The sequence below is a fragment of the Staphylothermus marinus F1 genome (assembly GCF_000015945.1).
Classification (GTDB): domain Archaea; phylum Thermoproteota; class Thermoprotei_A; order Sulfolobales; family Desulfurococcaceae; genus Staphylothermus; species Staphylothermus marinus.
In genome coordinates, this window is record NC_009033.1 from 806,526 (window position 1) to 1,037,211 (window position 230,686).

Annotated in this window: 273 protein-coding genes, 12 tRNA genes, 1 rRNA gene, 2 other RNA genes and 1 pseudogene (2 of these 289 only partly in view); 205 read left to right on the forward strand and 84 right to left on the reverse strand. The window is 35.7% G+C overall.

What is annotated here, in order from left to right; translation table 11 throughout:
* From SMAR_RS04145 to SMAR_RS04155, 3 genes are all read left to right on the forward strand, one after another.
* On the forward strand, positions 1-62 hold the final stretch of the coding sequence (locus SMAR_RS04145; RefSeq protein ID WP_011839097.1) for a 50S ribosomal protein L30e. It extends 262 nt beyond the left edge of the window; the window shows 62 of its 324 coding nt (coding positions 263-324); its start codon lies off the left edge, out of view; it ends in the stop codon at positions 60-62.
* Entirely contained in the window at positions 59-511 is a 453-nt protein-coding gene (locus tag SMAR_RS04150) for a NusA-like transcription termination signal-binding factor (RefSeq protein WP_011839098.1), read from the forward strand. Before SMAR_RS04145 ends, SMAR_RS04150 begins: the two co-directional genes overlap by 4 nt.
* Positions 512-590: 79 nt before the next feature.
* The gene (locus tag SMAR_RS04155; protein WP_011839099.1) at positions 591-1,034 is read left to right on the forward strand and encodes a 30S ribosomal protein S12; all 444 of its coding nucleotides are present in this window, start codon (positions 591-593) and stop codon (positions 1,032-1,034) included.
* Positions 1,035-1,070: 36 nt separating this feature from the next.
* Here the strand turns inward: SMAR_RS04155 and SMAR_RS04160 are convergent, their stop codons facing one another.
* Positions 1,071-1,595, reverse strand: a complete 525-nt coding sequence (locus tag SMAR_RS04160) for a bifunctional nuclease family protein (protein ID WP_011839100.1) — start codon at positions 1,593-1,595, stop codon at positions 1,071-1,073.
* 167 nt (positions 1,596-1,762) lie between these two features.
* Between SMAR_RS04160 and SMAR_RS04165 the strand changes: the two genes are divergently transcribed.
* The 18 genes from SMAR_RS04165 (at position 1,763) to rpl7ae (ending at position 14,019) form a co-directional block, all read left to right on the forward strand.
* Positions 1,763-2,356: a 30S ribosomal protein S7 gene (locus SMAR_RS04165; protein ID WP_011839101.1), complete on the forward strand. Its 594-nt coding sequence runs from the start codon at positions 1,763-1,765 to the stop codon at positions 2,354-2,356.
* Between the two features lie 202 nt (positions 2,357-2,558).
* Positions 2,559-3,875 carry a translation elongation factor EF-1 subunit alpha gene (gene tuf, locus SMAR_RS04170; protein WP_011839102.1) on the forward strand — a complete coding sequence of 439 codons (1,317 nt, stop codon included), beginning with the start codon at positions 2,559-2,561 and terminating at the stop codon, positions 3,873-3,875.
* Between the two features lie 107 nt (positions 3,876-3,982).
* The gene (gene rpsJ / locus SMAR_RS04175; protein ID WP_011839103.1) at positions 3,983-4,294 is read left to right on the forward strand and encodes a 30S ribosomal protein S10; all 312 of its coding nucleotides are present in this window, start codon (positions 3,983-3,985) and stop codon (positions 4,292-4,294) included.
* 142 nt (positions 4,295-4,436) lie between these two features.
* Positions 4,437-4,525: transfer RNA gene (locus SMAR_RS04180), tRNA-Ser, on the forward strand.
* A 284-nt stretch (positions 4,526-4,809) separates the two neighbouring features.
* Positions 4,810-5,265 carry a 30S ribosomal protein S13 gene (locus tag SMAR_RS04185; RefSeq protein ID WP_011839104.1) on the forward strand — a complete coding sequence of 152 codons (456 nt, stop codon included), beginning with the start codon at positions 4,810-4,812 and terminating at the stop codon, positions 5,263-5,265.
* Between the two features lie 13 nt (positions 5,266-5,278).
* Positions 5,279-5,785: a 30S ribosomal protein S4 gene (locus SMAR_RS04190; RefSeq protein ID WP_011839105.1), complete on the forward strand. Its 507-nt coding sequence runs from the start codon at positions 5,279-5,281 to the stop codon at positions 5,783-5,785.
* Between the two features lie 29 nt (positions 5,786-5,814).
* Positions 5,815-6,216, forward strand: coding sequence for a 30S ribosomal protein S11 (locus SMAR_RS04195; protein ID WP_011839106.1), 402 nt, complete (start codon positions 5,815-5,817; stop codon positions 6,214-6,216).
* Positions 6,217-6,246: 30 nt separating this feature from the next.
* The gene (locus SMAR_RS04200; protein WP_011839107.1) at positions 6,247-7,089 is read left to right on the forward strand and encodes a DNA-directed RNA polymerase subunit D; all 843 of its coding nucleotides are present in this window, start codon (positions 6,247-6,249) and stop codon (positions 7,087-7,089) included.
* On the forward strand, positions 7,086-7,448 hold the full coding sequence (locus tag SMAR_RS04205) for a 50S ribosomal protein L18e (RefSeq protein ID WP_011839108.1): 363 nt from the start codon (positions 7,086-7,088) through the stop codon (positions 7,446-7,448). The genes SMAR_RS04200 and SMAR_RS04205 overlap by 4 nt, the downstream gene beginning before the upstream one ends.
* Positions 7,449-7,453: 5 nt before the next feature.
* Complete coding sequence (locus tag SMAR_RS04210; protein WP_011839109.1) at positions 7,454-7,906, forward strand: 50S ribosomal protein L13; 453 nt, start codon at positions 7,454-7,456, stop codon at positions 7,904-7,906.
* On the forward strand, positions 7,903-8,316 hold the full coding sequence (locus SMAR_RS04215; protein ID WP_011839110.1) for a 30S ribosomal protein S9: 414 nt from the start codon (positions 7,903-7,905) through the stop codon (positions 8,314-8,316). Before SMAR_RS04210 ends, SMAR_RS04215 begins: the two co-directional genes overlap by 4 nt.
* Positions 8,317-8,337: 21 nt before the next feature.
* Entirely contained in the window at positions 8,338-8,538 is a 201-nt protein-coding gene (locus SMAR_RS04220; protein ID WP_011839111.1) for a DNA-directed RNA polymerase subunit N, read from the forward strand.
* Between the two features lie 22 nt (positions 8,539-8,560).
* Positions 8,561-9,223: a 30S ribosomal protein S2 gene (rpsB, locus tag SMAR_RS04225; RefSeq protein WP_011839112.1), complete on the forward strand. Its 663-nt coding sequence runs from the start codon at positions 8,561-8,563 to the stop codon at positions 9,221-9,223.
* 8 nt (positions 9,224-9,231) lie between these two features.
* The gene (gene amrB, locus SMAR_RS04230; protein ID WP_011839113.1) at positions 9,232-10,101 is read left to right on the forward strand and encodes an AmmeMemoRadiSam system protein B; all 870 of its coding nucleotides are present in this window, start codon (positions 9,232-9,234) and stop codon (positions 10,099-10,101) included.
* A gap of 89 nt (positions 10,102-10,190) precedes the next feature.
* Positions 10,191-11,315 carry a type 2 isopentenyl-diphosphate Delta-isomerase gene (gene fni, locus SMAR_RS04235; RefSeq protein WP_011839114.1) on the forward strand — a complete coding sequence of 375 codons (1,125 nt, stop codon included), beginning with the start codon at positions 10,191-10,193 and terminating at the stop codon, positions 11,313-11,315.
* Between the two features lie 2 nt (positions 11,316-11,317).
* Entirely contained in the window at positions 11,318-11,836 is a 519-nt protein-coding gene (locus SMAR_RS04240) for a DUF2118 family protein (protein WP_011839115.1), read from the forward strand.
* Complete coding sequence (locus SMAR_RS04245) at positions 11,799-13,556, forward strand: glutamate--tRNA ligase (RefSeq protein ID WP_052833827.1); 1,758 nt, start codon at positions 11,799-11,801, stop codon at positions 13,554-13,556. The genes SMAR_RS04240 and SMAR_RS04245 overlap by 38 nt, the downstream gene beginning before the upstream one ends.
* A gap of 76 nt (positions 13,557-13,632) precedes the next feature.
* Complete coding sequence (rpl7ae, locus tag SMAR_RS04250) at positions 13,633-14,019, forward strand: 50S ribosomal protein L7Ae (protein ID WP_011839117.1); 387 nt, start codon at positions 13,633-13,635, stop codon at positions 14,017-14,019.
* A 145-nt stretch (positions 14,020-14,164) separates the two neighbouring features.
* On the opposite strand, the gene SMAR_RS04255 is transcribed toward rpl7ae, so the two are convergent.
* Positions 14,165-14,434 (reverse strand): 30S ribosomal protein S28e, encoded by a 270-nt coding sequence (locus tag SMAR_RS04255; RefSeq protein WP_011839118.1) that lies wholly within the window; start codon positions 14,432-14,434, stop codon positions 14,165-14,167.
* Between the two features lie 186 nt (positions 14,435-14,620).
* Here SMAR_RS04255 and SMAR_RS04260 point away from each other — a divergent pair, with 186 nt between their 5' ends.
* The gene (locus SMAR_RS04260) at positions 14,621-14,809 is read left to right on the forward strand and encodes a 50S ribosomal protein L24e (protein WP_011839119.1); all 189 of its coding nucleotides are present in this window, start codon (positions 14,621-14,623) and stop codon (positions 14,807-14,809) included.
* A 21-nt stretch (positions 14,810-14,830) separates the two neighbouring features.
* The gene (gene ndk, locus SMAR_RS04265) at positions 14,831-15,256 is read left to right on the forward strand and encodes a nucleoside-diphosphate kinase (protein ID WP_011839120.1); all 426 of its coding nucleotides are present in this window, start codon (positions 14,831-14,833) and stop codon (positions 15,254-15,256) included.
* A gap of 10 nt (positions 15,257-15,266) precedes the next feature.
* Here the strand turns inward: ndk and infB are convergent, their stop codons facing one another.
* Entirely contained in the window at positions 15,267-17,087 is a 1,821-nt protein-coding gene (gene infB / locus SMAR_RS04270; protein WP_011839121.1) for a translation initiation factor IF-2, read from the reverse strand.
* Between the two features lie 302 nt (positions 17,088-17,389).
* Between infB and SMAR_RS04275 the strand changes: the two genes are divergently transcribed.
* The 21 genes and pseudogenes from SMAR_RS04275 to SMAR_RS04375 all read left to right on the forward strand — a co-directional run bounded on the left by SMAR_RS04275 (position 17,390) and on the right by SMAR_RS04375 (position 31,215).
* A complete protein-coding gene (locus SMAR_RS04275) occupies positions 17,390-18,040 on the forward strand; it encodes a 30S ribosomal protein S6e (RefSeq protein ID WP_011839122.1) in 651 nt (216 codons plus the stop codon).
* A gap of 83 nt (positions 18,041-18,123) precedes the next feature.
* The gene (locus SMAR_RS04280; protein ID WP_011839123.1) at positions 18,124-19,377 is read left to right on the forward strand and encodes a translation initiation factor IF-2 subunit gamma; all 1,254 of its coding nucleotides are present in this window, start codon (positions 18,124-18,126) and stop codon (positions 19,375-19,377) included.
* Positions 19,378-19,396: 19 nt separating this feature from the next.
* The gene (locus SMAR_RS04285) at positions 19,397-19,807 is read left to right on the forward strand and encodes a type II toxin-antitoxin system VapC family toxin (RefSeq protein ID WP_011839124.1); all 411 of its coding nucleotides are present in this window, start codon (positions 19,397-19,399) and stop codon (positions 19,805-19,807) included.
* A 113-nt stretch (positions 19,808-19,920) separates the two neighbouring features.
* Entirely contained in the window at positions 19,921-20,478 is a 558-nt protein-coding gene (locus tag SMAR_RS04290; RefSeq protein ID WP_011839125.1) for a DNA-directed RNA polymerase, read from the forward strand.
* A gap of 5 nt (positions 20,479-20,483) precedes the next feature.
* Positions 20,484-20,690 (forward strand): transcription elongation factor subunit Spt4, encoded by a 207-nt coding sequence (gene spt4, locus SMAR_RS04295; RefSeq protein WP_011839126.1) that lies wholly within the window; start codon positions 20,484-20,486, stop codon positions 20,688-20,690.
* Between the two features lie 9 nt (positions 20,691-20,699).
* Positions 20,700-21,182 (forward strand): DUF359 domain-containing protein, encoded by a 483-nt coding sequence (locus tag SMAR_RS04300; protein ID WP_011839127.1) that lies wholly within the window; start codon positions 20,700-20,702, stop codon positions 21,180-21,182.
* A gap of 46 nt (positions 21,183-21,228) precedes the next feature.
* Positions 21,229-21,585: a 30S ribosomal protein S24e gene (locus SMAR_RS04305; RefSeq protein WP_011839128.1), complete on the forward strand. Its 357-nt coding sequence runs from the start codon at positions 21,229-21,231 to the stop codon at positions 21,583-21,585.
* A gap of 5 nt (positions 21,586-21,590) precedes the next feature.
* A complete protein-coding gene (locus SMAR_RS04310) occupies positions 21,591-21,755 on the forward strand; it encodes a 30S ribosomal protein S27ae (RefSeq protein ID WP_011839129.1) in 165 nt (54 codons plus the stop codon).
* A 75-nt stretch (positions 21,756-21,830) separates the two neighbouring features.
* Positions 21,831-22,865: a KEOPS complex N(6)-L-threonylcarbamoyladenine synthase Kae1 gene (gene kae1 / locus SMAR_RS04315; RefSeq protein ID WP_244372313.1), complete on the forward strand. Its 1,035-nt coding sequence runs from the start codon at positions 21,831-21,833 to the stop codon at positions 22,863-22,865.
* Entirely contained in the window at positions 22,850-23,530 is a 681-nt protein-coding gene (locus SMAR_RS04320; protein ID WP_011839131.1) for a Kae1-associated kinase Bud32, read from the forward strand. The genes kae1 and SMAR_RS04320 overlap by 16 nt, the downstream gene beginning before the upstream one ends.
* Complete coding sequence (locus SMAR_RS04325) at positions 23,523-24,104, forward strand: XTP/dITP diphosphatase (RefSeq protein ID WP_011839132.1); 582 nt, start codon at positions 23,523-23,525, stop codon at positions 24,102-24,104. Before SMAR_RS04320 ends, SMAR_RS04325 begins: the two co-directional genes overlap by 8 nt.
* 67 nt (positions 24,105-24,171) lie before the next feature.
* Positions 24,172-24,636, forward strand: coding sequence for a 30S ribosomal protein S15 (locus SMAR_RS04330; RefSeq protein ID WP_011839133.1), 465 nt, complete (start codon positions 24,172-24,174; stop codon positions 24,634-24,636).
* A gap of 76 nt (positions 24,637-24,712) precedes the next feature.
* Complete coding sequence (locus tag SMAR_RS04335) at positions 24,713-25,882, forward strand: hypothetical protein (protein ID WP_011839134.1); 1,170 nt, start codon at positions 24,713-24,715, stop codon at positions 25,880-25,882.
* Positions 25,860-26,126: a KEOPS complex subunit Pcc1 gene (locus SMAR_RS04340; RefSeq protein WP_011839135.1), complete on the forward strand. Its 267-nt coding sequence runs from the start codon at positions 25,860-25,862 to the stop codon at positions 26,124-26,126. The genes SMAR_RS04335 and SMAR_RS04340 overlap by 23 nt, the downstream gene beginning before the upstream one ends.
* 59 nt (positions 26,127-26,185) lie before the next feature.
* Positions 26,186-26,824, forward strand: a complete 639-nt coding sequence (locus SMAR_RS04345; RefSeq protein WP_011839136.1) for a 30S ribosomal protein S3ae — start codon at positions 26,186-26,188, stop codon at positions 26,822-26,824.
* A gap of 329 nt (positions 26,825-27,153) precedes the next feature.
* A complete protein-coding gene (locus SMAR_RS04350; RefSeq protein ID WP_244372504.1) occupies positions 27,154-27,519 on the forward strand; it encodes a THUMP domain-containing protein in 366 nt (121 codons plus the stop codon).
* Positions 27,489-27,732: pseudogene (locus SMAR_RS04355) on the forward strand (recombinase family protein); the annotation flags it as partial. The gene SMAR_RS04350 and the pseudogene SMAR_RS04355, both read left to right, overlap by 31 nt.
* Positions 27,722-28,963 carry an RNA-guided endonuclease TnpB family protein gene (locus tag SMAR_RS04360; RefSeq protein WP_280097289.1) on the forward strand — a complete coding sequence of 414 codons (1,242 nt, stop codon included), beginning with the start codon at positions 27,722-27,724 and terminating at the stop codon, positions 28,961-28,963. The pseudogene SMAR_RS04355 and the gene SMAR_RS04360, both read left to right, overlap by 11 nt.
* A 67-nt stretch (positions 28,964-29,030) precedes the next feature.
* Entirely contained in the window at positions 29,031-29,543 is a 513-nt protein-coding gene (locus SMAR_RS04365) for an SPOUT family RNA methylase (RefSeq protein WP_052833829.1), read from the forward strand.
* On the forward strand, positions 29,515-30,792 hold the full coding sequence (glmU, locus tag SMAR_RS04370) for a bifunctional sugar-1-phosphate nucleotidylyltransferase/acetyltransferase (RefSeq protein WP_052833830.1): 1,278 nt from the start codon (positions 29,515-29,517) through the stop codon (positions 30,790-30,792). The genes SMAR_RS04365 and glmU overlap by 29 nt, the downstream gene beginning before the upstream one ends.
* Positions 30,793-30,837: 45 nt before the next feature.
* Entirely contained in the window at positions 30,838-31,215 is a 378-nt protein-coding gene (locus SMAR_RS04375) for a DUF2095 family protein (protein WP_011839141.1), read from the forward strand.
* On the opposite strand, the gene SMAR_RS04380 is transcribed toward SMAR_RS04375, so the two are convergent.
* Positions 31,184-32,413: a redox-regulated ATPase YchF gene (locus SMAR_RS04380; RefSeq protein WP_011839142.1), complete on the reverse strand. Its 1,230-nt coding sequence runs from the start codon at positions 32,411-32,413 to the stop codon at positions 31,184-31,186. The two genes, SMAR_RS04375 and SMAR_RS04380, sit on opposite strands and share 32 nt — an antisense overlap.
* Positions 32,414-32,555: 142 nt before the next feature.
* Here SMAR_RS04380 and SMAR_RS04385 point away from each other — a divergent pair, with 142 nt between their 5' ends.
* The 17 genes from SMAR_RS04385 (at position 32,556) to SMAR_RS04465 (ending at position 44,196) form a co-directional block, all read left to right on the forward strand.
* Positions 32,556-33,218 (forward strand): 50S ribosomal protein L15e, encoded by a 663-nt coding sequence (locus SMAR_RS04385; protein WP_011839143.1) that lies wholly within the window; start codon positions 32,556-32,558, stop codon positions 33,216-33,218.
* Positions 33,219-33,223: 5 nt separating this feature from the next.
* Positions 33,224-33,667 (forward strand): RNA-binding domain-containing protein, encoded by a 444-nt coding sequence (locus SMAR_RS04390; RefSeq protein ID WP_011839144.1) that lies wholly within the window; start codon positions 33,224-33,226, stop codon positions 33,665-33,667.
* The gene (locus SMAR_RS04395) at positions 33,668-34,285 is read left to right on the forward strand and encodes an RNase P subunit p30 family protein (protein WP_011839145.1); all 618 of its coding nucleotides are present in this window, start codon (positions 33,668-33,670) and stop codon (positions 34,283-34,285) included. It begins immediately after the preceding gene.
* On the forward strand, positions 34,282-34,800 hold the full coding sequence (locus SMAR_RS04400) for an Rpp14/Pop5 family protein (protein ID WP_011839146.1): 519 nt from the start codon (positions 34,282-34,284) through the stop codon (positions 34,798-34,800). Before SMAR_RS04395 ends, SMAR_RS04400 begins: the two co-directional genes overlap by 4 nt.
* 143 nt (positions 34,801-34,943) lie before the next feature.
* Positions 34,944-35,065, forward strand: a tRNA-Leu gene (locus tag SMAR_RS04405).
* Positions 35,066-35,255: 190 nt separating this feature from the next.
* A complete protein-coding gene (gene psmA / locus SMAR_RS04410; protein ID WP_011839147.1) occupies positions 35,256-36,002 on the forward strand; it encodes an archaeal proteasome endopeptidase complex subunit alpha in 747 nt (248 codons plus the stop codon).
* Between the two features lie 104 nt (positions 36,003-36,106).
* The gene (locus SMAR_RS04415; protein ID WP_011839148.1) at positions 36,107-36,802 is read left to right on the forward strand and encodes a ribosome assembly factor SBDS; all 696 of its coding nucleotides are present in this window, start codon (positions 36,107-36,109) and stop codon (positions 36,800-36,802) included.
* A gap of 7 nt (positions 36,803-36,809) precedes the next feature.
* Positions 36,810-37,532, forward strand: a complete 723-nt coding sequence (rrp4, locus tag SMAR_RS04420; RefSeq protein ID WP_011839149.1) for an exosome complex RNA-binding protein Rrp4 — start codon at positions 36,810-36,812, stop codon at positions 37,530-37,532.
* A 4-nt stretch (positions 37,533-37,536) separates the two neighbouring features.
* Positions 37,537-38,259, forward strand: coding sequence for an exosome complex exonuclease Rrp41 (gene rrp41 / locus SMAR_RS04425; RefSeq protein WP_011839150.1), 723 nt, complete (start codon positions 37,537-37,539; stop codon positions 38,257-38,259).
* 11 nt (positions 38,260-38,270) lie between these two features.
* Positions 38,271-39,128, forward strand: a complete 858-nt coding sequence (gene rrp42 / locus SMAR_RS04430; protein WP_011839151.1) for an exosome complex protein Rrp42 — start codon at positions 38,271-38,273, stop codon at positions 39,126-39,128.
* Between the two features lie 37 nt (positions 39,129-39,165).
* Positions 39,166-39,429: a 50S ribosomal protein L37ae gene (locus tag SMAR_RS04435; protein WP_011839152.1), complete on the forward strand. Its 264-nt coding sequence runs from the start codon at positions 39,166-39,168 to the stop codon at positions 39,427-39,429.
* 20 nt (positions 39,430-39,449) lie between these two features.
* Positions 39,450-39,992, forward strand: a complete 543-nt coding sequence (locus SMAR_RS04440; protein ID WP_011839153.1) for a Brix domain-containing protein — start codon at positions 39,450-39,452, stop codon at positions 39,990-39,992.
* A complete protein-coding gene (locus SMAR_RS04445) occupies positions 39,985-40,242 on the forward strand; it encodes a KEOPS complex subunit Pcc1 (protein WP_011839154.1) in 258 nt (85 codons plus the stop codon). Before SMAR_RS04440 ends, SMAR_RS04445 begins: the two co-directional genes overlap by 8 nt.
* The gene (locus tag SMAR_RS04450; protein ID WP_011839155.1) at positions 40,239-40,604 is read left to right on the forward strand and encodes a prefoldin subunit beta; all 366 of its coding nucleotides are present in this window, start codon (positions 40,239-40,241) and stop codon (positions 40,602-40,604) included. Before SMAR_RS04445 ends, SMAR_RS04450 begins: the two co-directional genes overlap by 4 nt.
* Entirely contained in the window at positions 40,597-40,923 is a 327-nt protein-coding gene (locus tag SMAR_RS04455) for a hypothetical protein (protein ID WP_052833831.1), read from the forward strand. Before SMAR_RS04450 ends, SMAR_RS04455 begins: the two co-directional genes overlap by 8 nt.
* Positions 40,853-41,887, forward strand: coding sequence for a DHH family phosphoesterase (locus SMAR_RS04460; protein WP_011839156.1), 1,035 nt, complete (start codon positions 40,853-40,855; stop codon positions 41,885-41,887). Before SMAR_RS04455 ends, SMAR_RS04460 begins: the two co-directional genes overlap by 71 nt.
* A 98-nt stretch (positions 41,888-41,985) precedes the next feature.
* Positions 41,986-44,196, forward strand: coding sequence for an elongation factor EF-2 (locus tag SMAR_RS04465; protein WP_011839157.1), 2,211 nt, complete (start codon positions 41,986-41,988; stop codon positions 44,194-44,196).
* Between the two features lie 110 nt (positions 44,197-44,306).
* Here the strand turns inward: SMAR_RS04465 and SMAR_RS04470 are convergent, their stop codons facing one another.
* A complete protein-coding gene (locus SMAR_RS04470; protein WP_244372316.1) occupies positions 44,307-44,579 on the reverse strand; it encodes a hypothetical protein in 273 nt (90 codons plus the stop codon).
* A gap of 178 nt (positions 44,580-44,757) precedes the next feature.
* Here SMAR_RS04470 and SMAR_RS04475 point away from each other — a divergent pair.
* The 3 genes from SMAR_RS04475 to SMAR_RS04485 all read left to right on the forward strand — a co-directional run bounded on the left by SMAR_RS04475 (position 44,758) and on the right by SMAR_RS04485 (position 46,109).
* A tRNA-Asn gene (locus tag SMAR_RS04475) sits at positions 44,758-44,862 on the forward strand.
* Between the two features lie 128 nt (positions 44,863-44,990).
* Complete coding sequence (locus tag SMAR_RS04480) at positions 44,991-45,674, forward strand: hypothetical protein (RefSeq protein ID WP_011839159.1); 684 nt, start codon at positions 44,991-44,993, stop codon at positions 45,672-45,674.
* Positions 45,675-45,899: 225 nt separating this feature from the next.
* Positions 45,900-46,109 (forward strand): hypothetical protein, encoded by a 210-nt coding sequence (locus SMAR_RS04485; protein ID WP_011839160.1) that lies wholly within the window; start codon positions 45,900-45,902, stop codon positions 46,107-46,109.
* Between the two features lie 7 nt (positions 46,110-46,116).
* Here SMAR_RS04485 and SMAR_RS04490 read toward each other — a convergent pair whose 3' ends face one another.
* Complete coding sequence (locus SMAR_RS04490) at positions 46,117-47,400, reverse strand: MBL fold metallo-hydrolase (RefSeq protein ID WP_011839161.1); 1,284 nt, start codon at positions 47,398-47,400, stop codon at positions 46,117-46,119.
* 154 nt (positions 47,401-47,554) lie between these two features.
* On the opposite strand from SMAR_RS04490, the gene SMAR_RS04495 reads away from it, so the two are divergent.
* The 6 genes from SMAR_RS04495 to SMAR_RS04520 all read left to right on the forward strand — a co-directional run bounded on the left by SMAR_RS04495 (position 47,555) and on the right by SMAR_RS04520 (position 52,274).
* Complete coding sequence (locus tag SMAR_RS04495; RefSeq protein WP_011839162.1) at positions 47,555-47,914, forward strand: nascent polypeptide-associated complex protein; 360 nt, start codon at positions 47,555-47,557, stop codon at positions 47,912-47,914.
* A gap of 26 nt (positions 47,915-47,940) precedes the next feature.
* Positions 47,941-50,508, forward strand: a complete 2,568-nt coding sequence (locus SMAR_RS04500) for a DNA-directed DNA polymerase I (RefSeq protein WP_011839163.1) — start codon at positions 47,941-47,943, stop codon at positions 50,506-50,508.
* 75 nt (positions 50,509-50,583) lie between these two features.
* A complete protein-coding gene (locus SMAR_RS04505; protein ID WP_011839164.1) occupies positions 50,584-50,871 on the forward strand; it encodes a 30S ribosomal protein S26e in 288 nt (95 codons plus the stop codon).
* On the forward strand, positions 50,840-51,334 hold the full coding sequence (locus SMAR_RS04510; RefSeq protein ID WP_052833832.1) for a hypothetical protein: 495 nt from the start codon (positions 50,840-50,842) through the stop codon (positions 51,332-51,334). The genes SMAR_RS04505 and SMAR_RS04510 overlap by 32 nt, the downstream gene beginning before the upstream one ends.
* A 50-nt stretch (positions 51,335-51,384) precedes the next feature.
* Positions 51,385-51,708: a hypothetical protein gene (locus SMAR_RS04515; protein ID WP_011839166.1), complete on the forward strand. Its 324-nt coding sequence runs from the start codon at positions 51,385-51,387 to the stop codon at positions 51,706-51,708.
* Positions 51,709-51,791: 83 nt separating this feature from the next.
* The gene (locus SMAR_RS04520; RefSeq protein ID WP_011839167.1) at positions 51,792-52,274 is read left to right on the forward strand and encodes a protein-lysine N-methyltransferase; all 483 of its coding nucleotides are present in this window, start codon (positions 51,792-51,794) and stop codon (positions 52,272-52,274) included.
* Positions 52,275-52,282: 8 nt separating this feature from the next.
* Here the strand turns inward: SMAR_RS04520 and SMAR_RS04525 are convergent, their stop codons facing one another.
* Positions 52,283-53,071, reverse strand: coding sequence for a tRNA (adenine-N1)-methyltransferase (locus tag SMAR_RS04525; RefSeq protein ID WP_011839168.1), 789 nt, complete (start codon positions 53,069-53,071; stop codon positions 52,283-52,285).
* A gap of 139 nt (positions 53,072-53,210) precedes the next feature.
* Between SMAR_RS04525 and SMAR_RS04530 the strand changes: the two genes are divergently transcribed.
* Complete coding sequence (locus SMAR_RS04530; protein WP_011839169.1) at positions 53,211-53,681, forward strand: ASCH domain-containing protein; 471 nt, start codon at positions 53,211-53,213, stop codon at positions 53,679-53,681.
* A gap of 6 nt (positions 53,682-53,687) precedes the next feature.
* Here SMAR_RS04530 and SMAR_RS04535 read toward each other — a convergent pair whose 3' ends face one another.
* Genes SMAR_RS04535 through SMAR_RS04545 form a run of 3 tightly spaced genes read right to left on the reverse strand, consistent with a single transcriptional unit; the run spans position 53,688 to position 56,096 of the window.
* Complete coding sequence (locus SMAR_RS04535; RefSeq protein WP_011839170.1) at positions 53,688-53,864, reverse strand: ribbon-helix-helix domain-containing protein; 177 nt, start codon at positions 53,862-53,864, stop codon at positions 53,688-53,690.
* Between the two features lie 54 nt (positions 53,865-53,918).
* Entirely contained in the window at positions 53,919-54,602 is a 684-nt protein-coding gene (locus tag SMAR_RS04540) for a tRNA-binding protein (RefSeq protein ID WP_011839171.1), read from the reverse strand.
* 42 nt (positions 54,603-54,644) lie between these two features.
* Positions 54,645-56,096: a glycosyltransferase family 39 protein gene (locus SMAR_RS04545; protein WP_011839172.1), complete on the reverse strand. Its 1,452-nt coding sequence runs from the start codon at positions 56,094-56,096 to the stop codon at positions 54,645-54,647.
* Between the two features lie 136 nt (positions 56,097-56,232).
* Between SMAR_RS04545 and SMAR_RS08410 the strand changes: the two genes are divergently transcribed.
* From SMAR_RS08410 to SMAR_RS04560, 4 genes are all read left to right on the forward strand, one after another.
* Positions 56,233-57,603, forward strand: a complete 1,371-nt coding sequence (locus tag SMAR_RS08410; protein WP_011839173.1) for a hypothetical protein — start codon at positions 56,233-56,235, stop codon at positions 57,601-57,603.
* A tRNA-Ser gene (locus SMAR_RS04550) sits at positions 57,589-57,673 on the forward strand. Before SMAR_RS08410 ends, SMAR_RS04550 begins: the two co-directional genes overlap by 15 nt.
* Positions 57,674-57,794: 121 nt before the next feature.
* Positions 57,795-58,775 (forward strand): UDP-N-acetylglucosamine--N-acetylmuramyl-(pentapeptide) pyrophosphoryl-undecaprenol N-acetylglucosamine transferase, encoded by a 981-nt coding sequence (locus SMAR_RS04555; RefSeq protein ID WP_011839174.1) that lies wholly within the window; start codon positions 57,795-57,797, stop codon positions 58,773-58,775.
* 19 nt (positions 58,776-58,794) lie between these two features.
* Positions 58,795-59,862: a pyridoxal-phosphate dependent enzyme gene (locus SMAR_RS04560; RefSeq protein WP_011839175.1), complete on the forward strand. Its 1,068-nt coding sequence runs from the start codon at positions 58,795-58,797 to the stop codon at positions 59,860-59,862.
* 11 nt (positions 59,863-59,873) lie between these two features.
* Here SMAR_RS04560 and ffs read toward each other — a convergent pair.
* Positions 59,874-60,168: signal recognition particle sRNA (gene ffs / locus SMAR_RS08300), an RNA gene on the reverse strand.
* A 54-nt stretch (positions 60,169-60,222) separates the two neighbouring features.
* Positions 60,223-61,281 carry a site-2 protease family protein gene (locus SMAR_RS04570; RefSeq protein WP_244372506.1) on the reverse strand — a complete coding sequence of 353 codons (1,059 nt, stop codon included), beginning with the start codon at positions 61,279-61,281 and terminating at the stop codon, positions 60,223-60,225.
* A gap of 110 nt (positions 61,282-61,391) precedes the next feature.
* Between SMAR_RS04570 and SMAR_RS04575 the strand changes: the two genes are divergently transcribed.
* Complete coding sequence (locus SMAR_RS04575; RefSeq protein WP_011839177.1) at positions 61,392-62,111, forward strand: nucleotidyltransferase domain-containing protein; 720 nt, start codon at positions 61,392-61,394, stop codon at positions 62,109-62,111.
* Here the strand turns inward: SMAR_RS04575 and SMAR_RS04580 are convergent.
* Positions 62,108-63,178, reverse strand: coding sequence for an mRNA surveillance protein pelota (locus tag SMAR_RS04580; protein ID WP_011839178.1), 1,071 nt, complete (start codon positions 63,176-63,178; stop codon positions 62,108-62,110). The two genes, SMAR_RS04575 and SMAR_RS04580, sit on opposite strands and share 4 nt — an antisense overlap.
* Positions 63,179-63,254: 76 nt before the next feature.
* Between SMAR_RS04580 and SMAR_RS04585 the strand changes: the two genes are divergently transcribed.
* Entirely contained in the window at positions 63,255-65,660 is a 2,406-nt protein-coding gene (locus SMAR_RS04585; RefSeq protein ID WP_011839179.1) for a DNA-directed DNA polymerase, read from the forward strand.
* Between the two features lie 8 nt (positions 65,661-65,668).
* Here SMAR_RS04585 and dnaG read toward each other — a convergent pair whose 3' ends face one another.
* The 3 genes from dnaG to SMAR_RS04600 form a co-directional block, all read right to left on the reverse strand.
* Positions 65,669-66,943, reverse strand: coding sequence for a DNA primase DnaG (gene dnaG / locus SMAR_RS04590; RefSeq protein ID WP_011839180.1), 1,275 nt, complete (start codon positions 66,941-66,943; stop codon positions 65,669-65,671).
* Positions 66,944-67,319: 376 nt separating this feature from the next.
* Positions 67,320-68,408 carry a tyrosine--tRNA ligase gene (locus SMAR_RS04595; RefSeq protein WP_011839181.1) on the reverse strand — a complete coding sequence of 363 codons (1,089 nt, stop codon included), beginning with the start codon at positions 68,406-68,408 and terminating at the stop codon, positions 67,320-67,322.
* Between the two features lie 421 nt (positions 68,409-68,829).
* Entirely contained in the window at positions 68,830-69,516 is a 687-nt protein-coding gene (locus tag SMAR_RS04600) for a metal-dependent hydrolase (RefSeq protein WP_011839182.1), read from the reverse strand.
* A gap of 244 nt (positions 69,517-69,760) precedes the next feature.
* Between SMAR_RS04600 and map the strand changes: the two genes are divergently transcribed.
* From map to rrf, 4 genes are all read left to right on the forward strand, one after another.
* Positions 69,761-70,666, forward strand: a complete 906-nt coding sequence (gene map / locus SMAR_RS04605) for a type II methionyl aminopeptidase (RefSeq protein WP_011839183.1) — start codon at positions 69,761-69,763, stop codon at positions 70,664-70,666.
* 93 nt (positions 70,667-70,759) lie between these two features.
* Positions 70,760-71,857 (forward strand): DUF1512 domain-containing protein, encoded by a 1,098-nt coding sequence (locus SMAR_RS04610; RefSeq protein WP_011839184.1) that lies wholly within the window; start codon positions 70,760-70,762, stop codon positions 71,855-71,857.
* Positions 71,854-72,126, forward strand: coding sequence for a hypothetical protein (locus SMAR_RS04615; protein WP_011839185.1), 273 nt, complete (start codon positions 71,854-71,856; stop codon positions 72,124-72,126). Before SMAR_RS04610 ends, SMAR_RS04615 begins: the two co-directional genes overlap by 4 nt.
* A 35-nt stretch (positions 72,127-72,161) precedes the next feature.
* Positions 72,162-72,281 (forward strand): 5S ribosomal RNA (rrf, locus tag SMAR_RS04620).
* A gap of 241 nt (positions 72,282-72,522) precedes the next feature.
* Here the strand turns inward: rrf and SMAR_RS04625 are convergent.
* Together SMAR_RS04625 and SMAR_RS04630 are read right to left on the reverse strand one after the other, a co-directional pair.
* Positions 72,523-72,816 (reverse strand): hypothetical protein, encoded by a 294-nt coding sequence (locus SMAR_RS04625; protein ID WP_148676751.1) that lies wholly within the window; start codon positions 72,814-72,816, stop codon positions 72,523-72,525.
* 24 nt (positions 72,817-72,840) lie between these two features.
* Positions 72,841-73,107 carry a TIGR00304 family membrane protein gene (locus SMAR_RS04630; RefSeq protein WP_011839187.1) on the reverse strand — a complete coding sequence of 89 codons (267 nt, stop codon included), beginning with the start codon at positions 73,105-73,107 and terminating at the stop codon, positions 72,841-72,843.
* A gap of 89 nt (positions 73,108-73,196) precedes the next feature.
* On the opposite strand from SMAR_RS04630, the gene SMAR_RS04635 reads away from it, so the two are divergent.
* The 4 genes from SMAR_RS04635 (at position 73,197) to SMAR_RS04650 (ending at position 76,818) form a co-directional block, all read left to right on the forward strand.
* Positions 73,197-73,505 (forward strand): YunC family protein, encoded by a 309-nt coding sequence (locus SMAR_RS04635; protein ID WP_011839188.1) that lies wholly within the window; start codon positions 73,197-73,199, stop codon positions 73,503-73,505.
* A 37-nt stretch (positions 73,506-73,542) separates the two neighbouring features.
* On the forward strand, positions 73,543-73,803 hold the full coding sequence (locus SMAR_RS04640) for a hypothetical protein (protein WP_011839189.1): 261 nt from the start codon (positions 73,543-73,545) through the stop codon (positions 73,801-73,803).
* A gap of 14 nt (positions 73,804-73,817) precedes the next feature.
* A complete protein-coding gene (gene pyk, locus SMAR_RS04645; protein ID WP_011839190.1) occupies positions 73,818-75,227 on the forward strand; it encodes a pyruvate kinase in 1,410 nt (469 codons plus the stop codon).
* Between the two features lie 82 nt (positions 75,228-75,309).
* Positions 75,310-76,818, forward strand: a complete 1,509-nt coding sequence (locus SMAR_RS04650) for a TM1812 family CRISPR-associated protein (protein ID WP_011839191.1) — start codon at positions 75,310-75,312, stop codon at positions 76,816-76,818.
* Between the two features lie 57 nt (positions 76,819-76,875).
* On the opposite strand, the gene SMAR_RS04655 is transcribed toward SMAR_RS04650, so the two are convergent.
* The 7 genes from SMAR_RS04655 to SMAR_RS04685 form a co-directional block, all read right to left on the reverse strand.
* Positions 76,876-76,977: transfer RNA gene (locus tag SMAR_RS04655), tRNA-Thr, on the reverse strand.
* Positions 76,978-77,019: 42 nt separating this feature from the next.
* Positions 77,020-77,721, reverse strand: a complete 702-nt coding sequence (gene tpiA / locus SMAR_RS04660) for a triose-phosphate isomerase (protein WP_011839192.1) — start codon at positions 77,719-77,721, stop codon at positions 77,020-77,022.
* A gap of 63 nt (positions 77,722-77,784) precedes the next feature.
* A complete protein-coding gene (gene fbp, locus SMAR_RS04665) occupies positions 77,785-78,957 on the reverse strand; it encodes a fructose-1,6-bisphosphate aldolase/phosphatase (RefSeq protein ID WP_011839193.1) in 1,173 nt (390 codons plus the stop codon).
* A 164-nt stretch (positions 78,958-79,121) separates the two neighbouring features.
* Entirely contained in the window at positions 79,122-80,927 is a 1,806-nt protein-coding gene (locus SMAR_RS04670) for a ribosome biogenesis/translation initiation ATPase RLI (RefSeq protein ID WP_011839194.1), read from the reverse strand.
* A gap of 174 nt (positions 80,928-81,101) precedes the next feature.
* Positions 81,102-81,389, reverse strand: a complete 288-nt coding sequence (locus SMAR_RS04675; RefSeq protein ID WP_011839195.1) for a DNA-directed RNA polymerase subunit M — start codon at positions 81,387-81,389, stop codon at positions 81,102-81,104.
* A 287-nt stretch (positions 81,390-81,676) separates the two neighbouring features.
* Positions 81,677-82,168 (reverse strand): hypothetical protein, encoded by a 492-nt coding sequence (locus SMAR_RS04680; protein WP_011839196.1) that lies wholly within the window; start codon positions 82,166-82,168, stop codon positions 81,677-81,679.
* 64 nt (positions 82,169-82,232) lie between these two features.
* Positions 82,233-82,439, reverse strand: coding sequence for a 30S ribosomal protein S17e (locus SMAR_RS04685; RefSeq protein WP_011839197.1), 207 nt, complete (start codon positions 82,437-82,439; stop codon positions 82,233-82,235).
* A 184-nt stretch (positions 82,440-82,623) separates the two neighbouring features.
* On the opposite strand from SMAR_RS04685, the gene thsB reads away from it, so the two are divergent.
* Positions 82,624-84,264 (forward strand): thermosome subunit beta, encoded by a 1,641-nt coding sequence (thsB, locus tag SMAR_RS04690; protein ID WP_011839198.1) that lies wholly within the window; start codon positions 82,624-82,626, stop codon positions 84,262-84,264.
* 21 nt (positions 84,265-84,285) lie between these two features.
* Here the strand turns inward: thsB and SMAR_RS04695 are convergent, their stop codons facing one another.
* The 3 genes from SMAR_RS04695 to SMAR_RS04705 are packed head-to-tail and all read right to left on the reverse strand — an operon-like array spanning position 84,286 to position 86,126.
* Positions 84,286-85,341 carry an ATP-binding protein gene (locus SMAR_RS04695; protein WP_052833834.1) on the reverse strand — a complete coding sequence of 352 codons (1,056 nt, stop codon included), beginning with the start codon at positions 85,339-85,341 and terminating at the stop codon, positions 84,286-84,288.
* Positions 85,342-85,361: 20 nt separating this feature from the next.
* Positions 85,362-85,712: a hypothetical protein gene (locus SMAR_RS04700; protein ID WP_052833835.1), complete on the reverse strand. Its 351-nt coding sequence runs from the start codon at positions 85,710-85,712 to the stop codon at positions 85,362-85,364.
* A gap of 60 nt (positions 85,713-85,772) precedes the next feature.
* Entirely contained in the window at positions 85,773-86,126 is a 354-nt protein-coding gene (locus SMAR_RS04705) for a DNA-directed RNA polymerase subunit G (RefSeq protein WP_244372320.1), read from the reverse strand.
* Positions 86,127-86,233: 107 nt separating this feature from the next.
* Between SMAR_RS04705 and SMAR_RS04710 the strand changes: the two genes are divergently transcribed.
* Positions 86,234-86,683, forward strand: coding sequence for an Lsm family RNA-binding protein (locus SMAR_RS04710; protein ID WP_011839200.1), 450 nt, complete (start codon positions 86,234-86,236; stop codon positions 86,681-86,683).
* 6 nt (positions 86,684-86,689) lie between these two features.
* Positions 86,690-88,228 (forward strand): tRNA guanosine(15) transglycosylase TgtA, encoded by a 1,539-nt coding sequence (tgtA, locus tag SMAR_RS04715; RefSeq protein ID WP_011839201.1) that lies wholly within the window; start codon positions 86,690-86,692, stop codon positions 88,226-88,228.
* Here the strand turns inward: tgtA and SMAR_RS04720 are convergent.
* The 3 genes from SMAR_RS04720 to SMAR_RS04730 all read right to left on the reverse strand — a co-directional run bounded on the left by SMAR_RS04720 (position 88,191) and on the right by SMAR_RS04730 (position 90,733).
* On the reverse strand, positions 88,191-88,943 hold the full coding sequence (locus tag SMAR_RS04720) for a proteasome assembly chaperone family protein (protein ID WP_011839202.1): 753 nt from the start codon (positions 88,941-88,943) through the stop codon (positions 88,191-88,193). The genes tgtA and SMAR_RS04720 overlap by 38 nt on opposite strands.
* 4 nt (positions 88,944-88,947) lie before the next feature.
* Positions 88,948-89,433: a PUA domain-containing protein gene (locus SMAR_RS04725; RefSeq protein WP_011839203.1), complete on the reverse strand. Its 486-nt coding sequence runs from the start codon at positions 89,431-89,433 to the stop codon at positions 88,948-88,950.
* Between the two features lie 91 nt (positions 89,434-89,524).
* Positions 89,525-90,733 (reverse strand): proteasome-activating nucleotidase, encoded by a 1,209-nt coding sequence (locus SMAR_RS04730; RefSeq protein ID WP_011839204.1) that lies wholly within the window; start codon positions 90,731-90,733, stop codon positions 89,525-89,527.
* Positions 90,734-90,836: 103 nt separating this feature from the next.
* Here SMAR_RS04730 and SMAR_RS04735 point away from each other — a divergent pair, with 103 nt between their 5' ends.
* The 6 genes from SMAR_RS04735 to SMAR_RS04760 are packed head-to-tail and all read left to right on the forward strand — an operon-like array spanning position 90,837 to position 94,926.
* Positions 90,837-91,346: a multiprotein bridging factor aMBF1 gene (locus SMAR_RS04735; protein ID WP_011839205.1), complete on the forward strand. Its 510-nt coding sequence runs from the start codon at positions 90,837-90,839 to the stop codon at positions 91,344-91,346.
* A 25-nt stretch (positions 91,347-91,371) separates the two neighbouring features.
* On the forward strand, positions 91,372-92,478 hold the full coding sequence (gene hflX, locus SMAR_RS04740) for a GTPase HflX (RefSeq protein WP_011839206.1): 1,107 nt from the start codon (positions 91,372-91,374) through the stop codon (positions 92,476-92,478).
* Complete coding sequence (locus SMAR_RS04745) at positions 92,432-92,992, forward strand: tRNA (cytidine(56)-2'-O)-methyltransferase (protein WP_011839207.1); 561 nt, start codon at positions 92,432-92,434, stop codon at positions 92,990-92,992. Before hflX ends, SMAR_RS04745 begins: the two co-directional genes overlap by 47 nt.
* Positions 92,955-93,512, forward strand: coding sequence for a transcription factor (locus SMAR_RS04750; RefSeq protein WP_244372322.1), 558 nt, complete (start codon positions 92,955-92,957; stop codon positions 93,510-93,512). Before SMAR_RS04745 ends, SMAR_RS04750 begins: the two co-directional genes overlap by 38 nt.
* A gap of 2 nt (positions 93,513-93,514) precedes the next feature.
* Positions 93,515-94,486: a DNA cytosine methyltransferase gene (locus tag SMAR_RS04755; RefSeq protein ID WP_011839209.1), complete on the forward strand. Its 972-nt coding sequence runs from the start codon at positions 93,515-93,517 to the stop codon at positions 94,484-94,486.
* A 2-nt stretch (positions 94,487-94,488) separates the two neighbouring features.
* Positions 94,489-94,926 (forward strand): RecB-family nuclease, encoded by a 438-nt coding sequence (locus SMAR_RS04760; protein ID WP_011839210.1) that lies wholly within the window; start codon positions 94,489-94,491, stop codon positions 94,924-94,926.
* On the opposite strand, the gene SMAR_RS04765 is transcribed toward SMAR_RS04760, so the two are convergent.
* Both SMAR_RS04765 and SMAR_RS04770 read right to left on the reverse strand, forming a co-directional pair.
* Complete coding sequence (locus SMAR_RS04765; protein WP_011839211.1) at positions 94,907-95,866, reverse strand: aldo/keto reductase; 960 nt, start codon at positions 95,864-95,866, stop codon at positions 94,907-94,909. The genes SMAR_RS04760 and SMAR_RS04765 overlap by 20 nt on opposite strands.
* Before the next feature lie 188 nt (positions 95,867-96,054).
* Positions 96,055-97,068, reverse strand: coding sequence for a phosphate signaling complex PhoU family protein (locus SMAR_RS04770; protein ID WP_011839212.1), 1,014 nt, complete (start codon positions 97,066-97,068; stop codon positions 96,055-96,057).
* Between the two features lie 175 nt (positions 97,069-97,243).
* Here SMAR_RS04770 and pstS point away from each other — a divergent pair, with 175 nt between their 5' ends.
* The 6 genes from pstS (at position 97,244) to SMAR_RS04800 (ending at position 102,684) form a co-directional block, all read left to right on the forward strand.
* Positions 97,244-98,389 (forward strand): phosphate ABC transporter substrate-binding protein PstS, encoded by a 1,146-nt coding sequence (pstS, locus tag SMAR_RS04775; protein ID WP_011839213.1) that lies wholly within the window; start codon positions 97,244-97,246, stop codon positions 98,387-98,389.
* A 16-nt stretch (positions 98,390-98,405) separates the two neighbouring features.
* The gene (gene pstC, locus SMAR_RS04780) at positions 98,406-99,347 is read left to right on the forward strand and encodes a phosphate ABC transporter permease subunit PstC (RefSeq protein ID WP_011839214.1); all 942 of its coding nucleotides are present in this window, start codon (positions 98,406-98,408) and stop codon (positions 99,345-99,347) included.
* Entirely contained in the window at positions 99,334-100,185 is an 852-nt protein-coding gene (pstA, locus tag SMAR_RS04785) for a phosphate ABC transporter permease PstA (protein ID WP_011839215.1), read from the forward strand. The genes pstC and pstA overlap by 14 nt, the downstream gene beginning before the upstream one ends.
* On the forward strand, positions 100,182-100,934 hold the full coding sequence (locus tag SMAR_RS04790) for a phosphate ABC transporter ATP-binding protein (protein ID WP_011839216.1): 753 nt from the start codon (positions 100,182-100,184) through the stop codon (positions 100,932-100,934). Before pstA ends, SMAR_RS04790 begins: the two co-directional genes overlap by 4 nt.
* A 1-nt stretch (position 100,935) precedes the next feature.
* Positions 100,936-101,562, forward strand: coding sequence for a phosphate signaling complex PhoU family protein (locus SMAR_RS04795; protein WP_011839217.1), 627 nt, complete (start codon positions 100,936-100,938; stop codon positions 101,560-101,562).
* Positions 101,563-101,682: 120 nt separating this feature from the next.
* Positions 101,683-102,684 (forward strand): NAD(P)/FAD-dependent oxidoreductase, encoded by a 1,002-nt coding sequence (locus SMAR_RS04800; protein WP_011839218.1) that lies wholly within the window; start codon positions 101,683-101,685, stop codon positions 102,682-102,684.
* A gap of 361 nt (positions 102,685-103,045) precedes the next feature.
* Here SMAR_RS04800 and SMAR_RS04805 read toward each other — a convergent pair.
* Positions 103,046-103,119 (reverse strand) — tRNA-Ile (locus tag SMAR_RS04805).
* Between the two features lie 75 nt (positions 103,120-103,194).
* The gene (gene ahcY / locus SMAR_RS04810; RefSeq protein ID WP_011839219.1) at positions 103,195-104,454 is read right to left on the reverse strand and encodes an adenosylhomocysteinase; all 1,260 of its coding nucleotides are present in this window, start codon (positions 104,452-104,454) and stop codon (positions 103,195-103,197) included.
* Between the two features lie 79 nt (positions 104,455-104,533).
* On the opposite strand from ahcY, the gene SMAR_RS04815 reads away from it, so the two are divergent.
* Positions 104,534-105,043, forward strand: a complete 510-nt coding sequence (locus tag SMAR_RS04815) for a hypothetical protein (protein ID WP_011839220.1) — start codon at positions 104,534-104,536, stop codon at positions 105,041-105,043.
* Between the two features lie 202 nt (positions 105,044-105,245).
* On the opposite strand, the gene SMAR_RS04820 is transcribed toward SMAR_RS04815, so the two are convergent.
* The 3 genes from SMAR_RS04820 to psmB (SMAR_RS04830) all read right to left on the reverse strand — a co-directional run bounded on the left by SMAR_RS04820 (position 105,246) and on the right by psmB (SMAR_RS04830) (position 106,670).
* A tRNA-Arg gene (locus SMAR_RS04820) sits at positions 105,246-105,341 on the reverse strand.
* Between the two features lie 67 nt (positions 105,342-105,408).
* A complete protein-coding gene (locus SMAR_RS04825; RefSeq protein WP_011839221.1) occupies positions 105,409-106,065 on the reverse strand; it encodes an endonuclease V in 657 nt (218 codons plus the stop codon).
* Positions 106,065-106,670 carry an archaeal proteasome endopeptidase complex subunit beta gene (psmB, locus tag SMAR_RS04830; RefSeq protein ID WP_052833836.1) on the reverse strand — a complete coding sequence of 202 codons (606 nt, stop codon included), beginning with the start codon at positions 106,668-106,670 and terminating at the stop codon, positions 106,065-106,067. Before psmB (SMAR_RS04830) ends, SMAR_RS04825 begins: the two co-directional genes overlap by 1 nt.
* Positions 106,671-106,914: 244 nt before the next feature.
* Here psmB (SMAR_RS04830) and SMAR_RS04835 point away from each other — a divergent pair, with 244 nt between their 5' ends.
* Together SMAR_RS04835 and SMAR_RS04840 are read left to right on the forward strand one after the other, a co-directional pair.
* Positions 106,915-107,517 carry a TFIIB-type zinc ribbon-containing protein gene (locus SMAR_RS04835; RefSeq protein WP_244372325.1) on the forward strand — a complete coding sequence of 201 codons (603 nt, stop codon included), beginning with the start codon at positions 106,915-106,917 and terminating at the stop codon, positions 107,515-107,517.
* A gap of 166 nt (positions 107,518-107,683) precedes the next feature.
* The gene (locus SMAR_RS04840) at positions 107,684-108,724 is read left to right on the forward strand and encodes an NOG1 family protein (RefSeq protein WP_244372327.1); all 1,041 of its coding nucleotides are present in this window, start codon (positions 107,684-107,686) and stop codon (positions 108,722-108,724) included.
* Here the strand turns inward: SMAR_RS04840 and rtcA are convergent.
* The 4 genes from rtcA to psmB (SMAR_RS04860) all read right to left on the reverse strand — a co-directional run bounded on the left by rtcA (position 108,693) and on the right by psmB (SMAR_RS04860) (position 113,193).
* On the reverse strand, positions 108,693-109,766 hold the full coding sequence (gene rtcA, locus SMAR_RS04845; RefSeq protein ID WP_052833837.1) for an RNA 3'-terminal phosphate cyclase: 1,074 nt from the start codon (positions 109,764-109,766) through the stop codon (positions 108,693-108,695). The two genes, SMAR_RS04840 and rtcA, sit on opposite strands and share 32 nt — an antisense overlap.
* Positions 109,747-110,274, reverse strand: a complete 528-nt coding sequence (locus SMAR_RS04850; protein WP_011839226.1) for a nicotinamide-nucleotide adenylyltransferase — start codon at positions 110,272-110,274, stop codon at positions 109,747-109,749. The genes rtcA and SMAR_RS04850 overlap by 20 nt, the downstream gene beginning before the upstream one ends.
* 49 nt (positions 110,275-110,323) lie before the next feature.
* Entirely contained in the window at positions 110,324-112,267 is a 1,944-nt protein-coding gene (locus tag SMAR_RS04855; protein WP_169696952.1) for a beta-CASP ribonuclease aCPSF1, read from the reverse strand.
* A gap of 293 nt (positions 112,268-112,560) precedes the next feature.
* A complete protein-coding gene (gene psmB, locus SMAR_RS04860) occupies positions 112,561-113,193 on the reverse strand; it encodes an archaeal proteasome endopeptidase complex subunit beta (RefSeq protein ID WP_052833838.1) in 633 nt (210 codons plus the stop codon).
* A gap of 108 nt (positions 113,194-113,301) precedes the next feature.
* Between psmB (SMAR_RS04860) and SMAR_RS04865 the strand changes: the two genes are divergently transcribed.
* Complete coding sequence (locus SMAR_RS04865) at positions 113,302-114,369, forward strand: NAD(P)-dependent glycerol-1-phosphate dehydrogenase (protein ID WP_011839229.1); 1,068 nt, start codon at positions 113,302-113,304, stop codon at positions 114,367-114,369.
* A 12-nt stretch (positions 114,370-114,381) separates the two neighbouring features.
* On the opposite strand, the gene SMAR_RS04870 is transcribed toward SMAR_RS04865, so the two are convergent.
* The gene (locus SMAR_RS04870) at positions 114,382-115,185 is read right to left on the reverse strand and encodes a peptidylprolyl isomerase (RefSeq protein ID WP_011839230.1); all 804 of its coding nucleotides are present in this window, start codon (positions 115,183-115,185) and stop codon (positions 114,382-114,384) included.
* Between the two features lie 371 nt (positions 115,186-115,556).
* Between SMAR_RS04870 and SMAR_RS04880 the strand changes: the two genes are divergently transcribed.
* Positions 115,557-115,865 carry a hypothetical protein gene (locus tag SMAR_RS04880; RefSeq protein ID WP_011839231.1) on the forward strand — a complete coding sequence of 103 codons (309 nt, stop codon included), beginning with the start codon at positions 115,557-115,559 and terminating at the stop codon, positions 115,863-115,865.
* Here SMAR_RS04880 and SMAR_RS04885 read toward each other — a convergent pair.
* Positions 115,860-116,345 carry a DUF1947 domain-containing protein gene (locus tag SMAR_RS04885; protein ID WP_011839232.1) on the reverse strand — a complete coding sequence of 162 codons (486 nt, stop codon included), beginning with the start codon at positions 116,343-116,345 and terminating at the stop codon, positions 115,860-115,862. The genes SMAR_RS04880 and SMAR_RS04885 overlap by 6 nt on opposite strands.
* Before the next feature lie 164 nt (positions 116,346-116,509).
* On the opposite strand from SMAR_RS04885, the gene SMAR_RS04890 reads away from it, so the two are divergent.
* Complete coding sequence (locus SMAR_RS04890) at positions 116,510-116,737, forward strand: LSM domain-containing protein (protein ID WP_011839233.1); 228 nt, start codon at positions 116,510-116,512, stop codon at positions 116,735-116,737.
* Positions 116,738-116,777: 40 nt separating this feature from the next.
* A complete protein-coding gene (locus SMAR_RS04895; protein ID WP_011839234.1) occupies positions 116,778-116,966 on the forward strand; it encodes a 50S ribosomal protein L37e in 189 nt (62 codons plus the stop codon).
* Positions 116,967-116,980: 14 nt separating this feature from the next.
* On the opposite strand, the gene SMAR_RS04900 is transcribed toward SMAR_RS04895, so the two are convergent.
* Together SMAR_RS04900 and SMAR_RS04905 are read right to left on the reverse strand one after the other, a co-directional pair.
* Positions 116,981-118,510, reverse strand: coding sequence for a hypothetical protein (locus SMAR_RS04900; protein ID WP_011839235.1), 1,530 nt, complete (start codon positions 118,508-118,510; stop codon positions 116,981-116,983).
* A gap of 54 nt (positions 118,511-118,564) precedes the next feature.
* Entirely contained in the window at positions 118,565-120,094 is a 1,530-nt protein-coding gene (locus SMAR_RS04905) for an alkaline phosphatase family protein (RefSeq protein WP_244372330.1), read from the reverse strand.
* Between the two features lie 357 nt (positions 120,095-120,451).
* On the opposite strand from SMAR_RS04905, the gene SMAR_RS04910 reads away from it, so the two are divergent.
* The gene (locus SMAR_RS04910) at positions 120,452-121,576 is read left to right on the forward strand and encodes a glycosyltransferase (RefSeq protein WP_011839237.1); all 1,125 of its coding nucleotides are present in this window, start codon (positions 120,452-120,454) and stop codon (positions 121,574-121,576) included.
* A 106-nt stretch (positions 121,577-121,682) separates the two neighbouring features.
* Complete coding sequence (locus SMAR_RS04915; protein WP_011839238.1) at positions 121,683-123,242, forward strand: alkaline phosphatase family protein; 1,560 nt, start codon at positions 121,683-121,685, stop codon at positions 123,240-123,242.
* A gap of 4 nt (positions 123,243-123,246) precedes the next feature.
* Here SMAR_RS04915 and SMAR_RS04920 read toward each other — a convergent pair whose 3' ends face one another.
* Both SMAR_RS04920 and SMAR_RS04925 read right to left on the reverse strand, forming a co-directional pair.
* Positions 123,247-124,386 carry a glycosyltransferase gene (locus SMAR_RS04920; protein WP_011839239.1) on the reverse strand — a complete coding sequence of 380 codons (1,140 nt, stop codon included), beginning with the start codon at positions 124,384-124,386 and terminating at the stop codon, positions 123,247-123,249.
* Between the two features lie 3 nt (positions 124,387-124,389).
* Entirely contained in the window at positions 124,390-125,388 is a 999-nt protein-coding gene (locus tag SMAR_RS04925; RefSeq protein ID WP_011839240.1) for a glycosyltransferase, read from the reverse strand.
* Between the two features lie 239 nt (positions 125,389-125,627).
* Here SMAR_RS04925 and SMAR_RS04930 point away from each other — a divergent pair, with 239 nt between their 5' ends.
* The 4 genes from SMAR_RS04930 to SMAR_RS04945 all read left to right on the forward strand — a co-directional run bounded on the left by SMAR_RS04930 (position 125,628) and on the right by SMAR_RS04945 (position 128,200).
* Positions 125,628-126,251 carry a nitroreductase family protein gene (locus SMAR_RS04930; RefSeq protein WP_011839241.1) on the forward strand — a complete coding sequence of 208 codons (624 nt, stop codon included), beginning with the start codon at positions 125,628-125,630 and terminating at the stop codon, positions 126,249-126,251.
* Between the two features lie 142 nt (positions 126,252-126,393).
* A tRNA-Ala gene (locus SMAR_RS04935) sits at positions 126,394-126,510 on the forward strand.
* A gap of 72 nt (positions 126,511-126,582) precedes the next feature.
* A complete protein-coding gene (locus tag SMAR_RS04940) occupies positions 126,583-127,317 on the forward strand; it encodes a DUF432 domain-containing protein (protein WP_011839242.1) in 735 nt (244 codons plus the stop codon).
* Position 127,318: 1 nt separating this feature from the next.
* Complete coding sequence (locus SMAR_RS04945) at positions 127,319-128,200, forward strand: mechanosensitive ion channel family protein (RefSeq protein ID WP_011839243.1); 882 nt, start codon at positions 127,319-127,321, stop codon at positions 128,198-128,200.
* A gap of 23 nt (positions 128,201-128,223) precedes the next feature.
* Here the strand turns inward: SMAR_RS04945 and SMAR_RS04950 are convergent, their stop codons facing one another.
* Positions 128,224-128,475 (reverse strand): Lrp/AsnC ligand binding domain-containing protein, encoded by a 252-nt coding sequence (locus SMAR_RS04950; RefSeq protein ID WP_011839244.1) that lies wholly within the window; start codon positions 128,473-128,475, stop codon positions 128,224-128,226.
* Positions 128,476-128,523: 48 nt separating this feature from the next.
* Between SMAR_RS04950 and SMAR_RS04955 the strand changes: the two genes are divergently transcribed.
* A complete protein-coding gene (locus SMAR_RS04955; RefSeq protein ID WP_011839245.1) occupies positions 128,524-129,111 on the forward strand; it encodes a DUF367 family protein in 588 nt (195 codons plus the stop codon).
* A gap of 75 nt (positions 129,112-129,186) precedes the next feature.
* Entirely contained in the window at positions 129,187-129,507 is a 321-nt protein-coding gene (locus SMAR_RS04960; protein WP_011839246.1) for a helix-turn-helix domain-containing protein, read from the forward strand.
* Positions 129,508-129,525: 18 nt separating this feature from the next.
* On the opposite strand, the gene rnpB is transcribed toward SMAR_RS04960, so the two are convergent.
* The 5 genes from rnpB to SMAR_RS04980 all read right to left on the reverse strand — a co-directional run bounded on the left by rnpB (position 129,526) and on the right by SMAR_RS04980 (position 133,508).
* Positions 129,526-129,869, reverse strand: an RNA gene (gene rnpB / locus SMAR_RS08310) — RNase P RNA component.
* Positions 129,870-130,772: 903 nt separating this feature from the next.
* Positions 130,773-131,261: a hypothetical protein gene (locus SMAR_RS04965; RefSeq protein ID WP_011839247.1), complete on the reverse strand. Its 489-nt coding sequence runs from the start codon at positions 131,259-131,261 to the stop codon at positions 130,773-130,775.
* 81 nt (positions 131,262-131,342) lie between these two features.
* On the reverse strand, positions 131,343-132,119 hold the full coding sequence (locus SMAR_RS04970) for a DUF72 domain-containing protein (protein ID WP_011839248.1): 777 nt from the start codon (positions 132,117-132,119) through the stop codon (positions 131,343-131,345).
* Positions 132,120-132,161: 42 nt separating this feature from the next.
* Entirely contained in the window at positions 132,162-132,572 is a 411-nt protein-coding gene (locus SMAR_RS04975) for an AbrB/MazE/SpoVT family DNA-binding domain-containing protein (RefSeq protein ID WP_011839249.1), read from the reverse strand.
* 126 nt (positions 132,573-132,698) lie between these two features.
* Positions 132,699-133,508, reverse strand: coding sequence for a phosphoribosyltransferase family protein (locus SMAR_RS04980; RefSeq protein ID WP_011839250.1), 810 nt, complete (start codon positions 133,506-133,508; stop codon positions 132,699-132,701).
* Between the two features lie 162 nt (positions 133,509-133,670).
* On the opposite strand from SMAR_RS04980, the gene SMAR_RS04985 reads away from it, so the two are divergent.
* Both SMAR_RS04985 and SMAR_RS04990 read left to right on the forward strand, forming a co-directional pair.
* Positions 133,671-134,090, forward strand: coding sequence for a hypothetical protein (locus SMAR_RS04985; RefSeq protein ID WP_244372332.1), 420 nt, complete (start codon positions 133,671-133,673; stop codon positions 134,088-134,090).
* A 22-nt stretch (positions 134,091-134,112) separates the two neighbouring features.
* Positions 134,113-135,759, forward strand: a complete 1,647-nt coding sequence (locus SMAR_RS04990; RefSeq protein ID WP_011839252.1) for a DEAD/DEAH box helicase — start codon at positions 134,113-134,115, stop codon at positions 135,757-135,759.
* An 11-nt stretch (positions 135,760-135,770) separates the two neighbouring features.
* Here the strand turns inward: SMAR_RS04990 and SMAR_RS04995 are convergent, their stop codons facing one another.
* Entirely contained in the window at positions 135,771-136,451 is a 681-nt protein-coding gene (locus SMAR_RS04995; protein WP_011839253.1) for a hypothetical protein, read from the reverse strand.
* A 78-nt stretch (positions 136,452-136,529) separates the two neighbouring features.
* On the opposite strand from SMAR_RS04995, the gene SMAR_RS05000 reads away from it, so the two are divergent.
* Positions 136,530-136,895 (forward strand): hypothetical protein, encoded by a 366-nt coding sequence (locus tag SMAR_RS05000; protein WP_011839254.1) that lies wholly within the window; start codon positions 136,530-136,532, stop codon positions 136,893-136,895.
* Positions 136,892-137,215, forward strand: a complete 324-nt coding sequence (locus tag SMAR_RS05005) for a hypothetical protein (protein WP_244372335.1) — start codon at positions 136,892-136,894, stop codon at positions 137,213-137,215. The genes SMAR_RS05000 and SMAR_RS05005 overlap by 4 nt, the downstream gene beginning before the upstream one ends.
* A 67-nt stretch (positions 137,216-137,282) precedes the next feature.
* Here the strand turns inward: SMAR_RS05005 and albA are convergent, their stop codons facing one another.
* Positions 137,283-137,579, reverse strand: a complete 297-nt coding sequence (gene albA / locus SMAR_RS05010) for a DNA-binding protein Alba (RefSeq protein WP_011839256.1) — start codon at positions 137,577-137,579, stop codon at positions 137,283-137,285.
* A 160-nt stretch (positions 137,580-137,739) separates the two neighbouring features.
* Here albA and rgy point away from each other — a divergent pair, with 160 nt between their 5' ends.
* The gene (gene rgy / locus SMAR_RS05015) at positions 137,740-141,402 is read left to right on the forward strand and encodes a reverse gyrase (protein WP_011839257.1); all 3,663 of its coding nucleotides are present in this window, start codon (positions 137,740-137,742) and stop codon (positions 141,400-141,402) included.
* Here the strand turns inward: rgy and SMAR_RS05020 are convergent.
* From SMAR_RS05020 to SMAR_RS05030, 3 genes are all read right to left on the reverse strand, one after another.
* Positions 141,399-141,668 (reverse strand): DNA-binding protein, encoded by a 270-nt coding sequence (locus tag SMAR_RS05020; RefSeq protein WP_011839258.1) that lies wholly within the window; start codon positions 141,666-141,668, stop codon positions 141,399-141,401. The two genes, rgy and SMAR_RS05020, sit on opposite strands and share 4 nt — an antisense overlap.
* A gap of 436 nt (positions 141,669-142,104) precedes the next feature.
* A complete protein-coding gene (locus tag SMAR_RS05025; RefSeq protein WP_011839259.1) occupies positions 142,105-142,371 on the reverse strand; it encodes a hypothetical protein in 267 nt (88 codons plus the stop codon).
* A gap of 77 nt (positions 142,372-142,448) precedes the next feature.
* On the reverse strand, positions 142,449-143,042 hold the full coding sequence (locus SMAR_RS05030; RefSeq protein ID WP_052833841.1) for a hypothetical protein: 594 nt from the start codon (positions 143,040-143,042) through the stop codon (positions 142,449-142,451).
* Positions 143,043-143,265: 223 nt separating this feature from the next.
* Between SMAR_RS05030 and SMAR_RS05035 the strand changes: the two genes are divergently transcribed.
* Positions 143,266-143,994, forward strand: coding sequence for a DUF2208 domain-containing protein (locus SMAR_RS05035; protein WP_011839261.1), 729 nt, complete (start codon positions 143,266-143,268; stop codon positions 143,992-143,994).
* On the forward strand, positions 143,966-144,217 hold the full coding sequence (locus tag SMAR_RS05040) for a hypothetical protein (RefSeq protein WP_011839262.1): 252 nt from the start codon (positions 143,966-143,968) through the stop codon (positions 144,215-144,217). The genes SMAR_RS05035 and SMAR_RS05040 overlap by 29 nt, the downstream gene beginning before the upstream one ends.
* 373 nt (positions 144,218-144,590) lie before the next feature.
* Here SMAR_RS05040 and SMAR_RS05045 read toward each other — a convergent pair whose 3' ends face one another.
* Together SMAR_RS05045 and SMAR_RS05050 are read right to left on the reverse strand one after the other, a co-directional pair.
* Complete coding sequence (locus tag SMAR_RS05045) at positions 144,591-145,073, reverse strand: HIT family protein (RefSeq protein ID WP_011839263.1); 483 nt, start codon at positions 145,071-145,073, stop codon at positions 144,591-144,593.
* Positions 145,074-145,076: 3 nt separating this feature from the next.
* Positions 145,077-145,451, reverse strand: a complete 375-nt coding sequence (locus tag SMAR_RS05050; RefSeq protein ID WP_011839264.1) for a hypothetical protein — start codon at positions 145,449-145,451, stop codon at positions 145,077-145,079.
* On the opposite strand from SMAR_RS05050, the gene SMAR_RS05055 reads away from it, so the two are divergent.
* Positions 145,450-146,265: an A24 family peptidase C-terminal domain-containing protein gene (locus SMAR_RS05055; protein ID WP_244372338.1), complete on the forward strand. Its 816-nt coding sequence runs from the start codon at positions 145,450-145,452 to the stop codon at positions 146,263-146,265. The genes SMAR_RS05050 and SMAR_RS05055 overlap by 2 nt on opposite strands.
* A gap of 17 nt (positions 146,266-146,282) precedes the next feature.
* Here SMAR_RS05055 and radA read toward each other — a convergent pair whose 3' ends face one another.
* Positions 146,283-147,242 (reverse strand): DNA repair and recombination protein RadA, encoded by a 960-nt coding sequence (radA, locus tag SMAR_RS05060; protein ID WP_011839266.1) that lies wholly within the window; start codon positions 147,240-147,242, stop codon positions 146,283-146,285.
* 154 nt (positions 147,243-147,396) lie between these two features.
* Between radA and SMAR_RS05065 the strand changes: the two genes are divergently transcribed.
* The 4 genes from SMAR_RS05065 to SMAR_RS08555 all read left to right on the forward strand — a co-directional run bounded on the left by SMAR_RS05065 (position 147,397) and on the right by SMAR_RS08555 (position 150,552).
* On the forward strand, positions 147,397-147,822 hold the full coding sequence (locus SMAR_RS05065) for a hypothetical protein (protein WP_011839267.1): 426 nt from the start codon (positions 147,397-147,399) through the stop codon (positions 147,820-147,822).
* A gap of 89 nt (positions 147,823-147,911) precedes the next feature.
* The gene (locus SMAR_RS05070) at positions 147,912-149,756 is read left to right on the forward strand and encodes a threonine--tRNA ligase (RefSeq protein WP_011839268.1); all 1,845 of its coding nucleotides are present in this window, start codon (positions 147,912-147,914) and stop codon (positions 149,754-149,756) included.
* A gap of 37 nt (positions 149,757-149,793) precedes the next feature.
* Positions 149,794-150,396 carry an ASCH domain-containing protein gene (locus tag SMAR_RS05075; RefSeq protein WP_011839269.1) on the forward strand — a complete coding sequence of 201 codons (603 nt, stop codon included), beginning with the start codon at positions 149,794-149,796 and terminating at the stop codon, positions 150,394-150,396.
* Positions 150,397-150,552: a hypothetical protein gene (locus SMAR_RS08555; protein ID WP_169696939.1), complete on the forward strand. Its 156-nt coding sequence runs from the start codon at positions 150,397-150,399 to the stop codon at positions 150,550-150,552. It abuts the gene before it with no gap.
* A 110-nt stretch (positions 150,553-150,662) separates the two neighbouring features.
* On the opposite strand, the gene SMAR_RS05080 is transcribed toward SMAR_RS08555, so the two are convergent.
* Both SMAR_RS05080 and SMAR_RS05085 read right to left on the reverse strand, forming a co-directional pair.
* Positions 150,663-151,967, reverse strand: coding sequence for a DNA topoisomerase IV subunit A (locus tag SMAR_RS05080; protein ID WP_011839270.1), 1,305 nt, complete (start codon positions 151,965-151,967; stop codon positions 150,663-150,665).
* A 13-nt stretch (positions 151,968-151,980) separates the two neighbouring features.
* Positions 151,981-153,576: a DNA topoisomerase VI subunit B gene (locus SMAR_RS05085; RefSeq protein WP_011839271.1), complete on the reverse strand. Its 1,596-nt coding sequence runs from the start codon at positions 153,574-153,576 to the stop codon at positions 151,981-151,983.
* Positions 153,577-153,766: 190 nt separating this feature from the next.
* Between SMAR_RS05085 and SMAR_RS05090 the strand changes: the two genes are divergently transcribed.
* The 3 genes from SMAR_RS05090 to SMAR_RS05100 all read left to right on the forward strand — a co-directional run bounded on the left by SMAR_RS05090 (position 153,767) and on the right by SMAR_RS05100 (position 157,070).
* Complete coding sequence (locus tag SMAR_RS05090; protein ID WP_011839272.1) at positions 153,767-154,162, forward strand: hypothetical protein; 396 nt, start codon at positions 153,767-153,769, stop codon at positions 154,160-154,162.
* A 21-nt stretch (positions 154,163-154,183) separates the two neighbouring features.
* Positions 154,184-155,734 carry a type II/IV secretion system ATPase subunit gene (locus tag SMAR_RS05095; protein ID WP_011839273.1) on the forward strand — a complete coding sequence of 517 codons (1,551 nt, stop codon included), beginning with the start codon at positions 154,184-154,186 and terminating at the stop codon, positions 155,732-155,734.
* Positions 155,735-155,846: 112 nt separating this feature from the next.
* Positions 155,847-157,070, forward strand: coding sequence for a hypothetical protein (locus SMAR_RS05100; RefSeq protein ID WP_244372341.1), 1,224 nt, complete (start codon positions 155,847-155,849; stop codon positions 157,068-157,070).
* A gap of 22 nt (positions 157,071-157,092) precedes the next feature.
* On the opposite strand, the gene SMAR_RS05105 is transcribed toward SMAR_RS05100, so the two are convergent.
* The 5 genes from SMAR_RS05105 to SMAR_RS05120 all read right to left on the reverse strand — a co-directional run bounded on the left by SMAR_RS05105 (position 157,093) and on the right by SMAR_RS05120 (position 161,237).
* Positions 157,093-158,544, reverse strand: coding sequence for an RtcB family protein (locus tag SMAR_RS05105; protein WP_011839275.1), 1,452 nt, complete (start codon positions 158,542-158,544; stop codon positions 157,093-157,095).
* Between the two features lie 104 nt (positions 158,545-158,648).
* Complete coding sequence (gene hisS / locus SMAR_RS05110) at positions 158,649-159,941, reverse strand: histidine--tRNA ligase (RefSeq protein WP_011839276.1); 1,293 nt, start codon at positions 159,939-159,941, stop codon at positions 158,649-158,651.
* Complete coding sequence (locus tag SMAR_RS05115) at positions 159,938-160,459, reverse strand: endonuclease (RefSeq protein WP_011839277.1); 522 nt, start codon at positions 160,457-160,459, stop codon at positions 159,938-159,940. Before SMAR_RS05115 ends, hisS begins: the two co-directional genes overlap by 4 nt.
* A gap of 86 nt (positions 160,460-160,545) precedes the next feature.
* The gene (locus SMAR_RS08415) at positions 160,546-160,701 is read right to left on the reverse strand and encodes a hypothetical protein (RefSeq protein ID WP_425277375.1); all 156 of its coding nucleotides are present in this window, start codon (positions 160,699-160,701) and stop codon (positions 160,546-160,548) included.
* Positions 160,702-160,745: 44 nt separating this feature from the next.
* On the reverse strand, positions 160,746-161,237 hold the full coding sequence (locus SMAR_RS05120) for a DUF996 domain-containing protein (RefSeq protein WP_052833842.1): 492 nt from the start codon (positions 161,235-161,237) through the stop codon (positions 160,746-160,748).
* A gap of 89 nt (positions 161,238-161,326) precedes the next feature.
* On the opposite strand from SMAR_RS05120, the gene mtnA reads away from it, so the two are divergent.
* From mtnA to SMAR_RS05150, 6 genes are all read left to right on the forward strand, one after another.
* Complete coding sequence (gene mtnA, locus SMAR_RS05125) at positions 161,327-162,397, forward strand: S-methyl-5-thioribose-1-phosphate isomerase (protein WP_011839278.1); 1,071 nt, start codon at positions 161,327-161,329, stop codon at positions 162,395-162,397.
* A 79-nt stretch (positions 162,398-162,476) separates the two neighbouring features.
* Positions 162,477-162,589 (forward strand) — tRNA-Pro (locus tag SMAR_RS05130).
* 55 nt (positions 162,590-162,644) lie between these two features.
* The gene (gene rpiA / locus SMAR_RS05135; protein ID WP_011839279.1) at positions 162,645-163,346 is read left to right on the forward strand and encodes a ribose 5-phosphate isomerase A; all 702 of its coding nucleotides are present in this window, start codon (positions 162,645-162,647) and stop codon (positions 163,344-163,346) included.
* A gap of 4 nt (positions 163,347-163,350) precedes the next feature.
* Positions 163,351-163,788, forward strand: a complete 438-nt coding sequence (locus SMAR_RS05140; RefSeq protein WP_011839280.1) for a hypothetical protein — start codon at positions 163,351-163,353, stop codon at positions 163,786-163,788.
* On the forward strand, positions 163,778-164,095 hold the full coding sequence (locus SMAR_RS05145; RefSeq protein ID WP_011839281.1) for a hypothetical protein: 318 nt from the start codon (positions 163,778-163,780) through the stop codon (positions 164,093-164,095). The genes SMAR_RS05140 and SMAR_RS05145 overlap by 11 nt, the downstream gene beginning before the upstream one ends.
* A complete protein-coding gene (locus tag SMAR_RS05150) occupies positions 164,079-164,816 on the forward strand; it encodes a phosphoglycerol geranylgeranyltransferase (protein ID WP_011839282.1) in 738 nt (245 codons plus the stop codon). Before SMAR_RS05145 ends, SMAR_RS05150 begins: the two co-directional genes overlap by 17 nt.
* Here the strand turns inward: SMAR_RS05150 and SMAR_RS05155 are convergent, their stop codons facing one another.
* Positions 164,817-165,077 (reverse strand): MazG nucleotide pyrophosphohydrolase domain-containing protein, encoded by a 261-nt coding sequence (locus tag SMAR_RS05155; protein WP_011839283.1) that lies wholly within the window; start codon positions 165,075-165,077, stop codon positions 164,817-164,819.
* A gap of 82 nt (positions 165,078-165,159) precedes the next feature.
* Between SMAR_RS05155 and SMAR_RS05160 the strand changes: the two genes are divergently transcribed.
* Positions 165,160-165,345, forward strand: coding sequence for a preprotein translocase subunit Sec61beta (locus SMAR_RS05160; RefSeq protein ID WP_011839284.1), 186 nt, complete (start codon positions 165,160-165,162; stop codon positions 165,343-165,345).
* An 87-nt stretch (positions 165,346-165,432) separates the two neighbouring features.
* The gene (locus SMAR_RS05165) at positions 165,433-166,293 is read left to right on the forward strand and encodes a GNAT family N-acetyltransferase (RefSeq protein WP_011839285.1); all 861 of its coding nucleotides are present in this window, start codon (positions 165,433-165,435) and stop codon (positions 166,291-166,293) included.
* Positions 166,294-166,308: 15 nt separating this feature from the next.
* Here the strand turns inward: SMAR_RS05165 and porB are convergent, their stop codons facing one another.
* Genes porB through SMAR_RS05185 form a run of 4 tightly spaced genes read right to left on the reverse strand, consistent with a single transcriptional unit; the run spans position 166,309 to position 169,287 of the window.
* Positions 166,309-167,175, reverse strand: a complete 867-nt coding sequence (porB, locus tag SMAR_RS05170; RefSeq protein ID WP_052833934.1) for a pyruvate synthase subunit PorB — start codon at positions 167,173-167,175, stop codon at positions 166,309-166,311.
* A 50-nt stretch (positions 167,176-167,225) separates the two neighbouring features.
* Entirely contained in the window at positions 167,226-168,404 is a 1,179-nt protein-coding gene (locus SMAR_RS05175; RefSeq protein WP_011839287.1) for a pyruvate ferredoxin oxidoreductase, read from the reverse strand.
* 14 nt (positions 168,405-168,418) lie between these two features.
* Positions 168,419-168,700 carry a 4Fe-4S binding protein gene (locus SMAR_RS05180; RefSeq protein ID WP_011839288.1) on the reverse strand — a complete coding sequence of 94 codons (282 nt, stop codon included), beginning with the start codon at positions 168,698-168,700 and terminating at the stop codon, positions 168,419-168,421.
* On the reverse strand, positions 168,700-169,287 hold the full coding sequence (locus SMAR_RS05185; RefSeq protein WP_011839289.1) for a 2-oxoacid:acceptor oxidoreductase family protein: 588 nt from the start codon (positions 169,285-169,287) through the stop codon (positions 168,700-168,702). Before SMAR_RS05185 ends, SMAR_RS05180 begins: the two co-directional genes overlap by 1 nt.
* A 184-nt stretch (positions 169,288-169,471) precedes the next feature.
* On the opposite strand from SMAR_RS05185, the gene SMAR_RS05190 reads away from it, so the two are divergent.
* A complete protein-coding gene (locus SMAR_RS05190; RefSeq protein ID WP_011839290.1) occupies positions 169,472-169,717 on the forward strand; it encodes a hypothetical protein in 246 nt (81 codons plus the stop codon).
* Between the two features lie 18 nt (positions 169,718-169,735).
* Here the strand turns inward: SMAR_RS05190 and SMAR_RS05195 are convergent, their stop codons facing one another.
* Entirely contained in the window at positions 169,736-170,494 is a 759-nt protein-coding gene (locus tag SMAR_RS05195) for a DNA polymerase sliding clamp (RefSeq protein WP_011839291.1), read from the reverse strand.
* Positions 170,495-170,593: 99 nt separating this feature from the next.
* Between SMAR_RS05195 and SMAR_RS05200 the strand changes: the two genes are divergently transcribed.
* A complete protein-coding gene (locus SMAR_RS05200) occupies positions 170,594-170,977 on the forward strand; it encodes a hypothetical protein (protein WP_011839292.1) in 384 nt (127 codons plus the stop codon).
* Here SMAR_RS05200 and SMAR_RS05205 read toward each other — a convergent pair.
* Both SMAR_RS05205 and SMAR_RS05210 read right to left on the reverse strand, forming a co-directional pair.
* Positions 170,970-171,245: an RNA polymerase subunit Rpo13 gene (locus SMAR_RS05205; protein ID WP_011839293.1), complete on the reverse strand. Its 276-nt coding sequence runs from the start codon at positions 171,243-171,245 to the stop codon at positions 170,970-170,972. The two genes, SMAR_RS05200 and SMAR_RS05205, sit on opposite strands and share 8 nt — an antisense overlap.
* A gap of 8 nt (positions 171,246-171,253) precedes the next feature.
* Entirely contained in the window at positions 171,254-173,113 is a 1,860-nt protein-coding gene (locus SMAR_RS05210) for an ATP-binding protein (protein WP_011839294.1), read from the reverse strand.
* Between the two features lie 100 nt (positions 173,114-173,213).
* On the opposite strand from SMAR_RS05210, the gene SMAR_RS05215 reads away from it, so the two are divergent.
* A complete protein-coding gene (locus tag SMAR_RS05215; RefSeq protein ID WP_011839295.1) occupies positions 173,214-176,018 on the forward strand; it encodes a DEAD/DEAH box helicase in 2,805 nt (934 codons plus the stop codon).
* Here SMAR_RS05215 and SMAR_RS05220 read toward each other — a convergent pair.
* The gene (locus tag SMAR_RS05220; RefSeq protein ID WP_011839296.1) at positions 176,015-177,985 is read right to left on the reverse strand and encodes a phosphoadenosine phosphosulfate reductase domain-containing protein; all 1,971 of its coding nucleotides are present in this window, start codon (positions 177,983-177,985) and stop codon (positions 176,015-176,017) included. The two genes, SMAR_RS05215 and SMAR_RS05220, sit on opposite strands and share 4 nt — an antisense overlap.
* A 255-nt stretch (positions 177,986-178,240) precedes the next feature.
* Between SMAR_RS05220 and SMAR_RS05225 the strand changes: the two genes are divergently transcribed.
* The 12 genes from SMAR_RS05225 (at position 178,241) to SMAR_RS05275 (ending at position 193,129) form a co-directional block, all read left to right on the forward strand.
* On the forward strand, positions 178,241-182,815 hold the full coding sequence (locus SMAR_RS05225; protein WP_011839297.1) for a hypothetical protein: 4,575 nt from the start codon (positions 178,241-178,243) through the stop codon (positions 182,813-182,815).
* Between the two features lie 184 nt (positions 182,816-182,999).
* The gene (locus tag SMAR_RS05230; RefSeq protein ID WP_011839298.1) at positions 183,000-183,329 is read left to right on the forward strand and encodes a hypothetical protein; all 330 of its coding nucleotides are present in this window, start codon (positions 183,000-183,002) and stop codon (positions 183,327-183,329) included.
* Positions 183,322-185,379: a hypothetical protein gene (locus tag SMAR_RS05235; protein WP_011839299.1), complete on the forward strand. Its 2,058-nt coding sequence runs from the start codon at positions 183,322-183,324 to the stop codon at positions 185,377-185,379. The genes SMAR_RS05230 and SMAR_RS05235 overlap by 8 nt, the downstream gene beginning before the upstream one ends.
* A gap of 66 nt (positions 185,380-185,445) precedes the next feature.
* Complete coding sequence (gene cedA1, locus SMAR_RS05240; protein WP_011839300.1) at positions 185,446-185,712, forward strand: DNA import protein CedA1; 267 nt, start codon at positions 185,446-185,448, stop codon at positions 185,710-185,712.
* 42 nt (positions 185,713-185,754) lie between these two features.
* Entirely contained in the window at positions 185,755-187,131 is a 1,377-nt protein-coding gene (locus SMAR_RS05245; RefSeq protein ID WP_011839301.1) for a hypothetical protein, read from the forward strand.
* Positions 187,128-187,298, forward strand: coding sequence for a hypothetical protein (locus tag SMAR_RS08560; RefSeq protein WP_169696941.1), 171 nt, complete (start codon positions 187,128-187,130; stop codon positions 187,296-187,298). The genes SMAR_RS05245 and SMAR_RS08560 overlap by 4 nt, the downstream gene beginning before the upstream one ends.
* Positions 187,273-188,946, forward strand: a complete 1,674-nt coding sequence (locus tag SMAR_RS05250; RefSeq protein ID WP_011839302.1) for an ATP-binding protein — start codon at positions 187,273-187,275, stop codon at positions 188,944-188,946. The genes SMAR_RS08560 and SMAR_RS05250 overlap by 26 nt, the downstream gene beginning before the upstream one ends.
* A gap of 260 nt (positions 188,947-189,206) precedes the next feature.
* Positions 189,207-190,046: a putative RNA uridine N3 methyltransferase gene (locus tag SMAR_RS05255; RefSeq protein ID WP_011839304.1), complete on the forward strand. Its 840-nt coding sequence runs from the start codon at positions 189,207-189,209 to the stop codon at positions 190,044-190,046.
* Between the two features lie 44 nt (positions 190,047-190,090).
* Positions 190,091-191,278: a 50S ribosomal protein L3 gene (locus SMAR_RS05260; RefSeq protein ID WP_011839305.1), complete on the forward strand. Its 1,188-nt coding sequence runs from the start codon at positions 190,091-190,093 to the stop codon at positions 191,276-191,278.
* 15 nt (positions 191,279-191,293) lie between these two features.
* Positions 191,294-192,109: a 50S ribosomal protein L4 gene (gene rpl4p / locus SMAR_RS05265; protein ID WP_011839306.1), complete on the forward strand. Its 816-nt coding sequence runs from the start codon at positions 191,294-191,296 to the stop codon at positions 192,107-192,109.
* Positions 192,106-192,381 (forward strand): 50S ribosomal protein L23, encoded by a 276-nt coding sequence (locus SMAR_RS05270; protein WP_011839307.1) that lies wholly within the window; start codon positions 192,106-192,108, stop codon positions 192,379-192,381. Before rpl4p ends, SMAR_RS05270 begins: the two co-directional genes overlap by 4 nt.
* A 28-nt stretch (positions 192,382-192,409) precedes the next feature.
* A complete protein-coding gene (locus SMAR_RS05275; RefSeq protein WP_011839308.1) occupies positions 192,410-193,129 on the forward strand; it encodes a 50S ribosomal protein L2 in 720 nt (239 codons plus the stop codon).
* Here SMAR_RS05275 and SMAR_RS05280 read toward each other — a convergent pair.
* On the reverse strand, positions 193,126-193,479 hold the full coding sequence (locus tag SMAR_RS05280) for a hypothetical protein (RefSeq protein WP_011839309.1): 354 nt from the start codon (positions 193,477-193,479) through the stop codon (positions 193,126-193,128). The two genes, SMAR_RS05275 and SMAR_RS05280, sit on opposite strands and share 4 nt — an antisense overlap.
* Before the next feature lie 65 nt (positions 193,480-193,544).
* Here SMAR_RS05280 and SMAR_RS05285 point away from each other — a divergent pair, with 65 nt between their 5' ends.
* The 30 genes from SMAR_RS05285 to SMAR_RS05425 all read left to right on the forward strand — a co-directional run bounded on the left by SMAR_RS05285 (position 193,545) and on the right by SMAR_RS05425 (position 210,749).
* Positions 193,545-194,462, forward strand: a complete 918-nt coding sequence (locus tag SMAR_RS05285; protein ID WP_011839310.1) for an AAA family ATPase — start codon at positions 193,545-193,547, stop codon at positions 194,460-194,462.
* The gene (locus SMAR_RS05290) at positions 194,449-196,386 is read left to right on the forward strand and encodes a vWA domain-containing protein (RefSeq protein WP_011839311.1); all 1,938 of its coding nucleotides are present in this window, start codon (positions 194,449-194,451) and stop codon (positions 196,384-196,386) included. The genes SMAR_RS05285 and SMAR_RS05290 overlap by 14 nt, the downstream gene beginning before the upstream one ends.
* Before the next feature lie 50 nt (positions 196,387-196,436).
* The gene (locus SMAR_RS05295) at positions 196,437-196,868 is read left to right on the forward strand and encodes a 30S ribosomal protein S19 (RefSeq protein WP_011839312.1); all 432 of its coding nucleotides are present in this window, start codon (positions 196,437-196,439) and stop codon (positions 196,866-196,868) included.
* Positions 196,869-196,886: 18 nt separating this feature from the next.
* Complete coding sequence (locus SMAR_RS05300) at positions 196,887-197,360, forward strand: 50S ribosomal protein L22 (RefSeq protein ID WP_011839313.1); 474 nt, start codon at positions 196,887-196,889, stop codon at positions 197,358-197,360.
* A gap of 2 nt (positions 197,361-197,362) precedes the next feature.
* On the forward strand, positions 197,363-198,037 hold the full coding sequence (locus tag SMAR_RS05305; RefSeq protein ID WP_011839314.1) for a 30S ribosomal protein S3: 675 nt from the start codon (positions 197,363-197,365) through the stop codon (positions 198,035-198,037).
* Positions 198,038-198,048: 11 nt separating this feature from the next.
* On the forward strand, positions 198,049-198,252 hold the full coding sequence (gene rpmC, locus SMAR_RS05310; protein WP_011839315.1) for a 50S ribosomal protein L29: 204 nt from the start codon (positions 198,049-198,051) through the stop codon (positions 198,250-198,252).
* Between the two features lie 30 nt (positions 198,253-198,282).
* Complete coding sequence (gene rnp1, locus SMAR_RS05315) at positions 198,283-198,561, forward strand: ribonuclease P protein component 1 (protein WP_011839316.1); 279 nt, start codon at positions 198,283-198,285, stop codon at positions 198,559-198,561.
* A 10-nt stretch (positions 198,562-198,571) separates the two neighbouring features.
* Positions 198,572-198,925 carry a 30S ribosomal protein S17 gene (locus tag SMAR_RS05320; RefSeq protein WP_011839317.1) on the forward strand — a complete coding sequence of 118 codons (354 nt, stop codon included), beginning with the start codon at positions 198,572-198,574 and terminating at the stop codon, positions 198,923-198,925.
* On the forward strand, positions 198,925-199,347 hold the full coding sequence (locus SMAR_RS05325; protein WP_011839318.1) for a 50S ribosomal protein L14: 423 nt from the start codon (positions 198,925-198,927) through the stop codon (positions 199,345-199,347). The genes SMAR_RS05320 and SMAR_RS05325 overlap by 1 nt, the downstream gene beginning before the upstream one ends.
* A gap of 11 nt (positions 199,348-199,358) precedes the next feature.
* Positions 199,359-199,817: a 50S ribosomal protein L24 gene (rplX, locus tag SMAR_RS05330; RefSeq protein WP_011839319.1), complete on the forward strand. Its 459-nt coding sequence runs from the start codon at positions 199,359-199,361 to the stop codon at positions 199,815-199,817.
* Positions 199,817-200,575: a 30S ribosomal protein S4e gene (locus SMAR_RS05335; RefSeq protein WP_011839320.1), complete on the forward strand. Its 759-nt coding sequence runs from the start codon at positions 199,817-199,819 to the stop codon at positions 200,573-200,575. The genes rplX and SMAR_RS05335 overlap by 1 nt, the downstream gene beginning before the upstream one ends.
* On the forward strand, positions 200,575-201,141 hold the full coding sequence (locus tag SMAR_RS05340; RefSeq protein ID WP_011839321.1) for a 50S ribosomal protein L5: 567 nt from the start codon (positions 200,575-200,577) through the stop codon (positions 201,139-201,141). The genes SMAR_RS05335 and SMAR_RS05340 overlap by 1 nt, the downstream gene beginning before the upstream one ends.
* 23 nt (positions 201,142-201,164) lie before the next feature.
* Positions 201,165-201,329, forward strand: a complete 165-nt coding sequence (locus SMAR_RS05345) for a 30S ribosomal protein S14 (RefSeq protein ID WP_011839322.1) — start codon at positions 201,165-201,167, stop codon at positions 201,327-201,329.
* Positions 201,330-201,375: 46 nt separating this feature from the next.
* Complete coding sequence (locus tag SMAR_RS05350) at positions 201,376-201,777, forward strand: 30S ribosomal protein S8 (protein ID WP_011839323.1); 402 nt, start codon at positions 201,376-201,378, stop codon at positions 201,775-201,777.
* Positions 201,778-201,796: 19 nt separating this feature from the next.
* Complete coding sequence (locus SMAR_RS05355; protein ID WP_011839324.1) at positions 201,797-202,354, forward strand: 50S ribosomal protein L6; 558 nt, start codon at positions 201,797-201,799, stop codon at positions 202,352-202,354.
* The gene (locus SMAR_RS05360; RefSeq protein ID WP_011839325.1) at positions 202,351-202,761 is read left to right on the forward strand and encodes a 50S ribosomal protein L32e; all 411 of its coding nucleotides are present in this window, start codon (positions 202,351-202,353) and stop codon (positions 202,759-202,761) included. Before SMAR_RS05355 ends, SMAR_RS05360 begins: the two co-directional genes overlap by 4 nt.
* Before the next feature lie 20 nt (positions 202,762-202,781).
* Entirely contained in the window at positions 202,782-203,240 is a 459-nt protein-coding gene (locus tag SMAR_RS05365) for a 50S ribosomal protein L19e (RefSeq protein ID WP_011839326.1), read from the forward strand.
* Positions 203,241-203,248: 8 nt separating this feature from the next.
* Positions 203,249-203,857 carry a 50S ribosomal protein L18 gene (locus tag SMAR_RS05370; protein ID WP_011839327.1) on the forward strand — a complete coding sequence of 203 codons (609 nt, stop codon included), beginning with the start codon at positions 203,249-203,251 and terminating at the stop codon, positions 203,855-203,857.
* A gap of 2 nt (positions 203,858-203,859) precedes the next feature.
* Complete coding sequence (locus tag SMAR_RS05375; RefSeq protein WP_011839328.1) at positions 203,860-204,504, forward strand: 30S ribosomal protein S5; 645 nt, start codon at positions 203,860-203,862, stop codon at positions 204,502-204,504.
* A 19-nt stretch (positions 204,505-204,523) separates the two neighbouring features.
* Positions 204,524-205,012, forward strand: coding sequence for a 50S ribosomal protein L30 (locus SMAR_RS05380; protein ID WP_011839329.1), 489 nt, complete (start codon positions 204,524-204,526; stop codon positions 205,010-205,012).
* A 23-nt stretch (positions 205,013-205,035) separates the two neighbouring features.
* Positions 205,036-205,494 carry an uL15 family ribosomal protein gene (locus tag SMAR_RS05385; RefSeq protein ID WP_011839330.1) on the forward strand — a complete coding sequence of 153 codons (459 nt, stop codon included), beginning with the start codon at positions 205,036-205,038 and terminating at the stop codon, positions 205,492-205,494.
* A gap of 125 nt (positions 205,495-205,619) precedes the next feature.
* Positions 205,620-207,050 (forward strand): preprotein translocase subunit SecY, encoded by a 1,431-nt coding sequence (secY, locus tag SMAR_RS05390; RefSeq protein WP_011839331.1) that lies wholly within the window; start codon positions 205,620-205,622, stop codon positions 207,048-207,050.
* A 5-nt stretch (positions 207,051-207,055) separates the two neighbouring features.
* Positions 207,056-207,502: a hypothetical protein gene (locus SMAR_RS05395; RefSeq protein WP_011839332.1), complete on the forward strand. Its 447-nt coding sequence runs from the start codon at positions 207,056-207,058 to the stop codon at positions 207,500-207,502.
* A 96-nt stretch (positions 207,503-207,598) separates the two neighbouring features.
* Positions 207,599-207,877: a 50S ribosomal protein L34e gene (locus SMAR_RS05400; protein WP_011839333.1), complete on the forward strand. Its 279-nt coding sequence runs from the start codon at positions 207,599-207,601 to the stop codon at positions 207,875-207,877.
* A gap of 97 nt (positions 207,878-207,974) precedes the next feature.
* Positions 207,975-208,508 (forward strand): (d)CMP kinase, encoded by a 534-nt coding sequence (gene cmk, locus SMAR_RS05405; protein WP_011839334.1) that lies wholly within the window; start codon positions 207,975-207,977, stop codon positions 208,506-208,508.
* Positions 208,509-208,565: 57 nt separating this feature from the next.
* Positions 208,566-208,856 carry a 50S ribosomal protein L14e gene (locus SMAR_RS05410; protein WP_011839335.1) on the forward strand — a complete coding sequence of 97 codons (291 nt, stop codon included), beginning with the start codon at positions 208,566-208,568 and terminating at the stop codon, positions 208,854-208,856.
* A gap of 141 nt (positions 208,857-208,997) precedes the next feature.
* Positions 208,998-209,282, forward strand: a complete 285-nt coding sequence (locus SMAR_RS08635) for a tRNA pseudouridine synthase A (RefSeq protein WP_011839336.1) — start codon at positions 208,998-209,000, stop codon at positions 209,280-209,282.
* Between the two features lie 18 nt (positions 209,283-209,300).
* Positions 209,301-210,071 carry an RNA-guided pseudouridylation complex pseudouridine synthase subunit Cbf5 gene (locus SMAR_RS05415; protein WP_011839337.1) on the forward strand — a complete coding sequence of 257 codons (771 nt, stop codon included), beginning with the start codon at positions 209,301-209,303 and terminating at the stop codon, positions 210,069-210,071.
* Positions 210,071-210,652: a class I SAM-dependent methyltransferase gene (locus tag SMAR_RS05420; RefSeq protein ID WP_011839338.1), complete on the forward strand. Its 582-nt coding sequence runs from the start codon at positions 210,071-210,073 to the stop codon at positions 210,650-210,652. The genes SMAR_RS05415 and SMAR_RS05420 overlap by 1 nt, the downstream gene beginning before the upstream one ends.
* Before the next feature lie 8 nt (positions 210,653-210,660).
* Positions 210,661-210,749 (forward strand) — tRNA-Ser (locus SMAR_RS05425).
* Positions 210,750-210,793: 44 nt separating this feature from the next.
* Here SMAR_RS05425 and SMAR_RS05430 read toward each other — a convergent pair.
* Positions 210,794-211,663 (reverse strand): phosphatase PAP2 family protein, encoded by an 870-nt coding sequence (locus SMAR_RS05430; protein WP_011839339.1) that lies wholly within the window; start codon positions 211,661-211,663, stop codon positions 210,794-210,796.
* Positions 211,664-211,864: 201 nt separating this feature from the next.
* Positions 211,865-213,196 carry a type III ribulose-bisphosphate carboxylase gene (gene rbcL, locus SMAR_RS05435; protein WP_011839340.1) on the reverse strand — a complete coding sequence of 444 codons (1,332 nt, stop codon included), beginning with the start codon at positions 213,194-213,196 and terminating at the stop codon, positions 211,865-211,867.
* Positions 213,197-213,299: 103 nt separating this feature from the next.
* Here rbcL and SMAR_RS05440 point away from each other — a divergent pair, with 103 nt between their 5' ends.
* The gene (locus SMAR_RS05440) at positions 213,300-213,770 is read left to right on the forward strand and encodes an archease (RefSeq protein WP_011839341.1); all 471 of its coding nucleotides are present in this window, start codon (positions 213,300-213,302) and stop codon (positions 213,768-213,770) included.
* Here SMAR_RS05440 and SMAR_RS05445 read toward each other — a convergent pair.
* Both SMAR_RS05445 and SMAR_RS05450 read right to left on the reverse strand, forming a co-directional pair.
* Positions 213,759-214,319 carry an archaemetzincin family Zn-dependent metalloprotease gene (locus SMAR_RS05445; RefSeq protein WP_011839342.1) on the reverse strand — a complete coding sequence of 187 codons (561 nt, stop codon included), beginning with the start codon at positions 214,317-214,319 and terminating at the stop codon, positions 213,759-213,761. The two genes, SMAR_RS05440 and SMAR_RS05445, sit on opposite strands and share 12 nt — an antisense overlap.
* 109 nt (positions 214,320-214,428) lie before the next feature.
* A tRNA-Phe gene (locus SMAR_RS05450) sits at positions 214,429-214,502 on the reverse strand.
* Between the two features lie 104 nt (positions 214,503-214,606).
* Here SMAR_RS05450 and SMAR_RS05455 point away from each other — a divergent pair.
* The 19 genes from SMAR_RS05455 to SMAR_RS05545 all read left to right on the forward strand — a co-directional run bounded on the left by SMAR_RS05455 (position 214,607) and on the right by SMAR_RS05545 (position 228,957).
* Complete coding sequence (locus tag SMAR_RS05455; RefSeq protein WP_011839343.1) at positions 214,607-215,308, forward strand: nucleotidyltransferase family protein; 702 nt, start codon at positions 214,607-214,609, stop codon at positions 215,306-215,308.
* Between the two features lie 222 nt (positions 215,309-215,530).
* Positions 215,531-215,606, forward strand: a tRNA-Gly gene (locus SMAR_RS05460).
* Between the two features lie 147 nt (positions 215,607-215,753).
* Positions 215,754-216,860, forward strand: coding sequence for an FAD-dependent oxidoreductase (locus SMAR_RS05465; RefSeq protein WP_011839344.1), 1,107 nt, complete (start codon positions 215,754-215,756; stop codon positions 216,858-216,860).
* A gap of 20 nt (positions 216,861-216,880) precedes the next feature.
* Positions 216,881-217,417 (forward strand): 4Fe-4S dicluster domain-containing protein, encoded by a 537-nt coding sequence (locus SMAR_RS05470; RefSeq protein WP_011839345.1) that lies wholly within the window; start codon positions 216,881-216,883, stop codon positions 217,415-217,417.
* 73 nt (positions 217,418-217,490) lie between these two features.
* On the forward strand, positions 217,491-218,966 hold the full coding sequence (locus tag SMAR_RS05475) for a complex I subunit 5 family protein (protein WP_011839346.1): 1,476 nt from the start codon (positions 217,491-217,493) through the stop codon (positions 218,964-218,966).
* On the forward strand, positions 218,966-220,510 hold the full coding sequence (locus tag SMAR_RS05480; RefSeq protein WP_011839347.1) for a complex I subunit 5 family protein: 1,545 nt from the start codon (positions 218,966-218,968) through the stop codon (positions 220,508-220,510). Before SMAR_RS05475 ends, SMAR_RS05480 begins: the two co-directional genes overlap by 1 nt.
* A complete protein-coding gene (locus SMAR_RS05485; protein ID WP_011839348.1) occupies positions 220,507-220,812 on the forward strand; it encodes a hypothetical protein in 306 nt (101 codons plus the stop codon). The genes SMAR_RS05480 and SMAR_RS05485 overlap by 4 nt, the downstream gene beginning before the upstream one ends.
* Positions 220,796-221,701, forward strand: a complete 906-nt coding sequence (locus SMAR_RS05490) for a respiratory chain complex I subunit 1 family protein (protein ID WP_011839349.1) — start codon at positions 220,796-220,798, stop codon at positions 221,699-221,701. Before SMAR_RS05485 ends, SMAR_RS05490 begins: the two co-directional genes overlap by 17 nt.
* Before the next feature lie 29 nt (positions 221,702-221,730).
* A complete protein-coding gene (locus SMAR_RS05495) occupies positions 221,731-223,377 on the forward strand; it encodes a hydrogenase large subunit (protein WP_011839350.1) in 1,647 nt (548 codons plus the stop codon).
* Positions 223,378-223,384: 7 nt separating this feature from the next.
* Complete coding sequence (locus tag SMAR_RS05500; RefSeq protein WP_011839351.1) at positions 223,385-223,912, forward strand: 4Fe-4S dicluster domain-containing protein; 528 nt, start codon at positions 223,385-223,387, stop codon at positions 223,910-223,912.
* Positions 223,902-224,381, forward strand: coding sequence for an NADH-quinone oxidoreductase subunit B family protein (locus SMAR_RS05505; protein WP_011839352.1), 480 nt, complete (start codon positions 223,902-223,904; stop codon positions 224,379-224,381). Before SMAR_RS05500 ends, SMAR_RS05505 begins: the two co-directional genes overlap by 11 nt.
* Complete coding sequence (locus tag SMAR_RS05510) at positions 224,374-224,637, forward strand: hypothetical protein (protein ID WP_011839353.1); 264 nt, start codon at positions 224,374-224,376, stop codon at positions 224,635-224,637. Before SMAR_RS05505 ends, SMAR_RS05510 begins: the two co-directional genes overlap by 8 nt.
* 9 nt (positions 224,638-224,646) lie before the next feature.
* A complete protein-coding gene (locus tag SMAR_RS05515) occupies positions 224,647-224,931 on the forward strand; it encodes an MrpF/PhaF family protein (RefSeq protein WP_011839354.1) in 285 nt (94 codons plus the stop codon).
* A 2-nt stretch (positions 224,932-224,933) separates the two neighbouring features.
* Positions 224,934-225,320 (forward strand): monovalent cation/H(+) antiporter subunit G, encoded by a 387-nt coding sequence (mnhG, locus tag SMAR_RS05520; RefSeq protein ID WP_011839355.1) that lies wholly within the window; start codon positions 224,934-224,936, stop codon positions 225,318-225,320.
* Positions 225,317-225,574: a hydrogenase subunit MbhD domain-containing protein gene (locus tag SMAR_RS05525; protein ID WP_011839356.1), complete on the forward strand. Its 258-nt coding sequence runs from the start codon at positions 225,317-225,319 to the stop codon at positions 225,572-225,574. The genes mnhG and SMAR_RS05525 overlap by 4 nt, the downstream gene beginning before the upstream one ends.
* A gap of 3 nt (positions 225,575-225,577) precedes the next feature.
* Complete coding sequence (locus SMAR_RS05530; protein WP_011839357.1) at positions 225,578-226,372, forward strand: MnhB domain-containing protein; 795 nt, start codon at positions 225,578-225,580, stop codon at positions 226,370-226,372.
* Complete coding sequence (locus SMAR_RS05535; protein ID WP_212576995.1) at positions 226,372-226,770, forward strand: sodium:proton antiporter; 399 nt, start codon at positions 226,372-226,374, stop codon at positions 226,768-226,770. The genes SMAR_RS05530 and SMAR_RS05535 overlap by 1 nt, the downstream gene beginning before the upstream one ends.
* 6 nt (positions 226,771-226,776) lie before the next feature.
* Positions 226,777-227,283, forward strand: coding sequence for a Na+/H+ antiporter subunit E (locus SMAR_RS05540; protein ID WP_011839359.1), 507 nt, complete (start codon positions 226,777-226,779; stop codon positions 227,281-227,283).
* A 21-nt stretch (positions 227,284-227,304) separates the two neighbouring features.
* On the forward strand, positions 227,305-228,957 hold the full coding sequence (locus SMAR_RS05545) for a proton-conducting transporter transmembrane domain-containing protein (protein WP_011839360.1): 1,653 nt from the start codon (positions 227,305-227,307) through the stop codon (positions 228,955-228,957).
* Between the two features lie 23 nt (positions 228,958-228,980).
* Here SMAR_RS05545 and SMAR_RS05550 read toward each other — a convergent pair whose 3' ends face one another.
* The gene (locus SMAR_RS05550; RefSeq protein ID WP_011839361.1) at positions 228,981-229,985 is read right to left on the reverse strand and encodes a zinc-dependent alcohol dehydrogenase family protein; all 1,005 of its coding nucleotides are present in this window, start codon (positions 229,983-229,985) and stop codon (positions 228,981-228,983) included.
* A 96-nt stretch (positions 229,986-230,081) separates the two neighbouring features.
* Between SMAR_RS05550 and SMAR_RS05555 the strand changes: the two genes are divergently transcribed.
* Positions 230,082-230,462: a hypothetical protein gene (locus tag SMAR_RS05555; RefSeq protein ID WP_052833844.1), complete on the forward strand. Its 381-nt coding sequence runs from the start codon at positions 230,082-230,084 to the stop codon at positions 230,460-230,462.
* 51 nt (positions 230,463-230,513) lie between these two features.
* Positions 230,514-230,686: the 5' portion of a ferritin family protein gene (locus SMAR_RS05560; RefSeq protein WP_011839362.1), read on the forward strand. 145 nt of this gene lie beyond the right edge of the window; the window shows 173 of its 318 coding nt (coding positions 1-173); its start codon is at positions 230,514-230,516; the stop codon falls past the right edge of the window.

Genomic DNA, 230,686 nt, shown 5'->3' on the forward strand with positions numbered 1-230,686 from the left:
TGGCTATAGTTGATCCTGGACAATCAAATATTTTAGAAATAGTGGAGGAGGAGAGTGAGTGAGTAAGAAGAATGACCGGCCACAAATAAAGCTTACACCAGAAGAATTCAGATATATGGCATTACTCCATGAGCTAACAGGAGTACATGTTAGAGACTGCATTATAGACGATGAAAATAACCGAATAATATTCCTAGTTAATCCTGACGAAGTAGGAAAAGCTGTTGGTCCACGAGGACTATATGTTCAAAAACTTAGAAAACTTCTCGGCAAAAATATAGAGATCGTAGGGTATAGTGATGATCTAGAAGAGCAGGTAAGATACGCATTAGCACCAGCTAGGATAAGAGAAGTAAGAATAACTAATAGACCAGGCGGTAAAAAAGTAGTTTATGTAAGTGTCGAACCAAACGATAAAGGTATGGCTATAGGTAGAGGCGGTAAAAACGTTGCAAGAGCAAAAATAATACTTAAACGTTACTATGGAATAGATTTCGTAATAATCGCTTGAAGCTAGAAGAGTAATTTTTAAAAAGAGCATATAGAGAATTCGATACTAGGCTTGAGAACAAGGAATGAGATGAAAAACAATGGCTGGAAAAAAAGCGCCAAATGGATTATTTGCTGCGAGAAAACTTAGAAGGAAGAGGCTAAAGTTTAGGTGGAGCCAGAGAGAATTCAAGATCAAAATGCTTGGATTAAAGAAGAAACATGACCCATTAGAAGGAGCTCCAATGGCGCGTGGAATAGTATTAGAAAAAGTTGGAGTAGAAGCGAGACAGCCTAACTCTGCTGTACGTAAATGTGTTCGTGTTCAATTAGCAAAGAATGGAAAAGTTGTAACAGCATTTGTCCCATTTGATGGTGGTATAAACTATATTGATGAACACGATGAAGTAATTATTGAAGGTATTGGAGGACCCCGCGGACGCTCCATGGGTGATATTCCCGGTGTTAGATACAAGGTAATAATGGTTAATGGTGTATCATTGAAAGCATTATATCTAGGTAAAAAACAGAAACCTGTAAGGTAGAACAACATTTTATATGGGTCTAAATTTAAAACCTAGTTAAAATATATCTTCTCGATCTATATCTGTATATTCCTCATCGTCCTCGTATTCTTCATCCTCTATTTCATCACTTGTATCAGTAGAAGCCAAAAGCCTGAATTCTTCCTGTTGATCTACAAGTTCTTTTTTGACATATATTGGTTTATTAGTTAGTTTTGCAAGAAATATAGCATGGCTAGGAACCATTCTTCTCTTAATAGCCATGTTTCCATCTGAGAATTCAGCTATAGCACTGTATACTCCTGTTTTAGGATCTATTTCGTTAATAACAACTCTTCTCAAATGTTTTCCTAGAATATCCAATATGTCAGGCATGCTTGATAAAACATCTACTAATCTCTCACGTTCATCATCTATTTCTTCTCCATCAAGTTTTTTCAGGCTTACAACTATATCGAAAGGAACACGTTCTAATATAAAGAACCTACCATCTTCTAATAAGCACACTATTCTAGGAATAAATAATCTGTCAAACACTATTTCTCCAGATACATCTATAACTCTTATAAGATCTTCTTCCAAATATTACCTCCTCCACATTTAGATAGGGTGTTAGAGTTTGTAGTCTACAGTATATGAATTGTGGTTTAAACACCTTATTTAGCTTAACAGCTAAGTTTTTTATACGTAAGAGTTTTAAGGGTGATATAATAGTTTTGGTATTGCAGAAAAGAAACGGTGAATCGGTAGTGGCAGAGGAAAGTGTTGTTGTAAAAGTTAATGAGATTAAACTATTTGGTAAATGGAGCTATGATAACATTATAGTGCGAGATCCAGGTTTGAAAAGATATCTTTGTCTAAAACCAGTATTCCTACCTCACACTGGTGGAAGACACGAGCATCGCAGGTTTGGTAAGGCCGAGGTACCAATAGTTGAAAGACTCATAAACAAAATAATGAGGCCAGGCAGGAATACTGGGAAGAAACATTTGGCTTACAACATTGTAAAGAAAGCCTTCGACCTAATATATTTGAAAACAGGAGAGAATCCTATACAGGTTCTTGTTCGAGCAATAGAATATGCTGCACCAAGAGAAGAAACTACTAGGATAATGTATGGAGGCATAGTTTATCATGTTGCAGTCGATATTGCTCCTCAAAGAAGAATTGATTTAGCATTGAAACATTTAACTGATGGAGCCCGTAATAAATCGTTTAATAATCCACTACCAATAGAGGAAGCATTAGCAGAGGAAATTATTCTAGCAGCAAATAATGATCCGAGAAGCTATGCTATTCAGAAGAAAGAAGAAATAGAAAGAATAGCTCTCAGCAGTAGATAATGAATAACATTACTTCCTATAGGGTATTCTATATCCTACAAAACTGATTTAATCATACAACAAAGTTCTTCAAGGATAGCTTTATAAATACTATATCGAATTAGTATTTCTAGCATAGTGTAAAAGTATATTATAAATATAAAAACCCTAAACATGTATTTAATTCGGAGTAGATTAAATGACATGAATGGGGTAGATTAGTATGAGCTCTGGAAAACCACACTTAAACCTAGTAGTAATCGGGCACGTAGACCATGGTAAGAGTACATTAGTAGGACATATACTATACCGATTAGGACTCGTCGATCAAAAAACAATACAGATGCTAGAAGAAGAAGCTAAAAAGAGAGGAAAAGAGAGCTTCAAGTTTGCATGGCTACTTGACAAGCTTAAGGAAGAGCGTGAGCGCGGAGTAACAATAGCGTTAACCTACATGAAATTCGAGACTAGAAGATACATCTTCACAATTATTGATGCGCCAGGACACAGAGACTTCGTTAAAAACATGATTACAGGTGCAAGCCAAGCAGATGCAGCATTACTAGTAGTAAGTGCTCGTAAAGGTGAGTTCGAAGCAGGCATGAGCCCTGAAGGACAGACACGTGAACACGCCATCCTAGCTAAGACAATGGGTATAAACCAATTAATTGTTGCAGTAAACAAGATGGATGCAACAGAGCCTCCATGGAGCCAGAAGAGATATGAGCAAATAAAAACTATTCTAGGAAAATTCCTAAAGAGCCTAGGATATGATATAAGTAAGGTACCATTTATCCCCGTATCCGCATGGACCGGAGACAACCTCATTGAGAGATCGCCAAATATGCCATGGTACAATGGACCAACCCTAGTTGAAGCACTAGATAGCTTAGAGCCACCACCGAAGCCAATAGATAAACCATTAAGAATACCTATACAAGACGTATATGCTATTAGCGGTGTTGGAACAGTACCCGTTGGACGTGTTGAAACAGGTGTATTAAGGGTTGGCGACAAAGTAGTATTTATGCCGCCGGCAAAGGTCGGTGAAGTACGTAGCATTGAAACCCACCATGTAAGAATAGAGAAGGCTGAGCCAGGAGACAACATCGGATTCAATGTACGTGGCGTTTCAAAGAGAGACATTAGACGTGGAGATGTTGCAGGACACCTAGATAACCCACCAACGGTAGCAGAAGAATTCACAGCAAGAGTATTCATAATATGGCATCCAACAGCAATTACTGTTGGATACACGCCAGTAATACATATCCACACTGCTAGCGTAGCTAGTAGAATAGTAGAGATTAAAGCCAAACTAGACCCTAGAACTGGTAAGGTAGTTGAAGAAAACCCACAATTCATTAAAATGGGCGATGCAGCAATTGTGAGATTCAAACCCATCAAGCCATTAGTAGTTGAGAAATACAGTGACTTCCCACCATTAGGAAGATTCGCTATGAGAGACATGGGTAAAACAATTGGTATCGGAGTAGTAGTAGATGTTAAGCCAATGAAGATCGAGATAAAGACCAAGTAAAATAAGTATTTAACATATGATCTCAACGAAAAATTTTTCTAATACATAAACAACCAATATCTCTATAAACCCTCATAACTCATTGATATGCTGAGGCGTAGAAAGAAATGTCGACGCCGAGAATGGTTAAGATAAAGATATGGAGCAATAACATCAACATACTAAACGAGTTCATGAACAAAATAACAGATATAGTTAAACGTACCGGAGTAAAAATGTCTGGACCAATTCCATTGCCGACGAAGAGACTCGTTGTGAGAACACTTAAACTACCACATGGTGAAGGAAAGAAGAAATGGGAGAAATGGGAAATGAGAATACATAAGAGACTATTATATATTGCAGCTGATGAAAGAGTAATGAAACAACTTATCCGTGTCAGAGTACCGCCAGAAATATGGATGGAAATAGAAATTTAAGCACGTTATTTTATCCATAAAAATAATCGTTTACTCGGATTTTATAAAGGAAATTGTTCATTTAAAAGCTTACTACATAAACTAATCTTGTTAACCCAGAGAAACATTTTATCCCTCCATAAGCGAAATAAATAATTAGAATGCCGGGGTGCCCGAGCGGACTAAGGGGCTGGCCTGGAGAGCCAGTGCCCCATACGGGGCGCGCGGGTTCGAATCCCGCCCCCGGCGCCACTTCTTTATATAGTTTTTAACAGCATACATAGTATGGATGATGAAGCGCTTTAGGAACACGATCCAGTTTTAGGAGATGAAATTTTTCGCCCCTCCTGACACAACAACTTATTAAAGCCTAATCAGATCCTCAATAAAAAGTATAAAACCCTGTCTTAAGGGGGAGAAGCACATATAAAAACTAGTTTATCGAGGATTAGACGGTAAGCTTATAATAGGAGTTTATTTATGGTATTGGTTAGGATATTTGCTTAGAAAAGTTATGCATGGGTGAAGCTGGGGTTTTGAGCAGTGCTAGGAATTATAGATATATAGTGCGTATAGCGGGAACCGATATCGATGGTAGCTTGAAGACTGTATATGGTTTAGCAGAAATTAAGGGTGTAGGTGTTAACTTAGCCTATGGTATTTGTCGAAGACTTGGTATTGATCCTGAAATGCGTATTGGTTATTTAACAGATGAAGAAATAAAGAGAATAGAGGACTTATTAAGTAATCCATCAGCTTATGATATACCTTCATGGATGCTTAATAGGAGAAAAGACTATGTTACAGGTAAAGATATGCATCTAATAGGTGCTGAACTAATATTCTATGTTAAACAAGATATTGAGAGAGAAAAGAAGATTAAGAGTTGGCGCGGTATACGTCATGCTCTCGGCTTAAAAGTTCGCGGACAGCGTACACGTACAACTGGTCGCTTAGGATTAACTGTAGGTGTTAGAAAGAAGAGGAGATAAAGAGGTGTGAAACATGGGTGATCCGAAGAAGCCTAGAAAGAAATGGGAAGGACCACGACATCCATGGCGAAAAGAAGTATTAGTTCAAGAACTTAAGCTTCTGGGAACATATGGTTTAAGAAATAAGAGAGAATTATGGAGAGCACAAACAATTGTTAGGAAGTTCCGTCACCAAGCACGATCACTTCTAGCTGCTCCACAAGAAATACGTGAACAAGCAGAAAAAGCTCTACTTAATAGACTTTATCGTCTAGGATTACTACATGAAAACGCATCACTAGAAGATGTTTTAGGATTAACTGTTGAAGACTTATTGGAGAGGAGATTACAAACCATAGTTTATAAGAAAGGATTAGCGAGAACAATATATCATGCAAGACAATTAATTATCCACGGACACATAGCTATTGCCGGCCGTAGAATTACTTCGCCAGGATACATTGTTTCTCGAGAAGAAGAAGACCTAGTGGATTACGCACCTACAAGTCCGTTTAAAAAGAGCATTGAAGAAAAAGCCTAGATCTAAATATTAGTTGAGAGGTGAGCGGAATGGCTTTCATGGGTAGAGAACTTAAGTGGGGCGTAGCACATATTTATAGTAGCTTAAACAACACTATAATACACATAACAGATCTAACGGGAGCTGAAACCGTAAGCAGATGGAGCGGTGGAATGGTTGTAAAGGCTGATCGAGAAAAACCAAGCCCATATGCAGCAATGATTGCTGCTAGTCGTGCGGCTGCGGAAGCAATGGATAAGGGAATAACAGCTTTACATATTAAAGTAAGAGCGCCTGGAGGTCATGGACCGAAGACTCCGGGACCGGGAGCACAAGCTGCTATACGTGCACTCGCAAGAGCAGGATTCATTATTGGAAGGATCGAAGATGTAACACCAATACCGCATGACACTACACGTAGACCAGGCGGTAGGAGAGGTAGGAGAGTCTAAACCTATATTTTAACATGGGTGAATCATGTCTTGGAAATAAATGTTTTAGAAAAAACACCTCTACGTCTAAGGCTTTATATAAAAGATATTCCTTTACATGTTTTAAACTCTATTCGTAGAGCCATAATAGCAGAAGTACCAACAATGGCTATTGATTCCGTAGTATTCACAATGAATAGCAGTGTATTCTATGATGAATATATTGCTCATAGACTAGGACTTATACCGTTAACAAGTGAAGCAGCACTAGACAAATATAAGTCACCAGAAGAATGCAGAGAAGCAGGAGACAGAGGATTATTCACCGAAGATTGCTTTGTAAAACTTGATCTTGAAGGGAAAGGTGAGGAAGGTAAACTTGTAACTCTACACAGCGGAGATCTAAAGACTTCGGATCCTGATGTTAAACCTGTTTATGATAACATTCCTATTATAGTTCTAGGAAAGAACCAAGAAATAAGGCTGGAAGCATATGCTAGACTTGGCAGGGGAAAAGAACACGCCAAATGGAGCCCTGTATCTGTTGCAGCACACAAGTATATTGCTGATATTTATATAGATGAAAAGAAGTGTTTAGGTGAAAATTGTAAGAAATGTATAGAGGTTTGTCCAAGAAATATTCTAAGCTTTGAAAACGGAAAAATAATTGTAAACACTAATAAGATTTTTGATTGTTCATTATGCAGAATTTGTGAAGAATACTGTCCGACTGATGCGATAAGAGTTGGCTGGAGAGAGAACGAATATATTTTAACAATCGAATCTACAGGTTCATTACCTCCTAAAAGAATCCTTATTGAAGCCGTAAAAATACTTGAAAATAAAATAGATGATTTCATAGAAAACCTTAGAAGTGAGGGGATAATTAAATGAAAAAGACAGGACCTACAAACATTGTATTAAGGAAAACTATTAGAGAGCTCAAAAAATTATCCAAACAATATAAAACAGCTATTTGGAAAGCAGTCGCTGAAGAACTTGAAAAACCTAGGAGGCAGAGGAGAGCTGTGAATATAAGCAGGATAAACAGGCATACTAGCAGTGGAGATGTTGTCGTAGTTCCAGGAAAAGTGCTGGGTTCAGGAAACATTGATCACCCGGTAACAGTCGCTGCAGTTTCATTTACAAAAACAGCTATTGAAAAAATAGAGATTGCCGGTGGGAAAGCTATACATATACTTGATCTAGCCCGTGAAAACCCGCGTGGAAGCAATGTGAAAATTATTGGGTGATATATATGAGTGAACCTAAAACAATATATGTTGATGCAACAAATCAGATCCTGGGAAGACTAGCCAGTATCATAGCTAAAAAACTACTCAACGGATACAGAGTGATCGTGGTAAATGCTGAAAAAGCAGTTGTAAGCGGTGAAAGAGTAAGGGTTATCCAAGGATATAAACTTATTGAGAAAGTCACCACACACTATAATCCCTATAAAACAGGGGTTAGAAGACCTAAATCACCCCACAATATATTGAAGAGAACAGTTCGTGGAATGCTACCCATGGATAAACCTAAAGGTAGAAATGCGTATAAAAGACTTAGAGTATATAATGGAGTACCGCCGGAGCTTGGAAAAGTAGAATTTATACGTTTCAAAGAAGCAGATGCTAATAGACTCGGGAGAGAATATATTACCCTAGCAGATATAGCTAAAGAACTCGGCTGGAAAGGTGTTAGGATATGAGTGTGAAGGGAAAGATAGTTATTGCAACAGGTAAAAGGAAGACAAGCATTGCGAGAGCAGTTATTAAGCCAGGCGAAGGAAGAGTGTGGATAAACGGTGTACCATTAGAGATATGGCCAATAGAGCTTGCCCGACTAAAAATGTATGAACCCCTAGTCATAGCTGGAGATCTATGGAAACGAGTAGATATATACGTAAATGTTAGAGGCGGTGGTGTAATGAGTCAAGCAGATGCTGTTAGAATGGCTATTGCTAGAGGATTACTAGAATATGCTGACAACAATCCTGAACTAAGAAAGATCTTCACCGAATACGATAGATACATGCTAAGCGGAGACCCGAGAAGAACAGAGCCTGAGAAATGGGGCAGATATAGTGCTAGGAGGAGATGGCAGAAAAGCTATAGGTAAAAACGAGGTGTTTTTATAAAAATGATGTTTCCAGTTAGATGTTTCACATGTGGTGCACCCATAGGTCATTTATGGGAAGAATTTAAGAAAAGAGTTGAAGCAGGAGAAGACCCGGGTAAAGTTCTAGATGATTTAGGTGTTAAAAGATATTGTTGTCGAAGAATGTTTCTCTCACATATTGAAATATCTTATGAAATCTTAAACTTCCCCAAAGTATCATGACTTAGTTAAGAGGTGAATTAATATGGCTCAAGAACAACCAAAAAATAATGAAAAATCCGCGGAGAAAACCCAGACAAAACCAGTCATAGAATTATTGATCCCACTAGAAAAATATTTGGCGGCAGGAGTTCATATAGGAACACATATATGTACAAAGTTCATGGAGCCGTTTGTTTACCGTGTTAGAAATGATGGACTCTACATTTTAGATGTTAGAAAAATCGATGAAAGAATAAGAATAGCAGCAAAGTTCCTATCAAGATATGAGCCATCAAAAATTGCTGCTGTGTCGGTTAGAACATATGGGCAAAAACCTGTTGTTAAGTTCTGCAACTATGTAGGATGCAAACCTTTCACAGGTAGATTTATGCCTGGAACCTTTACAAATCCAAGCCTTAAATGGTATTTTGAACCAGACATAGTATTATTAACAGATCCACGTGCTGACTCCCAAGCATTGAAGGAAGCAGCAGAAATAGGTATACCTATTGTTTCACTAGCTGATACAGATAATAGAACAGAGTATATAGACCTAATTATTCCAGCAAACAATAAGGGTCGAAAAAGCTTAGCACTAATATATTGGTTATTAGCAAGACAAATACTTAGGGAGAGAGGATTATTACCGCCAGACGGCGACTTGCCCGAGCCTCCCTCAGAATTCGAAGTAAAGTTTAAGAGGTGAAAAAATATTTGGAGCAAAAATCACATGTAAGACTTCCCGTTGTAGCTGGATATTTTTATCCAAGCGAACCAGAAAAACTACGTGAATTAATCGAGCATTCCTTTAAGCACCCGCTTGGTCCCGGAGAATTACCTCAAGTATCAAGCACCCGTCGCAAAGACGCTTTAGGATACGTAGCTCCGCATGCAGGTTATATTTATAGCGGGCCTATAGCTGCTCATGTCTACTATAACTTGGCTCTTGATGGTAAACCTGAAACCATAATTATTATTGGGACAAATCATACAGGTTTAGGCTCGCTTGTATCAGTGTATCCTGCAGGAAAATGGATTACTCCTCTAGGAGAACTAGAAGTTGATGCTGAACTAGCTAGAGATATAGTTAGCAACAGTGATCTCGCCGAACTCGATACATATGCACATGTCGAAGAGCATTCAGTAGAGGTTCAATTACCATTTATACAGTATTTGTTCGGCAATAATGTTAAAATAGTACCAATAGTTCTAGGCTTACACACACCTGATGTAGCCAGGGATCTCTCTAAAGCAATATATGAATCCTTACAGACCATGGGAAGAGACACTATAATAATTGCTAGTAGCGACTTTAACCATTATGACCCGCACGATATAACGGTTGCTAAAGACAAGAAAGCACTAGATCGCATACTTGCACTTGACACAGACGGTTTGTATAAGGTTATACTAGAGGAACCTGTAACCATATGTGGTCCTGGAGGAATAATGACACTGATCGAACTAGTAAAACTATATGGTAAAGGAGAAGCTAAATTATTAAAGTATGCAACCAGCGGGGATGTTTCAGGAGATAAATCAGCTGTTGTAGGATATGCTGCAATAAGGTTTTTAATCAAATAATATATGTGCAATACATTATTATCGTAGTAAGAAGTATTGTTTTTAAAGAAATACAATATTTGTTCTTAACCAATCGTACGGTGCCTTAAATGGATGAGAATATAGGTGAAAGAAAACTAGAACACATAGATATTATTTTAAAAGAAAACATTGACTTCCCTGATCATTGCTCGAAAATATATGATTCCATAATGCTTATTCACCAAGCTTTTCCAAAAATAAATCTGGAAGAAGTGGATCTTAGGATAGATTTTCTAGGCTATACTATTAATGCACCACTCATGATAACGGGAATGACGGGAGGACATAGAAACGTTACTAAGATAAATGAGAAACTAGCTAGATTAGCACAAGAACTAGGTATAGCTATAGGTGTTGGAAGTCAGAGACCAATGATAATATATAGAGACAATAGTGATGTACTAGAAACCTATAAAATAGTTAGGAAAACCGCACAAGATGTGCCAGTCATTGGTAATATCGGTATTAATACTATTAATGACCTAAGCATAAATGATATTGAGTTTCTAATCAAATCCATTGAGGCAGATGCGTTAGCAATCCATTTAAACCCAGCACAAGAAGTTATACAGCCGGAAGGAGATACAAGATTTAGTGATAATGTTATTGTTAAGGTCGAAGAAATACTTGATAGTATTGATGTTCCAGTAATCATAAAGGAAGTGGGTAACGGTATCTCTATGGAAACAGCATCATTATTCAGATCCATTGGTATAAGGTACTTTGACATATCAGGTTCATGTGGTACGAACTGGATATTAGTTGAGAAATACCGGTCTAGAACACCAGAGTATAAGAAAAGAATTGCGGATATTCTCAATAAATGGGGAATACCCACACCACTAGCAATTATAGAGACTAGAAATGCTGCCCCCGACTCATTCATTATTGCTAGTGGAGGAGTATGGGATGGTTTAAAAGCAGTAAAATCACTAGTTCTCGGAGCAGACATGGTTGGATTAGCGAAACCAATTATTTATCTCTTAATAAAACAAGGCTATGATGAAGCATACAAGTTCTTATTTACATATATCGAGACGATTAGAACTGTGCTCTTCCTAATAGGAGCTAAGAATCCAAGTGAAACCCGTGATAAACCAGTCGTATTGCTTGAGCCTATACTAAGCTATCTTAAACAGAGAAAAATAGATTTAGAAAACTATATACAATTTATTCGAAAAGGTGGTTTATAATAATGGAGAAATATAGATATCCTGAAGTCTTCGTTGAAGGAGTGGAGAGCGATAAATATGTTCTAGAAATAAATGAACATTATATCTTGGTGCTTACAAAAGAAGATCTAGAGAAGTATGTAAATTATAAGCGTGTATTCGGACACATAATTTATGAACATATAATAAATTATATTGACCTAGTTAAACCAGCTACTAAAAAAGCTTTCATAGTAATCCCTGAGTATAGTGGAGAAAAAGAAATGAATGGTTTTCTAATAGATGAAAATAAAAAGCTCTGCCTCATAGAGGTTAAAGGTATCCAACCATATGTCTTTCCTAGGGAAGGAGATGAAATCGAAGAAAGAGATAAAGTTGCATACATAATTACTGGTAAAGGTGAGGTAAGAACAATTCGTTCACCATGTAAGGGTGTAGTCTTACTCGTAATTAATTTCCCCTGGGAGAAACCTGAAAAATACGTTTTAGCGGTAGTGAATAAAAATGACATTAGAGAAATCACTATTAGAAAAAGTCCGTGAAGCAGCATATAAATATGCATTGTTAAACGCATATAAACACAGTGGAAAAGCAGAATTAAAACCTGTAATATCTAAAATTATAGCTGAAATACCAGAGATACGAAGACATGTCCGAGAAGTAATTGATATCGTCCGTGAAACAATAAACGAGGTAAACCAGTTACCAATAGAAAAACAAAAAGAAATTATTGAAAAGAATTGGCCAGAACTACTCGAAGAAAAACCCAGGACAGAAGAAAAGTCTTTACCGCCCCTACCTAATGCTGCAAAGGGAAGAGTTGTAACAAGATTCGCTCCTAATCCAGACTATACTATCCATTTGGGAAATGCTAGGCCCGCACTTCTCAGTTATTGGTATGCTGAAATGTACGAGGGAAAAATGATTCTAAGATTCGAAGACACCGATCCTAGAACAAAAGCGCCTTTCCCAGAAGCATATGATAGGATAAGAAATGATCTTAAATGGCTAGGTATTAAATGGAACGAAGAATATATTCAAAGTCTACGTTTACCAATACTCTATAATGCTTTACGAGAATTAATAAAGCATGGAGGAGCTTATGTCGATAAATGCAGTCCGAAAGAATTCAAGAAACTACGTGACTCTGGAAAACCATGTCCTCACAGAGAATTACCTCCGGAAAAACACCTAGAAGAACTGGACAGGATCTTTGAAGGTTACTATTCTGAGGGAGAAGCTGTCGTTAGAGTTAAAACAGATCTATCACATCCTGATCCAAGCGTTAGGGATTGGGTTGCTGCAAGAATAATTGATACTTCTAAAACACCGCATCCTATTGTTGGAGATAAATATATCTTGTGGCCCACATATAATCTAGCTGCTGCAATAGATGATCACTTAATGGGTGTTACACATATACTTAGAGCTAAAGAACATGTTTCAAATACTATTAAACAAAAATTCCTATATGATCATATGGGTTGGAAATATCCGGAAACAATACATTTTGGTAGATTAAGTCTTGAAGGAGTTATTTTGAGTAAGTCTAGAATGAGGAAAATGATCGTAGAATATAATATGGAGCCATATGATGATCCAAGATTCGGGACGTTATCTGGTTTGCGGAGAAGGGGAATTGTAAGAGAAACTCTTTGGAGAATAATAAAGGATGTAGGAATAAATGTAATTGATGCAAGAATCAGCTATGTAAACTTAGCTGCGATTAATAGATCAATCATAGATCCTCAGGCAAAAAGATATATGGCTATCGAAGAAGCATTACCTCTGAAACTTATAGGTTTTAATAATAGTATTGAAGCCCACGTATTACGTCATCCCTCAACTCGTGAAACATATAATTATATAATAAAACCAGGAGACATAGTGTACATATCACAGAAGGATTTTAATATCATACAAAATAAAATGTTTAGATTAATGGGTATAGGAAACTTTGCATTAACACGACCAGTATTCTCTAAGAACTATATAGGTTTTGAAGCAAGGCTAATAAGTTTATCAGCTAAGGAAGCAAAACAGTATCGCGCACCAATAATTCAATGGGTTAAACTTGAACAATCAATAAGAGTTAAGCTAATAATACCGAAAGAAACAAACCTTGAAACAAGAATACTCCTCGCAGAAAAAGCATTAACTAACGAAGAACTTGGAAACATAGTACAATTCTATAGAATAGGGTTCGCAAGAATAGATTCCAAAGAACCAGAGGAGATCAAATGTATTTTTGCACATGAATAACAAAAACCTTATAATACCATTTACTATTATTTGGTTTTAAATCAGACGACCGAAGAGTTGGGAGGAGGATGAAGTTATGTCTAAACCATTCTATGTAAAATTCGAAGTACCTCCAGAACTAGCTGAGAAAGTATATGAAGCAGTTAAAAAGGCTAGAGAGACAGGTGGTAAGATAAAGAAGGGAACAAATGAGACAACAAAAGCTGTTGAAAGAGGAATAGCAAAACTAGTGATAATTGCTGAAGACGTTGATCCACCAGAAATAGTTGCTCATCTACCTCTACTCTGCGACGAAAAGAAAATACCATATGTTTATGTCCCAAGCAAAAAGAGGCTAGGTGAAGCAGCGGGTATAGAGGTAGCTGCAGCTAGCGCTGCAATCATAGACCCAGGCGGTGCTAAAGACTTAGTAGAAGAAATTATCAAGCAGGTACAAGAACTAAGAGCAAAGGCAGGAGCCTAATCTCTATTAGGTTATAGATCAAGCTGCATAGGAATAAATAATATAGTTCTTCAATAATTTTTTGTAATACTTATCCCTGTTTTCTCATGGAGAATATTTTCTTAATAATTCTGATCAGGATAATTTATTAGTTGAGGAAAAACTTTTATCTTCTACCGCTTAGTTTCCTAGCTTCTCTCTCTGTTTCTCTAAGTATTAAGATATCTCCTAATCTGACGGGGCCTTTAACATTTCTAGTAATTATTCTTCCTTTATCTCTTCCCTCTAATACTCTTACGCGAACCTGTATTATTTCCCCAGTTACACCTGTTCTACCAATTATTTGAATTACCTCTGCTGGAAAACCTATTTCTTCGATTACGTTTATCTCGGGTTGTTCAGCTACAATCTTTTTCTCTGTTTCCTCACCGCTCAAAATCAATACACCTTATATGGCTAGTTGATTTTTATGTTCCGCTCCAAACAATTAACTATTCAAATTTGGTGTAGGAGATACGTTTTTATAAGGTTTACGATAAAACTTAAAATACTCTACAATTGTATTTTCCCGATAGTGAAATACTGTAGACAATAAATGCTTATTGGAGTGGTGGAGGAAACAATGCCTCGCATGGTGAGATGTAGTTTCTGTGGACGTGAAATAGAGCCTGGAACAGGAATAATGTATGTAAAAAATGATGGCTCTATACTATGGTTTTGTAGTCGTAAATGTTACAAGAACTATCTATTGCTAAGAAGAGATCCCAGAAAACTGAAATGGACACTTAAATATGGTTCACAAACCAAATAATCAGTGATTGAGTGATCAAGGTTGAATACCGAGAGAACTCTTGTTCTAATCAAACCAGATGGCGTTAGGAGAGGATTGATTGGAGAAATTATATCCAGATTTGAAAGGAAAGGTTTAAAGATTAAAGCATTAAAAATGCTTCGGCTTACAAGAGAAAAAGCTGAAGAATTCTATAGTGTTCATAGAGGAAAACCATTCTTCGTATCTCTAATAGAGTTCATGACTTCGGGGCCTATCATCGCCATGATTCTCGAAGGTGATATGGCTATTAGTGTTGTTAGGAGGATGATCGGACCAACAGATGGTAGAGAAGCTCCTCCTGGAACAATTCGAGGCGACTATTCATTATCTAAATCTCAAAATGTTGTTCATGCAAGTGATAGTCCTGAAAGTGCTATGAGAGAGATAAGAGTTATTTTCAAAGATGATGAAATAATTGATTGGTAAATAATTATATTCAGCTACCAAAAACTAAGCCGTAGAACGGATCTTGTTTCTTCTTGATCTCAATTATTTCTTTAAGAACCATTTTCTCATCATCGCTTAATTCATTTTTGTACTTTGTAAGCCATAAGTGTACATGTTGTTTAGGTATATCAGTATATAGTATATCTCCTTCATCAACGTGTCTTCCAACAAGTATTCTACCACGAATACTTATAGCAACAGATTGACCCGCACGTGCTTCTTTTAATACATTATCTCTATCACGTATTTGCATAATCGTGCCCAGTCTCATACCGTCTTTTCTCATTAATGGATACCCCGGCTTAATAACTCCGCCAATAACTTCTACTCCAACAATTGCTGGATTACTTCTTCTGAAAATGTAGCCTGGCAATATACGTATTTTACCTGGCCTAATAAGAGATTCTAGCTCCTTAATTTTTTCTTGTTCGCGAAGCTGTTTAACCCATCCAATATAGTCTTCTATAAGTTTATAGATAACATTGTGTCTAAAGATCTTAACGTTTTCTCTAGCAGCATACTCTTCAGCTTCAGGGAGTATTTTAACATTAAAAGCTATTATGACTCCGTATTCTGGTCTATGATTCTTTGAAACAGAAGCTTCTAAAACATCATTTTTAGAAACAGGGCCGACATCTGCTAGTCTAACTGGTATATTTTCTCTCTTTAAAGCTTCGACAACTGCTTCTAGCGTTCCTAGGGTGTCAGCTTTTACTACAACACCTATGTTATCCGTCTTTATTCTAACGGATTCTATTTCTTCTTTTACGATCTTAATATATTCCTCTATCTTATCCTCCGAGGGAACAACGAATATTGGTGAGCCAGCAAGCGCGTTATCCAGATCTGGGGCTGAAATCTTTACGCCTGTAGCAGCAACTACTTGTTCGACACTAACAAATTTTCCTTCATGTGCTCTCATATCTTGTAGTGGTCTAGGCATTAATAATGCTCTTACCTTTGTAACTATTGGTTTATCTTTGCCTCCAACAACAATAGTGTCTCCCCTACGTATTACGCCGTCATATATGATTACATCTATTGTTGTTCCAAGACCGGGTTCTTCTTTAACTTCTAAAACAACACCCTTAGCGGGTTCTTCGCTTGTAACTAGTCTTTTCTTCATAAATCTCTGGACAAGACCAGTTAGTAGAGCTAGTAGTTCTGGAACGCCTTCGCCTGTTTTAGCTGATACAGGCACTATTGCCACCGTTGTTCTAAAATCTTTTACTCTATCAAATCTTTCAGCCATAAATCCTGCTTCGTAGAGTTGTGAAATAAGCCTATATATTAGTTCTTCAAGCCTGCTAACAATGCGTGGGTCTTGTTTTCTTATAGTTTCTAAGAATGGTTGATCATGGTTGGGCTTCCAACCTGGAATTCTATCTATTTTATTAGCTGCTACTATAAAGGGTACTTTTCTTTCTTTCAGTATCTGTATACTTTCCCATGTTTGTGGCTGAAATCCCTCCATTATATCTACTACTAGTATTGCTATATCAGCTACACTACCCCCTCTTCTCCTAAGATTACTGAATAATTCGTGACCCGGAGTGTCGACAAATAATAATCCGGGAATTTCTATTTTAAGCTTTGGAAAATATTTTTTCAAAGGCTCCGCGACTTTTCTGAGAACAGATGCTGGAACAATACTTGCTCCAACATGCTGGGTTATTTCGCCTGGTTCTTTCTTAGCAACAGCTGTTCCCCTGATCTTATCTAATAGAGTCGTCTTACCATGATCAACATGTCCTAGTACAACAACTATTGGTTGCCTAATCCATGATTTTCCGGATTTAACACTGCTCATATCGTTGCTCACCTTTTTCTCCCTAAATGCTTATTTTCTTCATTTGTGTTTATGGATTAGTTGCTTATTGAAATTACCGCATATACCATGATAAATGGTTTTTCAAACAATACATTATTAATTTCTCTTAATCAGCAATATTCGAAAACTATAGAAACCTTTAAAACAATGGTTAATAAATAATTGTGGGGTGTTATACAGGGGTAGAAACAGTATTTAATGCTTAAAACTATAGCTCTAAAAGGTTTAACCCCCTGTATAACACAGTATCCACCGGGAAACTGGTGGTGGGGTGTATATAGATGGCTGATTTCAAAATCGTAATATCCGATCCCCAGGCTCCAAAAGAAGAAACTGTTGTAAAAGTTAAAGTAGTAGGAGATCCAGAAATAAAGTTTGATGAGAATGTGAAGGAAGGATTCGAACTACCAATATTGAAGATGAATAGTAAAACAGCTGAGAAAATAAAAGCAGTTCATGGAGTAGCAACTATAAGAATGTATAAGCCTGGCACTAAAGACAAAGTTAAAATTACTGGAAAAATTATTGTGGATGATAATATTCCAGAAAATGAAGTTAGAGTGAATGCTGAACAACTAGTCAATGCTACTGGTACGAACGAGCTGGAAGGAGAACTCTTCAGAGCTAGAGCATGGCAGATTAGAATAAATGATGATAGAACAAAACTGCTTATAGGATTAAAAATTGGAGACGAATTTGACGGCTCAATTGTAGGGCTTAAAAACGTTAAGTTAAAGATAAGGGGTGGAAGCGATAATAGCGGTTTTCCTATGAGACCAGATGTGATGGGTGGCGTGAAGAAGAGAGTGTTATTATCTGGTCCTCCAGGCTTCCATCCGAGAGAGAAGGGAGAACGTAGAAGAAAAATGATTCGAGGAAATACTATCACTGAAGATATTGTCCAGATCAATACAGTAATTAAATATGTTTAAGAATAATATTGTTTATTAAAGAACATTGTTTTTGTTTTCCAATATTTTCCCTAGCATTATTGATTTGGAGGTGTATATGTATATTGCCTTGGAAGATGAAACAGCCTGAAGTAAACATTGGTGTTGTAGGACATGTTGATCATGGTAAGACAACGCTTGTACAGGCATTAACAGGCATATGGACAGCCAAGCATAGTGAAGAATTGAAAAGAGGAATGACCATCCGTTTAGGATACGCCGATGGAAACATAGCATACTGTGAAAACCTAGAACCCCCCGAAGCATATACTACTGAACAAATATGCCCTGATGGTTCAGAATCGAAACTTCTGAGAAGAGTCAGCTATGTTGATGCGCCGGGACATGAAGCTTTGATGGCAACTATGCTTAGTGGAGCAGCATTAATGGATGGAGCATTACTTGTAATAGCAGCTAATGAGCCTTGTCCACAGCCCCAGACACTAGAGCACTTCGTAGCCCTTGACATCATTGGTGTTAGGAACCTAGTAATTGTTCAGAACAAGATAGATGTAGTATCTAAGGAAAGAGCATTGGAAAACTATAGGGAAATAAAAAAGTTTGTAAAGGGGACATGGGCTGAAAATGCACCAATAATCCCGGTTAGTGCACTACACAAAGCCAACATAGATGCTCTACTACAAGCGATGCAAGAGGAAATACCAACTCCTAAAAGAGACTTGTCTAAACCTCCATTAATGTATGTAGCTAGAAGCTTTGATGTGAACAAGCCAGGGACAAGGCCTGAGGATTTAAAGGGAGGGGTTATTGGAGGTTCGTTGATGCAGGGTGTTCTACGAGTAGGTGATGAAATTGAGATTAGGCCTGGAATCAGAGTACCTATAGGGGGAGGTAAGGGTAGATACAGATATGAACCAATTATCAGCGAAGTGGTTAGTTTAAAATTCGGTAATTTAAGTGTAGAAGAAGCTAAGCCCGGAGGATTATTAGCTATAGGTACAAAGCTTGATCCATCCCTTACAAAATCAGATGCATTAATCGGTAACATAGTTGGAAAACCAGGCCATCTACCACCTGTAACAACCCATATTAAGGCTCGTTATAAGCTCCTACAAAGAGTTGTTGGAATGAAGGAAATGATCCAGACTAAACCAATTAGCAGAGGAGAAGTAGTTGTTATAACAGCAGGTACAGCTATTCGTGTAGGAATAGTTCGTAATGTAACAAGCGATACTATAGAGATAAATCTTAGAGACCCCATTGTCGCGTGGGAGGGCTCTAGAATAGCTATCAGTAGAAGAGTTCTTGGAAGATGGAGACTAGCTGGATGGGGTATTGTAGAAGAAGTATCAAGCTAAGAACGAGGGCATAAATATTTTGCCTAAGAAGCCTTTAATTTTACTAGATACAAATATGTTACTATTAATTGCCGATGGAATCAATGTTTTTGAACAAATAGAAGAAAAAATCTTGGCAAAACCAGAATACATTGTTTTAAAACCAGTCATTGAAGAACTAGAAAAAATAATGAACAAGGGAAACCCATCTCTTCGTAGAAAAGCAAGATTCGCACTAGAAATCGCTAAGAAATTCTGTAAAATAGTAGATATTAGAACAATGCCGGGAGAAAAAGTAGATGATCTACTTATCAGGTATGCTATGCAAAACAATGCCGCAGTAGCAACCAATGATAGAGAACTGAGAAAAAAGCTGCGAGAAAAAGGTATTCCAGAGATCTATCTTAGAGAAGAAGGTATGATTATAGAGGTTGAAGGCTTAGAAATATAAATTAACAGTTATTTCATAATAGCTAAGAATATTAGGTGGAAACATTATTTATCTATGAATCAGCGAATATTGTTTTATGTAAGATGCTTATATAGTGTTAACGGTGCTAGAAAATGGTTTATAGACTGTATAGAATAAGAGACGTTGTAAGAATTCCTCCGGAAAAATTCAATAAACCATTAGAGGAAGCAGCATGGGAAGAGTTGAGACAATCATATGAAGGAATGATCACTAAAAACCTAGGCATTATTGTTACTGTTCTAGATGTAAAGGTTGATCCACAGGGTAAAGTAATACCGGGGGATGGAGCAACGTATCATAAAGCAGAATTCACTGTTCTAGCATTCTACCCATTCATTAAAGAAGTTGTAGAGGGAAGAATAAATACTGTCCTAGCACATGGAGCTTTCGTTGATCTAGGTGCATCAGATGGATTCATATATATTAATCAAATAAGTGATGAGAAAATAGATTATGATCCAACAAGACCGGCACTAATACTTAGAGAATCTAGGAGAATGCTTGAAAGAGGAGATGCTGTTAGAGCTAGAGTATATAATGTAGCCCCACTACCAGGTAAGGGATTAAGAGTACAATTAACTATGAGACAACCATTTCTCGGAAAAATAGAATGGATTAAGAAAGAAATTGAGAAACAAAAGAGGAGTTGATAAAAATGCCTGTGAGAGGGAAGCCTTTCAAAGCATGTAGGAGATGTAAAGCATTAGTTGATAAAAACGCTACTGAATGCCCATATTGTGGCTCGAGAGATTTAACGGAAGATTGGGATGGAATAATCATCATAATAGATCCGGAGAGTTCTGAAATAGCTAAAATACTAGGGTTCACAAAGCCCGGTAGATATGCTATAAAGGTAACCTAATGATCAACGATGAAGAGCAAATTCATAGTTCCTGTTTTAAAGCCGGAGTCTTATCTAAGAAAAATCCTCAGCACTCCTCAAGGCATATTATATATTGGGAAATACCCTATAAAAGACCTCGAAGCCCACATCTTAGTTGGAGATATTGTTTCTAATACGTTAAGAGGAAACATAAAAATAATAGATTATAAGACACGTAGGCACATAAATATTAAACCTATAATTAATGAGCCGCTTACAAACCTTGTTAATCCCAGGGGAACTATGAGCTTAATGTCTAGAACTATTGCTAAAGCAAAAAACTATAGAACAATAATTGTTAAAGGAGAAGAGGACCTAGTCACACTAGCTTATGCACTAGAAAATGAAGAAACAAGTATAGCTTATGGACAACCAGATATAGGTGTAGTAATTATAAAAAGCAATCGTCTCAAAGCTTTAAGAATACTTAAAACATTTAAACCAGATATAGTTGTCTATAATAAGGTCTAGAAATAAAAGTATTCGAGAAAAACAATGTTGAGGAGCGTGCATAGCTTTGGGTAAAACAGTTAAGATCGGAGAATTTACGGGAGAAATAGTTGTTGACAAGTATAATCCCCTAGTTAAAAGGAGAGAAGTAGTTATTAGAATAGCTCATATAGGAAAAAGTACTCCTTCAAGAGGGCTTATCAGGCATGAAACCGCTAAAATATATGGTGTGGAAGTCGAGAAAGTCTATGTTCGAGAAATTAATACAGAATATGGATTAGGAGTTTCAAACGCTACGATACATATATATGATAGTGTCGAGAGAGCAAAGCAATTCGAGCCCCCATATGTTATTAAGAGAAACGAATATGCTTCTCAATCTTATCAGTTAGAACAAATGATGAAAGAACAAGGGATGGGGTGAGCTAAATGGCACATGTTCACAAACTCTATATATTCGACTATAAAACCGGGACAATAAAGCCTAAAAACAAGAAATGCCCTAAATGCGGTAGCTTTATGGCGTTCCATAAGAAGCCTGTGCCTAGATGGCATTGTGGCAAATGTGGATACGTAGAATATGTACATGAATAAATAGTATACATTGTTTCAACTAAGAAATAGAATTGTTAACATGTTTTTAACATGAAACCAGCTAGTGTGGAATACATGGAGAACATAATAGTTTTGGGAATAGAGTCTACGAGCCACACCTTTGGAGTAGGAATAGTAAAGTATGTTTCCTCCATTAATGAGACACGTATCCTAGCGAATACATATGATAAATATATCCCGGAAAAAGGCGGTATACATCCTAGAGAAGCGGCTCTACATCATGCAAGGGTGGCAGCTAAGGTATTAAGCGATGCTCTTCAAAAAGCTAATATAAGTATGAGAGATGTCTCGGCGATAGCTGTAGCATTAGGGCCTGGTCTAGGCCCATGTTTGAGGGTTGGAGCATCACTTGCTAGATTTCTATCGTCTTATTATAATATACCATTGATACCTGTAAATCATGCTGTAGCACATATTGAAATAGGCAAGTTCTTATTTGGTTTTAAAGATCCATTAATAATATATGTTTCCGGCGGCAATACATTAATCGCTATTCAGAGGAAAAAACGATACCGTATCCTGGGAGAAACACTCGATATACCCATAGGAAATTTACTAGATACTTTTGCGAGAGAAATAGGTTTAGCGCCTCCATATATTGTTAATGGAAAACACCAAGTAGATATATGTGCTGAATGGGGAAGCGAGTTTATATCGTTACCCTACACAGTCAAGGGAAGTGATCTAAGTTTTTCAGGATTATTAACAGCAGCTCTAAGCCTAGCTGAGAAATACATAGATAACAAGAAAAAACTTGGCAATGTATGTTTAAGTCTTAGAGAAACAGCTTTCAACATGTTGGTAGAGGTTGCTGAGAGATCACTTGTATTAGCTGGTAAGAAAGAAGTACTTCTAGTAGGAGGCGTTGCTTCTAATAAGGTTTTAAGAAAAAAACTAGAGTTAATGGCTTCTCTACATGGAGCAAAATATGCTGGAACACCACCAGAGTATTCTGGAGATAATGGAGCTATGATAGCGTATACGGGTCTGCTAGGATACTTACACAATGTAATAGTAGAGCCAAGAAAAGCCTTTGTTAGACAACGATGGCGCTTAGACGAGGTTGAATTGCCTTGGATACAGGATTAAAAACACTGGATAAGGGAGCAGAAGCATTATTGTTTCTTGGAAACTATTTTGGTAAAAAAGTTATTGTAAAATATAGGGTTAGTAAACCATATAGGCATCCCCGATTCGACGAAGTATTTAGGTATTCTAGAACAAAAACTGAAGCAAAAATACTTTCACAACTATATCTTCGAGGACTAAATGTTCCAGCTCCTTTAATGGTTGATCTAAACAATTATGTAATAGTAATGCAATATATTGAAGGAGTTAAGCTCATCAACATAATTGATACATTAGAAGACGAGAAAATAGCTAAATATGCATATGATCTAGGCTTTCAAGCAGGTATAATGCATTCACTCAATATTTACCATGGAGATCTAACACTTGCCAACATAGTCATTACTAGTGATGAAAAAGTATACATTATAGATTTCGGATTAGCTGGGTCCAGCAGAGATATAGAAGAGTATGCCATAGATATACACTTACTAAGAAGGAGTTTACAAGCAATAGTCCCTGATAAAACAAGCTATTTTATGAAATATTTTAGAAAAGGATACATTAAGGGTTATGGGGAAGGAGCAAAGGAAGTATTTGGGAGGGTTGAAGAAATAAGGTTGAGAGGTAGATATGTTGAAGAAAGATTGAGAAAGAAGTATTTGAGGGAAACATATATTGAATAAACAATTAGAGCCAATATATTTCATTACTGGAAATAAACATAAACTACTCGAAGTTAAACCTATCGCTGAAAAATACGGCTTTATACTAGTTCAATCAAACTATCCTAAACAAGAAATACAAGATTCTAACATCTTAAATATAGCAAGACATGCTGCTCTAAATGCTTATATGAATCTTAAAAAACCCGTTTTAGTGGAAGATGCAGGATTGTTTATTGATGCTTTAAAAGGATTTCCAGGTCCTTATAGTAGCTATGTATTTAAGACTATCGGTATAACCGGTATACTTAAGCTTATGGAAAACATTGTTGATAGAAAAGCGTGTTTTAAATCCGCTGTTGTCTTAATATATGAACCGTTCATGATCTCCGTATTGGAGAAAACATGTGGTATAATTACTCGGAACCCGCGTGGCGAACAAGGCTTTGGATTCGATCCAATATTTATACCTAAAGGATCAAGCAGAACATTCGCAGAAATGAGTATAGATGAGAAAAACAAGTATTCTCATAGAGCTAAAGCAGTAGAGAAAGCATTTTCAACCCTTAAACAATATTTTGAAAAACGGAATTAGGTTTAAAAACAGGTTATAATAATTCCTTAGTTAGTATATGGTGTAAGAGAATAGGAGGGACATATAGATGAACAAGAAAAGGGACAAAGGACAATCACACTCTACAAGACCTGCTCGAGCAGGGCCTCCGCGCTGGCTAAAACTTGATATGAGCCCCAGCGATATAGAGTTATTAGTAGTTGAGTTGGCTAAGAAAGGATATACTCCTTCAATGATAGGAATTATCCTAAGAGATCAATATGGTGTTCCACTAGTTAAACAAGTTACAGGTAAAAAACTTGTTCAAATACTTGAGAAACACGGAATAAAACTGCCTGTTCCAGAAGACTTATTGTTCCTGATGAGGAAAGCAGTTAATTTAAGAAGGCACCTCGAAGAACATCCTAAGGATTTTCATGCAAAGAAGGGATTGCTTGACTTAGAATCTAAGATCCATAGGTTAGTCAAGTATTATAAGAGAATAGGTAGGCTACCGCCTGATTGGAAATATACACCAGAGCAAGCAAAACTGATTGTATCAGCTTATCTCTAGCGATCACTATAATAAATCTTTTACACGATAATAATTAATAGTTTCAACATTCTTATCCTATTATTGGGTTCCGGGTTTGAGTAATACATTAAATGATATTCTAAAAAGAATAAACGAATATGGCTATGTGCGGATAGTTCCAAGAATAGATCTAGATTCACTAGTAGCTTCTAGTATACTGTTTGAAAACCTAAATGAACATAGAATTAAAACAAGCATAAACTATGATCCCAAAGCAATACTTGACCAAAAAGACGAACCCACAATATTGATTAACTTGCCTAAAACTAGGGAGCAAACTGACATGTTTACAATAAACTTTAATATGAGAGAAAGCGTTTCAGCATATGTTTCATACTATCTTGACAAAATATATGGTGTATCAATATATGATAAAATATTGTCTATAGCAACAGGTATTTACCAAAGCTTAGATACTGTTGAAGGATTTAAAGGGATTGAGTCAGAAATTTTGAAAGAACTGACTAGTAAGGAAATCATAGAATATGAACCTGGATTCAGGTTTTGGGGTAGGTTAAAGTTTGATCTAGTAAATTCAATCTATAGAACATTAATACCATTTATTCCAGGATTAACGGGGGAACCAGAAAAAATCAATGAATTGTTAAGCCATATTATTGGTGGAAGAACAGAGATAGTTAAACATATTCATATAGAACAAAATAAGGATCTAGCTGCTAAATTCCTTGAACACTTATTAAATAATTTAAGTGTGATTATAGGTGTTTCTAATGCTAAAAAAATCGTTAGAAAAATACTTGGGAACGTCTATATTGCAAAAATCAATAATAGAATTATCGAGTTAAACGAAGTTGTAGGATTACTTAATATATATTTATCTCTTAAGAAAAACAATCCTAGATACTTATCAATTATAAGTGTTGATCCAAACATTTTATTTGAAATAACAACTCTAAGTGATAACGTTATAGATGAATTAATTATTGATATATCGATTGCGCTAAATCAATTCATTAAAACAAAACAGAATATTTTCGAAATTGAAGAAAGCCTTGAGAGACCTGAGATATTTATTGAGATATTAAAATCTATGGATATGCTCCCCGAAAATAAGCCCATCATAATCTATTATGATGGTGAACACTATACAAGCCTAAGCGAGCTTTTCCGGATAGGTAACGAAGATGCTGAGACACTATATGCATATTGCGATGAAAACCAGTTATGCATGGTGGATCGTGATGGCAATATTATCAAGGCTTAAAATAATTATGGAGGATGAAAAACTGGCAAAGGCTATCTATGAAATGCTTCATCCAGATAATTTAACAGCACCTGAATATATGTCTTTAAAAGAGAAAATATCGAGAAATAATGAAGAATACATTTATGAAGCTGAGATCACAGTGCCAAATGATCCTAAAAGATTTGATTCACTCAGAGGAACACTAGATGAAATTCTTTCAATCACTGAAATGATAAATAATGTTTTGATAATGCTTAAATAACCCTATAACAAATCTTAAATGGACTTAGATAAGGAATCTAATACTAGAGGTATAGCTTTATGCCAGCGAGAAGAAAATATGCTGTCCGAGATAAATGGAAGCTTAAGAAATGGTATGAGGTCATAGCACCTCCAGTATTTGGAAACATAGTTATTGGCACAACACCAGCTGATGATCCATTAAAACTCATAGGAAGAGTTATGGAGACAACTCTTTATGATATTACTGGTGATATTACACAGGTCCATGTAAGATTGTATTTCCAAATAATAGATGTTAAGGAAAATAAAGCTATAACCAGATTCAAAGGCCATGAGTTATCCAGAGATTACATAAAGAGTTTAATAAGGAGGAAAAGCAGTAAAATCCAGGGAATATTTAATGTAGTAACAAAAGATGGTTACCATTTAAGACTAACTATTATAGCTTTAACGAGTTATAGATGTAAAACAAGCCAGAAAAGAGCGATTAGGAAAATAATGGAGGAATATGTTAAGGAGAGAGTTCCGCAACTAACACTTGATGAATTAATACATGAAATGGTATTTGGTAAAATGAGTGCCGTTATAGCGGAACGTGCTAGAAAGATTTATCCTATTAGAAAAGTTGAAGTATACAAATCGAAATTGTTAATGATACCTACACCAGAAGGACCAAAACCAGCAGTAGTTATATCACCGCTTCAGTTGGGAAGGTAATTAATTAAATATGAAGCAAAATAAAAATGCTTAATTCGTTTTAATTAATTATTTGTTTAATCTAAGATATACTGGGACAAGTTTCTATTGATCTATTTAATATACTTGCCTAATATATTCGACATATTTGTATATCTATGCTTAGATAAGTCATAGTTAATAATGGATTCTTGGCGATATCAGATTATAGGAAACGGTGATAGTTTTTGATTAACCATGATGCGTTGATGCAATATAACATACTTATTAAAACAAGTCTCGGATTCGAAAAAATTGTAGCAACAAGGATACAGGAATTAGATCCTGAAGCGAAGGTTTTACCCGAACCAATGAATTTTAAGGGATTAGTACTTGTCAAAAATGGTAGATTTTCAAGAGACGAACTAGTTGAGCAAATAGCTAGGAACGTTGTTGAAGCAGAAAAGATTATACCAATAGATAAAGCTACAATTGCTGATCCAAATGTGATCTGTGAAGAAATAAGAGATGTTGTAACTGAGAAAATTGATGAGAAAAAATCTTTTGCAGTAAAAACAACTAGAAGGGGAAAACACGGATTTACAAGTATTGATGTAAATGTAATAGTCGGTGATTGTATTAGAAAATACACTGGAGCATCAGTTAATCTCCGTTACCCAGATATTATAGTATATGTTGAAATAAAAAGGTCATCGTCGCTTATCCAGATAGGTTGACGAGGTTGGGGTTTAAGACGTTGGAGGAGTTTTTCAAGAGCTATGGAACCGAGATAGTAGTAATAAATGAGAAGGAGAAGACAGCGCAGGAAGAGCTTGTGGAGGATTTAATCACGATAATTTCTCACTTCGCTGGAAAACTGTATGGAATCAAGGAGTCATAAGTACAGAAAGGTGGTTGAAGGTGCAAAGAAGCTCATACGTGATCCTTAGCTACAGGGTTAAGCATAACTACGATGTAAGTGAGTTTCTGAATAGCTACAGGTGTCTTTTGCAGAGAGCAATAGACACTATTTGGGAGGGTATTGAGTGGAGGAGAAAAGGTAAAAGGCTGATCCCAATAATCCCCAAATCCAGAAAGTTTAAACGAGAATTAAGAAACTACTTGCTCCAAAACTGGAACTACGCTTCCCACTACGTGGACTCCGCAATCAAAACAGCTTACTCCATTCTGAACTCGTGGAGAAGAAACTATCTCAAAGGGAGGAGAGGTAGGAATAAACCAGTTATAAGAAGAAAGTTCGCTAGAGTTAAAGAAACCCTTTACACGTTTAGAGACTGGAGAATAAGAGTAACTGTAAAGCCATACAAGCTCAGCCTCGATTTTGATCTATCAAGAGCATGGTTCAGGAAGAGAGTCAAAGGCTGTGATCTTGGAGAATTGATTCTAAAGGAGAATGAACTGATCGTAACTTTCAAGAAGGTAGTTAGAGAGAAACCTAAGAAGAAGATTGCATGGGACATGAACTTACTCAGCATGGACGGGTTCTGCGATAGAGGTTGGGTTAGAGTTGATCTAAAACCTCTCTACACGTTACATATAACCTATGAGAACCTGAGGAGGAAGATTCAGAGACTGGTGAAGAGAAAGTCGAAGACGGCAAGAAAGCTTATGGAGAAATATTCCAGAAGACATAGAAATAGGGTTAGAGATTCCCTGCACAAGTTGACGACAGGAATTGCAAGAGAATTCAAGGATTACGAACATGGATTCGAAGATTTGGAGAAGTATGGGATGTTCAGCAAGAGGAAAACTCACAACAGAGTAATCTCAAGACAGAACTGGAAGCAAATAATATCTTTAATGAGCTACAAAGCAAGCGTTAAGCTACTTAATCCCCGGAACTCAACAAAAACCTGTCCCAGATGTGGTGGAAGAATGAAGCACCGAAAGGGACAGGTTTTGACGTGTGGTAAGTGTGGTCTGAAAATAAACAGACAGCTTAATGCTTCAATAAATCTATATCTAAGGATGTGGGGTTTTCCTCCCTCTCCAAGCACCTTCTACCGTGTGGTGATTAGGAGGATGATCCCTCGGTTGAAGGTGTGGATGAGGAGAGGGAGTGGGGTTACCCTGAAAGGGTGCGAGACCGATGATATACCCCTGATGAACCCCGAGGAGGCTGAGGTTGATGTACACCAAGGGTTTGGTAGACCTTCATAGGCATTAGTAGCCTTTGGTCTACCAAACCTGAACCCCTTACCTAGGACCATTAGACTCCGTAATAGTTATGGGGAAAAGAATTGGGAGGGAGATACAGAATTTTGAAGTAAGAGAACTAGTGATAGCTCCCGTTGGAATAGTTGAAGCCTATCCATTAGCTCTATTCATCGAGAGTGTGGTTGAAGGTATAGAGTCTAGATATAGAGTGCAGAGTAAAGCTTATCATCGAAGAGTTCATAAAGTCCCAGTATATTTAATGGATTTGCATCAACTTGTTAGGGATAGAAGTAATGAGGTGATAATTGTTTTTGAGCCTGAGGGGAAATATATTGGTGATGTTGAAGAAGAATTGGCAGAGCTTGTTATTAAATCTAAGAAGCGTGTAAACTTGTTGTTTGGCTCCAGAACAGGTATACCTGTTGGAATATATAGATATGCTGATTTAGTGGTGGATATTGCGCCCGGTATTACATTATCTACGGATTATGCTGCAGCAGCGGGCTTAATAGCTTTGGCAACAACAATATATAGTAAGTATAGGTTGATGAATGATGAAGGCAATAATTCTAGCAGCAGGTAAAGGGTTAAGGCTTAGACCAATCACTGAGACTAGACCTAAGCCTCTCATACCTGTTCTATGTAAACCGCTTCTTCAATGGCAACTAGAAGCATTAGCGGGGATTAATGAAGTAGATGAGGTTGTAATAGTTGTTAGTTATTTAAAAGAACAAGTTGAACAGTTTGTTGGAAAATTGAATATGCCGTTTAAAATAACCCTTCTTGACCAGGGAGAAGAGCTTGGTACAGGAGATGCTATACTAAAAGCGATTAGAAAAAGAGGTATTGATGGGAAAATATTGATTATTTATGGTGATATTTTTCTTAAAGACTGGAATGAGTTGAAACAACTGGTTTTAACAAGAAAAGATTTCATAGTGGGTGTTGAAGTTGATAATCCTAGTGATTATGGAGTAATAGTTGTTGATGAATATAATTCGTTCAAGGGAATAATCGAGAAACCAGCTATTCCCCCATCTAACTTGATCAATGCTGGACTATATTTCTTGGATGCTAGAGATATACTTAAACATAGCGATATAGAATTGAGTCCTAGAGGGGAACTTGAATTCACAGACATACTTTCATCAATGGCTAGAAACGGTGTTGAGATAAAGGTTTATCAACTATCTAAAGGAAAATGGATCGACATAGGTAAGCCTTGGCATTTACTAGATGCGAACAAGATGGCATTAGAGAATATATCAACTAAAATAATTGGTTCAATAGAGCCGGGAGCCCATGTGCATGGTAGGGTATTTGTTGGAGAAGGTACAATTGTTAAGTCAGGAACATATATTGAAGGACCTGTTTATATAGGTAAAAACACTGTTATAGGTCCAAACGCGTATATAAGACCATACAGCGTAATATGCGATGGATCAAAAATAGGTTTCTCCGTAGAAGTTAAATCAAGTCTCATAATGGAAAAGGTACATATTAGTCATCTAAGCTATGTTGGAGATAGTATAATTTGTGAAAACGTAAACTTTGGTGCTGGCACGATTACAGCTAATTTAAGATTTGATGATAAACCTGTTAAGATGAATATTAAGGGGAGAAGGGAATCTAGTGGTAGAAGAAAGCTTGGAGCAATTGTAGGTGCATATGTAAAGACAGGTATAAACGTCTCATTAATGCCCGGCGTAAAAATAGGTTCTTATTCATGGATTGCTCCCGGCGCAATTGTATACAAGGATATACCCCCTAGAAGCTTCTATAGATGGATGGGGATAGGGTATATAGAGAACCTTAAAGAAAATGAAAAATGAGGAATAAACGAGTAGCAAAAATAATTATTTGGTGATCAAATAGAAATGAAGATAAAGATAGAAGAGTTCAAGAAAAAATATCCACATCTTGCTAAGGAGGTTTTAGGGGAAGAGAAAAGCCAAGATCTAAACTTAACTATTGAAAAACCATTTCCCGATCCTTGGAGAGGCTATATTCCAGGACCAATAGATTATATTAGAAGATGCAAAACAGTTGAGGAAGCATTAGAGGTTCTGGATTACCTAGAAAAACATGGTGAAATAAATAGTAATGAAGCAAATGAGCTTAGGCAAATACTGAAGGAGAAGGGGCTAGAATTCTTTGGTTCACATAAGGAAGACAATTACTATTACAAGAAAGCTGTGGAATATTGGAAGAAACTTTCAAGAATTATCTCCGAGCAGCAGCCGCAACAATCTTGATTACATCATTGTCTCTGAGAACATATGTTTCGCCAACTTTCTCCTTGGTCTTAGCATTTATCGCGTAAAGAAATGTTTTGCCTAGATCGGTGTGTATCATATATGCTAACTCCTTAGCAGTAGTGCCTTCTGGTACGAGATATGCGTCTGGAAGAATGTTTCCATAATGATCAGTGTATTTGTTATGATCCTCCACTGGGTACACAACAATTAGTTTCAAAACATTGAATACAGCTTTATTCAGTAGTTCTTGGACCCCTGTGCTTCCATATTTTGCTAGCATTTTTCTACGTACAAGTTCTAGTGCGTGTAGTTGTTCTTTTGATAATCTACTGCTATCTATTATTTTGAAATCATTATCTCCAGGCAAGTACTCTATTAATCCTTTTTGAGCTGCTTTCCGGAGAATATATTCGGCTAGTGCACTTACAGGTACAACATTTTCTTTTCCAAACTCTTTGATTAGACGCTTAATATTATCTTCTGCAGTTGGAAGATCTGCCTTGTTAGCAGCTATTAATATAGGTTTACTTACTCTTCTCAGCATTAACGCAAATTCTCTAATATCATCACTACTCCATTTCTTCGGGTGTTTATCTTCAAGTCCTGCAAGTCTTATGGCTTCAATTACGTGGTTCTTATTGATGCTTAAACCTGATAGGTTTTGAGTGATATATTCTATAGGATTATTTACAAGGTATATTTGCCTACTTATTTTATTCTCCCAAACTCTTCTAACTACCGACACGAACCATTCATCAACTTCTTTCTGGATAAGCTTAGCTTCCTCAACAGGATCATATGTTCCAGGCTTAGCAGGTGTTCCATCTGGTCCCGTGGAGCCTGATGCATCAACTACGTGTATTAATATATCAGCTTGTCTCAAATCATCCATGAACTTATTACCCAATCCTCTTCCCTGACTAGCTCCGGGAATGAGCCCTGCTACATCCATTATTTTTACGGGTATGAATCTATTACCTTTTATACACATACCTGTTCTTGGATCGCATTTTTCTAAGCCCAGTTCTACATGAACACATTTCTTCCGTACATAGCCGACGCCTATGTTTGGTTTAATAGTTGTGAATGGGTGATTAGCTATTGCTACAGGTGCAAGTGTAAGTGCTGCGAAAAGAGTTGATTTACCAACGTTTGTTTTCCCAATTATACCGATAAGTTTTTCTGGAGGTGGCATATTAATCACACAAACGTTATAAGTACCTAGTTGTTGATAAAACTGTTATTATGGATAATACATATATGATACTATAAATGTTCAAGTTTTATAAACCCAGAATATAATCATAAATGCCTAGCATTAACAAGGTGTTATGGAAATGGTTAAGGGAATGTACCATTATATAGCTCAACTGTGGAAGCGGCCATATGAGGGGGATATGCTAACACTGATGCGTCAAAGACTGATTAAGTGGAGGAGAGAACCTGCAATAATAAGAATAGAGAAACCAACAAGACTTGATAGAGCGAGAGCACTAGGATATAAAGCTAAGCAGGGATTCATAATTGTACGTGTACGTGTTAGGAAGGGTGGATTACGAAAACAGAGGCCGAATAAGGGTCGACGCCCCAAGAGAATGGGTATTTACGGGTTTGCTCCAAGTAAAAGTTTAAGATTAATAGCGGAGGAAAGAGCTGCTAGGAAGTATCCTAACTTAGAAGTTCTTAATAGTTACTATGTAGGAGAGGATGGAAACTATAAATGGTACGAGGTAATACTTGTAGATCCCCATCATCCAGCAATATGTAATGATCCGGATATAAAATGGATCTGTGAAAAACAACACAGAAGAAGAGTGTTCCGTGGATTAACTAGTGCTGGTAAAAAGATGCGTGGCCTAAGGAAGAGCCGTGGATTAAAGTACACTATCAAGTATAAGTGGAAGAGAAAACAAAAAGAAAGATTATTGAAGAAGAGACATGAAGCTAGCCGCGGAGCCAGAGAACCCTGGCAAATAGTATTGAAAAAAGCTGAAGAGTAGGTAAAATGATAAATGTTAGAGAAATCACTATTCTCACACACTGCCACGCAACAGAGGATTGTGAAAAAGTCTTACACGCAGTTAAGAATATTTTACCAGCCAATATAAGGAATAATATAGTTTTTAACAAACAAGTTCTACACGGTCACTATGGCAATCCTATTACTATCATAAAAACAACTATAACTAGTAATGCTGAACAAGTCTTAAAACACATAGCCAACCTGATGGATGACACAGAAAAAACAATACTAAGTGTATCATTTGATCTCAGATATGATCGTAGAGAAAACAAGCTTTACCTGAGAATAAGTAAGCAGAAAGCATACGGTGGAAAAATAGTTATCCATGACTCAGACGATGTGATCAAGCTAATAATAAGATTAAAAGGATCTAGAAGACCTGAGAAAATAAAAGAATTTCTAAGAGAAATGGGGCTGATCAAGTAATTGAAAAAAATATTCATTGATCTATGGATTAAGGAGATAAATGAGGAAATAATATATTTTCTAGAAAAACTCGATTTTATAGGTGTAGCGGTAGAAGAACTTAATACTAGATATAAGAAAATAGATGACCTAGTAATTGTAAAGAAAGTTGTAATATCTGCTGATAAACGCTCCGAACTTCGAAAACATCTACAAGGAATAAAGAATAGAGCAGTGATTGTTTCTGTTAAACCATTAAGTGTTGAAGCTGCAAGAATGGCTGCACATGATGGGAGAGTAGACACAATAATTATTGATGAGGATTCATTATACTATATAGATAAGGCACAGATTAATATGATGAAACAATTCTCAAAACCATTAGAGTTTCCATTAAATGATTTTTTAAAAGCAAGTAGAAAGTATCAATCAATGATTTATAGAAGAATAAACTTAGCTCTTCAAAGAAACATACCGTTAATAATGTCTAGTCATGCAACAAAAGCAAGTGAGTTATTAAATCCTGTTGGAGCGACATATTTATCTAAAATATTATTCAACATAAATGTTAAACAAGCCCTAATCTACTTAACATCTTATCCTCGAGAATTAATTATTGCTAATGGTGTTAAAATATGATGTTACTACTAATAATTATCGTCTTATCTATGCTTTCAACATTACTCGTTATTATAACGTATATTTTCGAGAGGAAAATGAAGAAGCTCATGCTTCGATTAAACGTGTTACAGAAAAACATTGATCTTCTAAAACTAGTTTATATAAAAAGCAAAGAAGCCATGAGTAAACCAAGTAAAATTAGGAAAAGATACATAGTTTTCGCTATTCTATCCAGCAGTGATTTTAATATTGACAAAACAACGATAGAGAAAAGTATTCGTTTATATTGGGAAAAATTCTTTGGTAGAATTTCCCTTGTCAAAGCAGACCCTCAGCTCATATATTTCGATCCATCTATTAAGAGAGGTGTTCTTAGAGTAGCTCATATATATAAAGATGAAGCTTTAGCTGTTCTCGGAATAATCAAAAAAATCAATAATTATAATTGTTTATTAATTCCATTAAAAACTACTGGAACGCTTAAAAAAGCAAGGAAAATCATGTATAGTCTGAGAAAAGATTTGCAGAAATAAAAATAACTCCTTATAACGATATTAAACTATTAATAGATGATGAAGCCGCTCCAAAATAGACTAGATGAAGAACTCGCGACGAACTGATAACTTTGTTGAAAAGTAATGGTTATAAAACAGTCTTGTCTCAAAAAATAAATGGTGCGGGGGTGCCCGAGCCTGGTCAAAGGGGGCGGACTTAAGACCGGCGGGACAATATATTAACCGCCGAGGGGAGATCCGCTGGCGTAGGCCTGCGTGGGTTCAAATCCCACCCCCCGCACCACCTTATTTTAAAATAGAAGAGCTTCTAACTAATTCACATTCAGATAACTAGTTGTCATCATCCCTTATGATGGGTCATGGGTCGGACTCTTCATCATACATGGGGTTAATCATGTTTCTCAAATAATCTTATTATTCCCTATTGATTATACGGTTATTAGTGGTTATATGATGTTTTATGGTGGTAAATAATGGGTCTCGGTATATCGCCTGCTACCGCATATGACAGAGCAATCACTATATTTTCGCCGGACGGAAGAATTTACCAGGTTGAATATGCTTTCGAATCAGTGAGAAGAGGATGGACTACTCTAGGTGTTAAGAGTCGTGAGGGCGCTGTTGTAGTTGTTGAGAAACGTAAGATTTCTCCACTAATCGATGATAAAGCTATACAGAAGATATTCAAGATAGATAAGCATATAGGTGCTAGCTTTGCAGGAATAGCTAGTGATGGTAGAGTATTAGTTGATTATGCTCGTCAAGTAGCATTGCTTCACAGATTCTACTATGATGAAAGAATAACTGTCGAATATCTAGCTAAGCAAGTATGTGATATAAAACAAGCATATACACAACATGCTGGTGTAAGACCTTTTGGAGTAGCTATTATATTTGTCGGCGTTGACGATAAAGGGTCACAGCTATACATGACAGAGCCTAGTGGTAGGTATCTAAGCTACTACGCAGTAGCTATCGGAGAGAAAAGCAGTAGTGCAACAGAATTTCTGGAGAAGAATTATAAATATGACGTATCTATACATGACACAATAAAGCTGGGAATACTAACTATAGCAAATGTTATTGAGGGAAAAGTATCCCATGAAAATATTGAGGCAGGATATGTTGATATAGAAAAACAAGAATTTAGAATAATGACACCCGAAGAAATAAATAAGTATCTCGAAGAATTAAGGAGTGAAGGCAAAATAAAAGAGTAAACTCATCTAAAAATTTTATACAATAAACAAAAGACTATTTAGAACTATTTACAAGGAGACATAAATTTTTCTAGAATGATAAATTATAATAAACGGTGAGTGTTTTGCCTGAAAAACATGTTATTGCAAGATACGAAGCAAAAGGTCATAGGTTTGAGATTCTGGTAAATCCTGATCTTGCTCTTAAGGTTAAGGAGGGAAAAACTGTAAATATTGATGAATTATTAGTTGGGGATTATGTCTATAAAGATGCTAGGAAAGGATTAAAGGCTTCTCCGGAAAGCTTAAAAGCCGTTTTTGGCACGGATGATATAAAGAAGGTTGCCTTAGAGATCATTAAACGTGGAGAAATTCATTTAACAGCTGAACAGAGAAGGAAAATTATTGAAAATAAGAGGAGACAAATTATTAGTTTAATCGCTAGAAATGCCATCGATCCTAAGACTAAGCTTCCAATACCTCCTAAGCGGATAGAACTTGCAATGGAACAAGCTAGAGTATCGATTGATCCTTTTAAAAGTCCAGAATCACAAGTTGAGGAGATAGTTTCTAAAATTGCGAGAATAATACCTATAAAGATCGCTAAAGCATATATTGCAGTAAAAGTCCCGCCTCAATTTAGTGGGAAGGCATATAAAGTTTTAAGTAGTATTGGAGAGATAAAGAAAAGCAATTGGTTAAGTGACGGAAGCCTACTAGTTGAAATCGAGATCCCTGCTGGGATGCAGGAAGAATTCATTGAAAGAATCAATAAATTGACACACGGATCTGCGAATATAAAAGTGTTATATGTGAGGTGAACTAGTGATGGATATAAAAATACTCGTTGCAGATCGACAGATAGTGAGGCCTGGCGACGTACTCGCTATAATTGAGAATAGTGGAGAAGTTACTCCTAAATACCTACCCGAAAAACATATTTATATAGCAGGAAACAGGATCTACTCAGATGTTCTCGGAATAGCGTCAATAACGGATAAGACTGTTTCAGTAATTCCACTTGAAGGTGTTTACTTTCCTAAAAAAGACGATTTAGTAATAGGACTTATTACCGGGGTAGGTATAACAAATTGGATAGTAGATATACGAGCACCATATAAAGCCATACTTAACGGTTCAGAAGTTATTGAGGGATTCAATCCAATCATACATAATCTTAGAGATTACCTGGATATAGGCGAATATATTGTGGCAAAAATAGCTGTGTTTGATAGGACAAGAGATCCCGTCTTAACAGTTAAAGGTAAAGGTCTAGGCAAAATCACTGAGGGGACAGTGATAGAGGTTAAACCAAGCCGTGTCCCAAGAATAATAGGTAAGAAAGGAAGTATGCTGAATCTATTAACAAGTAAGACTGGATGCAATATTATTGTTGCACAAAACGGTATGGTATGGGCTAGATGCCCAAATAATCATCGCTTAAATATTCTTATCCAAGCCCTAAAAATCATAGAGGATAAAGTTCATATGCGTGGATTAACCGAGGAAATAAGGCTTTTCCTAGATAAATCTCTTGGAGGAGAGGGATGAAAAATTGGAGAAACCCATTCTTATAAGAGAAGATGGATTAAGACATGATGGTCGAAAACCAAATGAATTAAGACCCATAAAAATGGATGTAGGAGTTTTAAAAAATGCTGATGGATCGGCATATGTAGAGTATGGTGGAACAAAAGTTATAGCTGCAGTTTATGGTCCTCGCGAAGTTTACCCTAGACATCTAGCATTACCTGATAGAGCATTGATAAGATGTAGGTATCATATGGCACCATTCTCTACTAGTGATAGAAAAAGCCCTGCGCCGTCTCGTCGAGAAATAGAATTATCAAAAGTAATAAGAGAAGCACTAGAGTCACTAGTCTTCTCCGAACTATATCCTAGAACAACAATTGATGTGTTTATCGAAGTATTACAAGCCGATGGCGGAACCAGAACCACCGGATTAACAGCTGCATCACTAGCTTTAGCAGATGCAGGTATACCTATGAGAGATTTAGTTGCCGGTGTCGCCGTTGGGAAAGTAGATGGAGTACTTGTTCTAGATATTGATGAAGTAGAAGATGAATATGGTGAAGCCGATATGCCAATAGGATACGCTGCCGGCATAGATGAAATAGTACTATTACAGCTTAACGGCGTATTAACTGTTGAGGAGTTCAGAGAAGCCTTAAATCTAGCTAAATGGGGCGCTGAACAAATCTATAAGACCATGAAGGAAACTCTTCATAAAAAATATTTAAAAGCACTCGAAGAATAAGGTGTTAAACCATGTCCTTAACTCCAACCAGACAACCAATTGTTCCCAAGATAAAACATGAAACAATTAAGAAACTTTTGAAGCAAGGAGAAAGAATTGATGGTAGAAAACTAGATGAGTATAGACCTATAGAAGTATTCTTGAACCCTATACCTAAAGCCGAGGGGAGCGCTGCTGTTAAACTTGGCAACACATTTGTTATTACTGGTGTAAAGCTAGAAATAGGAACGCCCTACAGTGATAGACCAAACGAGGGTGTTTTACAGGTACATGCTGAGTTTGTCCCACTAGCTTCGCCGACTTTTGAACCAGGCCCTCCAGATGAGAACGCTATTGAAACTGCTAGAGTAATAGATAGGAGTCTGAGAGAACCTAGAGCTATTAGACTTGAAGACTTAGTTGTCATTCCAGGTAAGAAGGTATGGCTGATATTTAATGACTTATACTTAATCGATCACTACGGAAACATAGTTGATACAGGAATGTTATCAACAATGCTAGCACTAAACATGACTAAGATACCGAGAATTGTCAGTATAGAGGATGAAAATGTAGTAATTGATAAAACCGTGAAGGAAGCGCCGTTGCCACTAAATCTAAATGTTGTAACTGTTACACTAGGTATTATTGATGATGTAATAATAGTTGATCCAAACATTGAGGAAGAACTAGTTGTTGATTCAAGAATAACGTTTGCAGTCGATGAAACAAATAGGATTGTTGGTATACAGAAAATGGGGATGAAAGGTATAAAACCAAAAATGATTGATCAATTAGTAGATATTGCATTGAAAAAAGCATCTGAACTACATAGTTTATTAAGGGAAGTATTAAATAATCCAGATACCTACATAAAAACTCTAGTCTAGAATAAATGCTTACGCGATAAAGAGGTGAAGAATAGAAATGGCTAGAAGAACTAAAGCTGTCGGAATAGCTGGAAGATATGGTGCAAGATACGGTTCTACCCTGCGTAAAAAAGTAAGAGATATATTGGAGAAAAGATACGCTCCCCATACATGTCCATTCTGTGGAGCAAAAGGAACAGTGAAAAGGCTAAGTACAGGTATATGGTATTGTAGAAAATGCGGCAATAAATGGGCTGGAGGAGCATATGTTCCCAGAACAGAGCTCAGCAGATATTTTGGAAAATACATTATCCGCGAGTGATCCTTAATCGATGATTTCATATGCCAGGCGTTTTAATAACTACTTCACATAAACCTAGCCAAAGAACACGTTCTTTTATAAAAGACTTAGCAAATACTCTGCCTTTTTCCAAACATGTAAACAGAGGAAAGAAAACTATTGAAGAACTAGGCCTTGAAGCATATAGAGATAAAAAACAATATATATTCATTGTTGGAGAGAGAAAAGGGAATCCGTCAATAATTAAAATTTATAGAGTTTATTTAGATGAAAAGCCTCCTAAAACAAAGCATGTAGCGACAATTATTATTAAAGGAGTGAATCTTACGAGAGAAAACCCTGATGCATCTAGAGCATATAATCCAGAGACAATAACAATAGACTATAATGCGTGCATAAAAGATGAATGTTATAAGCTAGCAGACATTCTCATAAAAATATTCCATGAAACAATAAGTGATAAAGCGGATGTTATAATCAAGCTAGAAGAAACAAAGAAGTTCATCATCATCAAACCTTTAAATAGACTAGGTAAACCATGCGGACCCATAATACGTGTAATTGGTGTAAAAATACATGTTTAAGAAAGCTATTCTGGAACTAGTTATTTCTGACAAGAATGAAAAACTAGTAAATGCGATATATAATGCATTAGATCCCGAAACAAAGACTCCTTCTCCAGGTTGCATAATAGAGTTGTCAAAGGAGAACTTAACAAAACTAATACTTATAATTAAGTGTAGTAGAATAAACATGCTAAGAGCACTACATAATAGTTTTTTAAGCACTATTTCAATGCTATTACACGTATATAACGAGGTGATTAAAGCATGAGTCAACAGAGACTCCCACCAGAAGTACAACAAACCCTAACACAATATCAAGCTTTAAGAGAAAACTATGCAAAACTTGATGCAGAGCTTAAACTAGTTGAGGCAGAACTAGCAGATATAGATCATATTCTTGATACACTTAAAACAATGGAGCAGGAAACAGATATATATAAAATGGTTGGTCATGTACTCGTTAAGAAACCTAGAGATGAAATAATAAAGGAACTAGAAGAACGCAAAGAAATACTGGGAATAAAGAAGGATAAATATAAGAAACAACTTGAAATCCTAGAAAAACAGATAAGTGACCTCGAGAAAAGACTTAGAGAACTCCTAGCAAAATATGGGATAACAGTTGCGTAAAACACGTATCAAAATATTAAACCTTAACCTAGAAGAAATTAAGCTGGATGATTTGACAAATATAACCGAACATGTGGAAAAGCATATAAGAGAGTATCTAGAACAAGTTCTTCCACCTAAAAGCGAATACGATATAATAGTAAAAGCTGTGCATGAAGGAGACAAGATTACTTTATTCCTAGACATAGGTGTTAAGGCTGGATACACAGATATTATGAACTACAATAAAATCCTGGGGGACACCATAAATGAAGCTAGAAGAATTTTTGAAAGAGAACTTAAAAAATATAAACAAGCTGAGAAGGTTTCTACTCAGTAATAAAGGACTAGTGTACGGTATATTAACACATAAAAATGCTGATCCAGACGCTGTTTCTTCGATGCTTATATTGAGAAATTTTCTCGTATCACTAAAAAATACTGTTTACCTTATTCTTCCCGAAGGATTAAATGCTGCCTCAAAGAATGTTTTAAACAATCTCGATATTAACATTGATTTTATCAATCCATACATTCTTCAATGGATGAACAATTTTATAGACATGTATATTATCGTAGATACTAGTAGCCCTATCCAATTAGGGCAGACAATAAATTATGTATATGAGAAACCCTATATTGTAATAGATCATCACCAGCCAGGCCAACTAATCAGAAATAGTATGATTAGTTTAAGCTATAGAGTTGTAAGTAATTGTGAACTAATATATCTGATGTTGAGAGATATTTGGTGGTTTAACCCATTAGAAGCAACTATATGTATAACTGGTATTCTCTATGATTCACGAAGATTTGTATATATAGATAAGTACATTTTTGAAGTCATTGATGAACTTATCAATATCTATAATGGAAACTATGAAAAGGCATTCAATGCTCTCCAAAAAAGAATGGATATATCTGAAAGAATAGCTAGATTGAAGGGGGCTCAAAGACTCAGTATTAAACGTATTGGAGAATATATTGTTGCAACAACACATGTTAGAGCTTTTGAGGGAAGCGTGGCTAGAGCAATCATTGATCTTGGAGCAGATATTGTATTTGTTGCTTCAAGCAATGAGAAGCTCCGGGTAGTTGGCCGAGCAACACATGATTTTGTTAAGAAAACAGGTATTAGCCTTGGCAAGGATATTATGCCGATCATAGGGAAAATGATAGGGGGAGGAGGCGGCGGCGGCCATGATACTGCAGGTGTTGCTGAAGGGACAGGTAAACCAAAGGATGTATTAAAAATAACACTAAATATTCTTGAAAGAATACTCCGGAAATTAAACAATAAATAAGTTTTATAATACCTTAACCATATTTCCCTTATGAGAAGATAAATGTGGATTAACAATTATGTTTGGCTACATGTTTATAAGATAAGGGTTGATCAAAAATGGTTCGATACAAGCAAACAATGGAAATACTTAAAATAATGAGAAATCTTGAACAAGTAAGAAACATAGGTATTACTGCTCACGTAGACCACGGCAAAACAACATTATCTGACAGCTTATTGGCAGCAGCAGGTATAATTTCAGAGAAAATAGCAGGCGAAGCTCTAGCACTAGACTACCTAGATGTTGAGCAGAGAAGAGGAATAACAGTTAAGTCAGCAAACATTAGCCTATACCACGAATACAAGGGTAAACCATATGTTATCAACTTAATAGACACTCCTGGACACGTAGATTTCTCCGCAAAAACAACTCGTGCAATGAGAGTAATTGATGGAGCAATCCTAGTTGTTGACGCTGTAGAAGGTGTTATGACTCAGACAGAAATGTATCTCAGAGCAGCACTTGAAGAACGTGTGAGACCAGTTTTATTCATAAACAAAGTAGATAGATTAATCAAAGAATTAAGATTATCACCACAAGAAATACAGCAGAGATTTGTCCAGATAATTAAGGAAGTAAACCAATTAATAGCAATGTATGCTGATAAAGAATTCAAGACAAAATGGCAACTAGATCCTGCTAAGGGACAAGTAGCTTTTGGATCAGCACGTGATAGATGGGGATTTACTGTTCCAATGGCTAAGCAGAAGGGTATAAAGTTCAGCGATATAGTTGATCTATATAAGAAGGGAAAAGAAGCCTTACCAGAACTACAGAAACTTGCTCCTCTACACGAAGCCGTTCTAGATATGGTTGTAAAGTTTATTCCTAACCCACGTGAAGCCCAGAAGTATAGATTGCCTAAGATATGGCATGGCGACCTAAACTCTGAAATCGGCAAGGCAATGCTGGAAACAGATCCTAATGGACCACTTGTTATGCTCGTAAACGATGTAAGGATCGATCCACATGCAGGATTAGTTGCTACAGGCAGAGTATTCTCTGGAACACTTCGTGCAGGAGAAGAAGTCTGGTTAGTGAACGCTAGAATGAAACAGAAAGTTCTACAAGTAAGCCTCTATATGGGACCTTATCGTGAATTAGCCGATGAAATAGTTGCTGGAAACATTGCAGCAGTGCTAGGATTAGATAAGGCTCGTGCTGGAGAAACTGTTGTAGCTGTTGAGTACAAGGATATGATGACGCCCTTCGAAAAGCTTAGAATGATTAGTGAACCGGTAGTTACTGTAGCTATAGAGCCTAAGAATCCACGTGATCTACCAAAGCTTATTGATGCACTCCATAAGCTGAGCATTGAGGATCCAAGTCTTGTTGTACGAATCAATGAGGAAACAGGTGAATACCTACTAAGTGGTATGGGACCACTACATATTGAGATAGCCTTAACGTTTCTAAAAGAAAACTATGGATTAGATGTTATTGCTTCACAACCGATCATAGTGTATCGTGAAAGCATTCGTGATAAGAGCCGGGTATTTGAGGGTAAATCACCTAATAAGCATAACAAGCTATATATTAGTGTTGAGCCTTTAGATGAGAAAACAATATCGTTAATTCATGATGGAATTATAACTGAAGATATGGATCCTAAGCAGAGAGCTAAGGTTCTCAGAGAAGAAGCTGGATGGCCCACTGATCAAGCTAGGCGTATATGGGCTATTGATGAAAACATCAATGTCTTCGTAGATTTAACTACTGGTGTACAGCATCTTAGAGAGGTTAAGGATACAATTATTCAAGGATTCAGATTAGCAATGAGAGAAGGGCCACTAGCTATGGAGCCTGTTCGTGGAGTAAAGGTTATATTACATGATGCTATAATCCATGAAGACCCGGCACACCGTGGTCCTGGACAAATATATCCCGCTGTTCGCAACGCTATATATGCTGGTATGTTAACTGCTAAGCCAACATTGTTAGAGCCTATACAGAAACTAGATATTAAAGCACCTATGGAGTATCTTGGAAATATAACTACTATAATCACGAAGAAACGTGGTAAAATCCTGCAAGTCCTACAACAAGGCGCTGTTGCTAGAATAATTGCTGAGATACCAGTTGCTGAAACATTTGATCTTGCTGAGCAACTGCGTGGAGCAACAGCCGGCAAAGCGATATGGGGACAGGAATTCAGTAGGTGGGCGCCAGTTCCGGACTCAATGCTATTAGACCTTGTTAGGAAGATTAGAGAGCGTAAGGGATTAAAACCAGAGCCTCCGAGACCTGAGGACTTCATAGGTTTTTAAAGATTAAATAATTTCATCTTTTTGATAAACCATTGTATTTTGTTTATAGTTATTCATAGTTTGAATTCTCGTTTCATAAAAGACGTTTATTTTCGAGAACAATTATTGGTTTAGTATGTGGTTTCATTTACCTTACCGGCTATTCTATCTATTATTTTATACTTATTGTTTCTCTCATTTAATAGCATATATACTCCTTCACTCCATTTAACAGCGTAGCCTAGTCGGGCAAGGTTTACCATTATTTTTCCCGCTGTTTTAGGGCTGATCCCGAGCTCATAAGCTATTTCGTGTACACGGATAAATCGGCGGCCAGATTCTCTTAAACGCATAGCAAGTAGTCTCAAATCAATAGTGACTGTAACAGTATATTTTTCCGCCAATATATCACCCATTAAATCCTAAAGTGTGCTTATAAGTAAGTGAGGGATAATCGAAACTAACCAGGTATACTCAGCACCAAGGAACTTCTTCACACCATGCTCCGAACGGAGCCGATGCTCATCATCGCATCAAAGATAAGAATTATTAAACTCCATGCTATAAATCCTATGATAGGGTGCCGGGGTAGCTCAGCCTGGTAGAGCGCCGGGCTGTTAACCCACGGGTTCGAAGAATAGCCTGGCAGACACCCGGTGGTCCGGGGTTCAAATCCCCGCCCCGGCGCTCTCTCCTATTTTAATAAGATAATCTTTGGATAATCTTTATAATCCATTTAACGAAAAACTTACACAAACGATATTTTGACTATATGATGAGAAAACCTAAGCTTATATAATGGGTGTTCTCCCAAAATGAAAATTCTAAAACATCCTAACTTAGTCATAACAGTATTAAAAGGAATATATCTATTAGCAATAATTACTATTATAGTATCTCTTATCATACCCGTATCTATGAATGCATCAATTCCAAGCTATAAGAAGAACTTTAAACAGTCTGGAGACGAGTTTGGGATACTGATCTTGTCTCCAGAGGATCGTTCAACAGTATACCTAAAACCAGGCGAACCCCTAGTATTTCGTGTAGCAATACCTGCAGACATAGGAGTTAGAAAAGTCACCCTTATCTTATGTGGAAAACCATACGAGATGAGTCTCGCAGAGACTTGGGGAAACGATACATTAGTGTATGAAGCCAGAGTAACACTACCTCCAAAAAACGATCTATACTCGTGGAAAATATTGATAGTAACAAATAGAGGTAGCTTAGAATCATGCACACAGAAAACAATGGTAATTTTTAATTCTAATAATACGGAAACCACACAAAATTACCTAGTAGGAAACGAAAAGAATTACACTACACAAAGCACAAGTCAGCTTTTCCAAAATACAACTACGGTACCAAATACGAATAATACAATACAACAAGGAGAAGATACTAGTATTGGGAACAACTCACTAATATTCCCTATAACATTAGTGATTGTTACAACCTCAATAATAGCAACAGTGATTTTAAAGAGAAACCAATAATTTTAACACAAATAAATATTTTTATTTATGGCACAGAATACTATATCAACTCAGCCAACACGTTTAAACAGAAGAGGTTATATCATGACAAATTTATAGAGCCAAATTTCCCAAACCAATATCTTAGACATGTTATGTTATGGATAGTTTTATTATCCCAACAATGTTATCTCCAATATTATGATTAATCCTATAAGCTATGAACAGAGCAGATGGTGAAGCAGTATGGCTCCGATAGAAGTATTTGATAGAGAAGAGTTTAAGAAATATGTGAGTCTAGCTATTGAGTGTCGTGTTTATCGAGATGAAAAGAAGGGTATAGCTAAAGTAAAAGCTAGAACCAAAAGTAAACTGGTGACAATAAAGATTCCCTTAAACGAACTAGATGATTTTCTTAAAGAATTAAACTGTGAAAATATCGTTGAGATAACATAGTTATGTTTTAGCTAGTCAATTCTATTTTATCACCGTTAAGCGGTACATTTATGTTTATATCGTTGCCTAGAAATTCAACTGCCATCGATGCTAAATTAGAGGCCGAATCAGGTTCTCCATGGACAATAATAATGTTCTTTAATGTATTTTTGTATCTTTGTATAATACTTATTAATCCATCCTTACCTGCATGGCTTGATAGATCAAACCATTCAAGTCTAGCCTTAATTGGTTCATCCAAACCAAATTCTTCATAGATTCCTCTCTCGAGAATTATGTGTCCGGGACTATTGGGTGCTTGGTAACTTACGAGGAAAACTGCGTTCTTAGGCTCATTAGCTATTTTCTTTAAATAATAAACACTTGGACCGCCTTTGAGCATTCCAGCACTAGATATTATTACGCCGGGTTTCTTCCAAGCTTTTCTTCTATCCTGCCATCCACGAATGAAAAATGTGTTTTGAACTGCTTTCTCAAATAAGGAAGGGTCTCTTAGGAAGCTCTTATGTCTTAAATAAATATTGGTTATTTCTCTGGACATACCATCTAAATATACATCTAGATGAGGTAGTTCTGCTTGTACTAAACACATAACTTCCTGGCTCCTCCCAACACTGAAGGCAGGTATTAATACTGTCCCGCCTGAATCTGTTACTTCCTCAATAGCATCTACTAGTCTTTTCTCAGTATAGTGTCTTGGAGGATGCTTTGTTGATCCATAGGTTGACTCTATTATTAAAGTATCAATTTTCAAAGGCCACAGTTCAGCTCTAGACAATGTCCATGTCTGGATAGTGTTTACGTCTCCTGTATATAGTATTCTATGACCACTAGGAGTTTCAAGATATATCATAGCACTTCCGAGAATGTGTCCAGCACTAGTAACTATTATTTTAAAACCATCATTCTCAACTTCAACACCATACTCTAGAAAATGCGCATTGCTAGCCATTACTTCAAATTCTTCAATGCTATAATCTATATAGTAAGCATTCAGCTTTAAGAAATCACTAATTAAAAGCTTCCCTATTTCTAGTGTAGGCTTCGTAACAAATACTCGGGGCTTCCCCGTTATATATAGTAGTGGTGCAGCTCCTATATGGTCTAAATGGGCATGTGTAATAGCTAATCCACTAAGCTCGATTGGCCTAACATGTAATGGAAACTGCGGATGATCCTCCTCGTCGAAGTTAACCCCATAGTCTAATAAGAACTTCTTGTTATTATCCACAACAAGATATGCTGCTCTACCAACCTCGTTACCGCCGCCTAGAATTTCCACATGAACCATTTAATTCACCTAAGTATTCATAATCGCTGGAACAATAAAATATCACACCATAGTCAAAAGATAAAATATTGGTATACCAAGTTATATATCCTGCATATCCTTATCAAATACATATGGGGTGGAATAAGTACTTCTAGAAACGAGGCGGAAACATATGTTTCCCGGGATTAGTCCTAGAGACTTAAAGAGAATGTTGAAGAGAATGGGCATTAAAGTAGAAGAGTTATCTGATGTAAGAGAAGTAAACATTTTGCTTAAAGACAAAAAGATCGTGATAAGTTCGCCACAAATAGTTGTTATGAAAACAGGTGAGCAAACAATATATCAAATAATTGGTATACCTAGAGAGGAAGCTTTAGAGGAGAGCAAAGAGGAAGAAATAGAGGTCTCGGAAGAAGACATAGAATTTATTGTTTCACAAACAGGAGTAAGTAAAGAGGAGGCTAGGAAAGCACTAATTAGAACTGGAGGCGACATAGCAGAGGCAATACTACTCCTTCAGGGAGAAAAGTAAATCTGAAAAATAGGAGGATACGAATATTGAAGTATAATATTATCGGCGACGTTTATAGGTTATATGATGTAAACAAAGTAGACTTTATAGATAAACCAGCATATCTATTAGGAGTTTACTATGATGGAACATTAGGGAAAGCAGTCATAGAGTTCTTGGATGAGAAAGGAGAAAAAATATTATTTCTAACAGATCCCACAGGTCATAAACCATATTTCCTAACAAACGAGCCACCCGAAAAAATCAAGGAGAATAAAAAGATAGTTGAGCATCACAGTTTTGATGGAATAGAAGTTGTTACAAAAATAGATCCTTTTACATTTAAAGAATTACGTTTAACAAAAATAATTACAAAAGATCCCCTAGCAGTTGCGAAACTAAGAGAACTTGTACCAAAAGCATGGGAGGCAAAGATAAAATATCATGATAACTATATCTATGATAACGCCCTCATACCTGGTATGAAATATAAACTAGTAAGACATGGTACTAAGTTCAACTATAAATTAATCACACCAAAAATAAGTAGTGATATAATAAACAAGGTTAAAGAAATACTCCGAGCCGAACAAGCTGAAACAAAAAAACTAGCCGAAGAATGGATACCTTTATTCGAGGAAAAACCTCCAAAAGCCAAAAGAATAGCCATCGATATAGAAGTATATACACCATTCAAAGGCAGAGTACCCAATCCCAGTCTCGCAGAATACCCTATAATAAGTATCGCACTTGTAGGAACAGACAACTATAGACGAGTACTGGTATTAGCAAGAGAAACTATGTGGGGAGAACTATCTGAAGAATACCCTCATAATGCAGAAATAGAGATATTTGATAGTGAAGAAGCACTCATCCTTGAAGCTATAAGGGTTATGACAAAATATCCTATAGTAGTAACTTTTAATGGTGACAACTTCGACTTACCATATATTTTCCATAGAGCACTAAGAATAGGCATACCTAAAGAATACTTACCAATTCATTTCGGAGAAGACATAGTTAGACTTGAAACAAGTATACATATTGACTTATATAAGTTCTTCAAGAACAGAGCAATAAAAAGCTACGCATTCGGCGGAAAATATCAAGAAGAAAATCTAGATGCAATAGCTACTGCATTACTGGGAATATCCAAGATAGGCGTAGAAGGAAACATTGGTGAGCTAAGTTTAGCAAACCTGGTAGCATACAACTATAGAGACGCAGAAATAACTTTAATGCTTACATTGTTTAATAATGAACTTGTATGGAGATTAATGATCCTACTTGCACGTATAGCTAAAGTAAGCATAGAAGACATATGTAGGAAAAGCATATCCAAATGGATACAAAACCTATTCTACTGGATACATAGAAAACTAAATTACTTGATTCCCGAACCAGAAGATATTAGAAAATATGGTAAACCAAGTACTACACAAGCAACTATTGAAGGCAAGAAATATGCTGGAGCATTAGTTATTGAGCCTCCTAAAGGAGTATTTTTCAAAGTAACAGTTCTAGATGTTGCATCTCTATATCCAAGTATTATTAAAAAATACAATTTAAGCTATGAAACAGTAGATAAGCCAAATTGTAAAAGTAAAATAGACATATTAGATGAAACAGGAAAGAAAATACATCATGTATGCATCGATAAACCTGGATTATCAGCACAAATAACAGGTTTGATAAGAGACTTCCGTGTAGGAATATATAAGAAAAAAGCTAAGTCAAAAGAAATACCTATAGAAATGCGTGCATGGTATGATGTCGTTCAAAAAGCTATGAAAGTATTTATTAATGCAAGCTATGGAGTATTTGGAGCAGAGAACTTCCCATTATACTCACCAGCAGTAGCTGAAAGCGTAACAGCTCTTGGCAGAAAATCGCTTTATTCCATTCTCAAAAAATCAGCTGAGATAGGGATGAAAGTGGTTTATGGAGATACCGACTCAATATTTCTATGGGCTCCAACAAATGAGCAATTAACAAAACTACAAGAATGGGTCTCTAAGAACCTTGGATTGGAAATTGAGGTTGATAAAGAATTTGTATATGTCTTATTCACGGGATTAAAGAAAAACTATATTGGAAGATATGTTAATGGAGGAATAGAGATTAAAGGACTCATGGCTAAGAAAAGAAATACACCTGAGTTTCTAAAACAATTATTTATAGAGTTAATTGAAAAACTTAAAGCAATGAGTACACCAGAGGATTTCAAAGAGTTCCAAGAATGGTTGGAGAACGAAGTTAAGAGACTCTATAGAGAACTGAAAAAGAAAGAAATAACACTTGATCAACTGGCATTTAAAGTAGGATTAACTAAAAGTCTTAACGAATATACAAAGAATAAACCACCACATGTAAAAGCCGCATTACAGCTGAAAACCTATGGTTATACTGTAGAAGAAGGAGATATTATAACGTTTGTGAAAATAAAAGGTAGAGAAGGATATAAAGCAATACAATTGGCTAAACTCTACGAAGTAGATCCTGATAAATATATCGAGATAATCAATAGTGCATTAAGCCAACTATTAGAAGCACTAGGTGTAGAATGGAGCGATATTGTTGGAGGAACAACTTTAGGTGAATTATTGATTTCATGATCAACATAATATTTTATAATGCTTTATCCAATTCAAACATATAGCTAGACATTTTCGTTGAGAAGGTGTATTAATATGCCTAAAAAAAGGGAAAGCAGAGGAAGACATAAAGGTGCAAAAGGAAAGGTAGGCTATGTACAATGTGATAATTGTGGAAGAATTGTTCCAAGAGATAAAGCAATATGTATTACGAGATGGTATAGCCCAGTAAGTCCACAGCTTGCTCAAGAACTCGAGAAGAAAGGCGCCATAATAATGAAGTACCCAGTAACGAAATGTTATTGTGTATCATGTGCAGTACATTTAGGCATAGTAAAGGTTCGACCAGAACATGAGAGAAAACCTAAACCCCAGCCGATATAATAAGAGATTTCTATTTATAGAGTATAAGCCTTTATTTAACAGATACGACATTATTAATAGAATAAAATCTTATACAAAACTTCTCACATATTTTAAACAAATAGGTGTAATATACTATAAGAAAAACAAATATGTTCTCGAAATAATAAGTAAAAATACAGTATCAACTTATCCTGGACAAATCCATATCCTCATAGATATGTTCTTAAAAAACTGCCGTGTGCCAATTATATATTTCACAGAGAATGGAGTATATAATCTAAGTATTATCAGTAACGCTGAATGCTATATATCGGGTTTGCACACAGATATTCCAGATACTATAGCTGAATATATACGCAAAAAATATCTAGTTATAGAAACAATGCTGTCAAAAATAAATTATTTAGCATCACAAGTTCTCATAATAACTGAACTATTGCAATCAAATAATGATATATTTTATTTACTCCCTAAGCAATAGAATACCTAGCAAAACCATAAAATCTATGAATAAGCAGAGGGTGTTTATACATGCCTAAACTAAAGAAAATAATTTTGGTGACCGCAACACATCATCCCTATCATAATCTATGGAGTAAACTAGCAGAAGAAATTGCATCAAAACATAATGTTGAACTAGAAGTAAAGCATGAAGACTATGTATTCTTGATAGAGCATGGAGATACTGATGAGTATGGAATGGCTTGGGTTCCTCAAATTCTAGCAGAATTCGATGATGGAACAATAAAAGTCCTATTATCCCAACTACCATTAAACGAAGCATTACAACCTGATGCTGAGAAAGCAATTGAAATAATGACTGAAAAGATTAAGAAATATGAAGGAAAAAGCTAACATCGAAGATAATAATTCTACAAAATCCTATGAAACATAAGTTTTTAGTTATCCACTACATTCATTTAATTGGTGAACACAGTATGCCTTATCACGTACCATATGTGCCCACCCCAATACCTGTTGCTAGAATGATGTTAAAACTAGCGGGAGCAGGGCCCGACGATATAGTCTATGATCTCGGTTGTGGCGATGGAAGAATATTGATAGTAGCTGTGAAAGAATTCAACGTCAAAAAAGCTGTGGGAATAGATAAGGACCCTGAAAGAATAAGAGAGGCAAGAAAAAATGCTGAGAAAAACGGAGTATCTAATAGGATAGTTCTCATAAATGATGATTTCTTTAACGTAGACATAAGCGAAGCTACTATAGTAACAATGTTTCTTCTCACCATAGTAAACGAGGCTCTAAAACCTAAACTAGAAAAAGAATTAATAGATGGAGCACGAATTGTTAGCCACGAATTCAGAATACCTGGGTGGAAGCCTTTCAAGGTTGTAGATGTTAAAGATAATACTGGTTTAACTCATACCATCTATCTCTATATTAAAGGTAAACACAAATAATTCAAGAACTAAGCGCTAATTTTTCTGGCAAAAACAATATAGCCTGTATGCCCTATCATCAAAGTATAAGGACGAGTTGCATTCTTTTCGACACTATATTCTCTCAACAATACCTCATAGACATGTATATCTATGAATCCACCGTGTTCTCTCATTGATAAAACAGTTTTCTCGATTTGATTCACTGTAGGAACATATATGAGTATCGGCGAAGAAGGCTTTAATGCTCTATATGCAGTATTCAGGGCATTCCAGGGATCAGGTAGATCGTAAAAAACAGCATCAAATACCTCATCAACAACTATGGATTCCTCTCTAATATCGCCCAAAATAAGTTCAACTCTTCTATCAAAACCTAGTTTTTCGAGATTCTCGCTAGCCTTTAATAAATGATCCTCTCGTATATCAAATCCTATAATTTTCCCCGAATCACCTACGAAATTAGCTAATGATGCTGTTAAGAACCCAGAACCAACACCAGCTTCTAGAACTAGTGAACCAGGAGTAATGCTTGAAAGATATATCATTAATGAAGAGTCTTTAGGATATATTATCTGCGTAACTCTCTTCAATCCTTGCAATAAGTCTATGAGTAGAGGCTTTAAAATATAAGCCTTAACATTACGATTAGTATAAATAATATCTCCATATTTTTTACCAATTATATCTTCGTGTTTTATAAAGCCTTTATCTGTACCTAAGATTTTGCCTTCTTCAAGCTTTACGAGATATTTTCGTTTAGAATCGATATATATAAGGGCTAGGTCTCCATAATTTAGGCTATTATTAACGCTCATAACAGATCATCTTCGGTCCTGGTGTCAGTCATCATCTAAGCAATTCAGTAATACCAACCATCCACATCCGGTGAAATAATATTTTTAGAGGTTTAATTTAAGTTTCTATAAAAATACTTAGGAATAGGTGTATTGTGGAATGGTTGAGAATACACCAATGTATTTGATGAGTATTAAACCTAAATATGCCTATAGAATATTTACCAATATAAAGAAGTTTGAGCTTAGGAAATGGTTTGGAGTAACGCCCGAGAAAGGATCGATTATAGTAGTCTATGCAAGTGGCTCAGTTAGAGCTATTATAGGCGAGTTCAGAGTAGGACGTATTATTTCAGGTAAACCTTCTCATATATGGGATAAATTATCCTTGTTCGAAGAAACAGGTGTGAGCGAGGAAGACTACCAGTATATTAAAGGTTCAAAAATGGCGATGGCTTTAGAAGTTATCGATCCCAAACTATATATTAAGCCTATCACACTGGATGAGATAAGATCAATTATACCAGGATTTATGCCGCCATTCAGCTTTAGAAGACTCTACACGGATGAACCGCTATATGAATTGATTATTAGAAAAGCACGTGAATACTTATATATGAAAACTATGTAGGAATTTCTAGAATTCTGATTCTCTAATCCATAACTCCTTCTTTAAAAGATCCCTTATAGCTACACGTATTACTTCACTTCTACTACTATACCTTCCTATCTTAACTAGTTCATCTAATCCTTCAACATATATTTCGGGCATTTTAACAGTTATTAATCTCATTTTAGCTATTGCACCAGCCATCCATATCACCGTTGTATTTATTGATTAGTGAAAATTTATAAATGAGGGGACAGGTTATTTCCTAGAAAGTGTATTTAAAATTTTCGCTCTAATTTCACTAACATTCATTTTATCGAAGGGAACAATTCTGCCTTTATATGTTTTAGGCAAGGGATCTGTTGCAATCATGGCTTCACTAACAATGCCCATAAACTCTACTGGTGGAAGAATAGCTACACCTCTCACTTCTCCTTTCCTAATATTAGGGATATTTGTTATAACTGTAAGACCAATTTTTTCAGTGCCGCATTTTAGCACCCATAACTTATCCGCTGATGGATGTTTCTGAACAAGCAATATTTCGACTCCAATAACATCTATAGCATATTCTGGCAGATTTTGTTCTCCAAATCTAAGCCTATGTTTTAATCCCATGAGTATCCATAGAGAATACCTTATCTCACTAATAAGTAATTGAAGCTTAGACTTTTTAGATCCTATATGCTTTTTAGGTAATAGCATTTTAGATAATTCCATTGAATAATTTATTATTTCATCTAGCTCCCGCATCCTTAATAGTAAAGTTACTGGTAGAAAGCTATATTTTAACCTCATAATTCTAGACTTTATCTCATCAATAATTGATAATGCTCTATTTTTATTAATGTGGTGTGGAAGTTGCCCGGAAGTAATAATTTTTCTAAGTCTATTAATTGCATCCTCTGCAATGATGAATCTATAATCATTTGCAGTATCCATAACCAGCCGATCTCCTCTATGTTTATCTATGAAAACTATGTTTTAACTGGTTAATAACTCGACCACTATTCTCCACAAATATTTGAATAATTTATACCAATCATTTAGAACATATAGAATCTTTTCTTTTTGTACTATTATATACGTGGTTAAAGGCGCTAGAAATGAGTATACGAATGGAGCTAATTGTACACTATAAAAACTATATTGCGTTCGTCCTCCAATAATCCATAATAGTATATAGCCAGATAGGATTCCCAGCAAAAATAACCATGAATAAGATGTCTTCCTATCAATTCTATAAGCAGGAATAAATAGGATGCTAAAAGCCAACGCTAACGCCCATAAAGGCCAGTATCCAAGTGCTACTAGTTTGTCGTTGCTAGAAATATAGTATAGGACAAACCCGTTGGCCCCTAAAAACCAGTCCCAAGGCGCCGAACTAGCGGGACAAGCAGCTCCTGCACATTTAACGCTAGTATGCCATTTGATAGCTCCAAAAATGGATTGGTTAAGCCACGATTCGAAGCCTATAATGTTTATTATAGGTATTGATATCAATGCTTGAATCGCTAGAAATGATCCGAAGGTTACTAGGAAGAATAGAGTAGTGTAATAGATGAAGTTAATAAAACTATTATCTTTTTTCAATTCTCTCCGAATATAAAGTAAATACACAGGTATTAATACAAATAATGTATTAAATTTAGCTGTAGAGCCTATTATTGCTAATAAAATTGAAAACATGTATTTACGAGTGATAGCTAGATAAAAAGTGATCACAGAAAACAACGCTACAAATACATCTAATAAAGCAATACTCGATAAATACCTCATAATAGGATCTACGGAGACGAGAAGAGATGCTATGAGACCTAACCAAGGATTATTAGTTAGTTTACGAATAGAAAGAAACACAAAGAATACAATAAGGGCACCTGCAATAATATTGGGAACCCGCCAGTAAAGGGGATAATCTCCTAGGTATAAAATAGATAATGCTATCAAATACTTAACAAGTGGGGGGTGCTCAAGGTTTAAATACTCATTTATACCATCTGCATCTGGTATTCTCCAACCATAAACTATATCGCTAATACTATAATACTCAGATATGTTTTGTATGAAAGCATTAATGTTGTTTAAATTATTGGATTCAACATAGAATGCTTTTATTTTATGATAATTTTCGTCTACAACCGAGACATTATATTTTATAGCAATTTTTCTAATCCATGCAATCTCTATGTTTCCATTATAAATAATGCTGGCACCATATTTTCCTCCAGGTAAACTAGGTATTATTCCTAGAGTTTTCCTTAGAATGTTGCGAGCACTGGGAACATACCAAACTTCATCTGATACATATCCCTTACCATGCCTCTCTATTTCCATCTGTGTCAATTTTAAGGCTAGTGAATAATATTGAAAAGCCGCAAATAAGACTATTATCAGGAGAAAAACATATATTGCCATATTGTATTTGTCGGTCAACGCATCATCTACCCCCCACAAAAACTATATTGTTCAAACAATGAATTATTAGCAACCGTTATTGATTAATATTCTCCGCAAATTAATTATTATTAGTTTAATTGATGATTCAATACATTTACTGCGTGAGTAAGCAATGATTAAAATACTATTCAGGAGAAGATTCTATGATGTATTATTAGTAATTACTATTTCTGCTTTATTTTTAATCTCATTCATAGTTCATATGCCGGTTGAATCGCAGAAGATATTATTTGGTAAAACAATAGTTGAAACCCCTGTTTATAGTGATTTCGTAGCTAACTATAGATCGATCTTTATGAATAATAATGCTTGTAAAAATGTTCTGGCTAATAAAGCTGTTTCAACGATGTGGTTCGATAATAATGTATTTAAAAAATATTGTCATGGATCAATGTTTTATCCTATACCATATATTCATTACTACATAGATTTACCTCCGTTAACAGGTGTTGTTTGGTTTATTTCTACATATACTGCATACATTACTGGTTCACACACTAGAGGTAATCCTCTATTTTCTATAGAGGGATTAACTACTGCATATGTTACACATAGCATTATCATGTTCGTTTCACTAATGGTTTTCCTATATTTTTATAGGAAAACACTATTTAGAAGAGGAATCACAGGCTATAAGAATTATCTATTATTAATAACATCGTCGCTCATCGTCTATGGAGTGTATGGATGGGAATTGTTTGCTTTGGTATTCTTATTTGTTTTTCTCTATGAAGCAATAGTTTCAAAAGATTCTATTATTCCATATGTTTTTCTAGGATTGTTTTCTTCTGCTTATTATTTAGGTCTTGTCCTTGTAATTTATTATCTATACAAGTTCTTCCTTAACAAAGGAGTTATGAGTAACAAGTTTTTAACTGGTTTGGGAATAGGTTTATTGCCCTATCTCGCATTATTGTTATTATCTCCTCAAAGCATGGCTACTTGGTATAATAATTTATTAAATAATTTGGGATGTAATAACTGTATATACGTATTTATAAGCAATAATTTGAATGATCAGTATTTAAGAGCTATAGCATATATCGTTATTTCTGCACTATTTGTTATTTATTCAACACTACTATCTCTAGATGAGGACCCAACTATTGAAACCACTATTATATTAATGGTTACTGTTGTTTTCAACATAGTATTTTTGCCGCAAACACTTCTCATATTGCAACCATTACTAATACTCCTTGCTACGAGATTAAGAGATATAATAACATACTACAGCATAGACATATTGAATTCAGGAATAATATTATTGTGGTTTAAAGATTTTGAATTGCGAAAATACCTAGAGTTTCTAGGATTGCCTCTCAAGCAGAGCCCGACGACAATAGATTCGCCAGTACAGTGGATTGCACAGACTAGAAATATCTTATTAATATTGTTTCTCCTATCTATAACGATGAGTTATATTAATAAACACCGAGAACAACTCAGAAAATATATAGGGAGAGGAGCCGGGGTCGCCTAGCCTGGTAGGGCGCCGGCCTGCTAAGCCGGTGGGGTGGTTCCCCGCGCGGGTTCAAATCCCGCCCCCGGCGCCTTCTATGATTCTAAAAGAATAATTGTTTCTAACCAATCTAACCCGGTAGATAAAACACGATATTATATTTAGTAATTTTTAACAATCAATATTTTTATCAGCAAATATTCGGTGTGAGAATGGTTCACTATAAGAGTATACTATTAATTGCTAGTGGCGGCGGACACACAGGTTACATTGTCGGTGTTGCTGAGAAACTTCGTAGTAAAAGTAGTGAATTAACTATTGATATCGTTATTCCATGCGGTGATTTATGGAGTCAGACATTATTGGAGAAATATGCTGATAGAATATTATGTGTTCCGAAGCCTCGTTTGCCTGGAGAAAATTTTGTTCAACTACTACGTAATATTCCATCCGCCATATATTATTCGCTCAGAAGAATCAAACAATATAATATAGTTGTTGCCAGTGGAAGCAACCACTCTTTAGCACCAGCTCTTATATCAATGCTTAAAGGTAGTAAACTCTATGTTATAGAGAGCCATGATAGATTTGTTACGAAAGGAAAAACTGTTGCATTATTATCGAGTATTGGTGGAGAAACAGTTCTACACTGGGATGAGCAGAAGAAACTTTATCCAAGAGGACACGTTTTTGGACCAATTGTTAGACAGAAGAAATATGAGAGTATAGATAAAGGATACATTTTAGCAATAGGCGGTTTTGAAGGGAATAAGAAACTATATGATATACTGGTTGAGACAGAGCTGGAAAACGTTGTTCTCCAAACAGGCCGTGTCGACCCGGAAATATATAGGTCTAAGAGACCTGAATGGATAGTTTTCCGTTTCGACCCAGACCTTGATAAATGGATTGCTGGAGCCAAAGTCGTCATAGGACATAATAGTGTCACCATACTTGAAGCAGCTGTAACTTATAGGAAGCCCGTTGTTCTCTTATGGAACCCGAAGTGGAAAGCCGCCGCTACAAAGAAGGATGTAGAAATATTTGCTAGAAAAATTAATGGTGTATTTCTAGATGAGCTTTCAAGAGATAAATTACTGGATGCTATAGAGAAAGCAATTAAAAATAAACCTCCACAATATATGAACGGAGCAGATAAATTCGCTGAATATTTGATAGAAAATATAGTGTAGAAATGAGGGTTAATAAGTGATGGCCAAAAAAGAAGCTTATTGGTATTGTCCGAAATGCGGCTTCAAAGAATCTATTTGGAACAATTACTATTGGAAATGTCCTAAGTGTGGTTCACCTATCGAGATAATATATGATAAAACATTTGAACCTCGAGGAAACGGATTACATAGATATAGTTCATTATTTCCTTTTAAACCCGTTAAAACGGTTGGTGAGGGAGGAACACCCCTAGTTGTAGATGAGGAGAACAATGCTAAGTTATTATTTAAGCTGGAATACCTTAATCCCTCAGGGAGCTTCAAGGATCGAGGAACAGCGCTTGCTATCGGATATGGTTATCTTTTAGGATATAAATCTGTAGTGGAGGATACAAGTGGAAATACAGGTATATCTGTTACTTTATACTCTAGAGTATATGGATTAAAACCTTTGATCATAATGCCTAAAAATGCTCCTCTAGGGAAAAAGAAGCTAGTCAAATTATTGGGTGGTGAAATAATTGAGGCTAAAAATAGAGGTGAAGCTTCTAAAATTGTTTCAAACTATGTTAAGTCCTCATATTATGTAGCTCATATATGGAGCTACTTCTACATAATTGGTGCTTCAACTATTTCTTATGAAGTATATGAGGAATATGGTGTACCCGATTATATGATTGTACCAGTGGGTTCGGGTGGATTATTCCTAGGATTAATGAATGGTTTTGAGTATCTATATACTCAGGGATTAATAAGACATGTTCCGAAACCAGTTGTTGTTCAGGGATATAGTGTTCAGCCAGTATACGAGAAACTATATGGTGAAAAAATCGCTGGTGAAGAATCGGATCTAGCTGATGGTATAATGGTTCCTGAACCTCCCCGTATCAATGAGATATTAGAGTATATTGGAAAATATAATGGCAAAATAGTTCTTGTAGGAAATAGTGAAATTAAACAAGCCCTTCAAGAACTATTAGATAAAGGATTCATTGTTGAACCAACCTCAGCCACAGTATATGCTGCATATAAGAAGATGATAGATGAATTTAGAGGTAAAGAAGTATTATTACCACTAACAGGTTCAGGATTAAAAATGGTTAGCTAATACTTTTCGCCCACGGGCCACGGCCCCGTGCCTACCCCTACAGCCAATCCGCCAGAGCCCTTCCATACCAAGCCTCTGCCCCGGTGACCCATGAACGTCGACGGCCGAGGTTAGGTTGCTCCCTTCCGGGCCTAGCCAGGTTCCCCCGGCTAAGGCGGTTAACCCCCTCTCTCCAGAGGGGGCTCCGCCACCGCCGACCCCATGGGGCGGGGATCATTGGTTGGTATGGGGGTTGGCGGCGGCTTGTAGGGGTAGGCACGGTTCATCTGGCCCCGGATTTATCCGGGGCCCTACCCGTGGCCCGTGGGCAAATATATGTATTCTATAAAGGAGTTTATATATAATTAGAGCTATTGATTATCATGGGCCTGCTACTGCGAGGACAAGTATTAGTAGGCTTAAGAAATTAATCATATGCCCGATCCTGCTTCCCAACAACTCATATGCTATTCTTCCACCATCACTTATGAATAGTGGAGCAGCATTAACTAGGGCTAAGCCAACATTAACAATCATTCCCCAATACAATAATTTAGTTAATACTATGGAAAACCATGCTCCAAACAATTTTACCAACACAATATTTGGCCCTACCCATAGATATACTCCTAACAATGAAGTATTGGCGGGCTTATAAATAGTAATATTTTCCATGGCTCCACTAGGATTAATTATTGTTAACACTAAATACGTATTGTTATTTATCTCTAAATAATGCCGCAGAACATCTCTAGTAGCCGGGGTCCCATTAATAGATAAAAGTATGGAGCCCGGCTTCAAACCATACTTATCCGCTAAGCTCCCAGGCAATACCTGTTCTATAACCAGAGTTGTCGGAGATACTGCTAAAATAAATAAATACATGAACAACAAACCAAGTATAAAATTAGATGCTGGACCCGCAGCTAGTGTTGCTATTCTAGCCTTACGCGGAGATTTCGCAGCATCTTCTTCATCTATTTCCGTGAAAGCTAATGGTATAAACAACACTATTGCAAAACCCAGCGATTTAACACGTATATTATAAGATCTAGCCGTATATGCATGTGCAAACTCATGTATAATAGCAGCAATAATAATCATTAATATAAAATAGAATAAGTGATCACCAACAATATTTACACCAGGAATTAAAAGCATTGGTCGTGCAACATTACTCACCAATCCTGCCCTAGCCATTAAACCAAGAATCATGGAATAATAGAAAAATATGAGCGCTAATATGAACAATAATATCGATACATAAGAGATTTTCCTAACAATACTTGATTGTCTAATCTTTTTGCTCCTCTTATATACAAGTACTAACCCATAATATAGTTTAAATCCTCTACGCTCAAACGATTCTCTAAAATGAACATATAATATATTAAGCAATGCCCAAGAAGATATCATTACCGAGAATACCATGAGCAACACATTCAATAACCACTACACCCTCACATATCCTTAGATATAACTAGTGCATCTCTGTGTATAACCGTAATATGATATATAGCTATTAAAGAATATCTATATGGGAAAAATGCATGGTTAGAGAAAAAATATTGAGAAAACCAGAGTATAGAGAAATAGTTTATAGTGAAAAACAATGGAAAATCCTTAGAGAGTTGAGAAAAGAAGCAATTAATATTCTCGAAACACTCGCTAAAAGAGGGATCCAGGGATTAGTTCACGGCAGTATTGCTAGAGGGGATGTATGGGAAGGTAGCGACATAGATGTTTTCATACCCTACACTGTTCCCAGTTATATTATTGAATATACTCTGGAATCTGCTGGTTATAGAATATATGCTAGATACATAGTAATAGCAACTCCTTCAAGTACACCTAAAGCATACATAGTTCTAGACGAATATGAAAGAAAAAATATTAGTTTTCCATTGGCAAAGCTTAAGCCCCGCGAATACGAATTCTATAAGTTTGGCGGAATACTTGACCTTAAAGGATTAAAGGAAAATAGAAGAGTGCCTGGTGTTGATAAGAGACTAGTATTGATAGAGCCGACAAAGAATGGCCACAGAGAATCGCCGGTTATGGGTTATGAAAACATCGTTGCTGAAAAACTTGGAATAAGCATAGATACTGTTCTCGAAAGAGTAAGAGTTCTTAGTAGAAGAGATAAAATAGGTCGCACAGGAGTATTTGTTAAATACGAGTTAAGCCCCGAAGAAGTATTTGAAGAAGCACTAGAAAAGATTATGCGTAGAAACCCCTTAGTAAGAAGAGCTCTTAAGGATCGTTTTTAATTATTTAAAGGTTTCTTCAATGGATAACGAAGAAGAGCAACTATACCTCCTAAACCTTCAACTTCCAAACCAACATCACTATTATGGGGAACAATTATTATTTCCGCTCTCCTCTTATATGCCTCGTTTAAAATACTAGACACTCTTCTCCTAACCTCTTCATCATATATTCTCAAGAGCTCTTCTGAAACCAATAGCTTATCCACAGCATTATATTTAACAGCATACTCTACATCATCGATTCCATACGCAACCATATCTGGGTTCTTCGATAAATTTTTATGGAATTCATCCAGAATTCTCTGAGCCTTAATAATATTTGTTTCCTTAACTGCCTCGCGAACACTATCCCTTCTCAATAATTCTCTAATCCCGCTCTGACCCCCTATAGATACTGTATCCGTGATTATATTGACTGGTTTCTTCTCCTTAATTATTCTAGCAACTCTTTTCTGAAGATCTCCTGGACTAGCAATTACAACTATATCTACTTGAAACTTGTTTATGTAATCGAGTATTTTCTCCGCTATACTTGACAAATATTTTTCTAATCCTTTCTGAAATAATACGGGTTCTCTCTTACCTGGAATATTAGATGTGAATTCTTCTAATAACCGTATCCCTTGCTCTGTCAACAAAGCTATAGCTGCTTCATCATAATCGAAAGTTGCTAAAAGTACTTTTTGTTTTCTACTGGTAAATCTAGATATTATCTCTAATTCATTCTCACTCCATTTCTCTTTCCATATTATCAAGGGTTTACCGGGTTCAATGTTTAATGTGTGATAATGCCCTTTTACACCGTATCTTTCAGGTCCTTCAACAACTATACCTCTTATTCTTAATCTTTCTGTGAAAGGCTGAAACTCTAATGTTTTCACTTCAATCGTTAACGTCATAGGTATTCTTCGACTACTACTTGTTTCTCCATGTTTAATGTCTCTAGAAGTTGTAGCTGTAACCCTATCTAATGGCTTAATAATATTATATAAAGCCCATAGATCATCTTGATCTTCCGGCAATATTTTTAAATATCCCTTCCTCAAATCTTTCTCAAGTATCTTCATACTATATCATCTGATCACTTTTCTATCATTATAATTTATCTAATCTAAAAACCTACTTATATAGTGGGGTAGAGTTTTGAGTGAGAAAATAAACTTGGAATTCTACTTTCTCGATAATAGCTATGAAGTTATTGGTAATGAACCACACATAATAATATGGGGTATAACAAGGGATGGTAGAAGAGTATTATTGAGAGATCGAAGATTTCGCCCATACTTCTATGCTATCTTAAAAGACAAAGTTAACATTGAGGATTTAGCTAGAAAAATAAGAACATATTCTGATCCAAAATCCCCAATCATAGGTGTAGAACCTGTCGAAAAGAAGTATTTTGGAAGAAAAGTTAGTGCATTAAAAATAATAACGATGATACCGGAATATGTGAGAAAATACAGGGAGAAAATCAAGTCTTTGCCTGAAGTATTAGAAGTTGTTGAGGCAGATATACGTTTTAGTATTAGATACATCATCGATCACGATCTTAGGCCTTGTGGCTGGCATGTAGCAGAAGTGGTGGAAGTACCGAAAAAACCGATATACAGGGTTGATGCAGAATATGAAATAATAGGTGATATAAAGCCTTTAGAGCAAACTCTCCAACCAGATTTAAGAATTATAGCGTTTGATATAGAAGTATATAATAAGTCAGGAACACCTAGACCCCAAACAGATCCTATAATAATTATTGGTATTATGAACAATAATGGTGATATAAAACAGTTCCTAGCAAATAAATACGATGATAAAATTAGTGTTGAAGAGTTCGTGAACTATGTGAAAACATTTGATCCAGACATTATAGTCGGATATAATACTGACGGATTTGATTGGCCATACCTTATTGAACGATCAAAATATATCGGTGTAAAACTAGATGTAACTAGAAGAGTAGGCGCAACACCTAGAACAAGCACTTACGGACACATCTCTGTGCCTGGAAGACTAAATACAGACCTATATCATTTCGCCGAGGAAATACCGGAAGTTAAAGTTAAATCTCTCGAGAATGTCGCGGAATACTTGGGAGTTATGAAGAAATCTGAGAGGGTAATTATTGAATACATAGATATCCCCAAGTACTGGGATGATGAAAAACTTAGACCAAAGCTTCTGCAATACAATATAGATGATGTTAAGTCAACATATGGTTTAGCAGAAAAATTCCTACCATTCGCTATGCAGTTATCAAACATTACAGGATTACCCCTAGATCAAGTTGGAGCTGCCAGCGTCGGTTTTAGGCTAGAATGGTATCTTATGCGTGAAGCATTCAGGTATGGAGAACTAGTACCTAACAGGGTTGAAAGAGCGGCTGAAAGTTATCGTGGCGCAGTTGTGCTTAAACCTGTTAAAGGAGTTCATGAAAACATAGCTGTGCTAGACTTTTCAAGCATGTATCCAAACATTATGATCAAATACAATGTTGGTCCAGACACTATTGTTCGCAACGAGAAATGTAATCCAGATAAACATAATATAGCGCCGGAAGTAGGACATTGCTTCAGAAAAGAACCTCCTGGATTCTTTAAGAGAGTTCTTGAAACACTTCTAAGATTAAGAAAACAGATCAAGTCTGAAATGAAAAAATATCCTCCCACAAGCTATGAGTATAGATTACTCGATGAAAGACAGAAAGCAGTAAAAGTACTAGCTAATGCAACATATGGTTATATGGGATGGATTCATGCTAGATGGTATTGCCGAGAATGCGCAGAAGCTGTTACAGCATGGGGTAGACAAACAATAAAGTCAGCAATAGAACTTGCTAGAAAACTAGGTTTAAAAGTAATATACGGAGATACAGACTCCCTATTTGTAACATACGATAAAGATAAAGTTGAAAAACTCATAGAGCTTATTCAAACAAAGCTTGGATTCGAAATCAAAATTGACAAGATCTATAAAAGAGTCTTCTTTACAGAAGCAAAGAAAAGATATGCAGGGCTTCTAGAGGATGGCAGAATAGATATAGTTGGCTTCGAAGCCGTTAGGGGTGATTGGGCGGAAATAGCCAAAGAGGTCCAGGAAAAAGTAACAGAGATCCTTTTGAAGGAGAACAGTATTGATAAAGCTATAGAGTACGTGAGACAAGTAATTGCTGATCTAAAAGCTGGAAAGATACCATTGGATAAATTAATAATATGGAAAACATTATCGAAGAGAATAGAAGAATACAGTGTGGATGCACCACACGTTGTGGCCGCGAAAAAACTCATTAAAGCAGGTATTAAGGTCAGTACAAATGATAAGATAGGATATGTAATCCTTAAAGGCGGAGGCAAAATATCTAGTAGGGCAGAACCATATATCTTCGTAAAGGATCCTAAGCTTATAGATACAGAATACTATGTCGATCACCAAATAGTTCCTGCAGCTCTTAGAATATTAAATTATTTCGGAGTTACAGAAACGCAGCTGAAGAGAGCAGCTGCTTCTGCTGGTCAAAAAAGCTTGTTTGATTTCTTTGGTGGTAAAAAATAGGTTTTATTTTACATAATATCATTAAAGGTTAGAATCAGTATTTCTGGTGGTTTATAATTTATCCTACCTATTTTTGCCGCTATAATCATCTTTACTTTTTTCTCAGATGCCTTATCTATTAATCTCTGCGTTATAATACCATCCATTACTATTGCTTGTACATTGTTTTCATCTAGCTCATCCAGTGTATTTACCAGGTCTCTAACAGGTAATCTCTTTACAGAATTCCATTCGTTATCATAAAGAATCGCTTCTAACGTTCCATATAGGCTCTTAATATCCTCTCTTATCCTTAAAGGTATAGATACTGCTTCAACAACTTCTTCTACAGTCTTAGGGGGTTTAGGAACTGGTTTTTCAACTGGCTTTTTCTCTTCTACTTTGACTTGAGGCTTTATTTGTTCTGCTACTTCTCTCGCCAGCCTTTCCTGAACCTGTAACAGGTATTGTGCTTCTTTATTTCCTTGCTTGGCAAGTTTTTCTAGGTACTCCCTGGTTGGTACTGCTTTGCTTAGTGCTTCTCTTATTTCCTTACCTGTTAGTTCTTCTACTTCTCTACCTTCAGGAGCTCTAGCTATAAAGTCTACCTTTATTGTCCTTAATAGTTCCTTTAGGATCAGGTCTCCTCCATGGTCCCCATCTAGGAACACTATTACTTTTTTCTTCTTTGCAAGGTTCTTTATTGTATTAGGTACTTTTCTAGCACCACCTAACGCTATAACGTTTGTGAACCCGTATCTTAGCAGATTGATAACATCTGCCCTTCCCTCAACTATTATTATTGTATCGCTTTCATCGACTCCTGGACCTGCAGGTAATTGTTCTGGACCATATTTTTGTGGTTCGGGAACTTTGAGTGCTTCCTGCATTTCTTTCAGTATTTCTTTAATATCTGGTGCTTTCTCCTTACTCCACTCATGAAGTATTTCTATTGCTCTATCAATTATTTTCTTGATCTTCTCTAGTCTTACATCAATTATATCTACTACTTCTATTCTAGCACTATATGGTCCTACCCTATCAACACTCTCTATCATTGCTGCTACAAGTGCTGTTTCTAGTCTGTCTAGGTTGCTGGGTATAATTAATTCGCCAATAGTCTTACCATTATGTATCTTAGTCATTACTTGTATTCTTCCTATACGGTTCTTATCCTGCAAAGTTCTTAGATCGAATTGTTCTCCAAATAGTCCCTCAGTTTGCCCAAATATTGCTCCTATTATGTCGTGTTTCTCAACTACACCGTCAACTTCTACTCTTGCATTTATCAAGTATTTAGCCATATAGATCACCATACTACTACTTGTTATCATAGTAAATGTGATGTGCGGGAACAACTTTGCTAATTATTAATAAACGTTAATTTGTTGCACACTATATTAAATCTATGCAATTGCCTACGTATTATTTTTTGTTTATTATGTAATGCAATAATATCTGCGTATAATTTCTTCTCTCAGAGGGGATTATTGGAGCTATGCAAAGACCACAGTTGAGTTCTTCATTTACAATCCTAAATCAAATCATAAGTATCAATAACATAACATATAGAAAACCACTTAAAGTTTTCAAAAGAACAAAAATACTTAAATCCGTCCTCCTATGTAGGGAAAACATTTTATTCATAGCTGAATAGCTAAATATACAAGTGTTTTAAGATTAACGAGTTATTTTTGTCTTTAACAATGTCTCGAGAATTTCTCTAGCCTCCGGGTCTGTTCTTAGTTTTTTCCTTATTGGTTCGAGGAGTTTGTTTAGTGCTTCAGCTGTAGCGTTTTTTAGGTCTAGCGGATGTATTTTTCCCTCAACATATAGTTTCTCTAGTTCATCGTATGATTCAATAGTTATTGGTCCACCATATTTTTCCGGACGATCTATGTATAATTTGAATCCTGGTGTTGCAAATAATAGGTATTTATTGATCTCTATTATCGGGTTAAACATTGTTTCGCGTGGAGGACAATATGCTTTTCTGATCTTAGCTCTTATTTCTTCCGGTGGATCATGAACAAATATTGCTGTTTCTGGTTTGCTCTTACTCATCTTATGTGTAGCATATACTTCGTCAATCTCTCCAACAATATCCATTCTCCTACCTGGTCCTTTCAAACCAGTTATTATTGGTGTATGGATAGCAACAGGTTTTTTTCTACCTATTTTCTCAGCAATATCTCTTGCTAACATATGGGCTTTTCTCTGATCAGTTCCTCCCAACGCAATATCTAGGTCTAAATAGAATATGTCACTGACTTGCATTAATGGATATATTAGTTTTGAAAAATCAGTTTCTGCTTCTTCACTTTTCCTACCCATTATTGTGAGCGCTCTCTTCACTCTAGCTAAACTAACATTTTTAGCTGAACGGACAAGTATTCCCCAATAATCCTTATCCGATACTAGTTCTTCGGCATCAACAAACTTTATCTTAGAAACATCTATTCCAAAACCCTCCATTACTTTTCTAACAAGTCTAGCAGCTTTCCGTATAAGATCCATGTCTCCTCCTAGTTTATCATTTATGTAAGCATGCCACGTAGCTTCTAATATATAGAAATCAACACCCGCCTCTAACAGGTCTCTAACCTTATTCATCCATACAAGCCATCCAACATGGACAAGACCACTGGGTTCGAAACCAATATATCCTCTGGGATGTTCTTTTTCCTCAAAAACTTTCTTTAAATCTTCAAGAGTAATAACTTCAACTGTATTTCTCGACGCCAACTTAATTTTATCATTTACATCCATCGACGCCACCCATAATGTTGCTTATAAAAACACTCTAACATTCAACATATAGGTGAAGACATATAAATATACAGCTTCATAATCTTAGAATCAATATTCGAACACTTATTTACTAGTAATTACTATACCTTATAAAGGTTCAATATATACTTAATCACTTGGAAAAAATAGATTTATCAACATTATCTAGTTAGAAAACAATCGATTGTTTTCTAAAATATAAGAATAACTATAGTTTTGTTCTCCGCATAACCCTGTTATGTCGGCCCTTTAGGGAGTGTCCCCCACTACTAACACCCGTAGTCACTGAAGCCATTGATCGGCACATCTCCTACGGGCTCTTAATAGTGGGGGCGGGGCTGCTCCCCGGGCCTATATTAAGTGATGTTGTAAAAAAGGTTTTTATTTAACGCTAACAGTTTTATGGATACGTGAATGTTTCGCCTGGTTTTAAAATTACCACTTTTGTAGGAGTTGTTGATTCTACGAGTTTCTTGAATTCCTCGGGATCAGCTTTTATTGGTGTAAATGTGTTGTAATGCATTGGTATGGCTATTTTTGGCCTTATAAGTTGGACTGCTTTAACTGCTTCTTTAACGCCCATAGTATAATGTCCTCCGATTGGTAGCAATGCTATGTCTGGACCATATAGTTCTCCGATCAAGCTCATCTCCATGAATAATCCTGTGTCACCAGCATGATATATTGTTACATCTTTTCCTCCGACAACAACGCCTGTGGGTGCTCCTCTATTACTGCTATGCCATGCAGGTGTTAATACGGCAAAAAGATCTGGTATATTCAGTTTCCCTCCAATATTACCATCAATACTTTGAACACCTTTTTCTCGAGCATATAATGCGATTTCAAATATTCCAACAATTTTTGCTCCAGTCTCCTTAGCTATCTCAATAGCGTTTCCCAGATGATCACCGTGATCATGTGTTACGAATATATAGTCTATTTTTCTATTCTTATAATCACTTAGCTTTACAGGACTCAATGGATTCTCTATCCATGGATCAATAAGAATTGTTTTCTCCGCCCCATCAAGGCCTGTCAAGACTATTTCGAAGGCTGAATGCCCTAAGTATTTAATGATCGCCATGATAAATTCCTCCCCCCTATAGATTTTTTCTATGATAACATAATGTAAAATGAGGCATTTATAGCTAAATCATTGATTCATTGAAAAATCCAGAGTTAACTATCCGTTGATCAGGTTGGAGCCTTAGACAATCCTATTTCTCATTCACCAATATATCGAAAATCTATAAGCTCATATATAGTATTAAATTATACATTAATAAAATCGAACTGGTTGAAGAAACATTGTTGAGATGGGAACAAATATGTCGTTATCAGAAGAAGCTATATCCAAGCTGTTAAAAGCTGGAGAAATAGCCAAAAAAGTTAGGGAGGAGGCTGCTAGAATAGCTGAGCCTGGCATGAAACTATTTGAACTCGCAGAATATGTTGAAAGAAGAATAAGAGAACTTGGAGGCGAGCCGGCCTTCCCTGTTAATCTAAGTATTAATGAAGTTGCTGCTCATTATACTCCTGTCGTGGATGATAATACTATTATACCTGATAATGCTGTTCTCAAAATAGATCTTGGAGTACATATTGATGGATACATAGCTGATACTTCTGTCACCGTTGCCTTTAACCCTGTATATGAGAGCCTTCTCGAAGCTAGTAGAATGGCGCTTGAAAAAGCGCTTGAAATAGTTGGGCCAGGAATAAGGGTTAATACGATTGGGAAAGTTATTGAGGAAACAATTACTTCTTATGGATACAAACCTATTAGAAACCTTTCTGGACACAGTATTGATCGCTACCTTATACATGCTGGTAAAAGCATACCTAACTATAATGATTTATTTACACGTTGGAAACTAGTAGAGGGAGTATATGCTATAGAGCCCTTTGCAACAAACGGTGTTGGGCTTGTGAGGGAAGGACCAATAGCTACAATATATTCTCTTACACCACGCAGAAGAACCCATTTAACACTTTATGAGAAGAAATTATTTGATAAAATATGGAGTGAGCGTAGAACACTGCCATTCTGTGAGAGATGGTATGTTGGATTATTCAATAGTGTTGAAGGTTTAAGGAATACTTTAAGGATGATGCAGAAACATAGAGTAATATATGCTTATCCAGTTCTTATAGAAAGAGGCGGAGGCTTGGTTTCACAGTTTGAACATACATTCATTATACATGGAAAAGACGTTATTGTTACAACTAAATAAATATTATAGCCAAATATATATGGGTCTATATAATGTCATGTTTTTTTGATATACTGCAAAAACATATAGGTTGTGTAGGAGGAGAATAATAGGTTGCCGGATACTGACTGGGGAACACTTATAACACAGTTGATCTGGTTGTTGTTCTTTATAATGATATTTACAGGTGCTAATCAGAAGATCCAGATGAAGCTTTGGAGTATTGATATAAGAAATAAGCTTTCAATTATTAAGAGATATATTGATGAAGATCATGCACGTATAGAGAATATTTTAAAGAATCTAGGTGTTCAAACCCCTTCAGTACTGATTAAGCGTGCAAATAATTTTTTCACAATAGACCCTGTAACTATAGAGCCAACAGACATTATTAAGCGTATGGAGCACTTGATACGAACTAGTGATAAGAGTTTTAGAAAACTAGTCTCCCTATACTTGCCTAACCTAGATAAACATGAGAGAAGCCTTGTTGAAACAAGTATTTCCATACTTAGTACTTTAAACCTAATATATAAGGTGATCAAACACTACTTGATCAGTAGTGAGAAAGAAAATAACTGGGTTCTACTAATGCAGCTTGAACTAATTATGCCCCAGATAATGAAGCTTGTTGAAACATATCATGAAGCTCTAGACCCGTTTACCACGGGCAAGCCTATAGGTGATGGAGCAGGCCCATTAATAGCCCATAGAATAATCGAAGATGGAAGAGTTGTTTCGAAAAAAGTCGTCGAGGATACAAGTATTACTGAGGTTTGGCTAGATGATAGAAGAATATTTGTTATAAAAGCTGAGGGGCCGGGAAGCAATGTGGGTAGACCTGGATACATTTTAGCAAAACTTGTCGATGAGTTGAGAGGCAGTGTTGATTTAATAATTACTATTGATGCAGCTCTTAAGCTTGAAAGTGAGGAGAGAGGTGAAATTGCTGAAGGGGTTGGTGCAGCTATAGGTGATCCAGGACCCGAGAAAATAGCTATTGAAAGAGCCGCAACAAAATATGGAATCCCATTAAGAGCCTTAGTTGTTAAGATGGATCTCGGAGACGCCATATACACTATGAAGAAGGATATATATGAAGCATGTGAGAGAGCATATGAGTATGTTAGAAAACTTGTTAAGGAATTGACAACACCTAAATCAACAATAATAATTGCAGGAATAGGAAACACCATGGGTGTGCCTGGATGAACATGGATATAAATACAATACTATACACCACATTAATTGGAGCAATAATTATGGCAATATATCTATATATGGAAGCAAGGAGGAAACCAAAGAAACCAGAATATAAAACAATAGAAATACTAGAATGCACCAAATGTGGCTATAAAATAGAAAAAGAATATGAACCAGGCGACTTCATCGGAATGATCAAAGGAAAATGTCCTAAATGCAACTCACCAATGAAGATAAAAGCAATATACGCAGTAGAAAAGACACCAAGTAAAACTTAAAAACACCCATATAATTAAATTATGAAACAGCGGCCCGACCCGGCCATAGTGGCCGGGCAACACCCGGTCTCATATCGAACCCGGAAGTTAAGCCGGCCACGTTGGGGTGGGCCGTGAGGTCCGAGAGGCCTCGCAGCCGCCCCAAGCTGGGATCGGGCCGCTACTACTTCTTAGCCCTTGCGTTTTTGACTACAAACATTGTTTCTATGATCTAAATAATCTAAAATACGTGAAGTAAATCAATATATTTAGATCTTTAGAATATTTCGAATTATATATTCTTCTTTCCTTTTATTTTTCCTTATATAAGGTAAAAACAAATTTCCACCCCGAAAATCTTTATTTTTCATACCCTTATTCTCTTCTTTAAACATTAGTTTTGAAAATAGGGTAGAATTAGAAATTGTGAATAGTGTTAAGTTGTCTATGTGTCTTATGAACAATAATCCATAAAATGAATACGAATATTATTATGGTTAATATGGATAGTGCTATTAAAACATAGATTATAGATAAGCTAAGATTTCCTGCGGCTATACAGATAGGGATGAAGAATAGAACTATACATATAACTCCGCCTCCCTCAACATTGCTAGGTGTAGGTGTTAGGGTTGTTGTTGAGAAAGCTAAGAGTAGGAAACCTATTATTATGAGGAGCACACCTATCATAATATATTTCTCGTTAAACACTACTCTCACTCTCCTTTCCTGTTTTTACTTATTAATTGGTAAGTAGAGTGGGAGTAAATAGTATATTAATAGTATTGTTACAAGTATAATTGCCAAAACCAATAAGATAACCGTTATTCTATGTGATGTGCCAAAAACTATTGGTATAGGGCCAATAATTACTACTCCACCAGCTTCTACATTCTTCTTAGAGCTTTCTTCCCCACCACCCATTAGTCCGAACAATAAGATTATGAAGCCGATAAGTATTAGTAGCATACCTGTAAACCAGATAAGGCTTTGATCAATCATTTTTGCTTCACCGTTTCCCTAGCATAGTAATATAACTTATGTGTGGAATAAATTTAATTATAGAAAAACAAATAATTATGTGAACAACCATGAAGACCCCGTACTCAACTATATCAGTAAAAATAATCAATATAGATAATAAAAAACTAGTTGGGATAGAAATAGAATTACCTAATGCACCACCACTAATAATTCTTCGCGGAGACAAAGGATTCGTTATGTGTGGATACCTAGACATAAAAGTTGCCGACAAACTCGGACTAGTAGCTGCACGGGTAACTGGAGTTAGAAGCATTAGTGAAATGTTGGAGAAGGAAATAGTTGAGGTAACAAGTAAAGCATCTGAACACGGAATACTTCCTGGAATGAAGGTTAAGGATATTATCAGTAAATTATAACAGTATGAATACATAAATAGTTTAGGGGGCAAAATACATGGTTTCCAAGGCAACAGGTTTAACATTATTATTATCTGCAATACTATTAGTGATAATGTATATTTATGGATTAATAATTGCACCAGACATTATCATTTGGAATATTAAATTAAGCGATCTACTTATAAGACTCACTATATTATTTATCGTGTTTACAATATCATTCTTTCTCGGCTACCTGGGATACTCTATTCTAACAACACCAACTCCTAGACCTATAGAAGAAATAGTTAGGGAATACATGGAAACAACTAAGTAGATGGTGTTTGGTTTATGAGAAAAGTTAAGATAATAACTACGATAGGCCCGAGCAGTGGTAAATACGAGGTATTGTCAAGACTTATACAGGAAGGGGTAGATGGTTTTAGAATTAATTTCAGCCATGGAAATCCCCATGAATGGGATGAATGGGTTAAAATGGTTAGAGAACTTGCAGAGAAATATGAACGAGAAATATCTATAATGGGTGATTTACCAGGCCCCCAAGTAAGGATAGGGGAATTACCAGTACAGGAGATTAAGGCTAAACAAACCGTTAAGCTTGTATATAAAGATAAGGTTGACGAGGAAAACACTATACCCGTACCTAATAGGAAGGTTTTCGAAATATTAGAGCTTGGAGATATTGTATTGATTGATGATGGAAAAATAATTCTTAGAATAATAGACATTGGTGGAAACGAAGCTGAAGCAATAGTGTTGAATGACGCAGTATTGTATCCGCATAAAACTCTTGTAGTCTTCGGTAAGGAGATAGACTTGCCTGTTTTAAGCGAGAAAGACGTTGATCTAGTGAACTATAGTGTATCGAGAAAACTAACATATTTAGCCATTAGCTTTGTCCGTAGATCAAGTGATATAGTTATTGTTAGAGATATTGTTTCAAGATTGAATGGAGAAATAGGATTAATAGCTAAAATAGAGACTAGATCAGCTGTTAAGAACTTAAAGGATATAATGAGTGTATCAGATGCTATCATAATAGCCCGTGGAGATCTAGGTATGCATTACAGCTTAGAAGAACTACCAGGTCTACAAAGAAAAATAGCTCGCGAAGCAATAATGATTGGAAAACCCAGCATCGTTGCTACACAACTATTAGAATCAATGGTTAACTATCCAAGGCCTAGTAGGAGCGAAGTAGTTGACGTAGTTAATGCCGTATATGACCTAGTAGATGCCCTACTATTAACTGATGAGACAGCCATAGGTAAATACCCTGTTGAATCAGTTAAATGGTTGAAGAGAATAATAAGTTCGGCTGAATCAAGCATTGTAGAGAGGAGGATCGAAGATATACGTGAAAAACTAGAACTAAGAGCGTTGAGAGAAAAATATGCTCTAGGACTAACACTTTTAGCAGAGAAAATAAATGCAAAAATACTAATCTATACAAAAACCTCCACAATACCTCCAGCAATTTCTCGTTTCAGACCACAGATCCCAGTCTATGTAGGAACTAGTGATAAATTAATAGCGGAAAAACTAACAATATACTACGGCTTAAAACCATTTTATCTAAAACAACTCAGAAACAAAGATATAGACTACGATCAAGGAGTGAAAACATTATATGAACACTTAAAGAATAAAGAAGAAATAACATATGGTGAAATAATAGCAGAAGCGTATGGTAGAAGAGAAACACAAATTCACGAAATAAAAATTAGGCAAGTCATATGATTTTAATTATTTTCAGAATTAAACGCGAAAAAATATATACACACTATTATGTTCTTTTAAATAGTGATAAATAGTGATTATTATGTCTAGTTCCGAATTTAAAGTTCTTCTTATCGCTCCATGGGGTTATCCTCCCAGCTGGAGGGATGCAAAATATTGTCTGAAAAGTGTTAAAGTAGGGAACATATCTCTTAAAGGTTGTTGTATTGGATGCAGTAGTTCGATAGCAGTCTACTTAATACTTAAATCGCATAAGAAGATCAACAATACACGTTTATTGGTTATTGGCACAGATACAGTAATAGAACCAATTAATGAGGATCTACGAAGTAATGTTAAAGAATGGTTCAGTACAGTTGGAGAGAAATTATTGAACACTACTAGTTGTGAAGGAGTTATAAAGAATAATGAATGGATCAATGACTTGCATTTTGGCATTGTACCGGGTATAGGGGAATATTACGGATACTATTTCAAAGGAGATATATTAAAGATTTTTCTTGAATCATATCGATACATTGCATTGAACATAAAAGATTTTAATCCAAGCCTCCTAATTCTCGATACAACTCATGGATTAAACATATTAACAATAGCCGTTCTCTACGCCACAGTTGCAGCATCAATTGTATATAACAAACGAATACTTACTATTAATTCCGAACCCTATCCCTCAGGTAAAGGAACAAAGTATTGTATAGAAGTTAAAAAGAAATCCAATAAGAGCATTACTAAAGAGAATGAGATGCCGAAGCTAAACATACATGATATATCACATTTACAACAAATAATAGATTTCTTAAGAGCACTAAATTCACTAAGATTTCTCAACGAGAAACAATTAAATAGACTGCCTAGAAGAAAAATGCAAAACAAATATGTTGAATTAATAGATAAAATAATATGTATGGTTGAAGCATTAAGAACAGGTCTAATAGGCTTACTATTTGGTAACAGTAAATTATCTAGCGATAAAGGAATTCCGTTTACAATAAATGAAATCTATAAATTTATGGAAAATATTCATAAGTTAAACTATGATATGGAATGGTTTAAACCATCACTTGAAAACAATATAGTTAAGTATGAGCCAACTATAGATGAAAACATAATCAAGTATGCTCCTATACTAGACTTTCTTAGAAACTATATTGAAGAATATAGTGATTGTTTAAAAACAATAAGCTTAAAAGAATTCGCAAAATGTCTAGAAAATAAATTAGAGAGGAGTGGTTATTGGGATAGAAAACAAATTATTATAAATGAAACATCAAACCTTACGGAAATAGCATGTGAAATCAAAAATGATATGGGTATAGAAACAATAGATTCTAATCTCCTACTAGAATACTGGTCTAAAAAGAAAGGTTTTGGAAATAGTCAAGGAGAAAAAGATAAACTAGTTAATCCAAGGAACTTTGCAGCACATGCTGCTTTAAACTTTAATATATTAAAGAGTATAAAGGTTCAAAATATTAATGGCAAGTGCGAAATTGTAGAAATAATATATGATCAAGATAAATTAGCAAAAATACTTGAAAAAATAGGTAGAAAGAGCAGACTTTATCACTGCATAGAACACTATACATAGTATCTCGTGAATTACTTATTGAAACAAACCCTACTGGAAGGGATAGGTTTGATTATGAGCCGCCGGCGGGATTTGAACCCGCGACCACCGGCTTTCCCGACTCCGGTAATCAAGTACCCGATACGAGGCCGGCGCTCTACCGAGCTGAGCTACGGCGGCTCCTCTATATACTTAGAGAAGTGATTAGGGTTTATTAAAAAATTATTTTTCTAGAGCTTTTAACCCATTCAGTGCCATATCTTTCATTACTTGGTATGGATTATCAGATTTAACTATTGCTGATGCTACTAGTACTCCCAATGTTCCAAGTTTTACAGCAGCGTATACATCTTCACCTCTACTAATACCTGCGCCTGTAAGTATTACTATGTCTTTGTTTACTTTCCTTATCAACTCAACACTTCTCGTTATAACTTCGGGTTTAGCTTTACTTACAGGTATACCTGTTCCTATGAGTTCTGGAGGCTCTACAGCGACCATATCTGGTTCTAGTACAGCTACTGCTGCACCGGTCTCTGGAACATCTGCACATACTAGTGTTTGTAATCCTAGCTTCTTGGCTTTCTTGATTAACCAGTTTATATCGGCTAGTTTTAATCTATGCTCGCTATGATTTAGAATTACTCCATGTACACCTAGCTCTTTTAAAGCTTCTAATGGGATATATCCTGTTTTAGCACCTGGTTCTACAGGGTCAGCGTGTTGGGCAAATACTTTAATGTCTGTTCCTTCTACTTCTTTTAATACACGGTAAAGCTCTGTATATGGAGGTGCGAGAATAATATCTACACCTGTCTCCTTCCATACTTTGACAGCGTCTCTAGCTATCCGTAAAGCATGTTCTCCGAAGCTATAAGGATAATATGCTTTATAATTTACTGCAACAATAGGTTTTAAACTCATATATTCTCACCTATGTATTTATAGTGGAATTAAGTTGGAGAAAAAATATTTTAATTAATTGATTTAATCATGTTCTTCTTCGCTAGTTCCAGATAATAATGCACTATGTCTTTTAATTACGTGGACTTCTTCCGTCTTCACAAATCTATCTTTAAGCTTCTCCAATACTGCTGGTAGCGTAGTGTATTCCATTTCTTCTGGTCCTAGACGGTGAGGCATGAATGGTCCGTGGCGCCTCATGTATTCTGCTATTTGTACACCTAGTTTTCTTGTCTCGTCAAATGCCACATCATCGAACAAGTCTACTGGGCCAATAAGTCTGCCTTTAGCAATATTCCAGCCAAGCGCCATTACACGTGGTGGTCCATCAAATCTTGTAACCCTAGCATATCTCTGTGGAACAGGTATTAACGGACCATGATGACTGCCACGCATCCAGCCAGCTACTAGGTGTGGGAATGAGAATGCTTCAAGTACCTCTCCTACAGCTGGTAATCCATGCTGTGCTCTAACTATAGCTACAGGATCATCTTTACCAACGTATTTTCCAGCGATTAAATTCAACCTCTCAACACTTACGACAGCTGCTTGTAAGTTGTCGCTTTTTCTATAAACTCTTCTAACCACATACCTGCTAGGGGTCCCTATTAAAGCTAGTATATCATACATTTCCTCAGGAGCGCTAAGCTTAACAGATTTACCTTCAAATACGTCGTAGACTTCGAATATGAAGCCTTCATGCATTCTTGGATCAATTACTAAACCAGCAGTGTTGAATGGGTCAGCAAATATTCTGAAGATAGGTAAATTAAATGCTCCAGGCTCGGTTTTATCCGCGTGGAATGTAATCACTGTTTCTGCTTTTCTCTCAACCATCTCAATTTCTGCGACACCTGGACCAAGGCCTCGGACATTTCCTGAGAATGCATCACTTAACAAGTCTTGTCCAGCAGCATATAGTTTTAGCTCTTTAGCAACCTTTGCTGCAGCTTGAAAAGCATTCCATGCTAACTCATGTATTTCTGGAGCATCAACTCCTTTTCTATGAGTCATTATCAGCTGTATGTCGTCACCAACATGTGTTACATAGAAGTCTATTAACAATCCCTTCTGCTTAGCTTCAGCTAATACCTTAGTGGCTGCTGCTAACTGGTCAGGATGAGGCATTACATGCCCAGACATTGATCCAACATCTGCTTTAATAATTGATAAAGTTATCTTTTCACCCTCTGACATAGAATCCACCTAGAAAACCATGCTTTTATATTCTATATTGTCTAAGAGGGGTCTTAAGGATTGTCATCATAAATTTTTCCATGAAAATTTAAATGATTATTTCAAAAATATTGAAGACTCGGGATTAGCGATGAGCTAATATTTTTTAATCAATCAAGAAAGTGTCAGGGCATATAGTATTGGCCAATAGATTTTTGTTGTCTATCAAGATATGATCCAGGCTTATTAACTCTAGGTCTACCACTCTGTGGATCTCTTCTGACAGTTATTCCGAGTTCTTTCAGTAATTTATTGAAGCCCTCACGATTACTCATAGGCTTAGAAGCATATCCCTCAATACCGGGTTTTCCATAGAATACAATAACCTCGTCACTAACATAGTTTTGAAGCATTAAGTCGTGTTCGACGATCATTGCTGTTTTCCTTTTCTCCTCTATTATCCTTCTTATAACTTTTGCAACAGTAAGTCTCTCCTCTACGTCTAGATAAGCGGATGGCTCGTCTAGTAAGTATAGATCTGCTTGTTTAGCTAATGCAACTGCCACTGCTAGTTTTTGGAGCTCGCCACCGCTTAGATCAGCTACGTAGCGGTCAAGCATTTTGTTTAGGCCAAGTTTTCTTATAAGTTCAGCATAGATCCATGATGCAGGATTTAATGTGTTGGGTGAGGCTCTCCTGAGATTAGCAGCTACTGTTTCTTCGGGAAAAATTTTCGGCGATAATTCTTGGGGTTTAAAACTAATTGTTTCAACAGATACTAAAACTTCTCCTTCATCAGGTTCGAGTACTCCTCCTAACAATTTGATAAATGTAGTTTTGCCTATTCCATTGGGACCTATTATTCCCAATACTTCTCCCGGATAAGCTTCACCAGCTTCTATAAATAGTTTGAACCCGCTTGTTCTATATGTTTTAACTATATTTGTCCATTTCAAAATAGGGTATTCGCTTTCGGGCTTGACTCTAATGTCTACTTGTATACGGAAATGAATGGGCTCCCTTCTTATCCTCATATTTTCTGCTGGGAGATAACCTTCTAAGTAATGATTTATACCGGTTCTTACACCATATGGTTTGGAAACTATTCCGTAAACGCCTGGTTCACCATATATTATTGAAACTTGATCACTTATGTAATCCAGTACCATGAGATCATGTTCTACAACCATGACATATTTCTTAGACACATCTATAAATTCCCGTATTGCCTGAGCCACTCTTAATCTCTCCTTAACGTCGAGATAACTACATGATTCATCAAAGAAATATGCGTCCGCTTCTTTTACTAGGACTGCTGCTACTAAGAACTTTTGTAGTTCTCCCCCACTAAGTTCAGATATTTTTCTATCAAGGACATGTTTTATAGCAAGCTTATCTACTACTTCTCTATCAATACCTCTCTCATCAGCTTTCTTTAGAAGCTCTCCAACTCTCCCTTTTAATCTTCTCTTAACCAATTCGACATATTGGATCTTAACGACAGGTCTTATCTTATTATTTGCTAACTTAGCAAAATATGTTTGAAGCTCTGTTCCTCTGAACCTTTTAATTATATTATCCCATTCTAGATCGGCTCCAACCTGTCCTAGGTTTGGTTTAAGAAGGCCTGATAATATCTTTATACTAGTTGTTTTACCACTACCGTTTCGACCTATAATTCCCATTATATTTCCCAGCCTAGGTATGGGGAGATTATATAGTTTAAACATGTTTTCTCCATAACGGTGAACAACATTTTTCTCAAGTTCATCTGGTAAATTAACTATTGATATAGCGTTGAAGGGGCATTTCTTAACACATATTCCACACCCAATACATATATCCTCATATATGACCGCATGTTTACCGTCAGGGGAGAGCTCTATGGCTTTTTTGCGCTTAGTCTTATTTACAGGACAAAACCTTATACATTCTAAGTTACATTTGTTCGGCTTACAGTATTCACGATCAACAACTGCCACTCTAACCATTTCATAACTCACCAAAGCATAATTACTTCATTGATTACTTGCTACTTATGACACTACATGAATATACATAAATATATTAGTTCTAAACATACATAGGTTATACAGATGATGATTGGTGACGGCTCGGAGAAAATAATCTATTTTCAATGAAGAGTAATCGGTGAGGTTCTGATCTTATTCTTCTCCTCCACCCTCTTCTTCCTGAAAAGTCTCCAAGAATACCTCATAGTATTCTCTGAGAATCTCTCTTTCCTCAGGAGATAAAGCAAGTTTTTTAGCTTCTGTAGCTTTAGATGTTAATACACGTTTCCCCCTATCAACCTGAAACCTCATCCTATAAAGCTCCGCTGTCTTTTTATCAGCTTTAATCTCGTATCCACACCTAGCACATTTTAAGTATATGCCATCCTCCTTTTTTACTGGTAACATTGGTCCGCCACATCTTGGACAGAATTTAACCATTATGTTCACCAGTTTAGAGTTAAATACGCATCTATACATTATTTTGCTAGAGAAAATACTACTTTATCGAGAGTAATAAATTTATCCTACCTATATATTTAGTAGCGTAGCCATGATCATACTAATTACTTAAATATCTGCATAGAACCAAGAAATATAATAGCATATAAAACTGGTAGCAGGTGAACATAGATGATCTGGTTAGAGGAAGAATGGTGGGAGGAAGAAGAGGAAGAAGAATGGGAAGAAGAGGAAGAGTGGTGGGAAGAGGAAGAAGAATGGTAAAACTATAGCATCTCCAAGATTGACTGAATGTTTTTTGCTAGCACTTTAAAGTCATGCTCTTTAAGATCAAAAACTAGATCTGCCGGATCACATTTATTGCTGATACTTATTTTTTGATTACCAATTATAATCAAATAATAGTTTTTAGAAGAAACAAAACCAGTATTGATTTTATTAATTGTATCTCTTAATTGTCTTTGGCCAAGTATAAACATTGACAATAATAAACCCTTATTTCGAATTCGTGTATATGTTTTCTCATATACGATATAATGTAGTACTCCTTGTACGAGTTGGTTAATTGAATATATAGCGTTAACGGGGATTAACGCATAAACGTTTTTGTCATCTAGTTTGAGATTATCTAGTTCTTCATCAATGTTTTCTCTACTTTTCTTACAGTAGAAAATATAGAAGTAAATAGTTTTTCCAAGGTAGTTAATCATATAGAATCCTTTTTCAATAGTTTCTAAATTAAATATTTTATTGTCCAATTATTGTTCCCGTATATTATTTATAGAAAATACTTTCTTGCCTAATCCATTAATACTTATCTTGCTAGGCTTGTATTTGTCTCTTTAATTTTATGCCTACTAGATGCGTTATATAGCCTGCAATCTGGTTTCTAAGTTTTTTGGATTTGGTTTCTATTAGTTTTGACACTACCTTTTTATTATGTTCGAAATCCCTTGTGAATAGATTGGGGTACTTTTCTAATAGTTCCCTAGCTGTTCTCTTAACAATTTTTGTTCTTACTTTTCCCATCCAGTACACCTCACTACTATAAACTCTATGGCAACTGTATTTCAAACCTATTAATGATATATGTGGGGTTTTTAACTTATCTATTAACCGATCATGGATAAATTTATATAGAAGTGGTTTTATGAGTAAACAATGACAAATTATACAGTATAGAACACTAGGTTCTAAATATAAGGTGATGGTTATGGCAGTTGAGCCTATGGGTATACCTGTACTTATACTCAAAGAGGGAACACAGAGAACAGCTGGACGCGATGCTTTAAGAACAAATATCATGGCTGCTCGAGCAGTCGCAGAAATGATTAAAACAACCTACGGACCTAAAGGCATGGATAAAATGCTTGTTGATGCATTAGGAGATGTAACAATCACAAATGATGGAGCAACTATACTGGACAAAGCAGAAATACAGCATCCAGCAGCTAAGATGCTTGTCCAAATAGCTAAGAGCCAAGATTATGAAGTAGGAGATGGCACGAAGACCGCTGTAATATTTGCTGGAGAACTGCTAAGACATGCTGAGGAACTATTAGACAAAAATATTCACCCAACAATTATAGTTGGCGGATACAGGAAAGCATTAGAAGAAGCACTTAGCTTCCTATATCAAATCGCTGAACCCATAGACATTAATAATGATGAAACCCTCAAAAAAGTGGCTAGAACAGCATTAACAAGCAAAGCAGTACATGAAGCAAGAGACTACTTTGCAGAAATATCGGTAAAAGCAATTAAACAAATAGCCGAAAAGAGAGGAGATAAATACTATATAGACCTAGACAATGTCCAGATAATCAAGAAATATGGTGGAAGCCTACTAGACTCACTTCTAGTTTATGGTATTGTTCTTGATAAGGAAGTTGTTCATCCTGGAATGCCTAGGAGAGTTGAAAACGCCAAAATAGCATTAATAGACGCACCATTAGAAATAGAGAAACCAGAGATCGATGCAGAAATAAGAATAACAGATCCAAGCCAGCTCAGAGCATTTCTAGACCAAGAAGAAGAGATCCTGAAGAAAATGGTTGATAAGATTGCTGATACTGGTGCTAATGTTGTTATTTGTCAGAAGGGTATTGATGAAGTAGCACAACACTTCCTAGCAAAGAAAGGAATACTAGCAGTAAGAAGAGTAAAAAGATCAGACATGGAAAAACTAGAAAAAGCAACAGGAGGAAGAATCATAAGCAACATCGATGATCTAAAACCCGAGGATCTGGGAGAAGCCGAGCTCGTTGAGGAGAGAAAAGTTGGAGAAGACAAAATGGTCTTTGTGGAAGGATGCAAGAACCCCAAGGCTGTAAGCATCGTTATACGTGGAGGATTAGAGAGATTAGTAGATGAAGCTGAGAGGAGTCTAAGAGACGCATTAGCAGCAACTGCAGATGCTGTGAAAGATGGAAAAATTGTTGCAGGAGGCGGAGCAGTAGAAGTAGAACTAGCTAAACACTTGAGAAAATACGCTAAAACTGTTGGCGGCAAAGAACAATTGGCTATAGAAGCTTTCGCGAAATCACTAGAGGGACTAGTAATGGCTCTAGCTGAGAATGCAGGATTAGATCCTATCGAGATCATTATGAAGCTTAGAGCCGCACATGAGAAGGAAGAAGGTAAATGGATAGGCATTAACGTGTTTACTGGAGACCTTGCAAACATGATGGAGCTAGGAGTAATCGAGCCTGTAAGTATAAAAGCCAATGCTATAAAGTCTGGTGTTGAAGCAGCAACAATGGTACTTAGAATAGATGATGTAATAGCTGCCAGCAAGATAGAGAAGCCTGAGGAAACCGGTAAGAAGGGCGGAGAAGGCGGAGAAGAAGAGTAATCTTTTTAGAGACAAACCATATTAAAACTCTTTAACTTTTATTATAACTGGTTTTTTAAGTCCTCTCGTATATAGAACAGCTTCTCCCACATCTAGGTATGGTATTATTTTCTCAATATTTAATGGTAGATATAGAGATTTAGACACTACTTCTAGATCATTCAGTGATTTAATGGAGTGAATTATTTTAGTATTAGTGTTCAGCATTGCTTCATCAACTAGTTGTGAAGGCGATTGAGAAACAATGACTAAGCCTATGCCAAACTTTCTAATCTCAGACAACATACGGGTAATTATTCCAATATAGTTGTTCCTACCTAGAACATTTTGTGCTTCTTCTAAGACAACCAGTAATTTGTTATGAGATCCAATTCTTCTTTTAATGGCTTCCCTAAATATTTTCTTCAATAGTATTGAAACATATATTCTACGAATATAGGGGTCTTGGATTCTTGAGGCATCAATTATTATTGGGTTCTCATAAGTATTTATATATTCTACGAGTTTATCTCTGCTAGAACCAAATATTTCTCGAAGGCTATCTCTTGTTAATGGACTAATTTTTCTGAGGAGAGATAATCTACTCTCCCTAAACCATGATCCTTCATCTTCAATGTCTTCTAGAATGTTTTTGAGATCATAAATACTATTGATCATATGGTTTTTGTTCTCAAATATTTTTTCTAGAATAAAAACTTGTGGAGGAGTAAGACTTAATGAGTCTTGAAGCAGTTCTATGAAGTCATATATATTGTTTTGTTCAATTATGTTTAGAGGTACTCTTCTTGGCTCAAAATATTCTGCTTTATTGATTAGCTTCATGTATTCTCCATGCCAATCAATAATTAACACTCTATACTTACTGGTTTTCCTGATTAATTCATTTACTATTATGGATACTGTATGTGTTTTTCCGGAGCCTGTTGAACCAACCACTAATGTATGATGAGTTAGTGTATTTACTTGTATTCTAGCTCTGACCGGGATTCTAGAATTAATTACTTCGCCAATATCTATTGTTTCACCACTGAATCTTGCTAAGTATTCTTGTCTAGGATACTTTATTGTTGGCTTCAAGAAACTAGGTATTATTAATCCTATACCGCTTCTTCTAGTAAAAAATTTCTAAGGCCTGGAATAGGTATTAATTCTATGTTTCTAGGATTTTTTATTTTCTTTGCAGCTAAGGCTTTTAGGCTTGATTCAATATAATCAGTTATGATCTCTGCTTCTACATCTATTTTCTCCTTGTCTTTTCCTCTTAGAATGATTAGTCCGTCTACATTGTTTTTTGTAATGAAAGATATCGTGATGTATGTTATGTCTTTTTTATTATTTGATCTCTGCTTTATGAATTCTCCTAGCTTCCTTAGATCTTTTTCTATTTCAGTTTCTTCGATGTCCACTACTCTATATAATCTTATATATTTAACAATGTAGTTTTTCATTTACCACCCTGTAAAATAAGGCTGTTCTTTTAAGGTGGTGTTTATTGAAAAACTTATAAATTATTGTTTTTTAGAAACACCGATGTAGAGTTCATTCATTACTTTGAACGGTGATTTTGGTTGTTCTTTCATCTTTATTACTACTAGGATGCCGGCTATGGATACTACTACTCTATAGGTATTGTCAAGTTTTGTTACAGATACAACATGGCCTTTGCCGCAGAAGTGGTGTTGTAGGCATTCTTTTTTACTAGTCGATATATTGATTACCAGATCATCGCCTTCACTTATCTTCATGAGTTTTTCATTCATTTCCAGAGTAATTTCTACACTATCACAATCACTAATCGCTCGATACATTCCTATATATCTTAGGGGCTCTATACTTCTAACCTTACATTCATAACTAACCATTTCATACACCATTCAACTATTCCTTTATCCAACAAACACTTTATTGAAGAGAAACTTCAATATATCTCTTACTAGATATATGTTTTCCGAGTTAAAAGGTGATAGGAATGGCTTTAATAGATGCATCTAGAAGATTAGCTGCAGAACTAGCTGGTTTAGTTGATAAAAAAGTAAAAGTTATCTTGGCTGATGGAAGATTTTATGAAGGAATACTAACGGGATTCGATCACCCGTCTCTCAATATATTATTGGAGAACGCTGTAGATAATAAAGGGAATAAATATCCTAAGGTGATTATTAAAGGAGAAAGAATCTCGGAAATCCTAACTACCGAAATACCATTATTTGATCCAAATGATTTTAGAGAATACATTATTAGGGAAATGAGGCTTCCAGAGCATCTCGTAAAAATTATACCAGAAGCTAGAGTAGTAATTGTTCAGGGTAGATATAAAGTTTCGGAGAAAGGAGTGGAAGGGACAGGGCCACTTGCCCAAACACTATACGAGTTCTTCCAGAGATATATTGAAGAAAGAAAGAAGCTTTTGCAGGGTTAGAGCGTTTTGGAATACTATGATCCAAGAGATTATGATTTAGCTGGTAGAATAGCACGTTTAAAAACTAGGCATGGAGTTATTGAAACTCCGTATCTTTTTCCAGTAGTAAATCCTCTTCGTCAACAACCAAGCATTGAAAAACTATATGAGTTAGGATTTAATGCATTCATTACTAATGCATACCTCTTCTATAGAAGAAATAAGGGAGAGATAAGAAATATTCATGAAGCACTTGGATGGAACCATGTAATAATGACTGATTCTGGAGGATACCAAATACTCGTATACGGTAGTGTAGAAATTGATAATAAGACAATAGTCGAGTACGAGAAAAAAATTGGAGTAGATATCGGAGTAATACTCGATATACCGACTGGAACCCGGATGAGCTGGGGAGAAGCGCGAGAAGCAGTATTTGAAACATATAAACGAGCCGTTGAAGCATTACCATTAATAATGGATTCTGACCAATTATGGGTTCTACCTATACAAGGCTCGCCCTACAAAGACTTACTAATATACTCTTCGATAAAGGCCTGGACACTACCATACCACATACACGCATTGGGTTCTCCAACAGTTCTTCTAGAAAAATATGATTATGAAAAAATAGTTGAATTAACAGCTATTGCTAGAATACATCTACCACCACATAAGCCTCTCCACGTATTCGGAGTTGGACACCCAATGATAATACCTTTCCTAGTTGCTTTAGGCGCAGATTTATTCGATTCTGCAAGCTATATATTGTATGCCAGAGATAATAGGTATATGACAGAAACAGGAACTAAGAGATTAGAAGAACTACAGTATTTACCATGCAACTGCCCGGTTTGTTCAAGATATAGTGTTAAAGAACTCCTTGAAATGCCTAGGTACAAAAGAATAGAATTACTGGCTCTACACAATTTATACATGTTAAAAAAAGAATTGAACAATACAAAACAAGCTATAAAAGAAGGTAGACTATGGGAATACCTAGAATATAAGAGCAAAGCTCATCCAAGCTTAAGGAAAGCATTTAATATTCTTAAAAAATATCTAGAATACATTAAGAAATATAATCCAGCCACAAAAGGAACAACACTAGCACTATTACTCAACGATTCAGACTCACTTATAAATCCGAGACTTTCCCTTACAAAAGAAAATACCAAAGAATATATTCTCAAAAAATACCGTGGTAAACAAATATTGTTATTACCAGCTATTGAGAAACCCTTCAACCAGGAAAAGACCTATTTGAGAACAAAGAAACAATATAAAGGCTATGAAATATTATTCTACCACCCCTTCCTAGGGGTTTTTCCGCCACAATTATCAAATACTTATCCGTTTTTCCAACACGAAGTAGGAGTTATTAATGAAAATGTTATAGAGAATCTTGTGAATGAATTAAAAAAAGTTATATTAGAAATTAATCCCGAAAAAATAGTGCTTGTAAAAATAGGTATGAAACCCTATGATGATATTATTGATGAATTATTGAAAGATAAGAATCTGGTATCTACATATACATTGGATGTTCTCTCTTTGTCTGCTTAACTTCTCCCTCTATAGCCTTCATTAATTCTTCCTTCTTTTCCTCAACAGCCTCTATCTTGCTAGCTTCCTCTAATAATTTACTAGTATCTATTTTTAAACCAAGCATATCAGCAATAACGCTTGTTGCAACAGCACTAGCTCTGGGATCAGGTCTATAAAGCTCTGTATAAGCAAAAATAGCTACTCCAGGTATACGATGCGCTTCTACAAACATCATTGTCAATGCTAATGGTCCAATAACATGTTTTTCTTCTAAGAGGGGGGCGTCGAGTTTTGCTTGGTATCCGCTCAAGGGTATCCATCTATATTTCTCATCTTCTCTCTCCTTAATAGCTGGATCAAGTCCTCCAACAAGAATTGCTTTAGATACACCTATTTCTTTCAACCATCTCGCAACGAATTCTGCATAACTTGTTCTCTCTCTAACATGGGGAACTCCATGATTTACGAGTACAAGAAGTTTCTTACCATCGATTTTTCCGTAGTATAACTCAAACGGGAACACCAAGCCTAGATCTTTCTTGTAAAGTGTTGCCTCTGGAAAATAGCGTGTTCGTATAAAACCTATTTTTCTAAGTTTTAGCTCTAATGATATATGGCGCGATGTGAGATAACCAACCATTCCAAATCCTTGATAACCAGTAATAAATACAGAATCTTCCAGTTCCTCCTTAGAAATCTTCTCTAGAAGAAATAATTCTATGCTTTTAACCAATGCTTTACTCCTCCGAAACACCTTCTCTTAATCTAACGGCTTCGCCCCAGCTATAATATGTTATTTCCCATCCGGGTTTAATAGCTCTTCCAACACCTAATAATTCATATGAATCGCTATCAACCACTAATACTTCATCACCAGGCTTAATATTGGGATCAGCCATTACTACATGCTTACAAAATACGTTTCCACCTGAAGCTATGAACTCACTGTATCTACTATTAACATAGATTCTTAGATGTGGATGCGGCAATATTTTGTTCAAGACTTTGCCTGCGGAAACATGTAGTATAAACCTATAATCCCCTGCTCTAATTGATAAATATATTTTATTATTAAGTAGAAGATACCTAATTTTCATTGTTGAAGGACTAATAACCAAGACAATATCATCAGGTATCAGTTGTTCACCGACGCCTCTAAATTCCAGGTCAGCAATTGCTCTAAGTTCTTCTAGCTCTTCTACTGTAGGCCTACGTTTTATCAAAATAGTACACCGTGATAAATAGTAGAGAAGACATGGTATAAAAATGAGCTCTACATGGCTTTATTTATAATTATTTATTGAATATAATTATTTATTGAAGCATGTATCTAGAATAATCTTTCTCTAAACGATCCATCAAGTACTCCGTATTCTTATCTCTTATTTTCTTCTTGCTCATAACTTTCTTGATTGAATAAATGAAGTCTTCCCTTATAACATATTTCCTATTGTTTCTAATCGCGTTATATCCGGCTTCTGTAACAATTGATTTTATCTCTGCACCAGTTGCACCCTCAGTTAGCCTCGCTAACTCGTATAGGTCAACATCTCTGCCTAGCTTCATTTTTCTTGTATGGACTTTGAATATTTCATATCTTCCGTTTAGGTCTGGTAACGGAACTTCTATTAATCTATCAAATCTTCCCGGCCTCAAAATAGCTGGGTCTAAAATATCTATACGATTAGTTGCCGCTATGATCTTGACTTTATCGAGTGGTTTAAAACCGTCAATCTCGGCTAGTAACTGCATAAGTGTTCTCTGAACCTCTCTCTCACCACTTGTTCCTATATCTAATCTACGAGCAGCTATAGCATCTATTTCATCAATAAACACTATTGCAGGAGCTTTTTTACGAGCATACTGGAAAACTTCACGTACAATACGTGCTCCTTCACCTATAAATTTTTGAACAAGTTCGCTGCCTACAATACTGATAAATGTTGCACCGGATTCATGAGCTACTGCTTTCGCGAGTAGAGTTTTACCACAACCAGGAGGACCATATAATAGTACGCCTTTAGGAGGCTCAATTCCTATTTCTTCGAAAAGCTCTGGATTCTTAAGTGGTAGCTCAACCACTTCACGCAATTCTCTTATCTGCTCTTTTAATCCACCAATATCCTTGAATGTCACATTTGGTCTTTCAATTATCTCCATGGATTTAACATAAGGATCCTCGTATTCAGGCAATATATCAACAATAGTTGAGCCTCTATTGTTTAAAGCAACATGTTGTCCTGGTCTAAGCTTTTCTAAAGGTATACTGTTTAAAACCTTAACCACTAAGCTCGGGCCAGTACTGCTTTTAACAACAACTCTTCCATCCTTTAGAACATTTACAACAACTGCTTCTATTAGTGGCGGAGACAATAGCTTCTCTATTTCTGATTTATAGAATCTAATCTTCATCATTAATTTATCGCGTTCACTCTCTAAGAACCTAATTTTCGATTCAAGCAGTCTTACATATTCTTCCTCATCAATTTCTGCTTCAAAAACTTTTTTAGCATCACTACTCATATCTTCTCATCTCCAACTATGTATATCTAAGATTAATACCCCTAAAAACCATAGTAGTTAATAGCACCTTGATTTTATTAAAATATGTAAGGTGAACAATATATTGCCGTGTTACTGCGAAATATGTGGTAGAGAAGTGCCTGATGAGAGAATGTGTAAAACGGTTGTTGTAGACAATGCTGTGCTCCGTGTATGTCCGCAATGTTATAGAAGACTGATGAAACAAGGCAAAGTTAAAGAAGTGGTTGAACCGATACAGAGGACTGTAAAGAAAACATCTAGAACACAATGGGTAAGAGCAAGAATACCTAGAAGACTATTAGAGGAATCATATGATATCGTAGAAGATTATGCTGAAAGAATCAGGAGGGCTCGTCAAAGACTTGGATGGACACAAGCTGTTCTCGCCCAGAAGGTTAGGGAAAAAGAAAATGTTATTAAGAGAATTGAAGCTGGAAGATTAAAGCCCAGCTTAGAACTCGCTAGAAGACTTGAGAAAGTACTTAAGATAACACTTCTAGAACCAATAGTTGAAGAACCTATTACTTCAACAGATAATGAAGAAGACTACTACACTATCGGGGATTTCATAAAGATTAAGAAGAAAAAATAGTTGATAATGAAGGGATACAATCGGTATGAGCGTAGATGTAGTTATACCATATAAATATAGGAAATTCTTAGATGAGGAACTATCTCTGATCAAAACAGTTTATCCAGAAATTAACGAAGTAGTAATGATTAGAAAACCAAATTCCAAATATTATTTAACTCTTAACAAAATTGATATAGTAAAGAATTCTTCTTCGCAGAAGATCATATTGATGGATAGAGCTAAGCCTTCCCAAATAATAAATTTAATGAGGGAGACCCGGAAAGAAATAATTGATCGTATCCTATTAATTCTCGAAATATTCGCGCAACACGCTGGCAGTAAAGAAGCTAAGCTACAAATAGAATTGGCAAAACTTAAACATCAATTACCATTGATAAAAGAAACTATTAGATATGCAAAACTAGGAGAACTACATGGATTCCTTGGAGCAGGTAGGTATGGTTATGAAAAATACTATAGAATGATGCGAGAAAGAGAAGCTAGAATTAGGAGAGAATTGGAGAAGTTACGGAGCATACGTAGTAGGAGAAGGGAACATAGAAGACAAATGGGGTATCCGCATATATCAATTGTAGGATATACATGTGCTGGTAAAACAACTTTGTTCAATAGATTAACACATAACCTTAAACCAGCTGGTCCAGAACCATTTACAACATTATCTCCAAAATCATCAGCAATAATTATTGATGGTTTAAAAATGATACTAACTGATACAGTAGGTTTTATCAGAGATCTACCTCATGAAATAATAGAAGCATTCTATGCTACGTTAGAAGAAATAATCGATTCAAACATAATTATCCATGTAATCGATGCATCAAAGAGTAGTGAAGCAATAATTAAGGAAATGGTTGAGACTAGGAGAATATTTGAGAGAATAGGGGTTCACGGAATACCTATAATAATAGCTCTCAACAAAATAGATCTCTTAAATAGCGAAGAAGAAATCATGGATAAAATAAGGCTTGTCGAAAAATATATTGATGGAAACAATGTTATAGTACCTATATCAGCGATTAACGGTAAAAACATCAGATACCTATTAAATGTTTTAAAAGAAATAATAAGAGGATACAGTATTGAAAATCTACGTTCTAAGATATGGTCACAGACCAGGCAGAGATAAAAGAATTACTACTCATGTAGGATTAGTTGCCAGAGCCTTTGGTGCCCACGGATTTATTCTTGGAGATGTTATTGATGAAAAAGTTATAGGATCCATAAAAAAAGTCATGGAGAGATGGGGAGGCAATCTATATATTGATGCCGGAGTTGATTCTCGTAAATACGTATTGGAGTGGAAACGTAGAGGAGGGATTGTCGTTCATTTAACAATGTATGGCTTACACATTGATGACGTAATAGATGAGATCAGAGGGCTTAATAAAGATATACTAATAGTTGTAGGCGCCGAAAAAGTACCACCCTTCTTTTACGAAGTAGCAGACTATAATGTCGCTATAGGTCATCAACCACACTCAGAAGTTGCTGCCTTAGCTGTGTTTCTCGATAGATTCTATATGGGTAAAGAACTACATTTATCCTTTCCAAACGCTAAATTAATAATAGTACCATCACCAAGAGGTAAAAAGGTGAAAAAGATTGCCGAGGAAGAAGAAGGAGAAAGCACTAAAGATTAGTCCTAGAGAAAAATATTATTTAGACATATTAATAGACCTAATAGCAAGAATGTATGGTGAAAAAGCCAAAAAAGTACTACTACACATAATAAGATCAGGTGGAATAGTAGCTGAGGAAACACTCGGAAAAGATATTGGTATGAAATCTAATGAAGCAAGAAAAATACTTCAACAATTAGCCGACGAAGCTATCCTGAGATACAAAACTGGCAGAGTAGGTGATAAAACATTGCACTTATGGATACTAAACATTGATCAAATAGAAGGTATTCTTATCGCTAGACTAAAGAAAACTAGAGAAAAACTATTGATCAGGCTAAACTATGAGAAAAACAATACTTTCCTAAAATGCCCATTATGTGGTAGAAGATATACATTCGATGAAGCCTTCGAAAACGATTTCCTGTGTCCATATGACGGCGAACAATTAATAGAATATGATAATAGCGAGGAAATAAGAATTTTAGAAGAAAAGATCAAAGAGATAACAGATGAACTAAGCAGGATCGGTGCAGCTTAGTATTGAAAAACACTTATAAATTCATTGATCTATTTTGTGGTGCAGGAGGTTTTGCTGAAGGATTTATCTTAACAAATAGATTTAGATCAGTTCTTGGAATAGATAATTTTAGGCCAGCTGCACAGACATATAAAATTAATTTTCCCGATTCAATTGTTATCATGGAGGATATTAAGCGGATAAGAAACGATGACCTAATAGAAATTATTGACCCTGAAGAAATAGATGTTGTCATAGGTAGTCCTCCTTGCGAACCCTTTACTGGAGCCAATCCCAAGCGTGAGAAAAACCCCATAGATAGACTATATAAGGATCCAGCTGGACAACTAACCCTCCACTATATTAGGATAGTAGGATTTCTTAAGCCAAGAGTATTTGTGATGGAAAATGTTCCAGCAATAATGGATGATGGATTAGAATATGTTCTGAGAAGAGAATTTGAAAAAATAGGTTATAGAATTTATTTTAACATATTGAGAGCAGAAGACTATGGAACACCTAGTCATAGACTAAGAGTTTTCATTTCTAACATACCTATCAAACCTAAGAAACAAAAACATAGAATCACTGTAGGAGAAGCTTTCAAGGGTCTCCCCAAACCCGGTACAGGTTATCCACCTAATCATGACCCCTTTCCCCTACCATTAAGAAAACTTAAGAGAATCTCTAGGCTCAAATGGGGTCAGGCAATGATATATTATGAAGGAGCACGTAGGAGATTACCCAATCTTATACGTTTAAATCCAAACAAGATAGCGCCCACGGTTCTTGGAAGTTCTCGATTTATCCATCCCTATGAAAACAGATTCATAACTGTTAGAGAACAAGCTCGCCTAATGGGTTTCCCAGATACGTTCATATTTGTTGGGGGACGAGATGAACAATATAATTTAGTTGGAGAAGCAGTTCCAGTTCCCTTAGCAAAAGCTATAGCTGAGTATATTGTTGAAAAACTTGATAGAGGTGATATATAAACATGAGATTCGTAGCATTATATGCGCCATCAAGTGTGCAGAGAATAATAGACTTCGTTAAAACTGTTTTTCTATTCCATGATTACCAACCCATAATAATAAAACCGGTTGGTGCGGCTGCTCAAATAGGTGTTCCTGAAGCATATAAGATAGCGTATAGACAGAAGAAATCCTTGATAGTACTTCCAGAAATTAATGATATAATAGAGGTTTTAGGAATTAGTGAGGTATACTACCTGGATGAAAGAGGAGAAGAAATAGAAATTAATAATCTGAAAAAAAGCAGTGTAGCACTAGTTATAAATGGTGGAGACCAAGAACCAAGCAAAAAAGAATTATTAAATACCCGTATTGTCAGAGTAAAAGGTGTTGATTCCTCATTGCCTCCTGTAGGCTTAACTGCTATTATCTTGTATCTTCTCAGTAGAGATACCATGTAGCATAAGATATTCTAATACCCTTACTTATTTCATCTAGTAATCTCCAATCTTCATAGCTAAGTCTCCATCCAACGCTATTAGCATTATCCACTACATGTTCAGGTTTCTTAGCTCCAGGTATTGGTACAATGTTTTTACTGTACATTATCATCCAGTTCAACGATATTTGAGCAGGTGATTTATTATATTTCTGAGATAATTGTTTTAACGCATCAATTAGAGGCTGTATTTTTTTGAAGTTTTCCGGATGAAAGATTGGATCCCTATGTCTCACATCCTGAAACTCCGGCAAATTATCGAGACTATATTTTCCAGTTAATGCTCCTTTAGATAATGGGCTCCATGGTAGAAATATCATATTATTCTTCTCCGCATAAGGTATTAGCTCTATTTCTGCTTGTCTTTCAATCAAATTATATCTATACTGCATACTGACAATGTCTGTTTTCGATAAACAACTCCTAACTTCCTCTAATAACTTAACTGGATAATTACTCACACCTAGGAACCTAACCTTGCCTAAATCAACTAATTTCTCTAAAGCTCTCATATATGGACATGTGGGATGATTATGCCAGCATGGTGGCCAGTGAAGCTGTAATAGATCAATATATTCTGTTCCAAGACGCTTCAAGGATTTATCAACCGATCTAAATACGTCCTCAGGCGTTAAGAAATCACCGGGTATCTTAGTAGCAATAAATACTTCCTCTCTCTTAACACTGAGCTCTCTAAGAGCTCTTCCAAGAAACTCTTCACTCATACCATTACCATAAACCATCGCAGTATCGAAGAAGTTTATCCCCATCTCTAACGCTTTCTCAACAATTTTTTTGGCGTCTTCATAATTTGTAACACCCCATGCCTCACTAAATTGCCATGTACCGAGCCCGATCCTAGAAATCTTAATTCCAGTATTTCTTATTTCAACATATTCCATGATACCACCTTGAAACTCATGATTCACTTAGATAATCTTTTATTATCCTTTTTATATCTTTATAGTTCACAATACTTATTCAATTATATTGTTAATAGGTAGTTTAGCAATTGACATGTTCATGTTAATATTCTTATTTAGGAATACTATTGTTAGGATTAAGTGAATATATGCTAAAAGTAATGCTTCTAGGTACGTATGTATTCTCTTATTGTTATCATATTAATTATTGATTCAGCTATATCGAGACTATAAGCCTTAATTCTCCTTATGCTGTCAAGTATTAAGTTGGCTTCGGGGAACCCCAAAGGATTAATAAGGTTATGTCTAGTTTTCTCTTCAAGCTTCTCCAATTCTTTGAACAACGTTACAACGTTATTAGCATATTTTTTATTCAGACTCTTAAGTCCCTTAATCGCATTTATGTATAGTTCCTTTGTTTTGCTAAACAGCTCAACTATTTGATCAGGTAAAAGCGTTCTTCCATTATTCTTTAATATAATTTCAGAAATTAGAACGGCATGGTCTGCTATTCTCTCAATACTTTTAACTGATATGATCATATATAACGCCTCCGGCAAGGCTACTAAGCCTAAATTGGAGGGACTTAATTCACCTAATAATAACTGGTTTAGTTGCCTCGTGATTAACAGGAAAAGCTTATCTACAACCTCATCTCTTTCAACAATGCTTATAAGAATCTTTTCATCATACCGTGTAAGTATTCTTTCTACGTCTTCCAACATTGATCTAGTAGTATTCGCCATTTTCTCTAGTGCTTCAGTTATGGTGAGTAATGAAGTATCCACTATAGAATACAATGTTAACTCATTGGATTTTTCATCGAGTATTTCGAGCCCTATTGCCTTACTTCTAACTTTATCTATTATCCTAGTTAAAGCGTTGATGCTTATGTCTCTGTATCTAATCTTTATTATATTGTAACCAGCTAGATATGCCGATAGAATTTCTATTATAGCACTATCAATATTGTCTTGACCCACCTCGATCTCCTTAACCCTGACCTCTCGCCTAGACTTTCTATGTGAGGGGGTAATTCTGAGGCTGTAGTCTGGCAGAATATCTATGAGAACTTCTGAACCAGGAGTTAATCCTACATTTTTCACCCACTCCTTGGGTAGAGATACTATAAATGTTGACCCCCCTGTTACCTGGATCCTTCTCCTGATCATCCTACTCATGTAATAATCCCTCAAATCTACCTAGTTGTCTTCTACTGTATAATATATTAGTTCATATATATAAGTATATACTTGCTTAATAACTCTATATTCAATATATACTAAATAGGTAATTTTTATATAGATTATGTAGTAGTAAATATAATTTGATGGTAATATGGGGGATCTATGAGAAATGTTTAAAGGTAAAACAATAGCGATGATCGCAGTTATATCTGTACTAATTATGACATCCCTCTTAATCTATAATGTTTACATATCCAACACATACACCAATTCAAGCCTTAGCACAACGACAGTTCAGGAAGAAAAATCTAAAGTGTATCTAAGAGGATCTGGTGCGACATTTCCCTTACCCTTATACGAAGAATGGATCGAGGAGTTCATGAATGAGCAAAACAATATTATAGTGGATTATGAGGGCATAGGCAGCGGTGCCGGACAAGAACAGTTCTTTAAGGGCTTAACAGACTTTTGTGGAAGCGATCCTCCTCTCAGCCACGAGAAATGGCTTGAATATAAGGGTAAAGTATTACAGTTGCCAACCATACTTGGAGCTGTAGTAGTAACATATAATGTACCGGAAATATCGAGAAACATACATTTAAACATTAGCGGCGAAATTTTAGCCTTAATATATAAGGGAGAGATAGAATATTGGGACGATCCACATATAAAAAGCCTTAATCCAGCAATAGCCGATAGGCTTCCACACCAAAAAATAATAGTAGTTCATCGTTCAGATGCTAGTGGCACAACACAAATTTTTACAACCTTTCTACATAAATCAGCACCAGATATATGGCCTGAAGAGCTAGTAGGTAAAACAATAGATTGGCCTATAGATAAAACAGGAAGAGGTATTGGTGGTAAGGGTAATCCAGGCGTTACAGCCGTAGTGGTTAATACAAAATATTCTATAGGCTATATCGAGTATCAGTATGCTCTTAAAAACAATTTACCCATTGCGGCAGTAATGAATAAGGAGGGAGTATTTGTATTACCTTCCAAAACAACTATTCAATCAGCTGCAAAATATGCGCTCACCACAGGACTCATACCAGATAGCCCAGATGGAGACTTTAGCAAGGAGCTAGATGCAATAATATATGCACCAGGCAAAGATTCTTACCCAATAACAGCATTCTCCCACATATTCGTGTGGAAACACTATGATGACAAAGAGAAAGCCGATGCTATAAAGACTTTTATTAAGTGGATCTATACTGAGGGCTCAAAACATGTTATTGAGGGCTATGTAGCAGTACCAGATGAGATCAAGGGTATCGCGTTAAAATCCATCAACATGATTGAAGGCTGAGGGTGATATTGTGTATATGAAGGGAAAAATGTCTAGAAAAGATAAGCTTTTTCTTTACTCATTACTTCCCTTCGGGGGTATTATATTAGCTTTATTTATATTATTATTTAAAACATTAGCAGAGAATTCATTACCCATATTTCTACGTGAAGGAATACATTTTATTTTATCAAATGAATGGAAACCATCAGAGACAAATCCTTCCCTAGAATATTATGGAATATTATCACCAATAGTTGGAACAATATATACTTCATTAATAGCGTTAATAATTGCTCTCCCATTATCCATTGCTCTAACAATATTCATAAATGAGTTCCTACCATATAATGTGAAAGATTTATTTATAAACCTAGTAGAAATAATGGCTGGCTTACCAACAGTAATATATGGTTTATGGGGAGCCTTTGTACTCGCACCCATACTACGAGACTATGTAATGTTGCCTATTCATAGATATTTATGGTTTATACCGTTTTTCTCATGTAACCCATTGTCGCCCCTAACAATATTTACAGCAGGAGTTATACTTGCTATAATGATAACACCATTTATTACGAGTATTATAAGAGAAGCATATGAAAATATTCCGCTAACTTATAGAGAAGCAATATTATCTTTGGGAGCAACTAGTTATGAATATGTCAAAATAATGTTATCAATGATCAAGCCAGCAGTAATAGCAGCTATTTTATTAGGGTTTGGAAGAGCTGCTGGTGAAACTATAGCTGTTTCAATGACTATAGGTAATAGTTTCTCATTAACAACATGTCTATTCGCACCAGGCTATACTATATCATCACTAATAGCTAATCAGTTCGGCAATGCAGGATTCTACCATTACATGATGAATGCTCTCTACGGTGCTGGACTTATATTATTACTTGTAGGCGTGGTATTGAACACTATAGGTTTATATGTTCTAGGGAGGTGGAGGAAACAGTTTGAAGAGTTCTAGTAAGAGATTCGTATTAGATAAGTTGTTTAAGTATATTGTAATTACATTATCAATTATAGCATTAACCCCGTTATTCTTAATCATAGCCTCAATCATAGTTAATGGTGGTAATACATTATTAGAGGCTGGAATAAGTTTCCTATATAATTTGCCTCCATCACCATTATCAACTAGTATAGGTGGTATAGGACCCTCACTAATAGGAACATTATTATTAGCAACTACAACTATAGTTATAGGACTGCCTTTGGCATTCTTTACTGCAGTATTAGCGGTGGAATACCCTGATAGTATTATAGGTAGGTTAGTAGGAGTTTTAACTAGGTCATTTGTGGAGATACCTACAATTCTCATCGGTGTCTTAATATATACATTAATGGTTATACCTATGGGGAGATTCTCGGCTCTAGCAGGTGCGTTTGCTTTAGCAATAGTTGCTTTACCATATATGTATACATATGTTGAGAGAGCTTTATCCTCTATTCCGTGGACATATCGTGAAGCAGCATATGGGTTAGGCTTAGACAAATTTAAGGCGTTAATACATGTTTTCATAGGTATTGCGCGTAGAGGTATTGTTGCAGGTATACTTATAGGTTTAGCAAAGGCGTCTGGAGAAACAGCACCATTACTATTCACTATAGGTGGTAGTAAATATACATATTTTAGAGGATTGGATCAACCCATAGACAGTATACCTTTACTAATATATGAATTTGCACAAACACCTTATGAAATATACCATAGAGTCGCTTGGGGAGCGGCCCTAGTGCTTTTGTTAATATATCTCGTTTTATTCATAACTCTAAGAGCGTTTGTGAAGAGAGTGGAACTATGAAATATGCTGTAGAAATAAATGGGCTTAATGTATTTATTAGAGGAAAAAAGATCCTTGATAATGTAAACTTGAAGATTCCAGCAAACTCTATATTTACAATTATGGGTCCAAGTGGTTCGGGAAAAAGCACGTTGTTAAGAGTAATAAATAGATTAATAGATCTCATTCCATTTTCTAGAGTTGAAGGCAAGGTCCATGTATTCGGCAAGGATATCTATAGTATAGACCCATATATGTTACGTAAAAATATAGGAATGGTTTTTCAAACACCAAACCCCTTCCCCCATTTAAGCATATATGATAACGTAGCATTAGGAGCTAAGCTTAACGGTGTTGCAAAGAATAGAAAAGAACTAGATAAGATAGTCGAATGGGCATTAAAAACTGCAATGCTATGGGATGAAGTTAAGGATAGACTACATGATCCCCCCTCAAAGCTTAGTGGAGGACAGAGACAAAGACTATGCCTTGCAAGAGCATTAGCTTTAAAACCAAAAATACTCCTACTAGACGAACCCACCGCTAACATAGACCCTGTCAATACATGGAAAATAGAGGAGGCACTAGTATCACTTAAAAACCAGTTAACAATAATAATGGTAACACATTCACCGCATCAAGCCACACGTATTTCCGACTATATAGCATTTCTATACATGGGCAAAATAATTGAACAAGGCCCATCAAAACAAATACTTATCAATCCACAAAACGAACTTACACAGAAATTCCTAACAGGAGGGATATAGATTGAACACATATCTCGATAAAGAATTTCATAAACTAGTTAAAATACTCAATGATATGAAGGATATTATTTATAAAATACTAGACTATACCGGTAAACTATTTAGCGAACCCAATGAATATATTAGGAGAGATATTAGGAAAAGTATTGAGGAATTAATCAATACCATTGAGATTATTAGACATGATGCATTCATTGAATCATTAGTATTTATTGCAAGATTTCAACCACTAGGTAAAGAACTAAGACTAGTCGAGGCTTATATTAATGTATATTATGACATTTATAGAATTAGCAGATACTGTGGAGAAATAAGTAGAATAGACAATATAATTGACAACTTCACAAACGAAACATTCAATGATCTCAGAGAAGGATTCGCATGGGCTACTGAAATGGTTAAACTAGCCATTCAAAGCTTTATAGAAAACAATACTGATATGGCAAGAAAAGTTTTAGATATGGATAATAAACTCGATAACCTCTACATTAATTATTTAAAGAAACTTAAAGAAATGGAAAAAGTACCTAAATACTTCGCCACAAAAACAATATTAGCAAGACATATAGAACGTATAGGTGATCACGCAACATATATTGCTGAGAAAGTACTAGATCTAAATGAATAGGAAATAAAATATACTAATATTTCTGTTTCAATCAAATAGTTTCTACAACGTTAATTTAATACGAGATTGTCTAAATAAATGCGTAGGGATTTAATATGGTACGTAAAGCGAGGTGAGATTATGACGAATAGCGTTCGATTTAGATTAACAGGTATTATTCCGACACCTTCGAAGAAAGAGGAGAAAATATATGATGTAGTAGTCGTTGGTGGGGGGCCTGCTGGATTAACTGCAGCATTGTATGCTGCAAGATACCAGTTAAAAACAATAGTAGTAACAAAGCTTTTAGGAGGCTTGGTAACTGAAGCTCCCATTGTAGATGATTACCCGGGATTACCCGAGATCCCAGGTAATGAATTAGTCGATAAATTTGTTAAACATGTTAGGAAATATAATGTCCCCATTATAATCGATGAAGTCATTAATATGATTAGGAAAAACAATCTTTGGTGTGTAGAGCTTAGAACTACTCGGAGAACTATTTGTGGATACACAGTTATTTATGCAATAGGTAGTGAGAAGAGAAAGCTGGGTGTTCCAGGCGAGGACAGATTAGCTGGTAGAGGAATTTCTTATTGTGCAACATGTGATGGACCATTGTTTAAAGGTAAAGTAGTAGCGGTTGTCGGAGGAGGCAACTCGGCTTTTTCATCAGCATTATACCTAGCATCGCTAGCCTCAAAAGTATACGTAATACATAGAAGAGAACAATTCAGAGCATTCCCAGCATATGTTGAGAGAGCTAAGCAGGATCCAAAAATAGAATTCATAACAAATACCATAATCAAAGAAATAATTGGGGATACAAAAGTTAGAGCAATAAAACTATACAATAGAGCAACAGGTGATGAGAGAATACTTGAAGTAGACGGTGTCTTTGTTGAAATAGGGCTTATACCGCCGAGAGAGTTCTTCGAGAAAATTGGAGTAGAAACAGATGAATATGGTTATGCAAAAGTAGGGCCTGATCAATCAACGAATCTTCCAGGAGTATATGTAGCGGGAGATGCTGCTGGAGGACCATGCAAGTACCGATTCGAACAAATAATTACAGCAGCCGCTGAAGGAGCAAAAGCAGCAGATGCAGCATTTAAATACATTCTGCAAAACATTAAGAAATAACATGTAATTTTATATTTATTTGTCAGACTACAAATCGGAATTCCTTTACAACACAGTTCCATTGACCAAAAAAGACTATTCGCTTATCTAGATACTATGGTTAATTTGGAAATTATGGTTGTTGGGTTCACTCTATAAACCCCATGATATTTATGGTTCGGGTAATGCAGATGGCGGGCAACCACTGCAGACCTCTCGGAAGTTTCTTTATTCATTTACTTAGAAAGTAATGCTTAGATCCAGCTATTTATATAGATAGTAAAATAGTTTATGATGCATTCTATTAAGCTAAAAATATTAAGCTAATACGTTGCCGATCTATTAAAATGATTATCATCAATCACGAACAAATAAAAGTATGTGGGCCCGGGGGGATTCGAACCCCCGACCACCGGGTTATGAGCCCGGCGCTCTACCTGGCTGAGCTACGGGCCCCCGGTGCCCATCTTCTCTATTTAGTTAAATATTATTGGGGGATTTATATGTTATCCGTTTTTCTCAATTATGATATTATGTTCCAAGAGTCCATGATTTAAGATATTCTTCTTGCTCCTTTGTGAGCTTATCTATCTCTATATTCATCGATTCTAGTTTTAATCTAGCAACTCTTCTATCTAGTTCTAGTGGCGGATTGAAAACTTTTGGCGGTAACTTTCCTCTATTATCATATAAGTATTTTACAGCTAGGAACTGGTTTGCAAAACTCATATCCATTACTTCGCTGGGATGACCTTCTGCTGCTACTAAGTTTACTAGTCTACCTTTAGCTAATAGATATATTCTCCTACCATCTCTTAGCTTATACTCTGTAACATTGGGTCTAATCACTCTCTTATTCATTGATAAGGATTCTAGATCAGGTATCCATATTTCAACGTTGAAGTGGCCGGCATTAGCTAGTATTGCTCCATCCTTCATTTTCTCTATATGCTCTTTTCTAATAACAGCCTTGTTGCCTGTCGCAGTAATAAATATATCACCAACTTCTGCTGCTTTAATCATAGGCATTACCTCGAATCCATCAAATACTGCTTCTAATGCACGAATAGGATCAACCTCGGTAATAATTACTCTGCGAGCACCTAGTCCTCTAGCACGCATAGCTATTCCTCTGCCAACCCATCCATAACCTGCTACAACAACTACTTTGCCAGCAACTAGTATATTTGTAGCTCTAAGTATTCCATCAAATGTGCTCTGCCCTGTTCCATACCTGTTATCAAATAAGTATTTAGTATATGCATTATTAACAGCGATAACAGGGTATTTCAATAATCCATCTCTCTCCAATGCTTTAAGCCTTATAACACCTGTTGTTGTTTCCTCTGTTCCACCAATTATTTTATCAGCTAAATCCAAGTGTTCCCTATGAATAGTTGCATGCAGATCTCCACCATCATCCAATACTATATCAGGATCGCTCTTAACCACTTGGTTTATACACCAATAATATTCTTCGCTACTCATACCTCTCCAAGCATAAACCCTTATACCATACTCTACTAATGCAGCAGCTACATCATCTTGTGTCGATAACGGATTACTAGCAGCTAACACTACATCTTCTGCACCAGCATCCTTTAAAGCTTTCATTAAGACAGCTGTTTCTTTAGTCACATGTAGTACTGCACCAATTCTTAATCCTCTAAGCGGTTTTGATCCAGAATATTTCTTCCTCAAAAGCATCAATACCGGCATATGGTTTTCAGCCCATTCAATCTTTAACTTGCCTTGCTCAGCCAATTCCATATTCTTAACTCTATACTCCATAACTGATCGCCTTTAAGACGTGATATTATTATATTATTATATTAGCGGCCTATAATAAATAATTAAAAGGTGCTGTTATATGAGTAAAAACAATGAGATAAGCGATAAAGCTATAATTATAACATTAATAACCAAGCGTCCGTGGCTTATACCCTTCATATACTATATTCATACCTATTCAGGCCTCACATTAGAAGAGCTGAGAAAACTCGTTGGTGTTAGAACACAAATTATAAAAAGAGCATTATGGTGGTTGGCTAAAAATAATATTGTGGAGAAACGAGGAGAAAAATATGTTATTAAAGAAGAGTATGCGAGATTTATTGAGAAATTATTGTTTAATTGTTGTACAACAGGTAAAACCCACGTGTTAAAAATAGGTAAAACATACTTCGTAGTAATAATTAGGAGAACACGTATATCAACATATACTGTGCCAGAAGACTTATACGATAAGTTAGTAGAGTATGAACTAAATGTTCAAACAGAGTTTCAACCCGAAGATCTCGTTAATACTCTAAACATACCTATCCGTCTAGCACATAGAGTAGTTGCGTTAAGAAGAATTCTTAGAGAATGCTATTCTTAATCAGCTTCGCAGGGCCTCCACATACCAGCTATCCAATCAATAGTAGCTGTTCGGGGTCGGAGGTTTTCATCACTAAGAATAATAAATGTGTATTCGCCAATAATAATTATTTTAGTAACAGTGATGAAGATCTTTGGAGCCGATGAGTGAGGATAACGGCGGAGCTCTGATCGCTTCTCCCCTAAAAATTAATTATTAGAAGCGGGCCCGCCGGGATTTGAACCCGGGGCCTCCGGCTGGCCACGAACCCTACTATTCTCCGCAGGCCGGCGCCCTATCCAGGCTAGGCTACGGGCCCATGAAGACCTCGTGGAGATTCTAGGTAGTAATTCATTTTTCATAATTTATTAATTTGTTTTTATAAACTATTTCTTTCTATGCGCTATTCTCTTAGATAATTGATCAGCTATGGCTGTTGGTAATGGCAACTTATACTTAGGTGTTAATAGTTTTGTGGTTAATAAGTATGCGTCTTCAAGAGTTATCTTGTACCCTATGCTTATGTAGAGTTCTTGTCCTTTATGCTTGATTATTCTGGCAACAATCATTCCATGTGCTTCAAGGTATTTTTCGCCATTAATTTCTCTTATTTCACCATATAGTTTCTTCTTAGCCACACCTATCGATGGTTTATCCAGTACTAACCCTATATGGGTAGCTATACCTAGTCCTCTGGGATGAGATAACCCATGTCCATCAACAAATATAATATCTGGTTCATGCCTAAGCTTTAGAACAGCTGAAATATACGCAGGTGCTTCGCGGAAGGCGAGAAGCCCTGGAACATATGGTATTGGAGGCTTCTTAATAACAACACTATGCTCTAACACGTTTCCACTTGAAAAATCTAGGAGAACAGCGACACCATACATTAAACCTTTATGATAAGCAGCATCAACACCTACAACATACTTTATCTTGTCGAGATCGATTCTCCCAATATTCTCTATAGACTTAAAAGCTTTCTCTGCAAGAGCTCTCTGAATCCTAACAGCTCTTCTATAATCAAAAACAATACTCACTAGCTAGTCTCCCTTCTAAACATGTATTCTCTCAGAGAATAACCCTCTTCCGTGATCCTCAATACGTCTACTCCATCACCAGATACAGCGTCTCGCTCAATAGCTTCACGTATAGCTGAGACCGCGAGTTTTTCTGCTTCATCAACATCTATGTCTTCTCTATATTCTTTCTCAATAATGCCTAGTGCTATGGGTCCTCCAGAACCTAAAGCAACATATTTATCCTCTATCAAGCTACCAACAGGATCCAATACATATATTTGTGGACCTTTCTCATCAAATCCCCCCACAACAACCTCGGTCATGAGTGGGGCAAGTTTGTATGAGTAAAGTATTAGTGATAATATTTTAGCAAGCCCTCTAACACGTATTTCACGTCCCAGCTGTAACTCGTAGTTTTCAGCTTCCATCCGTAGAGCACGAATAATGAATTGTGCATCGCCTACTAATCCAGCAAAACCTATACCTACATGTTTAGTTATTGGGTGGACTTTTCTAGTATTCTTGCTTAACACGTATCCATCATAAGTTAATCTTTTCTCGCCAGCAATAACTACTCCGTTAACAGCCTTAATACCCAATACTGTACCAGGCAAACTACTCATAGCAAACACACCATTAAAGACAGCTATGAAAACCATTTATCAAATACTATGAATAATCATAGAGTATTAAAAACATTCTTAGAAATAATATTTAAAACATCAACTCCATACATACTATATCCCTTCTCCCCATCCCTAATCCTCACTAATTAGAATAGTTTCGGCCTACTCCCCGAGACCACTAACATACAGAGACTCGGCAATAGTCTGTTTTCAACATTAAATAAAACCCGTAGAGGTGTATATGTTGACACATAAATGCCCAGTATGCGGAGGAACATTGATATGGGATTATGAGAGCGGTGAGGTAGTTTGTAGTAAGTGTGGATTAGTAGTTGATAAAATATATGATTATGGAGTAAGTAGGGAGAGAGAAGATGTTGTTGAATGGCGCGAAGTGAAACTAAAAACTTATCCGAAGAAAAACCATATTCTTAAAAAATATAAGTATCACATACGTCTTTACAATACCGCTCAAAACATTGTTAAAAACAAGCCTTGGCTAGAAATAGATTATTCAAAAATACTTGAAACAGGAAAAATGATCAAAACAATAAAATCAATAGCAACAATTAAAGCTGAAAAGAACATAACAGAGAAAAACCTGTGGGATAAGGTAGAAAAAGGAATAGAATATATAGAAAAGACTCATCCAGCAACACTAGCAAGGAGCGACAGAGGAAAATATGCATTAGCATATATGATTTACTATTATATTCAAAAAACAAAATTTCCGCCACAAAAAGAGATAACAGAAATATTCAACATAAGTGAAACAAGCTATAAAAGACTATTGAAAACAGCGAAGAAAATAATATCGTTGAAACCAGCAATATACAATAAATAATTGTTTTAATCAATCAATAAACCACATTACTAGACAAAACCATTTTAAACCCTCCTTATTTCTTACCAGAAATTTAATTTAACAATGATAAGTTAATAAGTCAATAATTAATTAGCCACCAACTAATTAGAACATTTAAGAAATGAAAAATATTGTGAGAAAAGAAATGAAACCTGAGAAATTAAAGAAATACTATATTAAAACTTACAGCGAGCTTTACAACTTAGTTAATAGTAGAATGAAAACAGCATCCATACCGCCCCCTCCAAAGATAAAGAGGAAAGATAAGTTTCTACAACTAAGAAATACATTACTAGTAAAACTTGGAATTGTATATAATATTATTGATTCAGAACTAACGAAAATTATTGAAGCTCTCAAAACAATATCATTAATGCATCCCTTCTACAAAGAATTATTCATGGCTAAAACTAAGAAGACACCTAAAGATCTTGTTAAGAGATTCACTATGCTTAAACATACTGCTACAAGAATATATAATGATGCAAAACAACAGATCAAGACTGGTTTAACCGGGAAAGAAATTGTTGGAGCTTTCAAAGCAGGTATTGGCAGATTATTATCTATTTATAGGAGAAATAATGATTTAATAATTGCGATCAAAGAATCAATAATTGAAATCTCCAAATTACCAGATATAACTGGCGACTTAGTAGTAATAATTGCTGGAATGCCTCAAGTAGGAAAATCTACTCTACTCAAAAAACTTACACATGCAAAACCGGAGATTTCCCCATTCCCCTTCACAACCAAGACAATAATAGCTGGTCATATCACTGTAGAACCATATGGTAAAATAACACTTATTGATACACCCGGATTACTGGATAGACCATTAGATAGAAAGAACCCTATAGAATACAAAGCCGTGCTTGCTTTAAAACACTTAGCTGATATCACTATATATTTGTTCGATGTAAATCCACAGAGCTATTATACGTTTGAACAACAACTCAGCGTCTATAATGATATAAAGGAGCTTCTAGGAGATAAAGAAATGATTATCGCTATTAACAAGATCGATATAACCCCTAGAGAATACCTTGAAAAACAATGTATAAGAATCAAAGAAGTAACGGGGAAAGAACCTTTGCTCATATCTGCAGAGAAGGAATATAATCTCGATAAATTGAAAATGATCCTTATAAACAAGCTTATGGAGAAAGCCCTACACCATGAATCCTAATTATTCCTTTCTCACCCTTATTCCCAACAATACTTACCTTAGAATTCGGCAGAAAAATCTTTGAGACCTCGATAGCTGTTAAAGTATGATTTGTAAGCTTAGAAACCCCAGCAATGCTTTCACCCCCAGCCAAGAACATGTATGGTATAAGCATATCACCCATATGACTATCAAAAGCCATACCACTACTAAGCTCGTCTATAAGCTTCTCAGCAGCTTCCCTTCCCACGATCTCGGCTCTCTTACCCCTTGCACCAAGAGCATCGCCTCCTAAACGAGTACCAGCTTCTACGTCAGCATATAATACTATACCGCTTCCAGGACCTAAATGCGGATCTCTGCCTGGTGGGTATGATTCAATAAGTATGTTGGGTTCAACACCTAATTTTTCACGGATCACAGTTGCTGCACTACGTGCTTGTCTCTCAGCTACGTGTCGAGGCAATCTTACAGCATGACTTATACCATAAATACTGATCAGTTTTCCTCTCTCAACAATATTTATAGGCTTCATTTTTCCAAGTAATGGTTTAACTTTAAGAACAACGCGGCCACCGCCTCGAGGATAATGTCCCCTCCTATACAGTTCTATCTCGACATCTACACCGAAGAATCTCAAATTATATATGAATACATATCTCATATAATCTATTGGAGGGCTCCAAGGAACATCTGTGCCCCCAATTATTTCTACACTACTATATCCTTTGCTGAATAGGAGAGCTGGTAGAATCGCTTGAATAACAAGCGTAGTACTTCCAGCAGTTCCTATGTTGAATCTATAATTTCCAGGCTTCCGCCTCTTAGGCTCAAAATATATCTCCATACTACCAACTTTAGCCCCCTTAACAACAGCGTCAGTAATCATTTGTAATGCTTTTACAGCTGTTAAATGCTGTGGTCTAAGTCCTGGATTACTACGTTTAGCACGTATATTATATATTCTAACAGGTTTAAGCGTTACAGCTGAGAATCCAAGACTATACCTTAAAATCTGTCCGCCACCCTCACCCATACTACCATCAATCTCTATGATCTCCACAACCACATACCTCCCTAATTCTTTCAACACCATTTATTGACTCAATATATCTAGCAACTTGTTCCGGAACAAGATTTTTCCATTCCATACCATTACATATTCTACGCCGAATAATTGTTCCATTATACTCGCTTGGACTAAACAGGTTTAACTTAATAGTCTTAAAACCAATCCAATCATATATCTTAACAACATGTGGATTACCAGATGCCACAGCATCTACGCGAGGCACCATGGATAAAACATATGTTGTCCAAGCAAGAGGCATACGTATATCGGGGATAGGGATTAACCAGTACCTGTCCCTACTTATACCATTATTTTTAAGAACATAATCTATCATCTCTATTCTTTCACTAGCAGTAAATGGATTATTACATGTAAATCCTTCCTGGGCAGAACCAATAACTATAACTACCTCATCGAATTCTCTAAGCAGCCTCTCAACAACTCGTAAATGACCTTTGTGGAACGGCTGAAACCTTCCAGGGTAAAGTACTCTATGCATAAACATCATCCTCTCATATTTTTAGAAATATAGGGTTAGGTATAACACATTATCTACGAGCAGTTAAATGTATAGAATCCAGTAAATGTGGTGTATAAACCATCGTATTGGCTCCATAACCAGTACTCGGATTTCTTATAATCTTTGATACCAATCGAGCAAGAGTCATAATCGCCGAGGGTTCTCCATGGTTAAGTATAATATTTCTAGGCTTTGGAGAAATGTTTCTTACATATCTTAACAGCTCGCTTTGATCACTGTGACCACTGAAACCATCTATGCTGTAGACTTCGAGATTAATCCTTATAATCTCGACTTTATTATCAACAACTGTTTGAAGCTCTCTCATACCATCTTTAATTCTCCTACCAAGAGTCCCCTCGGCTTGGTAACCTACAAATACAAGGCTGTTCCTTGGATCGCTTGCTATGAGCTTTAAATATTCTACTGCAGGTCCCCCGGTTAACATGCCGCTTGTAGCTAGTATTATTGATGGCTTTGTTTCAACAATATCTGGCCTAGCAGTTCCACTCTCTATTATGTGGAAATAATCTGCTGTAAAGGGGTTTTCTCCTCTATAAATCATTTCCTTAATGTTTCTATTCAAATACTCCGGGTACTGTGTATGAATAGCTGTTACCTCATTAACTAATCCCTCAATAAATACATCAACTTTTGGTATCAGACCCTTACTGATAGCATCGTTTAGTACAAGCATTATTTCTTGTCCACGCCCAACAGCAAATACTGGAATCAAAACAATTCCTTTTCTCTCAATAGTTTTCTTAACAATTCTTATAAGTTCAGCCTCCGCCTCCCTCCTACTTTGCTGACGTGTAGCACCATAAGTTGATTCCATAATTAAGGTCTCAACTCTTGGAAACTTATCCTCTGCTCTATTAAGAAGCCTTGTGGGAGCATATTTGAAGTCTCCAGTATATACTATATTATGAAGACCCATACCTATGTGTAGATGAACTATGGCTGAACCCAGGATGTGTCCAGCATTATACATGGTAACCTTGATGTCTGGAGCAACATCTGTTACATCACCATACTCAAGAGGTATTGTGTGAAGTATAGTAGTCATTAAGTCTTTCTCACTATATGGTAAATACTTGCCTTCACGCTGTGTAACTTCTATTAAATCCTTAATCATTATCACCATTAATTCCCTGGTAGGCTTAGTAACATATAGTGGTCCACGATACCCGTATTTGTAGAGAAGGGGAACTAGTCCTATATGGTCTAAATGAGCATGAGTAACAATAACAGCGTCTAGTTCGGATAAGTTTAATTGGTCAATATCAATGAATGGATAAGCTCTATCATAATCTGTACCTGCACCAACATTAATTCCTAGATCAAGTAATACCCTGCTTTCACGAGTCTCCACAAGTATAGCTGATCGACCAACCTCCATAAATCCGCCGAGAGCCGTTATACGTACATAGTTGTTCTTAAAAATAACATCCCTATGTATTCTCTCCCCAAGTTTTCGGAGAAACCTAAGCCTATAATCGCTCTCCTTTAATAAATTAGACATTATTACTTTCAACACTTTTGATTCAAGCGGGGAAGCTCTCTGAGGCTCAGGTCTCCACCCAGTTTCTGCTAATATGTAGTGTCTAATATATGATCCTCTACCAACTATTAAACCAGGTTTTTCAGCTTTAATCCATACTTCTCCCCTCGTATGATCAAACACTATACCATTAGGATCAACACCAGCATCCTTCGGCACAATCTCCAAGATTTTTTCTTTAGCTTTTTCAGGAGGCAATCTGACATCTGGATCAGCTCTTATAACAACTCTTTTCCTCACTTTCTTAGCTATATTCTTGACCAAGTCTAGATACTTAGCTATGGCTTTCCTATTCCTAACATACAATACTATCTCCGGACCTTCAAACTCTATGTTTGTCAAGACCAAATCCGGAGGTATCTCTCGCAGTATTCTCTTCAATAGTTCTGCTCTGCCACGATCAAGCATGATCTTTTTCAACAACTAGAACACCACACTGTAATGTTTTGACAAGATCAACTTTGCACACAGTCTAGTATGTGGACAAAGATGAACCCATAAACCAAGAACTAAAACAACTTATTATTCCAAATTATGTCTCAATCGATACATAAATATTATTATCCTTATATAGATTACTCTTCCCAAACTCATCGATCCTCATTACTAAACAAAACTGAAATATTTGAAGCTAAAATAGGTGAAGAGCCCAAACTTGACTGTTAGTAATGAATAAAATAAAATTTTATACGTATTAGTTTCTATTTTGCTATAATTGATCGTTTGAATAGTTTTGTTTCCTCAACGTATGTGTTTGGACCAATAACAACTATATCAACGCCTTCACCGCTAAATCCGTCTCTCTTAGTAGCTGCTGATACTGCTTTGAACGCTAATTCTTTGGCTTCATCTAAGCTTAGATCACTCCTATATTCTTCTTCGAGAACACCGAATGCTGTTGGAGAACCACTACCGGTAGCCATATATTTTTCTTCGCTCAAACTACCGAATAGATCTATATAGAATAAATGTGGTCCATTATCATCGTATCCGCCCAACAATAACTGGACTATGTAGGGCGACATTCTCAGATAAGCATTCAATATAATTGATAAATTAGATGCTAATGCTGAAACCTTAATTGGCCTTCCTAGTTCTAGCTTGTATTTCCTCGCAATAAACCTAGCTTGCTCAGCAATGATTTCAGCATCAGCTACAAGACCCGAAATAGTCATTGCAATATAGTCGTCTATCCTAATAATTTTCTTCACTCTCTTATGAGCAACTAGCGAACCCGCAGTAGCTCTCTTATCAGCTGCTAAAACAACATAGTCACCAACGACTATGCCGACAGTTGTTGTTTTAGATACTATTTTCTTACCGGACAAAACCATTACCTCACAAACTTATAAGCTATTATGAATGATAACTTATTACCCATTATAAGTATTAACATATTTCTAGGCATTAATAATAATAGTTTCTCGTAGGAAGGTGCATACTTGTTGAATAGAAGCATACATGAAATAACATTGCCTCTGAAAGTAATTATTGGATCTAATATTCTCGATAAAATACCGGACTACCTACTTAAAATGAAGCTTACAAATCAATATAAAGCAGGAATAATAACGGGTCCAACAACATATAATGTAGCTGGTAAAATAGTAGAGGAAGCAATGAAGAATAACGGATACATTGTAGAAGTATGGAAAGCTAGAGATGCTAGGATAGAAACAGCTAATCAAATAGTTGAGGAAACAAAAAAGCATGGTATAAAGATCTTTCTAGGAGTGGGAGGAGGTAAATCAATTGACCTAGCAAAATATGCAGCATATAAAAACAATGGATACATGATAAGCGTTCCAACAGCTGCAAGCCATGATGGAATAGCGTCTCCATTTGCAAGCCTGAAAGGAACAAGTAAACCAACAAGCACGCCAACAACTACACCATACGCTATAATAGCTGATATAGACATGATCTCGAAGGCGCCGCCAAGACTGATAAGGTCAGGAGTAGGAGACTTATTAGGGAAGCTAACAGCGGTGAAAGATTGGCAACTAGCACATAGACTTAAAGGAGAATATTATGGAGAATACGCTGCTCAACTAGCATTATTATCGGCTAAACACGTTATTAGATACCATGAACTGATAGCTAGTGGAAACCCCGACGGTATAAGAATAGTTGTTGAAGCACTTATTAGTAGTGGAGTAGCAATGTGCATAGCTGGTTCAAGCCGTCCAGCAAGTGGATCAGAACACTTGTTCAGCCACGCACTAGACCTACTAGCACCAGGTAAAGCATTACATGGAGAACAAGTAGCGCTAGGAACAATTATGATGCTCTACCTATACGGCGATCCAAAATGGAAAAAGATCAAGAGGATAATGAAGAAAATAGGATTACCAACTACAGCAGAAGAAATAGGTATTCCAATAGAAACAATCGTGAAAGCATTAACAATTGCACATAAGATAAGGCCTAATCGTTACACAATACTTGGAGAAAAAGGATTAACTGAAGAAGCTGCTTGGAGACTTGTCCGAGAAACAGGTATTATATAAAACCTAGAGTAATTATTGGGATCCCTGCTCACTTGTTTCTTGACTACTTAATTCCTCAACTTTCTCCTTCTCTTCAGCCACCTCTTCCTTCTTCTCTTCCGCAACTTCCTTTTTCTTCTCCGCCTTCTTAAACTTGAATACTTCTTGGAAAACTACTTCATCAACATCTTCCTTGAAGAACTCATATATGCTTGTTGCCAAGGATACCTTAGCATATTGTAGATCTTTCCTCGTAATATACTTTGTCGGAATACTAATTATTACTTTCCTCTCCTCAGACACATAGTTAATCTCTAATTCGTCACCAGGTATTTGTAGATACCTAACAGCTAACGCTCTAATCTTCTCCACTAAATCTTCAAGCTTACCTACAACTTTAACCTTGTATATTAGTGTTTTACCGGCTAATGGATGATTAAAATCAACAACTACTCGTCCACCACTGATACTCTTAACAATTCCCTTAACACCGCCAAAATCTATTACATCACCTACTCTAACCTTGAGGTTCCTCCTCCTAAACTCTCTCATGCTAAAAATCCTAACCTTACTGGGATCTCTTTGTCCAAAAGCTTTCTCCGGAGGAACCTCGATAATTTTTTCCTCACCAACATTCATTTCCTTAATAGTATCCTCTACAACCTTATTGATCCAGCCCTTACCGAGAACGATCAATGCTGGTCCATAGATTCTTCCAGACTCATATATGTTCTCCTTCTTAGCTAATGCTTCATCTGTAGTATCAACTACGTTACCAGTTTCTTTTACACGAACCGTATACTCTATTAGTATGAAGTCTCCCTCATTAAACCCCATCTTTCAACCCCTCTAATACTAAACAGTTTGTGGTTGCCCGTGCTTTATGATGCGCGGGCTTCCCCCTCTTGGGTCGGGTTTTCATTCCTTCATTGAGGAGGCTATCGGGGCTCCACACAGACCACATAGAGCCCTTCATCTGCATTTCACAAACCATTATATTAGTGAGGGGTTTATAAAGCAAATCCAATAACCACAACTTTCATAATTTCCAAAATAACTTAAGTAAATAGTCTAACTCATTAAATAAGGTCATTAAATCTTATAAAAACATATTGTGGACAACTTACTTATAATGTTAAATATTAAATATGATATATTCATCTATAAGGAAAACCTATTGAGCCTATTAAAATAATAGATGAACAGTCTTGAAGAGAGATACGACTAAGCAAATAGTGTTGTTAGTGATTATTATAGGAATAATCATATGCGTGGCAACTATCATTATAAATACTGGGTTACGGCAGAGAATAGAATACTATGAATCCTCTCAAGGAATATTTGTGCGGGCAATTAATAATTCTGCCGAAAAAGAATATAGGGAATTAATAGAGGAGAGAAACGCTATGTTAATGATAGGATTATTAGGATTCATAATTAGTATTGGGGGATACGGAATATATAGGGGGATGATATCGAAGGATTATGCGGAGACAATGGAGAATAATGATTCATAATATATTCCAGAAAATATCTCCTATTCTATGAATATTCTCGACAACTCTACCCCTCTTAATCTTACCAGACACAATATCGTCGGAATCAACCAGAGCTATACCTATAACAAAGGGTTTACGATACTTCTCCTCTGCAACAACTACTACGTCTCCCTTCCCAAAAACCCCTATTATCTCACGTATACCTGGCGCCATTAAGTCAGCGCCTCTAAGCAGTGGTTTGACAGCGCCCATATCAACAATTATTATGGGAATTTTTAAGTTAGGGTTTCTGAGAAGGTATTTAAGGTGGGGGATCCATTTATCTTCGTAAAATATAAATGCTGGCACACCATTTATAACTAGTATTTTAAACTTGTTCTTCTCCTCAAATATTTCGACAACATCATTCTTACCCACACCTATACTACCATATCTCTGCTCCAACTCCTCAAGCAACCGTTTACGCTCACGCTTAGATAACACATATCTTCTAGGCATCGAAGAACACCTCATAAATGAATCTTTTAAAAGCATAATAAATTATATTAACGACTAGATATGCTTAGATACATAACGAGATATAAAATATAAGCAGATAGGAAACTTAATCAATAAATTATGTAAGCAACAATAAAACAAATAGGATTAAAGGGTGTATATGCTTGGCTGAAACAGCACATAAGATCTTATTAGAACACCTCGGAGACATAGTCTTAATAAAGCTTAAAGGAGAACGAGAAGTCCGCGGAAAACTAAAAAGCTATGATCAACACCTGAACATTGTCCTAGACGATGCAGAAGAAATAAAAGAAGATGGTTCAACTAGAAAACTGGGAACAATCGTTATCAGAGGAGACACAGTAATATTAATCTCACCCATCAAAGACTAAAACAAAATAATACAATAACGCATAGGAGGCGATAACCCCTATGGGAAAAGGAACACCAAGCATGGGCAAACATGGAAGAAGCAAAACACATATAAGATGTAGAAGATGTGGAAGACACGCATTCAACGTAGCAAAAGGATACTGCGCAGCATGCGGATTCGGAAGAAGCAAGAGAATAAGAAGATATAGTTGGCAAAACAAGAAAGTAAACAGAATAAGGATCAGGTAAAACCCTAATAGATACTAGATAATCTCCTCTAAAACCCTCCTCACAAACCCCCTAAACCAAGGAGACAATAAATACAAGACTACAAAGTAGATAGCGAGAGAATAACCAGCCATAATTAATACATAGATATAGTCTCTATATATACTCTTAACCACAATATTCGAATAACCCGTAACAAATCCAAAAATAGAAAAACAAGTCACACCAATAATAGAAGCTATCACTTCTCTCCAAGGAACACTATACTGTATCTTCTCAATACTCCTATGATAAAAAATAACTAGCAAGGGAATATAGGCAATTATATAAGCTATCGGAAACGGTATAAGCAAGAACACTATATTTCTTATTCCTAAAACCACATACATAAACATAAATGCCACTGCTCCTGCCGAAATATATGATATATTCGCTAAAAAGACATGAAAAGGATTCTTAAACAAAACAGTCTTCCTTAATTCACTACCAGAAAACCTGAGATCAGCCTTTTCCAGAGCAGTACTAATAGACGAGAAAAACCCTGCAAACACATCAATCAACGCAGCAATAGTGTAAAGTATAAGTAGTATCTGAGCATTCAAATATTCTCTCCTAAAAATACTAAGCACTGTCCGCGAATACGTAATGAACCCCCCACCAACAAGAAACGTTATTATAACTAATATACGGAACACGTCTTCTACATCACTACGACTACCAGATCTTAATAGTCTTGATGAAAGACTTCTCGCAAAAGATCCCCTTCCAAAAATAAAGCTCCTACTAACATAAGACACACCCAAATAGGCGGAAAACAATGTAGAGCTAGTAAATAATGTTGTAAAAAGTCTTTCTATAGAAGTTTTTATTTGTTGATTTATCATCTGAATAAACGGAATATATGCATTTTTAAATAAAACCACTATATCCTCCCTACTGAAAACAGGACGTGGCAATCCAGATAAACGAGCTAAGAAGAACAGAGCTAGCAAATTATCTAATAAGAAAACAATAACTAGAGAAGCTAAAGCACCAATAACGCCTAATTTTAAAACAACAACAAACATATATGCTGATAATACCCTGAAAGTTTCACCCACCATACTAATGTAGGCAACCAAATAAGGCTTCTTAGCATAAAGTATGGATTGAAAATAAAGATACAAGCTCTGACCAGTAAATATTAAACCAGCAATAACACCATACAAATATACTTGAAAACTAAGAAATAACAATGAATAAATCATCATAAAACCAATAATACTATAAATAATAGTCAATGTAAACGCTGCAAAAGACAACCCATACCTTCCACGAGCATAGAAACGAAAAGCCCAAAAATTCCACAGAGAATTAACTGGAATAAAAAAACCTATGAAAGCAATGATAAATGTAAACAAACCATACTCTGTAGGTGGAAGCCTGCGAATCACAATAATGGAAAACAATAATGACGTAAATGCACGATATATTACATAAGAATAATTAACTAATGAAGAATACCTAACCCTAATAGATCTTATCTCGTCATAATCAGTCATAACATTATTATTGTTAAGGCTCATTCTGATATGAAGCCCTCCACAATCAAGTATTTCTAATAATAGATTAACCAGTCCTTATTTTCTACTTTTAAGAAATCTCATTGCAAATATTCTCTTATTCAAATTCCAAAGATTTATGTATTTATCAGTATACTTTACATTCCCATTGAAAACCTTCTCAACCAATTCCTTATCATCAATCCAACTACTCAACGGAAAACCTAACCACCCCATTATAAGTGAGGCGACAGCAGTATTATTAATGATCTCATTCAATATTTTATATCCACCAAGATCTTTCATAATAAAAACCCCTAACGGATGATGATGAAGTCTACATTTTCTTCTATATATTTTATCATAAACTTTTAAATCAGTAATCCAGTATCCCATATCAAAGTCAGGGTAAAGATATATATCTGGTAGATCTTTTAGATAAGGTCCCGAGAAAATTTGATCTTTTAGCCATACATGCTTTATTCCCTTATACTTTTCTAAAATCTTAACTATTTCAACGGGGCTAACATTATATTTTTTCTTGTTAAGTATTATACCAAATGAGGTTTCACCAAATAAAAACGCTTTCGATTCCTTATGATCTACTTCGGGAAACTTAAGCTTTATTTCCCTTTCAAATAAATTCTCATATATCTTTAAAATGGCTTTAGCTAAATGTTTCAAAACAGGTTTTCTAACAATTTTAACAAGTGGATTATTTAGAGGAATTAACAACAGCGGTTTGTTTTCTTCTGGTAATAATTTAGAATATTTTTCTATGCTAGAAGATAATCCTTTTTCTGATAGCTTTATAAAGCCATGTTTATATAATATAGTGTTCACAGCAATAGTTTTATTATAGTAGGAGAAACCATGATCAGATACAATAACCACGTTGTCTGTTATATCCTTTAATAGTTTAATAACGGAATCCAGCTTTCTGAAAATAATTTTTTCATGTTTCAATACTGTTTTATCTAGGACTTTGAATTTCCTCTCTCGCTCACTTGCTAAATGTAATATTCTATCTGGTATCTCAAAATTCACCCAAATGAGTTTGTAATCGAATTTCTGTACTAAATTCTCAATAATGCCGATTCTGTAATCTAGATCATCAATGTACTTTATTAAGAAATCATTAAGGGACTTATATGTGTATCGTCTATATTCAGTTAAATATTTTTGCAGAAACTTCGGGTAGGCTGTGGGTTTAGGAGTGAAGAAAGAAAAAGAAATAACATGCATTGTATTAGATACTGGTATGATAGGATAGGAAGGAACAGGATTTATCATAAGAACAAAGTGTTTTAGTATTGCAATCATTTCATGTATTCGAGGATGTCCTAGATCCAAAGCATTAAATAATCTAGTTCTTTCACTATTGTATTTGAAGAAATCATATATTCCATGCTTACCCAAATTAACCCCACTCATCAGACTAGGCCAGGAGGAGGCTGTTTCCGGGGGAAAACAGTATATATTAGTGTTTACATCAGCACTTGTAACAATGTATTTAAGGTTTGGCATTTCACCCGAATTTACCATTTTATTCAAGTATAGCCTTCCTAATCCATCCAATCCAATAACACTAACACTTCTTTTATTCATAACGATATCGCCTTCCAAACGTCAGTACATGTTTAAACAACTTAGATTCTCCTATCAAAGATTACTATTAACTTAATCATGGATAATATAGCATTTACTATAATATACCAAAATATATTTAGTGTTTTAAAGTAGATATAGGTCTCTATAAGAAGCTTTTCTAACACATTACCATTCTATATATCTATTCTATTATATATTTATATTGGTTTAATTTCAATGTATTAGAAGAATAAGATCTCTTCGAGTTTACACTGGTTTATAGTATTTTAATTCTTCCCCGATTATAGTTTATAGGGACATTATGCTTATAACTACTTATTATATATTATTGGTAAAAAATATTGGTGTTGAAGTGTGAGAATAGCTATAGTTCATCATGATCTAAATTTTTTGGGTGGTGGGGAGAGATTATGTCTTACAACTATTGAAGCTTTCAAAGAGTGTGGTTGGAGCGTTGTATTAGCTACCCTCAAACAAACTGATTGGTCAAGAATATCACATATATGGGGCCGTGTTATTAAACCAGATGAAGAGATTATTTTTTCAATTCCTATAAAAGGTTTTACTATTTATAAACGTTTATTAAGCTCTTTTATGTTTTCAATGCTTAGAAAGGATGTAGATTTGATAATTAATACTTATGGAAATCCTATACTAACCAATGCTGATATAACATATATGCATTTTCCAACTTTTGCATTATGGGATGAAAGTCATCGTAAATATGAAGAAGGCTTCTGGAAATTGTATTTTACTCCATATTATTTAGTGTCAAGAAAATTGGTTGAGAGGAGACTGAATACATTGATACTGACAAATTCTAAGTTCACTGCCGCAGTAATAAATAAGTTATTCAATCGTAGATCCTTCGTGGTATATCCGCCTGTAAATGTTAATAAATATATTCAGCTAGAAGGAAGAAGAGAAAATAACATTGTATCCATTGGTAGATTTTCACCTGAGAAACGTTATGAACTAGTTGTTGAGATCGCTGAAAAGCTAAAAGACTTTCAATTCTATATAATTGGTTCAATAGCTAATACAGAGGAGAAAATGTATTATGAAAAAATTAAAAATATGATAGAGGAACGGGACTTAAAAAACATAGAGCTCATACCAAATGCTCCTGATGAAAATGTAAGGAAGATATTATCCACCAGCAAAGTCTACCTACATTGTATGGTTAACGAACACTTTGGAATAGCTGTGGTTGAAGGTATGGCATCAGGACTAGTACCTGTAGTTCATAGAAGTGGTGGTACATGGCACGACATCGTTGAACATGGAAAATATGGTTATGGATATACAAGTTCGAATGAAGCAATTAAAATGATCAGGCATGCAATATATAATTATGAAAAAATGAAGCCTCTAGCTAGGAAGCGATCACTTGTCTTCAGCAGAGATCGTTTTAAGAAGAAAATAATATATATAGTAAGAGAATATGTTCGACTCGCTAATCTTTCACCGAAGAGATAAAAAGGGGGAGCTTAACAAAACAAGATAAGCTAAGACTTTACGAAACAAATTAAATAATTAGAGACTACAGTATGATAAGACAAAAGAGGAACATAAGGCAACAAAAATGTATCTAAATAAAATCGATGAGAGACTAGTAATCCTAGGTCTTGATGGTATGTCTAGAGAGATATTATTCTATGGTGTTGAGAAAGGATATATGCCTACCTTGAAGAAGCTGATCTCTAAGGGGATGGTTTTAAGGGATATGGATTGTATACCTCCATTAACACTTCCTTCTTGGACTTCTATTATGACTGGTGTTAATCCTGGGAAGCATGGAATATTTGATTTCTTCAAGTATAGAATAGTCTCTGAGAATAAATGGATTGCAGAACTAGTATCGGCGAATGAATTAGAGCATCCAAGAATACATGAGACCATAGGCCTATTAAATGGTAAGACTAGAATGTTTCTATTAAACATTATTCCAGGATACCCATTAATACCTTTTAGGAACGCTGAGATTTTACAAATGGGTTTCTTTGCTCCAAAGATCTTATCAAGCCCCCTTAATATATTGGATGAGTATAGAGACTATATAGACGCTGCTAATAAGATTAAATTCTATAAGTCCGTTGAATGCGAAGCACTGAAGAGGGGCAGAGAACTTCTTGAGGTATATCACGGAATAATAGAGAAAGCACTGAGAAAAAACTATGACTTCTACTGGTTTGCAACCCCCTTCCCCGACTCTATTCTCCATAAATGCAATATTGCAGCTAAGAAATTATCCATGCTCAACAAGATCTATTCCGAAATAGATAAGATAATTAAAGACATTACATTATCCATTGGAAACCTCATAATTGTATCGGATCATGGATTCAAATATTACAGGGGAAGAATATATGTGAACAGAATCCTATACGAGGAATCATTCATTACAAAGCCTCCTTCCAGTAAAGAATCGGGATCAGTGGATACTGTTAGTAAGAGCACAGATACAAAAATGTTCCATGTAAGAGGCACACTATACAAAATAGCTTCCTCCAAGCTGTTAAGACCTTTGTCGAGAGCATTATTAAGAATAGCTAGAAAACTATTTTCAAAATTTGGATATAATCTTGTATTAGAGTACGAGACTGGAATAGATTTTACTCGTTCCAAGGCTTTCATACCTGCGGATAAAGCAACAGCACCGCCTAGATTCTATATAGTATTAAACGATAACAATCCAGAAACTATTAATAAATTAAAGATGATCCTGAGAAAATATAATATAGTAGTTAAACAACCACAAGAAGTATTCGAGGGACCCTATGTAAACAGAGCTCCTGGATTAATCATAATTCCAGGCCCCAGTGATGATAAAGCTATATTATCCGGAACAATTTATTCACAGAAGATCTCTAATAGAGGCATAGCAACTCATTCTAGATACGGCATATTTGGTGCATATTTCGAAGACAACGTGTTTAACCTAGATTTATTACCGAATCCTGTTCCTAACACTATACCGGCACCGATCGCATTATTGTTCTTGGGATACCCGATAAGCCATTTAACTGATCATATTGAGTTATTGGAGAAAATAGCAGGTAATGTGAGGACAGTTAATGTTGTTGGTAGGTGGAGGATGTATAAGAAACTATATGCTCTAAGAACTAAGATGCTTAAACAATAATTGTTTAGCTTGTAATAGAATCCATTATCTTCTTAAATCTTGTATGGAATTTTTCCCTACTAAACTCTTTGGAAGCATATTTATGTATTTTCCTAAATATTTTTGGATAGTTTTCGAGGGCTTCCCATATTTTCTCGATTGCTTCATCTATAGTTCTATACGAGTATCCATACTTATCTCTCTTAATAATATCATAGTATGCTCCGCCAGATCTATGAATAACAGGGACTAGTCCAGCAACCATTCCTTCAGCTACAGCCATTCCAAAATGTTCATATTTCATAGTATGCAATAATACACGTGAATGTATTAATAATTCTAATAGTTCTCTACGAGAAGCATTAGGGACTAGTGTCAAGTTTGATAAGTTATGTTTATGTTTTAAAGCAAGTATTTTTAGGAAATAAGATTTATTCCTTGGATTACTAACGCTTCCAACAATAATGAATCTTAAGTTTCTTAATCTCTTAGCAATCTCAACAATAAACTCATAGTTTTTCTCTGGCGAAAACCTACCTATTGAAACTATATTATAGGGTTCACTACCTTTTTTCTCAAAATATGCTTTTCCAAAAAACTCAACATCGATAGGTGGATATACTACTTGAGCGTCTATGTTAAGCTTGAGCTTGATGACTGCTCTGCTAAAACTAGAATTACATAAAACAATTGAGTTCTCAAAGCTTGGGATTAGATGTCTTCTTAAAAGATCATATCCTGCAAGATATATTTTGTTAACTAATGAGCTAATACTTCCATGTTTATAAGGGTAGAATTCTTCGGCTATAAAACCTGGGAAATGCATATATACTATATCGGTAGCTATGGGTAATGCGTCTCCATGAGTATTAATAACAATATTGAATCCCCGCTTGATCTTTAACTCCATGATTTTAGAAGCTATTAAACGAGTATAAATTGTAAATTTCCTTATATGGAATGGGAGCAAGTAATAGTATTCATGAGGTAAAGTTTCAGATTCTATATTGAAAACCTTGATTAATTGTTTCCAATTAGTAGGCTCCACCGTAAATAGTTTCACATAATAGTTCATTTTCTTCAACGATTCGATAATAGCTAAAGATACCTTCTCCGCACCACCTAAACCGCTTAGACTAGTATGTATAACCAATGCTTTCCTCATACTTCACAACTCGTTGAGTCTATTTATTATCCTCTTCAATTTTTCTATGCTATTCCTAGATAATGTCTTCATCTTATCTTTTAGAGCAACTATTTTTCTCTGCAGGTAAAATATACACTCATCATTATTCAAACATGTATCTAATAGTTTTCTAAGAGAGCCTTCCTTGTAGGTATAATATAGCGTGCTACCACCTAGAATCTTACCCAGTGTACGTGTATAACTTGTAATAAACGGTTTCTCGAGCGCTATAGATTCCCATATACTTGAAAGCATTGTATATTCTCTAGTAGTCCCTGTAATTACCAGTTTTGAATGTTTTAAGATCCAGTAGTATTCTTCGCTTCCTATGTAGCCTGTTAAAACTATTTTATCACTGCTTCCTCTCCTAATTTTTTCAGCTAATTTCTTTCTTCTATTATAATTACCTGTTAACAATAACTTATAGGTTCTACTAGTGGTTGAAGACAGGAATTCCCTAACGATAAATTCTAGGTTTTCATCAGGATCCCATGCTGCTGGGAAAACTATGTATTTTAATGGCTCGACATCTATGTTAGTAGGTTTTTTAAGATTTTCAGGAATTTGAGGGAAGGGATCGTATACAGTAATCACTCTACCCGGATCTAATCCTTTATATTTAATTAAATATTCTCGGAAAGGCTCATTATGTGCTATAACTAGTTCACAGTATTTGAGAAAATTATGAAATGGTTTATTAAGGATAAGGCTTTTCCAAGAATCATATATGGAGAATCCTGTATGAACATCTGCTATGATACTATAGTGATGTTTTTTCTTGTATATAAATGAACTAAATAACAACGGCCCCTGAGGCAATTGGAGAATTATTGTTTTAGGTCGAAATTCTAACAAGAATTTTTTGGTTTTAAAATATGCTTTTAAATATGGGGGTCTATCAGGTATAAATAATAAGTAAGAGTTAAGCTCCCTAGATAACTCAATAGTTCTTCTACCAATCCTGCCCCAAGCTAAAAACATTGTTTTCACTTTGTTTCTGCCCCTCACAATTGATTCGAGAATATAAGATGTGTTTCAAATAGTTAAAAATATCTTCAAGAACATGGTCTTCATTTTCTAAAATCTGATAGTCAATATACTATGATAGAACTATAATAGAGATTAGGAACTTATAATTCCCCAGCAATGATTTCGTTTATATGTCTCTATTAGAGCATAGTGTTAAGTAAATAAAAAACATTGATGGATGTGTTTGAGAATTGAGCCGGGGGATTCGAAGAGATAAGTTCTTGTTGGAGCTGGCTAGGAGAAGAAAAAGTATTAGGAGATTTAAAGCTGGAGTAGAGATTCCTTTAGCTCGTGTACTTGAAGCAATTGAGGTTGCTCTTGAAGCCCCTTCGGGAATGAATTGTCAGCCTTGGCAATTTATAGTTGTGAGTGATAGAGAATTAAAGCATAGAATTAGAATTGCTTGTGAAGAAGCTGAGAAGAAGCTTCATGGGAACGTGAGAGGTGAATTCAAGAAATGGCTTGAGCAGAGAAATATAACTTGGGAAAAACCGTTTTTGGAGGATGCGACTTATCTAATAATTGTGTATGCTGATAAACATTGTCCATATACAATTCAATCAACGTGGCTAGCAATAGGATACCTATTACTGGCTCTAGAGGAAAACGGTCTTGCATCATTAACATATACTCCCCCCGACGCTGAGAAAGTGAATAGTTTACTAAAGGTTCCTAAGAGATATAAGTTAGAAACCATAATACCAGTAGGGTATCCCTTAGAGGAGAAAATAAAAGAACCCAGAGAACCCCTCATTAATAAGGTATACTTGAATAAATGGGGTAAACGAATAATTTTGAAAACTATGAATACTTGAATTTATAATATAACATTCTTAAACCATTAATACCTAAATAAATTATGCCCATCCATCTATTCTACATGGGAAACTATTAATGAATACGGCAAAAATATATAACAGGGTCCTGTATTGATTCATTATATGAAGACTTAAGGGTGGGCCGGTAGCTCAGCCTGGAAGAGCGCCGCCCTTGCACGACCCCTATAATAGGGGGTCTGGCACCGGGGTCGGAGAGAGGCGGAGGTCCCGGGTTCAAATCCCGGCCGGTCCACCATATATTTTCTAGACTTATATTTTTGTGAATACATTATTTCATAATTGCTTGGTTGTTTGGATGGTGGTTTTCATGGTTTCTGCAGAGGTTTTAAATGGTTATGGTGTTTTAGGCATTGATAAAGAATATATTGTTGGCAAATACTTGTTGTCTTTGGAGAAGATTAGAGATGAAATTATAGTTTATCGTAGATCTATTAATAATAATGTTTTAGTTGAGCAAAAAATCATAGGTTTTGACAAGGTTTTAATTACTCCATTCTATCCTGTCCTACTACCTCGTAAAATAACTAGTTTTGTCCTCGTAGACTTCTCGGAGAAAATAAGGCTTGCCCCCAACTCATATACTGAAATCTACATATATATACCCGTTGATATCGCAGTATATGTTTATCGAGATACGAATTTTGACATAATAGATGTTATTGAGGGGGCTGATCCAAAATATGCATTATATGGATCAACTAGTATGGGTGTTATAGCTAGATATAGTGTTTCAAAAACATATGTATCTGAACCAGAACCTGTTTTTGGAAAAGCAGTTTCACTACTCAAAATACATAATACATTGGATGAATGGGTATTATTCACACAGATCCTCCTAGATTCAAATAATCTATCAATATATTACCGGGAGAAATCATGGAAAGCTTATACTCAAGAAATAAATGTAACCATAAACTCTAAAACAACTGCTTCAATAAAATATGGTAGATCTTTTAGGAAAGGTCTTAGAAGAATAGATGATCCAAAAGATTTTAAGCCTCCCCGTATAAGTCCTGGAACCGAAATGTTGTGGGGGATATGAGTTGAGTGAACAATTAAATATTACATCTGGCTTCACGTGGTTGGAGACAATTAATTGGCTAGGAATATTGTCTGCAACAATAATATTGGTTATAGGCTTATTCATATCAATAATTACCAAGAAGATAATATATAGGGTATCAATAAGATTCATGCCTCAAACAATAGCTTATAATCTCGCGAGAATAATCTATTATACACTAGTAATTATATTTGCAATATCAGCACTAAGCATCTTAGGAATAAACCTTACAGGGCTAATAATAGCTGGTGGATTCCTAGGCATAATACTCGGCTTCGCACTACAAAGCATAACGGCAAACCTAGTATCAGGAATATTCCTCTACTGGGAGAGACCATTGAAACCAGGTGATTTCGTAGATATTAATGGACAACTAGGGATTGTTGAGGATATATCGATAATGTCCACTAAGATCCGGGGTTTAGACGGTGTATTAATAAGGATACCGAATAATGAAGTATTCAACTCAGTCATTAAAAACATTGGAGCAACACCTGCTAGAAGACTAGAATTCATTGTAGGAATAGCTTATAGTGAAGATGCTGAGAAAGCATACCAGATCATCAGGAATGAATTATCTAAACACCCATTCATACTAGCCAAGCCGGAGCCAGATGTTTATGTTGAAGAATTAGGGGATAGTAGTGTGAATATAAGGGTTAGAATGTGGGTTCCAAGCAGTGAATGGTATAATGTGAAGAAGGAAATTATTTGGAGAATTAAGAAAGCAATAACAGAGGCAGGAATAGAGATTCCGTTCCCACAAAACGATGTATGGTTTAGGTCGCCGTTGAAAATAATTGTTAAAAAAGAAGATAGTGGTTATAAAAATATTGTGAATGATGAGAAAAAGAATAGTTAATATAACCAATTATGATTCATTTACTACTTCTTAATTCTCTCCTCAACAATAACCATTGTACTAGTTGTCCTAATATCTGGGAGCTTCCTGATCTTATTGGTTATTACTTCTCTTATCTTCTCGAGGCTTCCAGCCTCGATCTTAACTATTATATCATATATTCCATAAACTATGTATGCCTCAGTGATCTCAGGTATTTTGATGAGCTCCTCCATAACACGTGATTCCGCACCAATATCTGTTTGGATAAGGACTATTGCTCCGGCTTTAGCCAATTAAACCACCTATTCTTCACTGTGTCCAATATATATTTTGGGGGTTTTATGGATTATAATTGTTTAGCTTATAGTATGGTTTATGGGATTGAACAAGTCTTGGCTCAACGGAGACATTTACCTAGGATAATGATTGTTTATTACCGAGAAGATGATCCTGCTAAGAATACTGCTTTAAAAATGATCCGTAAAAACCTAGCCATACATATATATCCACGTAGAATACATGGTTCACCAATAATACTCGACCCCTACAGCAACAAGTATTTGGGGCCATGGGATCACATATATGTGGAGAAACATGGTATAGTCGTAGTCGATGCTAGCTGGAAAAAATTAGCTCCTAGAAAAACAATTATGATTAGGGGACAACATAGAAAACTCCCACCCCTCCTACCAGGCAACCCTATAAACTATGGTAAACCATGTATATTATCAAGTATTGAAGCAGTAGCTGCAACACTATATATAACAGGTTTTATTGAAGCATATGAGAAACTATTAGGACTATATAAATGGATGAAAACATTTCATACATTAAATAATGAAGTGTTAGAAGCATATCGCAGAACAAGAAATTATAATGAATTATTGGAAACAATAAAGGATTATTGGGGAGAAAAACCCCCATGCTAACTATCAATTATCCATTTATAAATATCTAAATAAATAATATATTGATGAAAACACTCATAACAGGTGAGAAAAGCCTTGAACATAGAGGATCTAAGTAAGGAGAAAATAGAGGAAATAATAAATGATTATAAGAAAGGATTACCGGTAAAGGAAATAGTTAAGAAACACAACATATACTTAGCTCTCCTCTATGAAATACTTAGAAAATACAACATACCATTAAGGAAAACAGAAAAACAAAAAATGCCAACACATAAGAGGAAAAAGAAATCAATCATAAAGAAAATAGTGAAAATGTATAGGAGAGGAACAAGCATATACAAGATAAGCAAACAACTAGGATTACCAACATCAACAGTATACTATATATTAAAGAGACAAGGACTCAAAAAATAAGAAAATACAATAGAGGGGAGGGGCGGGCCATAACCCGCATTCTGTACAAGCTGCATTAGACTATGCGGCCCCCAACAGGGGGTTGCGCGGCCACCTCATCCCCCCTAATAATTAGGGGGGCCTTGCACCCCACGGGACCGGCCGTTTCAACGCATCCACCGCCGTCCTCAACGGGTTGCTGAGCCCCCGTTGCCGGGGGCTCCTCACCGCTTCATCGCCATCCGAGCGGTGGCCGTGTCGTTTCTGTGCCGGAGCCGCGGCTACTCGCCGCGCCCCGTTTCGGGGCCGTGGAGCCGCGGGGTGTGCGGAGTTTCCTCACCCCCTCTCCTAGAGTAGGGGGCGTGAGCAGCTGACCCGCCCCTCCCCTCTATTATTCATTAATTTATATAGGACCCGTATAATGGTTTGGTTTATTGTTTCGTAGCTGGGGGGTTGATGGTTGTGTTTTTGTATGTATAGGGTGTGAACTCCCCAGTTTCACGGTATGGTTTCGACTGAACCCACCATACATCTCAACGAATCTGGTCCATGGAGAGGGGGGTTTTGGCGGGGTTGTTTTCTATGGAAAAATGAGAACTCCCCGGTTCCTCTCTATGGCTTCGCCTCGAAGAGGCCTTTATAAACCCCTTTATAAACCCCCTCTCCCCCCTGTTTCATATGGAACAACTAGAAAGCAGTATTATTAATTATTTATTATCGATAACATATACTTGTTTGTATAATGAGATCAATGTATTTAAACCATAAAAATAAAAAATCCTTTCATAAATACAGATTTATTTTACTAATCAAATATTTTCTCAAATAAACCAATTATGCTTTCTCCACAGGAAATTAAGGGGTGAGGGTTTCTATATTGAAACATGATCTTATGAAGGGGGCTTGTCCGGTCTTCTATTGATATGTTCTATTTGGGAACCGGGGGGTTAGCCTCTATGGTTTCGCCTCGACGAGCCCCTGGATTCTGGAGTCGAAACCATACAGAGGAACCGGGGGGTTTCCAATGTAAGATCCTTCCAACCCGTGATCCCCAAGCCCCCTTCCATTTAGTTCTTGCTTAACATAGGGGAAACCGGGGGGTTCACATCCAGTCATTAACAACACACTAATTTTCAGCCCCCTCCAAGATATGTGTTCAATTAGGATTTTGTTTGATCGATTTGATCCGTAGGGGTGGAACTCCCCGGTTCTAAATGGTTTTACTAGTCTGAGATTCCAAATCGTTAAATAAAATTTTAGTAGAGAAGGGAGGAGGTAAAAATTGTTTATGAAATCGATAATACTAGTATGTATATTAGTGGTAATCCTATGATTAAGTATGCTATTGTTATTAGTAGTGTTGGGTTTAGTAGTGTCTCTTTGAGTCTATCAATTCTCAGCATCAATGTTATTATGCTTAATACTGTACCTATACCTAGTAGTAGGTGTGCTGTTGCATATGTGTAGATGTTTTTGTAGAATTTCATGTCAACACTGTATTTAACAGTGGATCCTTTGATTTGATTAATTGTTATTGCATAGAATCTTCTACCAACAAATGTTGTATATTCATAATTTATTATTGTGTTTTTGAAAGAAGCTTTTCCCGCTGTAGGTGATAAATCTACGAGTTTCCATCCTGTTCCTGGTATTTCGTCTTCTAATTGAAGCGTTCCAGTCTGTATATTTGGTGGTAGTGCTAGATAGTATGATGCTATAGCTATTCCAGCTACTAGTATTGCTAATAATATTGTGTCCATTATTCCAAGCTTCAACTATTATCACCGTCTCTTTCAAAAATATGTTTTCCACATATATTCGGATTAACGGGTTTCAAGTATTTAAACAATTATATTCTATACAGGTGTTAAGCTGGGGTGTTTTTTGAGGATTTCTTTGAATCTCATAGAATCATCCAGCATGTATACATTGTTGAATAATACATATGCTGTTTCAAAAACTCTCTGCTCAAGTATTGTGGCGAGTTTCTCGAGGTCTTCAACACTATATTTATACCTATAATTTACTTCGCCCCCTCCTATACCATGCAACCTATAATACGCGACTCCATCAACTATGCTTACTGGTTCATACCTAAACGGGTCAACTACATGTATTATGCGGTGTTCACGGAGGATCTCCCCGTATTCGCTAATGTGTTTAGCCCATTCACCCCTCGGTTCCCATCCAATCAAATACTTGTTAGAAATAATTTCTCCAGTTTTATCGAAGAATTCTAATATCCATTTCTTTGATTCTTCATTGTAAGGCATTGATCCAGGTGTTTGTAAAACTATGATTTTAGCTTCTAGAACATCTGCTATCTCCAATGTCTTTATTAATGCTTCAAGGTTTTCTCTTGTTGGTTTAAGCCATCCATAGTTTTCAATATTTCCAGCTGGTTTGTTTTTGAGTTTTCTCCATGTAGGGCTTCTATATGGATGAGTTATTACTTGCCATGCTTTAACTGTGAACTCGAATTCTCGGGGGGCTTCAGCTCTGATTTTCTCAGCCCATTCCCTGCTTGGTAAGTTATAGAATGTATTTTGTAGCTCTACTAATCTATGTATTTTATAGTATTTTCTCCTAGAAACAGGGAATCCACAGCATCCTATCTTCACTACTTTACCCAAAGATTACTAGCCTCCTACTAGTTGATTTATTGTTTAGAATAGTTAGCTATGTATTTCTTGTGCTCTAACTTCTCTGACTGGTTCTAATTTTTTCAATGAATCCTCTAATTCTTTTAGATTAGTTATTAGTGAACGGGAGAGGTCGACCACCATATAGCATTCTCCGATTTCTCCTCGTTTCAACACTATACATTTTGTTGCTATAATATCTATTCCTCTATCAGCTAGTTCTCTTGTTAGCTCAGCTAATACTCCCGGCCGATCCTCTACTCTAATCGATAACTCTACAAGTTTTGCTCTTTCAGGTATTGGGGACACAATTATTTCTTTCTTCTCTTTATCAGCTATTAATAGAACAGTCATTCCCTCCCTTATATCTAGGGCTTCACGTATTGTTAGGGGAATAGTTATTCTGCCTTTAGAATCAACTTTCACGATCTCCCTTATCTTCATAAGCAATACACCGTTGAGAACTCGTTTCTATATTTCTCTTTATGAGTAATTATATTGTTTTATATATAAAAATAAGTTGCCCACCATGTTCCCAAATATTTGATTCTTCCATTATTAAAAAACATGTTAGAAGGGGTATGGTATTTTTGTTAATGGTTTAACATTGTATTCTTCTAGTCTTGTCTTCCATTTTTCTCCGAGTGCTAGTATGACTATTATATCCGATATCTTTGCTCTAGCTCTTTCAAGTAAACTTATTACTCCACTAAGTGTTTTACCCGTATATACTACATCTGCTAATACTAGGACATTATCTCTTTTATTGATAAGGTCTTTGTCTAGGAATAGTGTTTCGGATTCCTTAGGTGATCTAACAATTATTGCGCTATAATAGTTTACTCCTGGATATGCTCTTCTCTTAACCAATACTATTGGTGTATTCAATTCTAATCCGATCATTGTTGCTAATGGTAATACTGATTCAGCTGTAGCTATTATTTTCGTAATATTCCTACCGGCAAGCTCGAGTATTAACATAATAGTTAGTAATCTTATAATATATGGGTCTTTGAGAACACGTGATAAATCAATAATTGTGCTTTTCTCTCTTTCAACAAGTTCTCTAAGCAGATAATCTATGTCTATGGATAAAGATATTTTAGCTAAAATATTTACTGCTTGTTCATAGCTTGGAATAATGTTTCCACGAACATAGCGGCACAATACTGATTCAGGTATTCCTGTGAGGATTGATAATGATTTATAGGAGAAGCTGGGTTTTAATAGTCTTAGAATCTCGTTAGCCATTAATCTTGCTTTTAACTTGTTGAGCTTTGGTGAACTATATATTTTATTTATTCTCTCAACCATATAGTTTATTTCTGCTTGACTAGGAATTCTAACCTTTATTTTTCTACCCGATACTTTACGTCCCAACTCCCTGTACACCTTTCCCGCAATAATTATTTTTTACATTATTTGATTTAAAACATAGTATTAGGTTTTTAAATATGTGTTTTAAACCCATTATTTATTGGGGGATGAGCATGGTTTTAAGTGCTGATCTGGTGAAGAATAACCCACGCGGTGACCCCTGTATTGATTAAATCAATAGAGTTTGACCCGATTCTTTCATTGTTTAATATTAGAAGAGATCATTTATACGAGGTTGTAGGAGAATCTATTAGTTCGGGAGAACCATATGTTTTAATGTGTCGTAGATGTGGGGATTTCGAGGTATGCTTGTTTCTCCAAGCATCTCCTCTAGGAGGGGATGAGTATAGGGTTTTGTTTCATGGAGTAATAGTTTCCGTAAGCCACGATAAACAATTGGATCGGGATCTAGAATATGTTTTTAGATTAACAGATACTGTTCGCAGTGTTAAGGGTAGGGTCTATTTTTATATACCAAGGAATATTTCTGTAAAGGCATACAGGTTTTTATGTGGATCTGGTGGATTGAATAATGTGTATTACCGTATATTACCTGTTGAGGAAGCAATGATTTATTTGGGATAAGTATGGTGTTGGTGATTGTTTATTGATCATTTTCAAGTCTAAGCGTTGGCTTGAAAACGATGAGTTTAAAGAGATTCTACGTGTGGCTGATTATAATGGTTTTGAAAAGGGTGTTGGAGGAGTTTTTGTTTTTAATATTGATAAAGCGTTAAGGAATGGTTATGGTTTAGAAGATGTTTTAAAATTAATAGAGGATTATGGTTTGGAAATTGATTCTTCTAGTTTAGAGGAGTTGAAGTCTCTTTATAAATCATTATCTATACTTGTTATGTGGAATAGTAGTAATGGTTTTGTCGAATTACACGTTCCAACAAGTATTGATCGTAGGATTAAAAGTGTTTTGAGAGAGAGCGGTGCTCGTTTCAGAGGTTATCGTGGAGACCGTGTTGTTTATAAATTGATCCCTTATAAACTATGGGATCTAATAGGTGTTCTTAGAGGAAAAGGGTTTGAAATAATTGATCGTAGCGGATTGTTACGGGATAAAAAACTACCCTACAAGATCGAGCTTAGAAAGGTAGAGCTTAGACCTTATCAGAGAGAAGCATTGGAGGCTTGGATAAAGAATAATGGTAAAGGAATAGTTGCTCTCCCCACAGGTTCTGGTAAAACACTCATAGGTATAGCAGCTATTGCTCAAACGAGTCTTAGAACATTGATAATAACTTATACTAGAGAACAAATGTTTCAGTGGCGGGAACAAATATATAAGTATACAACTGCTGAGCCTGGCTTGGTAGGTCTTATTTATAGTAGGGAGAAAAGATTAGCTCCAATAACTATAACTACTTATCAGAGCGGTTTCAGGAATATTAAGGAATTATCTCCTTTCTTCGACTTATTAATTGTTGATGAAGTTCATCATTTACCAGCTGATAAATTCAGATACATAGCTATACATAGTATTTCAAGGTATCGAATGGGTTTATCGGCTACTCCTGTGCGTGAGGATGGACGGCATGAAGAACTTTTCCCCTTACTAGGTGGAATAATTTATTATCGATCAGCAGCTGAGCTGGCAAATATGGGTTATCTTGCTCGTTATCGTGTATTAACTATCAAGGTCGGTCTTAGAAAGGATGAGAAAAAATTATTTGAAGACTTAAGGAAAACATATAAAGTTTTAAGTGGTGGTAGAAGCTTCAACGAAGTCTTGGATTCTGCTCTTAAAGGAGATGAGAAAGCTAAGAATGCTTTGAGAATACATAATCAGATGAGAATGATTCTTGCTAAATCTAAGTCTAAAATAGATAAAGCAGTTGAGATCGCTGAGAAAGAGTATAGAAGGGGGTCAAAAATAATAATCTTTACCCAATACATTGAACAAGCCAAGGAGATCGCTGAGAAACTTAACGCTTATCTCTTAACAGGCGAGGTTCCAGTTGAGAAGAGGAAAAGAGTGCTTGAAGAATTCAAAAATAGGGATAATGGAATACTTGTTGTAACAACAGTTGGTGATGAAGGATTAGATATACCTGATGCAAATGTGGGAATAATTGTTTCAGGAACTGGTTCGCGTAGACAGTTTATTCAGAGGCTTGGAAGAATTCTTAGACCTAAACCTAATGGTGTAGAGGCTAGGCTGTATGAAATTGTTCTCGAGAAGACTCCGGAAGAGTATCATGCTAGGAAACGTAAACGTGTTGATCTCGATGAATACTTATATTAGTTACTGATTTTCTATAATAGTATGTCGACCATGTGCCAGAAAAGTATTTTCTCTATTCTCGGTTTAGCTGGTTTATATGCTTCTACATGGATCTCGTTATTTCTACGTTCAATAACTATGTATGGCTCAACTATATTATTTTCTCTGATCAGGAAGCCGAGCATGATTTTTCGAGGATATTCTTTAGTATATTTTTTTAGAGCGCTTCTATAAATTGGATCAGTGAATTCTCTTCTTCTGGAAAGCCATGTTAGTGGGGTATTAATGTAGTCTATAACCATGTAATCAATATATTCTTCATTAATGTTTTCGACGTGTATGGTAAGGTTAGTTCTTAGTTCTTCTCGGCCACTTTTTTCTATTAACTTATACGTTCTATAGAGGATCTCTATATTTATAGGTGATATGTCTAGCCATGTATCTCTTAATAGTTCGATACATCTACTGTTTTCTAGTATAGAACACATTGTTAGAATGGTTTCTCTACTGATTTCTTTAAACACTATTGTGAGAGGGGCTATTGGTTGATAAAATGTTTTCTTACCTATTCTTAGCAGTGAATATCCTGGCTTAGTATTGAAATGAATTTGTTTAATATCTTGCTTAATTGCTTCTAATAATAGTTTTCCGATTTCATCATAGCTTAAACTATATGGTTCCATCAATATTGTCCCGGAAACTATTCTCGGCATATTTTTTCCCATAAAGTACTGTTGAGGGATTACAATATATAGCTGTTATAGTTTATAGATAGGTTTAGGGTGTTATATATGGGTAGCTATGATGAACACGGGTTTAAAGTATTAAGAGTGTTTCAGGCTAAGGCTCGTATTGGACAAGTTCTTAATGGTGCTAGTCATCTTGTTTTGAAGCCTGAAGACCTGTCTAGTCCTGTTGCTTTTCAAATGGCGATTACTAGGATTATGGATACGTTGATGAAGAGTCTTCAGGAAGGACCTAAGAGAAGATATGTTGCTGAGATAAGATTTAAGGATAGCATGGGTAATCCTGTTGTTATAGCCGTTGATCTAGGGGAGTCTCCTCCCCCATTTAGTAGTAAAGAGGTTAAGGCTAGGATAATTGTGGAACTATACGAGGAGGAGCAGGGTACTGGTGGGTTAGAAGAGTATACGTGAGGAAAAATAGATTGGTTATTAGTGAAGAATGTAGATCTCGTTGGAGCAGGTTACTGAAGAAAAGAGAGCTTATAGCATATTATCTATTATGTGTTAAAAAGAAGAATGATGTATGGAATACTGGTGATATAGTAGATGTTCTAGTTAATGAGTTATTGCTTAACAATAAAACTGCATATAACGTTTTCCGTAGACTTAAAAGAATTGGTTTACTTGTTCGCGTAGGGGAATATATGTATAAATGTATAGATTTCACTGAGTATTTTGATGAGTTATTGAAGAGTTATGTATGTGTTAAAAAGTTGAGGAGAAAACCCTAGAGCTCTATATATGGTGTTTTATTTAGAAAAACTACTTCGTATTATTGTACTGGTTTAACTGGCTTCTTTACTCTTTAACTTTGAGTTTTATCTCGATAGTGCTTACTCTGGTTTCGCGTCCGGCTGGGTTTGTTACTGTTTGGCTGCCGATGTTGATGTCTTCAATGTCTACTTTGCCTGGTAGGAATCTGTTCCTAACTATTTCAACTGTGTCTACTGCTTTGCTTATTGCTCTTCCCCTAGCTTTTACAACGATTTCTTTGACGCCTTGGTGTATTAGGGTTAATACTGCGATTACATAGTTCATTACGGGTTTTTTACCTACTAATACAGTATTTGCAGCTTGTGGTTGTGCCTCGGCCATTTTTGTTTCACCTAGTTGATTAGTTGTTTCTTTGTCTGGGAGTCTTTAAATACTATATAGTCTATAAAAGCTTTTCTCTCATCTTTTAATCGGTGTTATCGGGTCTTTTCTTTTTAAACTAATTGTTTAAAACAATTCTTTCAACGAGGGTGTTTATAAGTTGGAGAAAATACTTGATCCTATATATAAAAATCTTTGTCCAACTTGTCGTGGAGATGTTTTTGCTAATAGTTTATGGGATTTTGGAGTATGTGGAAAATGTAGTGATGAACCGGGAAATTCTATTAACGCGGTCACTTTATATCATGCTTTTAAGGAGGATTTAGAAGATTTTACGCATTTCTTCGGAAAAGCTACCGGAGATCTCAATCCTTGGGGTGCTCAGTTAACGTGGGCTAAGAGATTATTGAATGGTGAGAACACAGTTATTGTTGCACCAACAGGCATGGGTAAAACAACTCTTCTAATAGTTTATAGTGTATATGTTGCTAAGAACTATAATAAAAAAGTATTATTCCTCGCACCTACACGGGCGTTAGCTAAACAGATCTATACCAGGATTATTGAGGCCGTTAAAAATGTTTGTGGGACATGTATTAATGTATTGTTTTATGATTCAGGATTAAGCAAGAAAAGAAGAGAAGAAGTACTCCTAAAGATTAAGAATAATGAGTATGATATACTTGTTTTAACAAATCATTTCTTAATCAGACACTATGATCTCCTTGATCCGAATCATATTGGGTTAATAGTTATAGACGATGTTGACTCGTTGATGAGGAGCTCCAAGAATATATTGAGGCTTATGAAACTCCTTGGTTTTCGAGAGGAATTAATTGAGAAAGCCAAGAAGAGAAACTCTATTATATGGAAACTAATGCTTTCAAAGTCGTTGAATAAGGAGGAAGATTATAGAAAATATATTGAGGAATTAATAGAGATTGAAGCAGAGATAGATGAACTGCTGAGGAATTCTAGCAGGAAACAAGTAGTAATAGCTTCCGCTACTGGTAGGATGAAGGGTATTTATGCAAAGGTTATGCGGGATCTCTTAAGAATAGATGTTTCAGGGATCACTATTTATGGTAGAAACATAACTGATACATATCTATTAATAAGTGATCATGTAAGAGACACTGATAAAATACTAGGCTTTATAGAGACTCTTGGCCCAGGAGCTTTAATTTTCATAAGCCCAAGACATCCTTTAAAGAAGAATTTAATTGAATTAGTCGGGCTATTAAGGAGGAAGCTTGAAGAGAAAGGATACCGTGTTGCTGAAGCTAATCCTTCAACTATTAAAAAGTTTGTTAGAGGCGAATATGATTTTCTAATAGGTAGTTCCAGCTATTATGGAGTTAGTGTCCGCGGCATAGATGCTCCTGAAACCATAAAATACGTATTATTTATTGGTACTCCACTATTCACAGTCGAGCTTGGCTCGTTTCTTGCATCTCCTAATATGCTTATACGTGTCTCGTTAATGTTAAGTGAAGTTCTTGGTGATCAAAGGTTTCGTGGAGTTGCCTCTACAATAAGAAAGCTAGTTTTTCCACTCAATAATGGCGAGATAAAACTATTATCTATGTTGTTAAAAAATAAGATAACAATTAATGATCTTGGCAAGGATTCCCGTATAGTTAAGGTTTATGAACAAATACTGGATTTCTATAATGATATAAGAAAATCTCTTGAAGAATTATTATCTAAGAAAAAAGTTGTTGATATGAATACTATTACCTTCTACCACGATAATAACAAGTTCTACGCTTTAATTCCAGATGTAATGACATATATACAGGCAAGCGGTAGATGTAGCAGATTATATTTAGGAAAAATGACTCATGGATTATCCTTGGTTGTAGAATATGATTTTCTAAGTAATTTAGTTAATGGATTAAGTCTTAAGATGAACATGTTTAGCCGTGGTTTTGGTTTCAAAGATATTAATGATATTGATTTATATGAGGAGAAAAAGCTTTTAGAAAAGACTAGGAAAGAACTGAAAGGACTTGTTTTAACTTATAGAAACATATTAGTAATAGTTGAATCTCCTACTAAAGCAAAAACTATTGCTAGGTTTTTCGGAAAACCTGTTAGGAGAAAAATTGGTTCAATAAGTGTTTATGAGATACCTTTTGTTAAAGACTCTGAAGTTATACATTTAAATATTGTAGCTACTCGTGGACACTTATTCGATTTAACAACTGATCCCTCTATTCCTAATCATGGTGTTCTAATAGAGAATAACAGAATATCCCCTGTATATACTTCAATCAAGCGTTGTAGAGTTTGTGGTTATCAATTCACTTATGGAGATAGATGTCCTAGATGTGGTAGTACAAGTTTTACGGATTCATATGAGGTTGTAAATGTACTTAGAAAACTTGCTCAAGAAGCTGATGAAGTATATATTGCTACTGATCCAGATATTGAAGGTGAAAAAATAGCTTATGACGTCTACTTGACTATTAAGGGGTTCGTAGATAGGGTTTGGCGTATAGAACTACATGAAATAACACTTAATGAGTTCTTGAATGCTTTGGAGAATAAAAGAAATATTAATCTAAAACTTGTTGAAGCCGAGATTTATCGTAGAGTGCTGGATAGAGTTATAGGTTTTAGTTTAAGCCAAGAACTTTGGAGAAAATATTCTAAGAACTGGTTAGGGGCTGGAAGAGTACAGACTCCCGTGTTGGGATGGATCATTGATCACTACAATAAATATGTTTCTAATAAGTGTAGGAAAATAATATATATTACTGAGCGTGAAGGCCTCAAGTTCTCTATATGTATTGATTTAAAAGATAGAGATCTCTACGAGAAAATGCGTAGCGTAGAATATGTAACACTTGTATTGAAGAATTCTAGAATAGAAACATTTAATCCTCCACCACCATATACCACAGATGAACTATTATATGATGCTTCCCGTATAGGTATACCTTCAACCCTCACTATGAAGATAGCTCAAGAACTCTTTGAATCGGGGCTAATAACTTATCATAGAACAAGTTATCACTACGTATCATCAGCTGGTATAAGTGTTGCTTCTAAATATCTTGAAAACAAGAATCTATCGAAACATTTTCATCCAAGCCATTGGGGCAATAAAGGGGCTCATGAGGCAATACGTCCGGTTCATCCTCTTGATAGGGAGGATCTCGAGAAAGCTGTTGTTGAGGGAATAATTACTCCTACAATCCCGTTGACTTGGCTACATTATCGCATATATGACTTAATCTTTAAGAGATTCATATCTAGTCAAATGAATCCATATAAAGCTCTTATCAGCGAATACGATGTTGTAATCAATAATGAGATAGTTAAAACACTTGTTTTACCTATTGAAGTAGTTGAGGAAGGATTTAACATTGTTATGAGACCGAAGACCTATGGTTTCCTTAAAGGACATGATAGGATCGATATAAGCATTAAAGATATTAAGACGATGATTACTTCCACAAAGCCTCTCTGTTCAGAAGGAGGCTTAGTTAAGTTAATGAGGGAGCATGGATTAGGTAGGCCAAGTACTTATTCCAAGATCATAAGTAATATTGTGCGTCACGGATATGTTATTAGATCTAAGAAGAGAGGATTCTTAATACCTACTAAGACCGGTATAGAAGTATATGATTATTTATCTAATAGTTTTCCAGAGCTGGTATCTATTGATACAACTAGGGATATGGAGATGAGGATCGATTTGATAGCTAAGGGAGAGATGAGAGCGGCTGATGAGATAAGTAGAGTTATAGATAGAATTAGGAGATATAAGTTGCCATTATCGATAAGGGAGGTTGTAGCAGAAGCTTCCGCCTAGTATTTTCTCCTGATCTTCAATGCAATATATGATCTCATTCTTCCCCTTACTCTCTCGCTTCCAATTTCAATATCTACTAATTCAATACTGTTTCCAAGACGATCCTTTAATGCCCAATACACGTCTATGGCTCTACTTATAAAGTCTCCTCTCCCCTTTAATATAATATTATCTACTCCTTCTTGAAAACTAATTATTGCTTCAAATACATAGTCATCAATTGGTCTTTTACCAATATCAATTATTTTTGTTGTCGGCGAATACAATTCTTCTACCTCCTCCCCCTCAGTATCTTAACTGTGTATTGTTAAGGTCTATACCTAATATTTAAGGTCTTCTACAATGGTGCAACTAATACGAGCAATATTATAGCTATATTGGATATTGCAACCTCACTATTAACTGAGCCACCTAAAAAAGCAATGAACAAATGCTTATATTGAAGGCTTGGTTGCAAGTATTAAGGTAACGAATACTGATGCAGCAATAGCTTCATAGACTATTCGTTTATTTAAATACTATAATTGTTTTGGAGATTGTGAAAACCATGATTGTTTTAATTATTGAGTTCGCTTTGTAAACCCCTATAATATAATGGTTAATGGAACGTGGATGAAGGGCTCTGTATGATCTGTGTCGAGCCCCAATAGCTCCCTCAATGAAGAGAGTGAAAACCCAACCCAAGAGGGGGAAGCCCGCGCATCATAAAGCACGGGCAATCACTGTTAATACAATACGTACATCAGAATAACTTGTATTGAATGATGTATATGATAATATCATTCCATATAAGCTTAGTAAGCCGAAAGAACATATTCCCGGCAATATAGAATATTCTTTACCACTACTCTTTTTCTCAAAAAGTACGATACGAGTTCTTTCTCTTTTTAAACCTATTAGAGCGCCCATTAGAAATGAAATAATAATTTTGAAAACAATGTCTGTTGTGGGATCATTAAGGAACAACATAGTTACTGCTTATGATGTAATGTTCAGCTTGGGTTCGATGATTCATCATCCCATATGGTCTAGGGATAGGGCGTTCATCACTTGGTGTCCCGTAATATATTCTTAATAAATGCTTCTATATTATATCTAATTCGTTCAATATCTTCAGCATGTTCTTCTTCGATGCATTTTATGAATAATGTTTTAGGTAGTTGTAGAAGATCGCTATTTATGATCTTTTCTTTTTCTAAGAACCTTATAGTTTGATACCTTTTATCTAATCTACAATAAATATACGCTACAATATCGTCGTTGATCTCCATCAAACAAAATGTTTTTGATCCTAGGACTTCTCTTCTAATTATTTTATTCTTGTATACACTGCATAAGCACATATTGTTTTTTAAAGTAATATAGTAATCTATACAAATACTCGAGGTTTTCATAGATAAATCTCTAATTGTAGATTCTATCTTATTGAGTAATTCAGAAAGCAGTCTTATAGGCATACTTATCCGTGCTTCTAGCGAATATGGAGATGTGATCATGGTTTTATAGCCGTATTCTCTTGACAGAACCTTCTCTATCTTGGTTAGGGGAATTTGCCTAGGAGTTTCTACGAGTAATCTAATTATTAACATAGGCTCGGATGGGGATAACTTCTTCACCGAATAAGCATCCGTCTCGGGCATTTCCTCATCGCCTTTTCCATTATTGTAATCATAATGATTAATAAGATGTGTCAGTAACACGGACCCTCTTCACAACTATCTGATAAGTGGCGATTCATCATCCACTATTATGGTTTTGTTTTAGGAGTATTATATTATCTGCTAGTAAAAATTGATTTATAAAGGAGTATTAATAGTTAATACTGTACAGTTTATTTACAGTTTAAGAATTGTGTGATCTAATATGATGAAACAACCATCACGTAAAACCTCGCTACTTATAAGTCAGGTAAGTATATTGTTGATTTCTTTAGTGACAGCTTTCATTCCACAATATTACATATATATTTTCATATTATACTTCATCATAATAATGGCTTTCATGTTTAGAAGTACTAGGAAAATGAGCAAGATACCTCCTAAGAAAGAACTGGGATCGCCATTGTTCAAGGAAAATAATGCTATAAAAATAGCAATGCTGGATAAACTCTTAACAGCTGAGTTAAAAAAACAGTTTACAGCATCTATGAGTTTACTATTATTAACTTTCTTAGTGTTCATAATATTTCCTCTCTATAGACAATTCGTATTTGTCCCAGTACATGAGCTATTATCGAGTATTATAGGCAATCCCGTCCTCGTCAACTTCTTAGACTTCTTTATAATGTATGAATTTGTATTCGGTATCCTCAGTATACTTAGATTCTTTATTATGGGTAAAATGAGCGGAGTCAACATTATGTTGCCACAGAACTTCATACTCTATAAAAAGGGGATCATCGCCAATGATAGGTTCTTCATAGAATTAACAAGCGATCTATGCTATAAATATGATTTAAAGAGGCATTTCGTAGAGTTAAGGAGTAGAACTAATAAGAATTTCAGAGTAAGATTATATACTGATTCTACATCTGACCTGTTAAACAAGATTAAGGATTTAGGGGTTGTTCAGTGTGCCGAAGAAGAAGTATAACTGTATAGTTTGCGGTAGAGTATTTCCTGAGGGACAAGGTATTATTATAGAATATGATGGTCTACTACTTACCTTCCATAGCAATAGATGTGCATCCAAGTTTTTCAGGGAACTGCTTGAAAGAGTTCCTCCCGACGAGTTAAAAGATTATATTAAACGCTTAGTTTCAGAGTATAATGAAAGGCTGGAGGCTTTTAGAAAGCTTAGATCAAAGAAGATATGATCAGTTCGCGGTAATGTCTTCATCCCCTACGGGTCTCTGGGGGGCAAGTGTCTTCATCTCGTAAAGAAATTATTGTTTCTGCAGTGTTTTAATTCTATTCTTTATATCTTCTACTATCTTATCTGTTATGCCCATTTTTACTGCTAATGAGTAAGCTTTTTCTAATGCTTCTTTCTCACTAGAAGCTTTAACATTAAATATTATGTTTGTCCCAATTATTGCTACTCTATATCTTGTATCGCCTAGGAAAATATATGATTCAATTATTCGGAAATGTGATTTGCTGAGCAGTTTTATTCACCTATGTATTGTTTTCAGCTAAACCCTGCCTTCATCACTAATCAGTGATCGAGGGCTTCTTCACCATTAATAATCATTCCCAGTTTTCCCTTATTATCCTATATGTTTCTTGTAGGCTAATAGGCAGTGTCTTTGTTGAAGCAATTATAGCCATGAAATTAGAGTCTCCAACCCATCTAGGAACAACGTGTATGTGTACATGTTCTTCTACACCTGCACCTGCGGCTCTCCCAATGTTTAATCCTATGTTGAAACCATCTGGGGTAAATGATTTACGTAATGCTTTTATGGATCTGTTAAGTAGTTCTATCATCTCCGTCAGAATTTCTGGTTCTAGATCCTCTATTGAAGGCGTATGTTTATATGGTACTATGAGTAGATGCCCACTATTATATGGGTAAGCATTGAGTACTACATAGGAGTATTTTCCTCTGTAAACAATATATGCTTCATTATCTTTTTTCTTAGGTAATTCACAGAATATGCATATCCTCTTGGGTTTTAATGTGGAACGTATATATTCGTATCTCCAAGGGTTCCAGAGTATTCTGTACAATTTTTATTTCACCATGAAATATTCTAGTGGGTTATTGTTTATATCAGCAACTATTTTAATTATTAGTGGTGAGTCTATGGTTTTTATCCTAAAATAGGTCCCGTCCCAATATATTTGTATAAATACTTTGTTTCCATGTATGATACTTGCTTCTTTGAGATTAATTGTTAAACCGCTTAGATAATCTATTGTTTTCCTCTTATAGTATCTAGTAACGGGTTTATCATATGCTAGAACTATGTATTTGGTATTGTTTTCGAAGATAATATAAAGAGAAACTTTATTTTTGATTAATGGTTTTATTCTTTTAAGAATGCTTTTTATGTTGCGGCTTTTCATATCGGTGCTTATAATGTTTAACATTGGGTGTTTGTTCATGGCTATACCCTTGGATATACATGTATTGATCGATTTGGTTAAAATAGTGTTTTCCTTAATTGTTTTATTTATTTTTTCTATATATGATATTAAGTATCGGGATATACCAGATATTTATGTATGGTCTTTTCTGGGAATTAGTATTGTATTGTTTATTTTTACTATTACACAGTATGAGTTTACAGTGTTTCTTATAAGTTTTATAATGATGTCATTATTGTTTGGCGGGGGGGTTCCTTTAGCACTTTATTTCCTAGGCTATATGGGTGCTGCAGATGTAATAGCTATTGTTTCGCTCGCTTTTCTGTTTCCTTACACGGATATTTATAAGTATTCTTTACTAACTAGTGGTGTGGAAGGTGTACATATTCCCCCAGTTTTTGTTATAATATTGTATTCTACTATAGTGTATTTGGTATATCTACCATTTAAAATAATGTATATATTACTGGTTCACCGAGATAAGCTTCCGAGAAACATTAGCTATTTACTTAAGCTCATATATTTGCTTACTGGTACACCTATGAAGATATCAGATTATTTGAGGAAAAAACATTATTATCCGTTAACAGTTTTCAAGGAGAATGACCAGGGTGTTGAGGTAATATATAGGAGCTCATTTAGTGTTGAAGAAGACTATATTGATCATCATGAAAACCTTAAACGCTTAATTAGTAAAGGCAAAATTTCTCCGAATAACTATATATGGGTAACTTATGGTATTCCGTATATTGTCCTATTATTATTTGGATTAGTTATGTTATTGATTATAGGGGATTATCCATTATTGTTGTTTCTCAAGTTTTTAGTTTAATATATATTAATTCTGCCTTACTCTTCGGGATCACGTATTCCTTCATCAACTATTACAAATATAGCTTCTCCTTCTGGAAGGTGTGGTGCGTCTACTACTCTTGCTATGCGTTTGTGTCCCTTAGCTTTTCTCAGCTGGACTCTAACTCCTGGAGTGTGAGCTAATACGTGTCCTCCAACTGCTTGTGTTGGGTCTCCATAGAACACGTCTGGCCTAGCCATTACCTGGTTTGTTACTACTACCGCGATATTGTATGCTTCAGCGAGTCTTACTAGTTGGTGTAAGTGTTTGTTGAGTTTCTGTTGTCTCGCCGCTAAATTTTCTCTTCCCGGATATTCTGCTCTGAAATGACTTGTTACAGAATCAATTACTACTAGTTTCACATTGTGTTCCGGCACGAACGAGAATAGTTCTTCAACTATTGCTATTTGGTGATCGCTATTATATGCTCTCTGATAATAAATATTCTCCATCACTTCATCTGGATCTAGTCCTAATCCTCTAGCCATAGCTTCTATTCTTTCCCATCTAAAGGTTCCCTCGGTATCTATATAGACAGCTCTACCGGATAATCCTCCTCTCTCAGGTGGTAGCTGTACATTAACACTTAGCTGGTGACATATCTGTGTTTTCCCAGTACCATATTCTCCGAAGAATTCTGTGATTGTTTTTGTTTCAATACCTCCCCCCAATAAGTCATCTAGGTTCTTGCTACCTGTGGTTATTTTTCTAACGCTTAGTCTCTCGAGTTTTACTTCTTTAGCTGTTTTGAATCTTATGCCTAGTAATTTTCTAGCATTAGCTATTATTCTTTCCGCTGTATGTAAGGGTATTCCTACTTTTTCAGCTAGTTCTTCTGCACGACTTACAACTATTGCCCATGGTGTTGTGAATCCTGCAGCTTCTAGTTTATCAGCTATGCTTGGGCCTACCCCTGGAATATCTCTTATGGATTTGATTTCTTTCTCTTTGGACATTTTCTCCCCAACCCAATATATGGTGTTTATAAATAGACCTATAATACTTTCGCTGCACTACTCACATTTAGTATAAACAATATGGGTTAATAAATATAGTCATCTATCAATATAATAGGCCATATTTATTTCATATAAAATGAGGGGTGCAGAGTTGTTTACTGTATCAGTTCAGCTTTCAAGCATTAATGCAGAGAGATTATCCGAGAATTTACCTCCAAAAATACAGTTCAATGTTAACTTAGCGCTTCCAGCCAGTAATCCATACAGGAGAAATAATCAATACCTTATACCATTCACCTTCACCGTTTCATCTATGCCTCCTGTTGTACAGATAGTATTGAAGGGAAACGCTATTGTTATCACTACTAATAAAAACGAGTTAGAAAAGCTTGAAAAAGATATTAGGAATAAGAAGATCCCGCCTCCAATCGTACAAGCGGTTTTCACAAACATGCTTGCAGAAAGTATATTGTTAACTAGATCCCTAGGTGTGCCTCCACCATTACCTGGATTACCACAAATTCAACCTATGCAATCTAGAGATAAAATAGGCCAACAACCAAGCACAGTTATTTAGTCAGAATAGGTTTTGGAATAGAAGATTTTTATCCAGTATATTTGATATGAGAATTACTAAGCAAGAAGTATCTGTGTGGTGTATACTAATTGAGGATATTAACAATACATGCTAGAAAATTTCATTATAAAGCATTATCACAAGCTCTAGATAAACCCGAGGAACTTACTAATGAAAATAAAGAGGGTTTCTTTGAGAACGTTTTAGTTGTCTTTACAAGTGTTGAGGAAGGAGATAATGAAAAAGTTGTTGAGAAAGCTGTTACTGAAATACTCGATATAGCTAATAGGGTTAAGCCGAAAACTATATTGTTATATCCATATGCTCATTTATCATCTGATCTAGCATCGCCTAGTCAAGCACTAGAAATTATGAAGTTGTTGGAGCAGAAACTACGTGGTAAAACAGATTTAGAAGTTTATAGAGCACCTTTTGGATGGTATAAGGAATTTATGCTTGACTGCTACGGCCACCCATTAAGCGAGTTATCTAAAACGATAAGAATCACTGGAGGCGGAGAAGTTGTTAGGCGGGAATTGAAGAAGGAATTCTATATATTGACGCCGGACGGTAAGGTTTATGATCCAGAAAAGTTTAACTACGATAAATATCCTGATCTAAAAATACTTGTTGATAAAGAGGTTTTTGGAAAAGAACTTCCTGGAGGAGTTAATAGAGTAAATGATTACTGTAGGAAATTCGGGTTTGAATGGGAACCCATGAGTGATCATGGACATATGAGGTATGGGCCTCACGCAGTAATTATAATGGAGTCTATTATGCAGTATTCATGGAATATTGTGAGAAGTCTAGGAATACCAGTTTACAAGGTTATGGGTACTAATATGTTCAATTTATCAGAAAAACCTGTTCTTGAACATGCTCTATTATTTGGTGATAGATTATATGAGCTTAAAGTTGATAATGAGAAATTTGTATTAAGATATGCTGCTTGTCATCAACAATTCGCTATGTTAAGGGATTGGATTATTAGTTATAAGAACTTACCATTTGGAATGTTTGAAGTAGCTGATAGTTATCGTCTTGAGCAGAGGGGAGAACTCAACCTGTGTTTCAGACTTAGAAAATTCTATATGCCCGATCTACATATCTTGAATAGAGATCTAAATGAAGCAATTAAGATATCACGTATAGTGCAGGATAAGATTCTCGAAGAAATAGCTAAGATTGGTAGAAAATATGTGGCACTATATAATGTTACTAGTGATTTCTTCGATAAATACCGGGATATTCTCATAGAGTTTGTGCGCAGAGAAAATTATCCAGTACTAGTATCTGTTATACCTAGTGGAATATATTATTGGGTGCTAAACGTTGAATACCATATTATAGATAATTTGAATAGACCACGCGAGATTGCAACGTTTCAGATAGATATTGGTAATGGTGAAAGATTCAATATTACATATACTGATGAGAAAGGAGAAAAACATCATCCAGTAATCATACATACAGCAATTATTGGTGGTATTGAGAGGTTCATATATACAATATTTGATACAGCGGCATTAATGGAGAAAGAGGGTAAGACACCATATATACCAACATGGTTAGCCCCGGTGCAGGTAAGAATTATACCTATAAAGAACGAGTATTTGGATTATGCAGAAAAAGTTGCTGAGAAAATAGAGAATGCTGGGTTTAGAGTAGATATAGATGATCGTGGTGAGAGCTTAGGGAAAAAGATAAGGGATGCTGGTAGAGAGTGGATACCATACATAGTAGTCATTGGCGAAAGAGAAGTTAGGAGTAATACTATAAATGTTAGAATAAGGAGAACAAATGATCAAAAAGTTATGGTTACCGACGAGCTGATAAGGATCTTAGAGGAGGAAACAAAGAATTATCCCAGAGTATCCTTAACAATGCCTAAGTATCTGAGTAAAAGACCTATACCTAGTTATCATGCATGAATTTTTAATTAATTCTCCTCAATGATTGGGGAGCAATTTGACGACTAGGGGATCTAAGAAATTTATTGGAAGACATTTAATGGTTAAGGGGAAATATATAAATGATATTCTTAGCGGTAGAAAGAAAGCTACTATTAGGAGAGGAATTGTCAAACCTAGATATAAAGAAATAATAGTTCATGGGGCAGGAAGACCTATAGCGAAAATCTCTGTTGAGAAAGTATATTATAAACGCTTATATGAATTAACAGATGAAGATGCTGTGAAAGATGGTTTTTCTAGCCGTAGAGAACTAATTGATGAGTTGAAAAAAGTTTATCCAGACATAAAAGATGATGAATGGGTAACAATTATTGAGTTCAAGGTTGTTCAGAGACTGGATCATTTAGAAACCGAGGATCCTTATCTAGGACTAGAACCAGCAGACATTGCCCGCATAGCACTTAGGTATTTAGAGAATGAATTAGATGAAAAAGATAAGGAGATCCTATTAGATCTTACGAGGACAGGCAGCATCCGATCAACTACGGTAAGATTATTCGGAACAATTGATAAAAGATATGTTGTGAGAAAAGTTTTAAGAAAAGCCCTTAATAAACTGGTCGAAAAAGGAATAATTAAGGTTAGGAAGGGAAAATAAATGACATACTGGATACTTCGATGTAAAACATGCGGGAATAAATGGAAACTACTAGTAAGCTATCCGTTGAAGAAGGAGTTTAAAGAGCTCTATCATTATTGCCCATACTGTAAAAGAAATACTTACCATGAAATAATTGAATATATAGAAGAATGATGATTCCACGGGAAAGACCCATATAGGGGATGAATAAACCTGTCTCAGCTGATCTTTACAAATTTCTTCGTAGTTAAATTCATTATTCTCCTTTGATGAGCCTAATTAATTTAATCTATCCAGTCTCCTACATTGATTTTTTCAGGTATGTATTTGTCTGCGAGGAATTTGAGGCCTTTGCTTGCCATAGCTTCTATTTCGAGTTTTGATAGTGTTTTGAAGAATATGCATAGTTCTCTGATCCATTCTGGTGTTCTAAACCATGGATATCCTGCTAATCCCTCCTTTTTTCTCCTGATCTTACTCTTTAGTTCTTTGTTCTCGAGACAAGCTTCTGCAACATCGTATCCTATTAGTTCGACTGCTCTTTCAATATCTTTTGGTTTTGCCTTGATAATGTAGTTTCTACGTTCTTGTTCTGTTAGATATGGTTTCTTTCTTGGTAGTTTTCGTAGTGTGGAGGATGATATTGTTTTGATTGATTTTAGATCCTTTATTTTCTCTCTAATGATTTCGTCTCCAAATACATCTGTCATTGTTACACCTATGAATTTAGCACTTGGTGTTGCTAATCTTTCGCTTTCATAGGATAATGTTATTGATCCTATTTTGAATACGCTATATATATACCATCCATAGGGATCAGCATCTGCTAAAATATATACTGGCAGTTTTAGTTCTTCATTTAATCTCCTAACAAATCTACGAGTTGCTCTATCTGGTTGACCAGCACTTGTTATTAGTATTGCTTTTTGTTTCTTCCAGAAGCCGTATCGATGTAGTTGTTGGAAGACAGCATCTTTTTCAACAACTAATACATATTCGGCATCTACATCCTTGAACTCTATCAGGTCAGGTGTTGGTTCTATAGAGTATGCTCCATGACCCATTTTACTCAGATCAATTGTGTCGTCTCCGCTTTTAATAACTAAGTTACCTACTACTTTGCCTTTCTCTTTGCTTAATATGAGCATTTCTTCTCTTAGTACTCCCAGGTATACTTCTAAATCTCTAATTACAGAATCAGATTCTCGCTGTTCATCCCATGTGTTTTCATGATGAGTTCTACCATGTAGGTCTCTATATATTATTGTGTGTTTACCTCTATAGTAGAGATCACGTATTGTTGGATATTCATTGTTAGCTAGTGCTTCATATATTATTGATGCCATTAGAAGTGTTTGCATAAATTTTCTTGCCTCATTTACGTCTAAGAAGCTTCTGCGTTGCATTTCTGGTCCTAGAAGAAGTAATTTGTTTTTTTCATCATAGATTGTATTGCTCAGTATTCTCTTTGGCATGACTATAACTGGTCTTTTTCCTTCAATTATTCTTTTAGCCAGTAATCTGAATTTCTTCCTCAATATTTCGATACTTTTATCACGCGCGAGTTTATCGATACTGGAAATAACCATTTTATCTCACCCTTCATGTTCCGATCTCTACATTTTTAATTACTTTTTCAACTTCATTCTTCGGAATACCTGTTCTAGTAGCTGTTATTTCAGCTAATTTATCAAGAATAGTATTGTAGTCTAAACCGTCCTCGCCTATTATAATTGACAATGCCCGTGCAACTTCCGGAATATATTTTGCAAGATTAACTATTTTCTTCTTCTTTTCCTCTTCCCTGATTTTCTTGGATAAATGGTTTCGTAGCTTGCGGGCAACTTCTGAGATTGCTAGTTTTATTTCTTTCCTTATCTCTGGAACATCGGCTATGCTTTCTTTGCCTACTCCTTTAAAGGGTACTTTGGTGCTACATATATGTACTAAGACAATTATTGGTGCAGGAAGGTGTACTAGGTAATTATCCCAGTTGATATCTTCTTTTATCACAGCGGTTATTACATCGCTCCCCTCATCATATAGGAGGGGTATCTTGTTAGCATATCTCAGTAGGTTAGGCTTATCAGATGGGCTCATAGGAACTTTTCCACCATAAGCTATGCCTGCTTCAACTATAAAGGGGTGTCCCTGATAAGCTGATGGTTTTCTTGTAGTTGCCTCCACGAACTCCGGCTCATATATTCTTGTTAATCCTGCTTTTATTATGTCTGGGCCTAGGGGAGATAGTGCTTGGGCTGTTGGAGGTCTGTATTTATCGTATTTTTTCATTGTATTTACTAGTTTTAGAAGATCTTTATCGCTGATTTTCATGGGGTCAATGCTGGGATCCAGACCTGCCTGTGAGATAAGTGTTCTTGCTGTAACATCTCCTACACTTTGGAAACTCTTAATTAATAAATCGTATAATGTTGCATATTTGCCTGTTTCACGTATTCTCTTCAATAATTCTAGATCAACACCGTATGGGTGAGGCTTCACCTGTTTAGGTGGCGAGGGCAATTTATCGATTGCTCTCTTATAATAATATATTTCTCCCTCAGGAGTCATGAACACTATGTTTGCATAGGGGGTTACAACAGCTGTTCTCAAAATATAGTCTTTTACCCTGAATCTAGCTCTGCTCCAATCACCTTCTATTGTTAATGAAACAATTGTTCCATGCCAATCTCTATTCTTTCTCCAACTACCTCTCTCCAGTATTATTGGCTGGTTCTTGTTAATGTCTATTCTTAATTTATAGTAGTATATTCTTCTAAGTCCTGGCTGGCTAGTAATTATCTCCACTGGTCTACCAGTGGTCATTTGACCATATAGAACCGCTACTTTAACTCCTAAACCAAACATTCCACGTGTTTGTCTAAGAACATATTTTGAGCTAAACAATACTCTACCAAATGCTTCGGGAACTATGTGTGGAGGTATCCCTATACCATTGTCTTCAACGGTTATTTTATAATACTCATGTATTTGATCAGCTTTCTCAATAGTTACCTTAATATTAGGCAATATTCCATGAGCATCAGTTGCATCCAGAGCATTTTCTACTAGTTCTCTAATTGTTTGATATAGAGCTCTAGCTGGGTTAGCAAATCCAGCTATTTCCTTGTATTTGTAAAAGAATTCTGCAGCACTAATCGCTTTGTAATTCTCTGCTGTCTCGCTAGTAGCTGCCAATATATAATCACCACTGTTTTATCATCCTTAAATATAATACTTTTTGTAACACTTTATAAGCAAAAGTATATATCAGAAAATACAATATATAGTAATACTTTCACTCTTCTCCCACACTCTCATAGAAATAAATCTTTTTCATTAATGCACAGCTTTAATGGTTTTTCAACAGTAAATGGTGAGACATAATATGAATGCGATATCACCACTAATAGCGGCAGCATTATTGTTAATAATAACTGTTGCAGGCGGCGTAATTATATATAACTATGTAATGAACACGTTGCAAGCACCCCAACAATTTGCATCAATAACAGTATTATCTGCAAAAATGCTAGTAGATAATGGTCAAACAATACTCAATATAAAGGCAACCAATATTGGAACCACATCAGCAAAAATAACTGGAGTGAGGATCCTGCCGGACAATTTATCGGTTAATACCGATGTGACTATAGAACCAGGTGTTACTAAAAGCATAAACCTATACATAAACCAAACATTAGACACAACCACAAACCACTATGTAATTATTGAATATGATAACGGAGAAACAGAACCTGTCATGATAAATATTATTAAGTAACTATTTGAGGAATGAGCAAAAATGAGGATAAATAAATTTAATTCTTTTTTTAAATTTCTCAAACATCAATTCACCCGTAAAAGGTCTTTTGAAGTAAAAAAGCTAATTATTAAAGAAGCATTTCACGAAATAATAAAAGAATACATTGAGAAAACAGTAATCATCCCAGTTAAGCCTGTAAATATAGTTGAAGAATATGTTGTCGGAAACGTTGTAAGAATATATATTAATAGAACAGGTAAAAGCCTTCTACAATACATAGTTCACGAGCCAAGCTATGATAAAGACACTATATATGCTGTCTCCAAGCTGTACATAGAAAACCCTAATTGTAAAAATAATATATGCATTCAGGAGACGCTCTCAAATATTAATGATAAAAAACTTCATAAAATATATTCCGAACAGCCGATCCGAGTTAACTATTATTATTTCAAGATATCAAGTGGATATGGATCACTGTATCCACTAATAATTGATCCGTATATTGAGGAAATAGCTGTCAATGCATCTGATAAAATTGTATCGATAATAAATAGGAAATACTCATGGTATGGATGGATGAATACTAATATCTACATAGATGAAAAAGTAATTGATAGACTAGTCCTAAGTATTGCGCGTAAGATGGGTAAGCATTTATCAATAGCACAACCATTAGCAGAAGGCTTAACAAATGATGGTCTAAGAATTAGCTTAACCTATGGCCGGGAAATATCTAGGAAAGGTAGTAGCGTGGTTATTAGGAAAAAACCTAGCACTCCATGGACTATTACAAGACTAATAGATATGAAAATGTTATCATCATTGATAGCAGCATATGCATGGTTAGTTCTTGAGCTACGAGGCTCAATACTTATTGTTGGAGGCATGAGTACTGGGAAAACGACTCTTCTTCAAGGATTACTAACACTTATACCGCCCACGAGAAGAGTTGTAACGATAGAGGATACACCTGAAATAACGGGATCGACTGGTTTATGGGATCCCTTGGTTGAGAGAATAGTTAGTATTGGTGAAAGCATTAATGTTTCCATGTATGATTTATTAAAGTTTAGCTTGCGTAGAAGAGCAGATTATATAGTTGTTGGCGAGGTAAGGGGGAGGGAAGCGCGTCTCTTATTACAAGCTAGTAGGCTGGGTCACGGGGTTTTAGCAACTTTTCATGGTGAAGACGCAGAGACTGTTATTGAAAGACTTATTTCTCCACCAATATCAATTCCGAAAAACATGTTATCTAGTATATGGAGCATTATTGTTTTAGAAAACATTAATGGTGTAAGAAGAGTTAGAAGTGTATATGAGATTACCAAGAATATTAAACCAGTTAAGATCGTTGGGCTTAAAAACAATGGATTATATGATCCTAGTGATGCTAAGTCGTTGGCTGAGAAGAGTATAAGACTACAATTATTACTTGACACAGATGATTTAGCTTATGAGTTAGCGTCTAGAGCCTCTTTTCTCGATAAACTAGTTGCCAAAGGCATCTTTGCACTTAATACTCTTGGCGAGGAGCTTGTAAACTATTATTATAGAGGTATAGAAGAAATTGCTGAACATAATAAATAATATTATAACTTATCTCTTCAATAACATACTATTTATAATATTCATAATTTCTTCTCTAATTATATTACTCATACTCGTTTTCCGGCGACAAATAAGCGAGATTATCCAGAAGATGAGCCTAGAAAATGAATTACCCGATTTCCTAGCATTACTTCTCACGTTTGAAGCTAATGGTATTAGATTAGATGAGGTCTTAGAGGAAGCTTCTAAGAATAAACTTGTTCTCCCAAAGCCCTATCAGAAATTATCACTTATTTTTAGTGTTTTATCGAGAATTACAAACGACCCATATACTTGTCTGAAAAAGCTTGCTGAATATATTCCTAGTAATAGAGTTAAGAATTTTGTGAGGGGTTATGCTGAAGTATTAATTACTACGGGTGATACTTTATCCTATATTGATTCCTTCATAAATGAGGAGTTCAGTGTTTTGAAAATGCGAATTAATAATATCGTATCTTTCATTGATATGTTGTTTGAGGGGTTTCTAATAATTCTTCTCGGAATACTTGTTTATTCCTTAATTCCTTTAGGAGGGTTGCCAATAGAATTAGTAGTGTTTATTATAGTTATGTTGTCTCTTTTTTCATATATATTAGCATATAAGTTGTTAGAGCTAACATATTATTATATGTCTACATTTTATGTTTTTCTAACTATTGTATTCATTGTCTCAACACCGATTATCCTGTTTCTTATTCAGGATTTAATGGTTGTTTATACATTAATTATTATACTAGCTGGTTTATTCCTATATTTTAAACATAGAATTTTCGAAGAAATTGATTCTCAAACAATGGTTTTGCTTGAAGAGGTTTATGGAGAATCTAGGCTTGGTATGCCTATTGATAGTGCGTTAATTAAGGTAATTGATAGACTTGATGGCCCCTTCACTAAGATAACTGATCTGCTTAAAATGGGTGCTAAACCTAACGAGATAGTTAATGCTATCAATTTTTCTCAGTTGTCTAGAAAAGTTTTCTCGTTACTGCTTACTCCCGTAGAGTATAGTAAGAGTCATTATAGGCATATTGGATACATTATTAACATTTTAGATCATATTAGGGGTTTAAGGAAGAGTCTTAGTGAGAGAAGTAAAATATACTATATATATGTTTTGACACTACCTCTGGTTGTATTAGTTTTCATGAATACATTGTTGAATATGGATTCATCAATGATTTACCAAGGAATTGATCAAGTATTTATGAAGAAAATGACTTACGTTGCTGTTTTCGAATCTCTAATTATTGCATCCATGATTGATAAGGGGTATTGGTTTAGGTCGGTTTTAATGTATGCTATGATGTTTTTAACAATGATACTACTACTATAAATATTATATGCTAAATAGTATGCTAACCCTTTACAACCCCTATAGGTCTCAGCCTAACAACTAGTTTGCCTATGCCAACTTTGTGTGCTACAAGCACGACTCTATCAACGTCTTTGTATGCACCAGGTGCTTCTTCACTTATCACTCTCCTCGTTGCTGCTCGTAGTATAATGCCTTTCCTCGATAACTCTTCTACCACTCGTTCAGGACGATATGTCCTAATAGCTGCTCCGCGACTCATCCACCTACCTGCACCATGTGGTGCACTATGCCATGTCCTAACTCCTTTCTTTGTCCCAACTAATATATAGCTAGCTGTTCCCATACTTCCTGGTATTAGTACTGGTTGTCCTATGCTCTGATAGTCTTTTGGTATCTCAGGGTGTCCAGGCGGGAATGCTCTTGTCGCTCCTTTACGATGAACTACAACTTTGTATTTTTTGCCATCTACTATGTGCTCCTCTATTTTCGCAATATTGTGTGCTACATCATATACCAGTTTCATTCCAAGATCTTCTGGATCTTTGTGGAATACTTGTTTAAAGCTTTCACGTGTCCAATGCATTATTATTTGTCTATTTGTCCATGCAAAGTTTGCAGCTGCAGCCATTGCTTTGAAATAGTCTTGTGCTTCCGGTGTTTTGAACGGCAAACTTGCTAGTTCTCTGTCCGGAGGTCTTATTCCGTATTTTCGCATTGCTCTCTCCATTAATAATAAGTAATCACTTGCTACTTGATGCCCCAATCCACGGCTGCCTGTATGAATCATAATTGTGACTTGTCCTTCATGAGTTATTCCCATAGCCTTAGCCACTTCGGGATCATATATTTTATCTACTACTTGTATTTCCAAGAAGTGATTTCCTGCACCTAGAGTGCCAAGTTGGTTATGTCCTCTCTGCTTAGCTCTTCTACTAACTTTGCTAGCATCTGCAACTTTCCAGCTTCCCTGTTCCTCTATATGATCCATATCTTCTGGCCAGCCGAACCCGTTTTCTATAGCCCATTCTACACCGCGGTTTAATACCTCATCTAGTTGATCAAAGCTTAGCCTAAGTTTCCCAGTAGCACCAACACCGCTTGGAACGTTTCTAAAGAGTGTATTTACTAGTTCTTTTAATCTAGGTCTTACATCTTCTTGGTCTAGATCAGTACGGATAACTCTTACTCCGCAGTTTATATCATAGCCTACTCCTCCAGGGCTTATAACTCCTGTTTCAACATTGAATCCTGCTACTCCACCTATAGGGAACCCGTAACCTTGATGACCATCTGGCATCACATACATGTTTAACTCTATGCCTGGTAGACAAGCAACATTTGCTGCTTGAACAAGTGTAAGATCTGATCTCATCTTTTCTAACAAGTATTCATCAGCAAAGATTATTGCATCAGTCTTCATACATTCTTTAAATCCTTTAGGTATACGCCACTCATACTCCCCTACTCTTTCAAGTTTAACATTATGGCTCAAGAATCTTTCACCTCCTAAAGAACGCGAGATTAACACATACATGCTTATTATTGTTATTATTATATAATGTCTTCAGGGGTTATTATTGGTATTATGTTGTGTACTTATTTATTTAATAATAGATCTAACAGTGTCTTCTCGAGCATCTTATTATTAATTGTTATCTGCTCTTTGGCTTGTAGATCTTTTATGGATATTTTTTCTTGTCTATATTCTTTTTCTCCAATAATAATGGCGAAATCTATGTTTTCTTTATTAGCTATGCTTAGAGCTTTTCGTAGTTTATTTGTTGTATATATCCATGAAGATATTCCTATAGATGATAATTTCTCCTGTATTTTGTATCCTATTGTTATTGGTGTATTGCCGAGAATTATAATTAATGCTGATATAGGTTTGGGCGGGTTATAACTTATTTCCTTCATGATCAACATTAACCTATCTAGTCCTAGTGCTAATCCTGTTGAGTATTCATATGTTCCACCATAAATTTCTGTTAATCCATCATATCTTCCTCCACCACCAATGCTTATGTCTAGCCCCTTGGTGGCTTTGTACTCGAAGATAAGCCCAGTATAGTATGCTAATCCCCTAACTAAGGAAGGATCATATATGGCATTAAAACCTAATTCTCTCAAATTGTTAATGAAAATGTTTAGTTTATTGAGTTCCTCTTTTAACTGATCATATTTATCTTCAAGTATTTCCCGGTATTGTTCTAGGAAATTCTCTAACTTGCTCAGTGGTGTTTTTAATAATTCATTTATGATTTCGTATAGTTCTTCGTTTTTTTGTTTTAAATAATTTAATGCTTCGTCAATCATTTTTTTATCGATTAAGTGAAGCACATGATCTTGTTCTTCAATTGATAAACCATATTTACTCATGACGGCGCGGTATATGGCTACATTGCCTACTATGTAATAATGTTTTATCCCAATTTCTTCGAGGTATTTTGAAGCTGTGAACGCGACGCTGAGATCAGCATTTATGTTTTTTTCACCTATTATTTCAAGACCTGCTTGCCAGAATTCACGATAGCGGCCTCTTTGTGGTTCTTCGTATCTAAAGCATTGTCCGACATAATATAGTCTAATAGGTTTAGTCCATCCTTGCATATGCTTAAGATACGCACGTACAATACTAGCAGTTACTTCTGGTCTAAGCGCTAGTAGTCTTCCAGCTTTATCTTTGAATACATACATTGATTTCTTAATTTCTTCTCCACTTTTAGCCTCGAATAATTTGAAGAACTCTATTATTGGAGTATTTATGGGTTTGAACCCGTTCAGCATTGATATTTTCTTAAATTTATCAACTAAATACTCGTGTAGTTGTGCATCTATTCCTATTAGATCTCTTACTCCTCTAGGTGTTTGTATAAGTTCTTTTTTCACTGCTCATTCCTCGGATCTATTTTTGAAACTTCATAATATGTTAAGTCTCCCTGTAAACTAACAATAGCATAAATGAGTTCTAAGTTATTACTATGTGCTGTTTCAATATCTTTAATAATAGTATCTGCTGGTCTTTTTGAGCCTTCCTCTAATATAACAACTAGTTTTAAATCACCATGTTTATCTTTAACCAGAAACTTCTTATCATCTATAACTCTTACTTTTCTCCCCCGATCCCTAAGATCCTTATATACAACTAGCTTTGGCCAAAAGAACTGTTTTAGACAACCATAGTTTTTCTCTAAAAACTCGTTATATGTGGTTATTTCTAGTCCTTCTAGAACTAGGCGTATTCTACCATGTAGAAGTAGGTATGCTAGCTCAACAATATCTAAAACTAAGTTTTCTCCTTCTAGTCTACCAAACCATTTTTTCTCCAAATTATTAATGCTCTTTTTGTCTTTAACTATACCTATACATTTAGATTGATCAAACCATACTATATAGCTATATTTCATCTAAGTATTCCCCACAGCTTTACAAGTTTTCATGTATTCCTATATATTGTGGTATTTTATCTTAATAATAACAACTATATAAAATGTTATATAATGGGTGCTTCATGCCCAGTTGTTTCTTCGAATCCACGTGTTGTTTGTGTTGGTAGTGTGGCCCAAGCAATTAATTCTATTATAGTACCTATGAATATTATGATTAATCCGACCAATATTATTGTTAGAACCGCTCCTATAAAATACACTGTTCCCACCGTGTGGAATATGTTGTGTTTAAACGTGTCAGCTATCATGTAGTAACTATCTCTTCTCCTATAAAATACACTGTTCCCACCGTGTGGAATATGTTGTGTTTAAACGTGTCAGCTATCATGTAGTAACTATCTCTTATTCTAATGTATCCAAGTAGCAGGAATATATACATGATAATAAATGCTATAATCGCTACCAGCATTACTCCAAGGGGTAGTGAAGGCCATATTGTTGGTGGGAATCCATGCATTGGGAAATGATGAAATGTGATCATGGCTATTAACCCTAGAGATACAATAATAATCATGGCTATGACAAATCCTATTATCACAAATATTACTCCTGTTAAATACTTATCGAAAATAGCTCTAACACCACTTACCTCCGCTAGTTCATGGACAGCTATGAGTAGGAGAATAAATCCTATAATTGATAATATTGAACCATATCCAGAAGCTCCAGTTAGTAATCCTACAAGCTCTAATATAACACCTATTAAGCCAAGAATTTTAGCTGTTTCTAGACCCATGAGTGAACAACCTGCATATTGTTTAATATTATGTTCAATGATATATTAGTATAATTACATATGTAAATTTTTGCTGGAGGGTGTATGATATGAATAATTATCCTTACCCTATAAAGATTAGAGCTGTCTGGTGGAGAGAAGAGGATAAGAGCATCTGCTGGATTAATACAAAGGAGTTGCCATTTAAAGAAGAAATAATTTGTAGTAGTGATCCTGGAAGAGTAGCTAAAGCAATTATTGAGATGGAGATTCGTGGTGCACCTGCAATTGGGGTGGCTGCAGCATTAGCTATTGCTTCATATGCATATAAGGTGAAAACAAGAGATATAGATAGTTTCTATAGAGAAGTTGATTCAGCAATTAATATCTTATGGAATACTAGGCCAACAGCACACAACTTGTTCTGGGCTCTCCGTAGAATGCGTAGAAAACTTCATGAAGCCGTAGAAAAAGGAGTTAGCGTTGATGAAGTTGTCGAAATTCTTGAGAATGAAGCAAAGAATATAATGGATGAAGATATTCGTGCAAATATAAAACTCGGAGAATATGGTGCAGAGCTAGTCCCTGACAACTCTACTATTTTAACTCATTGTAATGCAGGTGCTTTAGCGACGGCAGCTTTTGGAACGGCTGAGGGTATTATGAGGGCCGCATGGTATAAGGGTAAGAAAATCAAGGTCATAGCTACAGAGACTAGACCTGTTTTGCAGGGTGCTAGACTCACTGTTTGGGAGCTTGTAAAGGAGGGCATACCTGTTACACTCATAACTGATAATATGGCAGGCTATGTTATTAGGAAAGGACTAGTTGATCTAGTAATAGTCGGTGCTGACCGAATAACAAGCGAAGGATACGTTGTCAACAAAATAGGTACATATATGATAGCGTTAGCTGCAAAGAGAAAAGGAATACCCTTCTATGTTGCTGCTCCAACAAGCACTATAGATTTAGAATCCACAATAAATGATATAGTAATAGAAGAGAGAAACCCTGATGAAGTCCGAAAAGTCCTTGAAAAATATATTACATTACCCGATGTATCAGCACTAAATTATGCGTTCGACATAACTGATCCTGATCTTGTAACAGCAATAATAACTGAAAAAGGAGTTATTAAGCCACCCTATAATGAAAACTTACCGAAAATTCTGAAAAAATAACCAAGCCACTAATCGATTTATTTGAGAATCAGTTTGAGAAAAAATAATAAGACTCGCACCTAGACATCAAATTATGAATGGGCCCGTCGTCTAGCCTGGACTAGGATGCGGGGTTCGGGACCCCTATAAAAGCCGCCGCTGAACAAGGGGCGGAACTCCCCGTGACCCGGGGTTCAAATCCCCGCGGGCCCATTCCTAACTAAGTTTGTTTCAGTATATCTAGAACACGTTATGTAGGGACCATGTATTGTATGAGTATTTAAAGAAATTATCCAGTATTTATGCATTGAGAATGTTCATTGATAAAATAAGAGATTCCAAAGTATTAGGGATTGGCACGGGCTCTACGGTTAAATACTTTATAGATGAACTTATTCGGTTAGGTATGCTCAAAGATAAAAAAGTAGTGGTCTCAAGTTATGCAACTCATAATTATCTCTACAAACATGGAATAGATGCTTATACTCCGATAAATTGTAATTATGCGGATATATATGTGGATGGACTAGACGAGATCAATGCTAACTTAGATATTATAAAGGGGAGAGGAGCCGCTCTTCTGTGGGAAAAACAATTAGCTATTAGAAGCAAGTTGAGAATATATATTGCAGATTATACAAAAGTTAATCCAGAACAGTATCTATATATGAAACCTGTACCTATAGAGGTAGTTCCTAATGCAGTATATTATGTAATAGAAAAACTAACTATTCTAGGATATAAACCTGTTCTACGCATAGGAAAAATGAAGGACGGACCTATTATAACTGATAATGGAAACTTCATTATAGATCTTGTCTATGAAAAAATACAGAATGCAAAGCAAGTAGATGAAGAAATAAAGAAAATTAATGGAGTAGTTGAAACCGGCTTATTTCCTAATAACCTTGTTGATTACGTAATTGTATCGTATCCAGGAAACATTGTCAAGGTATATAGTAGGCGATAAATAAATGAGCGTTGAAGAAACAATGAATTATGTCCTAAAAATACCTTGGCATGATATTGAAAGAAACCTTATTTCACGTGTGCAATTGAAAAAAATTATCAAGCTAAGAATAATATTGGATAAGAGAGAAATTAATTATCCCATATATTTTTACGTCGGTGAGAAAAGAGATCATGTAATGATTCCATATGTATTCTGTTCTTGTAAAAACTTCACAATACGTGTTATGTCAAAGAAAAAGAAACCAAGCTGTAAACATTTAATTATGCTTAGATTAGCACTTGATAAATCAATGTATAGAGAAATATATATTGATGATTTAACGTTATTGAAGAAAATTATTAATGAAATAATTAGAATAGGGTTAAGTCCTACTCTTAGGAAACTACTTTATATTAGTAGAAATAGAAGATATGAGAGGGGAAGAACTGATGGGGCGTAGGAGGAAAAAATACAGGAAACCAATCAGAAAAGTAAGAAAGATCCCTAAGATCTTTCAATGTCCTAATTGCGGATCCAAGACATTAACAATCAGGCTTGAAAAACTGAATATTCCAGGATATAAGAAAGCGATTATTACATGTGGAACATGCGGATTACATGCTGAAATGCAAGTACCAGAACTTTACGGGCCTCTCGACGTTTATGCTAAATTCATTGATGCATTTGAAGAAGGCAATATAGAAGTTGAGTTTAGAAAGAAAAGCGAAGAAGAGGAGGTTGGTGAAATAGTTGGGGAAAGTGAATAAGTATATAGTCGAGAAAATAAACAATGGTGAAAAGCTTCATTTTACTCTTATAGATCCTGATAGAGTAAATGATCTTGGAAAACTCGAAGAAACAGCCATTAAAATGGCAGAATTTGGAACCGACGCATTCCTCATTGGCGGCAGTCTAGGTGTTACTCCTGAGGAAGCAGGTGAGACAGCGAAGATTTTGAAAAAAACAGGCTTACCAGTGATAATATTTCCTGGAAACATTAATTGTTTAACGCCATATGCCGATGCAGTATTATTTATGATCTTAATGAACTCTATGGAGCAATACTATTTGATGCATGCTCAAATAGCTGCAGCACCCATAATTAAGAAATATAAACTAGAAACCCTTCCAACTGGTTACATAGTTATATACGGCGAAACAGCTGTTGCACATGTTGGTAGAACGTATCCTATTCCAGTCAGCAAACCCGAAATACTATTATCATATACGTGGGCAGCTGAAATGATCGGGATCAAATATATTTACTTAGAAGCAGGTAGTGGCTCTCCTAAACCTGTACCTCCAAGCTTCCCTGCTATAGTAAAGAAATATACTAATCTAATTACAATAGTTGGCGGTGGAATAAGGTCTCCATTCATTGCAAAGGAGCTCGCATCAAGTGGTGCAGACATAATTGTTACTGGTACTATTGTTGAAGAAGATCCTGATAAGGCGTCTAAGATAATCTCAGCTATAAAGAAGAATTAATCATTTAAGATACTTCTTCTTAAAAGCTTCTTCTACATCAACACCAACAAGATTAGCAACACTTAATAGCCATGCTAGAACATCTGCTATTTCCTCCTCTATAGATTCCTTGTTTTGGGAAAGCAACGCTTCTGCTAATTCGCCCACTTCTTCAATAAACCATGTATAAGTAGCAAATAATCCTCGGGCATGATCCCTTTCATAATATTTTTTCCTTATCAGTAATTGTGCTTGTTTAATACTTATAGGTTCTTTACTCATTACGTCTCGCCTCAGGAAAAACTCTAATAGTTTTAATAAGGTTTATTACATTTAAATGTAAAAAATAGTAGAGGGGATATATTTGCCTAAGAAGTCTAAAAGAGTACATGGTAAGAAAAAGAAGGAAGCTCCAGGCCCCTTCACAGCTGCTGGCCTTATTAGATTTTATGAAGAAGCAGATGTAGGTATAAAGATGAAACCGCAGGTTCTGATAGCTGTCGCACTTATATTTACAGCAATAATTATTGTTCTGGAAAAAATATTATAGGCCTGATGCTAGTTCAAATATTTATAAACTCCTTAAGTATATGGTTAATAAGAGTATAAAGTTAACCTAGAGGATGCAGCCTAAAATATGGGTCTAAGTAAAAGTGAAGCAGTCAAAATAAGGATTCCCAGATCAAGCGAGGCATACGAGATCTTCAAAATACACCTAGACAGTCTTAGCGGATTAGATGAGGAAGACTATGATTGGTTCTATAACTTATTAAAGGTTAAAAGTAGTAGGAGAATTGTTCTTGTAGCGGATTATCAGGGTAAAATTGTCGGTTTTCTAATAGCTTATAGAAGATATAACAAGATATACATTGACTCGTTAGCTGTTGATCCGAAATATAGAGGTCTCGGAATAGGATCTAAGCTACTTAGAGAATTAGAGGAAAGAGTCAGAGGTAAGAAGAAAACCATTTATTTAAGTGTTAAAAAAGATAACTATTCTGCTTTAGGCTTTTATTTGAAAAACGGCTATATCATAGATGGTGTTGTATTAGAGCTTTCTCTACAAGTAAGTAAAGTTGCTAAGAGAACTATTCCCAACTATTCATTTATATTAAAAAATGCTAAAGACGCTGTGATCAATATTCATATGCTTCCTACAACCTGGTGGAGCAATATTACTGAGCCAGTTGATAAGCTTGTATATCATAGAATAGTGGATGAAAAAATATTAATTGTATATGAAGATAACAAACTCAGAGGTGTCGCTGAGTTTCAACCGGATAAAAAGATACTGGTGGATTATCTAGCTGTATCTTATCATAAGCCTATAGAAGCATTATTAGCGATCATCTCTAAGCTAGGTGATATAGCATATAATATGGGTGCTGAACAAATATCTGTAAACATAGATTCTAGTAAGAATAAAATGATCAGAGCATTTCTTCAAAACGGATTCCGTATAACTGGTAGCGAGTATAGATTGAAAAAACAATTATAATGCTAATGAATACATCTACATATGTCTTTTGATCCAGTCCCAATTTGTCTCTACATATCTCTGGATCTCTTCTATCTTCTCTTTTGTAATTCTCTTAAACCTGCCTTGAAGCTTTAAATATTCCTCGATAGGTTTTCTCTTAGCGGGATCAATAAATGGTCTGCTTGGACCTGACAATCGTACTTTTCCATCATAATATTCGTACAATATCCATAACCCAGTTTCTACTGCTAGTTTTCCTACTCTCACCGTATATTTTGGATCAAATCTCCATCCAACAGGACATGGTGCATGTATGTGTATAAATTTGAAGCCTTGTATGTTCTTAGCTCTCTGAAGCTTAGCATAGAGGTCATGGGGATATGCAACACTTGCAGTTGCTACATAAGGAACTCCGTGTGCAATCATTATTTTTGCAACATCCTTCTTATGCTCGGTTTTACCGATTATAGGAGTAGTTGTTGTCCATGCACCATAGGGTGTTGAAGAGCTTCTTTGGATACCGGTATTCATATATGCTTCGTTATCGTACATTATATAGATTATATTATGGTTTCTCTCAGCTGCTCCACTAAGACTAGCCATACCAATATCTGCTGTTCCACCGTCTCCTGCCCAAGCAATTACCTGTACATCGGTTATTCCTCTTTTCCGTAGTGCTTCAGCGATACCGGATGCAACAGCTGCTGCAGATGCGAATGCTACATGTACAACGCTAGCATTTAACGAATTACCTGGATACGCTCCAACCACCACCGACGAACAACTAGCAGGTATAACAAATATTGTTTTTTCACCAAAAACAGCTGATACAACCTTCCATGCCATGGGTATAGGGCATCCAGGGCAAGCAGCGTCTCCTGGAAGAACTACATCTCTCATCTTATATGGTAATGGGGGTTTAGGTCTGGTTGTTTGTTTAGACACATAGATCACCTCCTATGATACCATGTGAAATGCGGGGATTCTTCTCCTTTCTCGATTTTTTCCATGAATTCTTTGACTAAGTTATAGAACTCAGTATATGTTACATTAACACCCCCTATACCAGCTACAACATTGGATATTACTGGGAGGTTTCTAGTATACATGGTTAAACCAGTAATTAAGTCAGTGAATATTTGTCCCCAAGCGCCAAAACTTATTGCCCTATCGAAAACAATTACTCCCTTAGCACTCCTAATCTTTTCCCATATGTCCTCGTATGGGAATGGTCTATAGTATCTTATCCTCAATACTCCTATAGGATATCCTTCCTCACGTAACATATTGACAGCTTCTATCAAGTCTCCACTCCATGCACCCATGGATACAGCATAGTATTTAGCATCTTCACAGTTAATGCATTGTATTAAGCCGCCATAGCTTCTACCAAAGATTTTCCCATACTCCTGATCTACTTCTTTTATAACTTTTTTAGCTTCATTCATTGCTTTATGTATATCCATAAACATTTCCTCTGTATCTTCAGGCCATGCGAGATTACCGACAGCAATAGGTTCTCTACCATCGACTATATAGCCTTGTCTACGTGGGCCCAACCAGTTATCTACATCCTCCTGATCTGGTAGTTCAACAGGCATAGTTGTATGTCCTAGAATAAATCCTTCTAATCCAACCATGACTGGTAGATATACTCTGGGATCCTCGCTGATTTTGAATGCTTGTAGTGTTAGGTCGAATACTTCTTGATTATCCATTCCAAAGCTCATAATCCATCCTGTATCACGTTGATCCATGAAATCGCTATGATCAGGCCAAATATTCCATGGTGGAGCAAGAGCTCTGGTTACTATAGCCATAACTACCGGAACCCTTGCTCGAGCAGTCCAATGCACCCATTCATGCATATACATAAGTCCATGACTACTTGTCGCTGTAAATGCGCGGGCACCAGCAATTGCTGCACCGAAAGTTGCGGCTAATGCCGAATGCTCGCTTTCAACACGGATCATTATAGCATCTAGTTCTCCGGACTCTATTAGTTCTGCGAGTTTCTCAACAATGCTTGTCTGTGGTGTAATAGGATATGCTGCTACAACATCTATTCGTGCATACTTGGCTGCATAAGCAACCGAATAATTACCTGTTAAAGCTACAAGCTTACCCATTTAATACACCTCCCCTACTCCTCGGGTACAAGTTCTATTGCATTGACCGGGCATACATCTGCACATACACCACATCCTTTACAATAATCATAATTAATTGTAACACCCGTTTCCGGCTCGACTCTGATAACGTTTACGGGACAGTATATTTCACATAGGAAGCATCTAACACATTTATTATTATTTACTAGAGGCTTGGTTGTTCTCCAGAACCCAGTTTTTCCAGCCACTCCAACAGCTGGTTTTGCTAAGGGTATCTTATATGATGAGCTTATAACTACTAATTTATCAGGCATTACATATTCACCTCCTTTATTAAGCGAGTTTCATTATAGGCTTGAAAAGCTGCTTTAGCATTGGCTTCTCCGATTCTTCCTCCAAAATAGGATTCTATTGCTTTCATTATATTCTCGATACCTATTATCTTTGTAGCTTTAGAGAATGCTCCAAGCATCGAAGTATTTACTACGGGCCATCCCGCAACAACTAGTTTATTTTCTAGAGCTATTTTCTTAGCGTTAACACCATAGAATCTCGCTTTGCCTAAAATATTGAATTTTCCATAATCAATTTCATAATCGCTTGGCATATTTACGATCACATATCCATTATCTCTTACATACACCTTCTTCGTTGCTCCAATATCTATTAGTTTGTGATCTAGTATTATCAGAACATCTGCTTCATAGAACATTCCATGTCTAACTATTGGTTTATCACTGATCCTAGCAAATGCCATAACAGGAGCTCCTCTTCTTTCAGCACCGAAGAATGGGAAGCCCTGCCCATATATTTTCTGATATAATGCTGCGTGAACAAGTATATTAGCAGCAGTCACTCCGCCTTGGCCGCCTCTACCATAAAATATTATCTCATACAGCATCAGCTCATCCGCTCCAATTAGTATTTTATTTTCTAATATGATATATACATGTAAGTATATTTTATATTCTTATAAAGAAACAAGTAGATTCTAAACAATACTATGCCTAACAATTGTTTGTAGAAATTTGCAATAAGTTTAACAACCATTAATCCCTATTAATTAACCTATATGGTGATAATAGATGACGATTTACTGGGAAAGATGTGATTTCTGCGGCAGATATGAGCCGGTAAAACAGTGTACATTATATCCGGACTTAATGGTATGCATACACTGTTGTTTATCATGTCCTAAGAGAAAAATTTGTCCTAAACCTGTTTGGTTTATTGAATTTAAAATAAAAACTATAACTAAGCCTGGAAAAATAGCTAAAGAAGCCGATAAAACAAAAGTTTTCCAGGAACTACTATCAAAGCTTGGTTCTTAGTCTAATGTTTTATAGTATTTATGCTTCAATCCTTGGAACTATCCAGTATACTATGTATCCGCCCTCTGTTATTTCAAACTCTATCTTCACGGGTTTATCTCGATCAAACGATACCGTTACAAATTTTGCTGCTTGAATAGGTTTGAGTGTGGCTTCTAATAATCCAACACTGTATTTAGCACGTGCTTCATCTATTGTTGCAGATAAATATGTGAGCGGGTTTCCTTCTGAGAATTCTCCTCTATACTCTTTTTGTTCTGCATGAGAATATATATAGAGTTTTCCTTCCTTATAATGAAGTACTGCTTCTTCCCCAATTATCTTCAAGTCCCTAATTATGTGTTTATAATCATCAGCGACAAACCTAGCTGTAACCCCAAGATCTATTTGTGGCTCGGGTATTTTCTCCAATGTTCTAGGCTTTGTTTCGATAACAAAGCTTCTCTCAATACCGGTCTTCTTGTTTCTGAAAATAATTTTCAACTGGTTCTTTTCTTCGTCAAGCTCAAATACTAAGATATCGTTTCTAGTTCCTCTTTTCACTATCTTATTTAGCTCGTCGGCTCCAATCACAAAGTATTTCTCTCCATCTACCTCATACTCTTCAAAAGCTATGGATGGTATTTTAACTATGGTAAGTGTTGTTTTATCTGGGCTGAGAACTCTAACTTCTAAAGCATCTTGTGTAGCATAAAATGGTGCCTCATCAGTTATCTTAGCTATCGTCTGTGCTATATATTTGAATTTTGATGTAGCTGTGTAACTGGCTCTAAACATATTTATAACACCAACTATAATTTACTTTGCCTAAGAATAAAATTTGTAATCCCATGCTTTTAAACCTAGCATAAAAAATTAATTAATAGGTGTAAGTTATTGAGTGAAATAAGCATAGTTATTGATCTGGCTAAAAGTCCTCATGTTCAACTGCCATGGAATAAAGCAATAGAACTCCTGGAGTGTATTGGTGAGAACACCAGTATAACCAGAGATCTTGAGGAATCACTGAGAATAATTAGAAACTTTGAGGAATTCTATAGGTTTTCTAAGAAAAGATTCGAAGAATATATAGCGCCGCCTAAAGAGCAGAGAGATGTTATTTTAGGTAGAGTTATTGTTCACAAAATTAAGCTTTTCAAAAAGGATTCTGAAAATAACGTTGAAATAGTCTTTGATCGAAGATTCAGTATTGATGAAGTGATAAGTTGTCTTAAGAAAATTGGGTACACTAATGTAAATATACAGAAACAATTTATTTAACTGATTTTTTCTTTGTCTTAGTTGATTTCGTCTTAGAAGCCTTCTTCTTGGCAGTTTTTTTATGATGTATTGTTTTAGCAAATCCCTTTTCTAGCTCTCTAAGTGATGTCTCACCGCGGACAAATTTTTCCCATAAAATAGTTGTTTTAATGAATTTTTCTAAATAGTTTATTCTCACAAGACGGGGCGGTGTTTTTTCCTCGGTTTCTTCCTCCTCTTCTTCCATATATTCCTCCTCTAATGTTTCACTGATCTCCTCCAAAATCAACGAAGATTTCACCCTGCATACATATTTTGTGCAATATCTTCCTCATTGACAATAAATATTTCGTTGAATCCACTAATTGATAGAATATAATTGTAGCTTTTAAGATTTGTTAAAGCCGATTTTGAAGCAATAATTTCATGTTTATCGCATCCACTACATATTACACGGGAGGAATATTCTAGGTTTTTAGGCTCAGAAGTATTGAAAAATATTTTTATAGAAGAATTTTCCACAACAGAATCTGGTACCGCTAGGATCTGTTGTGAAATAATTATTAATCCTAAACCATATTTTCTACTCTCCATTAATAATTTTGACACAATGTTTCTACTCATTCCTCTTCTAAGAAACATATATGCTTCATCAAGCACCATCATTAATTCATTCCTTAACTCACCGATATACATACTATCCAAGATTCTCTGTAGAAGAGCATTCACATATAATGCCTTTACGAAATCGCTACTTAAACCATTCAGAGTCACTATTGTAGGGGTTTTTGTTAGGTCGTGAAAGCTTATATTTGTTGAGCTAAAGACATTATCAGCTAGAATTCGTATATAGGGGTAGATCTTCTTATAGAGTTCATTATTGCTCATTAATCTCTGACAGAACTCTAATAGATCATGCATTGTTGGAGGTTTACTACTCCACGTTTCCGGCTTATCCGGATAAATCCCTTTAAACCTATATACATCCAATATTAGATCAGCAAACAAATGTCTCTGTATCGGGCCTAACTTGAAAAGAGTTGATACAAAACTTGATATCTGGTATGCTTTTTCTTTCGGACCTAAACGTCCAAGTTCTAATGGGTTAATACTAAGTGTTGATGCATCAACTATATTTAATTCAGGAACATATTTTCTAAGAATTTTATATTCATTATGCGGATCTATAATTATAAATGATATCCCGTATTTTTTATAAATTTCGCGGACAATATGCTTTGCAAGCAAAGACTTTCCTGTACCACTTGCACCTGTTATTAAAATATGCCTGTTAGGCAAAGATTTGAGATTTATATATATAGGTTTCTCGGTTACTCTCCAATACCATGTCTTCTTTTTATAGTGATAATGATGTATTTCTTGATACACTTTTCTAGGAATACCATATGTAAGGATCGCTTTTATCTTTCCAAAATATATGTGTTCACTGTTCTGAGTTATTATTTTTGATAATCTATATTCAAATATTTCATATGGTCTCATAATAGATAGAATGTATGCTATAATCGGAACTAATGCTAAATAGCTAAGAGTAGACAATATCCCTAGGGGAACAATATACAAATATTTTCTCATACCCCGTAGCGATAATGTTGATGTTATAATTGCATTAGCGACTATACCAATTTTGCTCATAAGGAGGGATTTCATATATTCATAGGCAAATATGTATAAAAACGGCAAACTAAGTGAAAGAATAGAAAAATATATTGTAATTAAATGTAAAATTGAAACATCAAATGATTTTATAAAATTAGATTCTCGAACGAGATCACGCATTCCCAAAACTTTCGTAGTAATTAGTACAGTTAAAATCAAAGCCAAGATAAGTGAAAACATGTAAACATACAATGCTGTACCTATTCCAGATTCTAGCACATACTTGTTTAACCAATATACAATAGTATAGTTGATTATTCCAAGAATGTTAGAGGAATATAATAAGCTTGAAACGAGAACAAATACTATATTTAATAAAACAACTGTAACACCATTAAAATATGGATCAAATATTAGACCACCTACATTATGACCGCTATGGACAAGAGATAACACATGTATATATAGGAAATTAATTATTAGCCCGACAATAATTCTTATCCAAGCCACATATTTATTGAACATATCATCATCCATATTTTCATAACTTTTATAAAAGATTTTGTTTCGTTATCTATAATAATGCAGCGACTATTAAAAAGGGTTTTATCCCTCTTATTATAAGGGAAAATAAACTATGACTAACCTTGTCAAATGCCTGCAAGAAATAGGATACAAGAAACTTACATCTCTCCAAATAAAAGCATTCAAAGCCATATATAAAGAAAAAAACTCAGTAATAATTGTCGCACCAACAGGTTCCGGTAAAACAGAAGCTGCTCTATTACCTATAATGTATAAAATAAATAAGCACGGATATAAGCCAATATCAGCTATTTATATAACACCATTAAGAGCGCTCAATAGAGATATTAAGAGAAGAATGGAAAAGCTAGCTAAATGCTTCGGGGTTTCAATAAATTTAAGACACGGTGACACACCTTACAAGCTTCGCAAATATATAGAGACAAATCCGCCCCACATTCTTGTTACAACTCCTGAAACATTCAATTATATATTGATAAACGATAAGATGAGAAAATATATTGCTAATCTAAAGTACATCGTTATCGACGAATTCAGAGATTTAATAGAAAGTAAACGTGGTATTTTATTATTAACTAGTATTTATTTATTAGAGCATTATCTTAAACATAAATTTATAAAGATCGCTTTAACGGCGACTTTGAAGAATATTAGGTTAGCAATGGAGATACTGAGTAGCTCTGCTTTGCCCAGTAATATTGATGTATTGATCGATAATACTTTGAAGCCTATTGATGTTAAAGTAGTGGTTCCCGAATGCAAAGATAATGATAATAAATGTAAATTTCTGAGCTCGATTCTAGAAGATAAAGATTTAATTGCTAGAATTCTCAGGATATATGATTTATTTAGGTCTAAGAGGAGCATTCTCGTATTTGTTAATACTAGATCGATAGCTGAAAAGCTTGGTTATTTATTAAAAGTCGTTAATGAAAAATTGGGGGCTAATAATATTCATGTAGAAGTCCATCATGGAAGCTTATCGAGGAATCATAGATTAAAGGTTGAAGAAGACTTTAGAAATGGGCGCTTAAAGGGATTAATTGCGACTTCAAGTATGGAACTAGGTATTGATGTTGGATTTATTGATTATGTTATTCAATATATGTCTCCAAGACAAGTTGTCAGGCTCGTTCAGAGAATTGGTAGAAGTGGTCATAAATTATCTGGGATTTCTCGTGGAGAAATAATTGTTCAAAACAATACTTTACAGATACTAGAATCCCTCGTAATAGCTAGAAGAGCAATTAATGGTGATATAGAAGAGGAGAGAATACCTGTTAAGCCATTAGATGTTCTTGCTTATTCCATCGTATTGTATAGTTTGATAACAGAGGGTATCAACATATATGATCTTTATTCATTGTTAATTATGAATCCCATATATAGAGATCTTGATGTAAAAGAGTTCAATGACTTAATCGAGTATTTGAAATATGCCAGGCTTATCAAGGTAAAAGAAAATATTATCAAGCCAACTTCTAGGTCCAGATTATTCATATATAAAACAACAATGATTCCTTCAACCAAAGACGTTATAATAATAAACGTTGTAGATGATCGTAGAATAGGTGTATTGAACGAGGAATACGTTGTTCTAAATATCTCTGAAGGAGACGTAGTGGTTGTTGGGGGAAAGCCGTGGAAAGTCATAGGATATGATCAACAGAATGCCAAGCTATATGTTGAACCATATAATGTATCAGAGAATATAATAATACCTCACTGGGAGGGCGAAAATATACCGGTTGAATACAAGTTGGCTAGAGAAGTTGGATCACTTATAAGAAGAATTTCCTTAAACATGAAGATCGACGATTATAAAACGCTCTTATTAAACGATAATATAAAGCTTGAAGGCATTAATGATCTTGCTGATGATAAAACTATTATAATTGAGGGAAATATTGAGCTTGGTCTTGTAATAGTTAATATCAATGGGGGTTCAAGGGTTAATAGGTTCATGAGAGATCTATTGAAATCAGTGATTCAATGGAGATATCCGTTTCTAAAAATTAATGCGTACTCTACACCATACGCGGTATTTATTACATTAAATAATAAACAATATGTTAGAGAAGTAGTTAATACGATCGAGCAAGTAATGCATAATATTAATCGGTATCTGACCCGTAAAAGTTTGAAAAGAATAGCGGTTGAACAAGGTACTATGCACTGGAGAATATTTCAGGTAGCACAACGATTTGGAGCATTGGATCCTGAGAAAAATAAAATCACTAAAGCTATGCTCGAGGCCTTTGTAGACACGGTTATAGGATATGAAGCATTAAACGAAGTTTTATGGAAAGATTATGATATTGAATCGATCAAACAGCTAGCCGACTTAGTCATGAATGGTAATGTAAAAATTATCTCTAAAATTACAAGTAAACTAACTAATGGCGGGAGACAATTAATAACATATTATGGTGAAGTAAGAACGGTAATGCCAGCCTCATTGGCTGGTAGGGAGAAATACTTCCAATACATAATGAATAGACGGATGAGCCTAATATGTTTACACTGTGGATACGTGATTACTGATACTGTAAGTAAACTAGTTAATATTAAAAAATGTCCTAAATGCGGATATATGACTTTGGCACCAGTTAAAGGAGATGCTAGAAAAGAAACCATAATTGTTAGAAAGGCTTTAAATAGAACAAAATTACGTGGGGAAGAAAAAACTGTTCTTGAAGATCTTAGGAAACGGGCAATACTCTATTCGCAATTCGGAGAATTAGCTCTAAAGATTCTAGCTTCTAGAGGAATCGGAGTAAGCGAGGCTATACGTGTGATTAATCGTGTGCTTGAAGGCTATGATTTATATAATGAATTGTATGAGAGTGAGAAGAAGTATCTAAGAATTAAAACTTATTTAAAAGATAATGATTAAGCTTCTTCAGGTATTATTCCTGCGATACGAAATGTTTCTATAACTTCCACTCCATGCTTTCTACTAGGTCTCTTCCATATACCCGGATCATTAGTTATCAGAGGCAATACTATTTTTTCAACTAATATCTCTGAGATAGGGCAGACTTCTAAACATATCCTACAACCTATGCATGGCTTCGTGGGTAAAGGCCCATATTTTGTTAGTCGTATTATTTTTAAAGGACACCATAATACGCAGCTTCCACATTTGGCACATCCATATATTCTATATATAATTTTTAAGACATCCGCTAAATCCTCTAAATTTTCAGGTTCTTTATAGGGGCTCACATTAATCTTGTTCTTCTCTATTATAATGTTTGTATTCTTAGTTTCAATTATGATCTTGTCTTTGTCTCTATAAATTTTCTTCTTAAGCATAAGTATGTTGTGTATTAGTTGTTGTTGTACTTCATCGATAATCACATCCTTGTTAAATTCAATTATTAAATGTTCATTAGTGGAGAAGATCTTTAGTGGAGCTAAATTGACAGTGCTATTTAATAATCTAAGTATATATTCTCGTCTCCAATCAATATTGTATCCTGGTATATGTCTTGCCAGCCTATATTTAGCTACTGCTGGAGTTAACCATCTCCATAAACCATATTTTATCCATTCAATTGGTTGATCTAATTTTTTCCTCCAATACTCTAGAACATCAACCCATCTCTGCCATTCTTCTGGGTAATGCTTTTCTATCTCCTTAAATTCTGCGAGTGTACTTGAGGGACAAACATAACAACCCAGTCTTTCAAACCCCATATCATATAGTTTATTGTATGGAAGCTTATACTTAGTTATATAGAGCCATTCAACTAGTTGGTTCCATTCTTGAATAGGTGATGCACTCAATAAATGTGGTACCCACCTATTCCTCCAAACACTAGGGCTTCTAGCACGATCTATTGATTCATATGCTCTCTGACCAACAATATTTAATGCGCCATTACCCCACTTAGCCTTAGTTACTCGAGCAATTGGCACAAGCTTTGTTATCTTACAGCACCAACGATAATCTTTTCCAGGAGGACCAAAGATCCAAACTGCTTTCCAAAATGCATCGCCTGCAGATGCCTTAACTAATTTAAGGCCGTAATGTTTTGAAACATATTCAACGTTCTTAATGGTTTCCGGTAATTCCAATCCAGTATCATTAAATAACAATTCTGCGTCTCCAAGCGCTTCAAGCGTTAAATTCAAAGCTGTTAAACTATCTTTTCCTCCCGAATACGATACAACAACTGGTAGTTTGTTCTTCTCATAGAGTTTTCTGAGGAACTTGATAGCTTTTTCTTTATAGAATTCTATGCCGTATTCATTATGTTTTAGCACAGTCTCCAGATCTGATTTCTTCATACTAGTTTCTACTGGTAATCGTTTTTCCTTAAATGTTTTTATAACGATTATTCTATCTCCTATATTTTCGCCAATACCTATTATTTCATCTTTCTCGTTAATAATCACTACCTGACGTGAACTAGTAGAAGACTTATCAATATATGATCCTCTAAAGACTCTTTTATTGGTTTTAACAATATCTACAAGGCCGTCTCTAACAGCAATGTATGCACCCGTATAGTTTAGCCTAAACCTCCATCTTTCACGGAACGGATCATAATATAATTGTCCAAGCACATTCCCAGAGGCAATTGTTTCCCACATTTGATCCCAATGGGGAACTTTATTAAGTAATGTAAAACAGTTCTTGAAGAATATATTGTAGATTTTCTCATCACCAAACTCGTATTTTATGGCACTCATCAGTCTTTCATGATCAATTCGAAACGCTGGTCTAGCATCGCCAGGTTCTGTGAGTTTTAATACATAGAATAAATCCTCCTGTCCTGGTAGAGGCTTAATTACTGGTATATTATATTCCGGATCCCAGTAGATCCTTGTCTTTTTAGGCCATATCTTCCTCATCACGATATCTCCATTGGCTTAGTTTGTTTTAATCTTTATTTTTATTCTATCATATATGTGTAGGTCTTATGTTTGCTTAGCACTCTTATAATGATTGTTTATTTTGTAATTATCTAGATTTAGACAATAGTCTACATCATAATCAGTTCAATGCATGGTTTTGTTCGCAATCATTTTAGACAAAGTGAGAAAGCTTAAATACTAACTAAGGAGAAATAAAATATACTAGTATAGATTATTTTAAGGGTGTACGGTATGAATCGCGTACTTGCATATTCATTATTAGCAATAATGACCTTATCACTACTTATAATACCAGCTCCAGGAATAGCTCAGAGAATAACTGTAGGAGTATCAGTAAAGGCTGGCACTTACAACTTCTACAATATAACACCAACTACTCAAACTGTCGAAGTAACCGATAATGGTATGTTGAGAGTGATAATTAATAGGACAGAAGCAACTGAGCTTGGAACTACTATAAGATTAGCATTCATACTTGATACAGATAAATATGATCCCAATGTTGGAGGATACTTCTTGAATGTATCAAATATAGGTGTATATGCACCATCTGACCCCACACAGAGCCCCTATGGTGGAGTCATTGATATAACCCAGAACAGCACGTTAACTGATGGAACACAAGTAGTAGGTAATGTAACTGTAGTTAATGGAGGCAACAATGTAATAATATTAATTGATCTATCAAAACTGCCTGATTTACAAAATGTTGTCTATATAACAAATGTCTATACCGAAACCTCTACAACAGCTAATTTAACAAATACCCTTCTAAGAGTGAAAGCATTCGATGCGGCTTCATGGGACGCTGTAATTTCTGGTAATCAATTCAAAATATTATATATACCATCTCTATGCAAATATGTAAAAATCAACGTAATACATTCTCCTGCAATAGTAGGCACAAATGTAGATGTTATAGTATCATTCCATAAATACTTCTCACTTGTACAGAGCATAGCTGGTGTGTCACTAGATATAACAGTAGATAACAAGACCCAGCTCAACATGACAAACTACTATAATGCTACTGAAAACTATGTTTTAGCAACATTTATCAACGGCAACCTAACAGTTGGCGGCTCAGAAGTATTCTCCTCACCGACTGTAACGGTAATAAATGCTTCAACCTTCAAATATTCAGGCCAAGTCAAAGACTATGCCCCTACAGTTGCAGATACTGCAACTCCATGGGTGAGAACATTATACAAGTTCGAGGTAGAATTTAGGCATGAAATAGTTAATGAAACACATGATCTAATATTCTATATTCATTGTGACTCTGACACTGTATCGTATGATACTTGGCCGTTCTTAATAGTTAATGCTTCACTAGATATAACTACTACTGAGGTTGCTTTCAACTCGACAACGATTAACCCCGGTGATATAGTTAACTTTACAGCTCACAACGTACCTCTTCAATACCTAACAGCTACAAACTATGGTGTCTTACGCTTCCAACTAATTAATCCAGCACTTGTAGTGTATGTACCAGTATCTAATATGACACTATCCGCCAATACCACTACTGGAATAATCAATGGAAGCTTTGTGTTGCCAGATGCACCATATGGTGGTTTAGACTACCTAACCTACCTAGTATTCAATGATGGTAAGTTCATAGCTAACGGTTACATAACGGTTTCACCATGTATAGAAACATATGTATTAACAAATACCTCAGCATATGCGGAGGATGCTGGTAGCTCGTACATCGGCAGATTTGTACCAGGTTATACTTCTGCTCCTGGAGACTATATAGTGATTAAAGGTTATGGTTTTGCATTATCAAACCTAACAGGATTCACTGTTAGTATTAACAATACTGATGTAATAATTCTTAATGCTACCTACAATGCTTCAACAGGTAAAATAATAATCCTCGCTAAACTCCTTGACACCAATGGAACACCAATACCTGTAGGTGCAGGATTTATAAGAGTAGGCCAGAACGGTACAACAAACATCGCGTATGCACCATTCAATGTAACAAGAAATAGTGGATTAGAGAAAGTATTGTTCAATCCTAGATGGTTCTATAATGGTACATATTATATAGAGCATGATAAGCTCGGAGACCCATACCTATACTTCCCAGTAGATTATCCATTAGTGAACAATACGTTTACAACGGCAATGTGGCCATTCAATACAACGATTGAGGTTATAGGATGGCCTACAAACACATTCACGCTGAAAGCGTTCAATAAGGAATTTAACCTATCATTTAACCTGCTAACTCTAAGCTTAACAAATGGATACAATATGACCAATCTCTACAACTTAACAATACCATTCCTACCATACGGCAACTATACATTATTAGAAGGAACTCTGCTAAGCGTTAATAATAGGACAGTATTCACAGTCCACATGGGCATCAATGTAGACTTAGATTCATGTAGAAATGGAACTCTAAGCATAACAGTTGTTGGAGCAGCACCAAACACTGAGTACAACTTCACCTTCGGATACCAAGTACACGAGCTAAACTATGGTATAACTAGATACATATCGCCACAGTGGAATGGAACATGGAATATATCACTAGTAACCGACATATATGGTACAGGTTCAACAAGTGTTCCATTAATAACTCTCTATCCAACAAGCTATGTGATAAATGCTACATGGGACGTTATAACATGGCTTAGACTAAACGGATCAGGCACGCTAGACTTGTTATTCTCTGTAGATGTATCATATAATGGATTTACCGATAACTTAACAACACCCATAACCTACGTGTTTGGACCAAGCGATACTACACCGGGATCATTCAACATATACGTAAATACTACCTATAATGTATCAGTGGTAAGAGTGGCTGTAGACTACTTACCGAGAACAAATGTAGTTATATCAGTTCCGGAAACAGTACTACCAGGCGACACAATAACTGTCCAGATATTCCCGCACCACAATGAGGTATGGGGATTCATAGAACCCACCGCGTTATTTGATGAGAACCAGTTATTAGGTTGGTATCTAACAGTAAGACTAGTTGATCCATTATCAAATACTGTAGTGGAGAGAGTAGCGGGATACTATGCTGGCAACCTAATAGTTGAAGATGTAGATGGTGATGGAGACAATGAAGTATGGTTCGTTGTAAACTTGACAGCTCCACTAGTATTGGGTGTTGATAAGACTTATCGTGTAGATGTAGAGTTATTCCTAGCAGTTCTCAACCCATCCTCAAACATAACCGGTGTAACCGCTGTAGATAATGAATGCTATGTACAATTAGACCTCAACGGAACTATTTATTGGAACGGACTTGGCTCCGGAATAATGCTTGGCGGCGACGGACAAATAGTGACAGTGCTAGGAGTACTGGAAGGCAAACTAGACACAATCAAAGATGGTATTGCTGAGATAAATGCAACAGTTAACGATATCAATACATATCTAAAAGTAAATGTTACAGATCTGTTAAAAACGATTAACAACTCAGTTGTCATGATCAAAAACGATACTGCAACACTAATTATAGGACAAGCAGAGATTAAAGCAAAACTAGATGACTTATTAAATCTAACATCACAAGTCAACGATACCGTAACAATGATACTAGCCTGCTGCAATAATGCAAGCAAGGTCTTAAATAGAATGGAGGGAACACTAAACTCTACATACACAGTTGTCTTAAACGTGAAAAGCGATCTATCGACATTAATTGATACCGTAAACAATGTGGTTATACCGAAGTTTAATGAACTATATGATAATGTAACCGTTGAAATAAACGCTTCCAGAGACTTAATAATCCAGAAGATATCCAGCGTTAATGATTCATTAACAACAATTATTAGTGCCGGATTTAATGATGTAGAAGCAATGATAAGCAACTTAAACACTACACTATTAAATAGAATAGACGAACTAGAAGGAACACTACTATTCTACATGACTGCCAACGAGCAGAGATTAGAAGGCATAATCAATGAAACAGCTGATGATATAGTTTATAGATTAACAGTAATCATTGACGACAGATATGAATCACTCAAGAATCTTATAACGCTTCGTGCTGATAGGCTTGAAATGATCATCAACGATAATGTATCAACTATATTGGCTAGTATTGGAAACGTTAACCTAACAGTATTCAACAAACTCAACGATTTAGAGATAGAGCTTGGAGACGTTAATGCAACAATTAATGCTGGCATATTCCAGATTCAAACAAACTTAGAAAACGCTAAACAATTAATATTAGATACATTAACATCTAGCAAGGTAGAAATACTAAATGCCATATCAAGTAACGCTTCTGCAATCAGCTCAGAGATCACCAATGCTGTTAACCAGTTAAGCACCTTAGTGTTACAAGTAAACGATACATTAACATTAAAGATCACCGGTGAAGCAGACAACATATTAAACTTCTTATCAAGCCTTGAAGGATCAATGAACACTGGATTTAACAATGTTACATCTACATTATCAGCTGTTGAGAACAATATATTAGGTAAAATAACTGATACAAGCAACTTATTATCCAGCAAGATCGATAATACATTGTCTACGTTGCAAGACCTAATAACAAGCACAAGCAACGACTTAAAGAACTCAATAAGTTCAGCAAAGAACGACATCGTTTCATCACTATCCAGCAAAGTAGATAGTTCAACACAGACCTTATCCACCAAACTAGACGATCTGAAGAGTGCGCAGGAAAGCAACACTAACTCGATCAATAACAACATAATGTTATTCGGAGCAGCATCATTGATCCTATTAATTGTAACAATTGGTCTGGTAGGATACAGTTTAATTGCGAGAAGAAGAGTAGGGTAACTATAACGTAGTCAATGTGCTATATTAACCAATTTATTTTTTAACATTCTGAACATTTTATCCGGCTTTAATCCTACTCGTTAAATTCTATATATACTTTGGGAGAGATAGGTGAAACTATTCTTATTAGTTCTTTTAAAAACCCATATCTTTGAAACACTATATTTCCTCTTGGTGAACAATATTGAGGGTTATTTCAAATTATATATCCATAGCATTATTACTGATTATTTCTCTAGCTTTAACTTTTAGATTCCTAAATATAATATTGAATGAATCAACAATCTTAACAAACAATATTGGTAACAATTTTCTATACGTAAATGGAGCGATTAACACTTTAATCGTTAACGATACGAAAATATTATTGATCAATAGAACTGTAACAGGCAAAATATTATTTATAGAAGGAAACTATACAACCCTATATAATGCTAGTGATCTATTATTAATTAAGACTTCTCCTTACGAGAAAATAATAATAGTTACTGAAGGGGATATTTACATTGGCTAAAGCATTATCTGAATACCCAGTTTTCCTATTAGTGATCGCTTCGTTACTAGCTATAGTTCTCTTATCAACACATATTATGAACCAAATACTTACACAATACAACTATACTTTATCAAACAACCAAGAAACAATCCCAGATAAGATCAGATACTCGTTTATTAATGGTTCAATATACTTTACAGACATAAATAACTATGATTATATAATCGAGCTTCTAGCACAAAATAAAACATATAGAGTTTTAAGGCTTGACAGGATCAATAATTCGCTCTATGGACCACTAGTAATACCATCTAATTACACCTACATAGCTCTAATAGGAGTAAACAATGGTGTGACTAGGTTATTGGATGTTCTTTTCAAGGCTAAACCTGTTAAAGAATTAAACTTTAGTGTAGAAAAAATTATGCCTCCAACAATTACTATATCGCCCAATGGATCAGTCAGCTACATAGAAGCTATGAAGGGGCCTTACACATATTATGAATTAGAACCAATTATATTAAAGAGAACAATAACAATGTTGAAGGGGAAGACATATAATATAACATATGATTACATCATGGTAAATAATAATGTTTCAGATTCAATTGTTATGGATAGTAGATTTGTCGATCCTGATCTATTAGATCAAGTTTTAAATAATGCTATAAATACTTATGGAAACATTACACAAGATAGATATTATACTCTAAGAATATACCTTAACAAATACTATGTTTATTCTTCTCTTAATAATTGGATTTTCGATTATTCTTATCAGCCTGAAATAGTAATTAATAAACAAGATAAAATAGCAGATATATCTATAGATGAACCCTATAGCTTAGTTAATGTTTCTCTTAATCACGTAATTAAATATATACAAATAAATGATTTAGCCGGTAACCGATATAATGGAAAACTCACTGTAGACTATTATATTGTATTCAGTAATTCTACTTGGCAAGAAAAATATTTTATTAAGAGATATTCGGGCTATACTACTGTGCAGAATCAACAAATTAGCTTAAATCATAAAGTATATTTAAATTATACAGGAACTTATTCTATATACATATTAGTAAAATATACTATAAGGCTATCTTCCGTATTTACCTACCCGGTTTATGTAACAATATCTTATTCACTAGAGGGTAACCATGGGAATAATATAGCTATAATTACTTATCTGGTAGACAAATTATTTATTAAAACAGATAATCGTAGATACTTAATTCTCCCATTTGATAATAATACAATGACAAGATTAAGCATTAATACATGGTTGGGTTCAGACTATTATAAATTATCTATAAACGGATCAGCATCGATGAATACACATATATTGAACATATCGTACTTGTCGCGTTTCACCACTTATGTATTAACAATAATAAGAGCACATCCTTCCATCATGATAGATAGTTTACCAGGTATAATTGTTTCTCCAATGGAAAGCACAATCTATTATACAATAAATAACACAAAAACTAATACAATAACTGGAATATATACTAATAAATCATCGATCAAAGTTCAAGCCATATATTTACCAGTCATCAAGATAGGAGATACTTTATTATCAAATATAACAAGTGTTGTCTACGTATACTTGAATAGTACTAATACAGTTATATACGCTAATAATACAATAATAGAATTGAACTCGACTAGTGACTACTTCTTTTATGGTTTTATCGTAGTAGATAAGATATCTTATGAAAAACCATTGATTCTCATAGATTTTAGACAATTAAATTCTTTGTTAAAAACAATATTAGTAAATATATCGTTCATAGATAATACAACTGTACAGTTCAATACAAGTGATCCATATGATGCATTCATAATTAGTAATAAACCGTTAAAACAAATTACTGTATATATGTTCTTCTACAACAAAAATATTACAGCTATTTATTCTGTTGTAAAACATGGTTTCATAGGATTAATTGATGAAAACAATATTGTCCATAAAGTATTATATGCTAGCAGATTACATCTCGTCAATAATCATTATTTCCTCGTAAAAGCTGAGAATTATGGAGTTGTTGTAGAATATAAATAATAAACAATACTTTCACAATACTCACCAATACTTAAACGGGTTCTTCACATTAAAGGGTGAAGTATTTTGACAGACATTATAGGATTTATCCAAGACATAATAGTGAACATAACTATTGTTGCTTGGATAGTTTTCTTCCTAACATGGGTTATAGGTTGGGCTATAAAAGGAGCCCCCATCCCATTTATGAGGGTTAAGAAGACAGGGGAGAGACTAATAGAGGACGCAGTATGGGCAGCTTTCTGGCTGGCTATGGGAACAACGGTATTTGCATTAATAGCCTATATTGCGAATACATTTTATCAACCCTTACCAGAGCCGCCGACTATTTAGCTAAATAGAGAACTTAATGTAGAACATTAAAGGGGTTATTTCATGGAACTACTAGTGATAGCGTTTTACTTATCTGTCCTATCCTATTACATAGGAGTTCTCATATACATGTTACCTCTACCATTTTATGGCTTAAAGAAATGGGCTCCGCAACTAATGGTTGATGGTGTATTCTCAGCTATTCTAGTATTCTCATATACTTTCATTTTATGGCTAATAGATTACCTTGGAGAAGCTCTGGGGTCGGATTGGAACAGCTATTATTCATGGTTTATAAACGAGATAAACATTATAGCTACAACTATTCTCATGCTGAAACTTATAGGTATCGGGCTATCCAGTATTGGTTTAGGATTTATTGCTAACTCTATGATTTCACCTCTTGTCTCAAGTTTAACTTATCTATTAATGTTTCTAGTTACGACATCAATACTAATAACCGCACTAGTAACATTAGCTCCAACAATATTATCCCTAGGAATACTATTACATTCAGTTCCTTTTAGAATAACTAGGAGCAGTGGAGCTATGCTTATCTCGTTAGTAATAGTATTCAGTATAGGAACACCGTTAATGCCTAACTTTATAGATACAATTTCTCCACCAACTATTCTAGGAGTTAGTAGTGAAGGATTTGTTTTTGCAGAAATACATGTTTATGGACACAACAATGTTGGTGTTTCTTATTGTTTATATGAAATATATAGTTTAGACGATAAGCTCCTAGCTAGGTATAGATCTGATCCTGACGGATTAATTAATGCATCAACTGTTGAAACAGGCATACCATATAGTGTGCAGAAAATTAAAATAGATGTTGCAGGTTATCATTATGAAACCATAATTGATCCTAGAGAATATTCTTCAAGAGGGGGAATAGTCAATATCACGATTACAATTAATAATCTATTAGTAATTAAACCTCTGAGATACATAGTATTAATGAATTATAATAACTTCAGCCTCCTCTACATAGATGATTCACTAACAATTCTCAATATTAATGCTACAGAAAATACATCGATAATAATTATTGGTTTAGGAAGTGACAGCTTCTCTGTATCAGTAGATAATGTTCAAATAGAGCCTATCACTACATATTCTTATGAATGGGGCGGAATAGAGTTTCAAGCTGAAAAATATAGTTTATCCAGCGGAAACCACTCAGTAGTGATTACATACACTTTATCCGGAACAGGTGAACCATTATTCGATGAAATATATTATGGAAGAAATACTTTAGGTATAGGAATGAACGATCTAACTAACCTGGTTTACCCAATAACGATATTAATCTATAAACTATTCTTGGGACCAGTAATTTATTTATCAATTCTATTTTCAGCATCCCTAGCACTAGCTAAACTATTAGGTGGCTCATCTTCACGAATAGCCCGTATCGTGGTGACCGGGTTATGAGTATAGCAGAGAAAATAATTTGGATAATGATAGTTTTATTCCCAATACTTATTGTAATGTTGCTTGGTTCCCGCATTATAGGTGTTATATTATTATTGACTGTACCAATAATCGTTCTAAGAACTATTCTATGGTGGTATAATGAAAAAAATAGCAAAAATATTTGAAAAAATAATAGGTGGAAAAGTAGAGTACAAAATAGATCCTCCAGACCTAATAGTATTAATGCGGGGAAGAGTAAATCTTATTAGATATCTTATAGCCGAAGAAGTTGATTATGGTATTAAAGAATTAAGTCCCGATAAAATGTTAATAATGATAAATATGTTTTCCGAACTATTAGATGTATTACCTCCTTATTCAGAAGCTAAGATCATTAAAAGAAGAATGAGTATTGAAAAGCTTCTCAGAAAGATCAGCAATGAAATGATGAACCTACGTGCAACATTGGATATAGTAGAAGAACCACATATTAAGAGACGAGCAGAAGTTAAACTGAAAATCTTAGAAGCACTCTACGAAAATATCGTTAGAAGTAAACCGATTACTCGTGTTAACTTAGTCATTAAAATACGTGTTACCTCGAATAATATAAGCAATGCTAAACATTTAGCGGATGTTTACTCTAGTAAGACAATAGGAATAATGCAAAATTACTTTGGAATTAAGATGAGAATGGTTAATCGAAGAAAGGAATTAATGGATATCCTGAAAAACGAACTAGGATTGTCCATTGAGACCAATATTAAATCAATAATAGTAGATAGCGAAAGATTATCAACAATGATGCCTTTACCCAAAAATAAAAAGCCTACAATGGAGAAAGAGGATGGTTTACCTATAGGAATAGATATTGAGACTGGATGGCCGGTAATAATACCTTATAAGTCATTTGATAAACACATTCTAATATTAGGCCCAACAGGTCGTGGTAAAACAACTCTTCTCGCATCAATGATCGAGGGTATAACTAGTTTGTCAAATATTCTAGTTTTCGCTATTGATTTTAAAGGAGACTTAGCAAATATGGTTTATAGTGAAAACGTAGTGCATCTAACTCCTGACGATTACCCGATCAATATTCTTGTTATACCAAGCTTTTTCCAAGTTATTGATTGGTATTTAGCTGTTAGTGATGTATTATCTAATGTTATAGGCGTTGATAAAGAGAATTTTATTAGAGTAATGAATAAGTTTGCAAACAATCATCAAGCAATAGATGGAAAAGACATATTATTTGATAAAGATTTATCATTATTATCTCCTTTAATAGAACTTATTACAAGTAAGCCTAAATATGAAGCATTAATGAAACATCTGAATAATCACATAGTTTTCGATCTAGGAAAATATGGAACAGCTTTCCAAAATGCTTATGGTGGAATTCTTATGTACATATATAAAAAACTAGCCTTCTCAACAAAGATGATCAGTAAACCTAAACTTTTAATTGTAGATGAAGCTTGGAGAATAAGTCGTCTAAATGGTCTCGAAGAACTTGTTAAGGAGGGCCGTAGTAAGCATTTAGGAGTCGTTCTAGCAACTCAGAATCCTAGAGATATACCAAGAGAAATAATGGAAAATACTCATTTACTCATAATGTTTGGTTCGAGAAACGAGGATTACTTGAGAGATGCAGAGAGATTTCTAGGATTGCCTCGAGAAATTGTTAAAAAGCTTGCTTATCTTGGTGTGGGCGAAGCACTTCTTCTAAACGCTCTAGATCCTCATCCGGTTATTCTACGTGTTAGAACACCAACATTTATGAGAGAAAAATATAAACATATTATAAGCGATGATGAAAGGCGGGCTTAATCGATACTGGGATGAGATATGCGGTCGTATCTGAGCATGATCAAGCTCTAATTTTAAATAGAAAATACTGGGAACGATTTTATCCCGAAAATCTAATAATACTGGAACAATCCAATACTCTATGAGAACTGAATAAGTAGAGAGGTGAGAAATATGGGTGGAAGACAAAAAACAAGTTTGTTTATGACAAAGGAGAAAGTGACTGAGAGAATGGCTCGGGAAGCTAGGGAGAAAACAAAAGCTAAAGGTAAGAAGCGTAGATGAAGACTTCTAGGAAAATTCTCGTTGCATTACCAACAAGTATTTTAAGTACCGAATCAAGCCTTCTCCTTAAAACCATTAAAACATATCAGGTCATCAGGTACTCCTCTATTTTTGGCGTATCAGAAATAGTATTCTTCCGCGACCCCTTCACAGATTTTTCTCAACATAGGAAATATTCTGTCTTAATAGAGAAAATATGGCGATACCTATTAACCCCTCCTTATCTGCGAAGAAAACTTATTCCTAAAGATCCGGACCTAAAATTTGTAGGATTATTGCCGCCACTGAGACTTAGTACTTTCGATGTGAGCCGTAATGGTCGTGTTGGGGAGAAGAGATTAGGTCTTATCTATAGGGAGAAAAACAAGTTGTTGGCTGATATAGGGCTTCCTAGACCTTATAGGATAGAAGCTGGAAATTGTAAGCCAGGCGATATAGGGTATGTTGAAATAGTTGATGTTAATACTAGGAGAGCAATATGTTTAGATGTAGAACCATATAGGGGCCCTATTCTTGCGTTTGCGGATAGTTTACAAGAAGTATTAGAAGAATATAGGAAAACGGTAGATCTCATAATCGCTACTAGCAAGTATGGGAAAATCCCAAGTCATAAAGAATTAGCAGGTGTTAAAGGGAAGACAATAATAATATTATTCGGGGGTCCGCATAGAGGATTATACGATATAGCTAAGAAGGAAGGGTTTATTCTGGAGAATAAAGTTGATAAAGTATGGAATACCATACCTGAGCAAATGGTTAAAACTATAAGGAGCGAGGAAGCATTAATATCTACACTAGCAGTAGTTAACATGTTTATTTATGGAGAGAACTTATAATACCCTATGTAATGTATGTATGCAGAGATTAGCAGGTGAAGATAATGGGGCATAGAAAATATAGTGCGCCACGACATGGCAGTTTAGGAGTTAGACCTAGGAAACGGGCTGCTAAAATAGTGCCTAGAATAAGAAGTTGGCCTACACAGTCATGGTTTGATTTATTAGTTGAGAAACTGGGAGATGAAGCAGTAAACAAGGGGATCGCTCCTAAACCAGTACTTCTAGGATATGTTGCTTATAAGGCTGGAATGAGTCATGCAATAATAATTGATGATAGACCCCACACATTTACTTCTGGTAAAGAAATAGCCATTCCTGTAACAGTACTCGATGCTCCTCCAATACTGATTCTAGGGCTACGAGGATACAAGATTCACCCAATGCATGGTCTTCTATCATTCGGCGAAGTATGGAGAAGCCCTGTGGAGGCGTTAAAGGAGCTATACGAGAAAATATATAGTGATAACCCGTTCATTAATCTTGGAGCAAAAGATATTGTGAGAAAATACTTGAAAGGATTAAGAAAGGTTAATCCAGGACTAGTAAAGCCTGAGCCACATAGTGAATATGGATTTAAATTCTTAGAAAATAATTGGAAGGAAAAACTTGAACGATTAAAAGCAGCTGAACTAGCAGATATTAGAGTAATTGCATCAACAATACCGGTATTATCCGGTATAGGTAAGAAAAAACCCGAGATAATCGAGATAAAAATTGGTGGTGGAACACTAAGCGAAAGAATAGATTACGCCGAAAAACTCCTAGGCAACTATGTAACTGTAGATCAAGTATTTAGAGAGGGACAATTCATAGATATAATAGGTGTTACGAAAGGTAAGGGGTTCCAGGGAGTAATAAAGAGATTTGGAGTCAAAGAGCTTCCACGCTGGCATAAACATAGGAAGGGTAGTAGAAAAATTGGTTCTAGAAGCCCTGGTTTCGGCACTATGAGCGAGACTCCTCAGCCAGGACAAATGGGCTTCCATAGGAGAACAGAATATAATAAGAGGATCATAAAAATAGGCATTAATGGATGGGAAGTAACGCCTAAAGGAGGATTCTTAGGATACGGCATAGTTTATGGACCATACATAATGCTTCATGGAAGTATTATTGGGCCTAGAAAGAGATTATTAGTATTAAGACATCCTATTAGGCCTCCTTCCTGGTATCCTCTAGAAGCTCCCCAAATAATCTATTATAGTCATGAAAGCAAACAAGGAGTCTAAACTGGGTGAAGAATAATGCCTTGGACAATACTTATCCCATTTAAGCTTGAGAGACAAGAAACATATGTATTTAGCTCTGACGGTGAAAAAGTAGAAGAGATTACTTTACCTCCAATATTTAGTTTACCTGTTAGAAAAGACTTGATCCGGAGAGCGTTTCTATCAGCATTTACATCAATGCTTCAACCAAAAGGCAGGGACCCATTAGCTGGTAAGAGAACAACTGCTAGAAGCTGGGGTGTTGGTAGAGGATTAGCGAGAGTGCCAAGGCTACCCAATAGTAGGGCAGCATTCATATCTTTTGCTAGAGGAGGACATGCAGCTTTTCCACCCAGACCAGATGAAAGAATACATGAGAGAATTAATAAACGTGAAAAAGCATATGCAGTAGCATCAGCAATTGCAGCTACTGCTAAAGTAGACCTTGTTAGGGGTCGTGGACACGTATTCCAACAAGATAAACTACCGGTTGTGCTTCTAGATGATGTTGAGGATAAGATTAGTAAGGCTAGAGACGCTAAAGAGCTTCTAATAAAGCTTGGCTTATGGAGCGATATTGTTAGGAGTTATGAGAGAATAAGAATTCGTGCAGGCAAAGGTAAGATGCGTGGTAGAAGATATGTTGAGCCAAGAAGCATATTGTTTGTTGTAACAAGCTATGATAAACCATTCGCTAAAGCTGTTAGAAACTTTCCAGGAGTAGATGTTGCTACACCTAATAATCTAGGCATACTGCATCTAGCACCAGGAGGTGTACCTGGTAGATTAACGGTCTTTACCCGTTCAGCCATCGAAGATATTAGTAGAAAATATGAGGTGCGCACGTTATGAGCATGGATGAAGGAAGACTATATAAAATCATTATCAGACCAGTACACTCTGAGAAAGCATTAAATCTCATAGATAAAGAAAACACATTAACATTTATTGTTGATAGAAACGCGTCTAAGAAGGACATTAAAGACGCTGTTGAACTAGTATTTGGAGTGAAGGTATTAAAAGTCAGAACTCTCATAACAAGTAGAGGAGAAAAGAAGGCATATGTAAAGCTAGCTCCAGAACACCGTGCAAGCGAAATAGCTTCACAACTAGGATTAATCTAGCATTAACATATAGGAAAGGGTGTAATGTATGGGTAAAAGAATACTTCCACAAAGAATGGGTAGAGGTACACCAACATTTAGAAGCCCTAGTCATAGAAGAGTGGGGCCAGCAAAATATCCGCCACTAAAACTAGACAGAACTATAAAGGGAAAAATAATTGATCTATTACATGATCCTGGAAGATGGGTTCCACTAGCCAAAATAGTATTAGAGGATGGAACAACATTCCTAACACCGGCTGTTGAGGGAATGTATGTTGGACAAATAATAGAAATAGGACCAGACGCACATATATCCAATGGAAACATTTTACCGATCGGGAAAATACCGGAAGGAACACAAATTGCCAACATTGAGAAAAGACCTGGCGATGGAGGAAAATTCGTTAGATCATCTGGTACATACGCATTAATAGTTGGAAGAGCAGGGACAAAGACTCAGGTTCAACTACCTAGTGGTAAAATAATAGAAGTACCAAATAATGCAAGAGCAACAATAGGAGTAATTGCTGGAGGCGGTAGAGACGAAAAACCATTATTAAAAGCAGGGAATGCTTATCATAAATGGAAAGTTAAAGCAAAGAAATGGCCTAAAGTCAGAGGAGTAGCTATGAATGCTGTAAGCCACCCACATGGTGGAGGCAGCCATCAACACGTAGGTAAGCCGTCAACAGTTGCTAGGGAAACACCTCCAGGTAGAAAAGTCGGGCACATCGCTGCTAGAAGGACTGGTAGACGTAAAGGTTAATCTTTATAATTTATACATTTCTTCAACAGATCAATTTTGCTTTGTGGAACATATATTATTTTCTTAAGTGGCTGTATTTCCGAAACAACATATAGGTGATCATTGAATCTTTTTCGACCAATTATTTTAATATATGTTTTTCCGCTACTTAATGAAAGGCATTTAATATATTTTTGCCTATGGATAACTATCCTCCTTAAAAATACATCATAGTGTTTACTGATTTTTCTACTCTTAAATATATTCTCTCTTGAAATAATACATATTTTCACCTTATTATCTTCGCAGACTAGATCAAACCATACTAGATCATTGCCTTCAATGTAGAAGCATCTATATATTACTGTCAATTAACAACCACCGTTAATCAATATTTATAACACTCCTTAACAAATACTATGGCTCTGGGATAGATATGTCAGAGAAAAATATAGAAGATCCTATTGTTAAAAAGGTACATGAAATCTATGGTTCGGTAATAAAGAAAAGAACCCCTATTCGAAACCCTGATTTAATGTTGAAGGTACTACGTGAAGAATATAAGCTAGTTGTTAAACCATACATAGTTTACTTAACTGTTGCAGCATTTATGAATAGTAGACCAGTCTTATATGAGGGCCCGCCTGGAACAGGCAAGACCGAGATAGGTGAAGCAATCTTAACTTTATGGAGTGGGAAATCAGCATTTATACTTCCATGTAGCGAAAACTATGATGAATATCGGGTTATAGGAGACTTTCACCCAGCAATGGCTATGGCGAAGGGATTTAACGAAGAAAGCTTTATTCCCCGCCCACTTTTAGCTGCTCTAATACTAGATACAGGAGTTCTTATAGATGAAATTAGGAGAAGCAATGAAGATTTTCAAAACTTATTACTCGACATAATAGATAAACGAAGAATAATTATTCCAGAACTTAAAAAAGTATATGTTCAAAGAGGCCATGGATTCCAAATAATATTCACAAGTAACCCGCTGGACATAGCACAAAGTGATCTTAGCGACGCATTTCTACGAAGAGTTGTTAGAATAGAATTTAAGTATCCAACTATAGAGGAAGAAATCGAGATTATTAAGCTTAGACTTGGCGATTTAATGAATAAAATAAACGATAACTTAGTAATGAACGCCCTGAAGATCATTAGGGTTCTCAGAGAAAAAGCGATCTACAAACCGGGCACAGCTGATCTAGTTTCATGGCTAACACTTACTGCTCTCCTAGCAGAATCTAAGAAAAAGAAAAAAGCATCAATAGAAGACTTAAGAGAAGCTGGATACGCTGTACTATACAAGAACACTGAAGACGAGGAGTTACTAAATGAGGTTCTCTAGCGAAAATAGCATGGATAATGAGAAAATCATAGAACATATTAAGAATGTTGTTTTAGAAGGTATAGAGAAATATAAAAATGTTGGACAATCTGGATCATTATCTATAGATAGAGCGGAGTTGTTTATTAAAATCTATATAACATTATCTGAACTTGTAAAAAATAGGCTTGATAAATCAGTTATTTTAGAGGAATTTTATAGATCATTTCTTCCTGAGAAAAAGTATAGACTTGTAGAAGATGAGACAAAGATATCGTATGATAGTAAAATGAGCATACTAAGAAGGATCCACGGTAAAAACAAGATAACGGTCTCCGAGATATTTCGGTATAGTGCATCCTCATCAGATATTCTAGACTATATTTGGTTAAGGAAAAACAAACTCCTACTTCGCGGACGAGACGGTAAACTAGTGATAAACAAAAGGATCTATAGTAAACAATTCGATAATGAGGCTACGAGAAATCTAGAGTTGAAAGACGTATATAAGTACCTAGATGAAATACCAAGCGTTTTATGGTCTCGCATACTCACCTCTAGTTTTCTCGAAAAAATTAATAATAATGAACTATTAGGTTTTCTATCAAAGTTTTACGGTTACAGTTCCAAGGTTAACAGGAGATTATTGAGTGAACTGCGTAGAAGACTTGCAAACGGCTGGGATCCCAACTGGTTTGAATGGAAAAAAATAAGTCGAATTATAGAAGATAAAAGTTTGAAAACAGAAAAATATATGGGACCATATAGTCTTCAATGGAGTACCCCGAAAAATCTAGATGTAAGGAAAATAATTGATGATCTAGAAAACATGCCTTTAAAAGAGAGATGGAAAATCATTTCTAAAATATATAAGAACAAAAATTTGTTAACTATACTTAAAAAGCTTGATCCCATATCTTTATCCTCAATAGGCAGTCTGAACAGAGTGCCTGATTTGAAAGACAAAATCCTTCTTGGAAAAAGTTTAGCGAACATTATTACTTACATGATTACAGGGGATGAATCATATTTAAACTATTCAATGTATTTTGTTGAAAAAATTAATCCTGACAGCTTAGAACCCAATTTTAGACCAATATATAGATCAATAATTAGTGGTGATAAGAAGAAATTATTATATTATCTCGGAGTAATTATGCCAATTAGTTCCGTTGAATTTATTACTGCTAAAATATGGGATATTATGAGTTCTAATACAGGAATAAACAGGGAGCAATTATTGAGAGCTATAAGGATAGGATATGAAATTTTAAAGTATACCGCATCTCTTTCTGGAACTATGTTAAGTAAACGTAAAAAGATAAGTTTTATTCGTGGACGTATGGATGTTAGGAAAACAGTTTTCAATTATTCCAGATTTAACTATAACATTGCAAAACGTGATAAGGAGAAAGAATTTAGGGTTAACACTTTAATTGATATTAGTGGTTCTATGATAAAACACTCATTATGGGCTATATTTTCACTAGCATCAATTATGCCTATCGTGAAAAACATAATCTTATTTTCAGACAAAGTATTCATAAATAAGCCCCCGTCTTCTCTAAATCGTGGTTTAATAGTAAATTATCTTGAGAAACTATTTATTGAGGGCTTTAAAGGCTATACAAATATTAGTTTAGCTCTTAGAACAGCTGAGAAACTATCTAAAAGTAATGATTACATCTTATTATTTAGCGACTTAGAACAAACAGTTTCAGACACAAAGCCATGGATTATTGCAGAAAAACTCATCAATAAAAACAAGGTTAATATAGTAATTTTTACACCACCATATCATGATGTCGAAACAGCTAATATGATGGAGAGAATTGGATGTATTGTTGTTAGAACTAAATCTATAAACGACATTTTTAAATGGTTTAAGAGAGGGCTAAACTTTAAAATACGGAGTAAACTTATCCATGTTAGAGGGCTGAGGTAATTATATAAAATGTTACGGAGCAGTATCTATACTAGCGAGAGGTGCTTAATTTGGCGATAGAAATAGAAATACCGCCTGAATGGAAGAAGTTTAGATATAGAGGTAAGACTCTAGAAGAATTATTGAATATGCCAATGGATGAGTTCATAGGGTTACTTCCTGCTAGGCAGAGACGTAGCTTAAAACGTGGATTAACAATGGCGCAGGTGAAGTTGTTAGCTAAGATTAGAAAAGTAAGACAGAAGAAGCTTACAGGTAAAAAAGCAATTATTAAAACACATGTTCGAGACATGATTATTCTTCCCGAAATGATTGGTTTAACTATAGCTGTCTATAATGGTAAAGAATTCATACCTGTCAGAATAGTTCCAGAGATGATCGGTCATTATCTAGGAGAATTTAGTCCTACAACGAAGAGGGTACAGCATGGAGAACCAGGTCTAAAAGCTACTCGTAGCAGTATGTTTATATCATTAAAGTAATGATTCATGGTGAAAAACATGCCTACATGGCATTATTCATATAAGCTCAGGGATGAATCAAGAATTGCGAAGGCTGTTCAATTCGATATTCCAGTATCTATAAAGGATATGCGCGAAGCCGTAGCTGCTATTAGAGGTAAGAAGGTTAGCGAAGCCAAAAAACTATTAGAAAACGTGATCGCATTAAGAGAGCCTATTCCCTTTAAGAGGTATAAGGGAAAATTAAGCCATAAGAGAGGATTACCTGCTAAGTGGAAATGGCCTATTGGCAGATACCCTGTAAAAGCTGCTAAGTATTTATTGAGGCTTCTAGAACATGTTGAGGCAAATGCTGATAATAAGGGTTTAGACAAGGATAAACTAGTAATTGTTCATATAGCTGCACATAAAGGTATGACTCTTAAAAGATGGATGCCGAGAGCATTTGGAAGAGCTACGCCTAAGTTTAGAAGAACAAGTCACGTTGAAATAGTTGTGAAAGAGGTTGATTAGAAATGACTAGGCCACGTGTTAAATCATATTTTATAGATTATAGTTTGAAGAAAGTAATGCTGGATGAGTTCTTAGCCAATTATTTCAAAGATGCAGGCTATGCGGGTATGGAGTTATATAAGACACCTACAGGTTACCGTGTTGTAATATATGCTGAATACCCTGGCAGAATAATTGGTAGAGGAGGAAGTATAATACGAAAACTAATGACAATTATGCAGACACATTTTGGACTAGAAAATGTTAATATAACAGTATCTCCTGTCCCAGATCCAGATTTAAATGCTAGAATAGTTGCTTTCAGAATAGTAAGAGCTCTTGAAAAAGAAATACCATATAGAAGAGTAGCCATGGCTATGCTTAGAAGAGTGATGGAGGCTGGAGCGGTAGGTGCGGAGATCATTATTAGTGGTAAGCTTAGAAGTGAACGTGCTAGATATGAGAAGCTGAAAGCGGGTAGAATATACAAGGCTGGAGACATGGTTGATTATGTTGTTGACAGAGCTGTTGGTAAAGCACTGCTTAAACGTGGAGTCTATGGAGTAGAGGTAGTAATTGTCAGACCACATTTGAAGCCTCCCGACTATGTTGAAATAAAATCAGTTAAGCCCGAAGAGCTAGCTGACCTAATACCTGTTGAGAAAGAGGAAACAAATGAATCAATAAGTCCGCAATAAGGTGAGTATATATGAAGCCAGACGAAATTAGAAAAATGACTAAAGAAGAAAGACTTAGACGATTAAATGAGCTGCGTCTGGAACTAATAAAGCTTAGAATGCAGGCAAGAGTAGGAACACTAACCAATACTGCTCGTATAAGAAATATTAAGAGAGATATAGCAAGAATACTTACAATAATGCGCGAGGAAGAACTGGGTATTTCCAGAAAGTAAATAAGTTCTTTCTCAAGGTATTGATCATAATTGCGACATACTCGTAGAAACATATTCTACCACGAATTGATTGGTTTGAGAATAAAAATAATAGAGTATCCTGATAAATCCCTTGTCGGCTTAACCGGCTTAGTCATAGATGAGACCCAAAAAACCCTCCTAATAGAAACAAATTCAGGTAGAAGAGTAAGAGTTTTAAAAGCCAATGGAGTATTCCAGTTTATGCTTCCAAATAAAGAGAAAGTAATAATTAGGGGAGTTCAGATTTTAGGTAGACCAGAGGATAGATTAAAGAATATTGTGAGGTAGTGGATGAGGAATGAGTTTGGCTAAGCCAAGAAACATTGGCATACCGGGAATAGAGCCTCCCAAGGAGAGCTGCAATGATCCCAAATGTCCATGGCATGGACATGTAAAAGTTCGTGGACAAATTCTTAGAGGAGTAGTTGTTAAAGCAAAAATGCATAGAACAGTAGTTGTCAGGCATGATTACTATTACTATGTGAGGAAATATAGGAGATATGAGAAAAGACATACACATATACATGCACATAATCCACCATGTATCAATGCTAAAGAAGGAGATGAAGTATTAATTGGTGAAACAAGGCCTTTATCAAAGACTGTTCATTTCGTTGTTTTAGGAATAATTAAGAGAGCTGGTGAGAAGTAATGCCTAAGAAGGGAAAAGGTAAACCGGCTTTCTCTAGGAGAAGAATAGCCACAGGCTTACAGGTAGGCTCATATGTTAGAGTTGCCGACAATAGTGGGGCAAAACTGGTTAAAATAATTGGTGTCCCCGGATACAAAGGGAGACTTAGAAGAATACCTCCAGCAGGCATAGGCGACCTAGTAGTTGTCACTGTTAAGAAGGGAACACCTGAAATGAGGAAACAAGTTGTTAAAGCCGTTATTGTGAGGCAGAAGAGACCATTTAGGAGACCAGATGGTACATGGGTTGCTTTCGAAGACAACGCAGTCGCAATAGTTACTCCTGAAGGAACACCTAAGGGTAGTGAAATACGTGGACCAATAGCTAAAGAAGTAGCTGAGAGATGGCCCCAACTAGCAAATATTGCAACAATAGTTGTTTAAGGTGAAAATATATGGCGATAACATATTCGTCAAAACCATCTAAACAGAGGAAAGCATTATTCAACATGCCGCTCCACCTAAGACATAAACTATTCAATGCACCACTAAGCAAAGAGCTACGAGAGAAATATGGTGTTAAAAAACTACCCGTCCGTAAAGGCGATGTAGTAAGAATTATGCGTGGAGACTGGAAAGGACATGAAGGAAAAGTTGTCAGGATAGATTTAAGACGTGTAAGACTATATGTTGAGGGGGTTCAACGTAAAAAGGCTGATCAAACCCCAGTATATTACCCTATACATCCAAGCAAGGTAATGATTATTAAGCTTGATCTAAGCGATAAATGGCGTAGAAAAATAATTGAGAGAAGAAAGGGTTTAATAGAGAGCGAAGTAGTTGAAGAAAAAGAAACAAGTAAAACTAGTGAAGGTGGCGGGAAAACAATAGAAGAGACTGAAGGTGAGAAATAATGGCTAGAATGGGTGGTAAAAAACATTTAAAAGCACTAGTTGCGCCTAAGTTTTGGCCTATACTGAGAAAAGAGTATAAATGGGCTGTAAAACCTTCACCAGGTCCACACCCTATTGAACGATGTTTTCCTCTACTTATAATTGTTCGCGATATACTGGGGTATGCTAAAACAGCTAGAGAAGCTAGGAAACTAATTAGTGAAGGACATTTTAAAGTTGATGGAAGAGTTAGAAAGAACTATAAGTATCCAGTAGGATTAATGGATGTAATTGAGATTGTTGATACAGGTGAAACATATAGAGTTATCCCTGTGCCCGTAAAAGTTCTGGGTTTGATCGAGATAGATAAGGAAGAAGCCAAATATAAGCTTTCAAGAATAGAGAATAAAACAACTGTTAAAGGTGGACATATACAGCTGAACCTTCATGATGGCAGGAACGTGTTGATCAAAGTAAGTGATCCTAAGAATCCTGTTGAAGACATATATAAGACTCTGGGAACACTACAAATATCAATACCTGAACAACAAATACTAAACTATATACCATTAGATGAAGGAACGCTTGTAATAATTAGTGGTGGAAGAAATGTTGGTAGAGTTGGAAAAGTAGTATCTATACATAAGGGTATTCGTAGACATAGAAGTATTGTAACAATAGAGGATAAGCATGGAAACAAGTTCCAAACAAGTCTTACCTATGTGTTCCCAATAGGTAAAGAAGAACCATTGATAAAGTTGCCAGAGGGTGCTTGGTAATGTCTACGATTATAGAACATGTACCCGACGCAGATAAAATAATTGAAAAATGGAATTCTAATCCAATGTATAAGCCACGTCTAGCTAAGGTAACAGTAAACATATCAGTTGGGGCAGCTACTGAAAGACTGAGCAAGGCTATGCAAGTTTTAGAGGAGCTAACAGGGCAGAAACCCGTTCCTAGAAGAGCTAAACGCACAATTAAAGACTTCGGTATTAGAAAAGGAGAAAACATTGCAGCAAAAGTTACTCTACGTAGAGAAAAAGCTGTTGCTTTTCTGAAACGAGTACTTGAAGCAGTTAATTATAGAATAAAAGCTTCAAGCTTTGATGATAATGGCAATGTTAGTTTTGGTATTAAAGAACACATCATGATACCTGGAGTAAAGTATGATCCTGAAATAGGAGTGTTTGGCATGGATGTAGCTATTACAATTGAGCGACCAGGGTATAGAGTATTAAGGAGAAAAAGGTGTAGAAAGAAACATATACCTCGCAGACACCGTGTTTCCCGAGAAGAAGCAATGCTTTATCTACACAAAGAATTTGGTGTTGAGATTATTTAGAAAATAATAGAGGGGATCCATACATGGGTAAATATAGGCCTCCAAAAATCTATAAGTTCGGTAAAGGTTCACGTAAATGTAGGAGATGTGGAACAAGGGATGCAGTGATTCAAGTATATGGTTTATATCTATGTAGGCAGTGTTTCAGAGAAATAGCTCCATCCCTCGGATTTAAAAAATATAGTTAAGGGGGTTTTTGATAATAGTATTGGTTTTATAATGGGGTGAAAGTAAATGGTAATGCTTGATACATTAGCGAATGCTCTGGCAACAATACAAAATGCTGAAATGAGAGCCAAATCTGAAGCTCTGATTTGGCCAGCTTCAAAACTTATAATTAATGTTTTACGCGTGATGCAAAGAGAAGGGTATATTGGAGAATTTGAATACATTGATGATGGTCGCTGGGGAAAAATAAAGGTTCAATTACTGGGTAGAATCAACAAAACCGGCGTTATTAAGCCGAGATTTCCAGTAAAACTCAGGGATTTGGAGAGAATGCCTCATTGGCTACGCAAGTATCTTCCAGCATATAATATTGGAATATTAATATTATCAACGCCGCACGGAGTATTATCTCATAAAGAAGCTATTGCTAAGAAGACTGGAGGAGTACTACTGGCATATGTATACTAAAACAGGATAGGTGTGGTAAATGGTTAAGCTTCCACATATATATGAAGAAATAGATATACCGGAGAACGTTACTGTAGAAATTAATGGTTTAAAAGTAAAAGTTAATGGTCCAAAAGGGAGTATTGAGAGAGATTTCTCTCATGTAAGAAATATTATTCTTAGAAAAGAAAATAGTAAAATTATAGTTGAGACATTCTTCGCTGATAGAAGGAAAAAAGCACTAGTGGGCACTATTGCATCACATATTGAAAATATGATTAAGGGAGTATTAAAAGGATATAGATATAAATTAAAAATAATATATTCACACTTTCCAATCACAGTCGAAGTTGATGATAGAAATCGTATTGTTAGAATAAAGAATTTCCTTGGAGAAAAATCTGATAGGATAGCTAAGATAATAGGTGAAGACGTCAAAGTAACTGTTAAAGGAGAGGACATTATTGTTGAAGGAATAGATATCGAGCATGTTGGACAAACAGCTGCTAACATTGAGTTAGCTACAAAAGTTAAAGACAAAGATAGGAGAGTCTTCGCAGACGGCATATATATTTATGATTGGGGTGAAGAAGAATGAGTGAAAACAAAGACTTAGAAAAATTATTAGAGCTTAGAAAAAAGCTTAAATCAAAGAAACCAGAGTTTCTACGCCATCTATGGTGGAAAAAACCAAAGTTTAGAAATGATCCTAAGTGGCGTAAACCAAAAGGTACTGATAACAAGATGCGGTTGAAAAAGAAAGGGTATCCACCGCTGGTTGAAGTTGGATATAGAGGACCTAAACTAGTACGGGGGCTACACCCGTCAGGTTTGAAACCCGTAGTTATACATGATCCCAAAGAACTGGATAGGCTAGATCCAAATATGCACATATTATACATTGGTAGAACTGTTGGACTAAGGAAAAGAATAGAAATTATGAGAATAGCGAGTGAGAAGGGATTTAAAGTAGCTAATCAAATAAGTCTTAGTCAAAAACAATAGTGGAGAGAGGTAGTGTAGTAATGACTGATTTAAGTCTACAAAAGAGATTGGCTGCGGAGATATTAGGTGTAGGCGAGTCGAGGATATGGATAGATCCTGAAAGAATAGATGAAGTTGCTGACGCGATTACTCGGGAAGAAATTAAAGCGTTAATTAAGGACAGAGTTATACAAGTTAAACCAATACATGGGAACTCTCGTGAGAGATGGAAAATAAGACATATGCAGAGGAAGAAGGGGCGTAGAAGAGGATATGGTAAACGTAAGGGTAAGAAGACAGCTAGGAAGGATAGGAAGGAGGAATGGATGAATAGGATTAGAAAAATTAGAAGGTTTCTCAGGTATCTACGCGATCATGGCGTAATTACTCGCAAAGATTATAGGAGATTATACATGTTGGCTAAGGGTGGAACATTCCATAGTCTAGCATCTTTAAAACACTATATGAAGGAAAAAGGCATAGTTAAAGAGATTAGGTGAGCAAGGATATGGCTAGAGGACCAAGATACAAGGTTCCTAAGCGTAGGAGGAGAGAAGGTAAAACAAACTATTATAAGAGATACAAGATGGTATTATCTGGTCATCCAAGATTTGTAGTTAGAAAAACACTAAAACACATAATTGTTCAAATAGTAACAGCTAAGCCAGAAGGAGATATCACCATAGCAGCAGCTCATTCACGAGAACTCTACAAGAAATATGGTTGGATGGGTGGATTAGGAAATACGCCGGCAGCGTACTTGACAGGTCTACTTGCTGCACTTCGCGGATTAAAGGCGGGAATAAAATATGCTGTCCCAGATATAGGCTTACATGTTCCAACGCGTGGAGCCAAGGTATTCGCGGCCATAAAGGCGGCTAATGATGTTGGATTAAAGGTTCCGGTAGGTGAAGAAGTTGTGCCTTCGGATGATCGTATTCGTGGGGAGCACATCGCCTCCTGGGCTAAGATGCTCCAGGAGGCTAGTCCCGAGGCTTATGAGAGATTCTTCTCAAAATATATTAGTCGAGGCTTTGATCCCACCCAGCTCCCCACGCATTTTGAAGAAGTAAAGAACCGTATCTTAGAGGAATACAAGGATGTGTTGGGTGAGTAAATATGCCTATGAGTGCGATTGATAAAGAAGCTCTTGAAACATGGGTTCCAAGAACACGTGTAGGTAAAATGGTTGTTGAAGGAAAGATTACTAGTTTAAAGGAAATATTTGATCGCAATCTTCCATTGCTTGAACCAGAAATAGTTGATTATCTACTGCCCGATCTAAAATATGAAAGGCTTGATGTAGGAATAGTTCAGAAAGTAACTGATGCTGGTCGAAGAAGCAGGTTTAGAGTAGTTGTCGTAGTAGGTAATGAGGATGGTTTTGTAGGAGTAGGATCGGGTAAAGCGAGACAGTACCTAGTTGCTCTACGAAAAGCTCTGAGAAATGCTAAGCTAAACATTACACCTGTCAGGCGAGGATGTGGAAGCTGGGAGTGCAGATGCGGCGAACCCCATAGTATACCGTTTACTGTACAGGGTAAGAGTGGTAGTGTTGTAGTAGTATTGAAACCAGCACCTAAGGGAACAGGATTAGTAGCCGGTGATACAGCTAAGGCTGTGCTTAGAATGGCTGGTATAAAGGATGTATGGACAGAGACATTCGGGAAAACAAAAACAACACTAAACTTTGCTAAAGCAGTTGTCAACGCATTAAGAAACACATACAAGTTTGTAGCACCGGTTGATTGGCTAAAAGCTTAGAGAAAGGTGAAGTGATAAAATGCCGGATTTATATGCGATCATCAGGATTCGTGGAAGATTAGATGTACCACCGGATGTTGACTATACATTAAAACTGTTGAGACTCCATAAAAAATTCCATATGGTAATATACCCGTCAAACCAGCCAGGATTAAAGGGGATGCTACAAAAGGCAAAAGACTGGATAACCTGGGGAGAAATAAACTATGAAACACTTGTAGAATTATTGAGAAAACGTGGAAGAACACTTGGAAATAAACCATTAACGGATGAATTTGTTGATAAATATTTGTCAAAGTATGGAATTTATGGGGGAATACAAGGTTTAGCTAAAGCATTATTAGAAGGTAAAATAAAGCTTCACAAACTCGAAGTAATTAAGCCGGTGTTTAGGCTTCACCCACCACGTGGAGGCTTTAAGAGAAGTACTAAGAGACCATTCAATGATGGAGGAGAACTAGGATATAGAGGTAAGTCTATTAATGAATTAATTAAAAGAATGCTTTAAATAAATGTTTAAAGGTGAAGATCATGGTTGTCCGTAAAAAGAAGAAAAGCCGAAAACTAAGAGGAAGAACACGCTCAATGGGTTGGGGACGTATAGGACAACATAGAAAAAGCGGTGCGCGCGGAGGCTTTGGAGCAGTAGGATTCCATAAACACAAGTGGATATGGGTTCTAAAATATGCTCCTAATTGGTATGGAAAACATGGCTTTACAAGACCTCCAGAAACAATATATGGAGTATACAGTATCAATGTCGGAGAATTAGATGAGTTAGCAAAACATCTTGTTTCAAAGAATCTTGCTTATCGCGAGGAAGGCAAGATAGTTATTGATGTTACAAGCATGGGCTTTAACAAAGTACTTGGACGGGGCAAGGTCACATTACCATTAAAAATTATAACAAAGAGCATATCTAAGAGAGCACGTGAGAAAATAACAGCTGTTGGCGGAGAAGTAGTTGTTATAGGTGAGAAACAACAATAGTTTTCTTCGGAATAGATATATAAATTGATTTTCCAGTTAAATATAAATTCCTAAACCAAAAATACTTATCAATAATTATGTTTGGGAAAACAATACGGAAACTAAGCTGTGTGATGGTGCTTTAGATGGGTTTAATAGATTTAATGGCTAAGATAGCGGATTATATTCCTACAGTTGAGAAACCAAAGGCTAAGCCTGGCTTATATGAGAGATTATTGTGGACAGCTATAGCACTAATAGTCTATGTGATAATGGCTAATACACCATTATATGGAATATCAGTTACTGGTGGTGGACAACAAATACTTCTCGTACAAATAATTTTTGCATCTAGAAGAGGAACCTTAATGGAGCTAGGCATTGGACCAATAGTTACTGCAGGCCTCATCATGCAGATTCTTGTAGGAGCTAAAATGATTAATTTAGACATGTCTAATCCAGATGATAGAAGAAGATTTACAGCGGCTCAGAAAACATTTGCTTTGATACTGGCGGCTTTCGAGGCGGCAATGTATGTTTCAGCGTGTAGATATTGGACACCAACAGGCCCTAATCCATTCTTCCAATGTAGTGCGACAATATATCAAAGAATAGGTGTTGGACTCCAACTATTCATTGCCACCTATATAGTTATTCTACTCGACGAAATGATCCAGAAAGGATGGGGTATAGGATCAGGAGTGTCTTTATTCATTTTAACCGGTGTAGCTCAGAGGATTCTATGGAATCTTATCAGCCCAATAACTATTAGTGGTGAAGCTGTAGGGTTTATTCCATATGCTATCCAGGTCCTTTCAACTGGGGGGAATATCAATAGTATAATTATTAGAAGTGGTGGAAGAGACCTGGTAGGATTAATTGTTACATTTGTAATAATATTTCTACTAGTATATCTTGAAGGCATGAAAGTTGAGATCCCGGTCACATCTCCTAGGCTTAGAAGCATAAAGACGAAGGTTCCATTAAAATTTCTATATGTTACCAATATTCCTGTGTTATTAGTAGGTATACTTTACTCAGATATTCTAGTATTTGCATCATTAACTAGACTATATTTACAAAACATTGTTCCGGACTGGGTAGCTAATATGCTTGCAACTTATGATGCAAATGGTAGGTTAACTGGTGGATTGGCATATTATCTATCACCTCCTGGAAGCTTAGCTAGAACATTATATGATCCAATGCAAGCAGTAATATATGCTGTAAGCGTATTATTTCTAGCAACACTCTTCGGCATAATGTGGGTGGAGATCTCAGGGCTTAGCGCATCAGCTCAGGCTGAGGAATTAATTAAGAGCGGCATGGAAATACCTGGTATTAGGAGAAACCCGAAAATACTGGAGAGAATCCTTTCAAGATACATATTTCCACTAACTGTTCTATCCAGCCTAATAGTAGCATTGATCGCTGTAACAGCCGACTTAATGGGAGCATATGGTACAGGCACCGGAATACTACTAGCGGTCGGTATTGTGCAACAATACTATACAATGATAGCTTATGAGAGAACACTAGAAGCATATCCATTGCTTAAGAGATTAGTTGGTGAGTAAGACTAGTGGTTTATATAACATTATCTATTCTAACCGGATTATTTTTCTCTCTACTAGGTGCTTTTCTAACATATTTTATTTCTCGTAGACGATTTTTCCAGGAAGCTTTTATTATTGTTGAAAAATATAATGTCCCCTCTAGGCCTCGTGATAAAGGCGAGCTTAGAAGATTAAAGAAATTAAAAAGACAAGTATCAATAGCTCGTAAAAGATTAATTCTCTTATTCTTTACACATTTAACTGTTTTCATGATAACATATATTTCAACAATAATTACCGTGGCAATTATTGTTCCCAGCGATGAATTAATTGTTTCGATCCCCATAGCTATTCCTCTCTTATCCGTTAAAGAAAATGGTTTTTATGCGACAAATATATTGTTTATAGCATTTATAGCATATTTAGCCCCTCTCTACGCCTCTATAAGAGCAATACGCCCAGTAACTGAGTAATCCTTTTATGCGTTAGGTTTAAGAATACTTATTATATAATATGTTTTCACTAGGTACCTAGTAAGATGACTAGATGAATGGTGAGGTGCGGAATATATGCCTAGGCCAGGGTTGAAGACTAGGAGCAAGAGAAGAGTATATGTTAGAACACCCGGTGGTAAAGTAGTAATTCATTATGAACCTAGAAAACCCGGTCCTGCACGATGCGCAATATGTGGTAAGCCGCTAAACGGTGTTCCAAGACTAATTCCATCAAAACTACGAAAACTAGCGAAAACAGAGAAAAGACCTGAGAGACCTTATGGTGGATACATCTGTCCTAGGTGTTTATCTAGATTATTGAGAGAAAGTATTAGGGCAAGCATCTCCTCATAATACCTGGGCTCACAAATTTTCTACGGGAGAAATAAAATTAATGTTTCTTAAGAGTATAGTTATTCTGATACATCGTGTTGGTACGGTGTAGAATTAAATGGTAGTTATAGTTATTAGCGGGCCTCCTGGAGGAGGTAAAACTACACAGGCTAGGAGAGTAGCAGAATATTTTTCTCTAAGATATTATTCTGCAGGAATGATCTTTAGAGAAATTGCAAGGTCTCGTGGTTTATCATTGGAGGAGCTTAGTATTATTGCAGCAAATGATCCATCAATAGATATAGAGATTGATAAAAGAACTTATGAGGAAGCATTGAAAGGAAATGTTGTACTGGATGGTCATTTAACGGCATGGATTGTTAGTAATATAGCAGATATAAAAATATATGTTACAGCCCCTCTACACATAAGGATTAAGAGAATAGCTGAGAGAGACAATATTGATCTCAATAAAGCTATGCATGAGACAATTATTCGTGAATATGTTCAAAAGAAAAGATTCATGGAATATTATGGTATAGATATTGATGACTTATCCATTTTCGATCTAGTTATTAACACAGAAAAATTAAGTGTAGAAAAAACCTTCAATATAATCCGGGAATTTATAGAGAAATTTTTAAAGGAGTAATTTCCTTATCATGTGTCTAGCTAGGAAATATCGTTTTGTGAGGGAGGCGTAGCTAATATGCCGGCAATAGAAATAGGTAGAATATGTGTAAAAGTAGCTGGAAGAGAAGCTGGGAGAAAATGTGTTATTGTCGATATAATTGATGAAAACTTTGTATTAATAACTGGTCCAAAGAGCTTAACTGGTGTTAAAAGAAGAAGAGCTAATGTTAAACATATAGAGCCCTTAGACAAAGTAATCGATATCTCTCGAGGAGCTAGCGACGAAGAAGTATTGAGAGCAATAGCAAATGCTGGTCTAACAGAGTTTATGAAGGAGATCGTGAAGCCAAAATTAGTACCTGTATAATTTTGTATAAGCAAGAATAGGTAGCAAGGTTATCAAAATAATTTTGTTATAAATCCCGCATAATAAAGGCATAGATACTGTTTTATCCAACACTCTTTTATCCACCTCGCTACGTAATTGGTTTTATGGGGGGATTACTAAGTGGGCTTAGTTGAAAAAGGTATTAGATTTATTGAGAAAATAACTAAAAATGCTGGATATGATCAGGAATGGATTATATTGAGAGAAGATGATACAAGTCCTGACTATGGCGTATTGCCTTATCAAAGACCAATAAACGAGCATATTAGAAACGGAGTTATTAACTTAGATAAACCACCTGGCCCTACTAGTCACGAAGTAGTGGCATGGATTAAAAAGATGTTTGAATTAGAGAGAGCCGGTCACGGGGGGACCCTAGAACCCCTATACCCTCAATTGGGATAGGGGTGGTTAAACCCCAAAGTGACCGGCGTATTACCTGTTGCATTAGCTAATGCTACAAAGGTTATAGGAAATGTTATTCATACAATTAAAGAGTACGTGATGGTGATCCAGCTTCATACACCAGTAGATAACGAGAGGCTCCGAGAAGTTTTGAGGTACTTTACAGGCGTAATCTATCAACGGCCACCACTAAGATCTAGCGTTAAAAGAGTTATTAGAACACGTAGGATACACTATATTGATCTACTGGAGCACAGTGATAGATATGTATTGGTTCGTGTAGGATGTGAAGCAGGTACTTATATGAGAAAACTAGCGCATGACATAGGATTACTACTTGGTGTAGGAGCACATATGAGAGAACTTAGAAGAACACGTACGGGACCTTATAAAGAAGACGAAACACTTGTTAGAATGCAAGAAGTCAGCGAAGCCCTCTATCTGTGGAGAAACAAAGGTGATGAAAGATATTTGAGAAAAATAATTTTGCCTGTTGAAACAGCTATAGCGCATTTACCCAAGATAATAATACGTGACACAGCAGTTGATGCTGTCGCTCATGGAGCTCATTTAGCGGTTCCTGGAATTGTTAGATTGACTAAAGATGTAGCACTAAACAAGACCGTTGCAATATTAACTCTTAAAGGCGAACTAGTTGCTCTAGGCACCGCGTTGAAAAGTGCTGTAGAAATTGCAAATATGAAGAAGGGGATTGTTGTTAGAACTAAGAGAGTATATATGAAACCTGGTATTTATCCAGCTGTTTGGAAGAAGAGGCAAGAACAATAATGACTCATTATTATCGGAAAGGTTATCCTGGAAGGAAAACCCTTATACCACTAACTATTAGAGGTGTAACATTAGAGTTTGTCTCCTATACCTCCTTGTTTTCCGGGAGAGAAGTTGATAAAGGAACGTATCTTCTTCTAAAATACATTGATGTTCCTGATGAAGGCGAAGTATTGGATGTGGGCTGTGGATATGGAGTTATAGGATTAACTATAGCAAAACTTAATCCAAGACTTAAGGTTTATATGGTAGATATTAATCCGTTAGCTGTAAAAATAACTAAATATAATGCAAAACTAAACAATCTAGAGAAACAAGTCGTCGTTCTTCAAGGAGACGTTTATGAACCAGTTAAAAACCTTAGGTTTAACGCAATATATTCTAACCCGCCCCTCTCTTCAGGTATGTACACAGTTGAGAAAATAGTTCTTGAAGCAATAAATTATTTAAAACCAGATGGTTTCGCAGAATTTGTCCTAGCTCGTGGCGGAGAATATTTAGTGGAAAAAGCTAGAAGAATATATAGGCACGTAGAAAGTATTAGAAAAAAGGGATATATTATACTCAAACTAAAACCATAAATAGAGGAGCCGGGGTGCCCGAGCGGTCTAAGGGGCTGGCCTTGAGAGCCAGTGGGCCAAGGGGCCCGCGCGGGTTCGAATCCCGCCCCCGGCGCCATTATTTTTCGATTATGAACTAATATTCTGAAAAACTAATACATATTATTGCGTTCTTCCTAGATGTTTGATGATCTCATATGCTATTAGTCTCGACATCAATACTAGTATACTAAATACCGATCCTGCCATTAAAACCGCAGGGTAAATATTTATGCTTTCCAGAATAAACACAATTACCGATCCGGTGAAAGCTGTAAATAAGCTTATGGCTTTAAACAACCATCTATCTATATATAGAAACTCATTATTGGTTTTAATGATCAAGAGTCCGGATAGCAGAGCTCCCAGCGATAAACCTGTTAAGAGCGGGGCATCCGTATATTCTGGCATTTCTATTGATGAGATAATAGAAGCGATAAGAGATGGAATGGTTATAGATACAAGGTATTTCCCTGGATTATTAAAACATATATATAGTATAACCGATAATAGAGCAACTACTACTCCGAGAATAGCTCCTCCAACTACATCTATTGGATAATGAACATGTAGAACAAGCCTCGAATCACTAACAGCAAATGCGTGTATAAACAAAGCTAATGCGATCAAAGGATTACGTGTAGCATAGCCTGCTAATAAAGCAAATGAAAAACTCATAGCTGCATGTCCGCTTGGAAAACCTGGGCCCTCAACTTTTATTAACCATTCGGAAGAAGGGGGTCTCGGCATTTTTAGTATAGTTTTCAACATTACATCAAGCGAGCCTGTTAATCCAAGGCCTCCGATAATAAATATACCTTTCTCCCCTGAATATAAGGTATAAACTAAGATAGCGATCAGCATATAAAATGTGCTTTTCCCAAGAATACTGGCAGTCTTCGCTAGATCAGTATTTTCTAGCAATACTCCTATAAACTCTGTAATCGAAGATAGTAACAGTAGGTAGATAAGTATTTGTCTAATTTTTTCCAATGCCAGTTCACCGTTTAATAGTATTGCTTTGTTCAATATTTTTGCGGAGAAAAAATAAAATCTTTATTGTAATAGATGCATAATATTTATTGGACACTGCACTGGATGTTTCTATAATATGTTTACTTATGAAGAAATATTGAGAGGAGCAATGTTTATGAAAATGTAAAAATAGAATTATGTATTAAGCTTGAACAAACTCTATATTGGTTTAGCAAATCCCCATTTTTCAAGTGCCCTTGCTAGTTCTCTATGTGTTTTCGCGTATTCATCTAATGGTATTCCTTTCAATATTGCTTCTAATGATTGTCTTACTGCCATCGCCCCTGCTCTTGGACCATCTGGGTGTCCTAGTACTCCTCCACCTATTTGTAGTACTAGTTCTGTTCCTAAAGCATCTATTACGCCTGGCAAGTTGCCTGGGTGTAGGCCTCCTGAGGACACTGGCATCGCTGGTTTTATATGGTACATTTCTTGTTCTATATGGAAAACATCGTCAGGGTCTGGTTTGAAATGTTTTTCTCTCAGTATTCTTGCGTATCTTATTACATCGATTTTTCCTCCCTCAAGTTTACCTACTCCTGCAGTCCCAATATGTAGCTGGTCTACGCCAATGATTCTGTAGAGTTTTGCTAATACATACATTGATATACCGTGGTAGGGGTTACGGGTAAAGGCTGCATGCATTGCTCTATGTGCATGAATAGCTAAGCCATATTCTTCAGCTAGATCCCTGATATATGTTAGCGTAGACCATCCAGTCACTACTACATCAACCATTACATAGGGGTTATCATAGTCTGCTACAAGTTTTAATCTCTTCTCCATTTCACGTATATCGCTGGTGATGTTTGCGAACCAAACTTTTCTCTCACCGGTTTCTTTTTCTGCTCGATCAATTGCTCTCATTATATGTTTAGCTCTCTCGGAGAATCTGCAAAAACTTGGACTAGTCAGGTTTTCATCGTCTTTAATATAATCCATTCCTCCCACTAGTAGTTCGTAGGCTAGTTTCTCAACCTCCTCCGGCGAATATCCTACTTTAGGTTTTGGAACAGTGCCCACTATTGGCCGATCAGTCACTCTAAAGATCTTTTTTACGCCTTCAACTCCCTTACTTGGACCTTTAAAGTATTGTAGAAACTTCTTAGGAAGATAAATATCTTCGAGACGAAGACCCTCAACTCTCTTCATTCCAAAGACGTTTCCAGCTATTGATGCTAGTAAGCCCGGCATATTTGCTTCCTCAAATAATTCAACTGGATAAGCTATTCTAACAATCCATGAACCATCACCTAGATCTTTGAAATAATATGCTTTGCCGGATAATTTACGAACTCTTTCAGTATTATACCATGGATACAGCGTGGTCCATGTACCAGTACTGCTCTCAGCAGCTACTCCACCTGCTGCATCTTCTATTGTAAATCCTTTGGCTGGTTTAATTCTGAAAACAGCTATAATGTCATTTTCTAAATCTGGAACATAGTTTTTATCTATGTAACTATGATAAGGCTCGAATTTATGTGGCAATATCCATCTTTCCCTCTCAACTTCTTAATAATCTAACTATGATTTATGATTTAAGAATATATTATTCTTAATGCTATAACCATTTAGTGAGGTGATGAAAGAAATGTCTGAGAAAATTGTAGAAAGAGGTTTGCCGGGTAAATTTGATTATTTAGAACACACTGCTGATCTATACATAGTTGCATATGGTAAAAACATACTTGAACTTTTCGAAAATGCTGGTTTATCAGTTTTCGAATCCATGACTGATACTAGTAGTATCAAGAAGAAACAAGTGAGAGAAATAGTGAGTGAAGGCTTCGATCTCGAGAACCTATTGTATCGATGGCTTGAAGATTTACTGACACTATATTATAGTGAAAACCTTATTTGTAGCCAAATACAAGTACTATCTCTAAACATTATGAAAAGAGAAGATGAAATACAATACGTTATTAAGGGAAAATGCAGTGGAGACTACTTTGACCCAAACAAACATGTTTCAAAAGTAGAGATAAAAGCTGTAACGTATCACTTAATGAGAATAATTAAAGATGAAGAGAAATGGAAGGCATACTTTGTTCTAGACATTTAGTTTTCTCAAAGTATTAGAGCATGTTTCACAGAAAAACCTAGTCTTGGCATCAACTTCATATACAGAATTACTAAAGCTCATAACACATGTTCTTCTCTTACAATGGCTTAAACCCAATAAATGTCCTAGTTCATGCACTATTTCCTTAGCTACTCTCTCCAAATAGAGGTTATAATTTGGTTCTTCACCATAAAACCTTGGATCAAGTCTGCGTGTAAAAACAACTGCTATCCTATTTATAGGAGAAGCCTCCCCGAAGACAAAGTTTAATCCATAATCATATCCATCAATATAACCAATACCAACAATAAAATACTCGTTTAAGTAATCATAAAACATATTTCCCATATTCTCAATAATACATGGAGCAAGATACTGTTTTCGAGCCCAGTTAAAACATTTCATAGAAGGCTTAATAGTAGAGGGCCAAATCAGTATTTCAGAACTCAATCCGGCTCTGCTTAGTGAGTCTGCAACTATATTTTTCCAGTCATCAATATAGTCGAAAACATAGTTTCGATTCAACGGGACAAACAAAACTTTCAACATATATATTTCACCAAGAAATACGTAGTTAGAAGTAAAATATTAGTTTTAGGTAGTAAAGAATAATAATGTATTCTAGGCTCCCAGCTACTGTTTTAAATGAAGAAAAAGATGCCGCCGCGGGGATTTGAACCCCGGACAACCCGGTCTTCAGCCGGGCGCTCTCCCAGGCTGAGCTACGGCGGCGTTTTCAATATATATCGTTTAGCATTTGGGTTTATTAGTTTTATTAGAAATTTAAATATATCTAGAAATATTCAGCATCAGGTGTTCTAGGAGGCGAAAAAGATATGATGGCTGTAATTCTTGCAGGAGGTTTCGGTAAGAGATTACGTCCATATACAGAGGAAATACCTAAGCCCCTAGTTAGCGTTGCTGAAAAACCAATTCTTGAATGGCAAATTGAATGGTTGAAACAGTATGGTTTCAATGAGTTCGTATTACTTGTAGGATATAGGAAAGAGAAAATAATAGAACATATTGGGAGTGGTGGAAAACTGGGTGTTAAAGTAACATATGTTGTTGAAGACGAACCATTAGGAACAGGTGGCGCAATCAAGAACGCTGAACATATTCTTTCTAAAGAGGAGAAATTCTTAGTATTAAACGGAGATATATTAACAAATCTTAATCCAATGAAACTATTCGAAAAACTAGATGAGCACCCAGAATTCGTAGCTGTAATAGCTAGTATACCATTACCTAGCCCTTACGGTGTACTGGAGATAAAGGATTCCAAAGTAACAGGTTTCGTTGAAAAACCAAAACTACAAGATTACTGGATAAACGCCGGCATATATGCAATGAAGCCTTCGGCTCTAAAATACTTCCCAGAGAGAGGGGATCTGGAGAGAACAGCGTTTCCGGCAATGGCTAAAGATGGAGTTCTAGGAGCCGTTAAGTATACAGGTGTATTCTGGAAATCTGTAGATACATATAAGGATCTAGAAGAAGCAACTAAAGCAATAATAAAGCTTGGAGGCAAATTATAATCAGATTTTCCGGCTCTCATCACAGCCTTTTTCATAGGGCTCATGAGACCCTCTTATCATCACTTAACCACAATAATAACAATAAGTATATGGGGCTAATAATAGTTAAATAAAATTTAGTTAGTTCAAAAATATTTATTTTTACCCATAAATCCTCTAGGCTAGTAGAAACAAAGTTTTAAACCTTGAATAAATAAACCATTTATAGACTCGATGCTAGATGCGGCGGTCGTCTAGCCTGGACTAGGACGCCGGCCCTCCAAGCCGGAGATCCCGGGTTCAAATCCCGGCCGCCGCATTACCTTAATTAGGCTGAATATTTTTATCTCTATACTTTATCTGTTAAGTATATATGTAATGTCTCTAATCATATAGTATAGTTATACATTAGCCCACAGTTTTTACCATAACATTTTATAGTTTGCTTGGTTATACGGGGTATTGGATGCTAAAAACTATTATATTAAGTATGCGGGGGTTGTCATTTTTGAGATTTACATGGATGTGTAAAAATCCACCATCAATTACTGCAGGGCGTTCAAGAATCAAAATATCTATAATAGGTGCTGGTCCTGGAGGGCTTGCCGCAGCAGGCTATTTCGCTTGTCTAGGCTACTCCGTAACAGTATATGATAAACAACCATTACCTGGAGGAATGATGGTTTTCGCCATTCCTAAAGTTAGGATACGTGATGAAACAGTATTGGAAGGCATATATGAGCTTAGAGATAAGTTCGGTGTTGTCTTTAAGAATAATATTAAGATATTCGGTAATCATGAACCACCAAAAGAGGAAGGCGATCACTTCGTGAAGGAACTGATTAATCTAAAAGATATTGTTGATGAAAGTGATGCGGTCCTAATTACGACTGGTACATGGCAAAGTAGAAAACTAAGAATACCTGGAGAGGAAGGTCCTAGAGTTATGAGCGCAGTAGAGTATCTCTACGACATACGTGTTTGGGAGAAAGGGTTGGTTGATCATAAACCGAGTGTTGGGAGAAAAGTAGTAATAATAGGTGCTGGTTTAAGCGCGGTGGATGCAGCTCTGGAGGCACTTGAACAAGGTGTTGAAGAAGTTATGATTGCTTATAGGAGAACAAAGAAACAAGCTCCTGCAGGTGTCTATGAGATAAACAAACTTATAAAAAGAGGTGTTAAATGGATTGAGCTCGTTAGCCCAGTAGAGATAATCAGAGAGAATGGAGGAGTGAAAGCGATTCGCCTACAAAGAATGAGGCTTGGAGAACCTGATGAAAGCGGTAGACCAAGACCAATACCTATTCCTGGAAGCGAATTCGACTTAGAAGCAGATACAATAATTGAGGCAATAGGAGAAATACCTACTCCGCCTCTTGTCAACGGATACCTAGGAATAAAGCTAGATAAAAGAAACAAAATAATTGTAGATGAAAAATTTAGAACAAGTAATCCAAAAGTATGGGCCGCTGGAGACGTTGTAACAGGCCCTAGCTTCATAGGTAATGCAATAAAAACTTCTCTCTACGCATCTAAATCTATACATACATATTTAAGTGGCAAGATTTTATGAGCTAGCCTCACATATATGAGGTGTCCAATATAGCCACATCTACTTCTAAAAATGAAAAAGAACTCGTATATATGAGATACATAGATCTAGATAAGTGTATAGGCTGTTATACGTGTGAGGCAGTATGCGACTTCCTACACAACGGTAAACCATTCATTAAAATCTATGAAACAAGCATTGGACTAAGAACACCTATTTCGTGTCTACACTGTAGTCGTGCACCATGCATCGAGGTATGTCCCACAGGAGCTATGACAAGGGATGAAAGTGGCGCAGTTTATGTTGAGTACATGAAATGTATAGGTTGTATGGCGTGTCTATATGCATGTCCATTTGGTATACCAGAGCTTGATCCCAAGGTGGGTGTGTCGACAAAGTGTGATTTATGTAGACCATTACGTGCCCAAGGCTTGGATCCAGCCTGCTATGCGATGTGTCCAGCAGAAGCGATTATGTATGGTAAACCTAAAGATATAAGCGAACAAATTAGAAAGAGGAAAGCGGAGTTAATGATCAAAGCAAAGATGTCCGGGCCCAGCACAGAATCGATAAGTTAATATTGAAAATATAAATATTCATAGTTTTATTTATTAATTGACTTAATATAACCACCTTTGCAAGGGAAAACACATGATAATCACAATGATGATTATCTATGTAATTTTCATGATTTTATCAATATCTGTAATTTATCTACCTGTGCGGAAAAGGAGCCTATTAGTATTCTTAAGAGTAATTGCATATGTATTACCTGCTATTTTGTCTTTATTAGGATTATTCGACCCCATTTCATTCGTATTTATAGCAGTGGCCATACCTGTAGGGTTGCTCGTTAGCTTATATAACTTATGGTATGCTGGATCAAAATATGATAGAAGTTGGGATCTAGTTCGTTTACTGGACTTATTCAACATAACCATTATATATACATTTCTAGCTCCTAATTTATTGCTATTTATATCTATATGGACAATCACTGAAATCATTGGTTTTCTACTTGTCAGTTTCGAGGGTGGAGACGAAGCTTTTCGTGCAGGATATAGGTTCTTTTTCCTGAAGAGCTTGGCATTTGAGTTATCTGCACTTTCCATATTAGCTATTTTGTCTCAGAATATTAGCATAATTGATTCTTTAATATTGCCATTCAATGAGTTACCTAAGACATACTTAGATCTTATACAAGCATTGCTTGTTACACTAGGATTCATTACTACATCAGCAATAGTGCCTCTTCATTTTTGGCTACCAAATGCTCACAGTATCGCTCCAAGTAGTGCATCAAGCGTATTGAGTGGATTAACGGTAAAGATGGGATTCTATGGATTGATAAGAATAACTAGTTTTCTTAGATTACCGATTAGCTATTGGTGGATATTGCTTAGCCTAAGTATTCTTACATCAATTTATGGGTTTACAGTTTTACTTGTTCAAAAAGATATTAAGAGACTACTTGCATACAGTACCATTGGCAATACAGGTTTCATAGCGGCTCTCTTATCAATATATGCAATATCACATAATAACCTTCTATATACTGCCACGATGCTTAACATATATGCTCATGCAATATATAAGGCTGCATTATTCATTAATACTGGGACAATAGTTATGTTAGCACATACTCGAAACATAGAGCGTCTAAGCGGGTTGGTTGCTTTTACTCCTTATTCTAGTATGGGTGTTCTATTTAACATCTTGAGTGTTATAGGAGTACCTCCAACAATAGGTTTTATAGGTAAGTTAGTTGCTGTTGTTGCGTTATTAATAGTTAATGATTTAGCTTTGAAGATGCTGGGGTTACTAACTATTGTTTATGCAATACTTATAAGTATTATCTATGGTTATAGAATATTATCTATACACTGGCGCGTTACATCAATTGAATTCTCGGCTTCTTATATACCTTTATATCCGCAGATAATCGAGCTGATAATGGGTAGTTTGGGCATAATTTATGGGTTAATTATTTTTCTCTTGTTCAATGTTGGAATGTTGCTTATTCTTTCCATTGTAAATGTCTTTGCACTTCTACTAGTTGCTGTATTGATCGCAGTCTTCTACTACAATATTAGAGCACGTATAATGAGGGAGGTGAGTACGAGTTGATGCTTATGAATAGTGTTGACGCTAGTATTCTAGTTACCAAATACCTTATCTTAGCAACTTTATCATCATTAATACTTATCGGTGGAAGCATTGTTGATAAAAGAAGAATTTTGGGTAGGATTCTCCGTGTAATAGGATATATTGGAATTATCTTGTTTGTTGTGATTGATGCATTGTATATGCATATTTTAAATAGTATATCTTATCCATTTCTGTTATTGCTTAGCCTTATCTGTGTTTCTATAACCATTTATACAGAGGGATACTCTAGAGTCTTATTTGGTATGGCGAGAGTTTTACAAGTACCGGTAGAGATACTATCAGTTTCTATGTTGATGTTGTTTTCTTCAACACTATTGATAGAATTTGTAATGTTTTGGATTATAACTGAGCTCATAGGTTTTATGATAATATTATTTAATGGAACACATGAATCGTGGAGAGCTGCCATAACTTATCTAGTAGTTGGTGCATTAACAGCTGATATAAGCTTATTCACAGTGCTTGCAGTTCTTGCTCAAAATATCGGGTTAGAAAATATATTTTCGCTCTCAATTAAGAATATAATGCTTTTACAAAGTAGTGTTAATCCACTATTATCTATATTGATTCTTTTAGGCTTTATAGCGAAAGCAGCTCTTGTCCCATTTCATTTCTGGTTGCCAGACGCTTATACAGTGGCACCTACTCCAGCATCGGCTCTCTTTAGTGGAGTTATGGAGAAAATGAGTGTCTTTAGTATACTAATTATATTCTACATGATTAATGTTGATTATATCCTTACTGGTACGATATTGATTATACTGGGTCTACTAACATCTATCTATGCTGGTTTACAAGCTATTCTACAATCTGATGCTAAGAGGTTGTTATCATATAGTACTATGGGTTATAGTGGTTGTATAATGGGCTTTGTAGGACTTTATGCCCTTACTGGTTTTGAAGAAATAGTATTATATGCTTTTCTGCTCCTAATCTTTGCTCATGGTCTCTCTAAGTCACTACTTTTTATGAATGCTGGTACCATGGAGATTCTTGCAAATACAAGGGAAATATACGATCTAGGATATCTAGCTAGGATAGATAGAAGAGGTGCATTCACAATTGTATTTGGTGGATTAAGTCTTTTAGGGGCTCCTCCAACTATTGGTTTTATAGCAAAGTTCTTAGGGTTTGCAGCTGCATTGTTTGCTGTTATAAGATATGGAGTAATAGGTGTCCCATTGCTTGTCTCGCTAGCATTCATGTCTGCAGCTGGGATCGTATATGTGCTGAAATACTTGGGGAGCTATTATGGGGGATACAAGCCTTTTATCGGCAGGGTCATTAAGTACTATCTCTTAGATTGGGGCGAAATTCTTAGTGTTATTCTAATAATTGTTCTAGGAATAGTTGGATCATATATGGTATATGTTCTGCTTTCATCGATTTATGTGTTAATACTAGATATTATTTTACTCTTGGCGTTGTTGATTACGCAACTAAATATTAAGAGGATAAAAATACGTGAAGAAGAACCCTGGATTGGAGGTGCTTATCCATGAGTCTAGCAAAAGCATCAATTATTTACGAATTGGAAAAAATTCTGAGAAAAGTCAGGAGAGGGATAACTAATATTAGGGAACCATTAAGCCGTATCGGCGCTGAAATAATTGTTTCTCCCAGTATTGTGGGAGCCAAGATCGAGGAAGCGATTTTGCGATCAGCTGATAGGTTTGCAGAGAAAATTAATAGTGTTCAGAAAAGTATTGAGGAAAGTCTTGTAATGAGCAGTTTGTATATAGGCTTCCTTATGACTATGACAATAATAGTTGCAACGGTGATACTGTATGTTATTGGATATTAGCATTTATGTTATTTCTTTTATAGTATTCCTATTTATTCCACCACTCCTTGATGGTTTAGAGAGAAAGATTAGAGCTAGACTGCATAGCAGAGTAGGACCTCCTACAATTTTTCAGACATGGTACGATATAAGGAAATTACTAGCTAAAGAACAAGTTGCAACAGATACGTTCGTTAACACTTTTTTCATCGTGTCTATACTATTTACCACATCTATGTTAACGATCCCACTTATGCCGTTTGGATCTATAGGTATATTCTCTAATAGCCGGAACAGCTTAATATTATTCATAATACTTTTGGCTTCTTCTCAGCTATTATGGGTAGCTTTAAGCTTATCTCCTGGAAATCCTTTTTCAACTATAGGTGTTTATAGAGAAGCTTTATTGGAAATGGTTAATGAGTTATTCTTAATTCTTACTGGTTTTGGCTTAATGGTGTATATAGGTGGTACAAGCTTCCGCGATTTAACGAACATAAACTATTCCGCAATATATATTCTTTTCATTGTTTTATTAATTGTTATATCGTATGTGTCTTCTGGAAGAGTGCCATTCGATCTAGCTGAAGCAGAACCCGAACTTGCTAGTGGAGTGCTTATTGAGTTTAGTGGTCCAATACTAGGTATTGTTCTCTATACAAACTTTCTCAAACGGGCTATACTTTGTGGGTTTATTGCCAATTTAATACTATTGCCGCTGAAAAGCTTGGTTAATGATATTGTACTGGCTGCTTTATTTTATTTGCTATTATTTTTTATTTGGCTTATCTACGCTATAGTCAGTATATTGTTGGCTAGATCGAGAATAGATTTAGCTCCTAGAACGATGTTTGTTGTTTATTTACTCTTTTATTCAATAATTGTTGTTTTATGGTTAATAGGGATATAAAATATATAATAAAAATGAGGGTATGAAACATGATAAATAGAATTGATAGTGTCAGGCAGCATATCATAGAGAAACTAGGAGATATTGTAAAGGAAACTAAGTATATCGGTGACCAAGCTTTAATGTTGCGTATAGATAGAAATTATTTAAGAAAAGCTGTAGACATAATTCATAATGATCTGAATGCGTATTTTAGAACTATGGTAGCGGTTGATGAAAGATCGTTGAATGGCACTTTTGCGTCTTATTATATTTTTGGACTTGACGCAGCTCATTTAAATATAATTGTTAAGACACATACTAGCGCTGATGAACCTGTTTTACCGTCAATAATTGATATTGTCCCGGCTGCTGATTGGTATGAGTTGGAAGCTTGGGATCTATTAGGGATCAAGTTTGAAAATAGAAAGGTTCACAGGTTTGTTCTACCTGATGAGTGGCCTGAAGGAATATATCCTCTGAGAAAAGATGTTGAATATACCTATAGGCCTAAACCTAGGAAAGTTCCCAGACAACCACCCACGGGTCAACGAATACCTATCGGACCATATCATCCCGCACTACACGAGCCTGAATATTTTGAACTATACGTAGAAGGAGAGAAAGTAGTTGATGTAGAATATAATGGCTTTCATGTTCATAGAGGTATAGAAAAACTCGCTGAGGCACCTCGATTTAATTATCAAAAAATACCTTTCTTAGCTGAGAGAATATGTGGCATATGTGGATTCGTTCATAGCGTATCATACACTATGAGCGTTGAAAGAGCAGCAAAAATAGATGTTCCGGAGAGAGCAGAGTATATTCGAAGCATTATTTTAGAGATTGAACGCTTACATAGCCACTTATTATGGATAGGGGTAGTATGTCATCTTCTCGGCTATGATGCAGGGTTTATGCATACTTGGAGGATTAGAGAAAAAGTGATGGTACTTGCAGAGCTCTTAACGGGAAGTCGTAAAACATATGGTATAAATCTCGTTGGAGGAGTGAGAAAAGATATAAACATGGACAAAATTGAGGCTGTAAAGAACACTATAGAATATATTCGATCAGAGTTTAAACATCTTTCAGATCTAATTACAAGTATTTCGCAAATAGTTAAAAGAGCTAGTGGCACAGGCATTTTGTCAAGAGATGATGCAAGAAAGCTCTCGGTAGTAGGACCTGTTGCTAGGGGTTCGGGTCTCGACAGGGATGTTCGTAGGGATTATCCATATGCTGCATATAGAGATGTTTATTTTAAAGTACCAGTCTATAATGAGGGAGATAATCTAGCCAGGCTTCTCGTTAGAATAGATGAAGTATTTGAATCTATATATATTCTAGAACAACTAATTGATAAATTGCCCGGAGGACCCATAATGGCTGAAAAGCTAGAAGTTCCTGAGGGAGTAATAGGTATAGGAAACGTTGAGGCACCACGAGGCGAGGTAATACATGTAACTATAACGGGTCATGGAAGACCTTATCGTTGGAGAGTTCGTGCGCCTACTTATCAGAATATTCCAGCATTGAAAATTATGCTTCGCGATGCACCATTAGCTGATGCACCATTAACTATAGCTAGCATTGATCCGTGTTTCTCATGTACGGATCGAATAGTAATAGTGGATCTAAGATCAAATAGGAGATTTAAAGCTTCTATGGAGCAAATAATTAAGGCGGGAAGGTGATCATGTTATGTTAGTTAGAAAACTCCTAAAACCATTAAAACTGATCTCTGTCGCAAAGAAGGCAGGAGTAGTAACTGTATTATATCCGTATCAAAAACCACTTATTACCAGTGAATTCCGCGGAAAAATATCTATAGATCCTTCGAAGTGTATAGCTTGTGGAGCATGTGTAAATGTTTGCCCTCCCAATGCATTGACTTTATCTAAGCAAGAAAACATAATAATGATTAATTATTTTATAGGCAGGTGTATATTTTGTGGTAGGTGCGCCGAAGTCTGCCCAGTAGGTGCAATAACGGTCACCAACGAATTCGAACTTGCATCTACACGAATAGATGATTTAAGCTCTACATTAATACATAAGATATATGAATGTTCTAATTGCGGATCAGCTTATATAACCAGAAAAATGAAGCAGTTTATTATAAATAGAGTTCCAGTCTCCGAAAACTATATAGATCTATGCCCAGATTGTAGAAAGAAGAAATTCTATTCGTCAATTGCTTTAAGAAGAGGGGTTAGAGTTGAAGAGTAAAGATAATATTTTGAAGAAAAGTATATGGGTGTTTCATCTCAACACGGGGAGTTGTAATGCCTGCGACATCGAGATACTAGACGCTCTAACCCCATATTTCGACGTTGAAAGATTTGGTATTAAGCTTGTAGCATCACCTAGACACGCAGACCTAGTACTCTTAACGGGTCCTATAACTCTGAAGACATTACCTAAAGTTATCAATGCGCTTAGAGCAGTTCCTAGACCTAGATACGTGATGGCAATAGGTGCTTGTGCTGTGGGGGGAGGCATATGGTATGATTCATACTCCGTAATAGGAGGAGTTGATGAATTAAAGAAGATTCTTGAAGAATACGGTATAGAAATAGATAAAATAGTATATGTTCCAGGATGCCCTGCCAGGCCAGAAGCGATCATATATGGCGTAGCATTACTTCTAGGGTTAGTTAAACAAAAAGTTGCTAAGGAGGTGAAAATTATTGAATAAACCAATTATGCAATTGAAAATTTATATTTGCAAATATGTCGAGAAAGAAAAAACTCTAGCTTCTAGACATATGATTGCCTCTATTGGAATTTGTAAATTGCTAGGTGAGAAAGAACTTGATTTAGAAAATTTACCCGAAGAAAATAGAAAAGCGTTACGTTTAAGAGGTGAAACTAACTTGTTTGATCCTATATTAATTAAGAAATTGTTTGATCTCAATATTTCCCCTGAATACTATATTAAATTAAAGATATAGGGGATAATATTGAGCTTAGAACATCAAGTAACCTTGTTTATATTGTTCGTCTTTCCATTCTATTTATTGGCTTTTACATTATATATTATCAGGGCTATTCGCGGACCTAGTATTCCCGATACAGTACTAGCTATTGACGCATTATCTTTTGATATTGCAGCTTTCCTCGCTTTATTATCTATAATATATCGTTCACCAATATTGATAGCTTGCACAATAGTTCTTGCATTATGGGTTTACGCCTTAGATATATATGTTTCAAAATACTTTACACATAAGGAAATGGGTGAATAGATGTGTTTGAAGAGTTATTGGTATATTTTGGAGAAATACTCGTAGTTATAGGTGTATTCTGTGATTTAGCAGCATCTATAGGCATGATTAGATTTCCAAACTTTTATACACGTATGCATGCAGCTACAGTTGGTACAATTGGTGGAGCAGTTGTTCCGTTGATCGGCGTAGCATTCATTGCATTGGGATCTACATGGCTGGGCGTATATAGGTTTTTCTTGTCCGGTGCAAGTTTCGTAGCGGCACTACTAATAATGATATTAGCTCCCGTTGGTACGCATGTCCTTGCTCAAGCTGCTCATCATGCGGGATTAGCTCCTAAACAGCCAATAAATTTTGATCATTTAGAAGAAGATCTAAAATATGAATTGGAGGATAAGAAAGAATGATTAAAGAATTTACTCTAGCTTTCCTAATGCTGGTAAGTATTGCTAGTGTAATAGCTGCTTATCTAGCTATTAAAGAAAGAGATATGGTTAGAGCAATTGTTTACTCCGCGATTCAAAGTGCGATGTATGCATTAATATTTTATATTCTAATGGCTCCAGACATTGTATTAGTCTATGTTCCGGTCTCAGTCGGTCTAACACCTGCTATCTTATTGTTTGTTACGAAGAAAACTGAGAGATATGATGGTGACTGAGAAATGAAAACATCAGATATTTTCGTGATTATTTCTATTATTGTATTCATATTCAGCTTAGCATACATAACTAGTCTTGGTGGTTTAGGAGAGCTGCCACCAATAAATATAAGGCAGCTTGCAAAAGTGTACTTATCCTCAACATATAATCCCTATAATATTACTAATACTAGCAGTGGTTATGAAAGTGTAACTGCTATAGTATGGGATTTCCGTGGTTTAGACACTTTCTTCGAAACAGCGGTATTCTATGGCGCCGTAATAGCATCTATAGCGATCTATAGGGGAGTTAAAATAGAGGGTGCTGGTAAAGCTTATGGTATGAGCCCAATAGCCAAAACAGTTACTAGAATAAGCCTAGTATTGATCCCTACTGTTGCTTCTTCTATAGCGTTACACGGACATTTAACGCCGGGTGGAGGTTTTCAGGCTGGAAGTGTAGCTACAGTGATAGTTATTCTCGTAATCATGGTGTTTGGTTATAGGGCATTAACGAGTAAGGGGTTAACTAAGTCTAGAGTTTTATTGTTAAGAAGCGTTGGATTATTAGGTATAGGTATAACGACCATTGCATTATTATTAGTAGCAATGATCCTTGGCTTAAATGCATATATTTTCCAAAACCAGCCTAAGCTGGACACTCCATTAGCGTATCCTATGTGGATAGATAACATGTTGGTTGGAGGCAGTCTATTATTATTTAATATTTTTGAATATATTGCTGTCACAGCTGGTTTCACATTAGTGCTCCTACTTCTAAGTGTTGAAGAAGAAAAGGTTTTAGAGGTGTTGAAATAGTGGAGACAACATTGTTTATTTCAAGTGTTATTGTTATTTGTCTCTATGTAAACTTAGGTATTGCTTTATATGGGATATTTGCAAGGCCAAGCTTAGTGAAGAAATTACTAGCCATAACGATATTGTCAGACACAGCTAATGCTTTTGCAATACTAGTTGGTTATAGATGGCCTAAGAATGGAACACCTCAACCCCCTGTTCTCATGAATAAAACACCATATAATGAATCTATTAAATATTATATTGAGCACTCTGTTGATCCATTACCTCAAGCATTAGTCTTAACCGCGATTGTTATAGGATTAGCAGTTACTCTGTTCATAGCATTCATAATCATACAATATTATAGGCTTCATGGTACAGTCGATGTTAGAAAAGCTAAGGGGCTGAGAAGGTGAGGTTTAATGTATGAATTAAAAAGATCTATCCCAGCTATCATTGTTTCCTTCATTATCTATATAATTTTTACTGGAAGCATAAGCTTATATGATGTTTTGACGGGAATAATGGTTGCTGTAATAATAGGTTTACTTACTGGTGTATTTATTGTTGAAAACCCAGGTAAAGCATTAAGCATTAGAAGAGCATTATATATGTTAAAATATATTATTTGGTATTTCCTAGTCGCCGAGACTAAAGCACATTTAGATGTAATTAAAAGAGCCCTCAGCCCTAAACCATACCTAAACCCCGGAATAATTAGAATACCATATAATGTTTCAACAGATTATGCTATGACACTCATTGCAAACTCTATAACTAATACCCCGGGTACAGTGGTTGTCGATATAAACCAAGATAAGAAACTGTTCTATGTACACTGGATAGATACGAAGACTCGTGATCCCATTAAGGCATGGAAAATAATTAGTTCTAAGTTTGAGAGCTATGCGCAGAAAATATTTGATTAACAATGTGTATGGGTGGTATGTATGACTGCTATGCCTGAGACAAGCCTTGGAATAATCCCTCTTTTGTTGACAATATCAGCCTTTGTTATACCCTTGCTTACACTAATAATTAAGAAGAGAATATTTTATCACATCTATGCGTTTATATTCGGGTTTCTGGCTTTGATCTATACTATTCTTAATTTTAATCTTGTAAACATTGTGTATAGAAAACCAATAGCATATAATTTCGGTGGATGGATCGCACCTATAGGAATAATATACATTGTAGATGGACTCGGCAGTTTGCTTGGCTTATTAGTCGCTATTGATATGCTAATAGTTATCATCTATAGCTGGTGGTATATGCGGAGTGAAGAGGGCGTAGAATGGTACTATACATTGCTTCTCCTATTGGAAGCTGCTATGATAGGAATAGTTTATACGGGTGATATATTCAATTTATTCGTAATGATTGAATTATTAGCTATTAGTGCTTATGGACTCGTGGCCTTTCATAGAGATCGTAGAGAAGCCATTGAAGCAGCCGTTAAGTATAGTTTAATAGGTGCTACAGCCACAACAATGTTTTTCCTAGCAATAGTGTTCATTTATGGCACATATGGAACTGTTAACATGGCTGATCTTGCGGTAAAATCTAGATCTGCATGGATATGTGCTGAAGCAGAAAATGTATGTAAATTCTTCAGCATAATGAGTGGAAATAGTTACGGCAATCCAATACTGGCTACTGCTATTGCCATAGCATTTGCGTTATGGGCTTTCACTTTTAAAGCAGCGATCTTTCCTAATCATTTCTGGTTACCAGATGCTCATCCCGAGGCACCTACGCCTGTGTCGGCGGCGCTTTCAGGACTTGTTGTTAAAATGGGTGCATATGCTACTGTGAGGATAATGTATACGGTTTTCGGGATTAATTCATTAATAGATGTGCCTTCTCCTTCTGGCGTAAGTTTGAGGGATACACTAATGTTTATAATAATGTTGCTTGGAGCGATCTCAGCGATCATTGGTAGTCTGGTTATGGTAATACAGAACGATGTTAAAAGAATACTTGCGTACTCTACAATAGCTCACTTAGGAATGATATTTATGGGTATAGGTGCAGGTTTAAGAGGCTTAAATACTACTGTTCTCTCGCTTGTTATCGTTGCCGTAACTCTACACATAATTAATCATAGCTTCGGAAAAACATTGGCTTTTCTATCAAGCGGTATATTCATAAAGGCCACTGGAACACGTAATATTCTTCAAATGCGTGGAGTAGGAAGATTAACACCTATAACATCGACAGCATTGATTATATCATTACTTCACTTATTAGGTGTACCGCCTTTCGGAGGTTTCTTTAGTAAACTGTTATTATTTAATGCTTTAATGATGTCTGGACAACTGGTGTTTGCATTAATACTAATATTATCAACAGCTATAAGCATGTTGGGATACATGAGAATAATAGTCAATTTAATAATACCGCCGCGTCCTTCAAGGCTTATAGGAAAAGTTAAGGAAAACCCTATATCATCATTTACGCTTATAGTACTGGTTTTAATAATATTAGGATTAGGAGTATGGTGCTTGCTGGGGGGAATAGATTATATTGAAGAAATTGTTGGTTCAACAAGTACAGTTAAGGGGATCTTAGAATATATTACTTCTCCTCTGTTGAGGTAGTTAAAAATAGTTGTGTTTCTTCGTTATTTTATCTTCAAAACAGCTTGGCCCTTGATCTTTCCATGTTTAAGGTCTTGTAACGCCTTGTTGGCTTCTTCCAATTTATAAATCGTTATATCAGGATATATTCTGTACTTTGACGCTATATCTAGAAATTCCCGGACATCTCTACGTGTAACGTTAGCTGTTGTTTTTACTTCTCTCTCTAACCATAATAGTTTATAATCAAGTTTCTCAATTGGCGACATATAGATTTCTCCTAAAACAACTCTTCCGCCCTTATCTAGTTTTTTCAATGCTTCGATAAAGACCCATGATACGGGTGCGAACACTATTGCTGCATCCAATTTGTTAGGTGGTGTTTCTTTTGTATCTCCAGCCCAATCTGCTCCGAGCTTATATGCGTACTCTATCTTCCATGGACTATGTGTGAATACATAAACAGTTAAACCAAGTGCTTTTGCAGCTTGGAGAATTAGATGTGCTGACGCACCAAACCCGAATAAGCCTAGTATACCATCTCTCTTATCTACTAGCCCAGTTAAGCGTAGAGCTCTATACCCAACAGCACCAGCGCATAGTAGAGGAGCGGCTTTACAATCGTCATGAGTATTTGGAAGTGGATGTACAAAGTCTTTCTTAGCGATCATGTATTCAGCGTATCCTCCATCAACGCTGTATCCAGTAAATAATGCATGATCACATAGGTTTTCTAACCCTCTCCTACAATACTTGCATTTCCCACATGCCCAGTAAAGCCATGGAACTCCTACTCTCATACCTTTACTTACATTATCAACATTTTCCCCAACCTCTTTTACCCGAGCCACTACTTGATGACCAGGTATGAGAGGTAATTTAATGGGCTTGAGTTCCCCCTCAACAATATGTAGATCAGTCCTACAAACTCCACAACATGATATCTCTAATAATACTTCGTCTCCACGCGGATCCCTTATATCAACATCACTAAGCTTTAATGGATTCTTCTCTACAGGTTTAGGCTCGTAGAGAACCATGGCTTTCAAGGTTATTCACCATTAGAATAATTAATTATTTAACCTTAATACATATATCCAAGCATTGAAAATGTTTGGATAAAAAGTTTAAGAAGGATAGAGAGAATGAATCCATATCCCCTGTACATATTATCAACGAGAATAATTAATCCGTTATATGGTTATGAGAAAGTTTTGTGTATTTTACTTCTTATAATTTTAGTTATTATATCTATATTTGAAATGAAAAGAACAACTAAAATTGTAGTATCTATAATCTCAGCTGTAACAATAATTTTTCATTATTACCTGTTTTACCTATTAAGTAAATTTGAAACAATAAATATTCAATTATTCCTAGTGCGAGAAATAACAAGTAATGGAACAGCGATAACAATAGATTTTGGACAAATAATAATCATTTTAATCATATACTTGTGGAGAAGAGAAATTTTTAGGATTGCTAAACATGTTATAAATACACTAGTAAAGCTTATAGTTAAATGAGCACAATTTCCTATTTGAACAAAGCATTCTCGGTTTGAGGTGATTCATTTCTTGTTATCGAAGAATCCATTGGATATAATACCTAAGAATACTAAATTCACTCGCGAACAAGTAGCACAAGCAATAAGATATGCAATAATTGCTGAACTAGACGCTATTAATTTATATCTACAACTAGCTGAGAAAATAGAAGACGAAAATATTAGAAAAGTATTCATTGATAT

Excerpts from the sequence above, each read along its gene's own strand:
- SMAR_RS05335 (WP_011839320.1), top strand. The coding sequence starts at position 199,817 with ATGGCTAGAATGGGTGGTAAAAAACATTTAAAAGCACTAGTTGCGCCT.
- SMAR_RS04580 (WP_011839178.1), bottom strand. The coding sequence starts at position 63,178 with ATGAAGATACTTGAGAAAGATTTGAGGAAGGGATATTTAAAAATATTG.
- SMAR_RS05525 (WP_011839356.1), top strand. The coding sequence starts at position 225,317 with ATGATTAAAGAATTTACTCTAGCTTTCCTAATGCTGGTAAGTATTGCT.
- SMAR_RS05025 (WP_011839259.1), bottom strand. The coding sequence starts at position 142,371 with ATGTTGTTCCTTAATGATCCCACAACAGACATTGTTTTCAAAATTATT.
- SMAR_RS05465 (WP_011839344.1), top strand. The coding sequence starts at position 215,754 with ATGCTAAAAACTATTATATTAAGTATGCGGGGGTTGTCATTTTTGAGA.
- rpsB (WP_011839112.1), top strand. The coding sequence starts at position 8,561 with ATGGCTCAAGAACAACCAAAAAATAATGAAAAATCCGCGGAGAAAACC.
- SMAR_RS05300 (WP_011839313.1), top strand. The coding sequence starts at position 196,887 with ATGCCTACATGGCATTATTCATATAAGCTCAGGGATGAATCAAGAATT.
- SMAR_RS08555 (WP_169696939.1), top strand. The coding sequence starts at position 150,397 with ATGACATACTGGATACTTCGATGTAAAACATGCGGGAATAAATGGAAA.
- SMAR_RS04760 (WP_011839210.1), top strand. The coding sequence starts at position 94,489 with ATGAGATTCGTAGCATTATATGCGCCATCAAGTGTGCAGAGAATAATA.
- SMAR_RS04240 (WP_011839115.1), top strand. The coding sequence starts at position 11,318 with ATGGAGAAATATAGATATCCTGAAGTCTTCGTTGAAGGAGTGGAGAGC.
- rrp4 (WP_011839149.1), top strand. The coding sequence starts at position 36,810 with ATGGATATAAAAATACTCGTTGCAGATCGACAGATAGTGAGGCCTGGC.
- pyk (WP_011839190.1), top strand. The coding sequence starts at position 73,818 with ATGAGAAAAGTTAAGATAATAACTACGATAGGCCCGAGCAGTGGTAAA.
- SMAR_RS04885 (WP_011839232.1), bottom strand. The coding sequence starts at position 116,345 with ATGCCTAGAAGATATGTGTTATCTAAGCGTGAGCGTAAACGGTTGCTT.
- SMAR_RS05365 (WP_011839326.1), top strand. The coding sequence starts at position 202,782 with ATGACTGATTTAAGTCTACAAAAGAGATTGGCTGCGGAGATATTAGGT.
- psmB (WP_052833836.1), bottom strand. The coding sequence starts at position 106,670 with ATGAGTAGTTTGCCTGGTACAGTATTGGGTATTAAGGCTGTTAACGGA.
- SMAR_RS04675 (WP_011839195.1), bottom strand. The coding sequence starts at position 81,389 with ATGGTTAAATTCTGTCCAAGATGTGGCGGACCAATGTTACCAGTAAAA.
- thsB (WP_011839198.1), top strand. The coding sequence starts at position 82,624 with ATGGCAGTTGAGCCTATGGGTATACCTGTACTTATACTCAAAGAGGGA.
- SMAR_RS04310 (WP_011839129.1), top strand. The coding sequence starts at position 21,591 with ATGGCACATGTTCACAAACTCTATATATTCGACTATAAAACCGGGACA.
- SMAR_RS05250 (WP_011839302.1), top strand. The coding sequence starts at position 187,273 with ATGAAAAAAATAGCAAAAATATTTGAAAAAATAATAGGTGGAAAAGTA.
- SMAR_RS04220 (WP_011839111.1), top strand. The coding sequence starts at position 8,338 with ATGATGTTTCCAGTTAGATGTTTCACATGTGGTGCACCCATAGGTCAT.
- SMAR_RS05225 (WP_011839297.1), top strand. The coding sequence starts at position 178,241 with ATGAATCGCGTACTTGCATATTCATTATTAGCAATAATGACCTTATCA.
- SMAR_RS05440 (WP_011839341.1), top strand. The coding sequence starts at position 213,300 with ATGTCTGAGAAAATTGTAGAAAGAGGTTTGCCGGGTAAATTTGATTAT.
- SMAR_RS04530 (WP_011839169.1), top strand. The coding sequence starts at position 53,211 with ATGGTTGAGAATACACCAATGTATTTGATGAGTATTAAACCTAAATAT.
- SMAR_RS04375 (WP_011839141.1), top strand. The coding sequence starts at position 30,838 with ATGAAGATAAAGATAGAAGAGTTCAAGAAAAAATATCCACATCTTGCT.
- hflX (WP_011839206.1), top strand. The coding sequence starts at position 91,372 with ATGAGCGTAGATGTAGTTATACCATATAAATATAGGAAATTCTTAGAT.
- SMAR_RS05375 (WP_011839328.1), top strand. The coding sequence starts at position 203,860 with ATGCCTATGAGTGCGATTGATAAAGAAGCTCTTGAAACATGGGTTCCA.
- SMAR_RS05370 (WP_011839327.1), top strand. The coding sequence starts at position 203,249 with ATGGCTAGAGGACCAAGATACAAGGTTCCTAAGCGTAGGAGGAGAGAA.
- SMAR_RS05495 (WP_011839350.1), top strand. The coding sequence starts at position 221,731 with ATGATAAATAGAATTGATAGTGTCAGGCAGCATATCATAGAGAAACTA.
- SMAR_RS05255 (WP_011839304.1), top strand. The coding sequence starts at position 189,207 with ATGAAGACTTCTAGGAAAATTCTCGTTGCATTACCAACAAGTATTTTA.
- SMAR_RS04485 (WP_011839160.1), top strand. The coding sequence starts at position 45,900 with ATGGCTCCGATAGAAGTATTTGATAGAGAAGAGTTTAAGAAATATGTG.
- SMAR_RS04345 (WP_011839136.1), top strand. The coding sequence starts at position 26,186 with ATGCCAGCGAGAAGAAAATATGCTGTCCGAGATAAATGGAAGCTTAAG.
- SMAR_RS04905 (WP_244372330.1), bottom strand. The coding sequence starts at position 120,094 with ATGAATAAAAGAAGTGTTAGTGTTATTGGATTGGATGGATTAGGAAGG.
- SMAR_RS05120 (WP_052833842.1), bottom strand. The coding sequence starts at position 161,237 with ATGGGTCTAGAAACAGCTAAAATTCTTGGCTTAATAGGTGTTATATTA.
- spt4 (WP_011839126.1), top strand. The coding sequence starts at position 20,484 with ATGCCTGTGAGAGGGAAGCCTTTCAAAGCATGTAGGAGATGTAAAGCA.
- SMAR_RS05410 (WP_011839335.1), top strand. The coding sequence starts at position 208,566 with ATGCCGGCAATAGAAATAGGTAGAATATGTGTAAAAGTAGCTGGAAGA.
- SMAR_RS05480 (WP_011839347.1), top strand. The coding sequence starts at position 218,966 with ATGCTTATGAATAGTGTTGACGCTAGTATTCTAGTTACCAAATACCTT.
- SMAR_RS05080 (WP_011839270.1), bottom strand. The coding sequence starts at position 151,967 with ATGGTTATTTCCAGTATCGATAAACTCGCGCGTGATAAAAGTATCGAA.
- rpmC (WP_011839315.1), top strand. The coding sequence starts at position 198,049 with ATGAAGCCAGACGAAATTAGAAAAATGACTAAAGAAGAAAGACTTAGA.
- SMAR_RS04615 (WP_011839185.1), top strand. The coding sequence starts at position 71,854 with ATGAACATGGATATAAATACAATACTATACACCACATTAATTGGAGCA.
- SMAR_RS05195 (WP_011839291.1), bottom strand. The coding sequence starts at position 170,494 with ATGTTTAGAGCCAGTTACACAGCTACATCAAAATTCAAATATATAGCA.
- SMAR_RS05275 (WP_011839308.1), top strand. The coding sequence starts at position 192,410 with ATGGGTAAAAGAATACTTCCACAAAGAATGGGTAGAGGTACACCAACA.
- tpiA (WP_011839192.1), bottom strand. The coding sequence starts at position 77,721 with ATGAGTTTAAAACCTATTGTTGCAGTAAATTATAAAGCATATTATCCT.
- rpl4p (WP_011839306.1), top strand. The coding sequence starts at position 191,294 with ATGCCTTGGACAATACTTATCCCATTTAAGCTTGAGAGACAAGAAACA.
- pstS (WP_011839213.1), top strand. The coding sequence starts at position 97,244 with ATGTTTAAAGGTAAAACAATAGCGATGATCGCAGTTATATCTGTACTA.
- map (WP_011839183.1), top strand. The coding sequence starts at position 69,761 with ATGTCGTTATCAGAAGAAGCTATATCCAAGCTGTTAAAAGCTGGAGAA.
- dnaG (WP_011839180.1), bottom strand. The coding sequence starts at position 66,943 with ATGGCTAAATACTTGATAAATGCAAGAGTAGAAGTTGACGGTGTAGTT.
- SMAR_RS05290 (WP_011839311.1), top strand. The coding sequence starts at position 194,449 with ATGAGGTTCTCTAGCGAAAATAGCATGGATAATGAGAAAATCATAGAA.
- SMAR_RS05540 (WP_011839359.1), top strand. The coding sequence starts at position 226,777 with ATGTATGAATTAAAAAGATCTATCCCAGCTATCATTGTTTCCTTCATT.
- SMAR_RS05035 (WP_011839261.1), top strand. The coding sequence starts at position 143,266 with ATGATGAAACAACCATCACGTAAAACCTCGCTACTTATAAGTCAGGTA.
- SMAR_RS04390 (WP_011839144.1), top strand. The coding sequence starts at position 33,224 with ATGATAAATGTTAGAGAAATCACTATTCTCACACACTGCCACGCAACA.
- SMAR_RS04450 (WP_011839155.1), top strand. The coding sequence starts at position 40,239 with ATGAGTCAACAGAGACTCCCACCAGAAGTACAACAAACCCTAACACAA.
- SMAR_RS05355 (WP_011839324.1), top strand. The coding sequence starts at position 201,797 with ATGGTTAAGCTTCCACATATATATGAAGAAATAGATATACCGGAGAAC.
- SMAR_RS05345 (WP_011839322.1), top strand. The coding sequence starts at position 201,165 with ATGGGTAAATATAGGCCTCCAAAAATCTATAAGTTCGGTAAAGGTTCA.
- mtnA (WP_011839278.1), top strand. The coding sequence starts at position 161,327 with ATGAATAATTATCCTTACCCTATAAAGATTAGAGCTGTCTGGTGGAGA.
- kae1 (WP_244372313.1), top strand. The coding sequence starts at position 21,831 with ATGGAGAACATAATAGTTTTGGGAATAGAGTCTACGAGCCACACCTTT.
- radA (WP_011839266.1), bottom strand. The coding sequence starts at position 147,242 with ATGTCCAAAGAGAAAGAAATCAAATCCATAAGAGATATTCCAGGGGTA.
- SMAR_RS04215 (WP_011839110.1), top strand. The coding sequence starts at position 7,903 with ATGAGTGTGAAGGGAAAGATAGTTATTGCAACAGGTAAAAGGAAGACA.
- fbp (WP_011839193.1), bottom strand. The coding sequence starts at position 78,957 with ATGTCAGAGGGTGAAAAGATAACTTTATCAATTATTAAAGCAGATGTT.
- psmB (WP_052833838.1), bottom strand. The coding sequence starts at position 113,193 with ATGGTTTTGTCCGGTAAGAAAATAGTATCTAAAACAACAACTGTCGGC.
- SMAR_RS05325 (WP_011839318.1), top strand. The coding sequence starts at position 198,925 with ATGCCTAAGAAGGGAAAAGGTAAACCGGCTTTCTCTAGGAGAAGAATA.
- SMAR_RS05305 (WP_011839314.1), top strand. The coding sequence starts at position 197,363 with ATGACTAGGCCACGTGTTAAATCATATTTTATAGATTATAGTTTGAAG.
- SMAR_RS04635 (WP_011839188.1), top strand. The coding sequence starts at position 73,197 with ATGAAGACCCCGTACTCAACTATATCAGTAAAAATAATCAATATAGAT.
- SMAR_RS04575 (WP_011839177.1), top strand. The coding sequence starts at position 61,392 with ATGGTTAGAGAAAAAATATTGAGAAAACCAGAGTATAGAGAAATAGTT.
- SMAR_RS04465 (WP_011839157.1), top strand. The coding sequence starts at position 41,986 with ATGGTTCGATACAAGCAAACAATGGAAATACTTAAAATAATGAGAAAT.
- ahcY (WP_011839219.1), bottom strand. The coding sequence starts at position 104,454 with ATGGAGTATAGAGTTAAGAATATGGAATTGGCTGAGCAAGGCAAGTTA.
- albA (WP_011839256.1), bottom strand. The coding sequence starts at position 137,579 with ATGGCCGAGGCACAACCACAAGCTGCAAATACTGTATTAGTAGGTAAA.
- SMAR_RS04460 (WP_011839156.1), top strand. The coding sequence starts at position 40,853 with ATGAAGCTAGAAGAATTTTTGAAAGAGAACTTAAAAAATATAAACAAG.
- SMAR_RS04560 (WP_011839175.1), top strand. The coding sequence starts at position 58,795 with ATGGCCAAAAAAGAAGCTTATTGGTATTGTCCGAAATGCGGCTTCAAA.
- SMAR_RS04925 (WP_011839240.1), bottom strand. The coding sequence starts at position 125,388 with ATGTTTTTAGCTTGGGGCAGGATTGGTAGAAGAACTATTGAGTTATCT.
- SMAR_RS05485 (WP_011839348.1), top strand. The coding sequence starts at position 220,507 with ATGAGTCTAGCAAAAGCATCAATTATTTACGAATTGGAAAAAATTCTG.
- SMAR_RS04290 (WP_011839125.1), top strand. The coding sequence starts at position 19,921 with ATGGTTTATAGACTGTATAGAATAAGAGACGTTGTAAGAATTCCTCCG.
- SMAR_RS04730 (WP_011839204.1), bottom strand. The coding sequence starts at position 90,733 with ATGAGTAGTGATGCTAAAAAAGTTTTTGAAGCAGAAATTGATGAGGAA.
- SMAR_RS04400 (WP_011839146.1), top strand. The coding sequence starts at position 34,282 with ATGATGTTACTACTAATAATTATCGTCTTATCTATGCTTTCAACATTA.
- SMAR_RS04300 (WP_011839127.1), top strand. The coding sequence starts at position 20,700 with ATGAAGAGCAAATTCATAGTTCCTGTTTTAAAGCCGGAGTCTTATCTA.
- SMAR_RS04800 (WP_011839218.1), top strand. The coding sequence starts at position 101,683 with ATGACGAATAGCGTTCGATTTAGATTAACAGGTATTATTCCGACACCT.
- SMAR_RS05185 (WP_011839289.1), bottom strand. The coding sequence starts at position 169,287 with ATGCTGTATGAGATAATATTTTATGGTAGAGGCGGCCAAGGCGGAGTG.
- SMAR_RS04850 (WP_011839226.1), bottom strand. The coding sequence starts at position 110,274 with ATGCATAGAGTACTTTACCCTGGAAGGTTTCAGCCGTTCCACAAAGGT.
- SMAR_RS05455 (WP_011839343.1), top strand. The coding sequence starts at position 214,607 with ATGATGGCTGTAATTCTTGCAGGAGGTTTCGGTAAGAGATTACGTCCA.
- SMAR_RS04705 (WP_244372320.1), bottom strand. The coding sequence starts at position 86,126 with ATGGTTAGTTATGAATGTAAGGTTAGAAGTATAGAGCCCCTAAGATAT.
- SMAR_RS05380 (WP_011839329.1), top strand. The coding sequence starts at position 204,524 with ATGCCGGATTTATATGCGATCATCAGGATTCGTGGAAGATTAGATGTA.
- SMAR_RS08560 (WP_169696941.1), top strand. The coding sequence starts at position 187,128 with ATGAGTATAGCAGAGAAAATAATTTGGATAATGATAGTTTTATTCCCA.
- SMAR_RS04505 (WP_011839164.1), top strand. The coding sequence starts at position 50,584 with ATGCCTAAAAAAAGGGAAAGCAGAGGAAGACATAAAGGTGCAAAAGGA.
- SMAR_RS05115 (WP_011839277.1), bottom strand. The coding sequence starts at position 160,459 with ATGAAATATAGCTATATAGTATGGTTTGATCAATCTAAATGTATAGGT.
- SMAR_RS04445 (WP_011839154.1), top strand. The coding sequence starts at position 39,985 with ATGTTTAAGAAAGCTATTCTGGAACTAGTTATTTCTGACAAGAATGAA.
- SMAR_RS04900 (WP_011839235.1), bottom strand. The coding sequence starts at position 118,510 with ATGAGCCTTAACAATAATAATGTTATGACTGATTATGACGAGATAAGA.
- SMAR_RS04710 (WP_011839200.1), top strand. The coding sequence starts at position 86,234 with ATGGCTTTAATAGATGCATCTAGAAGATTAGCTGCAGAACTAGCTGGT.
- SMAR_RS04525 (WP_011839168.1), bottom strand. The coding sequence starts at position 53,071 with ATGAGCGTTAATAATAGCCTAAATTATGGAGACCTAGCCCTTATATAT.
- SMAR_RS05555 (WP_052833844.1), top strand. The coding sequence starts at position 230,082 with ATGAATCCATATCCCCTGTACATATTATCAACGAGAATAATTAATCCG.
- psmA (WP_011839147.1), top strand. The coding sequence starts at position 35,256 with ATGGGTCTCGGTATATCGCCTGCTACCGCATATGACAGAGCAATCACT.
- SMAR_RS04670 (WP_011839194.1), bottom strand. The coding sequence starts at position 80,927 with ATGGTTAGAGTGGCAGTTGTTGATCGTGAATACTGTAAGCCGAACAAA.
- SMAR_RS04380 (WP_011839142.1), bottom strand. The coding sequence starts at position 32,413 with ATGCCACCTCCAGAAAAACTTATCGGTATAATTGGGAAAACAAACGTT.
- SMAR_RS04915 (WP_011839238.1), top strand. The coding sequence starts at position 121,683 with ATGTATCTAAATAAAATCGATGAGAGACTAGTAATCCTAGGTCTTGAT.
- SMAR_RS05100 (WP_244372341.1), top strand. The coding sequence starts at position 155,847 with ATGAGCCTAGAAAATGAATTACCCGATTTCCTAGCATTACTTCTCACG.
- SMAR_RS08410 (WP_011839173.1), top strand. The coding sequence starts at position 56,233 with ATGATTAAAATACTATTCAGGAGAAGATTCTATGATGTATTATTAGTA.
- SMAR_RS05385 (WP_011839330.1), top strand. The coding sequence starts at position 205,036 with ATGGTTGTCCGTAAAAAGAAGAAAAGCCGAAAACTAAGAGGAAGAACA.
- SMAR_RS05400 (WP_011839333.1), top strand. The coding sequence starts at position 207,599 with ATGCCTAGGCCAGGGTTGAAGACTAGGAGCAAGAGAAGAGTATATGTT.
- SMAR_RS05055 (WP_244372338.1), top strand. The coding sequence starts at position 145,450 with ATGGCTATACCCTTGGATATACATGTATTGATCGATTTGGTTAAAATA.
- SMAR_RS04975 (WP_011839249.1), bottom strand. The coding sequence starts at position 132,572 with ATGAAGATAAGGGAGATCGTGAAAGTTGATTCTAAAGGCAGAATAACT.
- SMAR_RS04555 (WP_011839174.1), top strand. The coding sequence starts at position 57,795 with ATGGTTCACTATAAGAGTATACTATTAATTGCTAGTGGCGGCGGACAC.
- SMAR_RS05090 (WP_011839272.1), top strand. The coding sequence starts at position 153,767 with ATGAATGCGATATCACCACTAATAGCGGCAGCATTATTGTTAATAATA.
- SMAR_RS04210 (WP_011839109.1), top strand. The coding sequence starts at position 7,454 with ATGAGTGAACCTAAAACAATATATGTTGATGCAACAAATCAGATCCTG.
- SMAR_RS04190 (WP_011839105.1), top strand. The coding sequence starts at position 5,279 with ATGGGTGATCCGAAGAAGCCTAGAAAGAAATGGGAAGGACCACGACAT.
- SMAR_RS04770 (WP_011839212.1), bottom strand. The coding sequence starts at position 97,068 with ATGAGTAGGATGATCAGGAGAAGGATCCAGGTAACAGGGGGGTCAACA.
- SMAR_RS04350 (WP_244372504.1), top strand. The coding sequence starts at position 27,154 with ATGAATTTTAAGGGATTAGTACTTGTCAAAAATGGTAGATTTTCAAGA.
- rplX (WP_011839319.1), top strand. The coding sequence starts at position 199,359 with ATGGCGATAACATATTCGTCAAAACCATCTAAACAGAGGAAAGCATTA.
- SMAR_RS04920 (WP_011839239.1), bottom strand. The coding sequence starts at position 124,386 with ATGAGGAAAGCATTGGTTATACATACTAGTCTAAGCGGTTTAGGTGGT.
- SMAR_RS05165 (WP_011839285.1), top strand. The coding sequence starts at position 165,433 with ATGGGTCTAAGTAAAAGTGAAGCAGTCAAAATAAGGATTCCCAGATCA.
- SMAR_RS04495 (WP_011839162.1), top strand. The coding sequence starts at position 47,555 with ATGTTTCCCGGGATTAGTCCTAGAGACTTAAAGAGAATGTTGAAGAGA.
- infB (WP_011839121.1), bottom strand. The coding sequence starts at position 17,087 with ATGAGCAGTGTTAAATCCGGAAAATCATGGATTAGGCAACCAATAGTT.
- SMAR_RS04535 (WP_011839170.1), bottom strand. The coding sequence starts at position 53,864 with ATGGCTGGTGCAATAGCTAAAATGAGATTAATAACTGTTAAAATGCCC.
- SMAR_RS05210 (WP_011839294.1), bottom strand. The coding sequence starts at position 173,113 with ATGGATGATGATATGTTCAATAAATATGTGGCTTGGATAAGAATTATT.
- SMAR_RS04385 (WP_011839143.1), top strand. The coding sequence starts at position 32,556 with ATGGTTAAGGGAATGTACCATTATATAGCTCAACTGTGGAAGCGGCCA.
- SMAR_RS05050 (WP_011839264.1), bottom strand. The coding sequence starts at position 145,451 with ATGAACAAACACCCAATGTTAAACATTATAAGCACCGATATGAAAAGC.
- SMAR_RS04155 (WP_011839099.1), top strand. The coding sequence starts at position 591 with ATGGCTGGAAAAAAAGCGCCAAATGGATTATTTGCTGCGAGAAAACTT.
- SMAR_RS05500 (WP_011839351.1), top strand. The coding sequence starts at position 223,385 with ATGTTAGTTAGAAAACTCCTAAAACCATTAAAACTGATCTCTGTCGCA.
- SMAR_RS04700 (WP_052833835.1), bottom strand. The coding sequence starts at position 85,712 with ATGAAAAACTACATTGTTAAATATATAAGATTATATAGAGTAGTGGAC.
- SMAR_RS04765 (WP_011839211.1), bottom strand. The coding sequence starts at position 95,866 with ATGGAATATGTTGAAATAAGAAATACTGGAATTAAGATTTCTAGGATC.
- SMAR_RS04840 (WP_244372327.1), top strand. The coding sequence starts at position 107,684 with ATGAAACCTGAGAAATTAAAGAAATACTATATTAAAACTTACAGCGAG.
- SMAR_RS05175 (WP_011839287.1), bottom strand. The coding sequence starts at position 168,404 with ATGGGTAAGCTTGTAGCTTTAACAGGTAATTATTCGGTTGCTTATGCA.
- SMAR_RS04435 (WP_011839152.1), top strand. The coding sequence starts at position 39,166 with ATGGCTAGAAGAACTAAAGCTGTCGGAATAGCTGGAAGATATGGTGCA.
- SMAR_RS04365 (WP_052833829.1), top strand. The coding sequence starts at position 29,031 with ATGGGGAAAAGAATTGGGAGGGAGATACAGAATTTTGAAGTAAGAGAA.
- SMAR_RS05445 (WP_011839342.1), bottom strand. The coding sequence starts at position 214,319 with ATGTTGAAAGTTTTGTTTGTCCCGTTGAATCGAAACTATGTTTTCGAC.
- SMAR_RS05245 (WP_011839301.1), top strand. The coding sequence starts at position 185,755 with ATGGAACTACTAGTGATAGCGTTTTACTTATCTGTCCTATCCTATTAC.
- SMAR_RS05155 (WP_011839283.1), bottom strand. The coding sequence starts at position 165,077 with ATGAGTAAAGAACCTATAAGTATTAAACAAGCACAATTACTGATAAGG.
- SMAR_RS04260 (WP_011839119.1), top strand. The coding sequence starts at position 14,621 with ATGCCTCGCATGGTGAGATGTAGTTTCTGTGGACGTGAAATAGAGCCT.
- SMAR_RS05530 (WP_011839357.1), top strand. The coding sequence starts at position 225,578 with ATGAAAACATCAGATATTTTCGTGATTATTTCTATTATTGTATTCATA.
- SMAR_RS04650 (WP_011839191.1), top strand. The coding sequence starts at position 75,310 with ATGTCTAGTTCCGAATTTAAAGTTCTTCTTATCGCTCCATGGGGTTAT.
- SMAR_RS05545 (WP_011839360.1), top strand. The coding sequence starts at position 227,305 with ATGACTGCTATGCCTGAGACAAGCCTTGGAATAATCCCTCTTTTGTTG.
- pstC (WP_011839214.1), top strand. The coding sequence starts at position 98,406 with ATGAAGGGAAAAATGTCTAGAAAAGATAAGCTTTTTCTTTACTCATTA.
- SMAR_RS04855 (WP_169696952.1), bottom strand. The coding sequence starts at position 112,267 with ATGCTTGATCGTGGCAGAGCAGAACTATTGAAGAGAATACTGCGAGAG.
- SMAR_RS04940 (WP_011839242.1), top strand. The coding sequence starts at position 126,583 with ATGGTTTCTGCAGAGGTTTTAAATGGTTATGGTGTTTTAGGCATTGAT.
- SMAR_RS05420 (WP_011839338.1), top strand. The coding sequence starts at position 210,071 with ATGACTCATTATTATCGGAAAGGTTATCCTGGAAGGAAAACCCTTATA.
- SMAR_RS04595 (WP_011839181.1), bottom strand. The coding sequence starts at position 68,408 with ATGGATGTAAATGATAAAATTAAGTTGGCGTCGAGAAATACAGTTGAA.
- SMAR_RS04955 (WP_011839245.1), top strand. The coding sequence starts at position 128,524 with ATGGATTATAATTGTTTAGCTTATAGTATGGTTTATGGGATTGAACAA.
- SMAR_RS05360 (WP_011839325.1), top strand. The coding sequence starts at position 202,351 with ATGAGTGAAAACAAAGACTTAGAAAAATTATTAGAGCTTAGAAAAAAG.
- fni (WP_011839114.1), top strand. The coding sequence starts at position 10,191 with ATGGATGAGAATATAGGTGAAAGAAAACTAGAACACATAGATATTATT.
- SMAR_RS04835 (WP_244372325.1), top strand. The coding sequence starts at position 106,915 with ATGTTGACACATAAATGCCCAGTATGCGGAGGAACATTGATATGGGAT.
- SMAR_RS05030 (WP_052833841.1), bottom strand. The coding sequence starts at position 143,042 with ATGCCCGAGACGGATGCTTATTCGGTGAAGAAGTTATCCCCATCCGAG.
- SMAR_RS04685 (WP_011839197.1), bottom strand. The coding sequence starts at position 82,439 with ATGGGAAAAGTAAGAACAAAAATTGTTAAGAGAACAGCTAGGGAACTA.
- SMAR_RS05000 (WP_011839254.1), top strand. The coding sequence starts at position 136,530 with ATGGGTAGCTATGATGAACACGGGTTTAAAGTATTAAGAGTGTTTCAG.
- SMAR_RS04480 (WP_011839159.1), top strand. The coding sequence starts at position 44,991 with ATGAAAATTCTAAAACATCCTAACTTAGTCATAACAGTATTAAAAGGA.
- porB (WP_052833934.1), bottom strand. The coding sequence starts at position 167,175 with ATGAGAGATGTAGTTCTTCCAGGAGACGCTGCTTGCCCTGGATGCCCT.
- SMAR_RS04995 (WP_011839253.1), bottom strand. The coding sequence starts at position 136,451 with ATGCCGAGAATAGTTTCCGGGACAATATTGATGGAACCATATAGTTTA.
- SMAR_RS05140 (WP_011839280.1), top strand. The coding sequence starts at position 163,351 with ATGAGCGTTGAAGAAACAATGAATTATGTCCTAAAAATACCTTGGCAT.
- secY (WP_011839331.1), top strand. The coding sequence starts at position 205,620 with ATGGGTTTAATAGATTTAATGGCTAAGATAGCGGATTATATTCCTACA.
- SMAR_RS04340 (WP_011839135.1), top strand. The coding sequence starts at position 25,860 with ATGGCAATATTATCAAGGCTTAAAATAATTATGGAGGATGAAAAACTG.
- SMAR_RS05145 (WP_011839281.1), top strand. The coding sequence starts at position 163,778 with ATGGGGCGTAGGAGGAAAAAATACAGGAAACCAATCAGAAAAGTAAGA.
- SMAR_RS05190 (WP_011839290.1), top strand. The coding sequence starts at position 169,472 with ATGACGATTTACTGGGAAAGATGTGATTTCTGCGGCAGATATGAGCCG.
- SMAR_RS04630 (WP_011839187.1), bottom strand. The coding sequence starts at position 73,107 with ATGATTGATCAAAGCCTTATCTGGTTTACAGGTATGCTACTAATACTT.
- SMAR_RS05320 (WP_011839317.1), top strand. The coding sequence starts at position 198,572 with ATGAGTTTGGCTAAGCCAAGAAACATTGGCATACCGGGAATAGAGCCT.
- SMAR_RS04510 (WP_052833832.1), top strand. The coding sequence starts at position 50,840 with ATGAGAGAAAACCTAAACCCCAGCCGATATAATAAGAGATTTCTATTT.
- SMAR_RS04490 (WP_011839161.1), bottom strand. The coding sequence starts at position 47,400 with ATGGTTCATGTGGAAATTCTAGGCGGCGGTAACGAGGTTGGTAGAGCA.
- SMAR_RS04815 (WP_011839220.1), top strand. The coding sequence starts at position 104,534 with ATGAGTAAAAACAATGAGATAAGCGATAAAGCTATAATTATAACATTA.
- SMAR_RS04540 (WP_011839171.1), bottom strand. The coding sequence starts at position 54,602 with ATGGATACTGCAAATGATTATAGATTCATCATTGCAGAGGATGCAATT.
- SMAR_RS05095 (WP_011839273.1), top strand. The coding sequence starts at position 154,184 with ATGAGGATAAATAAATTTAATTCTTTTTTTAAATTTCTCAAACATCAA.
- SMAR_RS04330 (WP_011839133.1), top strand. The coding sequence starts at position 24,172 with ATGAACAAGAAAAGGGACAAAGGACAATCACACTCTACAAGACCTGCT.
- SMAR_RS05270 (WP_011839307.1), top strand. The coding sequence starts at position 192,106 with ATGAGCATGGATGAAGGAAGACTATATAAAATCATTATCAGACCAGTA.
- tuf (WP_011839102.1), top strand. The coding sequence starts at position 2,559 with ATGAGCTCTGGAAAACCACACTTAAACCTAGTAGTAATCGGGCACGTA.
- SMAR_RS04440 (WP_011839153.1), top strand. The coding sequence starts at position 39,450 with ATGCCAGGCGTTTTAATAACTACTTCACATAAACCTAGCCAAAGAACA.
- SMAR_RS04195 (WP_011839106.1), top strand. The coding sequence starts at position 5,815 with ATGGCTTTCATGGGTAGAGAACTTAAGTGGGGCGTAGCACATATTTAT.
- SMAR_RS05260 (WP_011839305.1), top strand. The coding sequence starts at position 190,091 with ATGGGGCATAGAAAATATAGTGCGCCACGACATGGCAGTTTAGGAGTT.
- SMAR_RS04515 (WP_011839166.1), top strand. The coding sequence starts at position 51,385 with ATGCCTAAACTAAAGAAAATAATTTTGGTGACCGCAACACATCATCCC.
- SMAR_RS04245 (WP_052833827.1), top strand. The coding sequence starts at position 11,799 with ATGACATTAGAGAAATCACTATTAGAAAAAGTCCGTGAAGCAGCATAT.
- SMAR_RS05340 (WP_011839321.1), top strand. The coding sequence starts at position 200,575 with ATGTCTACGATTATAGAACATGTACCCGACGCAGATAAAATAATTGAA.
- SMAR_RS04870 (WP_011839230.1), bottom strand. The coding sequence starts at position 115,185 with ATGGGGTTTAATGAGGGAGACTTCATACTAATAGAGTATACGGTTCGT.
- SMAR_RS04205 (WP_011839108.1), top strand. The coding sequence starts at position 7,086 with ATGAAAAAGACAGGACCTACAAACATTGTATTAAGGAAAACTATTAGA.
- SMAR_RS05475 (WP_011839346.1), top strand. The coding sequence starts at position 217,491 with ATGATAATCACAATGATGATTATCTATGTAATTTTCATGATTTTATCA.
- SMAR_RS05215 (WP_011839295.1), top strand. The coding sequence starts at position 173,214 with ATGACTAACCTTGTCAAATGCCTGCAAGAAATAGGATACAAGAAACTT.
- SMAR_RS04790 (WP_011839216.1), top strand. The coding sequence starts at position 100,182 with ATGAAATATGCTGTAGAAATAAATGGGCTTAATGTATTTATTAGAGGA.
- rrp42 (WP_011839151.1), top strand. The coding sequence starts at position 38,271 with ATGTCCTTAACTCCAACCAGACAACCAATTGTTCCCAAGATAAAACAT.
- SMAR_RS05220 (WP_011839296.1), bottom strand. The coding sequence starts at position 177,985 with ATGAGGAAGATATGGCCTAAAAAGACAAGGATCTACTGGGATCCGGAA.
- SMAR_RS05285 (WP_011839310.1), top strand. The coding sequence starts at position 193,545 with ATGTCAGAGAAAAATATAGAAGATCCTATTGTTAAAAAGGTACATGAA.
- cmk (WP_011839334.1), top strand. The coding sequence starts at position 207,975 with ATGGTAGTTATAGTTATTAGCGGGCCTCCTGGAGGAGGTAAAACTACA.
- SMAR_RS04895 (WP_011839234.1), top strand. The coding sequence starts at position 116,778 with ATGGGAAAAGGAACACCAAGCATGGGCAAACATGGAAGAAGCAAAACA.
- SMAR_RS04520 (WP_011839167.1), top strand. The coding sequence starts at position 51,792 with ATGCCTTATCACGTACCATATGTGCCCACCCCAATACCTGTTGCTAGA.
- glmU (WP_052833830.1), top strand. The coding sequence starts at position 29,515 with ATGAAGGCAATAATTCTAGCAGCAGGTAAAGGGTTAAGGCTTAGACCA.
- SMAR_RS05490 (WP_011839349.1), top strand. The coding sequence starts at position 220,796 with ATGTTATTGGATATTAGCATTTATGTTATTTCTTTTATAGTATTCCTA.
- SMAR_RS05180 (WP_011839288.1), bottom strand. The coding sequence starts at position 168,700 with ATGCCTGATAAATTAGTAGTTATAAGCTCATCATATAAGATACCCTTA.
- SMAR_RS04600 (WP_011839182.1), bottom strand. The coding sequence starts at position 69,516 with ATGGCGATCATTAAATACTTAGGGCATTCAGCCTTCGAAATAGTCTTG.
- SMAR_RS05350 (WP_011839323.1), top strand. The coding sequence starts at position 201,376 with ATGGTAATGCTTGATACATTAGCGAATGCTCTGGCAACAATACAAAAT.
- SMAR_RS04275 (WP_011839122.1), top strand. The coding sequence starts at position 17,390 with ATGGCTGATTTCAAAATCGTAATATCCGATCCCCAGGCTCCAAAAGAA.
- rpl7ae (WP_011839117.1), top strand. The coding sequence starts at position 13,633 with ATGTCTAAACCATTCTATGTAAAATTCGAAGTACCTCCAGAACTAGCT.
- SMAR_RS04640 (WP_011839189.1), top strand. The coding sequence starts at position 73,543 with ATGGTTTCCAAGGCAACAGGTTTAACATTATTATTATCTGCAATACTA.
- rpsJ (WP_011839103.1), top strand. The coding sequence starts at position 3,983 with ATGTCGACGCCGAGAATGGTTAAGATAAAGATATGGAGCAATAACATC.